Origin of the sequence: Nitratireductor sp. OM-1, assembly GCF_003296175.1 — a bacterium.
GTDB classification, from domain to species: Bacteria; Pseudomonadota; Alphaproteobacteria; order Rhizobiales; family Rhizobiaceae; genus Nitratireductor; species Nitratireductor aquimarinus.
The window spans coordinates 969,228-1,193,738 of sequence record NZ_CP029208.1; the positions used below are offsets into that span (position 1 = coordinate 969,228).

Annotated in this window: 226 protein-coding genes and 2 tRNA genes (2 of these 228 running past the window's edge); 114 read left to right on the forward strand and 114 right to left on the reverse strand. The window is 62.5% G+C overall.

Annotation, left to right across the window (positions count from 1 at the left end):
- Positions 1-195 carry the 3' portion of a hypothetical protein gene (locus DEJ54_RS04550; protein WP_113153520.1) on the forward strand. The gene continues 51 nt to the left of window position 1, outside the view, so 195 of the gene's 246 nt are visible here — the last part of the coding sequence; the start codon falls outside the window, past its left edge; the stop codon is at positions 193-195.
- Between the two features lie 83 nt (positions 196-278).
- Here DEJ54_RS04550 and DEJ54_RS04555 read toward each other — a convergent pair whose 3' ends face one another.
- Positions 279-1,112, reverse strand: coding sequence for a lytic transglycosylase domain-containing protein (locus tag DEJ54_RS04555; protein ID WP_113156081.1), 834 nt, complete (start codon positions 1,110-1,112; stop codon positions 279-281).
- 179 nt (positions 1,113-1,291) lie between these two features.
- Positions 1,292-1,367, reverse strand: a tRNA-Ala gene (locus tag DEJ54_RS04560).
- A gap of 216 nt (positions 1,368-1,583) precedes the next feature.
- Between DEJ54_RS04560 and DEJ54_RS04565 the strand changes: the two genes are divergently transcribed.
- From DEJ54_RS04565 to DEJ54_RS04575, 3 genes are all read left to right on the forward strand, one after another.
- Positions 1,584-1,874, forward strand: coding sequence for a YggT family protein (locus tag DEJ54_RS04565; protein WP_113156082.1), 291 nt, complete (start codon positions 1,584-1,586; stop codon positions 1,872-1,874).
- 3 nt (positions 1,875-1,877) lie between these two features.
- Positions 1,878-2,204, forward strand: a complete 327-nt coding sequence (locus tag DEJ54_RS04570; RefSeq protein ID WP_113153521.1) for a DUF167 family protein — start codon at positions 1,878-1,880, stop codon at positions 2,202-2,204.
- 70 nt (positions 2,205-2,274) lie between these two features.
- A complete protein-coding gene (locus tag DEJ54_RS04575) occupies positions 2,275-2,889 on the forward strand; it encodes a hypothetical protein (RefSeq protein WP_113153522.1) in 615 nt (204 codons plus the stop codon).
- Between the two features lie 134 nt (positions 2,890-3,023).
- Here DEJ54_RS04575 and ppa read toward each other — a convergent pair whose 3' ends face one another.
- The 5 genes from ppa to DEJ54_RS04600 form a co-directional block, all read right to left on the reverse strand.
- Positions 3,024-3,557, reverse strand: a complete 534-nt coding sequence (ppa, locus tag DEJ54_RS04580) for an inorganic diphosphatase (protein WP_113153523.1) — start codon at positions 3,555-3,557, stop codon at positions 3,024-3,026.
- A 204-nt stretch (positions 3,558-3,761) separates the two neighbouring features.
- Positions 3,762-4,268, reverse strand: coding sequence for a GNAT family N-acetyltransferase (locus DEJ54_RS04585; RefSeq protein ID WP_113153524.1), 507 nt, complete (start codon positions 4,266-4,268; stop codon positions 3,762-3,764).
- Positions 4,269-4,355: 87 nt separating this feature from the next.
- Entirely contained in the window at positions 4,356-5,000 is a 645-nt protein-coding gene (locus DEJ54_RS04590) for a TPM domain-containing protein (protein WP_113153525.1), read from the reverse strand.
- 1 nt (position 5,001) lies between these two features.
- Positions 5,002-5,841: a YgcG family protein gene (locus DEJ54_RS04595; protein WP_113153526.1), complete on the reverse strand. Its 840-nt coding sequence runs from the start codon at positions 5,839-5,841 to the stop codon at positions 5,002-5,004.
- A 13-nt stretch (positions 5,842-5,854) separates the two neighbouring features.
- Positions 5,855-6,493 carry a LemA family protein gene (locus DEJ54_RS04600; RefSeq protein WP_113153527.1) on the reverse strand — a complete coding sequence of 213 codons (639 nt, stop codon included), beginning with the start codon at positions 6,491-6,493 and terminating at the stop codon, positions 5,855-5,857.
- A gap of 184 nt (positions 6,494-6,677) precedes the next feature.
- Here DEJ54_RS04600 and DEJ54_RS04605 point away from each other — a divergent pair, with 184 nt between their 5' ends.
- From DEJ54_RS04605 to DEJ54_RS04615, 3 genes are all read left to right on the forward strand, one after another.
- The gene (locus DEJ54_RS04605; protein WP_222474045.1) at positions 6,678-6,971 is read left to right on the forward strand and encodes a hypothetical protein; all 294 of its coding nucleotides are present in this window, start codon (positions 6,678-6,680) and stop codon (positions 6,969-6,971) included.
- An 8-nt stretch (positions 6,972-6,979) separates the two neighbouring features.
- Positions 6,980-7,858 carry a pyridoxal kinase PdxY gene (pdxY, locus tag DEJ54_RS04610; protein WP_113153528.1) on the forward strand — a complete coding sequence of 293 codons (879 nt, stop codon included), beginning with the start codon at positions 6,980-6,982 and terminating at the stop codon, positions 7,856-7,858.
- Positions 7,859-7,931: 73 nt separating this feature from the next.
- Positions 7,932-8,576, forward strand: coding sequence for a carbonic anhydrase (locus DEJ54_RS04615; RefSeq protein ID WP_113153529.1), 645 nt, complete (start codon positions 7,932-7,934; stop codon positions 8,574-8,576).
- A 63-nt stretch (positions 8,577-8,639) separates the two neighbouring features.
- Here DEJ54_RS04615 and DEJ54_RS04620 read toward each other — a convergent pair whose 3' ends face one another.
- Both DEJ54_RS04620 and DEJ54_RS04625 read right to left on the reverse strand, forming a co-directional pair.
- On the reverse strand, positions 8,640-9,905 hold the full coding sequence (locus DEJ54_RS04620; protein ID WP_113153530.1) for a multidrug effflux MFS transporter: 1,266 nt from the start codon (positions 9,903-9,905) through the stop codon (positions 8,640-8,642).
- Positions 9,902-10,381, reverse strand: coding sequence for a MarR family winged helix-turn-helix transcriptional regulator (locus DEJ54_RS04625; RefSeq protein ID WP_113153531.1), 480 nt, complete (start codon positions 10,379-10,381; stop codon positions 9,902-9,904). The genes DEJ54_RS04620 and DEJ54_RS04625 overlap by 4 nt, the downstream gene beginning before the upstream one ends.
- A 143-nt stretch (positions 10,382-10,524) precedes the next feature.
- Here DEJ54_RS04625 and DEJ54_RS04630 point away from each other — a divergent pair, with 143 nt between their 5' ends.
- The 6 genes from DEJ54_RS04630 to DEJ54_RS04655 all read left to right on the forward strand — a co-directional run bounded on the left by DEJ54_RS04630 (position 10,525) and on the right by DEJ54_RS04655 (position 19,144).
- Positions 10,525-12,579, forward strand: a complete 2,055-nt coding sequence (locus DEJ54_RS04630; RefSeq protein WP_113153532.1) for a M3 family metallopeptidase — start codon at positions 10,525-10,527, stop codon at positions 12,577-12,579.
- Between the two features lie 138 nt (positions 12,580-12,717).
- The gene (locus tag DEJ54_RS04635; RefSeq protein WP_113153533.1) at positions 12,718-14,286 is read left to right on the forward strand and encodes an alkaline phosphatase; all 1,569 of its coding nucleotides are present in this window, start codon (positions 12,718-12,720) and stop codon (positions 14,284-14,286) included.
- A gap of 233 nt (positions 14,287-14,519) precedes the next feature.
- The gene (locus DEJ54_RS04640; protein WP_113156084.1) at positions 14,520-15,416 is read left to right on the forward strand and encodes an MBL fold metallo-hydrolase; all 897 of its coding nucleotides are present in this window, start codon (positions 14,520-14,522) and stop codon (positions 15,414-15,416) included.
- A 243-nt stretch (positions 15,417-15,659) separates the two neighbouring features.
- Entirely contained in the window at positions 15,660-17,483 is a 1,824-nt protein-coding gene (typA, locus tag DEJ54_RS04645; RefSeq protein WP_113153534.1) for a translational GTPase TypA, read from the forward strand.
- Positions 17,484-17,916: 433 nt separating this feature from the next.
- Positions 17,917-18,528: a LysE family translocator gene (locus tag DEJ54_RS04650; protein WP_113153535.1), complete on the forward strand. Its 612-nt coding sequence runs from the start codon at positions 17,917-17,919 to the stop codon at positions 18,526-18,528.
- A gap of 4 nt (positions 18,529-18,532) precedes the next feature.
- The gene (locus DEJ54_RS04655) at positions 18,533-19,144 is read left to right on the forward strand and encodes a LysE family translocator (protein WP_113153536.1); all 612 of its coding nucleotides are present in this window, start codon (positions 18,533-18,535) and stop codon (positions 19,142-19,144) included.
- Positions 19,145-19,212: 68 nt separating this feature from the next.
- On the opposite strand, the gene DEJ54_RS04660 is transcribed toward DEJ54_RS04655, so the two are convergent.
- From DEJ54_RS04660 to ccmA, 6 genes are all read right to left on the reverse strand, one after another.
- Positions 19,213-20,256 carry a DUF2332 domain-containing protein gene (locus DEJ54_RS04660; RefSeq protein WP_113153537.1) on the reverse strand — a complete coding sequence of 348 codons (1,044 nt, stop codon included), beginning with the start codon at positions 20,254-20,256 and terminating at the stop codon, positions 19,213-19,215.
- 102 nt (positions 20,257-20,358) lie between these two features.
- Positions 20,359-20,943, reverse strand: a complete 585-nt coding sequence (locus DEJ54_RS04665; RefSeq protein ID WP_113153538.1) for a DsbE family thiol:disulfide interchange protein — start codon at positions 20,941-20,943, stop codon at positions 20,359-20,361.
- A complete protein-coding gene (gene ccmD, locus DEJ54_RS04670) occupies positions 20,940-21,107 on the reverse strand; it encodes a heme exporter protein CcmD (protein ID WP_113153539.1) in 168 nt (55 codons plus the stop codon). The genes DEJ54_RS04665 and ccmD overlap by 4 nt, the downstream gene beginning before the upstream one ends.
- Positions 21,104-21,892, reverse strand: a complete 789-nt coding sequence (locus tag DEJ54_RS04675; protein ID WP_113153540.1) for a heme ABC transporter permease — start codon at positions 21,890-21,892, stop codon at positions 21,104-21,106. The genes ccmD and DEJ54_RS04675 overlap by 4 nt, the downstream gene beginning before the upstream one ends.
- Positions 21,893-21,935: 43 nt before the next feature.
- Complete coding sequence (gene ccmB, locus DEJ54_RS04680; RefSeq protein ID WP_113153541.1) at positions 21,936-22,601, reverse strand: heme exporter protein CcmB; 666 nt, start codon at positions 22,599-22,601, stop codon at positions 21,936-21,938.
- Between the two features lie 67 nt (positions 22,602-22,668).
- Positions 22,669-23,280: a heme ABC exporter ATP-binding protein CcmA gene (ccmA, locus tag DEJ54_RS04685; protein WP_113156085.1), complete on the reverse strand. Its 612-nt coding sequence runs from the start codon at positions 23,278-23,280 to the stop codon at positions 22,669-22,671.
- 283 nt (positions 23,281-23,563) lie between these two features.
- On the opposite strand from ccmA, the gene acnA reads away from it, so the two are divergent.
- From acnA to DEJ54_RS04700, 3 genes are all read left to right on the forward strand, one after another.
- Positions 23,564-26,257: an aconitate hydratase AcnA gene (gene acnA, locus DEJ54_RS04690; protein ID WP_113153542.1), complete on the forward strand. Its 2,694-nt coding sequence runs from the start codon at positions 23,564-23,566 to the stop codon at positions 26,255-26,257.
- A 163-nt stretch (positions 26,258-26,420) separates the two neighbouring features.
- On the forward strand, positions 26,421-27,185 hold the full coding sequence (locus DEJ54_RS04695) for a thioredoxin family protein (protein WP_113153543.1): 765 nt from the start codon (positions 26,421-26,423) through the stop codon (positions 27,183-27,185).
- A 713-nt stretch (positions 27,186-27,898) separates the two neighbouring features.
- Positions 27,899-28,282: a DUF2794 domain-containing protein gene (locus DEJ54_RS04700; protein ID WP_113153544.1), complete on the forward strand. Its 384-nt coding sequence runs from the start codon at positions 27,899-27,901 to the stop codon at positions 28,280-28,282.
- Positions 28,283-28,373: 91 nt separating this feature from the next.
- On the opposite strand, the gene DEJ54_RS04705 is transcribed toward DEJ54_RS04700, so the two are convergent.
- From DEJ54_RS04705 to DEJ54_RS04720, 4 genes are all read right to left on the reverse strand, one after another.
- Positions 28,374-28,946: a GNAT family N-acetyltransferase gene (locus DEJ54_RS04705; protein WP_113153545.1), complete on the reverse strand. Its 573-nt coding sequence runs from the start codon at positions 28,944-28,946 to the stop codon at positions 28,374-28,376.
- 90 nt (positions 28,947-29,036) lie between these two features.
- Positions 29,037-29,777 carry a Bax inhibitor-1/YccA family protein gene (locus DEJ54_RS04710; protein ID WP_113153546.1) on the reverse strand — a complete coding sequence of 247 codons (741 nt, stop codon included), beginning with the start codon at positions 29,775-29,777 and terminating at the stop codon, positions 29,037-29,039.
- 257 nt (positions 29,778-30,034) lie between these two features.
- Complete coding sequence (locus DEJ54_RS04715; protein WP_113156086.1) at positions 30,035-32,584, reverse strand: ABC transporter permease; 2,550 nt, start codon at positions 32,582-32,584, stop codon at positions 30,035-30,037.
- Between the two features lie 11 nt (positions 32,585-32,595).
- Complete coding sequence (locus tag DEJ54_RS04720) at positions 32,596-33,297, reverse strand: ABC transporter ATP-binding protein (RefSeq protein ID WP_113153547.1); 702 nt, start codon at positions 33,295-33,297, stop codon at positions 32,596-32,598.
- Between the two features lie 80 nt (positions 33,298-33,377).
- On the opposite strand from DEJ54_RS04720, the gene DEJ54_RS04725 reads away from it, so the two are divergent.
- Complete coding sequence (locus tag DEJ54_RS04725) at positions 33,378-34,049, forward strand: arylesterase (RefSeq protein ID WP_113153548.1); 672 nt, start codon at positions 33,378-33,380, stop codon at positions 34,047-34,049.
- Positions 34,050-34,128: 79 nt separating this feature from the next.
- Positions 34,129-34,728 (forward strand): RNA 2',3'-cyclic phosphodiesterase, encoded by a 600-nt coding sequence (gene thpR / locus DEJ54_RS04730; protein WP_113156087.1) that lies wholly within the window; start codon positions 34,129-34,131, stop codon positions 34,726-34,728.
- On the opposite strand, the gene DEJ54_RS04735 is transcribed toward thpR, so the two are convergent.
- Entirely contained in the window at positions 34,677-35,150 is a 474-nt protein-coding gene (locus DEJ54_RS04735; protein WP_113156088.1) for a low molecular weight protein-tyrosine-phosphatase, read from the reverse strand. The two genes, thpR and DEJ54_RS04735, sit on opposite strands and share 52 nt — an antisense overlap.
- Before the next feature lie 60 nt (positions 35,151-35,210).
- Here DEJ54_RS04735 and DEJ54_RS04740 point away from each other — a divergent pair, with 60 nt between their 5' ends.
- From DEJ54_RS04740 to rlmN, 4 genes are all read left to right on the forward strand, one after another.
- Complete coding sequence (locus tag DEJ54_RS04740) at positions 35,211-35,507, forward strand: 4a-hydroxytetrahydrobiopterin dehydratase (RefSeq protein WP_113153549.1); 297 nt, start codon at positions 35,211-35,213, stop codon at positions 35,505-35,507.
- 79 nt (positions 35,508-35,586) lie between these two features.
- A complete protein-coding gene (locus DEJ54_RS04745) occupies positions 35,587-35,967 on the forward strand; it encodes a YkvA family protein (protein WP_113153550.1) in 381 nt (126 codons plus the stop codon).
- 215 nt (positions 35,968-36,182) lie between these two features.
- The gene (locus tag DEJ54_RS04750) at positions 36,183-36,683 is read left to right on the forward strand and encodes an invasion associated locus B family protein (RefSeq protein ID WP_113153551.1); all 501 of its coding nucleotides are present in this window, start codon (positions 36,183-36,185) and stop codon (positions 36,681-36,683) included.
- A 126-nt stretch (positions 36,684-36,809) separates the two neighbouring features.
- On the forward strand, positions 36,810-38,036 hold the full coding sequence (gene rlmN / locus DEJ54_RS04755) for a 23S rRNA (adenine(2503)-C(2))-methyltransferase RlmN (RefSeq protein WP_113156089.1): 1,227 nt from the start codon (positions 36,810-36,812) through the stop codon (positions 38,034-38,036).
- A gap of 75 nt (positions 38,037-38,111) precedes the next feature.
- On the opposite strand, the gene DEJ54_RS04760 is transcribed toward rlmN, so the two are convergent.
- The 3 genes from DEJ54_RS04760 to DEJ54_RS04770 all read right to left on the reverse strand — a co-directional run bounded on the left by DEJ54_RS04760 (position 38,112) and on the right by DEJ54_RS04770 (position 40,847).
- Positions 38,112-38,753 (reverse strand): LysE family translocator, encoded by a 642-nt coding sequence (locus DEJ54_RS04760; protein ID WP_113153552.1) that lies wholly within the window; start codon positions 38,751-38,753, stop codon positions 38,112-38,114.
- A gap of 105 nt (positions 38,754-38,858) precedes the next feature.
- The gene (locus DEJ54_RS04765) at positions 38,859-39,890 is read right to left on the reverse strand and encodes an SIS domain-containing protein (RefSeq protein WP_113153553.1); all 1,032 of its coding nucleotides are present in this window, start codon (positions 39,888-39,890) and stop codon (positions 38,859-38,861) included.
- A 66-nt stretch (positions 39,891-39,956) separates the two neighbouring features.
- Entirely contained in the window at positions 39,957-40,847 is an 891-nt protein-coding gene (locus DEJ54_RS04770; RefSeq protein WP_113156090.1) for an N-acetylmuramic acid 6-phosphate etherase, read from the reverse strand.
- Positions 40,848-41,119: 272 nt separating this feature from the next.
- On the opposite strand from DEJ54_RS04770, the gene DEJ54_RS04775 reads away from it, so the two are divergent.
- A complete protein-coding gene (locus DEJ54_RS04775) occupies positions 41,120-41,917 on the forward strand; it encodes a GntR family transcriptional regulator (RefSeq protein ID WP_113153554.1) in 798 nt (265 codons plus the stop codon).
- Positions 41,918-41,996: 79 nt separating this feature from the next.
- Here DEJ54_RS04775 and DEJ54_RS04780 read toward each other — a convergent pair whose 3' ends face one another.
- The 6 genes from DEJ54_RS04780 to DEJ54_RS04805 all read right to left on the reverse strand — a co-directional run bounded on the left by DEJ54_RS04780 (position 41,997) and on the right by DEJ54_RS04805 (position 47,877).
- Positions 41,997-43,463, reverse strand: a complete 1,467-nt coding sequence (locus DEJ54_RS04780) for a di-heme oxidoredictase family protein (protein ID WP_245447785.1) — start codon at positions 43,461-43,463, stop codon at positions 41,997-41,999.
- A gap of 112 nt (positions 43,464-43,575) precedes the next feature.
- Positions 43,576-44,832, reverse strand: coding sequence for an imelysin family protein (locus tag DEJ54_RS04785; protein ID WP_113153555.1), 1,257 nt, complete (start codon positions 44,830-44,832; stop codon positions 43,576-43,578).
- Between the two features lie 147 nt (positions 44,833-44,979).
- The gene (locus DEJ54_RS04790) at positions 44,980-46,194 is read right to left on the reverse strand and encodes a beta-ketoacyl synthase (RefSeq protein ID WP_113153556.1); all 1,215 of its coding nucleotides are present in this window, start codon (positions 46,192-46,194) and stop codon (positions 44,980-44,982) included.
- Positions 46,195-46,470 carry an acyl carrier protein gene (locus DEJ54_RS04795; RefSeq protein ID WP_113153557.1) on the reverse strand — a complete coding sequence of 92 codons (276 nt, stop codon included), beginning with the start codon at positions 46,468-46,470 and terminating at the stop codon, positions 46,195-46,197. It lies immediately after the preceding gene.
- A 147-nt stretch (positions 46,471-46,617) separates the two neighbouring features.
- Positions 46,618-47,088, reverse strand: a complete 471-nt coding sequence (locus DEJ54_RS04800; RefSeq protein ID WP_245447700.1) for a hypothetical protein — start codon at positions 47,086-47,088, stop codon at positions 46,618-46,620.
- A gap of 105 nt (positions 47,089-47,193) precedes the next feature.
- Positions 47,194-47,877: a D-lyxose/D-mannose family sugar isomerase gene (locus DEJ54_RS04805; protein ID WP_113153559.1), complete on the reverse strand. Its 684-nt coding sequence runs from the start codon at positions 47,875-47,877 to the stop codon at positions 47,194-47,196.
- A 195-nt stretch (positions 47,878-48,072) separates the two neighbouring features.
- Between DEJ54_RS04805 and DEJ54_RS04815 the strand changes: the two genes are divergently transcribed.
- Entirely contained in the window at positions 48,073-49,278 is a 1,206-nt protein-coding gene (locus DEJ54_RS04815) for a hypothetical protein (protein WP_113153561.1), read from the forward strand.
- Positions 49,279-49,291: 13 nt separating this feature from the next.
- Here DEJ54_RS04815 and DEJ54_RS04820 read toward each other — a convergent pair whose 3' ends face one another.
- Complete coding sequence (locus DEJ54_RS04820; RefSeq protein ID WP_007010700.1) at positions 49,292-49,528, reverse strand: Lrp/AsnC ligand binding domain-containing protein; 237 nt, start codon at positions 49,526-49,528, stop codon at positions 49,292-49,294.
- A 55-nt stretch (positions 49,529-49,583) separates the two neighbouring features.
- Positions 49,584-50,414, reverse strand: a complete 831-nt coding sequence (locus DEJ54_RS04825; RefSeq protein WP_113153562.1) for an alpha/beta hydrolase — start codon at positions 50,412-50,414, stop codon at positions 49,584-49,586.
- A gap of 219 nt (positions 50,415-50,633) precedes the next feature.
- Between DEJ54_RS04825 and DEJ54_RS04830 the strand changes: the two genes are divergently transcribed.
- The 13 genes from DEJ54_RS04830 (at position 50,634) to DEJ54_RS04890 (ending at position 63,724) form a co-directional block, all read left to right on the forward strand.
- On the forward strand, positions 50,634-52,925 hold the full coding sequence (locus DEJ54_RS04830) for a bifunctional salicylyl-CoA 5-hydroxylase/oxidoreductase (RefSeq protein ID WP_113153563.1): 2,292 nt from the start codon (positions 50,634-50,636) through the stop codon (positions 52,923-52,925).
- A 2-nt stretch (positions 52,926-52,927) separates the two neighbouring features.
- Complete coding sequence (locus DEJ54_RS04835) at positions 52,928-53,686, forward strand: SDR family NAD(P)-dependent oxidoreductase (protein WP_113153564.1); 759 nt, start codon at positions 52,928-52,930, stop codon at positions 53,684-53,686.
- On the forward strand, positions 53,680-54,156 hold the full coding sequence (locus tag DEJ54_RS04840) for a MarR family winged helix-turn-helix transcriptional regulator (protein ID WP_113153565.1): 477 nt from the start codon (positions 53,680-53,682) through the stop codon (positions 54,154-54,156). The genes DEJ54_RS04835 and DEJ54_RS04840 overlap by 7 nt, the downstream gene beginning before the upstream one ends.
- Positions 54,153-54,965 (forward strand): enoyl-CoA hydratase family protein, encoded by an 813-nt coding sequence (locus DEJ54_RS04845; protein WP_113153566.1) that lies wholly within the window; start codon positions 54,153-54,155, stop codon positions 54,963-54,965. The genes DEJ54_RS04840 and DEJ54_RS04845 overlap by 4 nt, the downstream gene beginning before the upstream one ends.
- Positions 54,965-56,107 (forward strand): acyl-CoA dehydrogenase family protein, encoded by a 1,143-nt coding sequence (locus tag DEJ54_RS04850; protein ID WP_113153567.1) that lies wholly within the window; start codon positions 54,965-54,967, stop codon positions 56,105-56,107. The genes DEJ54_RS04845 and DEJ54_RS04850 overlap by 1 nt, the downstream gene beginning before the upstream one ends.
- 9 nt (positions 56,108-56,116) lie before the next feature.
- A complete protein-coding gene (locus DEJ54_RS04855; RefSeq protein ID WP_113153568.1) occupies positions 56,117-57,736 on the forward strand; it encodes an AMP-binding protein in 1,620 nt (539 codons plus the stop codon).
- Between the two features lie 3 nt (positions 57,737-57,739).
- A complete protein-coding gene (kynA, locus tag DEJ54_RS04860; RefSeq protein ID WP_113153569.1) occupies positions 57,740-58,573 on the forward strand; it encodes a tryptophan 2,3-dioxygenase in 834 nt (277 codons plus the stop codon).
- A gap of 69 nt (positions 58,574-58,642) precedes the next feature.
- Complete coding sequence (locus DEJ54_RS04865; RefSeq protein WP_113153570.1) at positions 58,643-59,779, forward strand: ABC transporter substrate-binding protein; 1,137 nt, start codon at positions 58,643-58,645, stop codon at positions 59,777-59,779.
- Positions 59,780-59,953: 174 nt separating this feature from the next.
- Positions 59,954-60,874, forward strand: coding sequence for a branched-chain amino acid ABC transporter permease (locus DEJ54_RS04870; protein ID WP_113153571.1), 921 nt, complete (start codon positions 59,954-59,956; stop codon positions 60,872-60,874).
- A 10-nt stretch (positions 60,875-60,884) separates the two neighbouring features.
- Entirely contained in the window at positions 60,885-61,856 is a 972-nt protein-coding gene (locus DEJ54_RS04875; protein ID WP_113153572.1) for a branched-chain amino acid ABC transporter permease, read from the forward strand.
- On the forward strand, positions 61,849-62,598 hold the full coding sequence (locus DEJ54_RS04880; RefSeq protein ID WP_113153573.1) for an ABC transporter ATP-binding protein: 750 nt from the start codon (positions 61,849-61,851) through the stop codon (positions 62,596-62,598). Before DEJ54_RS04875 ends, DEJ54_RS04880 begins: the two co-directional genes overlap by 8 nt.
- A complete protein-coding gene (locus tag DEJ54_RS04885) occupies positions 62,595-63,281 on the forward strand; it encodes an ABC transporter ATP-binding protein (protein ID WP_113153574.1) in 687 nt (228 codons plus the stop codon). Before DEJ54_RS04880 ends, DEJ54_RS04885 begins: the two co-directional genes overlap by 4 nt.
- A 35-nt stretch (positions 63,282-63,316) precedes the next feature.
- Positions 63,317-63,724 carry a RidA family protein gene (locus DEJ54_RS04890; RefSeq protein WP_113156092.1) on the forward strand — a complete coding sequence of 136 codons (408 nt, stop codon included), beginning with the start codon at positions 63,317-63,319 and terminating at the stop codon, positions 63,722-63,724.
- A gap of 253 nt (positions 63,725-63,977) precedes the next feature.
- On the opposite strand, the gene DEJ54_RS04895 is transcribed toward DEJ54_RS04890, so the two are convergent.
- From DEJ54_RS04895 to DEJ54_RS04910, 4 genes are read right to left on the reverse strand one after another with little or no spacing between them, the layout of a single operon-like run.
- Positions 63,978-64,853, reverse strand: coding sequence for a metal ABC transporter permease (locus DEJ54_RS04895; RefSeq protein WP_113153575.1), 876 nt, complete (start codon positions 64,851-64,853; stop codon positions 63,978-63,980).
- A complete protein-coding gene (locus DEJ54_RS04900; RefSeq protein ID WP_113153576.1) occupies positions 64,850-65,725 on the reverse strand; it encodes a metal ABC transporter permease in 876 nt (291 codons plus the stop codon). Before DEJ54_RS04900 ends, DEJ54_RS04895 begins: the two co-directional genes overlap by 4 nt.
- Positions 65,722-66,630, reverse strand: a complete 909-nt coding sequence (locus DEJ54_RS04905; protein WP_113153577.1) for a manganese/iron ABC transporter ATP-binding protein — start codon at positions 66,628-66,630, stop codon at positions 65,722-65,724. Before DEJ54_RS04905 ends, DEJ54_RS04900 begins: the two co-directional genes overlap by 4 nt.
- Complete coding sequence (locus DEJ54_RS04910; protein ID WP_305778811.1) at positions 66,627-67,481, reverse strand: metal ABC transporter substrate-binding protein; 855 nt, start codon at positions 67,479-67,481, stop codon at positions 66,627-66,629. Before DEJ54_RS04910 ends, DEJ54_RS04905 begins: the two co-directional genes overlap by 4 nt.
- A gap of 236 nt (positions 67,482-67,717) precedes the next feature.
- Here DEJ54_RS04910 and DEJ54_RS04915 point away from each other — a divergent pair, with 236 nt between their 5' ends.
- From DEJ54_RS04915 to DEJ54_RS04935, 5 genes are all read left to right on the forward strand, one after another.
- On the forward strand, positions 67,718-68,149 hold the full coding sequence (locus tag DEJ54_RS04915) for a Fur family transcriptional regulator (RefSeq protein ID WP_113153578.1): 432 nt from the start codon (positions 67,718-67,720) through the stop codon (positions 68,147-68,149).
- 335 nt (positions 68,150-68,484) lie between these two features.
- Complete coding sequence (polA, locus tag DEJ54_RS04920) at positions 68,485-71,391, forward strand: DNA polymerase I (RefSeq protein WP_113153579.1); 2,907 nt, start codon at positions 68,485-68,487, stop codon at positions 71,389-71,391.
- Between the two features lie 4 nt (positions 71,392-71,395).
- Positions 71,396-72,022, forward strand: coding sequence for a LysE family translocator (locus DEJ54_RS04925; protein WP_204360854.1), 627 nt, complete (start codon positions 71,396-71,398; stop codon positions 72,020-72,022).
- A gap of 259 nt (positions 72,023-72,281) precedes the next feature.
- On the forward strand, positions 72,282-73,652 hold the full coding sequence (locus tag DEJ54_RS04930; RefSeq protein WP_113153580.1) for an FAD-binding oxidoreductase: 1,371 nt from the start codon (positions 72,282-72,284) through the stop codon (positions 73,650-73,652).
- 98 nt (positions 73,653-73,750) lie between these two features.
- Positions 73,751-74,065 (forward strand): hypothetical protein, encoded by a 315-nt coding sequence (locus DEJ54_RS04935; protein ID WP_113153581.1) that lies wholly within the window; start codon positions 73,751-73,753, stop codon positions 74,063-74,065.
- Between the two features lie 329 nt (positions 74,066-74,394).
- Here DEJ54_RS04935 and DEJ54_RS04940 read toward each other — a convergent pair whose 3' ends face one another.
- The 6 genes from DEJ54_RS04940 to ybgF all read right to left on the reverse strand — a co-directional run bounded on the left by DEJ54_RS04940 (position 74,395) and on the right by ybgF (position 82,541).
- Entirely contained in the window at positions 74,395-75,234 is an 840-nt protein-coding gene (locus DEJ54_RS04940) for an outer membrane protein (protein WP_113153582.1), read from the reverse strand.
- Positions 75,235-75,434: 200 nt separating this feature from the next.
- On the reverse strand, positions 75,435-76,292 hold the full coding sequence (locus DEJ54_RS04945; protein WP_113153583.1) for an outer membrane protein: 858 nt from the start codon (positions 76,290-76,292) through the stop codon (positions 75,435-75,437).
- 229 nt (positions 76,293-76,521) lie between these two features.
- Positions 76,522-77,874: a phosphoglucosamine mutase gene (glmM, locus tag DEJ54_RS04950; RefSeq protein ID WP_113153584.1), complete on the reverse strand. Its 1,353-nt coding sequence runs from the start codon at positions 77,872-77,874 to the stop codon at positions 76,522-76,524.
- 300 nt (positions 77,875-78,174) lie between these two features.
- Entirely contained in the window at positions 78,175-80,115 is a 1,941-nt protein-coding gene (gene ftsH / locus DEJ54_RS04955) for an ATP-dependent zinc metalloprotease FtsH (RefSeq protein WP_113153585.1), read from the reverse strand.
- Positions 80,116-80,226: 111 nt separating this feature from the next.
- Positions 80,227-81,567: a tRNA lysidine(34) synthetase TilS gene (gene tilS / locus DEJ54_RS04960; protein ID WP_113153586.1), complete on the reverse strand. Its 1,341-nt coding sequence runs from the start codon at positions 81,565-81,567 to the stop codon at positions 80,227-80,229.
- A complete protein-coding gene (ybgF, locus tag DEJ54_RS04965) occupies positions 81,561-82,541 on the reverse strand; it encodes a tol-pal system protein YbgF (RefSeq protein WP_113153587.1) in 981 nt (326 codons plus the stop codon). Before ybgF ends, tilS begins: the two co-directional genes overlap by 7 nt.
- A gap of 176 nt (positions 82,542-82,717) precedes the next feature.
- Between ybgF and DEJ54_RS04970 the strand changes: the two genes are divergently transcribed.
- Positions 82,718-83,140, forward strand: a complete 423-nt coding sequence (locus DEJ54_RS04970) for a metallopeptidase family protein (RefSeq protein ID WP_113153588.1) — start codon at positions 82,718-82,720, stop codon at positions 83,138-83,140.
- Positions 83,141-83,165: 25 nt separating this feature from the next.
- On the opposite strand, the gene DEJ54_RS04975 is transcribed toward DEJ54_RS04970, so the two are convergent.
- Positions 83,166-83,372 carry a DUF1737 domain-containing protein gene (locus tag DEJ54_RS04975; protein WP_113153589.1) on the reverse strand — a complete coding sequence of 69 codons (207 nt, stop codon included), beginning with the start codon at positions 83,370-83,372 and terminating at the stop codon, positions 83,166-83,168.
- Positions 83,369-84,274: a CoA ester lyase gene (locus DEJ54_RS04980; protein ID WP_113153590.1), complete on the reverse strand. Its 906-nt coding sequence runs from the start codon at positions 84,272-84,274 to the stop codon at positions 83,369-83,371. Before DEJ54_RS04980 ends, DEJ54_RS04975 begins: the two co-directional genes overlap by 4 nt.
- 115 nt (positions 84,275-84,389) lie before the next feature.
- Here DEJ54_RS04980 and leuD point away from each other — a divergent pair, with 115 nt between their 5' ends.
- The 4 genes from leuD (at position 84,390) to DEJ54_RS05000 (ending at position 87,989) form a co-directional block, all read left to right on the forward strand.
- Positions 84,390-84,995, forward strand: coding sequence for a 3-isopropylmalate dehydratase small subunit (gene leuD, locus DEJ54_RS04985; RefSeq protein ID WP_113153591.1), 606 nt, complete (start codon positions 84,390-84,392; stop codon positions 84,993-84,995).
- On the forward strand, positions 84,986-85,444 hold the full coding sequence (locus DEJ54_RS04990; RefSeq protein ID WP_113153592.1) for a RidA family protein: 459 nt from the start codon (positions 84,986-84,988) through the stop codon (positions 85,442-85,444). Before leuD ends, DEJ54_RS04990 begins: the two co-directional genes overlap by 10 nt.
- Before the next feature lie 35 nt (positions 85,445-85,479).
- The gene (gene leuB, locus DEJ54_RS04995) at positions 85,480-86,589 is read left to right on the forward strand and encodes a 3-isopropylmalate dehydrogenase (RefSeq protein WP_113153593.1); all 1,110 of its coding nucleotides are present in this window, start codon (positions 85,480-85,482) and stop codon (positions 86,587-86,589) included.
- Between the two features lie 365 nt (positions 86,590-86,954).
- Positions 86,955-87,989, forward strand: a complete 1,035-nt coding sequence (locus DEJ54_RS05000; protein WP_113153594.1) for an aspartate-semialdehyde dehydrogenase — start codon at positions 86,955-86,957, stop codon at positions 87,987-87,989.
- 318 nt (positions 87,990-88,307) lie between these two features.
- Here the strand turns inward: DEJ54_RS05000 and rpsP are convergent, their stop codons facing one another.
- The 9 genes from rpsP to DEJ54_RS05055 all read right to left on the reverse strand — a co-directional run bounded on the left by rpsP (position 88,308) and on the right by DEJ54_RS05055 (position 94,826).
- Positions 88,308-88,712 carry a 30S ribosomal protein S16 gene (gene rpsP / locus DEJ54_RS05010; RefSeq protein ID WP_113153595.1) on the reverse strand — a complete coding sequence of 135 codons (405 nt, stop codon included), beginning with the start codon at positions 88,710-88,712 and terminating at the stop codon, positions 88,308-88,310.
- Between the two features lie 25 nt (positions 88,713-88,737).
- Complete coding sequence (locus tag DEJ54_RS05015; protein ID WP_113153596.1) at positions 88,738-89,241, reverse strand: GNAT family N-acetyltransferase; 504 nt, start codon at positions 89,239-89,241, stop codon at positions 88,738-88,740.
- A gap of 2 nt (positions 89,242-89,243) precedes the next feature.
- Positions 89,244-89,576 carry a chorismate mutase gene (locus DEJ54_RS05020; protein ID WP_162742215.1) on the reverse strand — a complete coding sequence of 111 codons (333 nt, stop codon included), beginning with the start codon at positions 89,574-89,576 and terminating at the stop codon, positions 89,244-89,246.
- A gap of 9 nt (positions 89,577-89,585) precedes the next feature.
- Positions 89,586-91,160, reverse strand: a complete 1,575-nt coding sequence (gene ffh / locus DEJ54_RS05025; protein ID WP_113153597.1) for a signal recognition particle protein — start codon at positions 91,158-91,160, stop codon at positions 89,586-89,588.
- 721 nt (positions 91,161-91,881) lie between these two features.
- Positions 91,882-92,265 (reverse strand): hypothetical protein, encoded by a 384-nt coding sequence (locus DEJ54_RS05035; protein ID WP_113153599.1) that lies wholly within the window; start codon positions 92,263-92,265, stop codon positions 91,882-91,884.
- 225 nt (positions 92,266-92,490) lie between these two features.
- On the reverse strand, positions 92,491-93,114 hold the full coding sequence (locus tag DEJ54_RS05040) for a DUF1236 domain-containing protein (protein WP_113153600.1): 624 nt from the start codon (positions 93,112-93,114) through the stop codon (positions 92,491-92,493).
- Positions 93,115-93,383: 269 nt separating this feature from the next.
- A complete protein-coding gene (locus tag DEJ54_RS05045; RefSeq protein ID WP_113153601.1) occupies positions 93,384-93,725 on the reverse strand; it encodes a hypothetical protein in 342 nt (113 codons plus the stop codon).
- A gap of 225 nt (positions 93,726-93,950) precedes the next feature.
- A complete protein-coding gene (locus tag DEJ54_RS05050) occupies positions 93,951-94,319 on the reverse strand; it encodes a hypothetical protein (RefSeq protein WP_113153602.1) in 369 nt (122 codons plus the stop codon).
- A 159-nt stretch (positions 94,320-94,478) separates the two neighbouring features.
- Positions 94,479-94,826, reverse strand: a complete 348-nt coding sequence (locus DEJ54_RS05055; protein ID WP_113153603.1) for a hypothetical protein — start codon at positions 94,824-94,826, stop codon at positions 94,479-94,481.
- Positions 94,827-95,028: 202 nt separating this feature from the next.
- Between DEJ54_RS05055 and DEJ54_RS05060 the strand changes: the two genes are divergently transcribed.
- Positions 95,029-95,844, forward strand: a complete 816-nt coding sequence (locus DEJ54_RS05060) for a lytic transglycosylase domain-containing protein (protein ID WP_113153604.1) — start codon at positions 95,029-95,031, stop codon at positions 95,842-95,844.
- A 171-nt stretch (positions 95,845-96,015) separates the two neighbouring features.
- On the opposite strand, the gene DEJ54_RS05065 is transcribed toward DEJ54_RS05060, so the two are convergent.
- From DEJ54_RS05065 to DEJ54_RS05085, 5 genes are all read right to left on the reverse strand, one after another.
- On the reverse strand, positions 96,016-97,239 hold the full coding sequence (locus DEJ54_RS05065) for an argininosuccinate synthase (RefSeq protein WP_113153605.1): 1,224 nt from the start codon (positions 97,237-97,239) through the stop codon (positions 96,016-96,018).
- 173 nt (positions 97,240-97,412) lie between these two features.
- On the reverse strand, positions 97,413-98,942 hold the full coding sequence (locus DEJ54_RS05070; RefSeq protein ID WP_245447702.1) for an indolepyruvate oxidoreductase subunit beta family protein: 1,530 nt from the start codon (positions 98,940-98,942) through the stop codon (positions 97,413-97,415).
- Positions 98,943-98,959: 17 nt separating this feature from the next.
- The gene (locus DEJ54_RS05075) at positions 98,960-101,113 is read right to left on the reverse strand and encodes an indolepyruvate ferredoxin oxidoreductase subunit alpha (RefSeq protein ID WP_113153607.1); all 2,154 of its coding nucleotides are present in this window, start codon (positions 101,111-101,113) and stop codon (positions 98,960-98,962) included.
- Between the two features lie 53 nt (positions 101,114-101,166).
- Positions 101,167-101,649 (reverse strand): MarR family winged helix-turn-helix transcriptional regulator, encoded by a 483-nt coding sequence (locus DEJ54_RS05080; protein WP_113153608.1) that lies wholly within the window; start codon positions 101,647-101,649, stop codon positions 101,167-101,169.
- 459 nt (positions 101,650-102,108) lie between these two features.
- On the reverse strand, positions 102,109-102,897 hold the full coding sequence (locus DEJ54_RS05085) for a cyclase family protein (protein ID WP_113153609.1): 789 nt from the start codon (positions 102,895-102,897) through the stop codon (positions 102,109-102,111).
- Between the two features lie 466 nt (positions 102,898-103,363).
- Here DEJ54_RS05085 and holA point away from each other — a divergent pair, with 466 nt between their 5' ends.
- The gene (gene holA / locus DEJ54_RS05090) at positions 103,364-104,404 is read left to right on the forward strand and encodes a DNA polymerase III subunit delta (RefSeq protein WP_113153610.1); all 1,041 of its coding nucleotides are present in this window, start codon (positions 103,364-103,366) and stop codon (positions 104,402-104,404) included.
- Between the two features lie 157 nt (positions 104,405-104,561).
- Here the strand turns inward: holA and DEJ54_RS05095 are convergent, their stop codons facing one another.
- From DEJ54_RS05095 to mnmE, 5 genes are all read right to left on the reverse strand, one after another.
- Positions 104,562-105,431, reverse strand: coding sequence for a ParB/RepB/Spo0J family partition protein (locus tag DEJ54_RS05095; protein ID WP_113153611.1), 870 nt, complete (start codon positions 105,429-105,431; stop codon positions 104,562-104,564).
- 56 nt (positions 105,432-105,487) lie between these two features.
- Positions 105,488-106,276 (reverse strand): ParA family protein, encoded by a 789-nt coding sequence (locus DEJ54_RS05100; protein ID WP_113153612.1) that lies wholly within the window; start codon positions 106,274-106,276, stop codon positions 105,488-105,490.
- A 52-nt stretch (positions 106,277-106,328) separates the two neighbouring features.
- Entirely contained in the window at positions 106,329-106,961 is a 633-nt protein-coding gene (rsmG, locus tag DEJ54_RS05105; protein WP_113153613.1) for a 16S rRNA (guanine(527)-N(7))-methyltransferase RsmG, read from the reverse strand.
- A complete protein-coding gene (gene mnmG / locus DEJ54_RS05110) occupies positions 106,961-108,832 on the reverse strand; it encodes a tRNA uridine-5-carboxymethylaminomethyl(34) synthesis enzyme MnmG (protein ID WP_113153614.1) in 1,872 nt (623 codons plus the stop codon). The genes rsmG and mnmG overlap by 1 nt, the downstream gene beginning before the upstream one ends.
- 258 nt (positions 108,833-109,090) lie before the next feature.
- Positions 109,091-110,404 (reverse strand): tRNA uridine-5-carboxymethylaminomethyl(34) synthesis GTPase MnmE, encoded by a 1,314-nt coding sequence (gene mnmE, locus DEJ54_RS05115; RefSeq protein ID WP_113156096.1) that lies wholly within the window; start codon positions 110,402-110,404, stop codon positions 109,091-109,093.
- 79 nt (positions 110,405-110,483) lie between these two features.
- Between mnmE and DEJ54_RS05120 the strand changes: the two genes are divergently transcribed.
- Complete coding sequence (locus tag DEJ54_RS05120) at positions 110,484-112,496, forward strand: thioredoxin domain-containing protein (protein ID WP_113153615.1); 2,013 nt, start codon at positions 110,484-110,486, stop codon at positions 112,494-112,496.
- 100 nt (positions 112,497-112,596) lie between these two features.
- Here DEJ54_RS05120 and rho read toward each other — a convergent pair whose 3' ends face one another.
- From rho to hemE, 3 genes are all read right to left on the reverse strand, one after another.
- Entirely contained in the window at positions 112,597-113,862 is a 1,266-nt protein-coding gene (rho, locus tag DEJ54_RS05125) for a transcription termination factor Rho (RefSeq protein WP_113153616.1), read from the reverse strand.
- Between the two features lie 187 nt (positions 113,863-114,049).
- Entirely contained in the window at positions 114,050-114,580 is a 531-nt protein-coding gene (gene hemJ, locus DEJ54_RS05130; RefSeq protein WP_113153617.1) for a protoporphyrinogen oxidase HemJ, read from the reverse strand.
- Positions 114,580-115,605 (reverse strand): uroporphyrinogen decarboxylase, encoded by a 1,026-nt coding sequence (hemE, locus tag DEJ54_RS05135; RefSeq protein WP_113153618.1) that lies wholly within the window; start codon positions 115,603-115,605, stop codon positions 114,580-114,582. The genes hemJ and hemE overlap by 1 nt, the downstream gene beginning before the upstream one ends.
- Before the next feature lie 399 nt (positions 115,606-116,004).
- On the opposite strand from hemE, the gene DEJ54_RS05140 reads away from it, so the two are divergent.
- The 5 genes from DEJ54_RS05140 (at position 116,005) to dnaQ (ending at position 119,642) form a co-directional block, all read left to right on the forward strand.
- Positions 116,005-116,838 carry a pyruvate, water dikinase regulatory protein gene (locus DEJ54_RS05140; RefSeq protein WP_113156097.1) on the forward strand — a complete coding sequence of 278 codons (834 nt, stop codon included), beginning with the start codon at positions 116,005-116,007 and terminating at the stop codon, positions 116,836-116,838.
- A gap of 4 nt (positions 116,839-116,842) precedes the next feature.
- A complete protein-coding gene (locus tag DEJ54_RS05145; protein WP_113153619.1) occupies positions 116,843-117,448 on the forward strand; it encodes a Maf-like protein in 606 nt (201 codons plus the stop codon).
- Positions 117,441-118,274, forward strand: a complete 834-nt coding sequence (locus tag DEJ54_RS05150; protein WP_113153620.1) for a shikimate dehydrogenase — start codon at positions 117,441-117,443, stop codon at positions 118,272-118,274. The genes DEJ54_RS05145 and DEJ54_RS05150 overlap by 8 nt, the downstream gene beginning before the upstream one ends.
- The gene (gene coaE, locus DEJ54_RS05155) at positions 118,271-118,873 is read left to right on the forward strand and encodes a dephospho-CoA kinase (RefSeq protein ID WP_113153621.1); all 603 of its coding nucleotides are present in this window, start codon (positions 118,271-118,273) and stop codon (positions 118,871-118,873) included. Before DEJ54_RS05150 ends, coaE begins: the two co-directional genes overlap by 4 nt.
- Positions 118,874-118,940: 67 nt before the next feature.
- On the forward strand, positions 118,941-119,642 hold the full coding sequence (dnaQ, locus tag DEJ54_RS05160; protein WP_113153622.1) for a DNA polymerase III subunit epsilon: 702 nt from the start codon (positions 118,941-118,943) through the stop codon (positions 119,640-119,642).
- A 121-nt stretch (positions 119,643-119,763) separates the two neighbouring features.
- On the opposite strand, the gene secB is transcribed toward dnaQ, so the two are convergent.
- Both secB and DEJ54_RS05170 read right to left on the reverse strand, forming a co-directional pair.
- A complete protein-coding gene (gene secB / locus DEJ54_RS05165; RefSeq protein WP_113153623.1) occupies positions 119,764-120,273 on the reverse strand; it encodes a protein-export chaperone SecB in 510 nt (169 codons plus the stop codon).
- A gap of 117 nt (positions 120,274-120,390) precedes the next feature.
- On the reverse strand, positions 120,391-120,891 hold the full coding sequence (locus DEJ54_RS05170; RefSeq protein ID WP_113153624.1) for an FxsA family protein: 501 nt from the start codon (positions 120,889-120,891) through the stop codon (positions 120,391-120,393).
- Between the two features lie 207 nt (positions 120,892-121,098).
- On the opposite strand from DEJ54_RS05170, the gene DEJ54_RS05175 reads away from it, so the two are divergent.
- The 4 genes from DEJ54_RS05175 to DEJ54_RS05190 are packed head-to-tail and all read left to right on the forward strand — an operon-like array spanning position 121,099 to position 123,893.
- A complete protein-coding gene (locus tag DEJ54_RS05175) occupies positions 121,099-121,806 on the forward strand; it encodes a Tim44/TimA family putative adaptor protein (protein WP_113153625.1) in 708 nt (235 codons plus the stop codon).
- 24 nt (positions 121,807-121,830) lie between these two features.
- Positions 121,831-122,943 carry a murein transglycosylase A gene (locus tag DEJ54_RS05180; RefSeq protein WP_113153626.1) on the forward strand — a complete coding sequence of 371 codons (1,113 nt, stop codon included), beginning with the start codon at positions 121,831-121,833 and terminating at the stop codon, positions 122,941-122,943.
- A gap of 3 nt (positions 122,944-122,946) precedes the next feature.
- A complete protein-coding gene (locus tag DEJ54_RS05185; RefSeq protein WP_113153627.1) occupies positions 122,947-123,516 on the forward strand; it encodes a Smr/MutS family protein in 570 nt (189 codons plus the stop codon).
- Positions 123,513-123,893 (forward strand): helix-turn-helix domain-containing protein, encoded by a 381-nt coding sequence (locus DEJ54_RS05190; protein WP_113153628.1) that lies wholly within the window; start codon positions 123,513-123,515, stop codon positions 123,891-123,893. Before DEJ54_RS05185 ends, DEJ54_RS05190 begins: the two co-directional genes overlap by 4 nt.
- A 12-nt stretch (positions 123,894-123,905) precedes the next feature.
- Here DEJ54_RS05190 and DEJ54_RS05195 read toward each other — a convergent pair whose 3' ends face one another.
- The 4 genes from DEJ54_RS05195 to hslV form a co-directional block, all read right to left on the reverse strand.
- Positions 123,906-124,883, reverse strand: a complete 978-nt coding sequence (locus DEJ54_RS05195) for a DUF1402 family protein (protein WP_113153629.1) — start codon at positions 124,881-124,883, stop codon at positions 123,906-123,908.
- Between the two features lie 247 nt (positions 124,884-125,130).
- On the reverse strand, positions 125,131-126,441 hold the full coding sequence (gene hslU / locus DEJ54_RS05200) for an ATP-dependent protease ATPase subunit HslU (protein WP_113153630.1): 1,311 nt from the start codon (positions 126,439-126,441) through the stop codon (positions 125,131-125,133).
- Complete coding sequence (locus tag DEJ54_RS05205; protein WP_245447704.1) at positions 126,438-126,968, reverse strand: GNAT family N-acetyltransferase; 531 nt, start codon at positions 126,966-126,968, stop codon at positions 126,438-126,440. The genes hslU and DEJ54_RS05205 overlap by 4 nt, the downstream gene beginning before the upstream one ends.
- Positions 126,955-127,503 carry an ATP-dependent protease subunit HslV gene (gene hslV / locus DEJ54_RS05210; protein ID WP_113153632.1) on the reverse strand — a complete coding sequence of 183 codons (549 nt, stop codon included), beginning with the start codon at positions 127,501-127,503 and terminating at the stop codon, positions 126,955-126,957. The genes DEJ54_RS05205 and hslV overlap by 14 nt, the downstream gene beginning before the upstream one ends.
- Before the next feature lie 353 nt (positions 127,504-127,856).
- On the opposite strand from hslV, the gene hisB reads away from it, so the two are divergent.
- From hisB to coaA, 9 genes are all read left to right on the forward strand, one after another.
- Positions 127,857-128,465 carry an imidazoleglycerol-phosphate dehydratase HisB gene (gene hisB / locus DEJ54_RS05215; protein WP_113153633.1) on the forward strand — a complete coding sequence of 203 codons (609 nt, stop codon included), beginning with the start codon at positions 127,857-127,859 and terminating at the stop codon, positions 128,463-128,465.
- Between the two features lie 4 nt (positions 128,466-128,469).
- On the forward strand, positions 128,470-128,955 hold the full coding sequence (locus DEJ54_RS05220) for a DUF2628 domain-containing protein (RefSeq protein WP_113153634.1): 486 nt from the start codon (positions 128,470-128,472) through the stop codon (positions 128,953-128,955).
- Positions 128,956-128,957: 2 nt separating this feature from the next.
- On the forward strand, positions 128,958-129,608 hold the full coding sequence (gene hisH / locus DEJ54_RS05225) for an imidazole glycerol phosphate synthase subunit HisH (protein ID WP_113153635.1): 651 nt from the start codon (positions 128,958-128,960) through the stop codon (positions 129,606-129,608).
- Positions 129,608-129,907, forward strand: a complete 300-nt coding sequence (locus tag DEJ54_RS05230; protein ID WP_113153636.1) for a DUF1330 domain-containing protein — start codon at positions 129,608-129,610, stop codon at positions 129,905-129,907. The genes hisH and DEJ54_RS05230 overlap by 1 nt, the downstream gene beginning before the upstream one ends.
- A gap of 3 nt (positions 129,908-129,910) precedes the next feature.
- A complete protein-coding gene (gene hisA / locus DEJ54_RS05235) occupies positions 129,911-130,645 on the forward strand; it encodes a 1-(5-phosphoribosyl)-5-[(5-phosphoribosylamino)methylideneamino]imidazole-4-carboxamide isomerase (protein ID WP_113153637.1) in 735 nt (244 codons plus the stop codon).
- Positions 130,642-130,968 (forward strand): hypothetical protein, encoded by a 327-nt coding sequence (locus tag DEJ54_RS05240; protein WP_113153638.1) that lies wholly within the window; start codon positions 130,642-130,644, stop codon positions 130,966-130,968. The genes hisA and DEJ54_RS05240 overlap by 4 nt, the downstream gene beginning before the upstream one ends.
- Positions 130,965-131,765, forward strand: coding sequence for an imidazole glycerol phosphate synthase subunit HisF (gene hisF, locus DEJ54_RS05245; protein ID WP_113153639.1), 801 nt, complete (start codon positions 130,965-130,967; stop codon positions 131,763-131,765). Before DEJ54_RS05240 ends, hisF begins: the two co-directional genes overlap by 4 nt.
- Entirely contained in the window at positions 131,762-132,082 is a 321-nt protein-coding gene (locus DEJ54_RS05250) for a phosphoribosyl-ATP diphosphatase (RefSeq protein ID WP_113153640.1), read from the forward strand. Before hisF ends, DEJ54_RS05250 begins: the two co-directional genes overlap by 4 nt.
- 93 nt (positions 132,083-132,175) lie before the next feature.
- Positions 132,176-133,135, forward strand: a complete 960-nt coding sequence (gene coaA / locus DEJ54_RS05255; protein WP_222510479.1) for a type I pantothenate kinase — start codon at positions 132,176-132,178, stop codon at positions 133,133-133,135.
- On the opposite strand, the gene DEJ54_RS05260 is transcribed toward coaA, so the two are convergent.
- The 4 genes from DEJ54_RS05260 to DEJ54_RS05275 all read right to left on the reverse strand — a co-directional run bounded on the left by DEJ54_RS05260 (position 133,122) and on the right by DEJ54_RS05275 (position 136,761).
- Positions 133,122-133,736 carry an alpha-ketoglutarate-dependent dioxygenase AlkB gene (locus DEJ54_RS05260; protein WP_113153641.1) on the reverse strand — a complete coding sequence of 205 codons (615 nt, stop codon included), beginning with the start codon at positions 133,734-133,736 and terminating at the stop codon, positions 133,122-133,124. The two genes, coaA and DEJ54_RS05260, sit on opposite strands and share 14 nt — an antisense overlap.
- Positions 133,737-134,042: 306 nt before the next feature.
- Entirely contained in the window at positions 134,043-134,498 is a 456-nt protein-coding gene (gene lysM / locus DEJ54_RS05265; RefSeq protein ID WP_113153642.1) for a peptidoglycan-binding protein LysM, read from the reverse strand.
- Between the two features lie 115 nt (positions 134,499-134,613).
- The gene (gene arfB, locus DEJ54_RS05270) at positions 134,614-135,048 is read right to left on the reverse strand and encodes an alternative ribosome rescue aminoacyl-tRNA hydrolase ArfB (RefSeq protein ID WP_113153643.1); all 435 of its coding nucleotides are present in this window, start codon (positions 135,046-135,048) and stop codon (positions 134,614-134,616) included.
- A gap of 102 nt (positions 135,049-135,150) precedes the next feature.
- Positions 135,151-136,761, reverse strand: a complete 1,611-nt coding sequence (locus DEJ54_RS05275) for a phosphoenolpyruvate carboxykinase (protein ID WP_113153644.1) — start codon at positions 136,759-136,761, stop codon at positions 135,151-135,153.
- 301 nt (positions 136,762-137,062) lie between these two features.
- On the opposite strand from DEJ54_RS05275, the gene DEJ54_RS05280 reads away from it, so the two are divergent.
- The 12 genes from DEJ54_RS05280 to trxA all read left to right on the forward strand — a co-directional run bounded on the left by DEJ54_RS05280 (position 137,063) and on the right by trxA (position 154,600).
- Positions 137,063-137,764: a response regulator transcription factor gene (locus DEJ54_RS05280; RefSeq protein WP_113153645.1), complete on the forward strand. Its 702-nt coding sequence runs from the start codon at positions 137,063-137,065 to the stop codon at positions 137,762-137,764.
- Positions 137,765-137,814: 50 nt separating this feature from the next.
- Complete coding sequence (locus DEJ54_RS05285) at positions 137,815-139,587, forward strand: stimulus-sensing domain-containing protein (RefSeq protein WP_113156099.1); 1,773 nt, start codon at positions 137,815-137,817, stop codon at positions 139,585-139,587.
- A gap of 6 nt (positions 139,588-139,593) precedes the next feature.
- Positions 139,594-140,052 carry an HPr kinase/phosphorylase gene (locus tag DEJ54_RS05290; RefSeq protein ID WP_113153646.1) on the forward strand — a complete coding sequence of 153 codons (459 nt, stop codon included), beginning with the start codon at positions 139,594-139,596 and terminating at the stop codon, positions 140,050-140,052.
- Positions 140,053-140,308: 256 nt separating this feature from the next.
- Positions 140,309-140,710 (forward strand): PTS sugar transporter subunit IIA, encoded by a 402-nt coding sequence (locus DEJ54_RS05295; protein ID WP_113153647.1) that lies wholly within the window; start codon positions 140,309-140,311, stop codon positions 140,708-140,710.
- A complete protein-coding gene (locus DEJ54_RS05300; protein WP_236042166.1) occupies positions 140,707-141,027 on the forward strand; it encodes an HPr family phosphocarrier protein in 321 nt (106 codons plus the stop codon). Before DEJ54_RS05295 ends, DEJ54_RS05300 begins: the two co-directional genes overlap by 4 nt.
- Before the next feature lie 147 nt (positions 141,028-141,174).
- Positions 141,175-142,575: an adenosylhomocysteinase gene (ahcY, locus tag DEJ54_RS05305; protein ID WP_113153648.1), complete on the forward strand. Its 1,401-nt coding sequence runs from the start codon at positions 141,175-141,177 to the stop codon at positions 142,573-142,575.
- A 203-nt stretch (positions 142,576-142,778) separates the two neighbouring features.
- The gene (locus DEJ54_RS05310; RefSeq protein WP_371685962.1) at positions 142,779-145,301 is read left to right on the forward strand and encodes a PAS-domain containing protein; all 2,523 of its coding nucleotides are present in this window, start codon (positions 142,779-142,781) and stop codon (positions 145,299-145,301) included.
- A 9-nt stretch (positions 145,302-145,310) separates the two neighbouring features.
- Positions 145,311-146,819, forward strand: coding sequence for a tRNA (adenosine(37)-N6)-threonylcarbamoyltransferase complex ATPase subunit type 1 TsaE (gene tsaE, locus DEJ54_RS05315; RefSeq protein WP_113153650.1), 1,509 nt, complete (start codon positions 145,311-145,313; stop codon positions 146,817-146,819).
- Positions 146,816-147,565, forward strand: a complete 750-nt coding sequence (locus tag DEJ54_RS05320) for a nucleotidyltransferase family protein (RefSeq protein ID WP_113153651.1) — start codon at positions 146,816-146,818, stop codon at positions 147,563-147,565. The genes tsaE and DEJ54_RS05320 overlap by 4 nt, the downstream gene beginning before the upstream one ends.
- Entirely contained in the window at positions 147,555-150,680 is a 3,126-nt protein-coding gene (gene addB, locus DEJ54_RS05325) for a double-strand break repair protein AddB (protein WP_113153652.1), read from the forward strand. The genes DEJ54_RS05320 and addB overlap by 11 nt, the downstream gene beginning before the upstream one ends.
- Entirely contained in the window at positions 150,677-154,201 is a 3,525-nt protein-coding gene (gene addA / locus DEJ54_RS05330) for a double-strand break repair helicase AddA (protein WP_113153653.1), read from the forward strand. Before addB ends, addA begins: the two co-directional genes overlap by 4 nt.
- A 75-nt stretch (positions 154,202-154,276) precedes the next feature.
- Complete coding sequence (gene trxA / locus DEJ54_RS05335) at positions 154,277-154,600, forward strand: thioredoxin (RefSeq protein WP_113153654.1); 324 nt, start codon at positions 154,277-154,279, stop codon at positions 154,598-154,600.
- Positions 154,601-154,674: 74 nt separating this feature from the next.
- Here the strand turns inward: trxA and DEJ54_RS05340 are convergent, their stop codons facing one another.
- The gene (locus tag DEJ54_RS05340) at positions 154,675-155,481 is read right to left on the reverse strand and encodes an undecaprenyl-diphosphate phosphatase (protein ID WP_113153655.1); all 807 of its coding nucleotides are present in this window, start codon (positions 155,479-155,481) and stop codon (positions 154,675-154,677) included.
- A 140-nt stretch (positions 155,482-155,621) separates the two neighbouring features.
- Between DEJ54_RS05340 and DEJ54_RS05345 the strand changes: the two genes are divergently transcribed.
- From DEJ54_RS05345 to DEJ54_RS05385, 9 genes are all read left to right on the forward strand, one after another.
- Positions 155,622-156,314, forward strand: coding sequence for a glutathione S-transferase family protein (locus DEJ54_RS05345; RefSeq protein WP_113153656.1), 693 nt, complete (start codon positions 155,622-155,624; stop codon positions 156,312-156,314).
- Positions 156,314-157,444 carry a tRNA epoxyqueuosine(34) reductase QueG gene (gene queG / locus DEJ54_RS05350; RefSeq protein WP_113153657.1) on the forward strand — a complete coding sequence of 377 codons (1,131 nt, stop codon included), beginning with the start codon at positions 156,314-156,316 and terminating at the stop codon, positions 157,442-157,444. The genes DEJ54_RS05345 and queG overlap by 1 nt, the downstream gene beginning before the upstream one ends.
- Positions 157,441-158,331: an SDR family oxidoreductase gene (locus DEJ54_RS05355; RefSeq protein ID WP_113156101.1), complete on the forward strand. Its 891-nt coding sequence runs from the start codon at positions 157,441-157,443 to the stop codon at positions 158,329-158,331. Before queG ends, DEJ54_RS05355 begins: the two co-directional genes overlap by 4 nt.
- A gap of 74 nt (positions 158,332-158,405) precedes the next feature.
- The gene (gene mepA, locus DEJ54_RS05360; protein WP_113153658.1) at positions 158,406-159,449 is read left to right on the forward strand and encodes a penicillin-insensitive murein endopeptidase; all 1,044 of its coding nucleotides are present in this window, start codon (positions 158,406-158,408) and stop codon (positions 159,447-159,449) included.
- Positions 159,450-159,803: 354 nt separating this feature from the next.
- Complete coding sequence (locus tag DEJ54_RS05365; RefSeq protein ID WP_113153659.1) at positions 159,804-160,832, forward strand: glucokinase; 1,029 nt, start codon at positions 159,804-159,806, stop codon at positions 160,830-160,832.
- Positions 160,833-161,024: 192 nt separating this feature from the next.
- Complete coding sequence (locus DEJ54_RS05370) at positions 161,025-162,851, forward strand: ABC transporter ATP-binding protein (RefSeq protein WP_113153660.1); 1,827 nt, start codon at positions 161,025-161,027, stop codon at positions 162,849-162,851.
- Between the two features lies 1 nt (position 162,852).
- On the forward strand, positions 162,853-163,665 hold the full coding sequence (dapB, locus tag DEJ54_RS05375; protein ID WP_113153661.1) for a 4-hydroxy-tetrahydrodipicolinate reductase: 813 nt from the start codon (positions 162,853-162,855) through the stop codon (positions 163,663-163,665).
- A gap of 32 nt (positions 163,666-163,697) precedes the next feature.
- Complete coding sequence (locus DEJ54_RS05380; RefSeq protein ID WP_113153662.1) at positions 163,698-164,318, forward strand: 2,3-bisphosphoglycerate-dependent phosphoglycerate mutase; 621 nt, start codon at positions 163,698-163,700, stop codon at positions 164,316-164,318.
- Between the two features lie 149 nt (positions 164,319-164,467).
- Positions 164,468-164,552: transfer RNA gene (locus DEJ54_RS05385), tRNA-Leu, on the forward strand.
- A 57-nt stretch (positions 164,553-164,609) separates the two neighbouring features.
- Here DEJ54_RS05385 and DEJ54_RS05390 read toward each other — a convergent pair.
- Positions 164,610-165,833: a serine hydrolase gene (locus DEJ54_RS05390; protein ID WP_162742216.1), complete on the reverse strand. Its 1,224-nt coding sequence runs from the start codon at positions 165,831-165,833 to the stop codon at positions 164,610-164,612.
- Positions 165,834-165,980: 147 nt separating this feature from the next.
- Between DEJ54_RS05390 and DEJ54_RS05395 the strand changes: the two genes are divergently transcribed.
- Positions 165,981-166,337 (forward strand): septal ring lytic transglycosylase RlpA family protein, encoded by a 357-nt coding sequence (locus DEJ54_RS05395; RefSeq protein ID WP_113153664.1) that lies wholly within the window; start codon positions 165,981-165,983, stop codon positions 166,335-166,337.
- 38 nt (positions 166,338-166,375) lie between these two features.
- Here DEJ54_RS05395 and DEJ54_RS05400 read toward each other — a convergent pair whose 3' ends face one another.
- Positions 166,376-167,731 carry a bifunctional diguanylate cyclase/phosphodiesterase gene (locus tag DEJ54_RS05400; protein ID WP_113153665.1) on the reverse strand — a complete coding sequence of 452 codons (1,356 nt, stop codon included), beginning with the start codon at positions 167,729-167,731 and terminating at the stop codon, positions 166,376-166,378.
- A gap of 207 nt (positions 167,732-167,938) precedes the next feature.
- Between DEJ54_RS05400 and gshB the strand changes: the two genes are divergently transcribed.
- Both gshB and DEJ54_RS05410 read left to right on the forward strand, forming a co-directional pair.
- Complete coding sequence (gshB, locus tag DEJ54_RS05405) at positions 167,939-168,886, forward strand: glutathione synthase (protein WP_113153666.1); 948 nt, start codon at positions 167,939-167,941, stop codon at positions 168,884-168,886.
- Between the two features lie 218 nt (positions 168,887-169,104).
- Positions 169,105-170,640 (forward strand): YifB family Mg chelatase-like AAA ATPase, encoded by a 1,536-nt coding sequence (locus tag DEJ54_RS05410; RefSeq protein WP_113153667.1) that lies wholly within the window; start codon positions 169,105-169,107, stop codon positions 170,638-170,640.
- Positions 170,641-170,791: 151 nt separating this feature from the next.
- Here DEJ54_RS05410 and DEJ54_RS05415 read toward each other — a convergent pair whose 3' ends face one another.
- From DEJ54_RS05415 to dnaK, 16 genes are all read right to left on the reverse strand, one after another.
- On the reverse strand, positions 170,792-171,196 hold the full coding sequence (locus DEJ54_RS05415) for a DUF1801 domain-containing protein (protein WP_113153668.1): 405 nt from the start codon (positions 171,194-171,196) through the stop codon (positions 170,792-170,794).
- Positions 171,197-171,241: 45 nt separating this feature from the next.
- On the reverse strand, positions 171,242-171,652 hold the full coding sequence (locus DEJ54_RS05420; protein ID WP_113153669.1) for an SRPBCC domain-containing protein: 411 nt from the start codon (positions 171,650-171,652) through the stop codon (positions 171,242-171,244).
- Complete coding sequence (locus tag DEJ54_RS05425; RefSeq protein ID WP_113153670.1) at positions 171,649-171,972, reverse strand: helix-turn-helix transcriptional regulator; 324 nt, start codon at positions 171,970-171,972, stop codon at positions 171,649-171,651. The genes DEJ54_RS05420 and DEJ54_RS05425 overlap by 4 nt, the downstream gene beginning before the upstream one ends.
- A gap of 82 nt (positions 171,973-172,054) precedes the next feature.
- Positions 172,055-173,263, reverse strand: coding sequence for an amidase family protein (locus DEJ54_RS05430; RefSeq protein ID WP_113153671.1), 1,209 nt, complete (start codon positions 173,261-173,263; stop codon positions 172,055-172,057).
- A 128-nt stretch (positions 173,264-173,391) separates the two neighbouring features.
- Entirely contained in the window at positions 173,392-173,895 is a 504-nt protein-coding gene (locus tag DEJ54_RS05435) for a nucleoside deaminase (protein ID WP_113153672.1), read from the reverse strand.
- Positions 173,892-174,572: an ankyrin repeat domain-containing protein gene (locus tag DEJ54_RS05440; protein ID WP_113153673.1), complete on the reverse strand. Its 681-nt coding sequence runs from the start codon at positions 174,570-174,572 to the stop codon at positions 173,892-173,894. Before DEJ54_RS05440 ends, DEJ54_RS05435 begins: the two co-directional genes overlap by 4 nt.
- 76 nt (positions 174,573-174,648) lie before the next feature.
- The gene (locus tag DEJ54_RS05445) at positions 174,649-175,200 is read right to left on the reverse strand and encodes a transglutaminase-like cysteine peptidase (RefSeq protein ID WP_245447706.1); all 552 of its coding nucleotides are present in this window, start codon (positions 175,198-175,200) and stop codon (positions 174,649-174,651) included.
- 300 nt (positions 175,201-175,500) lie between these two features.
- The gene (locus DEJ54_RS05450; RefSeq protein WP_113153674.1) at positions 175,501-176,853 is read right to left on the reverse strand and encodes a polyhydroxyalkanoate depolymerase; all 1,353 of its coding nucleotides are present in this window, start codon (positions 176,851-176,853) and stop codon (positions 175,501-175,503) included.
- 201 nt (positions 176,854-177,054) lie between these two features.
- Positions 177,055-177,567 carry a GNAT family N-acetyltransferase gene (locus tag DEJ54_RS05455; RefSeq protein ID WP_245447708.1) on the reverse strand — a complete coding sequence of 171 codons (513 nt, stop codon included), beginning with the start codon at positions 177,565-177,567 and terminating at the stop codon, positions 177,055-177,057.
- Positions 177,568-177,616: 49 nt separating this feature from the next.
- Positions 177,617-177,916: a DUF1330 domain-containing protein gene (locus DEJ54_RS05460; RefSeq protein ID WP_113153676.1), complete on the reverse strand. Its 300-nt coding sequence runs from the start codon at positions 177,914-177,916 to the stop codon at positions 177,617-177,619.
- A gap of 36 nt (positions 177,917-177,952) precedes the next feature.
- On the reverse strand, positions 177,953-178,648 hold the full coding sequence (gene pyrF, locus DEJ54_RS05465) for an orotidine-5'-phosphate decarboxylase (protein WP_113153677.1): 696 nt from the start codon (positions 178,646-178,648) through the stop codon (positions 177,953-177,955).
- 2 nt (positions 178,649-178,650) lie between these two features.
- Positions 178,651-179,241 (reverse strand): NADPH-dependent FMN reductase, encoded by a 591-nt coding sequence (locus DEJ54_RS05470; protein WP_113153678.1) that lies wholly within the window; start codon positions 179,239-179,241, stop codon positions 178,651-178,653.
- Between the two features lie 171 nt (positions 179,242-179,412).
- The gene (gene pmtA, locus DEJ54_RS05475) at positions 179,413-180,030 is read right to left on the reverse strand and encodes a phospholipid N-methyltransferase PmtA (protein ID WP_113153679.1); all 618 of its coding nucleotides are present in this window, start codon (positions 180,028-180,030) and stop codon (positions 179,413-179,415) included.
- 134 nt (positions 180,031-180,164) lie between these two features.
- Positions 180,165-181,289: a molecular chaperone DnaJ gene (gene dnaJ, locus DEJ54_RS05480; RefSeq protein ID WP_113153680.1), complete on the reverse strand. Its 1,125-nt coding sequence runs from the start codon at positions 181,287-181,289 to the stop codon at positions 180,165-180,167.
- 155 nt (positions 181,290-181,444) lie between these two features.
- Positions 181,445-182,542: an acyltransferase gene (locus tag DEJ54_RS05485; protein WP_113153681.1), complete on the reverse strand. Its 1,098-nt coding sequence runs from the start codon at positions 182,540-182,542 to the stop codon at positions 181,445-181,447.
- 228 nt (positions 182,543-182,770) lie between these two features.
- Complete coding sequence (dnaK, locus tag DEJ54_RS05490) at positions 182,771-184,684, reverse strand: molecular chaperone DnaK (RefSeq protein ID WP_113153682.1); 1,914 nt, start codon at positions 184,682-184,684, stop codon at positions 182,771-182,773.
- 365 nt (positions 184,685-185,049) lie between these two features.
- Between dnaK and DEJ54_RS05495 the strand changes: the two genes are divergently transcribed.
- Complete coding sequence (locus DEJ54_RS05495; protein WP_222474334.1) at positions 185,050-185,673, forward strand: cell wall hydrolase; 624 nt, start codon at positions 185,050-185,052, stop codon at positions 185,671-185,673.
- Between the two features lie 33 nt (positions 185,674-185,706).
- On the opposite strand, the gene DEJ54_RS05500 is transcribed toward DEJ54_RS05495, so the two are convergent.
- From DEJ54_RS05500 to infC, 9 genes are all read right to left on the reverse strand, one after another.
- Entirely contained in the window at positions 185,707-186,693 is a 987-nt protein-coding gene (locus DEJ54_RS05500; protein ID WP_113153683.1) for a Gfo/Idh/MocA family protein, read from the reverse strand.
- A gap of 102 nt (positions 186,694-186,795) precedes the next feature.
- Positions 186,796-189,201, reverse strand: a complete 2,406-nt coding sequence (gene pheT / locus DEJ54_RS05505) for a phenylalanine--tRNA ligase subunit beta (RefSeq protein WP_113153684.1) — start codon at positions 189,199-189,201, stop codon at positions 186,796-186,798.
- Between the two features lie 4 nt (positions 189,202-189,205).
- Positions 189,206-189,628: an ASCH domain-containing protein gene (locus tag DEJ54_RS05510; RefSeq protein WP_204360855.1), complete on the reverse strand. Its 423-nt coding sequence runs from the start codon at positions 189,626-189,628 to the stop codon at positions 189,206-189,208.
- On the reverse strand, positions 189,628-190,713 hold the full coding sequence (gene pheS, locus DEJ54_RS05515) for a phenylalanine--tRNA ligase subunit alpha (RefSeq protein WP_113153686.1): 1,086 nt from the start codon (positions 190,711-190,713) through the stop codon (positions 189,628-189,630). The genes DEJ54_RS05510 and pheS overlap by 1 nt, the downstream gene beginning before the upstream one ends.
- Positions 190,710-191,606, reverse strand: a complete 897-nt coding sequence (locus DEJ54_RS05520) for a lipopolysaccharide kinase InaA family protein (RefSeq protein ID WP_245447710.1) — start codon at positions 191,604-191,606, stop codon at positions 190,710-190,712. Before DEJ54_RS05520 ends, pheS begins: the two co-directional genes overlap by 4 nt.
- Positions 191,607-191,683: 77 nt before the next feature.
- The gene (gene rplT / locus DEJ54_RS05525; RefSeq protein WP_007009055.1) at positions 191,684-192,085 is read right to left on the reverse strand and encodes a 50S ribosomal protein L20; all 402 of its coding nucleotides are present in this window, start codon (positions 192,083-192,085) and stop codon (positions 191,684-191,686) included.
- Positions 192,086-192,122: 37 nt separating this feature from the next.
- Entirely contained in the window at positions 192,123-192,323 is a 201-nt protein-coding gene (gene rpmI, locus DEJ54_RS05530) for a 50S ribosomal protein L35 (protein WP_007009054.1), read from the reverse strand.
- A 245-nt stretch (positions 192,324-192,568) separates the two neighbouring features.
- Positions 192,569-193,204: an isoprenylcysteine carboxylmethyltransferase family protein gene (locus DEJ54_RS05535; RefSeq protein WP_113153688.1), complete on the reverse strand. Its 636-nt coding sequence runs from the start codon at positions 193,202-193,204 to the stop codon at positions 192,569-192,571.
- Between the two features lie 131 nt (positions 193,205-193,335).
- On the reverse strand, positions 193,336-193,878 hold the full coding sequence (infC, locus tag DEJ54_RS05540) for a translation initiation factor IF-3 (RefSeq protein ID WP_113153689.1): 543 nt from the start codon (positions 193,876-193,878) through the stop codon (positions 193,336-193,338).
- A gap of 182 nt (positions 193,879-194,060) precedes the next feature.
- On the opposite strand from infC, the gene DEJ54_RS05545 reads away from it, so the two are divergent.
- The 9 genes from DEJ54_RS05545 (at position 194,061) to DEJ54_RS05585 (ending at position 201,932) form a co-directional block, all read left to right on the forward strand.
- On the forward strand, positions 194,061-194,834 hold the full coding sequence (locus DEJ54_RS05545) for a carboxylesterase (RefSeq protein WP_113153690.1): 774 nt from the start codon (positions 194,061-194,063) through the stop codon (positions 194,832-194,834).
- 163 nt (positions 194,835-194,997) lie between these two features.
- On the forward strand, positions 194,998-195,429 hold the full coding sequence (locus tag DEJ54_RS05550; protein ID WP_113156104.1) for a DUF2852 domain-containing protein: 432 nt from the start codon (positions 194,998-195,000) through the stop codon (positions 195,427-195,429).
- Positions 195,430-195,524: 95 nt separating this feature from the next.
- Positions 195,525-196,289 (forward strand): M48 family metallopeptidase, encoded by a 765-nt coding sequence (locus DEJ54_RS05555; RefSeq protein ID WP_113153691.1) that lies wholly within the window; start codon positions 195,525-195,527, stop codon positions 196,287-196,289.
- Between the two features lie 157 nt (positions 196,290-196,446).
- Positions 196,447-197,112: a phosphoribosylanthranilate isomerase gene (locus DEJ54_RS05560; protein WP_113153692.1), complete on the forward strand. Its 666-nt coding sequence runs from the start codon at positions 196,447-196,449 to the stop codon at positions 197,110-197,112.
- Between the two features lie 10 nt (positions 197,113-197,122).
- Positions 197,123-198,343: a tryptophan synthase subunit beta gene (gene trpB, locus DEJ54_RS05565; protein ID WP_113156105.1), complete on the forward strand. Its 1,221-nt coding sequence runs from the start codon at positions 197,123-197,125 to the stop codon at positions 198,341-198,343.
- A gap of 2 nt (positions 198,344-198,345) precedes the next feature.
- Positions 198,346-198,588 (forward strand): hypothetical protein, encoded by a 243-nt coding sequence (locus DEJ54_RS05570; protein ID WP_113153693.1) that lies wholly within the window; start codon positions 198,346-198,348, stop codon positions 198,586-198,588.
- Positions 198,589-198,702: 114 nt separating this feature from the next.
- Complete coding sequence (gene trpA / locus DEJ54_RS05575) at positions 198,703-199,542, forward strand: tryptophan synthase subunit alpha (protein WP_113153694.1); 840 nt, start codon at positions 198,703-198,705, stop codon at positions 199,540-199,542.
- Positions 199,543-199,584: 42 nt separating this feature from the next.
- Positions 199,585-200,535, forward strand: a complete 951-nt coding sequence (accD, locus tag DEJ54_RS05580; protein WP_113153695.1) for an acetyl-CoA carboxylase, carboxyltransferase subunit beta — start codon at positions 199,585-199,587, stop codon at positions 200,533-200,535.
- Positions 200,536-200,588: 53 nt separating this feature from the next.
- Positions 200,589-201,932: a folylpolyglutamate synthase/dihydrofolate synthase family protein gene (locus tag DEJ54_RS05585; RefSeq protein WP_113153696.1), complete on the forward strand. Its 1,344-nt coding sequence runs from the start codon at positions 200,589-200,591 to the stop codon at positions 201,930-201,932.
- A 274-nt stretch (positions 201,933-202,206) separates the two neighbouring features.
- Here the strand turns inward: DEJ54_RS05585 and DEJ54_RS05590 are convergent, their stop codons facing one another.
- Together DEJ54_RS05590 and DEJ54_RS05595 are read right to left on the reverse strand one after the other, a co-directional pair.
- Positions 202,207-202,974: a sulfite exporter TauE/SafE family protein gene (locus DEJ54_RS05590; RefSeq protein ID WP_113153697.1), complete on the reverse strand. Its 768-nt coding sequence runs from the start codon at positions 202,972-202,974 to the stop codon at positions 202,207-202,209.
- Between the two features lie 85 nt (positions 202,975-203,059).
- Positions 203,060-204,034, reverse strand: a complete 975-nt coding sequence (locus tag DEJ54_RS05595) for a complex I NDUFA9 subunit family protein (RefSeq protein WP_113153698.1) — start codon at positions 204,032-204,034, stop codon at positions 203,060-203,062.
- 244 nt (positions 204,035-204,278) lie between these two features.
- Here DEJ54_RS05595 and gyrB point away from each other — a divergent pair, with 244 nt between their 5' ends.
- From gyrB to DEJ54_RS05610, 3 genes are all read left to right on the forward strand, one after another.
- Positions 204,279-206,726 carry a DNA topoisomerase (ATP-hydrolyzing) subunit B gene (gyrB, locus tag DEJ54_RS05600; RefSeq protein WP_113153699.1) on the forward strand — a complete coding sequence of 816 codons (2,448 nt, stop codon included), beginning with the start codon at positions 204,279-204,281 and terminating at the stop codon, positions 206,724-206,726.
- 169 nt (positions 206,727-206,895) lie between these two features.
- Positions 206,896-207,390 (forward strand): hypothetical protein, encoded by a 495-nt coding sequence (locus tag DEJ54_RS05605; RefSeq protein WP_113153700.1) that lies wholly within the window; start codon positions 206,896-206,898, stop codon positions 207,388-207,390.
- 217 nt (positions 207,391-207,607) lie between these two features.
- The gene (locus DEJ54_RS05610; RefSeq protein WP_113153701.1) at positions 207,608-207,967 is read left to right on the forward strand and encodes a hypothetical protein; all 360 of its coding nucleotides are present in this window, start codon (positions 207,608-207,610) and stop codon (positions 207,965-207,967) included.
- A 188-nt stretch (positions 207,968-208,155) separates the two neighbouring features.
- Here DEJ54_RS05610 and lepA read toward each other — a convergent pair whose 3' ends face one another.
- Positions 208,156-209,964 (reverse strand): translation elongation factor 4, encoded by a 1,809-nt coding sequence (lepA, locus tag DEJ54_RS05615; protein ID WP_113153702.1) that lies wholly within the window; start codon positions 209,962-209,964, stop codon positions 208,156-208,158.
- Positions 209,965-210,095: 131 nt separating this feature from the next.
- Here lepA and DEJ54_RS05620 point away from each other — a divergent pair, with 131 nt between their 5' ends.
- Positions 210,096-210,569, forward strand: a complete 474-nt coding sequence (locus DEJ54_RS05620; RefSeq protein WP_371685963.1) for a MarR family winged helix-turn-helix transcriptional regulator — start codon at positions 210,096-210,098, stop codon at positions 210,567-210,569.
- Positions 210,570-210,578: 9 nt separating this feature from the next.
- Here the strand turns inward: DEJ54_RS05620 and DEJ54_RS05625 are convergent, their stop codons facing one another.
- From DEJ54_RS05625 to DEJ54_RS05635, 3 genes are all read right to left on the reverse strand, one after another.
- On the reverse strand, positions 210,579-211,373 hold the full coding sequence (locus DEJ54_RS05625; protein ID WP_113153704.1) for a DUF2189 domain-containing protein: 795 nt from the start codon (positions 211,371-211,373) through the stop codon (positions 210,579-210,581).
- Between the two features lie 131 nt (positions 211,374-211,504).
- The gene (locus DEJ54_RS05630) at positions 211,505-212,713 is read right to left on the reverse strand and encodes a sodium:proton antiporter (protein ID WP_113153705.1); all 1,209 of its coding nucleotides are present in this window, start codon (positions 212,711-212,713) and stop codon (positions 211,505-211,507) included.
- Positions 212,713-213,525 carry a YiiX/YebB-like N1pC/P60 family cysteine hydrolase gene (locus tag DEJ54_RS05635; protein WP_113153706.1) on the reverse strand — a complete coding sequence of 271 codons (813 nt, stop codon included), beginning with the start codon at positions 213,523-213,525 and terminating at the stop codon, positions 212,713-212,715. Before DEJ54_RS05635 ends, DEJ54_RS05630 begins: the two co-directional genes overlap by 1 nt.
- 535 nt (positions 213,526-214,060) lie before the next feature.
- Between DEJ54_RS05635 and DEJ54_RS05640 the strand changes: the two genes are divergently transcribed.
- The 5 genes from DEJ54_RS05640 (at position 214,061) to mbfA (ending at position 219,115) form a co-directional block, all read left to right on the forward strand.
- Positions 214,061-214,765: a CerR family C-terminal domain-containing protein gene (locus tag DEJ54_RS05640; RefSeq protein WP_113153707.1), complete on the forward strand. Its 705-nt coding sequence runs from the start codon at positions 214,061-214,063 to the stop codon at positions 214,763-214,765.
- Positions 214,762-215,715, forward strand: coding sequence for an HlyD family secretion protein (locus tag DEJ54_RS05645; RefSeq protein WP_113153708.1), 954 nt, complete (start codon positions 214,762-214,764; stop codon positions 215,713-215,715). The genes DEJ54_RS05640 and DEJ54_RS05645 overlap by 4 nt, the downstream gene beginning before the upstream one ends.
- Positions 215,712-216,629: an ABC transporter ATP-binding protein gene (locus DEJ54_RS05650; RefSeq protein WP_113153709.1), complete on the forward strand. Its 918-nt coding sequence runs from the start codon at positions 215,712-215,714 to the stop codon at positions 216,627-216,629. The genes DEJ54_RS05645 and DEJ54_RS05650 overlap by 4 nt, the downstream gene beginning before the upstream one ends.
- Positions 216,626-217,759: an ABC transporter permease gene (locus DEJ54_RS05655; protein ID WP_113153710.1), complete on the forward strand. Its 1,134-nt coding sequence runs from the start codon at positions 216,626-216,628 to the stop codon at positions 217,757-217,759. Before DEJ54_RS05650 ends, DEJ54_RS05655 begins: the two co-directional genes overlap by 4 nt.
- 372 nt (positions 217,760-218,131) lie before the next feature.
- Positions 218,132-219,115, forward strand: coding sequence for an iron exporter MbfA (gene mbfA, locus DEJ54_RS05660; RefSeq protein WP_113153711.1), 984 nt, complete (start codon positions 218,132-218,134; stop codon positions 219,113-219,115).
- A gap of 5 nt (positions 219,116-219,120) precedes the next feature.
- On the opposite strand, the gene DEJ54_RS05665 is transcribed toward mbfA, so the two are convergent.
- The 3 genes from DEJ54_RS05665 to DEJ54_RS05675 form a co-directional block, all read right to left on the reverse strand.
- Entirely contained in the window at positions 219,121-219,483 is a 363-nt protein-coding gene (locus DEJ54_RS05665; protein ID WP_113156106.1) for an antibiotic biosynthesis monooxygenase, read from the reverse strand.
- Positions 219,480-219,812 carry an NIPSNAP family protein gene (locus tag DEJ54_RS05670; protein ID WP_113153712.1) on the reverse strand — a complete coding sequence of 111 codons (333 nt, stop codon included), beginning with the start codon at positions 219,810-219,812 and terminating at the stop codon, positions 219,480-219,482. The genes DEJ54_RS05665 and DEJ54_RS05670 overlap by 4 nt, the downstream gene beginning before the upstream one ends.
- A 63-nt stretch (positions 219,813-219,875) precedes the next feature.
- Positions 219,876-220,082, reverse strand: coding sequence for a DUF1127 domain-containing protein (locus DEJ54_RS05675; RefSeq protein WP_245447713.1), 207 nt, complete (start codon positions 220,080-220,082; stop codon positions 219,876-219,878).
- Positions 220,083-220,174: 92 nt separating this feature from the next.
- On the opposite strand from DEJ54_RS05675, the gene DEJ54_RS05680 reads away from it, so the two are divergent.
- The 3 genes from DEJ54_RS05680 to DEJ54_RS23605 all read left to right on the forward strand — a co-directional run bounded on the left by DEJ54_RS05680 (position 220,175) and on the right by DEJ54_RS23605 (position 222,348).
- On the forward strand, positions 220,175-220,858 hold the full coding sequence (locus DEJ54_RS05680; protein WP_113153713.1) for a helix-turn-helix transcriptional regulator: 684 nt from the start codon (positions 220,175-220,177) through the stop codon (positions 220,856-220,858).
- 99 nt (positions 220,859-220,957) lie between these two features.
- The gene (locus DEJ54_RS05685) at positions 220,958-222,004 is read left to right on the forward strand and encodes a M42 family metallopeptidase (protein ID WP_113156108.1); all 1,047 of its coding nucleotides are present in this window, start codon (positions 220,958-220,960) and stop codon (positions 222,002-222,004) included.
- A gap of 209 nt (positions 222,005-222,213) precedes the next feature.
- Complete coding sequence (locus DEJ54_RS23605) at positions 222,214-222,348, forward strand: hypothetical protein (RefSeq protein ID WP_256370533.1); 135 nt, start codon at positions 222,214-222,216, stop codon at positions 222,346-222,348.
- A 9-nt stretch (positions 222,349-222,357) separates the two neighbouring features.
- On the opposite strand, the gene DEJ54_RS05690 is transcribed toward DEJ54_RS23605, so the two are convergent.
- Positions 222,358-222,717: a DUF1850 domain-containing protein gene (locus tag DEJ54_RS05690; RefSeq protein WP_113153714.1), complete on the reverse strand. Its 360-nt coding sequence runs from the start codon at positions 222,715-222,717 to the stop codon at positions 222,358-222,360.
- Positions 222,714-224,511: the 3' portion of a TRAP transporter permease gene (locus DEJ54_RS05695; RefSeq protein WP_113153715.1), read on the reverse strand. It continues 320 nt past the right edge of the window; 1,798 of the gene's 2,118 nt are visible here — the last part of the coding sequence; its start codon lies off the right edge, out of view; its stop codon occupies positions 222,714-222,716. The genes DEJ54_RS05690 and DEJ54_RS05695 overlap by 4 nt, the downstream gene beginning before the upstream one ends.

Below are 224,511 nucleotides of genomic sequence, written 5' to 3' on the forward strand. Positions count from 1 at the left end.
GCATTTGCCATTGAGCCGATCAAGGGAAGCATCACCTATGACGGTCCTTCTCAGTCGACGCTGAGCAAAACGCCGGTCGGTTCTGTTCTTCAGCACCAGTTCAACGCGAACGGCAATGAATATCGCGAGATCTATGTTGTCGGTGACGACGGCCGTCCGGTGCTCGTAAATCGTACGATCGTAGACAACAGCTAATGTTCAAATGAACATTGCAAGAAAGGCCCGGACATCGATCCGGGCCTTCTCTGCATGAGGCAGAACTCTACTTCGAAACGCGATTACCTGTTTCGCAATACAACACAGGGCAGCCTGCCACTGCGAAAACGGCGACAGACACGCACCGCATCCGGCCGACTGTCAGCGCCGATGCGGACCGCATAGATGCCGCGCCATCCGCGCGGCGAGCGCACCCGGGTTATGACCGGCTCGTAATCCTTCAGAAGCGCTGCATGCCGGCGCAGAACCATCTGCCAAAGCCTTATCGCCACATCGCGGCGAAAATGCCCCGCCACCTGCACGCCCCAGGGCTGGGTGTGAACACTGGCCATCGCCATGACGGCGCGGGCGGAGACAGGCAGAGCAAGACAGGCCTCATCGAACGGCTTGTCGGGATGCAATGGCTGAACCTTTGCAGCGCGCGTGCGCTCGGAGAACGTATCGACCGGCTCCCCCAGGATCGCCATGACGTAATTCTCGGTTTCGAGCGGCAGGAAGCCGCCCTTCGAGAGCCAGCGTGAGACACGCCCCTCTCCCGCATTGTAAGCGGCAGCAGCGAGACCAAGATTGCCGTACTTCTCTTTCAGCTCCGCCAGATAGGCAGCCGAGGCCGGTATCGCCTTTTCAATATCAAATGCATCGTCGAGCCCGCGCATCGCCGCCGTGCCCGGCATGAACTGCGCAACACCCTCCGCCCCCTTGGGGCTGACGGCATTGGGATTGAAGCGACTTTCCTTCCAGAGGAGCCGGGCAAGGAAGGCGGGCTCCATGCGGTTGTCCCGCGCCTCAGCCTCCACGATCCGGCAGATGGAGGCGATGAGCGTCGCCTTTTCCGTTTCATCCGCCTTCTGGTCGCCCTGTTCTGCGTGAACGGAAGAAAGGCCCGGCAGAAGCATGACGAGCATGGCAATATGCAAGATCTGCCAGCGGGAACGGACATGCTGCATCGGGCACCCTTTCGCTCTCGCCGAAGCCTAGGGCCAGCCCCGACGACAGGCAAGCCGCAGGAGAGAAGCCGCAATGGCAAAGAGCCGTTTGCCGCATCAAAAAGCCGTCGATCATTCCGAAGGAGGCATGGTGGAGCTGAGGGGAATCGAACCCCTGACCTCGTCATTGCGAACGACGCGCTCTCCCATCTGAGCTACAGCCCCGTTCCACCGATTGCACGCATTTAGGTATGCGGAAGCGGGCCTGTCAAGAAGTGCGCGCGCAAGAAGAGAGCGCATGGAAACTGCACCCTGCGCCGTGCAAAAATTCCCTCCAGACTTGCCGCATCCACCGCCAATGGCTACATGTCGCAAAATTGCCGGCATGCAATGCAGGAACCGCCTGTGCGTGCCGCGCTTAACACGGCCCAGGAGACCGGCATGCTCGCGCTTATCCAGACCATCATCATGGCGCTCGACATCTATTGGTGGCTGATCATCGCCTCCGCCATCTTTTCCTGGCTGTATGCCTTTAACGTGGTCAACCCGCGCAACCAGTTCGTCGGGTCCATCGGCAACTTTCTCTACCGCGTGACGGAGCCGGCGCTGCGCCCCATCCGCAAGGTCCTTCCGGACCTCGGCGGCATCGACATTTCGCCGATCATCCTGCTTCTGGCGCTGTTCTTCATTCGTCAGTTCATCCTGACCACCGTCGCCCCGGCGCTTCTCTGATCCATGTCGGAACTGCCCGCCTTCTGCCGACAGGCCGATGACGGGCTGGTGCTGTTTGTGCGCCTGACGCCGAAATCGTCGCGCGACGCCATTGAAGGCCCGGCGGAAACGGCGGATGGTCGCTGCCATCTGAAAGCGCGGGTGCGCGCCGTGCCGGAAAACGGCAAGGCCAATGCCGCGCTTGAAAAACTGCTCGCCAAGCAGCTTCGCGTGCCGGCGGGCAGCGTTTCGGTGACCGGCGGAAGCACTTCGCGCCTCAAGACCGTGACAGTGGCGAACACCGACAAGGACGTGCTCGACCGGCTCTCAGGCTTCGCTGCAGAAAAATAAGGCTCCCCTGTCGAAACAGGCTATGCTCCGCCCCCAAGGGGGATGAGGGGTTATGAAGAGGAGCCTGCCCATGAGAATGGCATTGACCAGACTTGCGATAGCGGGACTTGCGATGGCGGCGATGGCCGGCACGGCGCGAGCGGTCGACATTGAAAGCGCATATACAGAGCTGAACACCGAAAAGAACTGCGCGCCCTTTGCCGCGCCGGGCGGCGACGAACCGGGCGACTGGATCAACCTCGTATGCTCGGGCTGGAAGGGCTATCCCGTTCTTGTCTACTACAGTGATGCACGGGAATCGCTGTTCTATGGCTTCCCGCCGGCCGGCGATCTGGCGCCTGAGTGGGAAAGCTTCTCCGCCTTCAACTCCACCGGCCCCACCATCGAATGGCGCATCATGAAGGATGGCGACCGCGAATGGCCCGTCGCGACGATCCATCGCTGGTTCGTGGATGACGATTTCGGCGATAAGATCGAAGTGCTGGTGGTGGAGAAGGTCGGGCAGCTTCTGGAACGGCAGGGCTGCGTCGTTGGCTATGTGGTTGCGACAGGCAACGAAAACGCCAATGAAAAGGCCCGCCGCATTGCTGATCGGCAGGCCTATGACTTTGCTTGCGGGGCCGACCAGCCGGTCGTTGACGCGGGTGAGGTGCCAGCCCCGATGAGCGCGGGTGGCGGCGGCTAGAACACGGGACCGAAAACTGAAATCCGGCTTTCGGTCCGATGCTTAGCTGATCGTCTGGGCTCAGGTGATCGTCTGGATCGCCCGTGGTGCGCCCTGATGAACGCAGGCCGATCCAGACGCCGCCAGCGCCATGCTTACTTGCTGGTCTTGGCCCGCTCGATGGCCTCGACAATCAGCCTGCGCGCTTCGCCGGCATCCAGCCAGTCGCCGATCTTGACCCACTTGCCGGGCTCGAGATCCTTGTAGTGCTCGAAGAAGTGCTGGATCTGCTGGAGGGTGATCTCGGGCAGGTCCTTGTAGTTGTGCACGTTCTCGTAGCGGCGCGTCAGGTGAGCCGACGGCACGGCGATGATCTTCTCGTCCTGTCCGGAATTGTCTTCCATGACCAGAACGCCGATCGGGCGCACATTGATGACGCAGCCGGGAATGAGCTGGCGCGTGTTGCAGACCAGAACGTCGATGGGGTCGCCGTCATCCGACAGGGTGTGCGGCACGAAGCCGTAATTGCCCGGATAGGTCATCGGCGTGTAGAGGAAGCGGTCGACGACCAGCGTTCCCGAATTCTTGTCCATCTCGTATTTGATCGGCTGACCGCCGACCGGGACCTCGATGATGACGTTCACGTCTTCCGGCGGATTATCACCGGTGGAGATGGCGTCTATGCGCATGGAGAAGCAACCTTTGTTCTGGCAGGTGATGGCTGCCGGAGACCGGCGCGGCGACCGATAAGGTCCACCGGACGAGGCAACCCGGAAATGGATGGCTGCCGCTTTATCGCGTCACAGGCCGCATGGCAATGCAGCGAATGGTGCAGTGCGAAATTTTGATGGTGCGCGCGCGGACCGGAAAGACATGCGCAGCAGGGTCGAAGCTCAGTCCCAGACGAAGGCCAGCTTGCGCAGCGCCCGGCTGTGAAACACCTCGACGCCCTCGGCAATGTCGCGCCCGCCGGCGCCGGCATAGAACGCCAGCGCTGCCTCATTGTCTTCCAGAGCCCACACGACAAGACCGTTCAGACCATGGGCCGACAGCATGTCGCGCGCGGCCTGGAAGAGCCGCGTGCCAAGACCGACGCCCTGATATTCAGGCCGCAGGTAGAGCTCGTAGATCTCGCCTTCCTGCGCCAGCTCACGGGCGCGGTTGCGCCCGAGCGTTGCGTAGCCGGCAATCTCACCGCCGATTTCGATGACGAGAACGGTGGCGGACCGACGAATCGCATTGGCCCACCAGCGCGGACCACGACGACCGATCATGCGCCCCAGCGCCTGATAGGGGATGATGCCGGTATAGGCCCCGCGCCACGCGCTATCGTGGACTGCGGCCACCGCCTCGGCGTCTTCCGGCTCTGCTCGTCTGATGTCGATCGTCAGCGTGTTCATAGTTTCTTAACCATAGCTGCGTCGGGTCGACATGCGCAAGCATTAGAGCGCTCATCTTTGCGGTCGCGCACAGGCAGCCGAAAGCGCTCAGATTTCCGTCAAACGGTCTTCGATTTCATTGGGATTAAGCCGGCCGGCGGGGAAATGCTGTGCAAGCACCTCTCCGGCGTAGCCAACGGTTTCGACAAACCCGTCGGCCAGCGTGCCGCGGCGCGCGTGCTCCAGCATCATGGCGACGCCCTCGTTCCAGACACGCTGTTCGACACAGGCGTCGATCTCGCGGTCAGCCACGATTTCCACGTAGCGTTCCGCCAGCGAAACGAAAATCAGAATGCCGGTCCGCCCCTCGGTCACATGGATGTTGTGGGCGAAAAACTGGTTCTGCGCTTTCTCGTGGGCGCGCCGGTATTTCAGCGCCTTGGGCACAAGCGCAACGCGCAGCCCCGGAAAAGCGATCAGAAGAGCGCCGGCCGCGGCAAAGGCTGCGAGCTGCGCAGCGGCGAAAACCATGGGATCGACGGAAATCCACCAATGCCTGAGCGCCAGCGCCAGAAACGGGCCGAGAATGAGGATTGCCAGCGCGACGATGAGGCCCGCGGGATAGAGATAGGGATCGCTGGACCGCGCGAGAACGCAGTAGATTTCGCCCGCAGTGCTGCGCTCGGCGTCACGGATCGCCTTTGCGATGCGGGCGTGTTCTTCGTCCGTCAGTGTCCTGATCTTTCGCAACATCCTACCAGCTCCCCGAAGCACCGCCGCCGCCGGACGAACCGCCGCCGCCGGAAAAGCCCCCGCCACTGCTGCCGCCGGAAGACCATCCGCCGGAGGAGCTGCGTCCGGAGCGCCCGCTGGACTTCTTGTAATTCACCTTCATGCCGAGCCACTCATACTGGCCCGGCCCGATCTTGCGCCCGAAGATGGGCGGCAGAAGCGCCATGGCGAAACCGCCGAAGAAGAAGGTGCCCCAGACGATGAAGAACAGGATCGTCGGCCAGGGAATGCTGTCATCTTGCTGCTGGCTGCGCCGGGCGCGGGCCTCGAGCTCCGCCGCATTGCCCTCCAGCACCATGATGATGTCATCCACCGCGCCATCGATGCCGGCGTCGTAATCGCCAGCGCGGAAGGCCGGCACCATCGTGTTTTCGATGATGAGTTTGGAGTGCAGGTCGGTCAGCGTGCCTTCGAGACCATAGCCGACCTCGATCCGCATCTTGCGGTCATCGAGCGCGACCAGAAGCAGGACGCCATTGTCCTCACCCGCCTGCCCCAGCCCCCATGCGCGGAAGAGACGGTTGGCGAAGGGCTCCAGCGCCTCGCCGTCGAGGCTGCGAATGGTGGCGACGACAATCTGGTCGGAGGATTTCTGCTCGAAAGCTTCGAGTTTTCCGGTCAGGCGGGCCGTGGTTTCCGCATTGAGGATGCCGGCGTCATCGACCACCCGCCCGGTGAGCCGGGGCAGTTCCGCAGCGGCCAGCGTCGATGCCAGAAACAGAGCGACAAGACCAGCCGCAAGGGCAAGCCAAAGGCGCTGGCGATCACGTGCGGCGGGACACCGCCGGACTGCCTCCCCCATCGATCAGTCTCCGTCAGCCGCCGCTGTTCGTGCCGAAATTGACCGACGGCGCATCCATCTGCTCCTGCGAGATGGTGAAGGTCTCATAAGGCTCGTTGCCCGTGAACCAGAACATCGCCCACAGCATGGAGGGCAGCGTCTTCAGTGACGTGTTGTAGAGGCGAACCGCCTCGATATAGTCGCGCCGGGCGACGGCGATGCGGTTTTCCGTGCCCTCAAGCTGGGCCTGCAGCGCCAGGAAGTTCTGGCTCGCCTTCAGATCCGGATAGTTCTCGACGACAGCCAGAAGGCGCGACAGCGCGCCGGTCAGGCCGGCCTGGCTCTCCTGAAACGCCTTGAAGGCTTCCGGGTCGGTGAGCATGTCCGTCGACACCTGAACCTGGGTGGCCTTTGCGCGCGCCTCGACGAGGCCTTCCAGAACCTCGCGCTCGTGGGAGGCATAGCCCTTCACCGTTTCGACCAGGTTCGGGATGAGGTCGGCGCGGCGCTGATACTGGTTCAGCACTTCGCTCCAGGCGGCCTTGGCCTGTTCCTCACGGGTGGGGATGGTGTTGAACCCGCAGGCAGAAAGCAGCGGCAACATCACGAAGAGCGCCAGAAGAGAAAGAAGGCCGCGCTGAGAGACAGCGGCGAGCGGCTTGGCAATCGGCATGAAGGAGCGCCTCCGAAACATTGGTTCTGGGAACATTAGAGCATCGGACCGAAAAGTGGAAACCGGTTTTCGGTTATTCCGATGCTCCATCAATCGCTTAGATCGTCCTTTGTGCGCCGGAATGGGCGCACGGCGATCTAGAACATGGGCCACTGACAGGAAACCAATTCCGATCAGGCTGCCCATGCTGTACGGTTATCGCAAATCCACTGCAACGGGTTTTCAGATGGGGTCGGGAAACAAACAGGATCAGGAAGCCGAAGCGGAGTCGCGCCGGATTCTCGACCGGGTTGGCCGAGAGAGCGAAGGCAGCTCCATGATGACGCGCGTGCGCGATCACGTGGCGGCTACCGATGCAGAGCAGAACGACCCGATTGAACTCTGGGGCACCCGCATCGGCAGGGCCATCGCCGTGACCACGCTGACGGCCCTGATCCTCTGGCTCCTCCTCTACGTCTTCGGCATAATCGGCGGATAACGGACAGCATGACCAATCAGGACAACCGGGGCGAGGCGCGCGCCGTTATCGTCATTTCAAGCCATGTGGCGCGCGGCAGCGTTGGCAACAGGGCGGCCGTTTTCACCCTTGAGGCACTGGGTTTTCCGGTCTGGGCGGTGCCGACGGTCATTCTGCCCTGGCACCCCGGCCATGGGCCGGCGACGCGCATCGTGCCGGAAGCAGATCAGTTCGCGCGCTTCATTCACGACCTGGAAAACGCCCCCTGGCTGGGTGAAGTGTCGGCCGTGCTGACAGGCTATCTGGGCGGGCCGGAACAGGCGACGGCGATTGCCGGGCTGGTGAAAACCCTGAAGGCACATAACCCGCAGGCGCGCTATGTCTGCGACCCCGTTCTGGGCGACAAGGGCGGGCTTTACGTGCCGGAGGCGACGGCAACGGCGATCCGTGATCAGCTGCTGCCACTGGCCGACATCACCACGCCGAACCGCTATGAGCTGGCGTGGCTGACGGGGATGGAGATTTCCGGCACGGAAAGCGCCATTCGCGCGGCGCGGCAGGCCCCGCCGGCGGATGTGATGGTGACGTCAGCGCCGGCCAGCAGCCCCGACCGGCTCGCCAATCTTCTGGTGAGCGAGACGGACGTTCTGCGCGCCGTGCATGACAGCATTCCAAGCGCGCCGAACGGGACGGGCGACCTGACGGCGGCGCTCTATCTTGCGCGGCTGCTCGCAGGCGAGACGCGGGAAGAAGCACTTGCGAAGACGACGGGCTCGGTTGTGGCGATCCTCAACAAGGCCTCAGAACGCGGCTCGAACGAACTGATGCTCGAAACCGACCGGCAGATCCTGACGCGCCCGGAAATGAGCATCGAGATCGAGCATGTGGCGGAAACCGCGGAGGCATGACGGCGGTCTGAGCCTGCGGGCAAACGCATAAACCGGATTGCCCGAAGAACGGTTTACCGTTATTCGGAATTCCATGACCCATCTGCCAGACCGTCTTATCGCCGGCTACCGCAACTTCATGGCGGGCCGTTACAGCTCCGAGAGCGATCGCTATCGCGCATTGGCCAAGGATGGCCAATCCCCGAAAACCATGGTCATCGCCTGCTGTGATTCACGCGCGGCGCCGGAAACGATTTTCGACTGCGGCCCCGGCGAGCTTTTCGTCGTGCGCAACGTGGCCAACCTCGTGCCGCCCTATGCGCCGGACGGGCAGCATCACGGCACGTCCGCAGCCCTGGAATTCGCGGTGCAGAGCCTCAAGGTGAAGCACATCGTCGTGATGGGGCATGGACGCTGCGGCGGCATTGGCGCAGCGCTGAACCGCTCGGCCGAGCCGCTTTCGCCCGGCGACTTCATTGGCAAATGGATGGGGCTGGTCAAGCCGGCCGCAGAAGCCCTGGCCGAGAACGAGATGATGACAAAGGCCGAGCGCCAGACCGCGCTTGAACGCATCTCGATCCGCTACCAGGTGGAAAACCTGCGCAGCTTTCCCTGCGTAAAAATCCTCGAAGACAAGGGCAGGCTCACCCTGCACGGCGCGTGGTTCGACATTTCGAGCGGCGAGCTGTGGGTGATGGACCCCAAGACCGGCGATTTCGAACGGCCGGACTTCGAGTAGACCCGATGCTGTCAGGCGGGATCGCCTGACTTTTCACCAAAAGCGAAGCGCGATGGCCCCGTATCAGACGGGGCCTGTCGGGCCATGCCGCAAAGCCGTTGCCAGCGTTGGCTCCGGCAGCCTGTTCCAGATGATCCATGAAACGATTGCCACCGTTCCAAGCGTCGGGATGATGAGCACCATGGCCAGAACGGGATCGCCGATGAGTGCGGCGATGGTTCCGCCGGCGAGCCCTGTGGTCATCTGAAGAAAGCCCGTCAGCGACGATGCGGAGCCCGCAATGCGGGGGAATGGGGCAAGGCCCGCCGTCATCATGGCCGGCATCACGAAAGCGATGCCGAAGGCATAAACGCCGACCGGCCCCATCACGCCGATGAAGCTGGGCTCGAACAGGGTGAGCGCAAACACCAGAAGCAGGCTGCCCACACCGATGGCCGTGAGGCCGATGGGCACGAGCCTGTAAGCGCCGAGCGACTTCATCAACTGCCGCGCGGCGACAGCGCCGACGAAATACATGCCCGATTGCGCCAGCATGCCGAGGCCAAACTCGGCGGGTGTCATGCCGACATTGTCCATCAGAATGAAAGGCAGAACGGTTGCCTGCGTATAGAGCGCGCCGACCGCACCGGCGATGACGAAGCTCGACAGCATGAAGTAGCCATTGCTCAGAAGCAGGCCATAGGAGTGGACCAGCGCCTTCGGGCTGATGCGCGAGAGATCGCGCTCGACGGTCTCGCGCATACAGAAATGGATGATGAGCGCGATCACCAGTCCCGCCACCAGCATGAGAATGAAGATGGCGTGCCAGCCAGCTACCTGCATCGTCAGACCGCCGAGTGTCGGCGCGAAGGCCGGCCCCACGGCAAGAATGATGCCGACCAGGTTCATGATCCGGGCGGAACTTTCATTCGTGAAAAGATCGCGCACGATGGCGCGTGAAACGGCCACGCCGACGGCCGCGCCAAAGCCCTGTAGAAAGCGGGCGGCGATCAGCGTTTCAATGTTGGGTGAGATCAGCGCAATGAAGCTCGCCACCACATAGATCGCGATGAAGGCGAAGGTGACGGGCTTGCGCCCGAGGCCATCCGACAGGGGGCCGCAGAACAGCTGCGCCACTGCAAAGCCGGCAAAGTATAGCGAGATGGTCATCTTGACCGCCGCTTCCGTGGTGCCGAAAGCCTCGACGATCTCCGGCAGCGCCGGCGTGAAAAGCGCCATCGAAACGGGCCCGAGCGCCACCAGCAGCGCACCGATGATGCTGACCCGCCGTTCGCTCATCAGCGGCGGTGGCGGGGTTTCGGCATCCGGTGCTTCTGCGCGCATGTTCATAAAGGCTCCCCCTGCCGTGGCGCGGCAGGCTTTTGCGACAGGCCCGCCAGATTGGCCCGCACCACTTTCAGTTTCTCGAGCATTTCGTCCCACTCAGTTTCGCTGAGCGTGCCGGCAGCGCTGCGCCGCATCTCGGTGCCCACCCGGCCAATGGCCTCAAGCACTCCATCGGCCTTGTCCGTCAACTCGACGAGCTTTGCCCGGCGGTCGGACGGGTCGTTCGCACGGCGCACGAGATCGCGCGCCTCAAGCCGGTCGAGATAGCCGCTCAGCGTCATCGCCTCGACGCCCATGCGCTCGGCGAGAACATTCTGGCGAACTGCGCCGGCGCGCGCGGCATGAACCAGCGTGCGCGCCTCACCGGGCGTCACGCCGATACCGGCATTGGAAATTGCCCGATCCATCGTACTTTTGATCAGACGATAAACGTCTGCGATGAGGAAACCGAACGATTCCGGATTCACGTGCTGCGTCATCAAAAAGACCCTTATTATAAGGCAAACTTAATATAAGCCATACATATAGTCAGTCCCTATCATCGTCAACTCCGGCCATTGCGCCGCCAGCCGCCAGCGCTTACATCGCAAGGGCTCTGTTCCTCCAACGAACCGGAAACGCCATGCAGAAATCCGCTCCCATCGATCTTGCAACGCACCCGCTGACGAACTGGACCGGGCCGCACGGCCTGCCGGATTTCACCGCATTCGACGATGCCGCGTTTGCGCCCGCTTTCGAGGTAGCCATCGCTGCCCATGAGGCGGAGATCGAGCAGATCGCCAACAATCCGGACGCGCCGGACATCGAGAACACGCTGGCGGCGATGGAACTCGCCGGTGAAGCGCTCTCGCGGGTCTCGGCCATCTTCTGGTGCCGTGCGGGCGCGCACACCAATGAGGCGATCCAGGCGCTGGAACGGGAAATCTCGCCGCGCATGGCCCGGCACATCTCGTCCGTTCTCATGAACGCGGCGCTGTTTGAGCGCATCGACCGGCTTTATCAGGCGCGCGACACGCTCGACCTTGATGCAGAGACCGACCGCGTTCTTGAAAAGGTCTGGAAGCGCTTTGTGCGCGGTGGCGCACAGCTCGACGCAGACGACAAGGCGCGGCTTGCCGTGATCAATGAGGAACTGGCCGGGCTTGGCGCGAAATTTGGCCAGAACGTGCTTGCAGACGAAAGCGGCTGGTCACTGTTTCTGGAGGAAAACGACCTGGCCGGGCTCTCCGACGCGCTGAAGAGCGCGATGGCGGAAGCCGCCGAAGCGCGCGGCGAGAAGGGGCGCTATGCGGCAACGCTCTCACGCTCCATCGTGGAACCGTTCCTTGCCTCCTCCGAACGGCGCGACCTGCGCGAGAAGGTGTTCAACGCATTCGCCAAACGCGGCGAGAATGGCGGCGACACGGACAACGCCGACATTATTGCGAGCACGCTGAAGCTTCGCGCAGAAAAGGCGCGATTGCTCGGCTATGAAACCTATGCCGCGCTGAAGCTGGACGACACGATGGCGAAAACGCCGGAGGCCGTGCAGGAGCTTTTGCAGCCGGTCTGGCGAAAGGCGCGCGAGAAAGCCGCCGAAGACGAAAAGGAACTGGCGAGGCTGGCAGCCGAAGACGGCCAGAACCACGCCATCGCCCCCTGGGACTGGCGCTATTATGCGGAGAAGCGGCGCGCCAAGCGCTTCGCCTTCGATGAAAGCGCGCTGAAACCCTATCTCGCACTCGAAAACGTGATCGCCGCCTCCTTCGACGTCGCCAACCGGCTGTTCGGCCTGACCTTCGAGGAGCAGAAGGGCGTTCCGGCCTGGCATGAAGACGTGCGCACCTTCATCGTGCGCAATGCCGACGGCTCGCAACGCGGCCTGTTCCTGGCCGACTATTTCAATCGCCCGTCCAAGCGCTCCGGCGCATGGATGAGCGGGTTGCAGTCGGGCTACCGGCTGGGCGCCGGCAAGACGCCGATCATCTACAATGTGATGAACTTCGCAAAGCCGCCCAAGGGCACCCCTGCCCTTCTCTCGGTCGATGAAGCACGCACATTGTTTCACGAATTCGGCCATGCGCTGCACGGGCTTCTGAGCGACGTGACCTGGCCGTCGATTTCCGGCACCTCGGTTTCCCGCGACTTCGTGGAGCTGCCCTCGCAGCTCTATGAGCACTGGTTCACCGTGCCGGAGGTGCTGCAGAAATTCGCCCTGCATCACGAAACCGGCCAGCCCATGCCGCAGGAACTGCTTGAGAAGATGCGCGCGGCGCGCACCTTCGACGCCGGCTTTGCAACGGTGGAGTTCACCGCCTCGGCGCTGATGGACATGGCGTTCCACAGCCAGGCCGAAGCACCCGAAGCGCCGCTCAGCTTCGAGGCGGAAACGCTGAAACAGATGGAAATGCCGGACGCCATCGTGATGCGCCACCGCACGCCGCATTTCCTGCATGTGTTTGCGGGCGATGGTTATTCAGCCGGCTATTATTCCTATATGTGGTCGGAAGTGCTCGACGCAGACGCCTTCCGCGCCTTCGAGGAAACGGGCGATCCGTTCGATCCGGAAACCGCGAAGAAACTGCTCCGGCACATCTATGCGGCCGGCGGGTCGGCTGATCCCGAAGAGCTTTACAAGGCGTTCCGCGGGCGCATGCCGACGCCGGAAGCCATGATGGAAAAGAAGGGGCTCGCCTAGGGCCGGAAACCTGACGATGACGGCCTGCCTGCGGGCCGTCATTCAATGGTCAGATAGATGTCACGCCGCCGATAACCGGTTGCCACACTAAACGGTGAAATTGCCTCCCACGACCCAACCAGATCGAGGGAGACTGTCATGAAGTCCTTTGGAGTGAGCACCCGCCGCAAATTCCTGATCGGAAGCGGCGCAACCGCACTTGCGACCACGCTTGGCGGGCTGGCCATGCCCGCCATTTCGCGCGCCTCGTCGCGCCCCGTCTTCACCCATGGCGTCCAGTCCGGCGACGTGGACACCACGACCGGCATGATCTGGACCCGCACGGATCGCCCGGCGCGGGTGGAGTTTGAAGTCTCGACCACCGAGAGCTTCGCCAACCCGACCCGGCTGCCGAGCCTCGACGCCCTGCCCGACAGCGATCTCGCCGTGAAAAGGCTGCTGGAGAACCTGACGCCCGATCAGGATATTTTCTACCGCATGACCGCCGTTGATCTCTCCGACGTTTCGGCGCGCTCGGAGCCGATTGTCGGACGCTTCCGCACCGCGCCCTCTGCACGTCGCGACATCCGTTTCGCCTGGTCGGGCGACACCGCCGGCCAGGGCTGGGGCATCGATGAGACCGGCATGAAGACCTATGCCACCATGTCGAAGCACGAGCCCGACTTCTTCCTGCATTCCGGCGACACGATCTATGCCGACGGCGCGATCCAGGACGAGGTGGAGCTGAAGGACGGCTCCAAATGGGTCAACAAGGTGGTGATCGACGAGAAGCGCAAGGTCGCTGAAACGCTGGACGAGTTCCGCGGCCAGTGGAAGTACAACATGATGGACGACCATGTGCGCGCGCTGAACGCCGTGTGCCCGACCTTCTTCCAGTGGGATGACCATGAAGTGGTCAACAACTGGTCGGCCTCCAAGGACCTCACCGAAGACGACCGCTACACCGAGAAATCGGTGGCGCTTCTGCAGGCGCGCGCTGCCCGCGCGTTCCACGAGATGTCGCCGATCCGCTTCACCCCGGCAGAGCCCGGCCGCGTCTACCGCAAGATCGCCTACGGGCCGATGCTCGACGTGTTCTTCCTCGACCTGCGCTCCTATCGCGGCCCCAACACCGCTTCCATGCAGGATGAGCTGAGCGATGAGGCCCGCATTCTGGGCGATGCGCAGATGCAGTGGCTGAAGCGCGAACTCTCGAACTCGCGCGCCACCTGGAAGGTGATCGCCTGCGACATGCCGATCGGCCTTGTGGTGCGTGACGGCGAGAAGATCGAGGCGATTGCCAATGGCGACGATGGCGCTGCCAAGGGCCGCGAGCTGGAAATCGCCGAGCTGCTGCGCTTCATCAAGAATGCGGGCATCGAGAACACGGTGTGGCTGACCGCCGACGTGCACTACACGGCTGCCCACTACTACAATCCCGACAAGGCGCAGTTCCAGGACTTCAACCCGTTCTGGGAATTCGTGTCCGGCCCGCTGCACGCCGGCACGTTCGGCCCCAACGATCTGGACCAGACCTTCGGCCCGGAACTGAAATATGTGAAGGCGCCGAGCAAGGAGCAGGGCGTAAACCTGCCGCCTTCGGACGGCTTCCAGTTCTTCGGCCTGGTCGACATCGACGCCGACACCCAGCAGATGACGGTGCGCCTTATGGATCGCGATGACAACGAGCTCTACACAATGACGCTCGATCCCGTGCGCTCGGCCTGACACTGAGCGCATGCACTCGAACCGGGGCCTTTGCGCCCCGGTTTTTTGTTTCGCGCGAGGCATGTGCCACGCAAATGACTGGAGGTAATCCGGTTACTCTTAGAAAATCATGCCCAATTGGTCGCAGTCTGCGAAATTGCATCTTTCCGCAACGCACACTAACTAAACTTGGAAAGCTGTCGAAAACCGTGGAGAGCAAGATGCATCAGACAGGCGCGCCCCAGGGAGCCGAAATGACCGCAGACGCAGGTCCTGCCCGGCCCGACGTGACCGTCTTCTTCGACAGGCGCACCTTCTCGGCACAGTATGTCGTCGCAGATCCGGCGACCGGCAAATGCGCGATCATCGATCCCGTTCTCGATTTCGACGAGAAATCCGGCGCAACCTCCACGGAAAATGCCGACCGGCTCCTCGCCTTCATCGAGGAGAAGGGGCTCGAGCTCGAGTGGATTCTCGATACCCATCCCCACGCCGATCATTTTTCAGCCGCGAGCTATCTGAAAACCAGAACCGGAAAGCCGATCGCCATCGGCGAGAAGGTGGTCGAGGTGCAGAAGCTCTGGAAAGGCATCTACAACTGGCCGGAGTTCCAGGCAGACGGATCGCAGTGGGACAGGCTATTTTCCGACGGCGAGACTTTCACGATCGGCTCTTTGCCGGCAAAGGTCATGTTCTCGCCCGGGCACACGCTGGCCTCGATCACCTATGTGATCGGCGAGGCGGCCTTCGTGCACGACACGCTGTTCATGCCCGATTCCGGCACGGCGCGCTGCGACTTTCCCGGCGGCAGCGCGGAGCGGCTCTGGAAGTCCATTCAGGACATTCTCAACCTGCCGGACGAAACGCGCATCTTCGTCGGCCATGACTATCAGCCGGGCGGACGCGAGCCGCGCTTCGAAAGCACGGTTGCCGAGCAGAAGGCCACCAACAGCCACATGTCGAAATGCGCGACAGAGGCGGAATTCGTTGCCGTGCGCGAGGCGCGCGACAGGACGCTGCCCATGCCGAAGCTCATTCTGCATGCGCTTCAGGTGAACATGAATGCGGGCCAGCTTCCCGCGCCGGAAGCCAATGGCGAGCGCTATCTGAAGTTTCCGCTCAACGCGCTTGAAGGCGCTTCCTGGGGCTAGAGCGCCGTGCATCGTGCTTTCCGAAAATCGATCCCGATTTTCGGGCCGATGCGCTAGACAATTCCAGGAAAAGCGGGAACCGGTTTTCCGTCCGGAATTGCGCAAAAACAATGATTTGAGCGGTCCCGGGGTCGACAACGGGCACTGCGGACTTTCGCAATTGCGAAAAAACCTGTAAGAGCGCGGCAACGCAACAGGGCCGCGCCTTGCCTTTCGCGCGCCTACCGACCCCAAAGAGCACATATGAAACTGCGCAACATTGCGATTATCGCCCACGTTGACCATGGGAAAACGACACTCGTCGACGAGCTTATGAAGCAGTCCGGCGCGTTCCGCGAGAACCAGCGCGTCGCCGAACGCGTCATGGACTCCAACGAGATCGAAAAAGAACGCGGCATCACCATTCTCGCCAAGGCCACCTCGGTGGAATGGAACGACACCCGCATCAACATCGTCGATACGCCCGGACACGCCGACTTTGGTGGTGAGGTGGAGCGCATCCTCTCCATGGTGGATGGCGCAGTTCTTCTGGTGGACGCGGCCGAAGGCCCGATGCCGCAGACCAAGTTCGTTGTCGGCAAGGCGCTGAAGGTTGGCCTGAAGCCGATCGTCGCCATCAACAAGATCGACCGCCCGGACGCACGCGCCGACGAGGTGATCAACGAGGTGTTCGACCTGTTCGCAGCACTCGACGCCACCGACGAGCAGCTCGACTTCCCGATCCTTTACGGTTCGGGCCGCGATGGCTGGATGAACTACAGCCCGGAAGGTCCGAAGGATGAGGGCCTCACCCCGCTCTTCGATCTGGTGCTGAAGCATGTGCCGGAGCCAAGCACGGAGCCCGGTCCGTTCCGCATGATCGGCACGATCCTGGAAGCCAACCCGTTCCTCGGCCGCATCATCACCGGCCGCGTGGCAGCCGGCTCCATCAAGCCGAACCAGGCGGTGAAGGTGCTGCATCACGACGGCACGCTGCTTGAGACCGGCCGTATTTCCAAGATCCTCGCCTTCCGCGGGCTCGAGCGCCAGCCCATCGAGGAAGCGCAGGCAGGCGATATCGTCGCCATTGCCGGCCTCTCCAAGGGCACGGTGGCCGACACGTTCTGCGATCCCTCCGTCAACCAGCCGATGGAGGCACAGCCCATCGATCCGCCGACGGTGACCATGAGCTTCATCGTCAACGACTCGCCGCTGGCCGGCACCGAGGGCGACAAGGTGACGAGCCGCGTGATCCGCGACCGCCTCCTGAAGGAGGCCGAGGGCAATGTCGCGCTGAAGATCGAGGAAGCCGACGACAAGGATTCCTTCTACGTCTCCGGCCGTGGCGAACTTCAGCTTGCCGTTCTGATCGAGACCATGCGCCGCGAGGGCTTCGAGCTTGCCGTTTCGCGCCCGCGCGTGGTGATGCAGAAGGACGAGAACGGCAATCTTCTCGAGCCAATCGAAGAAGTCGTGATCGACGTGGACGAGGAGCATTCCGGCATCGTCGTGCAGAAGATGTCGGAGCGCAAAGCCGAGATGATCGAGCTGCGCCCCTCCGGCGGCGACCGCCAGCGCCTTGTCTTCCACGCGCCGACGCGCGGCCTGATCGGCTACCAGTCGGAGCTCCTGACCGACACGCGCGGCACGGCCATCATGAACCGGCTGTTCCACGATTATCAGCCCTACAAGGGCGAGATCGGCGGCCGCATCAACGGCGTGCTCATCTCCAACGATGACGGCGAGGCGGCAGCCTACGCGCTGTTCAACCTGGAAGACCGCGGCCCGATGGTGATCGACGCCGGCGTGAAGGTCTATCAGGGCATGATCATCGGCATTCACTCCCGCGACAACGATCTGGAAGTGAACGTGCTGAAGGGCAAGAAGCTCACCAACGTCCGCGCCTCCGGCAAGGACGAAGCCGTGAAGCTGACCCCGCCGATCCGCATGACGCTGGAGCGCGCGCTTTCCTGGATTCAGGACGATGAGCTGGTGGAAGTGACGCCGAAGTCGATCCGCCTGCGCAAGCTTTACCTGGACCCGCACGAGCGCAAGCGCTTCGAGAAAAGCCGCGCCGGCGCGGCTTGAGGTCTGAACCCAATATTGAGCCCGCATCTACTTGCGGGCTCAATTGCATCTGGATGATGCTTTTCCGGTTTATGATGGCTGCTGGGCGCTGCAGGATGGAGCCGGCTTCAACGCCGCGCCAGGCACCCTCGCCCTTCGACAAGCTCAGGATGAGGGTTGTTGAGGCGTCGGGTGCCAATCCAGTGGCTGTGGCTGTGTGACCGGCATCCCATCAGGCTGCAGCATGGGCAGCTGAAGCATCCGCCAGGCCCGTTTTTACATGCGTCCCAATAACCCTCATCCTGAGCCTGTCGAAGGGCGAGGGCGCCTGGCGCGGACTGAGACGTTGCACTCCCCTTCACACCACCTCCCATGGCAGCAGCCTTTCGCAGCCGGGTTGACAGCACCCGAACATCCCGCGCTAATCGCCACAAGGTTGTGGAGGACGTTTCAGATGGATCCGGCATTCCTGCTCACGGCGCTTGTCGTTGTGCTGATTCCCGGCACCGGCGTGATTTACACGCTGGCGATTGCGCTTGGTCGAGGCAGCCCCGCTTCGGTTTCGGCGGCGTTTGGTTGCACGCTCGGCATCCTGCCGCACATCGCAGCCGCAATTCTCGGCATCGCCGCGCTGCTGCATGCCAGCGCCATGCTTTTCCAGATCGTCAAATTCGCCGGCGTGCTCTACCTGCTCTGGATGGCATGGGGCGCGCTGAAGGAAAACGGCATGCTTGATGCAGAGCCAGACCGCACGGCGATTGCACATCGCGCCATCATCCGGCGCGGTTTTCTCATCAACATTCTGAACCCGAAACTGTCGATCTTCTTTCTGGCGTTCCTGCCCCAGTTCATCCCTGCTGAAAGCACCCTTCCCGCGCTCGACATGGCGTGGCTCGGCTTTGTCTTCATGGTCATGACCTTCGTGGTCTTCGTGCTCTATGGGCAGATGGCGTCGCTGGTGCGCGGCAGGGTTCTGTCGAGCCCGACGATCATGAAATGGCTGCGCCGCTCCTTCGCGGCAGCCTTTGCGGCGCTGGGACTGCGACTCGCCCTTTCGACAAGGTAGACAGATGGAACTCTCCGCTCTCGTCATCTTCGCCGGCGCGCTTCTGGTTGCTGCCGGCACGCCCGGCCCCAGCATCGCCGCCCTCGTGGCCCGTGTGATCACGCGCGGCTGGGGCGATGTCCTGCCCTTCATGGTGGCGATGTGGATCGGCGAAGCGGTGTGGCTTTCCTTCGCGATTTTCGGCCTCGCGGTTCTCGCCGAAAGCTTCCATCTGGTGTTCTCGGTCATCAAATATGCGGGCGTGGCCTATCTGCTTTATCTCGCATGGAAAATGTGGACCGCGCCGGTGACGAACCCGGACGACGCCGTGCCCGACGCGCAATCGGGCGGGCGGCTGTTCTTCGCCGGTCTGGCGGTCACACTTGGCAACCCCAAGATCATGATGTTCTACGTCTCGCTGCTGCCCACGATCATTGATCTGGCTTCGGTGACCCTGATGGGCTGGGCAGAGCTGACACTGACCATGCTGCTCGTGCTGCTGGTGGTGGACGCGGGCTGGATCGTCGCGGCGGCGCAGGCCCGAAAGCTGCTCAGGAGCCCGCGCGCCATGCGCATCGCCAACCGTACAAGCGCATCGCTGATGGCAAGTGCAGCAGCAGCCATCGCGGCGCGGTAGGGCGTTCGGCGCTCAGACATTCAGGGCCGCGTTTCCCTGCAACGGTGAACCGTTCTAGGGTCAGGACCCTAGACGTCAGCGCCAATCCACTCGATCCAGCGGCCATGGAAGTCGCAGCGCGCCAGATCGCGGCGCGTTCCTTCCGGCCACAGGGTGAGCGAAACGCGCGCGAAGGGCTCCTTCATGTCGGACGGCTCCATGCGCAGCCAGGCGATGGGCGCCCCGCCGGCGTGCCCCGCTTTTTCCAGCGCGCCCTCGATGCGGGACTGCGTTTCGAACGGCAGATATTGCCACATGATCGAGTGAAACAGCACCAGCACCCGGTCGGGTTCGCGCATGGCAAGCGCCGCCTCGACAAAATCGGCCGCATCCGCCTTTTCCAGCGAGAGAGAAGCGCCATCCGCAAGGCTGATCGCCGCGACAAGACGTTCGAGCCGCGCCGCCTGATCGGCCCAGACATAGGAGGTGAGACGCAGGCGCTCGCTCTCCAGCGCAACATCGATGGGGGCGATGTCACTGCCCTCGCGCGAGGCGATTTCAAGCCTGCCGGAAAGGTCGGGCGCAGCGCCCCGCACTTCCGGCGCGAGCTTTACCGGTGAGGCGGCATCGCCCCAGATGTCCTCGCCGTAACGATAGTGGAACCGGTCGAACAGAAGGTTCAGACCCGCGCTTGATCCGATCTCACGAAGGTCAAGCGGAAGGCCGGTTTCGCGGGCAATCGTTAGGAAACCCGGCAGGAGCATGGCCGAGCGGGCGATCTCATTGGTCTGCGGCGCGCTGTCCAGAGTGGCGCAGAGCCGTGCATCATGGCGCGCAATGGTGCCGGCGACAGCCGCGCCAACGGCATCACGCGAGGCCGTTCCGGGTGGATAGACGCCGGCTAACTCCGCGTCCTCTCCCGCCAGAACCAGCGCATGAAGCCCGCCGCAAAGCCGCAGCGCCAGCGCATCTTCGCCGGGCGCTCCGGACCAGTCGAGCACGCGCGCGCCGGTTCTCGTGTTGCGATCCAGAATTTCAGGCAGGAGCCGGCACAGCTGGGCGGTGAAGGGGGAGCCCATACGGTCGCAGGCCTCGGCCTGCTTTTCGAAATGTGCGCTGATCCGGCTTTCCATGCAGTTCTCCTTCAAAGTTTGAAGGAGAGGCTAGCATGCGTCGTCCGAGAGTTTTGTTGCAGCGCAGCATTTTTTCTGGACCAGCCGACTGGCTCAGAAAAATCAGCCTGCCGGGCGCTCCGCCAGAAGCTTTTCGATCTCGGGCATCAGGTCGTTCTGCACGCTTTCGGGCGTGAAGGGGCCGACATGCTTGTAGCGGATCCTGCCTTCCGGCCCGACGAGAAAGGTTTCCGGCACGCCATAGACACCCCAGTCGATGGCCGCGCGGCCATTCTGGTCCACGCCGATTGCATCATAGGGATTGCCGAGATCACCGAGAAAGCGGCGGGCGTTTTCCGGCTTGTCCTTGTAGTTCAAACCGGCGATGACGAAACGCCCGTCTCTGGCCAGCTCCATCAACAGCGGATGCTCCTGCCGGCAGGGCAGGCACCAGGAGCCCCAGACATTCACCAGCGTGATCTTGCCTGCAAAGGCGTTAGAGGAAAGTCCCGGCAGGGACATGCCCTCAAGCGGCGGCAGATCCGTCTGCGGCGCATCACGGCCGATCAGCGCCGAAGGCACGAGCGAGGTGTCCCGCCCGGAAAAAAGCTGCATGAGGAAAACGGCGGCCAGCGCCAGGAAGACCAGAAGCGGCAGCAGAAACAGCAACCGCCGCGAACGGTTGGACTTTTCGCCGGTAACGCTCATTTCTTCTCTGCCTTGCGCTCGGAGCGGCGGCGAACGCCGCGCTCTTCGAGTTCCTTGAGTTCGCGCTTGCGGCCTGCCTGATCGATCAGGATCCAGAGGCAGAGCCCCGCAATCACCAGTGCCGAAATACCATAAGCGGCGAACACATAACCTGCGTGGGTCATCGCGCTGCCCTTTCTGCCGCGCGCGCCGAAAGCCTGCGCATGGCGATCACACGCCGACGCCAGATCTCCGCACGCATGGCCATCAGGTGAAGCGTGAGAAGCACGAGCGTGAAACCAAGCGCGCAGACGAGCAGCGGCCAAAGAAGCGATGTGTGGATGGTGGGACCATCGAGACGGAACACGGATGCCGGCTGATGCAGCGTGTTCCACCAGTCCACCGAGAACTTGATGATCGGGATGTTGACGAAGCCGACAAGCGTGAGGATCGCCGCGGCCCGCGCCGAACGGCCGGGATCGTCCATCGCCCGCGTCAGGGCGATGATGCCGAGATACATCAGGAACAGGATGAAAACGGAGGTCAGCCGCGCGTCCCAGACCCACCAGGTGCCCCACATGGGCTTGCCCCAGACGGAGCCGGTGAACAGCGCCAGCGCGGTGAAGGCCGCGCCGATGGGAGCGGCGGACTTGAGCGCCACATCCGCGAGCGGATGCTTCCACACAAGCGTGCCAAGCGCAGACGCCGCCATGAGCGAGTAGCAGAACATGGCGAGCCAGGCGAATGGCACATGGATGTACATGATCCGCACCGTGATGCCCTGCTGATAATCCTCGGGCGCGGTGAAGGCCATGTAGAAGCCTGCCGCAAGCACCGCCAGCGCCGTGCCGCCAAGCCAGGGCACGAGCGTGTCTGCCAGCGCGAGAAAGCGCGTGGGATTGGCGAGCGCCGTCAGGCGACCGGAGAGCGTGGAGGCTTGCGGGGTGGCGTTTGTCATGCCTGAACCCATAGCGTCGAGTGTCCTGTTCCGCAATCGAATCGATTGCCGCACATCAATCGCCGCCCCACCGCAGTGCGAGCGAGGCGGCCAGCGGCCCGATGACCGCAAAAAACAGCATCAGCGCGGCAAGAATGAGGAAGGGCGGCAAAAACGGGTCCGGATCGGCAACCGCGCCGCGCGCCGCCGCCACGCCGAAGATCAGAACCGGGATGGTGAGCGGCAGAACCAGAACCGAGACCAGAAGCCCGCCCCGTGGCAGCGCCACGGCAAGGGCCGCGCCCACCGCGCCGATGAAGGTGATGGCAGGCGTGCCGACGGCCAGCGTCGCGGTCGCAGCCAGAATGCCCACCGGTTCGACATTCATGAAGAGGCCGAGCAGCGGCGTCACCACCACCAGCGGCAGGACGTTCACCGTCCAGTGCGCGAGGCACTTCACGAACACGGTCAGCGCCGTCATGTGGCGGTTGTCGGCGAGAAGCATGAGATCAAGCGAGCCGTCTTCGCGATCAGCCTGGAACAGGCGCTCAAGCCCGAGCAGGCCCGCAAGCAGCGCGCCGATCCACAGGATGGCCGGGCCGATCCGCGCCAGAAGGTTGAGGTCCGGTCCCACGCCGAAGGGGATGACGGCCACCACGGCGAGGAAGAACAGGACACCGGTGAGCGCGCCGTTTCCGGTGCGCACGCCGATCTGCAGCTCGCGGCGGAAAAGCGCTAGCATGACTGGAAAAGCTCCTGACCGGGTGTGGGGCCGAGAGCGCCTGACAGCCGCGCACCGTCAAACGTCCTCATGCCTGAACCTGCCCCATGCGCAATTCGCGCGCGCCGGTCAAGCCGAGCGGCAGATGGGTGGCGGCCACGATCAGCCCGCCATCTTCCAGATGCACGCCCATCAGTTCGGCAAATTGGGCTTCGGACGCCTTGTCGAGGCCGGAAGTGGGTTCATCCAGAAGCCAGACCGGCCGGTAGCTGACGAGAAGCCGGGCAATGGAGGCGCGCCGGCGCTGGCCGGTGGAGAGATAGCCGAAGGGCAGATGGCCGATATCACCGAGCCCGACCATTTCCAGCGCTTCGAAGGGCGAAAGATGCGGATGCCCCAGAAAGTCCTGCCAGAAGCGCAGATTCTCTTCGACACCAAGTTCCGCCTTCATTGCATTGCGGTGACCGAGATAGTGGCAGGCAGCCCCTGCGTCGGGAAATTCGTCGCCACCGCCGGAAAACGACACCACGCCCTCCGCCATGGGCAAAAGGCCGCAGAGCACCCGGAGCAATGTCGACTTTCCCGCGCCGTTCGGCCCGGTCACCGTCAGCGCCTCGCCGGCTTCGAGCACGAAGGATATGCCGGAGAACACGGTTTCACCGCCCCGCTCGCCACTCACGTTTTCGGCGGCGAGCCGCATCATGTCTTCATCCTTCGGCAAGGGTGTATTCCTGATTTTTTCACGACGCGGCAGATTTGCCGTTTCCCACTCTAGAACTCTTCTACAAAATTCTCTATATCCGCCTCAACCACGCCAGCGGTCGGCGTGTAACTCTTTGTGCCGATACCCCGCGCGCGCGCCGCCTTGAACGGCCGGGACGCTTGGGGGCGGACAGCGGAAATGACCGTACCCGCACCTTTTGCGCGTGATGCCTCGAGGAGTCCGTTCCCGTTTCGGATAGCAGAACAGGATAGGATCGCCCGTGACCAAATCACTTGACAGTTTCAATTGCCGCCGCACCCTCCAGGTTGGGGATGCAGAGTATGTTTATTTCGACCTCAAAGAGGCCGAAAAGAACGGGCTTGAAGGCATTTCCCGCCTGCCCTTCTCGATGAAGGTGCTGCTCGAGAACCTGCTGCGCAACGAGGACGGACGCTCGGTCACCAAGTCCGACATCGAAGCAGTCGCAGCATGGCTCGACGACCGCGGCACGGCCGGCCACGAGATCGCCTACCGTCCGGCCCGCGTGCTGATGCAGGACTTCACCGGCGTTCCCGCCGTGGTCGATCTGGCAGCCATGCGCGACGCCATGGTGTCGCTCGGCGGCGACCCGCAGAAGATCAACCCGCTGGTGCCCGTCGATCTGGTCATCGACCACTCGGTCATCGTCGACGAGTTCGGCACGCCGAAGGCATTCGACCGCAACGTGGAACTCGAGTATGCGCGCAATGGCGAGCGTTACCGCTTCCTCAAATGGGGTCAGAACGCGTTCAAGAACTTCCGCGTCGTTCCGCCCGGCACCGGCATCTGCCACCAGGTGAACCTCGAATATCTCGGCCAGACCGTCTGGACGAAGGAAGAGGACGGCAAGACGATTGCCTATCCGGACACCTGCGTGGGCACCGATTCGCACACCACGATGATCAACGGCCTGGGCGTCCTCGGCTGGGGCGTGGGCGGCATCGAGGCAGAGGCGGCCATGCTCGGCCAGCCGGTCTCCATGCTCCTGCCGGAAGTCATCGGCTTCAAGCTGACCGGCAAGCTGAAAGAAGGCGTGACGGCAACCGACCTGGTGCTGACCGTCGTGCAGATGCTCCGCAAGAAGGGCGTTGTCGGCAAGTTCGTCGAGTTCTTCGGCGAAGGCCTCGACCACCTCACGCTGGCGGACGCCGCGACCATCGGCAATATGGGCCCGGAATACGGCGCGACCTGCGGCTTCTTCCCGGTTGATTCGGAAACGCTGAACTACCTCAACGTCTCCGGCCGCTCCAAGGAGCGCATCGCGCTCGTGGAAGCATACTCCAAGGCGCAGGGCATGTTCCGCGAGACGGGCACCGAGTATCCGGTGTTTACCGACACGCTCGAGCTCGACCTCGGCGAAGTCGTGCCGTCCATGGCAGGCCCGAAGCGTCCGGAAGGCCGCATTCCGCTCGAGAACATCGCATCCGGCTTCGCCGAATCGCTCGAGAAGGAATACAAGAAAGACCCGTCCACGCTGGAACAGCGCTGGCAGGTTGAAGGCGAGGATTACGACCTCGGCCATGGTGACGTGGCGATTGCCGCCATCACCTCCTGCACCAACACCTCGAACCCGAGCGTGCTGATCGGCGCCGGCCTTCTGGCCCGCAACGCCAACCGCCTGGGCCTCAAGCAGAAGCCCTGGGTTAAGACGTCGCTCGCTCCCGGCTCGCAGGTGGTTGCCGAGTATCTGGAGAATGCCGGCCTGCAGAAGGAGCTCGACCAGATCGGCTTCAACCTCGTCGGCTTCGGCTGCACGACCTGCATCGGCAACTCCGGCCCGCTTCCGGCCCCGGTTTCCAAGACCATCAACGACAAGGGCCTGATCGCTGCCGGCGTTCTCTCCGGCAACCGCAACTTCGAAGGCCGTATTTCGCCTGACGTGCAGGCCAACTACCTGGCTTCGCCGCCGCTGGTCGTCGCCTATGCGCTCGCCGGCTCGGTGACCAAGGACCTGACGAAGGAGCCGATCGGTCAGGACAAGGACGGCAATGACGTCTTCCTGAAGGACATCTGGCCCTCCAACCAGGAGATCCAGGAGTTCATCCAGAAGAACGTCACCCGCGACCTGTTCGAGAAGAAGTACGCAGAGGTCTTCAAGGGCGACGAGAACTGGCAGGCCGTGCAGGTGCCGGAAGGCGAGACCTACGCATGGGACGACACGTCGACCTATGTTCAGAACCCGCCCTACTTCGCCGGCATGACCAAGTCGACCGGCAAGGTGACGGACATCGAGGGTGCGCGCATTCTCGGCCTGTTCGGCGACAAGATCACCACCGACCACATCTCCCCGGCCGGTTCCATCAAGGCACAGTCGCCTGCCGGCAAATACCTGATGGACAATGGCGTGGGCGTTGTCGACTTCAACCAGTACGGCACGCGTCGCGGCAACCATGAAGTCATGATGCGCGGCACCTTCGCCAACATCCGCATCCGCAACCACATGCTGGGCGAGAACGGCACCGAGGGCGGCTACACGATCCACTATCCTTCCAAGGAAGAGATGTCGATCTACGACGCAGCCATGGAATACCGCAAGGAAGGTGTTCCGCTGGTGGTGTTCGCCGGTGGCGAATACGGCAATGGCTCCTCGCGCGACTGGGCTGCCAAGGGCACGAACCTGCTCGGCGTCCGCGCCGTGATCGCAGAGAGCTACGAGCGCATCCACCGCTCCAACCTGGTGGGCATGGGCGTCATCCCGTTCGTCTTCGCTGAAGAAACGAGCTGGGAGAAGCTTGGCCTGAAGGGCGACGAGACGGTGAGCATCGAGGGTCTTGAGACGCTCAAGCCCCGCGCCAAGGTCAACGCCAAGGTCACCTTTGCCGATGGTTCGGTGAAAGAGGTTCCGCTGCTCTGCCGCATCGATACGCTCGACGAGCTCGAGTACTTCAAGAATGGCGGCATCCTGCAGTACGTGCTGCGCGACCTGGCTGCATAATCCAGGTCTGCCACCTGCCTGAGACAGACCGTCGGCGGAAACGCCGGCGGTCTTTTTTGTTTCCGGCTGCATTTCCTCACCGGAACGTGACTTCTTGTTGAGCCCGCCCGCCACCTATAGTGCCTGAAAACAGGATCGGGTTCAGTTTCCGAACGGAGTACAGATGACTTGGCTCACCACGCGCCGCCAGCTGCTGGCGGCGGTTGCAGGCTTCTACGCCCTTACCGGCATTGCCGGCGCCCAGGAGATGGCGCGGCCGGTCGGTGTGGTCGAGCTGTTTACCAGTCAGGGCTGCAGCTCCTGCCCGCCAGCGGATGCGCTGCTCAGCGAACTGGCGGAAAGGGACGACGTCATCTCCCTCGCCTATCACGTCGATTACTGGGACTATCTGGGCTGGCGCGATGCGCTTGGCAGCGCCGCGAACACCGCGCGGCAGAAGAACTATGCGCGCTCTCTCCAGAAAGCCTCCGTCTACACGCCACAGATGATCGTGAATGGCCGCACCGACATGAACGGCGCGGACAGGAGCAGGGTGACCGCATCGCTCGACAGCATGGCCGGCACGCCGGACGGGCTACAGGTGGATCTGTCGCTTCAGGACAGGGGCGACACCATTCTCGTCGAAGTCGGCGCATTTCGCGGCGACGCGGGCAACGAGCTGCTCGACGCGCATCTGGTCTTTGTCGACTTTGCGCCACGCGCGACGGTGGAGATCCGCGCCGGAGAGAACCGGGGCCGCACCATCGAATATCGCAACGCGGTGAACCAGATCCAGACAATCGGCATGTGGGACGGAACGGCCAAGAGCTTCGAAATGCCCAAGAGCGAGCTGGTGAAGAAAGGCAATGGCTGCGCGCTGCTTCTCCAGCGCGTCGACAGGGAAGGAAGGCCGGGCGCCATCCTCGGCGCTGTCGCAATCACCCCATGAACCAGGCACGGGCACCCCATGAACCAAGCATGGGCACCCCGTGAGCCAAGCATGGGCACCCCGTGAGCCAAGCATGGGCACCCCGTGAGCCAAGCATGGGCACCCCGTGAGCCAAGCATGGGCACCCCGTGAGCCAACCCCGTAAGTCAAAAAACCCGGTGGTCCCAAAAGAAAAACCGGTGCTGAATCATTCAGCACCGGTTTTGATCTTTTGGGACCGTTGCCCGGCTCGGAGATCCGAGTTGGTTCGATCCGGTCATGACCCCGAGGGCGGGGGGGCTTGGGGTTTTCGGGATCCGTGTCCGGACCGAACCGTCTCAGGCAACGGTCGGATCGTCGCGGCACAATGGGGCGTGAGCTTGGACAAAATGTGTCGAGAAAAAGGCACGTCATCACCAATTCCGACAAACGGTCCCGATTTGTGACTACCGGCTAACGATAGTGGCTTGCAGGTTCACAAAACATGCGTCGGCAAAATGTCGGGGATGGTCTAACCACTCCGAATATAGCACGGCATCAAGAAAGGTTAACAGGCTTTTCCAACCTTTCCCGCGCGGCCTGAGCATCGGACCGAGACAGTGGAGACCGGTTTTTCGGTTGCCCCGATGCCTCTGGACAGTCTGGATCGTAAGCCGGGAAGGAAGGCAGGGCTTGCATTTCCGGCTATGGCGGGCGAACCTTTCGTGTCACCAAATCGTCATGAGGTTTAGCCAATGAGCGATTACGGCAGCGCCGGGGAGGATAGGGACAGCTCCGGGATACTGATCCCGCTGCATGAAGAGCGCCGTGCGCGCTCCAGCCTTCCCGTAACCTTCGACCGGCGCGAACTGGACCAGATTCTTCGCATCTACGGGCGCATGGTCGCCGCCGGGGAGTGGCGCGATTATGCAATCGACCACCTGAAGGACCGGGCCATCTTCTCCGTTTTCCGACGCACCAGCGAAGTGCCCCTTTTCCAGATCGTGAAAGACCCCAAGCTCACGCGTAAGCAGGGCGCATACAGTGTGGTTGCGGCCACCGGCGCGATCCTGAAGCGCGGGCACGAACTGACGCGGGTGCTCGCCGTGTTCGACAAGAAGCTCAAGCTGGTCACCTGAGCAAAGCCGGCTGGAGCAACGCTGGTCTGGATCGCCTTTGTGCGTCCGCCCGGACGCATGGCGGTCTGCCCCCTCGGTCTGCCCCCTTGGGTCAGCCCACAGCCTCACCACGAAACAGCCGCTCGGGGAGCGATTGTGGATCGGGTGGCGTGTTCGTTCCCGCATTCAGCGTGCGCTGCATGAACACCGTGTCGAGCCAGCGGCCATGCTTGAACCCGCTGCCGCGCAGCACCCCTGCATCCTCGAACCCCATGGCCCGGTGCAGCTTGACTGAAGCGCTGGTTTCCGAGCCATCGCCAATGACCGCAACGATCTGGCGGAACCCGCACTGCGTGCAGGCCTCGACCAGCGCTTCGAGCAGAGTGCGGCCGATACCGCGCCCCTGCGCCTGCGGGTCGAGATAGACGGAATCCTCCACCATGAAACGATAGGCGCGGCGCGGGCGAAACGGCCCCGCATAGGCATAGCCAAGCAGCACGCCCTCCTCCTCCGCCACCAGATAGGGATAGCCGCTGCCGAGGAGCGCGCTCATGCGCTCACGCATCTCGGCCTCGCCCGGCGGATCAAGCTCATAACTTGCCGTGCCTTCGTTCACGGCATGGGCGTAGATGCGGGTGATGGCGGGCGCGTCATCGAGACTGGCGGGGCGGATGGTGAGCGGCATGGAGCAAAAACGCCTTTTGGGAAACCGGATCAAAGAAAAGGGCGGCCCGAGAGCCGCCCTTTCGTATCGTCGTTCAAAGTTCAGCGCCCGCTACTCGCGATTGCCGAGGAACTGCAGCATGAACATGAACAGGTTGATGAAGTCGAGGTAGAGACGCAGGGCGCCCATGATTGCCTTGCGGCCGGACACGGTGGCGTCGTCGCCCTCGTAGTACATCTCCTTGATCTGCTGGGTGTCGTAAGCCGTGAGGCCGGCGAACACCAGCACACCGATCACCGAGATGGCGAACTGCAGCGCGGACGAGCCGAGGAAGATGTTCACGATCGAGGCAATGATGATGCCGATCAGACCCATGAACAGGAACGAGCCCATGCCCGAGAGGTCACGCTTGGTCGTGTAACCCCAGAGCGACAGCGCGCCGAACGATGCGGCGGTGATGAAGAAGGTGCGGACGATGCTCTCACCCGTGTAGACGAGGAAGATCGTCGACAGGGAAAGACCCACGAGGCCCGAATAGACCCAGAATGTCGTCTGCGCAGCCGCGACACTCATGTTCTGAATGCGGAAGCTGAGGAAGAACACCAGCGCGAGCGGTGCGAGGATGACAACCCAGCGGAAGGCGCTGGCGTAGATGAGCTGGCCGAATGCGGTCAGCTGGCCATCCGCGATGGCGAGATTGAATGCACCAAAGGCTGCAAGACCGGTGATGGCCAGGCCAAGCGCCATAAGGTTGTAGACGCGAATCATGTAGGCGCGCAGGCCCTCGTCGATGGCCGCGTCCGCGCGTACGCCGGGCGTTGCGCGGGCCTGATAGTTACGAAGGTCAGCCATAATTATCCCTTTCTGGCTTTAATCCCGTCGGGTGACGGCCATACGACCGTGCGCCGCTGGCGGGATACCAGCATGCGTAATGCAAATATGATGTCAGTTTAAGCTGACGACAAGACCTGAAACGCCCAGAAATGCAGATGCGGCAACACTTCGCGGGCAAAAAAAGCGCTTCCCCGGCGGCACGGTTAACGCTTTTTCATGCCTGGGGCTGCCGGAAGCGGCCCAAAGGCCGCCCCGCTGTTTCAGAGTCTCTCGCTTTAGAGATTGCGCAGAACCGGAGCCGCCTTGTGCCCAAGCACCCGCCAGGTGCCGATCAGGCCGAAGCCGACGGTCAGGACGAGCGCCACCGCAATGGTGGTCAAAGCCACCTCCGGCAGGAAGCTCGATGGCAGGCCCATGACCTGCGCAACAACGAACCATGCCGCGACACCGCCGGCGAGCAGCGCGAACACCGCTGTCGCCAGACCGATCAGCAGATATTCGAGCGAGAAGGCGGCGATCAGCGTGCGCCGTGTCGCGCCCAGCGTCTTCAGCACCACCGCATCATGCACCCGCGCCCGGTTTCCGGCCGCCAGCGCGCCTGAAAGCACCAGAACCGAGGCGATCAGCGCCACAGCTGCGGCGGCGCGAATGGCGGTCGCCAGTTGCTCGACCAGCCGGTTCACCACATCGAGCGCATCCTTGACCCGCACCGTGGTCACGGTCGGGAAGCCGCGCGTGACAGCGTTGAGGATCTGTGATTCGTCGGCCTGCGTTGCCTCGGCATCCGTCAGCGTGGCGAGCCATGCATGCGGCGCACCGGCAAACGTGTTGGGCGAGAACACCATCACGAAGTTGATGGCGAGCGATTCCCATTCGACCGCACGGAAATTGGCGATCCGCGCCGTGACATCGCGGCCCAGCACGTTGACGGTGATCGTATCGCCAATCTTGAGCCCGAGCTCGCCGCCCTCCTCCGCCGTGAAGGAAACCAGCGGCTCGCCGTCATAATCGGCCGGCCACCATTCGCCCTGGGTCAGGGTGGAGTTTTCCGGTGCGTTGCGGGCATAGGTGATGCCGCGATCGCCGCGCAGCACCCAGCCGCCCTCCGGCGGGATCTCCATGTCGCGCACATTGACGCCATTGAGCGCCGTGATGCGGCCACGCAGCATGGGCACCTGGATCAGCTTGCCGTCGGGCGCTTGCTCGCTCACCAGATCAGCGAAGGCTTCCACCTCACCACTCTGGATGTCGACAAAGAAGAAGTTCGGCGCGACCTCCGGCAGATTGCCGGTAATTTGCCGGCGCAGATTGCCGTCGATCAGCGCCAGCGTGGCGAGCAGCGTCAGGCCAAGCCCCAGCGAGAGAACGACCGAGGGCGTGAGCGCGCCGGGGCGATGGATGTTGCCAAGCGCCAGACGCAAGGGGGTGGACGCAACACGCGGACTGCGGCGCGCCAGCCATTCGATGCCGAGCGCCACCACGCGCAGCACGATGAAGGCAAACACCGTCGCACCGACGAACACCGCCGCCATGCGCCGGTCATCGGAGAACCAGATGGCGAAACCGGCGAGCGAGGCAGCGATGGCCATGGACAGGAGGATGTAGACGGGGCGCGGCCAGCCACGACCATCGACACCCATTTCGCGGAACAGCGCCGTCGCCGGCACATCGCGCGCACGACCAAGCGGCATGAGCGCGAAGACCAGCGTGATCATGACGCCGAACAGCGCCGCCACGGCCAGTGCTGCCGGATAGAACCCGCCCGTGGCCGGCACCGGCAACACGCTGGAAAGCACGGCCGATGCGCCGAACGGCATCAGCGCGCCGATCACCAGACCGGCAAGAATGCCGATCCCGGCGATCATCAGGATCTGCACCAGATAAACGGTGAAGACGAACGCGCCGGATGCGCCGAGGCTCTTGAAGGTGGCGATGACGGCGCGCTTGCTGTCGAGATAGGCGCGCACGGCATTGGCCACGCCAACACCACCGACCACCAGCGCCGTCAGGCCCACCAGGGTGAGGAATTGAGAAAACCGCTCAATGTTGCGGGAAAGCGAGGGCGCGGCATTGCTGCGCGTGCGAATGCTCCAGCCGGCCTCGGGGAACTCTGCGCCGGCCTGCGCCTGTGCGGCCTCCAGCGCACCGGCATCGGTGTCGCCGACAAGCCGCACCTTGTAGACATGCTCGACCAGACTGCCGGGCTGGATGAGGCCCGTCGCTTCCAGCGCATCAAGCGAGATCATCAGCCGTGGCGCGAACCCGAAACCGTCCGAGACAGCATCGGGCTCGGTGGTCAAAACGGCCCGCAGCTCGATCGGCTGGCCGCCGAGCATGATGCGGTCGCCGGGCGCAATGCCGAGACGTTCAAACAGCAATGCCGGAGCGGCAGCGCCGAATGCACCATCCACCTCGGCAAAGAGATCGTCGTGCGAAAGCTGCGGCTCGGTCACGCGCTCGCCATAGAGCGGGTAGAGGCCGTCCACCGCCTTGACCTCGACCAGCGTTTGATCGGAACCGTCGGGCAAACGGGCCATGGAGCGCATGTTTGCGCTTTCGGAAACATCGCCGAGACCGGTGAGGAACGCACGCTCATCTTCACCCGCACGGCGCTGGTTCAGCTCGAAGCGCAGATCGGCAGCGAGCAGAGACTGCCCCTCCGTCTCCACCGCCCCGGTGATCGCGCGGGCGACCGAATTGACGCCGCCAATCGCGCCGACACCCAGCGCGATACAGGCAAGGAAGATGAAGAAGCCGGACAGGCCACCGCGCATTTCACGCAGGGAAAAACGGAAGGCAAGGCGCAGGGTTCGGCCAAAACTCATGTCGCCGGCCCTCATGCCATTGCAGCCTTTTCGGCCTCGGCTGCAGGCTCGATGCGGCCCGAGCGCATCGCCACCTGGCGTTCGCAGCGGGCAGCAAGGGCCGGGTCATGCGTGACGAGCACCAGCGATGTGCCGCGTTCGCTCGCCTTGGCAAACAGCATGTCGGCAATCTGCCGGCCCGTCGCCTGGTCAAGATTGCCAGTGGGTTCGTCGGCAATGAGGATGGCAGGCCCGGGAGCCAGCGCACGCGCAATCGCCACGCGCTGCTGTTCGCCGCCGGAGAGCTCGCCGGGATAATGCGTAAGGCGCTGCGAGAGACCGACAGCTGCCAGCTCTTCCTCCGCCGCGCCGAACGGGTCGGGATGGCCCGCCAGTTCCAGCGGCACGGCCACATTTTCGAGCGCCGTCATGTTGGGAATGAGGTGGAAGGACTGGAAGACGATGCCGATGGAGCGGCCGCGAAAGGCGGCGATGGCGTCTTCACTGAGCCCGTTGATCTGCGTTCCGCCCACACGCACCGTGCCGCCATCAATGCGCTCCAGCCCGGCGATGACCATCAGAAGCGTTGATTTTCCAGAGCCGGACGGGCCGACGATGGCGGTCGAGCGGCCACGCTCCACCGACAGGCTGACCCCTTTGAGAACATGGACCGAGGAAGCACCCTCACCCAGCGTCAGCGACACATTCTCAAGTTCGATCACGGCTTCTGTCACGGAAAAGATATCCTATATTGGGAAAAAATGGCGCTGGGATCGTACAATTGCACGGTTCCGGCAAATATGGGTTATCCCGCATGGCATTCAATTTTTTTCGATCTTTCGGCCAGTTCACAAAAATTTCATCGGCCGCAGCGGCTGTGACGCTCGCGCTTGTCACGGCTCCCGCAGCGCTTGCAAACCAGGTCGAAATCGTCGGTTTCGGCGACAGCCTCATGGCCGGCTACAACCTTGCGCCGGGGGAATCCTTTCCCGAACAGCTCGAGGATGCGCTGAAGGCGGAAGGCTATGCGGTGAAGGTGGCCAATGCCGGCGTTTCCGGCGACACGAGCAGCGGCGGGCTTTCGCGGCTCGAATGGTCCATCCCCGAGAGCACCGACATCGTGATCCTGGAACTCGGCGCAAACGACATGCTGCGCGGCATCCCGCCGGCTTCAACGGAAGAGAACCTCGACCGGATGATCGCCAAGCTGGATGAGCGCGGCCAGCGGGTTGTTCTGGCGGGCATGCTTGCCGCCCCCAATCTGGGCGAGGACTACGCGTCCGCCTTCAACCCGATCTTCAAACGGCTGGCCGAGAAGCATGACGTAACGCTTATCCCCTTCTTTCTCGATGGCGTGGCGGCGGAACAGTCGCTGCTTCTGGAAGACGGAATGCACCCGAACCCACAAGGGGTTAGGCGCATGGTCGAACGCATGCTGCCAACCATTCGCGATGTGATCGAAGCGCATCAGGGAGACGACGCCTAAAAAGCGCGGCAAAAACCGCTTGCCGAGACTGGCGATCAGTGATTCGCTGATGGCGACAGTTCGATTCGAGGAGGTTGCCATGCCGCGACTTTTCACCGCCCTCGAGATCCCGCGTGACGCGGCTTTGTCGTTGTCACTCCTGCGCGGGGGTCTTCCAGGAGCTCGCTGGATCGACGTCGAAAACTATCACCTGACATTGCGTTTCTTCGGCGATGTGGAAGGCCATACGGCCGACGAGATCGCCAATGCGCTTGATCGGGTTCGGCGTCCCTCTTTCACCATGAAGCTCTCCGGCGTCGGCGCCTTCGGACAGAAGAAGCCGCACTCCATCTGGGCCGGCGTTTCCGCCTCGCCGGATCTCTACGCCCTGCAGGGCGAGATAGAGAGCATCTGCCGGCGACTGCGACTGCCGCCCGATCCCCGCAAATTCACGCCGCATGTGACGCTCGCCCGCCTCAAGAACGCCAATCCGCATGAGGTAGCGCACTATCTTTCGGCGCGCGGCAATTTCGCTTCGGTGCCGTTCACCGTGGGGCGTTTCGTGCTGATGTCGTCACGCGCTTCCGTCGGCGGCGGCCCCTATGTGATCGAAGAGGCCTGGCCGCTGGTCGGCGCGGACTATGACCGTCAGTCGAGCCTGGACAACAGCGCTTCCGAGGCTTCGCGGATCGTCTGGTAGACGGACGCGAAGCCATCATCGCCCCCGTAATAGGGGTCGGGAATGTCGATCATGCGCCCGCCCGCATAATCGAGAAAGAGATGAACGCGGTCCGCCGCTCCGGCAGGCGCACGCTCGCGCAGGGTGCGGACATTGCTGCGGTCCATGCCGAGCAGCAGGTCGAAGCGGTCGAAATCCTCCGCCACCACCTGACGCGCCCGCTGGCCGGTGATGTCGACGCCGAAATCACGGGCAATCGCCACCGAGCGCGGATCGGGCGCATTGCCCGCATGCCAGGCGCCGGTGCCGGCCGAATCGATGAGAAACGCATCCTCCCTGCCCTTTTCCGCAACGACGCTGCGAAACACGCCTTCGGCAAGCGGCGAACGGCAGATATTGCCGAGGCAGACAAAGAGGATCGATGTGCGGGGCTTTGCGTTCATGCTCATGGCGCTATCATCCGGAAGTGACATTCCACACAGGCGATACCATGGAGAGACGCGATGACAAGACCAAAGCTCGATCCGACGGCGCTGGAAGAGGCCCTTGAAAAGCTCGAGGGCTGGGAACTGGCCGAGGATGGCGCGTCAATTCAGAAGCGGTTCGTCTTTGCGGATTTCTCCGAGGCCTTTGCCTTCATGACCCGCGCGGCGCTGGCGGCGGAGAAGCTCAATCACCATCCCGACTGGTCGAACGTGTACAAAACCGTGGACGTGGTGCTTTCCACCCATGACGCCGACGGGCTGACCGAGCTGGACCTGAAGCTTGCCGCCGCCATGAACCGTTTTGCCCGGACTTGAGGCGTTTTAGGGCGGCTCAAAACGGGCAAACATTGAATTTCGCCACGCATCTCCCACATTTCTGCAATCAGGAGACGCTATGGACGACGTGAAAATCGGCGAAATTCTCGAACCGGTCGAGCCGCGCGAAAACCGCAGGCGCGAAGAGCGTGTGCGCGCAAAATTCTGGCGCACGATGAAGAAGGCCGCCCGCCAGGTGCCGTTCATGGAAGAGATTGTCGCCGGCTATTACTGCGCGCTCGATCAGGACACGCCACCCCGCGTGCGCGGCATTCTGCTGGCGGCGCTCGCCTATTTCGTGTTGCCGCTGGACGTGGTGCCGGATTTCCTGCTCGGCTTCGGTTTCACCGATGACGTGGCGGTTCTCGCCGCTGCGCTCAACGCCGTGCGCCGTCATATTACGCCGGCTCACACTTATGCCGCGCGGAAGGCGCTCTCCGAGACCGGGTTCGACGCATAACCAGTCAAAATCTTGCCTCTTTCATTCGTTTCAACCGATAACGAAGGGGTGTTCGACAGTTGTCGCACCAATTGTGTGATGACGGATCGGGGTTTAGCGCATGCAGAATTCGTCAATTCGCTTCACGCTTTGGTAACCCAGATTAAGTAAAAATGAAGTGATCTAGAGAGAGGCTACCCGGCCTCGAAACACTGGCAAAAAAGACGGTCAAGACGATGCGCGTACTGATTTCGACACTGATGCTCATTTGCGGAATGGCGGCAGCGAGCCCTGCACTGGCCCAGGCTACGGCGGTGGGGCAGCATCGCGATTGGGGCGTTTACAGCTACCAGTCCGGCAACGGCAAGGTGTGTTACGCCATGAGCGTGCCGAAAGCGAAGCAGCCGGCCAGCCTGGACCATGGCGACATTTTCTTCTTTGTGAGCCAGAAGCCCGGCCAGAACGTTGCCTCCGAGCCCCAGTTCATTGCCGCCTACAATTTCCAGACGGGCTCCAAGGTGATTGTCACCGTCGGCAACAAGAGCTTCACCATGTTCACCAAGGGCCAGTCAGCCTGGCTCGAGAATGCAGCGGAAGAGCCGCAGCTCATCGCGGCCATGAAGGGTGGCTCCGACATGAAGGTCGCGGCCAAGTCCGGTCGCGGCAACGACACCAGCTACACCTTCTCGCTGAGCGGTGTGACGGCTGCGATCAACGCCACGCAGAACTGCAAATAGCATCCTGCAAAACGAGGCTGCCGACCGCCAGAGGTGACGGCAGCCTTCAGGCGTGCTATGAGCGCGGCAAATGAAGGGCAGCCCCGTCATTCGGAGAGCGCTGCCCGCAACCGTTTCAAGAACGCCATGGCACTGACACTCGATCTATCGACGCCCGAGGGGCGCGCTGAGCTGCGCCCCGCCGCAACCGCCGAAAAGCAGCCGCTGATCGGCCTTTCGCGCGAACAACTCGCTGAAGCGCTTCTCCCGCTCGGCGTGCCGGAAAGGCAGGCGCGCATGCGCGTGCGCCAGCTCTGGCACTGGCTTTATGTGCGCGGCGTGTCGGACTTCTCGCAGATGTTCAACATCTCGAAGGACCTGCGCACCAAGCTCGACGAGCATTTCACCATCGCGCGCCCGGAGATCATCGAAGAGCAGATCTCGCAGGACGGCACCCGCAAGTGGCTGATGCGCTTTCCCCCGCGCGGCGCAGGGCGCCCGGTGGATGTGGAAACGGTCTACATTCCCGAAGAAGGCCGCGGCACGCTGTGCGTTTCCAGCCAGGTGGGCTGCACGCTGACCTGTTCCTTCTGCCACACCGGCACCCAGAAGCTGGTGCGCAACCTGACGCCGGGCGAAATTCTCGACCAGCTTCTGGTGGCGCGCGACAGGCTCGGCGATTTCCCCGAAGCCGATACGCCCGATGGCGCGATCGTGCCGGCCGAAGGCCGCAAGGTCACCAACATCGTCATGATGGGCATGGGCGAGCCGCTCTACAATTTCGAGAATGTGAAACAGGCCCTGCTGATCGCCTCCGATGGCGAAGGCCTGTCGCTCTCCAAGCGCCGCATTACGCTTTCCACCTCGGGCGTGGTTCCCGAGATTTACCGCACCGGCGAAGAGATCGGCGTGATGCTCGCAATCTCGCTGCATGCGATCCGCGACGAGCTGCGCAACGAGCTGGTGCCGATCAACAAGAAGTATCCGCTCAAGGAGCTGCTCGACGCCTGCCGCGCCTATCCCGGCCTGTCGAACGCACGCCGCATCACCTTCGAATATGTGATGCTGAAGGGCATCAACGATTCGCTCGACGATGCGCGCGAGCTCGTGCGGCTGTTGAAGGGCATTCCTGCCAAGATCAACCTGATCCCCTTCAACCCATGGCCGGGCAGCGATTACGAATGCTCCGACTGGGAGCAGATCGAAGAGTTCGCGGATCTGGTCAACAAGGCTGGCTACGCCTCCCCCATTCGCACCCCGCGCGGTCGTGACATCCTCGCGGCCTGCGGGCAGCTCAAATCCGCTTCCGAGCGCATGAAGAAAGCCGACCGGCTGAAGCTTGAAGCGATGATGATCGCCGGCCACGGCGAGTAGGACCAAACCACCTTCAAACAAAAACGCCGGCGCGCGATCTGCGAGCCGGCGTTTTTGTTTGTCTGGTTTCCCCGATCAGCGGGCCTGCGCGGTCAGGATCTTCAGCGCAAAGGCCGAGAAGACGCCGGCAAAGAGATAATCGACCACGCGGGTGACGCGCGGGCTCTTTTTCAGGAACTTCGAAAAACTGTCTGCCGCAATCACCATCGGCGCAACGATGGGGAGCGCAAGCGGGATGAACAGCAGCCCCAGAAAAAACAGCTTGCCCGGCGCATCCGGATCATTGGCCGAAACGAACTGCGGCAGGAAGGTCATGAAGAACAGGATGATCTTCGGGTTCAGGAGATTGATGCCGAGCCCCGTGGCCCAGTTCTTCAGAAGCGAGCGGCCCGAACCGCCCTTGTTGTCCGGCGTGAAGGCCGAGCCCTTGCGGATTGCCTGAACGGCAAGCCAGATCAGATAGCCAGCGCCAAACACCTTGAGCGCAAGGAACGCCTCCGGCGAGGCAACGATCAGCGCCGAGAGCCCCAGCGCCACGAGCGCCGTATGGATCATGATTCCGGTCATGGCGCCGAACATGCAGGCAAAGCCCGCTGCACGGCCCTGGCTGAGCGCACGACCGACAAAAAGGGTCATGTCCGGCCCCGGCGTGATGGAGATCACAAAGGTGGCCAGCGCGAACTGAACAATGGTGGCGAAATCCGGGATGAAGGTCATGGGAAGCTTCCGGCACGGGTTGAAGTGCCGGAAGCTAACGCATCGGCCCGAAAATCGGAACCGATTTTCGGAAAGCATGATGCGCAGATTCAACAGGGTAGAGCGTCAGATGGTCTGGGTGACCTTGTTGAGCTTGTCGGGCGTGTCCGGGTTGAGGCCACGCTCGCGCGCAACGCGCTCGATCAGGCGGTAGTAGCCAACCAGCGAAACCAGCGGGTCGATATGACCGTGGCCGGTGGTCGGCGTCTTGATCGTGCGCTCACCCACATCGCGCGAGGAGAAGCTCGCAATCTGCGCGCCGAAGCCACGCAGTTTCTCAAGCGACTGCTCGCTGGAGGCCAGCGCCTCGTCCTCGGGCACGAAGGCGAGGATCGGGAAGCCCTTGTCGACCAGCTGCATCGGCCCGTGCATGAGCTCTGCCAGCGAGAACGCTTCGGCGTGAAGCTGCGCGGTTTCCTTTGCCTTGAGTGCCGCTTCCAGTGCGATGGCGAAGCCCGGACCACGGCCAGCCGTGTAGACAGAGCCGGCATCGGCGAGAAGCGGCAGGGCCGGTTCCCAGTTCACGTCGCAGGCAGCAGCCAGCGCCTCGGGCAGCCGGTCGAGCGCCCCCTTGAGCGCGGCGCAGCCGGACGCGACCTGCGCAACACCGGCAAGCGCTGCAGCAGAAGCGATGAAGCTCTTGGTGGCCGCGACGCTGCGCTCCGGTCCGGCATGGATCGGCAGAACGATGTCGGCGGCGTTTGCGAGCGGGCTGTCGCCCACATTGACCACGGCCAGCGTGACTGCGCCACCCTTCTTGGCCGATGCCTGCGCCGCCACGATATCGGGGCTGCCGCCGGACTGGGAAATGGTGATGTGAAGCGCGCGGTCGAGCTTCAGCGATGCATCATAGACCGAGGCAACCGAAGGACCGATGGACGCCACGGGAATGCCCGTGTGGATCTCGAACAGATATTTGAAGAAGCTCGCCGCATGGTCCGAAGACCCGCGCGCGGACATGCTGACCAGCGCGGGCGAGCGCTCGGCGATGACCCTGCCAAGCTCGGCAAAGGCCTGCGCCTCATTGGCAAAGAGCCGGCCAACAGCCTCGGAAGCTTCGGCGGTTTCCTGAAACATCAGGGAAGGTGTCTCGGTCATTTCAGTCTTTCCATATGAATCATGCCTGTGGGGCGGTACGGAGTGGGGCGGAACGGGACGGGCCGATCAACCCGGTTCGTCGAGTGCGCGGTGAAGGTCGCCGCCATGACGCGCCAGCGCCGCAGCGGCTTCCTCGGGCGACAGGCCGCGCACCACCAGCACGGCCGGCTTTACGTGAAAGGCGGTCTTCTCCAGCGCGGCGCGGGCCGATGCCTCATCGCACTCCGCGACCTGCATCAGCATCTCGACGGCGCGCTGCACCAGTTTCTTGTTGGTCGGCTTCATATCGACCATGCGGCCACGATAGACCTTGCCGAGGCGCATCATGACAGAAGTGGAGAAGAGGTTCATCGCAATCTTCTGGCTTGTGCCTGCGGCCATGCGCGTGGACCCGGCCAGGACTTCGCCACCGGTCTCGAGAAGCACGTCACACTCGGCGTTTTCGAGAAGCGTGCTGCCGGGATTGTTGGCAATGCCGATGGTGAGCGCGCCACGCTCCCGCGCCACCTCGATGGCTGCGCATGTGTAGGGCGTGCTGCCACTGGCAGCCAGGCCGACCACCACGTCACGCGGGCCACAGTCGACACCGGCGATCTCGGCGCGGGCCGCATCCTCGTCATCTTCCGCGCTTTCGCGCGCCTCGGCCACACTGATGCTGCCGCCGGCCAGAAGGAAAATGCAGCGCTCCTCCGGCCAGCCGAATGTCGGATAAAGCTCGACGGCATCCAGCATGCCCACACGGCCCGATGTGCCTGCACCGACATAGATAAGCCGGCCATCAGGATCGGCCAGGCGGCGGGCCGTCGCTTCAATGGCTGTTTCAAGCGCCGGCAGCGCGGCCCTGACCGCATCCATTGCGGCCTGCTGACCATCAAGCATGGCGGTGAGCATGTCGGCTGTCGCGAAGCGTTCAATGTCGCGATAGGCCTGGCTGGCGGTTTCCGTCGGTTTTGTCATGGCGAGCTCATCGGTTTCCGGTTTGCTTGGCCCATGATAGACCAATTTAATACCAAACAGCTTATACAGGCTTTTTCGCTGGAATCCATTCCCTCCCTGCAAATCTCTTCGCAAATTCGGAATTCCACCTCCGCACTTTGCAATCATTGTGCTTCAGAATTGCGACAATGCAGCAAGACGCATTGAGTGGACTTGCAAAGCGGTATGGTCATTGCCATAATTGGGCTTACATTGTTAAGACCAATTCTCACATCACAGGAACGCGCGAACTCATGACCGACGCCCGGCAGGACCAGGGAGAACCCCTTGGCGCGCTTCTCGCCCGTGACATGCAGGCCAGCGAAGCGGATGCGACCCCGCTTTACATCCGGCTCGCCAATGCAATTCGCCGCCTGATCGATGCGGGGACGCTGGAAGCGGGCGCCGCCCTGCCCTCGGAGCGCATTCTGGCCGAGGCGACAGCGCTGTCGCGCGTGACCGTGCGGCGGGGGATTGAGCTGCTGGTGCGCGAAGGCGTTCTGGAACAGCGCCGGGGGTCGGGCACCTATGTGCTGGAGCCGGCAGAGCGTTTCGAGCAGCCGCTGGCGGCGATCACCAGCTTCACCGAAGACATGCTCTCCTATGGCCGCAAGCCCGAAACGCGCTGGCTGGCGCGCGAATACGCCAATCCGTCTGCCCAGGAAGCGATGGTGCTTGGCCTGTCGCCGGGCGACCGCGTGGTGCGGCTGCACCGGCTGCGGCTGGCCGATGCCCTGCCGCTCGCGGTGGAACTGGCCATCGTGCCGGCCGACCTTCTGCCCGATCTCTCAGCGCTCGGCACATCACTCTATGAAGCGCTGGCGCAGGCGGGCGCACGGCCGCACAAGGCCCTGCAACGCATGCATGCCTGCGCGCTGCCGGAGTTCGATGCGCGCCTGCTGGAGGCCGACGCCGGAGAGCCCGCGCTTTTTCTGGAGCGCATATCCCGCACGGCGGAGGGGCGGGTGGTCGAGTTCACGCGCTCCTATTTCAAGGGCGACAGGTTTGATTTCGTTGCCGAACTCAACCTGCAGCAGGAAACAGGCAGATAAAGCAATTCCAGGAAAAGCGGGAACCGGTTTTCCGTCCGGAGTTGCCAGAGACAATGATGCTTCAGACCTTACAGGCGCTTCAAAGCGACTCGAGAAAGCGGACCAGATTGTCCCGGTCCTGCTTCGCCATTTCGACCACCCGGTCGCGCGCGGCCCGCGCCTCCCCACCATGCCAGAGCACGGCTTCAAGCAGGGTGCGGGCGCGCCCGTCATGCAGGAAGGTCGCTTCCTCATTCACCGTGCCGGTGAGCCCGATGCCCCAGAGCGGCGGGGTGCGCCATTCATAGCCATCGGCAAGCCCTTCGGTCCGGTGATCGGCGAGGTCTTCACCCATGTCGTGCAGAAGCATGTCGGTATAGGGCCAGATCAGCTGGAACCTGAGCGCCGGATCGTCCACATCGCGACGCGTCACATATTTCGCGCGATGGCAGGAGGCGCAGCCGCTTTCGTAAAACACTTTCTTGCCGGCGAGCACCTGCGGGTCGTCGATATCGCGACGGGCCGGAACGGCGAGATGGCTGGAATAGAAGGTGACGAGATCCAGCAGATCTTCGGGCACCTCTTCCGCGCCCAGCCGCTCCTGCGCACCGTGCGGCAGAGCCCGGCAAGCGGTCTGGGCTTCGGTGCAATCGCCCCAATGGTCGGGCGCGAGCGGCGATGAGAGCCCCATGTCGCCGGAGAAAGCGCCTGCGCTCTGCTCGGCAATGGTGGGCGCAATCGCCTTCCAGCCGAAACGACCGAGACGCCACTCTCCCTGTGCATCGCGCACGCGGGCGGGCCGCCCGGAAATGCCATCGCCATCCTCGTCGTCCGGGTCCGCCCAGGCGAGGATATCAGCTTCGTGAACACTCTCCAGAAGTCCAAGGCCGATCATCGGCGGCGCAACGCGCGCCGACAGCATGAGATCATCACGGAACGGGCCGAACCCGGGCTCGGTGATGCCGAGCACCGGCCTGCGCAGGGTGACGGTCTCGCCTCCCGACAGCGCCACGGGCACATCCTCATAGGTGATCTGCACGCGGCCTTCGGGGGTGAGGCCGGCCACGGCGTGATCCTGAAGCTGCAGCCCGTAAACCGGATCGGGCGCGGCATGCAGCCGCCCGTCGGCAATCGCCTCCTGCTGCTCCTTACTCGGCGGCACCGAAACGCGCACAAGCAGCGACACGGCGGAATCTTCAACCCGCGCCGGCGCATGGCCGCGCCCGTCCTTGATGTGGCACGACTGGCAGGCCCGCGCATTGAACAGCGGCCCCAGCCCGTCAGAGGCCTGCGTGGAAGCGGGCGACGACACCCAGTCCTTGCGGAACAGGCCATTGCCCAAAAGGAAGCGCTCCAGCGCCTCGAATTCCAGATTGGCCGACGAATGGGAGAACGCATCGGCATTGATGCGCTTGGTGGAGGTCGCCGCGCCCGCGGCCATGCGCTCGAAGCGCTCCGCCTTTTCAAACTGCCCGGCAGGCTTCGTGACCTTTTCGACCCGGGCGCGGTCCTTCTCCGTCAGGTCGTCGCGCGTGTCGGGCAGCGAACCTCCCGCATGGGCGGTCATGACAAGGGCTGAAAGAATGACGACGAATGTCGTGCTGCGGGCAATCATGTTCATGGCGGAACTTGTTGGCTGTGCCGCCGGGCCGGCATGGCGGCCCGGCGGCAATTGGCTCTTACTCGAAAACGGCTTCCGGATTGTCGAGACTGTCGGAGCCCTCAAGCTCGATCCCGGAAAGGTCGAGCGCGACGATGACGCGTTCCAGCGAACGGGTCTGATCGACGAGACCGTCAATCGCCGCCTGAACGACCGCGTTGCCCTCTTCATTGCCCTGACCGATCATCTGGTCATAGGCCTCGCCGCCTTCGGCGCGCGCCTTCATCACGGCCATCGCTTCAAGCGTGGTGTCGAGCTTCGCCTTCACTTCATCGGCGAGGGCGGTATCCTTTTCCGACACCAGATCGGCGAGGCTTGGCCCCTCGACCGTGGAACCGTCGACACGCTCATAGGCGCCGAAATAGACGTTCCGGATGCCAACGACATCGTAGTAATGGCTGTTGTGCGTGTTGTCGGAGAAGCAGTCATGCTCCTCTTCCGGGTCGTTCAGGAGCAGGCCGAGCTTCATGCGCTCGCCCGCCAGTTCGCCATAGGAGAGGGAGCCCAGACCCGTCAGCATCGCCGTCAGGCCCGCCTGCGGGTCCGCCATCACTTCGGCACGGGCTTCCCCTTCGGTTTCCCAGTTGGCGACCATCTCTTCGAGATCCGTGATCAGGAGATCGGCGGCAGCCTGAAGATACTGCGCGCGGCGCTCGCAATTGCCGCCCGTGCAGTTTTCCGTGTCGAAATCCGTGTAAGCACGTGTTCCCGCACCGGCGTCGGTGCCGTTCAGGTCCTGCCCCCAGAGAAGAAACTCGATGGCGTGGTAACCGGTGGCGACGTTGGCCTCGATGCCGCCAACCTCGTGCAGCGACGCGATCACCTCGGTGGTGATTTCGGTAACGTCGATATCCGTACCGCCAGCGCTTACCTTGTCATTGGCGATCACATTGACCGTGTAGAACTCGTTGGCGTCCGACTCCGTGCCATAGCTTGCATCGACATAGTCGATGAGGCCCTCGTCCAGAGGCCAGGCATTCACCTTGCCTTCCCACTCATCCACGATGGCGTTGCCAAAACGGAAGGCCTCGGTCTGCTGGTAGGGAACGCGTGAAGCGAGCCATGCCTCGCGGGCGGCAGCCATGGTCTCTTCCGACGGTGTTTCGACAAGCGCATTGATCGCCGTGCGCAGCTCTTTCGCCGTCTCGAGACTGTCCTGATAGGTCGCGAGAGCGATATCCGCGTAGGTTTCGACCACTTCCTGCGATTCAGCGGCAATGGCCGGCGCTGCCATGACCGCCATGATTGCAGAGCCGAGCAGTAAACGACGTTTCATGAAGACTTCCCCTCTTCCAAACCTGAAAACAGGCGCTGCCATTGCCATCGACAACGGACGCGCACGACCTCGTGGCCGCCACTCAATAATGTGGACTTAAATTATCAGGTTTAGAAAGGCAAGCCCGACGGGCGCATTGCGCGCCCGCTATTCCATGGCTTTCACCGCGATAACGGCATTGGTGCCGCCGAAAGCAAAACCATTGCTGAGGGCGACACGCACATCGCGCCTGCGTGCTTCATTGGGCGTGACGTCCAGATCGCATTCCGGGTCGGCTTCGCGATAGCCCGCCGTTGGCGGGACGATACCCTCCCGGATCGCCATGACGCAGGCGATGAGTTCCAGCGCGCCCGATGCGCCAAGGCAGTGAGCATGCATCGACTTGGTGGACGACACGGAAAGCTTCGAGGCATGTGCGCCGAACACGCGCTTGATCGCTTCGGTCTCAATGCGGTCATTGGCCTTGGTGCCCGTGCCATGCGCGTTGATGTAATCGACATCGGAGGGGGCGAGACCGGCCTCGTTCAGACAGGCCTGAAGCGCGGCGGAAGGCCCCTCGACCGTGGGGGCCACGATATCGGACGCATCGGCCGACATGCCGCCACCGGCCAGCTCGGCCAGAATGGTCGCGCCACGCGCCTGCGCATGTTCGAGCGTCTCGAGCACCACCATGCCGGCGCCCTCACCCAGCACCAGACCATTGCGGTCGGCGGAGAACGGGCGGCAGGTTTCCGAAGCCAGAACGCGCAGCGCTTCCCAGCCCTTCAGAATGCCGTAGATCAGCGGCGCATCGGAGCCACCGGCAAGCATGACATCGGCACGGCCGAGACGAAGCTGGTCTGCCGCCGACAGGATCGCATGGTTGGAGGACGCGCAGGCAGAGGTCGCGCCGAACACCGGGCCGCGCAGCCCGAGCGTCATGCTGACCTGTCCGGCAGCTGCACCGGGCATCACGCGCGGAACCGTGAAGATGCCCGTTCTCGGCTTCCCTTCCAGAAGGATCGCGCGATAGCTTTCCTCGATGGCTTCCCAGCCGCAGACACCGGTGCCGACCACCGCACCAACGCGGTGCGTATTGGCATCATCCACGGCAAAGCCCGACTGGCTCATGGCCTCCTGCGCCGCAATGGATGCGAGCAGGCTGAAGCGATCCATTGTGACGAGCCGCTTGCGGTCCAGACCGTGCTCCGGCAGCTGCTTGATCTCGGCGCCAATGCGCACTTTCAGTTCATGCAGCGGCACCGTGGTGATCGGGCCAATCGCCTGACGGCCCGCGCGCATGCCCGACCAGATGGCCGGGGCATCCGTTCCAAGCGCGCAGATGCCACCAATGCCCGTTATGACGATGCGTGGAGCTGTCATCTAGTTCTTGGAGTCCACCAGTTCACGCACGGCGGCGACGATATCCCTGACGGTCTCCATGCTCTCCCACGCCTCGGCGGTGTTCATCTCCACTTCGATGTTGAACTCGTCTTCGACATCGAAAATGATCTCGGTGAGTTCGAGGGAGTGAATGCCAAGGTCGGCGAGCGGCGTGTCGAGCGTTATCGTCTCGACCTCGTCCTGCGCATGGGTCTTGATCTTTTCAAGGATCGTCTTGCCGATCTCATCCGTGCTCAAACTGGTCTCAGCATTCATGAAGCGTCTCCTTGGACAACTTTTACGCAGGCTAGGATGCCATCGGGCAAGGCGTCCACGCTCAACTCTATAAAATCGCAGACATAAGAAACCAAAGCGTGTCCTGCGGCAAGAGTTTGCAGTGCAATTCCGCCGCGCATCACCGCGTCAGTTCCCGTTCACGCCACCCTTTACGAAAATGGTTACGGTGCCGTCCTCACCATAGTCCAGCGCGACCACATCGCGGACCTGGATCGATCGTGAATCAACCGCATGGAAGAACAGGGCGCTGCCCTCGATGGCTTCACGCAGAACGGCGATTTCCTTCTCATGCTCGGCAATCGCCTTGGCGATGTCCTGCCCCTTCTTCTCCAGATCGGGAAGGAGAACGATATCCAGCTCTTCAAGCGAGAAGGTCTTGCGCACGCGCTCGGCATTCTGCGTCGTGACACCGATTGCCGCGATGATGCGCTTGCTCGCCGTCTCCGGTTCGACTTCCTCGGTTTTCACCTCGGAGCCCACAATGGCATCAATTGCTTCTTCGCTCTTCAGCCCCTGCGCGAAAAGCGGAGACTGCAAAGCGATGACCATCGTCAACGCAAGTGCGGCCGTCAATGCAAGTCCGGCTCGTAGCGGCATGGGCCGACATCCGATGTTCAAGGTCATGACTCAATCCTGTAGATTCGCCGCGCAGAAAACATGTTCTGCCGGAGAAGGCAACGGGCGGGGGCCGGGCAGGTTCCCTTACAACCGGGTCGCGTAATCCGAAACCAGCAGCCGACAGGGCTCCTCATCCTCCTCGATTTCGGAGAAGCGGGCGATCGGCTCTGCGAAGATATTGTCTGTCACGTCATCATTGACGGTCGACACCTCCCCGATCAGCACATCCTCTTTCTCGCCCCAGAATGCATGCCAGACGCCCGGCAGAAGCGTGACGCTCTCGCCCGGCTCCAGACGCAGGACTCCGCCGGCATCCACGCGCCGCATCACGCCATCGGTCGGCACGCGCACGGGCGAGACACGGTCGATCCCGCCTTCCGGATCAGACCCGAAAAGCTCGATGCACAGCGTGCCGCCGCCCCGGTTGATGATGTCTTCGGCCTTGATCGCGTGGGTGTGCAGCGGCGCGAGCTGGTCACGCCGGGAGATCATGATCTTCTCGGCATAGAGCATGCCGCGGCCATGCTTCAAATCTTCCTGATTGCCGTTACGCACCGTGAAGAGAAAGAGGCCGCGCCGGTCGAAATCGCCAGCGCCATAGTCGGTGATGTCCCAGCCAAGCCGCGCATCGACAATCCCGTCGATTGCGGCGCGCCGGTGCTTCATCTCTTCCGGGGTCCAGTCGGCAAAGGGCGGCAGCACATAGCCGAAGGAGCGGATGAACTCTTCTCCCTGGCGCAGGATCTCGTTCACTCTCGAGCGCTTCACCGCAACCTCCCTCGTGCGAAACCGACTTGATGTGTGGTCGTACCGCAAGCCCGGCATTCCGCCAAGGTGTTTTGCCCGGCCGGATCTTGCGCAACCCACTTGATCTTGCGCAACGCACCGGCGAGCCTCATCAATAGAATGCCCATCCTCAAACCGGCGTCGCACCGGACACGAAGCACAAACCCGGATCCTTCCATGTATCTGAACGCCATCATCCTGCTGACCGTCGTTGCGGTGATGCTGGCGCTGTGGTCGCCGCGTCTCCATGGCCGGCCGACATGGAGGGCGATGACAACGCCGCTGGCCTCCATCATCGGCAGCGGGTTTCTCGTTCTGGGGCCAATCCTCAATTTCGCCTATGGCGTCAATGCGCCGCTCGTCATGCTGGCGCTGTGTCTGGGCGCGTATCTGTTCGGCGCGGCGATCCGCTACAATATGAGCATGCTGCAGGCGGAAGCGGGACGGCACGGCAGCAGGCTGGAAACGCTTCTGGAAACGACAGCCTCGGCCAGCCTCGGCTTCGCCTACATCGTGTCGGTCGCCTATTATCTGAACCTGTTCGGCGCTTTCGGCGTGAGCCTGACAGAAGCGAACCAGCCAACGGATGCACGGCTTCTGACATCGGCCGTCTATGTGCTGATCCTGATGGTTGGCTGGACGCGCGGTTTCCGGGCGCTCGAAAAGATGGAGTACGCGTCCGTCGCGCTCAAGCTCGCCATCATTGCCGGCCTGCTGGTCGGTCTCGGCATCTACTTCATCCAGCATGTGTCGGCGCATGACATGATCCTGCGCGCGCCAAGTGTGAGCGGCTGGCACGCCATCGCCCTTGCGTTCGGACTGATCGTGACGGTTCAGGGGTTTGAGACATCGCGCTATCTCGGCCGCGACTATGACACGTCGACGCTGATCCGCTCGATGAAGCTGGCGCAATGGATCTCGACCGGCATCTATATGAGTTACATCCTGCTGATCAGCTACACATTCGACATAGACGGGCAACCGCTCACGGAAACGGCCATCATTGGCATGATGGCCGCCGTTGCGCCTATCCTCTCCGTGCTTCTGGTGGCGGCGGGACTTGCCGCGCAGTTCAGCGCGGCAGTGGCGGACACGAGCGGATCGGGCGGACTTCTGACAGAGTTGACGCGCGGCCGGCTTACGCCCAGGCGGTCCTACGCCCTGCTTGTGGCGGTGGGCCTCGTTCTCACCTGGTCGGCGGATGTGTTCCACATCATCAGCTACGCGTCGCGGGCCTTCGCGCTTTACTACATGCTGCAGGCCGCACTTGCCGCAGCCAAGGCATGGCGTGATGCAAACAGCCCGTGGCGCGCAGCGGGGTTCGCCGCGCTGGCGCTGCTCGGCCTGGCGATCGTGGTTCTGGGGGCGCCGGTCGAGACGTAAGACCGGACCGGGATCAGAACGCCTTGAAGGTCAAAGTGGTGAGCGAACGGCGAATGCCGGGCACATTGGCGATGTTCTCGCTGACGAACTTGCCGATATCGACACCGTCATCGATGTAGACCTTCATGAGCAAGTCGTAATCGCCGCTCGTGGAGTAAAGCTCCGAGGCGATTTCGCGCTTGTAGAGTTCGTCGGCCACCTCATAGGTCTTGCCGGGTTTGCAGCGCAGTTGAACGAAGACAGGTCTCATAAGGGCTCCATGGAGCAAGTTCGAAACAGGGTCGGGCCAGACTTGGCCCATCGCGTTACGCTGTCAACAGACAGCGCACGATCTGATGGGATGAATCCGCGAGCCCGTCAATGACATCGAAATGATGGCGGTCGGGTTCTTCCACAGCGGCGGTCTGCGCACCAAGCCCGACCCAGACATTGGCGAGAAGCGCATTCTGGCGCAGGAACTCGCCCCGCTCCGAAGCGCCGACCCAGCAGGTCAGGCGCACGCCGGGGATGGGCGCGAGCAGCGCCGGGCTTTCCGCCTGCGCCTCCTCTTGCGTGATCTTCAGCCCCTCATTCATCGCCGTCTTCATCATCGGGCGCAGATCATGCACGCCGGAGATCGACAGGACATGGCGAAGGCGCGCACGCACATCCGCAGGCAGCGGTGAGGTCTCGCAGGCCATGCGCGAGGCAAGGTGGCCGCCCGCCGAATGGCCGGTCAGGACGAGCGGGCCGTCGACGCGTCCGGCAGCGGCGGTGACCGCCGCGCCGATCTCGCGCACGATGCCGGAAATCGAGTTTTCGGGGCACAGCGTGTAAGACGGCATGGCTACCGCATAGCCGCTGTCGACCGCACCGGCGGCCAGATGCGACCAGAAGCTCTTGTCGAGTTTCAGCCAGAAACCGCCATGGATGAACACCACCAGACCGGCCGGCTTTCCTTCCGGCAGAAACAGGTCGAAGTGGTTGCGTGCGCCATCGCCATAGGGAATGTCGAGCTCTGCCCGGCCAGCAGCCGAAAGCGCATCGCGATAAGCCTGCGCCGGGGCTACCCAGGCGTCCGGCCAGCGGTCGCCCTGCGGAATGTTTGCGCCATTCGCATAGGCGTCATCCCAGTCCGAAACCTGACGATAGAACATGTTCAATTCTCCCTCCGCGCCGCCCTCCGCACATGGCAACAGAGCCTGCATAGCCGTGCCAGCCTCCACTGTCATCATTGCGGATCGTGATGTACACTGCGCCCAGACCGGACATATTTCAACCTTAAAATTTCATGCTTGAAATGTCGTCTGTCCGGTGCAATGCTCCAAGCTTACAAAGCCAGGCGTAGAGCAATCCTGGGAGGAAGGAGCTCGAGCATGAAAGTCGCAATTCTCGGCGGTGGTCCGGCGGGCCTCTATTTCGCAATCTCCATGAAGCTGCGCGATGCAGCCCACGACATCACGGTCTTCGAGCGCAACAAGCCCGATGACACGTTCGGCTGGGGCGTGGTTCTCTCTGACGAAACCCTCGACAATCTGGCGGAAAACGACCCCGTCAGCGCCGAGCGCATCCGCGAACATTTCGCCTATTGGGACGACATCGCCGTGGTGCACAAGGGCGTGCGCACGCTCTCCACGGGGCACGGTTTCTGCGGCATCGGCCGCATGCGCCTGCTCATTCTCTTGCAGGAGCGCGCCCGCGAACTCGGCATCAGGCTCGAATTCGAGACGGAGATCGACGATCCCCGCCCCTTCATGGCCGAATACGATATGGTGCTGGCCTCCGACGGCCTGAACTCGCGGACGCGAACCACCTTCGCCGACGTGTTCAAGCCCGACATCGACGTGCGCAAATGCAAGTTCGTCTGGCTCGGCACCCATCAGAAATTCGACGACGCCTTCACCTTCATCTTCGAGAAGACGGAGCATGGCTGGGTATGGGCGCACGCCTACCAGTTCGACGACGAGACCGCGACCTTCATCGTGGAGTGCGGCCCGGAGACCTGGGAGAAGTTTGGCTTCGGCGAGATGAGCCAGCAGGATTCCATCGCCGTATGCGAGCGGATCTTCAAGGATCATCTGGGCGGCCACAAGCTGATGACCAACGCCAACCACATTCGTGGTTCGGCATGGATCAACTTCCCGCGCGTGCTGTGCGAACGCTGGTCGCATGAGAACATCGCGCTGATGGGCGATGCGGCGGCAAGCGCGCATTTCTCCATCGGCTCGGGCACCAAGCTGGCGCTCGAAAGCGCCATCGCGCTGGCCGAATATCTGCACACCGAACCGACGCTGAAAGAAGCCTTCGACAAATACGAAGACGCTCGACGGCTGGAAGTGCTGCGCCTGCAGTCTGCGGCGCGCAACTCGCTGGAGTGGTTCGAGGAGGTGGAACGCTATCTCGATCTCGACCCGGTGCAGTTCAACTATTCGCTGCTCACCCGCTCGCAGCGCATCAGCCACGAGAACCTGCGCCTGCGCGATCCCGAATGGCTTGCGGATGCGGAGACCTGGTTCCAGCAGCAGGCAGGCGCCGAGGACAATGCCGCCCGCGCGCCCATGTTCGCGCCCTACAAGCTGCGCGGCCTGACGCTGAAGAACCGCGTCGTCGTCTCGCCCATGGCTCAGTACAAGGCCGTCGACGGCTGCCCGACCGACTGGCACATGGTGCATTATTGCGAGCGCGCCAAGGGCGGTGCCGGTCTCGTCTATATCGAGATGACCTGTGTGAGCCCCGAGGGCCGCATCACGCCCGGCTGCCCCGGTTTCTACAAGCCGGAGCACGAAGCCGCTTGGACGCGCATCGTCGATTTCGTTCACCGTGAGACCGATGCGCGGATCTGCGCGCAGATCGGCCATTCGGGCCCCAAGGGCTCGACCCAGCTCGGCTGGGAAGAGATGGACGCACCGCTGAAAGACGGCAACTGGCCGCTCATGGCCGCCTCCGAAGTGGCATGGTCCGACGCGAACCAGACGCCGAAGGCGATGGACCGCGACGACATGGACGCGGTGCGCGACCAGTTCGTCGCTGCCGCCGGGATGGCGGAGCGCTGCGGGTTCGACATGCTCGAACTGCACTTTGCGCACGGCTATCTCCTGTCGTCCTTCATCTCGCCGATGACCAACAAGCGCACGGATGACTATGGCGGCAGCCTGGAAAACCGTATGCGCTATCCGCTGGAGATTTTCGCTGCGGTTCGGGCCGTATGGCCGGAGGACAAGCCGATCTCTGTGCGCATCTCGGCCAATGACTGGGTGGGCGACGCAGGCGTGACCCCGGCCGAAGCCGTGGAGATTGCGCGCATGCTGCAGGAGGCCGGCGTCGACATCTGCGACGTCTCGGCGGGCCAGACCTCGAAACAGGCGCGCCCGGTTTATGGCCGCATGTTCCAGACCCCGTTCTCCGACCGCATCCGCAACGAGACCGGCATGGCGACCATGGCCGTCGGCAACATCTATGAGCCGGATCACGTCAACTCGATCCTGATGGCCGGCCGCGCAGACCTCGTCTGCCTCGCCCGTCCGCATCTGGCCGATCCCTACTGGACGCTGCATGCTGCGGCAACGCTGGGCGACCGGGGCGTGACCTGGCCCGATCCCTACCTGCCCGGCCGCGACCAGCTCTACCGGCTTGCCGAGCGGGCCGAGCAGATGACGGGGAAGGTGTGATCATGAGCGCAAACCGCCACGCACTTGTGACAGGCGGCGGAACGGGCGTCGGCGAGGCCGTGGCCCTTGCGCTCGCGGAAGCCGGCATTGATGTCACGATCTGCGGGCGGCGCGCCGAGCCGCTTGAAAAAGTGGCGGCCCGGCACGAACGCATCCATGCGCTGACTGCCGACGTGACCGACGAAGCCTCGATGCAGGCGCTCTACGAGACGGCGGAAGCCGCGCGCGGCCCCTTCGACATCGTCATTGCCAATGCGGGCACGGCCTCCAGCGCGCCCGCCCATCGCACGAAGCTCGAAGACTGGAACCGCATCCTCGGCGTCAACATGACCGGGGCGTTCCTGAGCGTGAAGCCAGCGCTTTCGCCCATGGCCAAGCGCGGCAATGGCCGCATCATCTTCATCGCGTCCGTGGCCGGCCTGAAGGGCTACGCCTATGTCGCGCCCTATGTTGCATCGAAGCATGGCGTCATCGGCCTGATGCGCGCACTCTCCGTCGAGCTGGTGAAGACCGGCGTGACGGTGAACGCGATCTGCCCCGGTTACGTGGAAACCGAGATGCTGGAAGATTCCATTCAGCGCGTGGTCGAGAAGACCGGGCGCAGCCACGAGGAAGCCCGCAAGGGGTTCGTCGAAGCCAATCCCCATGGCCGGCTGATTCAGCCCCGGGAAGTGGCCGCTGCTGCGCTTTGGCTCATCAGCCCCGAGGCCAATTCGGTCACCGGCCAGTCGATTTCCATCTCTGGAGGTGAAACATGGTAAGCGCTCCCCTCGCCGCTGTTCGCAGCGGCGCTCCGGCAAAGGAACGCCTGCGTCTGTGGATCAGAATTCTGCGCGCCTCGCGCCTGGTCGAGGCCGTTCTGCGCGAACGGCTCAAAGCCCGCTTCAACACCACGCTGCCGCGCTTCGATGTGCTGTCCGTGCTCGACCGCGCACCCGAAGGCATGGCGATGAGCGACATCTCGCGCTTTCTCCTCGTGTCGAACGGCAATGTGACCGGGATCGTGGAACGGCTCGTCACCGACGGGCTCGCCTGCCGCACGAAGCGCGACGGCGACCGCCGCACCTCGATCATCAAGCTGACGCCGGCCGGCAAGGAAGCCTTCGCCGCCATGGCCGAAGCGCATGAGCGCTGGATCAACGAACTGCTCGGCAATCTGCCCGAGGAGGAAGCCCGGGCGCTGGCCGGCACACTCAAGACATTCGAAAGCAATTGGGAGGGCGGGGTATGAGCTCCATGGCGGGTTTAAAGCCGCAGCATTTCATCTGGCGGATGGAGGGCAATGTCGCGCTGATCCAGCTTGACCGGCCCGACCGCAAGAACCCGCTCACCTTCGAGTCCTATGCCGAGCTGCGCGATACGTTCCGCGCCCTGCCCTATGCGGATGACGTGGATGCGGTCGTGTTCCTGCCCAATGGTGGAAACTTCTGCTCGGGCGGCGATGTGCACGACATCATCGGCCCGCTGGTCGACATGGACATGAAGGGCCTGCTCGCCTTCACCCGCATGACCGGCGATCTGGTGAAGGCGATGATCGCCTGCAACAAGCCGATCATCTCCGCCATCGACGGCGTGGCGGTTGGCGCCGGCGCAATCATCGCCATGGCCTCCGACCTGCGCCTTGCGACACCGGAGGCCAAGGCCGCATTCCTGTTCACCCGCGTCGGGCTGGCAGGCTGCGACATGGGCGCATGCGCCATGCTCCCGCGCATCATCGGTCAGGGCCGTGCGGCGGAACTGCTCTACACCGGCCGCTCCATGAGTGCGGAGGAAGGCGAGCGCTGGGGCTTCTACAACAGGCTCGTCGCCGCCGACGCGCTTGAAGCGGAGGCGCTGAACATGGCCGCGCGGATCGCCGCCGGACCGACCTTCGCGCATGGCATCACCAAGACGCAGCTCAATCAGGAATGGTCGATGGGTCTGGAACAGGCCATCGAGGCGGAAGCCCAGGCGCAGGCGATCTGCATGCAGACCCGGGATTTCGAGCGCGCCTACCGCGCGTTCGTCGCCAAGGAAAAACCGGTTTTCGAGGGGGATTGATGGCTGATCGTTCGTTTCTGGACTGGCCTTTCTTCGAGCAGCGCCACCGCGACTGGGCCGACAGGCTGGATGCGTGGTGCGCCAAGAACCTCCCCGTCGACCACAGCGATGTGGACGCCGCCTGCCGCGACCTCGTCGCCCGGCTTGGCGAAGCGGGTTTCCTGAAACCCACCGCAGTCGACACGGCCAATCCCGGCCCGCTCGACGTGCGTACATTGTGCCTGACCCGTGAAACGCTGGCCCGCCATGACGGGCTGGCCGATTTCGCGTTCGCCATGCAGGGCCTCGGCACCGGGGCGATCAGCCTGTTCGGCACGCCGGAGCAGCAGCAATGGCTCGACAGGACGCGGGCGGGCAAGGCGCTCTCGGCTTTCGCCCTGTCGGAACCGCGCTCCGGTTCGGACGTGGCGAACATGGACATGGCCGCCACCCGGGACGGCGGCGACTATGTGCTGTCCGGCGAGAAGACCTGGATCTCCAATGGCGGCATCGCCGACCTCTACACCGTGTTTGCCCGCACCGGCGAAGCGCCGGGCGCAAGAGGCATCTCGGCCTTTCTCGTACCTGCCGACACGCCGGGGCTGGAGGTCGCGGAGCGCCTCGACGTGATCGCGCCGCATCCTCTGGCGCGGCTTGCCTTCAACGATGTGCGCGTGCCCGCCTCCGCCATGATCGGCAAGCCGGGCGATGGCTTCAAGATCGCCATGTCGGTGCTCGACGTGTTTCGCTCGACCGTGGGTGCGGCCGCACTCGGCTTCGCACGCCGCGCGCTTGATGAGACCCTGGACCGGGCAGGCAGCCGCGAGCTTTTCGGTGCGCCGCTGTTCGACCTGCAGATGGTGCAGGGACACATCGCCGAGATGGCGCTCGACATCGACGCTGCAGCACTCCTCATCTACCGCGCAGCCTGGACCAAGGACATGGGCGCACCGCGCGTCACCCGCGAGGCGGCAATGGCCAAGCTGTTCGCCACCGACCGGGCGCAGGAGGTGATCGACAAGGCAGTGCAGATACATGGCGGCGACGGTGTGCGCCGCGGACACATTGTGGAGAGCCTGTACCGGGAGATCAGGGCGCTCCGCATTTATGAGGGCGCATCAGACGTCCAGAAAGTCGTGATCGCACGGCAAACGATGAAATAGGGAGGAAACATGCTCGGACCGACAGGTCATACCGACACCTTTGCGCGGGACAATCTCCCGCCGGAAGACCAATGGCCGGCCTTCCTTCTCGATGGCTTTGACTACCCCGAATATCTGAACGCCGGCGTCGAACTGACCGACCGACTGGTGGAGCGCGGTTTCGGCGATCATGTGGCGCTGATCGGCAATGGACGCCGCCGCACCTACAAGGAACTGGCGGACTGGACGAGCCGCCTTGCCAATGCGCTGGTCGAGGATTACGGCGTCAAGCCGGGCAACCGCATCCTGATCCGCTCGGCGAACAATCCGGCCATGGTGGCCTGCTGGCTGGCCGCCACCAAGGCGGGCGCGGTTGTGGTCAACACCATGCCGATGCTGCGCGCGGGCGAGCTGGCCAAGATCGTCGACAAGGCCGAGATCGAGCTGGCGCTGTGCGACACGCGCATCAAGGACGAGCTGGTGGCCTGCGCCAAGGAAAGCCGCTTCCTCAAGAAGGTGGTGGGCTTCGACGGCACGGCCAATTTCGATGCCGAGCTGGACCGCATCGCGCTCGACAAGCCGGTCACCTTCGACGCGGTGAAGACGGGCCGTGACGATGTCGCCCTTCTGGGATTCACCTCCGGCACCACCGGCATCCCCAAGGCCACCATGCACTTCCACCGCGATCTGCTGATCATCGCCGACGCCTATGCGAATGAAGTGCTTCAGGTCACGCCGGACGACGTGTTTGTCGGTTCGCCCCCGCTTGCCTTCACCTTCGGGCTTGGTGGTCTGGCGATCTTCCCGCTGCGTTTTGGCGCAACGGCGACGCTTCTTGAAAGCGCCACCCCGCCCAACATGATCGAGATCATCGAGAAGTACCGCGCGACGGTGAGCTTCACCGCGCCCACCGCCTACCGCGCCATGATGGCGGCGATGGACGAAGGGGCAGACCTTTCCTCGCTGCGCGTTGCCGTTTCGGCCGGCGAGACCCTGCCGGGACCGGTGTTCGAGGCATGGACGGAGAAGACCGGCAAGCCGATCCTCGATGGCATCGGCGCAACCGAGATGCTGCACATCTTCATCTCTAACCGTTTCGACGACCGGCACCCGGCAACCACGGGTCGCCCGGTGACCGGCTATGAAGCGCGGATCGTGGACGAGGACATGAACGAGCTGCCGCGCGGCGAAACCGGCCGGCTGGCCGTGCGCGGCCCGACCGGCTGCCGCTATCTCGCCGACGAACGGCAGAAAGAGTATGTGCGCGCCGGCTGGAACCTGACGGGCGACAGCTTCTATCAGGATGAGGAGGGCCGCTTCCATTTCGCCGCCCGCTCCGATGACATGATCCTTTCCTCCGGCTACAACATCGCCGGCCCCGAGGTAGAAGCGGCATTGCTCGCCCATGCCGAGGTGCTGGAATGCGCCGTGATCGGCGCGCCGAACGAAGAACGCGGGCAGATCGTCGAAGCGCATGTGGTGCTGGCCGAGGGTGTGGCCCGCGACGAAGCAACGGCGAAACGCCTGCAGGACCACGTGAAGGCGGTGATCGCGCCCTACAAATATCCGCGCTCGATCAGGTTTCTCGATGCTCTGCCAAAAACAGAGACGGGCAAGATCCAGCGTTTCCGCTTGAGAGAGACAGACTGAACCATGGCCAGCCAACCGGAACTCGATGACGACAACGCGGCGGACATCAAGCCGCCCATGTCCTACAGCGACTATCTGCATCTGGAGAAGATCCTCGATGCGCAGGAGCCTCTGTCTCCGGCGCGTGACGAGCTGCTTTTCATCATCCAGCACCAGACATCCGAACTCTGGATGAAGCTCGCCATCACCGAGATCCGGTCGGCGCGCGCCGCCATCGCCGATGACCAGCTGCGCCCCGCCTTCAAGATGCTGACCCGCGTGGCCCGCATCTTCGAGCAGCTCAACAGCGCATGGGACGTGCTGCGCACCATGACGCCGAGCGAATACTCCATGTTCCGCGATGCGCTTGGCCAGTCCTCGGGCTTCCAGTCGTGGCAGTACCGCTCCATCGAGTTCCTGGCCGGCAACCGCAACCTGGCGATGCTCAAACCCCATTCGGACCTGCCGCAGATCACGGCGCGTCTTGAGGAGATCCTCGCCGAGCCGAGTCTTTACGACGAGGCGCTGCGGCTTCTGGAGCGCAATGGCTTCGACATCGGCGCTGACGCCGGACGCACCGACTGGCGCACAAGGCGCGAGGCCAACGACCAGGTGCAGAAGGCCTGGAAGGCCGTCTACTCAAAGCCCGACGAGCACTGGGCGCTTTACGAACTCGCCGAAAAACTGATCGACTTCGAGGACTATTTCCGCCGCTGGCGCTTCAACCATGTGACGACGGTGGAACGCATCATCGGCCTGAAGCGCGGCACGGGCGGCACGTCCGGCGTTTCCTATTTGCGCAAGATGCTGGATGTGGAACTATTCCCCGAGCTCTGGCGTGTCCGCACGGACATGTAGCCTGAGAAACGGGTGACAAAGCCGAAAATAACGGCAACTAATAACCTGGGAACCATTGGGAGACACTTCATGAAAAAGCTTATTGCAGCAAGCCTGTTTGCCCTGTCGGCAAGCGTTGCCGGCAACGCCTTTGCCGAGCCGGTCAAGATCGGCATGATCACCACGCTTTCCGGCGGCGGCGCAGGACTGGGCATCGACGCCCGCGACGGCTTCGTGCTGGCGATCGAACAGTCCGGCAACAAGGACATCGAGGTCATCACCGAAGACGATGCGCGCAAGCCGGAACTTGCCGTGCAGATTGCGGACAAGATGATCCAGAGCGACAAGGTCGACCTGATGACGGGCATCATCTGGTCGAACCTGGCCATGGCCGTCGTGCCGTCGGCAACGGCGCAGGATGTGATTTACCTGTCGGTCAATGCCGGCCCCTCTGCTCTTGCCGGCGCAGGCTGCAGCCCGAACTATTTCAACGTCGCCTACCAGAACGACAATTTCCACGAAGCGATGGGCGAGGCCGCCAACAAGGACTTCAAGAAGACCTTCATCATGGCCCCCAACTACCCGGCCGGCAAGGACTCGCTCACCGGCTTCAAGCGCTTCTACAAGGGTGAGCTCGCCGGCGAGGTCTACACCAAGCTCGGACAGACGGACTATGCCGCCGAGATCGCACAGATCCGCGCATCGGATGCGGACTCGGTGTTCATCTTCCTGCCGGGCGGCATGGGCGTCGCCTTCACCAAGCAGTATGCGCAGTCGGGCGTCGACCTGCCGCTGATGGGTCCGGCCTTCTCGTTCAGCCAGGACGTTCTGCCGGCGATCGGCGACGCGGCGCTTGGCGTGAAGAACGCGGCATCGTGGGCCTATGACCTCGACAATGAAGCCAACAAGACCTTCGTCGAGGGCTTCAAGGAAGCCTATGGCCGCCTGCCCTCCGTCTACGCAGCGCAGGCCTATGACACGGCGAACCTGATCCTCTCCGCCGCCGGCAAGGCAAGCGTGAAGGACAAGGATGCGTTCCGCGCTGCGCTGAAGGAAGCGGATTTCGATTCGGTTCGCGGCAAGTTCTCGTTCAACAGCAACAACCACCCGATCCAGGACTTCTATGTCCGCGAGGTGGTGAAGGACGGTGACACGCTGACCAACAAGATCGTTTCCACGGCGTTCACCGACCACCAGGACGCCTACGCGGCCGAATGCAAGATGTAGGACAGCTTCCTTCTCCCCGCTGGCGGGGAGAAGGTGCCGGCAGGCGGATGAGGGGCGGGCGCCAGTCTTTGCGGATCATGGCGCAGCCCCTCACCCTCACCCTCTCCCCGTGAACAGGGAGAGGGAGACGTCCACGCAGCGCTCCACCTCAAAACCAGACGGCGAAAGCTCCCCGTGTCCCTGACCCTTTTCATTGAGCAGATCCTGAATGGCCTGCAGTTCGGCGTGATGCTGTTCCTGATGGCCGCCGGCCTGACGCTGATCTTCGGCGTCATGGGGCTCATCAACCTTGCGCATGGTTCGCTCTTCATGGTCGGCGCATTTGCCTGCGCGACCGTGGCCGCAGCCACCGGCTCCTTCTGGCTGGGGCTTGTCGCCAGCCTTGCCGCCGCAGCCGCCGCCGGCGCGCTCGTCGAGATCCTCGTCATCAGACGGCTCTACGAACGCGACCATCTCGACCAGGTGCTCGCCACCTTTGCGCTGATCCTCATCTTCTCCGAGGGCACGCGCTGGGTGTTCGGCTCCTTCCCGCTCTATCTCGATATTCCGCAGCTTCTCTCGGGCGCGGTGCATCTGCCCGGTGGCGCGCAATATCCGATCTACCGGCTGGCCGTGATCGGCGTCGGCATCGCCGTCGCCATCGGGCTCTATCTCCTGATCGGCAAGACGCGGCTGGGCATGCGCATTCGCGCTGGCGAATCCGACCGCGAGATGATCGGCGCGCTCGGCATCGACATCGGCACGCTCTACACGCTGGTCTTTGCGCTGGGCGCAGCCCTTGCCGGTCTTGCCGGCGCAATGGTGGGGGCGCTTCAGTCAGTACAGGTGGGCATGGGCGAACCGGTGCTGATCCTTGCCTTCGTGGTTGTCGTCATCGGCGGCATCGGCTCCATCAAGGGCGCGCTGATCGGCTCCATCCTGGTAGGGCTGACAGAGACTTTGGGCCGTTTCCTGCTGCCGTATTTCTTCGGCCTGTTCATGCCCAATTCGGAAGCCGCCACGATCGGCGCAGCTCTTGCCTCCATGCTGATCTACATCGTCATGGCCCTCATCCTTGCCTTCAGGCCCCAGGGCCTGTTCGCGGCGAATGCGTGAGGGACCGGCCATGACACGCGAAACAACCATCAGCATCCTGATCATTGCCAGCCTGCTTGCCGCCGCCTTCATTGCACAGGCGATGGGCGAGACCTTCTACATCACGCTGGCGACCCGCATGGCGATCCTGGGCCTTGCCGCCACCGGGCTCAACATCGCGCTCGGCCTTGGTGGTCTGGTGTCGTTCGGCCATGCCGCCTTCTTCGGCATTGGCGGTTATGCGGCCGGCATTCTCGCCACCCATGCATTCAACAGCGAGCCGCTTCTCCTCGGTCTGCCCGGCACCAACCAGATGATCGTCATCTGGATCACGGGCGCGATTGCCGCCGGGCTCGTTGCCGTTCTGATCGGCCTGATTTCGCTCAGGACCTCCGGCGTCTACTTCATCATGATCACCCTCGCCTTCGCGCAGATGATCTACTATTTCGCGATCTCCTGGCCCGCCTATGGCGGCGAGGACGGTCTGTCGATCTACGTGCGCAACACCTTTCCGGGCATGAACACGCTCGCGCCGATGAGCTTCTTCCTCATCTGCTTCGGGCTTCTGGCGCTGGGCCTCATCGTCTTCGCCATGCTTCGCGACTCGCGCTTTGGCGCAGCGCTGCAGGCCGGACGACAGAACGAGACCCGGCTTGCCGCCGTCGGCATCGGCCCGTTCCGGGTGCGGCTCACGGCCTTCGTTATCTCGGCCATGATGACCGCGCTTGCCGGCGCGCTCTTTGCCGATCTCAACCGCTTCGTAAGCCCCTCCATGTTCTCGTGGCACATGTCGGGCGAACTGATCGTTCTCATCATTCTGGGCGGTGTCGGCCGGCTTGCCGGGCCGCTGGCCGGGGCCATCGTCTATGTGCTGTTCGAGTTCGCGCTGGGCGGCATCACCGAGCACTGGCAGTTCTTCCTCGGCCTGATCCTGCTGGCCGTGGTGCTGTTTGCCCGCGGCGGCGTGATGGGACTTCTGGCCGGGAGGGCGCGTCATGGCTGAACCGATCCTCGACATTCGCGACCTGAGAAAAAGCTTCGGCGCGCTGAAGGCGACCGATGGCGTCAGCCTCGACCTCAGACCGGGAGAGATCCACGCGCTGATCGGCCCGAACGGCGCCGGCAAGTCGACGCTGATCCACCAGATCGCCGGCTCGCTGACACCCGACAGCGGCGAGATCCGCTTCGAGGGCCGGGATGTGAAGCCGCTCGATGTGGCGGCCCGCGCAAGGCTTGGCATGGGGCGCACATTCCAGGTGTCCTCGCTCGCGCCCGAGTTCTCGGCGCTGCGCAATGTGATGCTGGCGGTGCAGGCGCGTCAGGGCTCCAGCTTCCATTTCTTCAAACCCGTCATGCGCGACCGGAGCCTCACCGACCCGGCGCGGGAAGCGCTCACGCGCGTGGGTCTTGCCGACCGCGCCGATGTGCCGGCAGCCGAGCTTTCGCATGGCGAGCGGCGGCAGCTCGAGATCGCCATCGCACTGGCGCTCGGCGCAAAGGCGTTTCTGCTTGATGAGCCGATGGCGGGCATGGGGCCGGAAGGCTCGCAGGCGCTGACCGGGTTTCTCGATCGTCTGCGCGACGAAGCGCCGATCCTTCTGATCGAGCACGACATGGACGCCGTCTTCGCACTGGCCGACCGCATCTCCGTTCTCGTCTACGGGCGGATCATCGCCACCGGCTCGGTCGACAACATTCGCAACCATCCCGCCGTGCGCGAAGCCTATCTGGGAGACGGCGCATGAAGCTGCTCGACATCCAGGATCTCAAAACCTTCTATGGAAAGTCGCAGGCGCTTTTCGGCGTCGACCTTTCGGTCGAAGAAGGAGAGGCCGTGGCGCTGATGGGCCGCAACGGCATGGGCAAGACGACCACGATCCACTCCGTCTGCCACCTGACGCCACCGCAATCCGGCAGCATTGCCTTTGCCGGCAAGGACATCACGCGGATGAAGCCGCACCGGATCGCGCGGCTCGGCGTGGGACTGGTGCCGGAAGGCCGGCGCTGCTTCCCGAACCTGACGGTGGAGGAAAACATCCTCGCCGCCGCACGTCCCGGCAAATGGACGCTCGATGGCGTGAACACGCTGTTCCCGCGACTGGCGGAGCGGCGCGATCAGTATGCGAGCACGCTTTCGGGCGGCGAGCAGCAGATGCTTGCCATCGGCAGGGCGCTGGCTACCAATCCACGCCTGCTCATTCTCGACGAGGCGACCGAAGGGCTTGCCCCGGTGATCCGGCAGGACATCTGGCGCGCCATCCGCGCCATCCGGGCGGAGGGCCAGTCGATCCTGATCGTCGACAAGACGCTGAGCGAGTTACTGCCCGTGGCGGACCGCTGTGTCATTCTCGAAAAAGGCCGCACCGCATGGACCGGTGCGCCCCTGGCGCTCACCGATGAAATCCAGCAGCGCTTCCTCGGCGTGTGATCACGCCTTTCGTTCCCAAGCATGAAGGAAATAGCATGACTGTCCCGCTTCACCAGATTCTCCAGCCAGCCGACTGGGTTCCTGCCAAGGGGTATTCCAATGGTGTTGTTGCAAGGGGGCGCACCGTCTTCCTTGGGGGTCAGATCGGCTGGAACAGCAATCAGGTGTTCGAGACCGACGACTTCATCGGCCAGGTGCGTCAGGCGCTTGAGAACATTGTCACGCTTCTCAAGGAGGCGGGTGCCGGGCCGGAGCATGTGGTGCGCCTGACCTGGTTCATCACCGACAAGGAAGCCTATGGCAGCCGTCTGCGCGAGCTGGGCGAAGCCTATCGTTCCGCCATGGGCCGTAACTTCCCGCCCATGAGCGTCGTGCAGGTGGTGGCGCTGATCGAAGACGAGGCGAAGGTCGAGATCGAAGCCACAGCCGTTCTGCCCGACTAGCCGCACGAGGCTCAAGCGCCGGGCATCTGAGAGCGACGCCCGGCGCTATCACGATACCTAGGAGCCAAGCGCCCTCGCCCTTCGACAAGCTCAGGATGAGGGCTGTTTAACTCGCTCAGAAAAGCAGTAGCGCTACGTACGATATATGTTTCTGCATCCGCATTTCACGTTTGAAGAAAGCACGGAGCTTCCAGTAACCCTCATCCTGAGCTTGTCGAAGGGCGAGGGCGCTTGGGCTCCACACCGCGAAGGCTCATCGCCCCACGCCCAGTTCGCTTGAGTCCACCTCCCGCGCGGCATCTTCCCGCGCATTGCGGCGCAGTGTGTAAACGAAGGCCACAAGGAACATGCCCGTCATCAGAAGCACGATGGTCGGGGCCGGCGCGCTGTCGATGAAGAAGCTCAGATAGACGCCAAAGAACGAAGCGAACAGCGCCACCGCCAGGCTGACAAGCAACATGCGGTCGAAGCGCCGGACGAGCAGGAACGCCACCGCGCCCGGCCCGATCAGAAGCGCAATCGCCAGAATGATGCCCACCGCCGTCAGAGCCGCCACGATGGTGAGCGACAGGATTGCCAGTAGCCCGTAATGCAGTACCCGCACCGGCAGGCCGATTGCCTTGGCGTGCTGCGGGTCGAACGCATTGAGAAGCAGGTCGCGGCGGAACAGAAGAATGGCCGCGCACACAAACAGCGCAATGATGCCCGTCTGCGTGATGTCGCCCCAGGTCACGCCCAGCATGTCGCCGAACAGGATGTGGTCGAGATGCACCTCGGTCTGGATCTTGGTGTAAAGCAGCAGGCCGAGCCCGAACATGCCGGAGAAGACGACACCCATGATGGTGTCTTCCTTCACGCGGCTGTTTTCCTTGAGATAGCCAATGCCCACAACGCAGGTCATGCCAGCCACGAATGCGCCGATGGCGAAGGGTATGCCGATGATATAGGCGATGACCACGCCCGGCAGCACCGCATGGCTGACGGCGTCACCCATCAACGACCAACCCTTCAGGATCAGGAAACAGGAAAGCAGCGCCATGGGCGCGGCGATCAGCACCGAGATGATGAACGCCTGCTGCATGAACGGAAAGGCGAAAGGCATCAGCGCCGTGTCGAGAAAGCCGCTCATGCGCCCGCCTCCTGCATCGAGTCTTTCAGCGCCTCACGGGCGCGTCGGCGCGCGGCGAGCGTGCCGTGCTTTGGCGCAAAGACGAAGGCGGTGAGGAAGGTCAGCGTTTGCAGCACAACGATGATCCCGCCCGTCGCGCCATCAAGGAAGTAGCTGGCGTAGGCACCGACAAAACTCGACACCGCCCCGATGGCGACCGCGATGGCGACCAGACGCGGGAAACGGTCCGTCAGGAGATAGGCCGTCGCACCCGGCGTCACCACCATGGCGATCACGAGAAACGCGCCGACCGTCTGCATGGCGGCAACCGTGCAGGCGCTCAGAAGCGTGAAGAAGATCAGCCGCAGAAAGCCCGGATTGAGACCGATGGAGCGGGCGTGGTTCTCATCGAAGAAGGCGACCATCAGATCCTTCCACTTGACCGCGAGCACGGCCAGCGTGACGCCGGAAATGATGACGAGCTGAAGCGTCTCGGACGGCGTGATGGCGAGGATGTTGCCCAGAACGATGGTCTGGATGTTCACCGAGGCCGGCGACAGCGAGATCATGAACAGACCGAGGCCGAAGAAGGACGTGAAGATCAGACCGATGATTGCATCCTCCCGCAGCCTTGTGCGCTGGTTGAGGAAGAACATCGCGCCTGCCGCCAGACCACCGGCGAAGAACGCACCGATGGAAAATGGCAGGCCAAGCATGTAAGCGCCGGCAACGCCGGGCACGATGGAATGCGAAAGCGCATCGCCGATCAGCGACCAGCCCTTGAGCATCAGATAGGCCGACAGGAAGGCGCAGACGCCGCCCACCAGCGCGCTCACCCACATGGCGTTGACCATGTAGCCATAGGAGAAGGGTTCGAGCAGATAGGCGCTCATTTGTGCTTGCCCTCCTCCGGGCGTCCGTTCTTCTCGTCGCCATAGATGACGAAGGGCCGCTCATCGTCGGTCAGAACGGTGACCTGCCGGGAATCTTCCTCGGCATCTTCATGCAGCTCCGCGCCGCCGAGCGTGAACTGGCGCAGGACGCCGCCAAATGCCTTTTCCAGATTGGCGCGCGTGAACACATCCTCGGTGGGACCAGCTGCCAGTACCGTGCGGTTGATCAGGATCGTGCGGTCGCAGAAACGCGGGACGCTGCCCAGATTATGCGTCGAGACCAGCATGACATGGCCTTCTTCGCGCAGCGCCTTGAGCAGCGCGATGATGGATTCTTCGGTCCGCACATCGACGCCGGTGAAGGGCTCGTCGAGCAGGATCACCCTGCCCTCCTGCGCCAGCGCGCGAGCCAGAAAGACGCGCTTTTTCTGGCCGCCCGACAATTCGCCGATCTGACGTTTGCGGAAATCGGCCATGCCGACGCGCTCAAGCGCGGCCTCGACCATTTCATGGTCCTGCCGGCGCGCCCAGCGCATGAAATTCATGTGGCCATAACGGCCCATCATCACCACATCCTCGACCAGAACCGGGAAGTTCCAGTCCACTTCCTCGGCCTGCGGCACATAGGCAACGACATTGCGCTTGAGCGCCCGACCGGCCGGCTCGCCCAGAATGGAGACATCGCCCTTTGCCAGCGGAACAAACCCCATGATCCCCTTGAACAGGGTGGACTTGCCGCTGCCATTCACGCCGACAAGGGCCGCAATGGTTCCGGTGGGGATGGAGAAGCTCGCATCGCGCAGTGCCGTGTGGCCATTGCGATAGGTGACGGTGACATCACGAACGTCAATGCCGGCGGACTGCGCCGCCGGCTTCTTCTTCATGTTCACAACGGGTGCGTTCATTGCCCGGTCAATCCTTCGGCAATGGTCTCGCTCGTGGCCCTTAAAAGATCCAGATAGGTGGGAACCGGGCCGTTGTCGTCGCTGAGCGAATCCACGTAGAGAACACCGCCATAGGCCGCCCCCGTCTCACGCGCCACCTGCTTTGCGGGGTTGGGCGAGACGGTGCTTTCGCTGAAGACCGCAGGCGCATTGGTTTCACGGATCTGGTCGATCACGTGACGCACCTGCTGCGGCGTGCCCTGCTGGTCGGCATTGATCGGCCAGATGTAGAGTTCCTTCAGCCCGAAATCGCGCGCCAGATAGCTGAACGCGCCTTCACTGGTGACGAGCACCCGGTGATCTTCGGGAATGGCCGCCAGTCGCTCCCGGATCGGATCGACAACGGACTGGATCTCGGCCTTGTAGGCCTCCGCGTTCTTCGCATAGATCTCGGCATTCTCCGGATCGTATTGCGAGAACGCGTCGCGGATATTGTCGACATAGATCAGCGCATCGCTCGGCGACATCCAGGCATGCGGGTTTGGCTTGCCGGTATAGGGTCCGTCGCCGATGCTCATCGGCTCCACGCCTTCCGAAACGACGACGCTCGGCACATCCTTCAGATTGCGGAAGAAACGCTCGAACCAGAGTTCGAGATTGAGCCCGTTCCAGAGGATCAGCTCGGCGTCCTGCGCCCGCAGGATGTCGCCGGGCGTCGGCTGGTAATTATGGATTTCGGCATTGGGCTTGGTGATCGACTCGACCACCGCAGCATCGCCGGCGACATTGCGCGCCATGTCCGCGATGACGGTGAATGTGGTGACCGCCTTGAAACGTTCGTCCTGCGCAAAGGCGGAGGACGCGGCAAGCATTGCAATGACGAAAGTGGCCAATCGCTTGGCTGATGGCATGAGAATCCCCTGAAACACATCGAAACTGCTGCAACGCTTCATAGTTATGGTGGATTCCGCTTCCCGTCAATGCAATTGCAAATCGTTTGCAATAAAAAAGCGAAGAATGCCGGGAATGCGGGCTTTCCTGAGGAGAAGCACCGGCAAGTGATGATCGAATCTTTGCAACTGATTGTCATCTGGCGCATAGTCCGCCGATGAATCAGCACCCCGCCCACAAGCCGGATTACGAAAAGGAACTGCGTCGCGCCGGTGTTCGCATCACCAGGCCGCGCAAGATCATTCTTCGCATTCTGACGGAAACGGACGATCATCCCGACGCGATGGAAATCTTCCAGCGCGCGACGATCATCGACCCCAGCATCTCGCTTTCAACCGTCTACCGGACCATGAAACTTCTTGAAGAAATGGGCGCGATCCACCGCCATGCCTTCGAGGGCGGACGCGCACGCTTCGAGCAGGCCGACGGTGAACATCACGACCACCTGATCGATATGGATACGGGTGACGTGATCGAGTTTCACTCGGACCGGATCGAGAAGCTGCAGGAAGAGATCGCCCGCTCGCTCGGCTACGACATCGTGCACCATCGGCTGGAGCTTTACGGCAGGAAACGCAGGAAAACCTGACCCCTGAACGCAAGAGCCGCCGTGGTGGAGGGGAAACCACGGCGGCCATGCTTGAAACACCGCGGCAGCCCGGAGAGGGGGGATGAGGCTGCCGCTATTTCGCCCGGTAAAGGCGGGGGACGAGCCTTTTGCGGACCACGGCGAAAAATGCCGCTGTGTGTTATTTTGTGCTTGAACGTGGCTATTCAAGGGCACGGGACATTACAACTTCGTAACAAACGCGTGATAGAAAGCGGTAGGCCCCGTTCCACCTTGTCAGGACACCTGTCCGAAAGGCGCGGACAGCCCCCCTTTTCCATGGACAGGCGCACCCCGCCGCGCTACCCGTAGCAGCCATGAAAAAAGGCGATCATCTCTTCCTCGTTGACGGTTCGGGCTACATCTTTCGCGCCTATCACGCGCTGCCCCCGCTGACCCGCAAATCCGACGGCCTGCCGGTGGGCGCCGTCGCCGGCTTCTGCAACATGCTCTGGAAGCTTCTGCAGAATGCGCGCGATACGGAGGTGGGCGTCACCCCGACCCATTTCGCGGTCATCTTCGACCATTCCTCGAAGACGTTCCGCAACGATCTTTACCCGGAATACAAGGCCAACCGCTCGGAGCCGCCGGAGGATCTGGTGCCGCAGTTCGGTCTGATCCGCGAGGCGACGCAGGCCTTCGACCTGCCCTGCATCGAGCTGGCCGGCTTCGAGGCCGACGACCTGATCGCCACCTATGCGCGGCTCGCAAGCGAGGCCGGCGGCGACACCACGATCATCTCCTCCGACAAGGATCTGATGCAGCTCGTGACCGAAAACGTCTCGATGTATGATCCGATGAAGGACCGGGAAATCAACATTCCCGAAGTGATCGAGAAATGGGGCGTGCCGCCCGAGAAGATGATCGACCTGCAGGCGCTCACGGGCGATTCCGTCGACAATGTTCCCGGCGTGCCGGGCATCGGTCCCAAGACGGCGGCCCAGCTTCTGGAAGAATATGGCGATCTCGACACGCTGCTCTCCCGCGCCGAGGAGATCAAGCAGAAGAAACGCCGCGAGAACCTGATCGAATTCGCCGACAAGGCGCGCATTTCGCGCGAGCTGGTCAAGCTCAGGATCGATGTTCCGGTGGAGCACGCCATCGACACGTTCGAGCTCGCCCCGCCGGACGGGCCGAAGCTGATCGGCTTCCTGAAAGCAATGGAGTTCACCACGCTGACGCGCCGTGTGGCCGAGGCCACCGGAGCCGAAGTGGCCGAGATCGAGGCCGCCCATGTGGAGGTCGAAGCCGGCGCGGACGCGCATGGACCCGACCTCACGCCGGCCGAAGACACGGGCGATGCGGACACACCGTCGAAGCTCGCCAACAGGATCGCAGAAGCAGGCTCGGCACAGACCTTCGATCACGCCGGCTATGAATGCATCCGCGATCTCGACACGCTGAAGAAGTGGGTCGCGGAAGCCTATGAGGCAGGCATCCTCGCCTTCGACACCGAGACCACCTCGCTTGATCCGATGCAGGCGGAGCTGTGCGGCTTTTCGCTTGCGACCAAACCCGGCCGCGCGGCCTATGTGCCGATCGCGCACAAGAGCGGCAGTGGCGACCTTCTGGGCGGCGGGCTGATCGAGAACCAGCTTTCGCAGGAAGAGGCGCTGGAGGCGATCCGCGCCATGATGGCCGATCCCGCCGTTCTCAAGATCGGGCAGAACCTGAAATATGACTGGCTGATCATGTATCGGCTTGGCGTGGAGATCGTCGGCTGCGACGACACCATGCTGATCTCCTATGTGCTCGATGCCGGCACCGGCAGCCACGGCACGGTGGGCCACGGCATGGACGCGCTTTCCGAGCGCTGGCTCGGCCACAAACCCATCCCCTACAAGGAACTGACCGGCACCGGCCGCAAGCAGATCACCTTCGACATGGTGGATCTGGAGCGCGCCACCGCCTATGCCGCCGAGGATGCCGACATCACGCTGCGGCTGTGGCAGGTGCTGAAGCCCCGGCTCGCCGCCGAAGGGCTGGTCTCCGTCTATGAGCGGCTCGAGCGCCCCATGATCCCGGTGATCGGCCGGATGGAGCATCGCGGCATTTCCGTCGACCGCCAGATCCTGTCGCGCATGTCGGGTGACTTCGCCCAGACGGCCGCCGGCATCGAAGACGAAATCTACACGCTGGCCGGCGAGCGCTTCACCATCGGCTCGCCCAAGCAGCTTGGCGAAATCCTGTTCGGCAAGATGGGTCTGCCGGGCGGCAGCAAGACCAAGACCGGCCAGTGGTCGACCTCGGCGCAGGTGCTGGAGGACCTGGCTGGCGCAGGGCACGAACTGCCGCGCAAGATCGTCGACTGGCGGCAGGTGACGAAGCTCAAATCCACCTACACGGATGCGCTGCCGGGCTACATCAATCCCGAGACGAAGCGCGTTCACACCTCCTACGCCCTCGCCTCCACGACGACGGGCCGCCTCTCCTCCTCCGAGCCGAACCTTCAGAACATCCCGGTTCGCACGCCTGAAGGCCGCAAGATCCGCACCGCCTTCGTGGCACCGGAAGGCGCAAAGCTGATCTCTGCCGACTACAGCCAGATCGAGCTTCGCGTGCTTGCCCATGTGGCTGACATTGCGGAACTGAAGAAGGCGTTTGCCGACGGGCTCGACATTCACGCCATGACGGCGTCGGAAATGTTCGACGTGCCGGTGGAAGGCATGCCATCGGAGGTGCGCAGGCGCGCCAAGGCGATCAATTTCGGCATCATCTACGGCATTTCCGCCTTCGGTCTTGCCAACCAGCTCGCCATTCCGCGCGAGGAAGCCAGCGCCTATATCAAGCGCTATTTCGAGCGCTTCCCCGGCATCAAGGACTACATGGACGCCACCAAGGCCAAGGCCAAGGAACTCGGCTATGTCGAGACGATCTTTGGCCGCCGGGCACACTACCCGGAGATCCGCTCGTCCAATCCGCAATTGCGCGCCTTCAACGAGCGCGCCGCGATCAACGCGCCGATCCAGGGTTCGGCGGCGGACATCATCCGCCGCGCCATGGTGCGCATGGACGAAGCGCTTGCGGACGCCGGATTCGGCGAGGTGAAAATGCTTTTGCAGGTGCATGACGAACTGATCTTCGAAGCGCCCGAAAGCAAGGTCGACGCGGTCATCCCGCTGATCTGCGACGTGATGGAAAACGCCGCCCTGCCGGCCCGCTCCCTCTCTGTCCCGCTTCAGGTTGAAGCGCGCGCCGCCGACAACTGGAACGAGGCGCACTGACGCCATGACTGTCTTTGGGCTCGATCTGACCGTTGTCGCTTCATTCGCTCTGGCATCGACGCTGATCGAGCTTACGCCCGGACCGAACATGGCCTATCTGGCTCTGATCTCCGCCTCGGAAGGCCGCCGCCCCGGCTTCGCAACGGTTGCCGGCGTGGCGCTCGGGCTCAGCATTGTCGGCATCATTGCCGCGCTCGGCGTGGCACAGGTCATTCAGGCCTCCGACCTGCTCTATGAGGGGCTGCGCTGGGCGGGTGTGCTCTTCCTGCTCTTTCTGGCCTGGGATGGCTGGCGCGATGGCGGCGACGTCTCTGCGGCAGGAGACAAGCCAGACGGCGCGCATTTCATGCGCGGTCTCGTGACAAATCTGCTCAATCCCAAGGCGGCGGTTTTCTACATCGCCGTTTTACCGACCTTCGTGGACCCCACGCAGCCACTGACGCCGCAGACCATTCTCCTCACCTCGATCTATGTGGGCGTGGCGACACTGATCCACGGCATGATCGTGGTGCTGGCAAGCACGCTACAGCCATTTCTGACCGATGCGCGTCGCGAGCGGATCGCCCGGCGCACACTCTCCGCCCTCCTCGCGCTCGTTGCGCTCTGGTTCGGCTGGTCAACGGCACGCTAGATCACCGTGCCTCCATCTGGGCAGGGAGCCGCCCCTGCGAAGCGGCTGAACTTCCTTTTCAGGTGAGTGTTACGCGCGTCAAAAAATGCCGACTCTGCCATTTTCGAAAATTGTGTTAACTTTAGGCAATGATCGCAGTCGATAAGCCAGCCAATGGTTTGTGGCGACAGATCGTTTCCTTGTGAGTCTTGGTTGGCTGATTGGCTTGTCTGAGTTCCGCGATCAACGCGGACAATCAAGAAACCATGGCGGGAAAACCATGACAGCCAAGACACCAAGCGAACTCCGCGACCATATTCGCGGAGATGTCATCACCCAATCCGACAACAGCTACGATGAGGCGCGCAAGGTCCACAACGGAATGATCGACAAACGGCCCGTCGTCATCGTGCGGGCAGCCAATGCCGGCGACGTGATGACTACAGTCCACTATGCCCGCGACAACGGGCACGAACTTTCTGTCCGCGGCGGCGGGCACAGCGGTCCCGGCTTCGGCACCAATGACGGAGGCGTCGTTATCGACCTGTCGCATATGCGCAGCGTCCGGGTCGATCCGGGCGCCAAGACGGTTCGCGCCGAGGGAGGTACTACGTGGGGTGATTTCAATTCGGCCACCCATGCCTTTGGTCTCGCCACTACGGGCGGGATCATCTCCACAACCGGCATTGCCGGGCTCACGCTAGGCGGAGGGATCGGGTACCTCTCCCGTGGTCATGGCCTGTCGCTCGACAACCTGATTTCGGCAGATGTCGTGACGGCTGACGGAAAGATGCTGATCGCAAGTGAAGACAGGAATACCGACCTCTTCTGGGCCATCCGCGGCGGCGGCGGAAATTTCGGCATTTGCACCTCGCTCGAGTACAAGCTCCAGCCGGTCGAAACGGTCTATTGGGGCCCGATGTTCTTCGAGATCGAAGAGACCGAAACGATCTTCAGGTTTTATCGGGACTACATCAAGACCGCGCCGCGCGAGATGGGCGCCTTTCCGGCCTTCCAGATCGCACCGCCACTGCCATTCATCCCGGAAGACCGCCACGGCGACATGTTCTGTGCCATCGTCGCCTGCTGGTCAGGGGATCCGTCCGAGGGCGAAAAACAGTTCAAGGCGTTCCACGACATTGCCGAGGTCAAGGCCGAACATGTCGGGCCGGTGCCGTACCCGGCAATCAACGCGGCTTTCGATGGCCTTTTCCCGACGGGCATCCGACAATACTGGAAGGGCAACTTCGTCAAGGAGCTCACCGACGAAGCGATCGCGGCGCATGTCCAGCACGGACCGAACGCACCGACGGTCAGTTCCACCATGCATCTTTATCCGATCAACGGCGCGTGTCAGGACGTGGATTCTGATGCCACAGCCTTTGGGCACAGAGACGCCAACTTCTCGATGGTGGTTCTGGCCGCATCCGACGACCCGGCCGATGACGCGGCCCATACCAAATGGGTGCGAGACTATTCGGATGCGGTGGCGCCGTATTCCGAACCAGGCGGCTATATCAACTTCATGGATGAAGACGATGCCGGGCGCGCGCAGGAGAACTTCGGTGGCAATTACGACAGGCTCCTGAAACTCAAGCGCCAATATGACCCGGACAACCTGTTCCACATAAACCAGAACATCGCGCCATAGGCCGACGTTTCCAAGTGTAGATATCGCCCACCCAGGCGTCCGGTTTTCGGCCTGCGGGACAGGCCAAATCTCTTTACACGAGAAGGGAGGAAGACCCCATGATGATCGCGCGTTGGACCTGCGAAGCTAAATTTGGAATGAAATCGGAAGCGCTGGCGCTTCACAAAGAATGGGCCGAGCAGATCGGCTCGCAAACGGATATTGATATGTCGAAAAGCCGCGTGATAACCGGTTCGATCGGCGCCAAGGAGGCCGTTATTCAGGACGAGTTCGAGATTTCTAATCTCGCTGAGCTTGATAATTTTTTCGACAAGATCGGATCGATCAAGATGCATGCCGACTGGGGCAAGAAGATGGGCGAAGTGATCGTTTCGGGCTCGACATATTGGGAAGTGTTCCGCGTCGTCGAGTAGTTTGTCCAATTGGCGTCCGCATCGCTGCCGTTCGTTCACGTCGCGGCGAATGCCCGGTTCCCGGTCAACGAACGGCGGCTTTCAGGGCAAGGGCAAGCGCTGGTGAATGACCAATTTGCGCGGCGCGAAGCGGGCGATTTCCGTTCATGCCAGCGCAGGGCGGGAAGTCGCCGTTTCTTACTTGTTGCAGATTTATGAAGCATATCCGAACCCCAAGGTTCTGCTGGACCAAGGGGCTCGGCTTGTTCTTTTACCATACGCCCGCATTCAGTTCAGGGGCTGGGCTGCGGAGGTGGGGTTTTCTGTATGGAAGGGGCCAGAACCGGCTCTCACCATAATTCGTAGCGCAGGCCAACGCGGATCTCATGCGTGGCAAGATCGCTGTCGTGGCCCTGCACGCCCGTCGCACCGGCTGCCGCCGTCGCGGCATCCCAGGCGAACATGTTGCCGCCATCGACATGACGATAGCGGTAGCCGAGGTCCACCTTCATGTTGTTGGAGAAGTCATAGGACATACCGGCCATGAGCGCGTAGGTGAAGCGCCAGTCCGACTCGCCCGAATGCCTGGACGTGCCCGCAAAGCTGGTGCCGCCGCAGCCGCCACCCACGCAGTAGGCACTGTTGGCGAGTTCATCCCAGCGCATATAGGTGTAGCCGATGCCCGCGCCCACATAGGGTGTGAAGCCCACATAGGTGCCGAGGTCCACATAGGCGTTTAACAGCGCGGAATACCCGGTGACTTCCGAGCCGTCCTCGGAACGACAGGTCGTTCCAGCAGGAGCACCCGGACAGGGAACCGCGCTCGAGGTCGTGCCGTTGAAACCGGCAGTAAAGCGGTCAAGCGTCGCGTCGGCGCGGAACCAGTCGGTGAAAGAATAGCCAAAACCCAGACCGAAGCTGAAATCCTTCGAAAGGGAGACGCTGTCGAATGCGGCGGAACCGTAGTTCACGCCATCGAAGGTGCGATAGGTAAAGGGGTCCTTGGCGCTGGTTTTCAGCGAATAGCCAATGTCGCCGCGCAGATACCAGCCGCTGCCAATCTCCACCGGCACCACGTCAGGCACTTCTTCAATAATGATCGGTGGGTCATAGTCAGCGGCCTGCGCTGCGCCGATGGAAACCAGCGTCAGAGAAACCGAAGAGACAAGCAGACGGGTGATAGTGCTCATAATCCGAACTCCGCGAGACGCGACGGATTAAGGGTGCCCCCGCCGCTTTATCTCCCCATAATTAACCATTCGGGTTAAGCGGCAGTTAAGGCTAACGCATGGTTATCGCAGGCGTTTACGATAACGGCTGCGCAAAACAAAACCGCCCGGCATTTGGGCCGGGCGGTTTTGAAGAATGCAGACTGTCTGACGAGCAGGTCTTACTTGTAGACCGGCGGCTCGAAGGGCGGCGGGTCGTAGGTGACCACCTGAGGCGCGGCGCAGTTGGTGTTGCCACCGAACTGATAGCGCAGACCCGCGCGGGCCTCGTGAACGTTGAAGCCCTTGTCGAAGCCCGGAGCAACGCCCGAAGCATACTCAAACATGCGACCGCCGTTCACACGCGTGAAGCGATAGCCCATGTCGAGGTTCAGATTCTCGGTAAGGCAGTAGGAAGCACCGGCCATCAGCGAGTAGGCGAAGCGCCAGTTGCTGGAGCCTTCGTGAACCGTCGTGCCATCGGGCGTGGTGTTCGTCAGGTCGTCCCACTTGATGTGAGCGCCACCGATACCCGCACCGACATAAGGCGTGACGCCGTGATAGGTGCCAAGGTCGATATAGGCGTTGGCCATCAGCAGCCAGGCGCTATAGGCCGAGGTATCCGTGGAAACGCAAGGTCCGCCAGAGCACGTGCCCGACGTGGAGCCGGTGAAATCCGACTTGAACCAGTAGTCCGCCGTCAGATCGGCGCGAAGGTAGCGATTGATCTGGTAACCGACACCGGCGCCCAGCGACATGGCGCCCTTCAGGTCCGTCGTGTCGAAGGACGCCGTTCCTCCGCGAAGGCCACCGGCCCCCGGACCATAGGTGATGTATTCGGTGCCGCGCAGCTTCGACCAGTGATAGTCGACATCGCCGCGAATATACCATCCGCCAAATTCCGGTGCGGCGGGCTCGATGATCGGCGGCAGTGGTTCGGGCGCTTCGATGATCGGCGGTTCATAGAGATCGGCGGCATAGCCTGCGGTCGGAGCAAAAAGCAGCAAGGCCGCCCCGAAGACCTTCGTAGACTTCAACATATGTTCCCATCCTTGGCGTTGCCGCGCCCCCCTGGGCACACCGGCAAATTGCAACTCGACGGGAGTATTCGACCAAAAAAGTTAAATACGACTTAACCTTAAGCCTTAACCACGACGCGAATACACGCCTGACGCGCAAAGGCGCAAAATCAAAGCCAAAAATACAAAAAGCCGGCACGAATGCCGGCTTTTCAGAATGCTTTTTCGACAGTGCCCGTCACCGCCTGGCTCAGGCGGCGCTCTTCGAATCCGCGATCGCGCCAATCACGTCATCAACCACGCTTTCCACGAGTGCGGGATCATCGGCCTCGGCCATCACGCGGATCAGCGGTTCGGTGCCGGAGGGACGGATCACGAGACGGCCCTTGTCGCCCAGGCGGGCCTCTGCGTCGGCGATGGCCGATTTGACCGGCGCAGCCTCCAGCGGCTTGCCGCCGCTGATGCGCACATTCTTGAGCAGCTGCGGCACCGGCTCGAACTGTTTGCACACTTCGCTGGCCGGGCGATCCTCGCGCTTGATGCAGGCCAGAACCTGCAGGGCGGCCACCAGCCCGTCGCCCGTGGTCGTGAAGTCGGACAGGACCACATGGCCCGACTGCTCGCCGCCGATGTTCAGACCGTCGGCGCGCATGCGCTCGACCACATAACGGTCGCCCACCTTCACGCGGTGAAGGTCGAGCTTCAGGTCGTGCATGAAGCGCTCGAGACCGAGATTGGACATGATCGTCGCAACCACGCCGCCGCCCTGGAGCTTGCCGGCCTTGTGCCAGAACTGCGCGATCAGCGCCATGATCTGGTCGCCATCGATCACCGTGCCGTTCTCATCGACGATCACAACGCGGTCGGCGTCACCATCAAGCGCGATGCCGATATCGGCGCGCACTTCGTGCACCTTCTTGGCGAGCCCCAGCGGATGAGTGGAACCGCAATCATCGTTGATGTTGACGCCATTCGGCTCATCATTGATCGCGATAACCTCTGCGCCAAGCTCCCAGAGAACTGCGGGCGCCACCTTGTAGGCAGCGCCATTGGCGCAGTCGAGAACAATGCGCAGACCCGAAAGCGACATGGAGCGCGGCAGCGTGCGTTTGGCGAACTCGATATAGCGGTCATGCACGCCGTCGACGCGCGTCGCGCGGCCCAGCGCGCCATTGTCGGCCAGCGCCAGCTCGACTTCCTTGTCGAGCATGGCCTCGATGCGGCCCTCGATCTTGTCGGAGAGCTTGTAGCCGTCCGGGCCGAAGAGCTTGATGCCGTTATCGTAATAGGGATTGTGCGATGCGGAGATCATCACGCCGATATCGGCGCGCAGCGAGCGCACGAGCATGGCGACAGCCGGCGTCGGGATCGGGCCGAGCAGGAAAACATCCATTCCCGCCGCGCAGAAACCGGACACCAGCGCGTTCTCGATCATGTAGCCGGAAAGCCGCGTGTCCTTGCCAAGAACGACGCGATGACGGTGGCTGCCATTCTTGAATGCCAGGCCAGCCGCCATGCCCACCTTCATGGCAATCTCGCCGGTCATCGGAAAACGGTTGGCGCGCCCACGGATACCGTCCGTGCCAAAATACTTCTTTGCCATTTTTTCCTTACTGCCCCTACGGCGCACTTTGTCTGGTTTGCGTGTCAAAGCGGCGTCCCTCACTCACTTTTTGCCACAGGAGCAACACTCGTTCGCATCAAATTCTGTGAGCCAGTGTAACGCTTTGCCAATAAACGTCTGCTTGCGAATTATGATTAACAACACGTTAAAAGGCACATAAATACTCGTGATTTCGCCTTTTGCGCGATTTTGGTAACATTATCAAGAAACCAAAAACGCCGTGAAACTGAGTTCACGGCGTTTTCATTTGTTACGGCAATTGACGTTTTGGAGATCTGCCTAGCCCTGCGGCTGAGGTTCCATACCGCCTTCCGGTTCGTCGCCATCCTTCTTCTGGCCCTGGGAGCGCGTGCCGGTTTTCGGCACGGCGGAGCCGCGGGAAGGGGGCGTGTCGTCACCGGCATCGCGCGAGGGTTTCTCACCGCGCAGCAGCGCCTTGATCTCATCGCCCGACAGCGTCTCATATTCGAGCAGGCCTTCGGCAATGGCGATCCAGCCATCGTTCTTCGTGGTCAGGATCTCACGCGCCGTCGCATAGGCCTCATCGATCAGACGGCGAACTTCGCTGTCGATCTTCTGCTGCGTTTCCTGCGACATGTTCTGCTGGCGTGCAACGGAATGGCCGAGGAAGACCTCTTCCTGGTTCTCTCCGTAAGCCACCTGGCCGAGCTCGTCCGAGAAGCCCCACTGGGTCACCATGGCGCGGGCAAGCTTGGTGGCCTGCTCGATGTCGGAAGACGCGCCGGAGGTGATGTTCTCCTTGCCGAACTTCAGTTCCTCGGCAACGCGGCCGCCCATCATGATGGCGAGGCGCGACACCATCCACTTGTAGCTCATCGAGTAGCGGTCGCCCTCGGGAAGCTGCATCACCATGCCCAGCGCACGGCCGCGTGGAATGATGGTCGCCTTGTGGAGCGGATCCGCCTTCGGCACGTGGAGCGCGACCATGGCGTGGCCGGCCTCGTGATAGGCGGTCAGTTCCTTCTCTTCCTGGGTCATGGCGTGCGAGCGGCGCTCGGCGCCCATCATGACCTTGTCCTTCGCGTCCTCGAATTCCTGCATGGTGACGAGACGCTTGTTGCGGCGCGCCGCCATGAGGGCAGCCTCGTTAACGAGGTTGGCGAGGTCCGCACCGGAGAAGCCCGGCGTGCCACGCGCGACGACCTTGAGGTCGACATTCGGCGCCATAGGCACGTTTCGCACATGCACTTTCAGGATCTTCTCGCGGCCAGCCACGTCCGGGTTCGGCACCACGACCTGACGGTCGAAACGGCCGGGACGCAGAAGCGCGGGGTCGAGAACGTCCGGACGGTTGGTCGCGGCGATCAGGATGATGCCTTCATTGGCCTCGAAGCCGTCCATCTCGACCAGAAGCTGGTTCAGCGTCTGCTCGCGCTCGTCATTGCCGCCGCCGAGACCGGCGCCGCGATGACGGCCAACCGCATCGATTTCGTCGATGAAGATGATGCAGGGCGCGTTCTTCTTGGCCTGCTCGAACATGTCGCGCACGCGGGAAGCGCCGACACCAACGAACATTTCAACGAAGTCAGAACCGGAAATCGTGAAGAAGGGCACATTCGCTTCACCGGCCACGGAGCGGGCCAGAAGCGTTTTACCGGTTCCGGGAGGGCCAACGAGCAGCACGCCGCGCGGGATCTTGCCGCCCAGCCGCTGGAATTTCTGCGGATCGCGCAGGAATTCAACGATCTCCTCGAGATCCTCCTTGGCTTCGTCGACACCGGCCACGTCCTGGAAGGTCACGCGGCCATGCGCCTCGGTAAGCAGCTTGGCCTTGGACTTGCCAAATCCCATGGCGCGACCGGAGCCCGACTGCATCTGGCGCATGAAGAAAATCCACACGCCGAGAATCAGGATCATTGGCAGCCACGAGATCAGGTAGCCAAGGAAGGAGTTGGAGCTGTCGGTTTCAGGCCGGGCGTTGATCGTGACGCCGCGCTCTTCAAGACGCTGCACCAGCGACGGATCGCCGGGAGAATAGGTCTGGAAGGTCGTGCCATTGCCGGTATAGGTGCCGGTAATCCGCTCGCCGGTGATCGTCACCGACTCGACGCTGCCCGAAGAAAGCTCCTCAAGAAACTGCGAATACGCGATGTCGCGCGTCGCGCCGCGCTGCTGCGGCGCCTGGAACAGGTTGAAGAGCGCAATCAGCAAGACGGCGATGATCGCCCAGAGCGCAAAGTTTCTGTAATTCGGATTCATATAAGTCCCGCAAACTCGCCGGTTGCCGGCGATCGTCCGTTTTTCGTGGTCTGAAATAACATAGGGAGCCAGTGCTTCCTTGCCAAGCCAAGCCACGGCATCAGCTCGCCTTTAGGTTAAGCCTCTTCGCTGAATGTGGTCCGCTGATGGCAACGCGATAACAGTTTTGGCACCGGTCAGCCGGATCAGCGCCTGCGCCAGCGCCATATCGAAGGAGGGAAGAAGATGCGCCCATGGGGCGGGAACCCGCAAACCGCCATCCTTCATGCGGTTTCGCGCGGGGCCAAGACAGGTTTCCCCCTCCCAGAACGCCGGTTCGGCAAATTGCGCAGCAAATAGAACGTCCTGAGAGATCGGAGAGGCAATTCCCGGCAGGCAGTCGCGCGCCAGAACGCCAAACGGCGCAATCGTCACCCCGGCATCGGCGCAAAGGCGGTAGCGCCCATCCCACAGGATATGCTGCGCCGCAGCCTGAAGCACTGGCAGGTTGCGCCGCTCCCGGTGCAGATAGAAGCCGCTTGAACGAAGGTCTAAGACCGCCCGCGACAATGTGGCGCAAAAACCGTCGCGCAACCGCAGCAGGACGCGTCCGGAGGGCTCGATTGCCGGCAATTGCGCAGCGCCACCGGCCATCGCCGCCAGAACGCGCAGCGCGTAGAGCAGCGCCGGTTCATCATCCGCGTCCAGAAACGCGGTTTCGGCGCGATAAAGCCCCGGCGCAACGCAGCGCCAGTGCGCATCGATCAGACGCGCCGCCCGCGCGCCCAGCGCCATGCGCTCGGCCGCCGCATCCGTCGCCTCATGAACCAGTTTTCGGGCGGTTTCCGCATCAAGCGCCTTGCGCACACGCACACGCTCATAAGCCGGATTGTCATTGGTCGGATCGTCGATCCAGCGCAGGTCGCGCGAAACGAGATAGTCGCGCAGCGCCCCACGGTGAAGCCCCAGAAGGGGGCGGGCGAACCAGATCGAACCATCGTGAAGCGTGGCGGGCGCAATGCCAGCGCTGCCGCGCCCCGTGCCACGGTCGGCGCGCATCGAAACGGTCTCGGCCTGATCGTCCTGCGTGTGACCGGTGAAAATCAGGCCAGCGCCCGCATCACGGGCGGCCTGTGCCAAAAGATCGAGCCGCGCCGCGCGGGCAGAAGCCGAAATGCCCGTCGCCGGCTTTTCGCCGCGCCAGACCATTGTTTTGTGCGCAATGCCGTGGCTTCGGCACAGGGCAGCGACAAAGCGCGCCTCATCTGCCGATTCCGGCCGCAGGGCGTGATCGACCGTCACGGCTGTCAAAGCCGGCGCATCAGCCTGCGTGTCGAGAAAATCCTTGAGAAGAAAGAGAAGGGCGAGAGAATCGCCGCCGCCGGAAACTGCCGCAATCACGCTGCTCTGTTTGGCAAATGCGTAATCGCCGAAAAGCGCTCCGGGATCAGGAAGAACCACCGGGTTCAGCAACCCGCAAGGGCCTTTTCCTGTTTGACACGCTCACGCAGCGCGCTGGAAATGTCGGGGTATTTCTGGCCGATTTCATTGTAGGTGACACAGGCCACGTCGCGCTGGTTCATCGCTGCCAGCGAGATACCGAGCTTCAAGAGCATGTCGGGGGCCTTGTCCGCACTGGGGTAGTCGCGGCTGGCGCGCAGAAAGATTTCTGCGGCATCGCGGTAGCGATCCTGGCCGAGCAGGGATTCACCAAGCCAGAAATGAGCGTCGGAGGTGCGCGCATCGCCCGGGAAGCGCTCAATGTGCTGGCGGAAACCGGCTTCCGCCGTCTTGTAGTCGCCCGACAGGATGAATTCGTAGGAGTTTCTGTAAAGCTCGTCGGGATTGTCGGCCGAAGGCAGCGCCGCCACCTGATCGTTTTGGCCAAGACCGTTTTGACCGGCGCCGTTCTGGCCAATGGGGCCAAGCTGGCCGATTTCGCCCGCCTGGGTCAGATCGACAGGCTCGCCGACCTCGCCACCGATGATGTTGCCATTCTGGTCGAACCGCACGCTGCCGAGCGACCGTGGCGGCGCGCCGACGGTTGGCGCGTCCCGCGACGCGCTCTGTGTACCGTCAACGGCGCCACCGGGCAGGGGGGCCTGCTCGGTTCGCTGATCGGGCATTCCGCCAGCCGGCGCAGCACCCGAGCCACCGTTCTTTTCCAGCTCCTGGAAGCGGAACTCATTGTCCTGCTGCATGCGGCGCATTTGATCCTGCATCTGCAGAATCTGGAAGTTCAGCTCTTCCACGCGCCCATTGAGCTGCCGAAGCTGCTCTTCCAGAGCGCCGACGCGCGGATCGCCTGCCTGGGCAAGAATGACATGCCCGGAGTTCCGTTCAGCCGAGCCCATTTCGGGCATTGTCGCGGGACCGAAAGCAAACGCCGACCCCGCCATGAGAAATGGCAGCGCCAGAACGCCGCCCACAACCGTTCGCAAAAACATTCCAATCTCGCTTTCGCAATAGATAACGGGGCTGTTCACTGCCCCATTTGCTCTTTATCAGGGCGTGAGACTTCGGCCAAATTTTGATTTCAGCCATCCGTTGCTCGACAGCATGGCGCTTTTCGCCCTCGTAAGCGGACGCAGAAACCGCTATATGGCGCCTCAAAGGACAAGGAATGGCACGCATTTATCAAACACGCGCATGGGAAAGCCAGCTTTCGCCGTCGCTCCAGGAAATGGAGCTTCTGGCGCTAGAATCCTATGCGAACTTCCCGGAAGAGTTCCGCAAGCTGACCGGTGAGATCATCATTCAGGTCGCTGAGTTTCCGACGGAAGAGATCATGGACGATCTGGCGCTGGAAACGCCGTTCGATCTGCTTGGCCTGTTTGAGGGGCGCGGCATCGCCGAACGCTGGAACCCGGCCACGGGGGAAGGCCCCAACCGCATCACGCTTTATCGACGCGCGATCCTTGATTACTGGGCCGAGAACGAAGAGACGCTGGGCGACATCATCAACCACGTCCTCATCCACGAAGTGGGCCACCATTTCGGCCTTTCCGACGATGATATGGCGCGCATCGAAGAATCCGTGGCCTGACCACCCCAGCCGCAGATCGCGTGGATCAATAGTCTCCGAGCTTCATGTCCGGCGTGTATTCAAGCCCGTCGATTTCCTTGCAGACCGCCTGACCGCAGCGCATCGTTTTGGTCCCGGCGTCATAGGCATAGGTGGGCGAACCCTGCAGGATCCACCCCTTGTTGAGCGCCGCCGTCACCTTGTGGCAGAAGCTGGAATCGTCCGGACCGGTCAAAAAACGATAGAGCCTCATGGGGCCGTCTCCCTGTTGTCTTTATCTCTGATCGCATCGGCGCGCGCCAGCAATGTCTGCGCCATTTCCAGATGCAGGCGCTCCACCATGCGTCCATTGAGCGAAATCACGCCGCGCCCGGCATTGTTCGGATCGGCAAAGGCCGTGACAATGGCCTCGGCTTCGGCGATCGCCTCGGAAGAGGGTGCAAAAACCGCATTGGCCGGCCCGATCTGCGCGGGATGGATGAGCGTCTTGCCATCGAACCCCATGGAGCGCGCCTCAAGGCAGCTTGCCTCGAACGCCTCCAGATCGCGGAAATCATTGGAGACGCCATCAAGCACCGACAGGCCACCGGCCCGCGCGGCCATGACAAGCTGAAACAGGAAGGGCGACAGGTAGCGCCGGTCAGCGGTCAGCTCGATGCCGGTTTCCTTGGCCAGGTCGTTCGTTCCGGCAACAAGGCAGGAGAGACGCGCCGCCGGATCGCGCCCGAGCTCTGCGATGGGCCCGAGATTGAGAACGCCGCGCGGCGTCTCGATCATCGCCCAAAGCTTCAGGCTGCGCGGCGCATCGGTCTCGTCCAGCATCGCGTCCACATCGAGAATGTCGCGTGGCCGGTCGACCTTGGGCAGAAGAATGGCGTCGGGCCGCATGGCGCGGGCTGCCAGAAAGTCTTCCGTGCCCCAGATGCTCGAAAGCGCATTGATGCGCACGACGATCTCGCAGCGCGGCCGGTCACCGCCGTTCAGGAAGTCCCGCAGCCGCTCGCGCGCCGCCAGTTTTTCCTCCGGCCCCACCGCGTCTTCGAGATCGTAGATCACCACATCGCAGGCCAGAGACGTGCTTTTGAGCAGCGCCTTTTCATTGCTGGCGGGCGCGTAGAGAACGGAACGGCGAAGGCGTGCGGGATGGTGCTGCATGCCCGTTTCATGGCCCAGTACCGCATCCGAAGCAAGAGAGCTTTGCTTTGCGGAGCCGCCTTGTGTATGGAGGTGCGGCAGATAAAATGGCCGCTCAGACAACGGACCAGGATTTATGGACAAGTTCACCAAGCTGACGGGCGTCGCCGCGCCCATGCCGATCGTCAATGTCGACACCGACATGATCATCCCCAAGGATTATCTGAAGACGATCAAGCGCACCGGTCTCGGCGCCGGACTTTTCGCCGAAATGCGCTTCAACGAAGACGGTTCCGAGAACCCGGACTTCGTGCTCAACAAGCCAGCCTACCGGAATGCCAGCATTCTCGTTGCCGGCGACAATTTCGGCTGCGGCTCGAGCCGTGAGCATGCCCCGTGGGCGCTGCTCGATTTCGGCATTCGCTGCGTGATTTCCACCAGCTTCGCCGACATCTTCTACAGCAACTGCTTCAAGAACGGCATCCTGCCCATCAAGGTGAGCCAGGAAGAGCTGGACATGCTGATGGACGACGCCCAGCGCGGCTCCAACGCAACGCTGACGGTCGACCTGGAAACGCAGGAAATTCACGGCCCCGATGGCGGCGTGGTGAAGTTCGAGATCGACGCCTTCAAACGGCACTGCCTGCTGAACGGCCTCGACGACATCGGCCTCACCATGGAGAAGGCTCCGGCTATCGAGACCTTCGAGAACAAGTACACGGAAAGCCATCCGTGGGCGTAAGCCGGGATGATAGAGGCGGCCAGCGCCGCCTCATCTCCACGGGGTCTCCCTTCGAAAAGACCGCAGGCTACAGCCGCGCGGTCGTTGACGGAGACTGGTGCTTCGTTTCCGGCACCACGGGCTATGACTATGCAAGCATGGCCATGCCCGACAGTTTGGAAGAGCAGACACGCAACTGCCTTTCCACCATTCGCGCAGCGCTGACCGAGGGCGGCTTCGAGCTCGCCGATGTGGTGCGCGCGCATTATTACGTGACCAGCCGCTCTTATGTGTCCCGTGTCTTTCCGATCCTCGGAGAAGCCTTCGGCGATATTCGGCCCGCAGCGACGATGATCGTCTGCGAGCTGAACGAACCGGAGATGAAAATCGAGATCGAGGTGACCGCCCTCAAGCGCAACCGTACCGCTTCGTACGGCAGCAGCCTTGCGCAATCCGGCAGAGCGGATTAGCAAGTCCCTCGAATTACCAGTTCGAGAGGCATTCCATGGCAACGCGCAAACTCCTTCTTCTCCCCGGCGACGGCATCGGCCCAGAGGCAATGGCCGAGGTCAAAAAGCTCATCGACATGATGAACGCCGACTTCAATGCCGGTTTCGAGACCGAGGAAGGCCTCGTGGGCGGCTGCGCCTATGACGCGTGCGGCCAGTCGATCTCCGATGCCGACATGGACAAGGCCATGGCGGCGGACGCCGTTCTGTTCGGCGCGGTCGGCGGTCCCAAGTGGGACGGCGTTCCCTACGAGGTTCGTCCGGAAGCCGGCCTCCTGCGCCTGCGCAAGGAGATGGAGCTGTTCGCCAATCTGCGTCCGGCCATCTGCTACCCGGCGCTGGCCGCCACGTCCTCGCTCAAGCCGGAAGTCGTCGAGGGCCTCGACATCCTCATCCTGCGCGAGCTGACCGGCGGCGTGTATTTCGGCGAGCCCAAGGAGATCATCGATCTGGGCAATGGCCAGAAGCGCGGCATCGACACGCAGGTTTACGATACCTACGAGATCGAGCGCATTTCCGGCGTCGCTTTCGAGCTGGCGCGCACCCGGAGCAACAAGGTCTGCTCCATGGAAAAGCACAACGTCATGAAGTCTGGCGTGCTCTGGAAAGAGGTCGTCGCCAACACGCACAAGGCGAAGTATTCCGACGTCGAGCTGACGCACATGCTGGCCGACGCCGGCGGCATGCAGCTCGTGCGCTGGCCCAAGCAGTTCGACGTCATCGTCACCGACAATCTGTTCGGCGACATGCTGTCTGACGTTGCCGCCATGCTCACCGGTTCGCTTGGCATGCTGCCTTCGGCTTCGCTTGGCGCGCCGGACGAGAAGACCGGCTCGCGCAAGGCGCTTTACGAGCCCGTGCACGGTTCCGCACCGGACATCGCCGGCCAGGGCATCGCAAACCCGATCGCCATGATCGCATCCTTCGCCATGTGCCTGCGCTACTCCTTCAACATGGTTGAAGAGGCGGACCGTCTGGAGAAGGCCATCGCTGCGGTTCTGGAAGACGGCCTGCGCACCCGCGACCTCATGTCTGAAGGCATGACCGAAGTCGGCACCACCGCCATGGGCGACGCCATTGTCGCCAAGTACAAGGCGCTCGCCTGATCATCTGTGCCCGTCACGGCCCCATGAAGGCCGGACCACAAATGCCGAACGGGCCGCTCAGGCCCGTTCATTTACGCTATTGCGTTGACTTGCGACCGATTCAGCGTAAAACAACGCCCGGAAACGGAGACCCCTTTGCCATGCGCGCGCATCACGAAGCGCCATTTGCACAAAGTTTTTTGAACGCAGCCGGGAACGGCAGCGTCGGTCTCTGCTTTACCAAAACGACAGCCAAAACGACGACCAAAACGGTCTGACACCTCGGCTGCTCGTTCTCTCCCCGGGCCTAGCCGGGGAGAAGATGCCTGCTGGCTGCAGGCCTTCAAATCAAAGCCAAGCGGAGAGAGACAGGAGTTAAAAACCACATGGGTTTCAAGATAGCTGTCGCCGGCGCCACGGGGAATGTCGGCCGCGAAATGCTCAATATCCTCGAAGAGCGCGGCTTCCCGGCAGACGAGATTGTCCCGCTTGCTTCACGCCGTTCGGTCGGCACCGAGGTTTCCTACGGCGACAAGACGCTGAAGGTTAAGGCACTCGAGTCCTACGACTTTTCCGACACCGATATCTGCCTGATGTCGGCCGGCGGTTCGATCTCCAAGGAGTATTCTCCGAAGATCGGAAAGCAGGGCTGCGTCGTGATCGACAATTCGTCGGCCTGGCGCTACGATCAGGACGTGCCGCTGATCGTTCCTGAAGTGAACCCCGAAGCGATCGAGGGTTTCACCAAGAAGAACATCATCGCCAATCCGAACTGCTCCACGGCGCAGCTCGTGGTCGCGCTGAAGCCGCTGCATGAGGCAGCGACGATCAAGCGCGTGGTCGTGTCCACCTACCAGTCGGTTTCCGGCGCGGGCAAGGAAGGCATGGACGAGCTGTTCGAGCAGACGCGCGCCGTTTTCGTCGCCGATCCGATCTCGACCAACAAGTTCACCAAACGCATCGCCTTCAACTGCATTCCCCATATCGACGTCTTCATGGAAGACGGCTTTACCAAGGAAGAGTGGAAGATGGTCGCCGAGACCAAGAAGATGCTCGATCCGAAGATCAAGCTCACGGCCACCTGCGTGCGCGTGCCCGTGTTCATCGGTCATGCGGAAGCCGTGAACCTGGAGTTGGAGAAGCCGATCACGGCCGACGAGGCGCGCGAGATCCTGCGCGAAGCGCCGGGCTGCCAGGTCATCGACAAGCACGAGGACGGCGGCTACGTGACGCCTTACGAGAGCGCCGGCGAAGACGCCACCTATATCAGCCGCCTGCGTGAAGACCCGACGGTCGACAATGGTCTGGCTCTGTGGGTCGTGGCCGACAATCTGCGCAAGGGCGCTGCCCTCAACACGGTTCAGATCGCCGAGCTTCTTGTGGCGCGCGGCCTGATCCAGCCGAAGAAGGAAGCTGCCTGATCTCAGGCGGGTTCTTTGATCGAAGAACGAGAAAAGCGGGCCTTTGGGTCCGCTTTTTCTTTTGCGCCGTGGTTATTCGTTGAGGCCGGCGCTCGCCCCTCATCCGCCTGCCGGCACCTTCTCCCCGTATACGGGGAGAAGAAAGATGGCCGCAACGTGGATGCCTCCCTCTCCCCGCGCGCGGGGAGAGGGTAAGGGTGAGGGTGAGGGGCAAGCGCCATCGCGGATAGCGTCACACCACATCCCAAACAAAAATGGCGGGCCTTTCGACCCGCCATTGTCAATTCCCGGGCCGCAAGAGCCCAAAGGATGCAAAGCTTACTCGCTTGCAGCCTCTTCAGCCGGAGCCTCGGCAGCAGCAGCGGCTTCAGCTGCAGCAGCCTTTGCCTCTTCCTCAGCCTGCTTGGCAGCATCGATGCGCTCCTGCGCCTTCTTGCCCGGCAGACCCTTCTTCGGGTTGCTGCGCTCGTCACGCTTGGCAATGCCGGCCTGGTCGAGGAAGCGCAGAACACGGTCGGTCGGCAGTGCGCCGTTCTCGATCCAGTACTTGATGCGCTCTTCGTTCAGAACAACGCGCTCGCCGTCCTTGGCCAGCATCGGGTTCCAGGAGCCGACCTTCTCGATGAAGCGGCCGTCGCGCGGGCTGCGCACGTCGGCGATGACGACGTGGTAGTAGGGGCGCTTCTTGGAGCCCGCACGGGCCAGACGAATTTTCAGTGCCATGGGATGTTCCTTTCGATAATGGCGTTCAAGCCGGCAGGGCGTGCCGGAATCTCAGGCGCGGTTCACCGCGCAGTTCAGTCGAAGACATGGGTTCGGCACCCAGTCTCCTTGCAACGGCCTGTGAGGCCAGATTGTCCGGGTGGACGAAGCTCATAAGCGGAGGCAATTTCAGGTCTTCGGCTGCCCAGACCTGCACGCGGCGTGCTGCCTCCACCGCATAACCCTTGCCCTCGAAGCCCTCATAGAGGCTCCAGGCAAGCTCCGGTTCATCAATCGCCGGCGGATGCCAGAGACCAACGAAACCGGCAACGGCATCGGCGTCTTTCGGCTGCACGGCGAACATGCCGTAGCCATTGAGCGCCCATGCGCCGACCATGGACGAGAAAGCGGTCCATGCCTGGAAGGCGTCCTTCGGTCCGCCGGTATGAAGCGTGCGCTTCGCATCCGCGCAAAAGGCTGCATAAGCGGGAAAGTCTTCCCGCTGCCAGCCGCGCAGGATGAGGCGCTCGCTTTCGAGAACCGGCGTCATCTTCAGGCGTCCCCGTTCCTGGCCGCACCATTGCCGTGCTGTTCGGCGATGGCCTCGTGGTGACGGATCACCTCATGAATGATGAAGTTCAGGAACTTCTCTGCGAAATCCGGATCGAGATTTGCATCGTCGGCAAGACGGCGCAGGCGCGCAATCTGGCGCTCCTCGCGCGCAGGATCAGCCGGCGGCAGATCGTGAACGGCCTTGAGATGCCCAACGGCCTTCGTGCAGCGGAAACGCTCCGCCAGCATGTGCACCAGCGCCGCATCAATGTTGTCGATGGAAGCGCGAAGCTCCAGAAGCTTCGCCATCGCTGCATCCGTATTGCCGCTCATCCCGTCCCCCTACTTTTTCTTCGGCAGACCGGGGAGACCACCGGGCAGACCCGGCAAACCACCACCCGGCATTCCCGGAAGGCCCTTGGGCAAACCACCCTTGGGAAGCCCGCCAGCACCGCCGAGCCCTGCGGCCTCGGCCTGCTTCTGCAGAGCCTCAAGCTGCTTCGGGTCCATCTTGGACAGATCCGGCATGCCGCCCCCAAGGCCCCCTGGCATCCCGCCAAGGCCCATCTTCTGCGCCATGCCGCCCATGAGGCCGCGCATCATGCCGCCCTTGCGGCCCTTGCCGCCCATGGCCTTCATCATGTCGCCCATCTGGCGGTGCATCTTCAGGAGCTTGTTGATCTGCGCCGAGTCCGTACCGGAGCCCGCCGCGATGCGCTTCTTGCGGCTGTGCTTGAGCAGCTCCGGATTGGCGCGCTCCTTCGGCGTCATCGACTGGATGATGGCGATCTGGCGACCGAACATCTTGTCGTCGAGGCCGGCGGCAGCCATCTGGTCCTTCATCTTGCCCATGCCCGGCATCATGCCCATGATGCCGCCCATGCCACCCATGTTCTGCATCTGGCGCAGCTGATCGGCGAGGTCGTTCAGGTCGAACTTGCCGGCCTGCATCTTCTTGGCCATCGCCGCGGCTTTTTCCGCATCGATGGTTTCGGCAGCCTTCTCGACCAGCGAAACGATATCGCCCATGCCCAGAATGCGGTCGGCGATGCGCTTGGGATAGAACTCCTCGAGCGCGTCCATCTTTTCGCCAACGCCGATCAGCTTGATCGGCTTGCCGGTGACAGCGCGCATGGAGAGCGCCGCACCGCCACGCCCGTCACCGTCCATACGGGTCAGAACGAGGCCGGTAATGCCGACGCGGTCGTTGAAGTTGTTGGCGAGATTGACGGCGTCCTGACCGGTGAGCGAGTCGGCCACGAGCAGGATCTCGTGCGGGTTCGACGCGCTCTTGATGTCCGACATCTCGACCATCAGCGGCTCGTCGATATGCGTACGGCCTGCAGTATCGAGGATCACCACATCGTGGCCGCCGAGGCGGGCCGCCTGCGTGGCGCGCTTGGCGATCTCGACCGGCGTCTGGCCGGCAATGATCGGCAGCGTTGCAACACCGGTCTGCTCGCCGATCTGCTTGAGCTGTTCCTGGGCGGCGGGGCGGCGCGTATCCAGCGACGCCATCAGCACCTTCTTGCCCTGCTTCTCGGTCAGGCGCTTGGCGATCTTGCCGGTCGTGGTGGTCTTACCAGAGCCCTGCAGACCGACCATCATGATGACAACGGGCGCCGGCGCGTTGAGATCAATCGTCTCGCCTTCCGTGCCGAGCATCTCGATGAGCTCGTCATGGACGATCTTGACGACCATCTGGCCGGGCTTGATCGATTTGAGGACTTCGGCGCCGACAGCCTTTTCGCGCACGCGGTCAGTGAAGGAACGCACCACGTCGAGCGCCACATCGGCCTCGATCAGCGCACGACGGACCTCGCGCAGCGCGGCAGCGACATCCGCCTCCGACAGCGCACCGCGACCGGTCAGGCCGTTCAGGATGGAACCAAGGCGTTCCTGAAGCGATTCAAACATCCGCGTTCCTCATTTCTCGCATCGATTGCTTGTGCTGCGAGAGGTAATGCATCCGCGCCCGGGCTTCAAACGCCAAGCAAAGCCGAAAAGCACCCGGGGGCGCATCGCGCTGCCGGGTGTTGACCTCCAGGATCGTCACTTTCCGCTGAAAGGCGCCCTGGTCGGCTGCTCGGAGTTGTCACTCGTCGCGGAAATTCCAAGCCTGTAGACAGGAAAACGCGCCAAGAGTCAAGAAGTGCGCGTGTCAGGAACGCAGCGCCGCCCGCAATTTCATGCGGGCGACAGAAAGCCGGTCACAGCCGCCGCCTCTGAGCGGCGGACAGGCCACGCCGGTCCATCTCCGCCTCGCGCACATCCTTGCTGCACACACCCAGCATACGGGTGGGGACCTCCTGGCACACGCTGGGGTAAACACGCGCAACAACCCACATGAGTCCCCATGTCGATGCCGTGCGGAAGCTGAAGTCCGCAGTATCGGTCCGGGCAGACCTGCCGGCGAACACCCTGTGCCCTGATCGCTGCACGCCATTGGCGTCATATAGGTGCTCTCACTGGCTGCAAGCCGCACACCGCCATGGAAGTGCCGGCCTGCCGACGCCGGCAATATTGCACCGACGATCACACTGCCGGTGACCAGCAGCCAGAGGGCCGCCGTGACTGCAAAACCTGTTTGCTCTGTTCTCACTTCGGGCCTCCAGTTCCCACCATTTGGCACCGTACTCTAGCGCATCGCCGTGACGTGCTGATCAGAGCCAGCGACGCACATATCCATTAGCCGGCTGGCGTGATGCTGGCAGAAGGACCGCGAAACCCGCGCCAAAGTCCATACAACGGCCTTGGATACCGTCCTGCGCACTCCGGCAGCGCTGCCGCGCTCAGGCTCGATACATGGCGATATACGGGCCGAATGAACGCCTTCGCAAAAGCTCGCCACGCTTTCGTGCTTCCAGGGCGGGACCTCCTCACCGCCGGTCTCGACCACGGCGGGCCCTGCATCATTCTGCTGTTCCGCAGTCGCGGCGCCGTCAAATGCGAGAACGGCATAAGCCAGCGCGGTGAAGGCAAACATGGTTCCGATGCGTGATTTGGATTCCTGTGTGAACATTCCATATTCCCCTTATCATTAGTCGACTAATTATATAATGAAATCGATCTATCCTCAATCAGATCCATTTGCAATATGACGACGAAACCGCGACGGACGGCGTCCATCGCGGTTTTGTGTGATCATTCTGGAATGAGGCCAGAAGAGCTCTGGTTTAATGGGGCGTCTGGCGCTGGTGTCAGGGTGTGATACCGAGGCCCGTGACCCGTGATTATGGTCCTGCCCCTAGCGCAACACATAGACGATGCGGCGGGTTTCTGGCTCCACCAGAACCGGCTGCTCATTCACATAGACATACCGGTAGTCATAGTCGGGGATCTCGCGCACCTCGACGGTTTCCGGCAGAGCTGCTCCAACCACCACCTCACCGTCCAGATAGACCGGCTCGACGGTATTGGTCTCCACATAGGTTCTGACCTCCACCGGAGGCGCGGAGATCGGCTCGATCGTTCCGAGCGCCGTCTTGCGACCGATCAGTTCGCCGCGCACGACTTCCGTCTCAATGCTCGATGTGGCCTCGTAGGAAACAGGCGGCAGTGCATCGGCCGGACGCTCCGTTACGACCACATAGTCGTCACCGCCGCCGAAAGGCGCGGTCAGATAGTCCGAATACGCCCAGCCATTGATTCCGTCATGGGAAACCGCGCACCATTTGCTGCCTTCCCTGCATCCGTTGATGGCAGTGTCTTCATTGACGCCGATCACGCCAACAACCGGATAGTGCGGCCCAGGTCCGGACCTGATGTTCAGATCCGCTGCCGCCCTTGCAAGCATCTCTGCGTTGGCAATTCCCACAACGGCAAAAAGCGCTGACGCCGCAGTTGCACTCTTGAGAACCAGTTTCGTCATAGCTCGTCTCCAGTCAGTTTGGACTGGGGCTGCAAACGGCGGGACCGACAATCGGTTCCGCCATCTGCACTGACCATTAGACGGACACCTCCGCAGGATTGACTACAAGTTATTGAAATGGTGAATCTATCTTCGTTTGAGGAGGCCCCTGCCCCGCTCATCACACTATCTGACGACCGTTTATCATTACCTGTTGAGAGGCACAGGCCGCCAAGTCTGGCGACCTGCATGCGCCCTCTCCAACGGCGGGCGCCGACATAAATCTCGTCTTAGAAGAACGATATCAGCGTCGATCTGCGACATCTTTTGTTGAACGTACCCAGAAGCCACTGGCACATGAACGTATCGTTCATCGGCTCCTCGCGCTCGAACTCAAGGCCTTCCGTAAGCGAACGTGACTGGACCAGAAGATCCACGCCTCCGGGAGAAAGAGACTTTCCATCGATCTCTTTTGTGACATCCGCAATTTTCTGCGGAGCCATTTCCTTTATCAGGGGATGCGCCTCATCATCATAATTCTCGGGCACTCTGGTCTGTGCGACACCGGTGTCGGCCGACAGCCAGATGAAAGCACATGCGAAGATCCCAAGGAATGCGAATATCCGTGTCATTGATCTTCTCCTTCATAACAATTAGTCGACTAAATGTTACTTATTGAAAGAGAGCAACGCTATTATTGGATCAGATCACGCTCGAAAGGTTTAATGCTCGCTCCTAATGCGCTGAAATGAACCGGTTTCACCTTTCCGGTGGTCAGGCAGGGGCGAGCATCACTTTGTTTTTCATGTATTATTTTACGGAGAGCCGTTCTGCCTTTATATAGTGGCGTATATTGCCTAACGGTCAGTGTTCCCGCGTTGAAGCCTCGGAATGGCAATTGAACTGCGTGCCATCCAACTGCGTGTCAGGGACTTGCCAACCCGCTTCATCATCTTGGCGATCCGCCGTTCACACCAACCGAACAATTGCGGCATCAGCCAGTCGCAATGACGGTGAGCTTCGTCGAGTGAAACATCCGCACGCTGGCCATAGGACAGTTCCGCTTTTCCCTTCGGCGCATAAGAAGACTGCCCCAATGGCATCCGGTCTCTCTGATGCTGCATTGATGGAATCTGCGTCCCTTTATCCAGAACAATCATTGTGGCGATGAACCCGCCATGAAGCATAAGCAGTATCGCCACACTGGCGGCAGCTTTTGGAAACATTGTCTTTCATCCTTCACCTCTGGCGCCCAGGCGCGGATGTCTCCGTCTTCAGACGCAGTGCAACCATTTTCATCTTCAGATATGCGCCCAGACGTGAAGCAGGCCGTCGCGATGACGGCCTGCAAGTGCTGAACAAGGTCCAGAGCCACAAAACCCGGTTTAGTAGACCGCGCCGGGTGGCGCGAAGAGCCGGGTGCAGAATGATCCGAGAGGCCCCGGCAGATACTGGCAGGGACCCCACTGCTTCTCGAGACTGGATGTCACCGTAGCGGCTTGCATGCCAAGCTCTTCCGTCATGGAAGCCGGGTCCTTGAAGAGGTCCGGCACGTCTTTCAGCACCGTCTGGCTCAGCTCCGCCTGGGCAGTGTCAACAGGCAGCGGAAGCACCCCGGTCTTCAAAAGGTCCAGTTTGGTTCCACCTTCTGCCTGCGCCCCAGTCATCAGACTTGCGGACAAACCAAAGAGCGAAAATGCAATTACTGCGAAATTTGCAAACTTGCCATTCATCGGTTCTCTCCTGCTGGTTAATTAGCCAACTAAACAATGAATTGAAAACTTGTGCAATCGCGCAGATCTGCCGTAATTCCGCCGGAAAGGGTTCGGTAATGACCGCCATGCTATAGAAACTGGCGGTTGCGGCCGGTGCGGCGTTGTGTAATCGCTGGCAACATCACTTTATATAGCCATCTTTAATTTTAAGGAGAGCGATATGGCTTTCGCGGGAAGAGCGGCTCTGCTGGCCGCTTCGTTTTGTGCCTCACTTCTCACGGCGGGACATGCCTCCGCTGCTCAATGCGGAAACAATGCCGGCGGCTTCGAGAACTGGAAGGCTCAGTTCAGCCGTGAAGCAGCCTCCCGTGGTATCGGACAACGCGGCCTGAACGCACTGGCAAACACGCGTTACGCCAGCAAGACCATCGCCGCCGACCGCGGACAGAAGAGCTTCAAGCTCACCCTCAAATCCTTCATGCAGAAGCGCGGCTCGAACGCCATCGTCTCCCGCGGCAAGGGCATGAAGAAGAAATATGCGCGTCTCTTCGCCAATATCGAGCAGCGTTACGGCGTACCCGCCGGCCCGCTGATCGCCATCTGGGGCATGGAAACCGGCTTTGGCGGCTTCCTCGGCAATCAGAACATCGTCTCTGCCGTGGCCACGCTCGCCTATGACTGCCGCCGTTCGGAGTTCTTCACCGGCCATCTCTATGGCGCGCTCACCATGGTGGATCGCGGCATGCTCGATCCCAATGCCAAAGGCGCTGCCCATGGCGAGATCGGCCAGACACAGTTCCTTCCCGGCAACGCGCTGAAATACGGCGTGGACGGTGACGGAAACGGCCGGGTCGACATGATCCGTTCGCAGGCCGACGCCCTCGCCTCGACCGCAAACTTCCTGCGCGCCCATGGCTGGCAGCGCGGCGCCGGCTACCAGCCGGGACAGCCGAACTTCCGCGCCATTCAGGGCTGGAACGCAGCAAGCGTCTACCAGCAGGCCATCGCCATCATGGCCAAGGAAATCGATGGGTGAGAAGCGTTCCGCGTAGCGGACAAAAAGCCAATGATTTGGCTTTTTGAGCGACGAACGCCCGAAGCCATAGCGAAGGGCCGGCAGGCGCCCAAATCAGTCTCCCAGCTCAGCGCACAAAAAAAGCCGGCATCACTGCCGGCTTTTTCTTTATCAGGCGTTGCGCCCGGCTGATCAGCTGCCGCGCTTGCGGGCTGCCAGCGTGCGCAGGCGCAGTGCGTTGAGCTTGATGAAGCCTGCAGCGTCCTTCTGGTCGTATGCGCCCTGGTCGTCCTCGAAGGTCACCAGCGCATCGGAATAGAGCGACTTGTCGGACTTGCGGCCGGTCACGATGACATTGCCCTTGTAGAGCTTCAGGCGCACTTCGCCTTCCACGTCTTCCTGGCTCTTGTCGATGGCCGCCTGCAGCATCTCGCGCTCCGGCGAGAACCAGAGACCGTTGTAGATGAGCTCTGCATAACGCGGCATCAGCTCGTCCTTGAGGTGGGCAGCGCCACGATCAAGCGTCAGCGACTCCATCGCGCGGTGCGCGGCAAGCAGGATCGTGCCGCCCGGCGTTTCATAAACGCCGCGCGACTTCATGCCAACGAAGCGGTTCTCGACCAGATCGATGCGGCCAATGCCATTGTCGCGGCCCAGATCGTTCAGCGCCTGCAGCAGCGTTGCCGGCGACATTGCCTCGCCATTGATGGCAACGGCGTCGCCCGCCTTGAAGGAGATGGTGATCTCGGTCGGCTCGTCCGGCGCATCCATCGGCGAAACGCTGCGCTGGTGAACATATTCCGGCGGCTCGACCCACGGATCTTCAAGCACCTTGCCCTCGGAGGAGGAGTGCAGAAGGTTCGCATCAACGGAGAACGGAGCCTCGCCCTGCTTGTCCTTCGGCACCGGGATCTGGTGCGCCTGGGCGAACTCGAGCAGGTCGGTGCGGGACTTGTAGGTCCAGTCACGCCACGGCGCGATCACCTTGATGTCGGGGTTCAGCGCATAGGCCGAAAGCTCGAAGCGCACCTGATCGTTGCCCTTGCCGGTCGCGCCATGCGCAACGGCGTCAGCGCCGGTCTCGGCAGCGATCTCGACCAGCCGCTTGGAGATCAGCGGGCGGGCAATGGAGGTGCCCAGCAGGTAGATGCCTTCATAAACCGCATTGGCGCGGAACATCGGGAACACGAAGTCGCGCACGAACTCCTCGCGGAGATCCTCGATGTAGATCTCCTTGATCCCCATCATCTCGGCTTTTCTGCGCGCCGGCTCCAGCTCGTCGCCCTGGCCGAGATCGGCGGTGAAGGTCACCACTTCGGCGCCCAGTTCGGTCTGGAGCCATTTGAGGATGATCGAGGTGTCGAGACCGCCCGAATAGGCAAGCACGACCTTTTTAACGTCTTTGAGTTTCGTCATGGTCTTTCCCGGTAAGAGAAGTTCGGCATGGCCGGCCGGCTCCGCACTTCGGAGCCTCCAGGGTCGAGGCGACTAATATCAGGAATGACGGCGCGGGCAAGGCCAGACCCCGCAAATGAGAGAGGCCACACCGTCACCGGCATGGCCTCCCGATACTCATTCCCGCGCAATCCTTAGGCCGCTTCCAGCGTCGCCACCGTTTTCAGCGCGCCATCCAGCATCTCGCCCTTTTCGTCCTTGAGCGCCGCTTCACGCAGCCGGCGCAGCCAGTCGGCCGCGTCCTCACGGCCCTCCAGAAGCGTCAATCCGGACAGAACCCGGTCGAACTTGGAATGCCCGCGCACATGCGTGTCGCTATAGCCCTTGATGAGCCTGCGGCAGTTGAGAATCTCCACCGCCAGCCCATAATCGCGTCGCGCCGTATCAAGCGCCAGCGCATACCAGCGGTCCAGATGCTCCTTCTCGACCTGATGGCGCAACAGAGACCGACGCCAGGGCCGCAGCGTTCCAATCACCCACAGCGCCCCGAAGCCGAACAGGCTGTCGGTGCGGATGCGCCGGCCGCGATTGATGCGGCGGTCAACCCATTTCGAAAGACCCGGCCGGTTTTCGATGAAACGCCCCAGCCCCGTGGGCAGCGTGCCGCAGAACTCTTCGACGCGCGGATGGAAGAACTCGGTCACCTGCAGCACATTGGCGTCGCCGACCTTCATTTCCTTTCGGATGCGCTCGGCCCGCGCCGTGCGCGTCTTCAGATCCGCCACGCGCAAAATGTCGTCATAGCACATGGCGTTCGCCACATGCTTTGCAGCGGCCTCGCCCAGCGCGTGGTCCTTCCCGGCGCTGTCCAGCGCCAGCGCCTGATCGAGCCTGTCCAGATACTCCGCGCCATAGGCGAGATCCTGATAGTCGACCACCTTGCGCAGCCCGGCGAGCGCCATCGCCCTCACCGGTTCGGGATAGGCATCGGCGCGCACTGCCAGCGCGTTCCACGCGGCAACCAGCCGCTCCGGCCCGGCAACGGCGATCCCCTGCCCGGCCGGCGGCGCATCCTGAACAACCGCAGAAGCATCTTCACCGGCAACCGTACGCTCGAACGCCTTGCCGAAGGCAGCCAGGCTGGCCTTCACACCGCGTCCGGAAGCCTCGATGGTCTCTTCATAGCTCTCGCGCGCAAACGGCAATGCGCCGGAACCGGCCAGCGCGCCAAACAGGCTCGACGAGATCACCGACCCAGCCTCGACCGCCACCTTTTCCATGTCGAAGCAGATGTAGCGGCTGGCCGCCTCACGCGCATTTTTGTGAACGGTGGGCGAGTCTGCGCGGCCGTCACCCGGCTCGATCTTCTCCGACACGGCAGCGATACGGTGCGCCGAGGCGATCAGCGTCGTGCGGTCGGGCGTCACGAAACCGCGCATCACCGCACGGCCCGCCTCCATCAGCTCGGCGGCAATCAGGATGTCGATGTCGCCCTGCGCCGGAGCCAGCGAAAAGACCGGACGGCGGTCGGTGTCGGGACACATCTCGACATAGTAGATCGTCGCGCCGGTGCGCTGGGCCACGCCGGCAACGGAGGTTGCCTGGGCGAGATATCCGTTGCGCTCGGCAACATCGGTGATCCAATTGGTCAGCACACCGCCGCCCTGCCCGCCAACGGCGAGAATGGCGAGCTTGATGATCTTCTGGTCTTCGTTTGCTTTCATCCGTTTGGCCATGGGTCTCAAGCCTCTCCGAATGTCAGACGCCGCTTCTCACGGCGTGTTTGCAGGAAGCCCGTCACGCGGCGACGCAGCCTGTCGGCAAACCGGTCCCACGAGCCGGGATTGTGCACCACATCGGCGCGGTAGAAGGAGGGACACAGCACCGCCGCGTCGGCCACCTCGCCGCAATTGCCGCAACCGACACAGGTGTGGTCAATGGACGCCACCGGATCATCACGCAGCGGGTCATCCAGCTTCTTGACCGAGAGCGACGGACAGCCCGAAAGCCGCATGCAGGCGTGATCGCCGGTGCACACATCCTCGTCCACGCCGAAGCGCGGCTTCACCACCCGCTCGCCGCCGGAGATCGCCTTGGCGGTCTGCGGCTTTTCGCGACGCTGCCTGTTGAGCATGCATTCGGACGACGCGACGATGACCTTCGGCCCCTTCTCCTCCGTCGTCAGCGCCTCGCGCAGCGCGGCGCGCACCTTGGTCACATCATAGGTGCGATCGATATGCCGAACCCATTTCACGCCCATGCCCTTCACCGCATCGGTGATCGGATGCTGGGTCGACTTGGTGGGATTGTCGGCGCGCGAGGAAAGCACGTCCTGCCCGCCCGTGGCCGCCGAATAGAAATTGTCCACCACAACGATCACGCCGTCATTCTGGTTGAACACGGCATTGCCAATGGAGGAGGTCAGACCGTTGTGCCAGAAGCCACCATCGCCCACAAAGGAGATGGAGCGGCGCTTGGCGTCAGGCGAATTGAAGGCCGAGGCGGAGGCCGGGCCGAGACCATAGCCCATGGTCGTCGCCCCCAGCTCGAAGGGCGGCATGATCGAAAACAGATGACAGCCGATATCCGACGAGATGTGGTGCGGTCCGAGTTCCTTTTCGATCAGCTTCGTCGCGGCGAAGATCGGCCGTTCCGGGCAGCCGGTGCAAAAGCCCGGCGGACGCCCCGGCACCACCTTGGCGAGATCCGCCGCCAGCGTGTTCTCGCCCGACGCATTGGGCGCCAGCACCTGCGCGGCCAGAAGCTCCGGCGCGTTGGCGCGCAGATAGGCGCTGATGCCGTCCAGCATCACCTGCCCGGTGTATTCGCCGGCCATCGGCAGAATGTCCTTGCCGAGGATGCGCGTGTCGAGCCCCTTCTTGTGCATCAGCGAGGCAATCGCCTGCTCGAGATAGTTGGGCTGCCCCTCCTCCACGATCAGGATCGAATCCTTGTCGGCGCAGAAGTCGATCACTTCATCGTCGATCAGCGGATAAACCGCATTGAGCACATAGAGCGGCACATCCGTTTCGCCGTAGACATCGGCAAGACCGATGCGCTGCAGCGCGCGGATGACGCTGTTGTACATGCCGCCCTGCAGGATGATGCCGGCCTTGCCCCGGTCGGAACCGAAGAACTCGTTGATCCTGCGCGAGCGGATGAAATCGACCGCCGCCGGCATGCGCTTTTCCACCTTCTCCTTCTCATGCAGGAAGGAGGCCGGCGGCAGCACGATGCGGTTGGTGTCGCGGCGCGGGTTCTCCAGCGCGTCGGCCACGGTCATCCCGGGCCGTTTGTTTTCCTTGGTCTCGAAACTGCCGGTCACATGGCAGCTGCGGATGCGCACCATCAGCATGACCGGTGTGTTGGACGCCTCGGAAAGCTCGAACCCGTCTTCGACCGCCTTCACGATGGACGGCAGGTTGGGCCGCGGGTCGAGCAGCCAGACCTGGCTCTTCATGGCGAAGGGGTGGCTGCGCTCCTGCATGATCGAGGAGCCTTCGCCATAGTCCTCACCGACGATGATCAGCGCCCCGCCCGTCACGCCGCCGGAGGCGAGGTTGGCGAGTGCATCGGAGGCGACGTTCAGGCCGACCGACGATTTGAAGGTGCATGCGCCGCGAATGGGATAGTGAACCGAAGCGGCGAGCATGGCGGTCGCCGTCGCCTCGGAGGCGCTTGCCTCGAAGTGCACGCCAAGCTCGCCCAGAATGTCCTGCGCGTCGGCAAGCACGTCCATCAGATGGCTGATCGGCGCGCCCTGATAGCCACCGACATAACCCACGCCACACTGCAGGAGCGCCTTGGTGATGGCCAGAATGCCCTCGCCGTGAAAGGTCTCACCGGCCCCGAGGCGAAGCTTCTGAACCTCCTTCACGAACGAACGTTCTGCCATGGTGCATTCTCCCGTCTCATGCGCCGGGGCTGATCGCCCTCAAGCGCAATCTGCTAGAAATCGTGTTGTCGGATGTTGCCCAGTATTTTCTGAAGCGTGGCGATGAAGGCGGAATACTCCGCCTCGTCGATGTCGTTGAACATCTCGGCAAAGGCGTCGTGCATGGCCGGCCATGCACGGTTGAACTCCTCACGCCCCTTGTCGGTCAGAAAGATGTGTCGCGTGCGGCTGTCATCCTGACAGGCTTCGCGCCGCACCAGTCCCTGCGTTTCAAGCGCGTCGAGCGTCCGGCTCATGGTCGACTGTTCGATGACGGTGTAGACCGACAATTCGTTGATCGACATCCCGTCGCCAACCATCAGAACCGCCAGTGCGCGCGCCTGCGGAACGGTCAGCCCCTGCTCCCGTAAATCATGGCGCAGCGTCGCGTTGTAACGCCCCATGATCCGGTTCATCAGATAGGGCGCAAAGTGCTGAAGCCCCATCTGGCCCAGCGTTGCGATCCTCGGGGTCTTGCCGTCCTGCCGTTCGTCCATCAGAGCTTCTCCGCCAACAGATGCTCCGAACCGCCAGCCGGCTTTCCGCTCAGCCCCGCACCCTGCCGGATGGACCCGCCAATGGATATCCGCCGATCACGACCAGACCTGAGAAGCCCACGCCACCGAGAGGACGCAGCACGGGCTGCAAAAGAGCCCATCGCTTCGAGGTCTGCCGGCACAGATGCGCCGTGGTCGATGATCGTGTTTGATGAGCTGCCGATATGCCGGTTCGAAATTGCTTCAACGCGGCCTGCATAGGCCTCGCGCTGTGCGTCTGTCCATTCCCCGTTGGTCGGACCCTTCGGCTTTCCAGCCTTATCACCCGTCACATGGCAGCACGCCCTGGAATGGCGGCGCGACACCCAGGCGCGACCGCATGGATATACGGTCGCGTGAAGCGCCTTTACGCCGCTGCCATGGAAGTGTGTTTCGGGTCCGCTCATCGGAAGCTCCGGCTCAGTTCCTGGAGACCAGCGCCAGAACACGGCACGGGCTGCCGGTGCCCTGCTCGATCTTGAGCGGCGCTGCGATCAGGATCGCGCCCTTGGGCGGAAGCCTGTCGAGATTGGCAAGGCTGGCCAGCCCATAGCGGTTTGCCTTGTGAAGCAGATTGTGCGCCGGAAATGGCGGCTCCATGCCACCGGCCTGCCCGGCATCGGTTCCGATGGTCTCGCTGCCCCAGCCAACAATCCCCTTCTCAAGAAGATATTCGATGGCTTCTGCAGTCGGGCCCGGCGAATGCGGGCCAGTCTCGTCCGCATTGAGAAACGCCTCTTCCGAGCCATTGCGCTTGTACCAGTCGCTGCGCAGCACCACCCACTCACCGGGGCGAATGTCGCCGTGCTCGGCTTCCCATGCCTTGATGTGATCCATCGTCAGCAGGAAATCATTGTTCTCCGCGGCCTCGGCGGAACAGTCGATGACATTGACCGGCGCAACAAAATTCTGCGGCTCAATCGTGTCCGTCGTTGCATTGGGATGATCCCGCCCGGTGATCCAGTGGGTCGGCGCATCAAAATGCGTGCCCGAATGCTCACCGAGTTTCAGCCAGTTCCATGCCCACCAGGGGCCATTGTCATCATAGGCCGAGATCTTGTGGATCTCGATTTTGGGCGTATCGACCGCAAGCTCTGGCGGAAGCTTCAGAAGCGGGGTTTTCGGGCCAAGTACGGCGGCCAGGTCAACGACCTCCACCTCGCCGGAAAGCAATTGGCTCGCAAGCTCACCAATGACGGACTTGCTCATGTTTCTCCTCCCAGAGATATGTAAGAGCACAGACATCCTCCCTGTGCTCTCTTCTGACCTAGACCAAAAAGAATGCATTTGCAAATATCTTGAGGCCGACGAAACCCTTGAAATGGGCGAGCGTCTTGCATCAAAAGCGCAAATGCATGTGATGACACGCATCTTCAAAGCTGATTCGCAGTCAGAAAGACGATCAAGGCCCGAAATCAGCCTCTTCGGAAAAGCCTGCTTCAACCAAGCATGGTTTCACATGAAACATGCATCTGAATTGGGTCGGGAAAGACGCCCTGCCCCTTCGCAGATCCGGTTCGCGACACGCCACCCATACTGGAATTCTCCGTCGGCTATCTCTCCAACCAGCATCGCCGGGCTCTCCGCACAGCACACACAAACTGGACGGTGCGCAATCTGCGTCTTTCGACTTTCTCTGGGTGCCCGGCCGGCCTTGCTGTGATATTCAGCCGACATGGCACAGAAGAAAGCGCATGAAGTCGACCGCTGGCTTGCTCGCCCCGAGCAGACCTACCGTATCGTCCTGATCTACGGGCCCGATCGCGGCCTGGTGAGCGAACGGGCGAAGCGTTATGCGACTGGAACGGGATTGCCGCTGGACGATCCCTTCACCGTCGTGCGCCTTGAAGCCAGCGAAGTGGAGCAGCAGCCGGGCCGGCTTGCCGATGAGGCGCAGACGGTTCCCATGTTCTCCGATCAACGCCTGATCTGGGTGAAGGGCGCCGGCAACCACAAGGCGTTCGTCGCCGACGTCACCGCGCTGAACAGCAATCCCCCGACTGATTGCACCATCCTGATCGAGGCCGGCGACCTTAAGAAAGGGTCGTCCCTGCGCTCGGCTGCCGAACGCGGTGCAAGCGCGATGGCCCTTCCCTGCTATGCAGACGATGGGCGCGGCGTCGACGCCGTCATTGATGAAGCGCTCGGCGCGGCGGAGCTGAAAATCTCTCTTGAAGCGCGCCAGCTCCTCAAAGCCAATCTCGGCGGAGACCGGCTCGCCACCCGTGGTGAACTGGAGAAGCTTGCGCTTTACTGCAAAGGTGCAACGGAAGTCACCCCGGAGGACATCCGCTCACTCATCGGCGACGTGGCCGGACTGAGTACGGATGAAGCGGTTGATGCGATTATTTCCGGTCGCTTTCAGGCATTCGACAGCGCCTTCCGGCGTTTTGTTGCTGCTGGAAACCCGCCCTTCCTCGTGCTCTCCGCCACACTGCGGCAGGTGCACGCCCTGCAGATCATGCGTCAGGCAATGGACAGCCAGGGCGTCTCGGCCAGTTCCGCCGTTGCCGGCGCGAGACCGCCGGTCTTCTTCTCGCGTCGCAAGACGGTGGAGACAGCGCTTGGCCGCTGGAACAGCACCGCTTTGAAGAACGCCGCCGATCGTCTGCAGGCCGCCATCCTGCGCACACGACAAAAGCCTTCCCTTGCCGTTCCTCTGGCGCGACAGGCCCTTCTCGCCCTCACGGTCGAAGGCGCGCGCGGCCGGCGCTAACCGGCCGTATATCACTCAAATCATTGGTATTTCCGGGCATCAGACCAGCAACCGGACCCCCGTTTTCGGGTCATGCCGATGCTCACCAACAGCGCGGATTAGCCTTCGTGCGTCCTGATGGACGCACGGCAATCCAGTTCTGCAAACAGGCCCGTGTCTACTGCTTCAGAAGACGGCAAAGCTCGTCGAGCTGCTCCAGCGAGCGATAGGCGATCCGCATTTCGCCGCCACGCTGCTTATGATTGATCACGACCTTGAGCCCTGTTTGATCACTCAGAAGCTTCTGAAGGGCCAGCGTGTCCGCGTCCTTTTCCTTCTTCGGCTCGCGCTCGGCCTTGCCTTCTTCCGCCGGCGCTGCGGCCAGAGCCTCAGCCTGGCGAACGGAAAGCCCGTCCTCGATGATACGCAGAGCAAGCGCAACCGGGTCCTGCGCCGTTACCAGCGTGCGCGCATGGCCAGCGGACAGGGATCCGTCGACAATGAGATCCGCCACGGCTTCCGGCAGTTTGAGCAGGCGAAGCGTGTTCGCCACATGGCTGCGGCTCTTGCCGATCACCTGGCCGAGATCCGCCTGCGTATAGCTGTGCTCATCGATCAGCTGCTGATAGCCACGCGCTTCTTCGATCGCGTTCAGGTCCGCGCGCTGCACGTTCTCGATAATGGCCAGCTCTAGCGCGGCCTTGTCATCCACCTCGCGCAGAATGACCGGAACCTCGGTCAGACCTGCCCGCTGTGCGGCGCGCCAGCGGCGTTCACCCGCAATGATTTCAAACCGGCCCGGCGCATCGCCGGAACGAACCACCACCGGCTGCACGATGCCATGCTCACGGATCGACTGGGCGAGATCACCCAGATCACCCTCGGCAAACAGACGGCGCGGGTTGCGCGGGTTTGGCGAAATGAACTCGATCGGCACCGAACGGTCAGCCCGCACGGCTTCCTTCTGCACGGTTTCCGGCTTGTCCATCTCTCCGATCAGAGCGGCCAGACCGCGCCCCAGACGCTTGCGTGAAGGATCTTCGTTCATGTCAAAACACCATCAGCCACAAAACTCATTTAACCGCCCGCCCGATGAAATCGAACTCAGGCAGCCTGCAACCGCCGTTCACGACGGATCACTTCAGAAGCCAGCTGTAGATAAGCCTGGCTACCGGTGCATTTCAGATCGTAGAGCAACGCCGGCTTCCCATAGGACGGCGCCTCGGAAACACGCACATTGCGCGGAATGACCGTGTCGTAGACAGTCTCGCCCATATGCGCCCGCACATCCGCCACCACCTGGTTGGCGAGATTGTTGCGCTGGTCGAACATTGTCAGGACAATGCCCTGAATGCCCAGATGCGGATTGATCGAGGCACGCACCTGCTCAACCGTCTCAAGAAGCTGGCTCAGCCCCTCCAGCGCGAAGAACTCGCACTGCAGCGGAACTAGGATGGAATCGGCTGCCGCCATCGCATTCAGCGTCAGGAGGTTCAGGGATGGCGGGCAATCGACCAGCACGTAGGAATAGGGAATTCCGTCCTGATTCAATGCGTTACGCAGTTTCAGAACACGGTCCGGCGCGCTCGAGATCTCCATCTCGATGCCCAGAAGATCAAGCGTCGAGGCCACGATGGAAAGGCCGGGAACAGCAGTTTCCATCGCTGCTTCCATGATGCCCGCCCCACCGGTCAACACATCATAGGACGAAACGAGACGCTTCTGACGGTCAATGCCCAGCCCGGTGCTGGCATTGCCCTGCGGATCAAGATCGACAACCAGAACGTTTTCGCCAATCGCGGCAAGCGCGGTTGCCAGATTGATGGCTGTGGTTGTCTTGCCAACCCCGCCCTTCTGGTTTGCGACTGTGATGATTCGCGTACCGCTATTCATCGCTGCTGCTACCTCGAATAGACTCGACTGAAAGGTTCCGCGACGATCCCGGCTAAAGCCGAACAGGATTCTTTACTTCGAGAATGATGGCTGCCGCATCAACCTTATCTTTGTGTTCTACCAGATCGAATCGCCACGCGTTACCGCTTTCTTCCACTTCCCTCCGGTAATCCCGGCCTTTGTGAAAGAGCGCACGCGCACCCTGGCTCAACCAGGGCTCTGTCAGCTCGAGAAGCAGCGAAAGCGGAGCCAAAGCCCGTGCCGTAACGATCTCCGGGGCCTCGATGAGGCTGTAGCAGTCGTCGATTCGCTTTGCATGAACCTTTGGCTGAACCCCGACCTCGTTGAGCGACGATACAAGAAAGGCTGCTTTCTTGCGGTTGCTTTCAACCAGATGGACTTCAGCGCCCGGCTTTTCAGCAAGAAGGATTGCCATTACCGCGCCGGGAAAACCACCGCCCGACCCGACATCGAGCCATTTCCCAGCATCCGGTGCGAGCCGCAGAAGCTGCGCGCTATCCAGGATATGGCGCTCCCACAAGGTCTCAAGCGTTGACGGGGCGGCCAGATTGATTCGTCTCGACCAGTGTCGGAAAATTTCCTCAAACGCAACCAGACGATCAAATGTTTCACGTGAAACTGGCCCAGCGATCTCCACAAGCTGATCAAAACGCGACGTCGCCATTATGCAGCGCCCCGCTCTGTCTCAAACTGGCGCAGCGTGGCAATGATCAGTGCCAGAGCTGCCGGTGTCATCCCATCGATCCGCTGGGCGTCAGCAATGCTCCGCGGACGCCGGGCCGCAAGCTTCTGCTTGAGTTCATTGGACAATCCCACAATCGTGTCGAACGTCATATCATCCGGTATGAGCCGCGCTTCTTCACGCCGCAACATCGCCGCGTCACTTCCCTGTCGTTCCAGATAGACAGCGTACCGCGCCTCCGTCTCGACGAGCTCCGCAAGCTTCGGGGGGATAGAGGAGAAGTCGTTCCAGATGGTAGTAAGTCGGCTCATATCGATATTCGGATAGGATAGTAGATCATAGGCGGAGCGCCGGACACCATCTTTGTTCAGCGCTATGCCATGACGCTCGGCTTCATTGGGGCTCAGGTCACGGCTCTTGATCAGCGCTCGCGCATTGTCCAGCGCCGTCTGCATCTCGCTGAAGCGCTTCCGACGTTCTGACGACGCAATGCCCAGTTCCATGGCCAGAGGCGTCAGGCGCATATCCGCATTGTCTGCCCGCAGCGACAGGCGATATTCCGCGCGCGAGGTGAACATGCGATAGGGTTCACTCACACCGCGCGTCACCAGATCGTCGATCATCACGCCGATATAGGCATCCGCCCGGCCGAGGGTGGTCATGCCGGTGCCGGACGCCGACCGCGCTGCATTGATGCCGGCAAGAATCCCTTGGGCTGCAGCCTCTTCATAACCGGTCGTGCCGTTGATCTGTCCCGCCAGGAACAGCCCCTTCACCCGCCGGGTCTCAAGCGTCGGTTCGAGATCTCGCGGATCCACATGGTCATATTCAATCGCATATCCCGGCTGAAGCACCACGGTCTCAGCCAAGCCGGGAATGGTCTTGAGAAGCGCGACCTGCGCATCTTCAGGCAGCGAAGTCGAAATACCGTTCGGATAAACCGTGTGGTCATCGAGACCTTCCGGCTCCAGGAATATCTGATGCCCTTCCCTGTCGCCAAACTTGACGATCTTGTCTTCAATGGACGGACAATAGCGCGGTCCGATTCCGTCAATCGCGCCGGAGTACATGGCCGAGCGATGCAGATTGTCCCGGATCACCTGATGGGTTTCCGGTGTCGTTCGCGTGATGCCGCACTCTATCTGCCGATTCACAATCCCGTCTGTCAGCAGGGAGAATGGCGTCGGATCGTCGTCCGCTGGCTGCATGTCGAGCGATACCCATTCAATCGTACGACCGTCCAACCTGGGCGGGGTCCCCGTCTTCAAACGCCCGAGCCTGAAGCCCGCCGCTTCCATAGAGAGCGACAGGCGCTCGGCAGCCTGCTCATTCATGCGCCCGGCCGGTATCGTCTTTTCACCGATGTGGATGAGGCCGCGTAGAAACGTGCCAGTGGTCAACACGACAGAGCCACAGTTGAGATGACGCTCTCCGGACACAACGACACCCGTGACCCGCCCCGCATCGATGACCAGTTCCAGCGCCTCGCCTTCGATCACTTCGAGATTCTCTTGAGAACGGATCGCCTCCTGCACAGCAGCCCGATAGAGCTTGCGATCTGCCTGTGTACGCGGGCCGCGAACTGCCGGACCCTTGCGGCGATTGAGTAAACGAAACTGAATGCCAGCGGCGTCTGCCGCACGTCCCATAATGCCGTCCAGCGCATCGACTTCCCGAACAAGGTGCCCCTTGCCAAGCCCACCGATTGCCGGGTTGCAGGACATCGCGCCGATGGTGTCGAAGCGAAGTGTAACCAGCGCGGTCTTTGCACCGCTGCGCGCAGAGGCGGATGCCGCTTCAGCGCCGGCGTGCCCGCCACCGATCACAATCACATCAAAGGTTTCATTCGTCATTATTCATATCCATCTGCGCTGCGCAAACGTCTCGACCAGAGAAGAAAGCTGGCTGGATTTAAGGACATTGGCATTGGGACGTTGGATGACATGTCCTTTTCCAACCCATCAGTCAAGAGATTTGAGTTGGTTGGGTTTCACGTGAAACAATGAGTCAAGACTGTTCAATCCCCTATCCCGTGTTTCACGTGAGTCATCGCTAAATCAATCAACACTGTTTCACGTGAGTCACGATTTATCGTGCATGTTTCACGTGAGTCATTTGCCAATACAGAACTGCGAGAAAATCGTGTCGAGGAGGTCCTCGACATCAATGCTTCCAGAGATGCGTCCCAGCGCATCTGCAGAAAGTCGCAGCTCTTCCGCGCGTAGTTCGAGTGGTGTGTCCTCGGACGCGATTGCTGTCTTCGCATGACGTGCGGCTTTTTCAATCAGTTGTACGTGACGCTGCCTGAACGGCAGGATTTCGGTCGCGTTCCGGGTCGCATCCCCCACCCGCTTGCGTAGCTCTGCCAGAAGAGCATCGATCCCTTCACCGGATTTGACCGAGATCTCAAAGTCGTAGTCCCGCTGATTTCGATCTTTGGCCGGAAGATCAGCCTTGTTTCCGACCCGTAGAGAAGGTGCATCGGCCGGTGCTTCCACAGTGTCTTCAGCAGACATGTCTTCGAGAACAAGGATCAGATCCGCGTCTTTCGCTCTGCTGATCGCGCGTTCGATCCCGAGTGCTTCAACGCGGCCGGGGTTCTTCCGAATGCCAGCCGTATCCGTCAGGATCACTTTCGCGCCGTCAATATCGAGTGCGGTCTCCAGCGCATCGCGCGTGGTTCCTGGCTCATCCGTCACGATGGCGATATCGCGTTGAGCAAGCGCATTGAGAAGGCTGGATTTTCCGGCATTGGGCGCACCGAGAATCACGACGCGGTATCCCTCTCTGATGATCTCGGCATTCCGATATCCGGCGGCATGCGCCCTCAAGGATCGGTGCAGCGCAGTGACATCATCCCAGACCTGCTCCGCAACCGAACCCGGAACGTCTTCCTCGTCCGAGAAATCAAGCTCCGCCTCGATCATGGCGCGGGCCTGAATAAGTGTCCTGCGCCAGCCATCGTAGAGTGCGCGATGCCGTGTCTCTGCATTGGCCAGCGCAAAGCGGCGCTGCGCTTCTGTTTCTGCGGCAATCAGGTCGGAAAGCGCTTCTGCTTCCGTGAGGTCGAATTTTCCGTTCAAGAAGGCGCGTCGGGTAAACTCTCCGGCTTCTGCCAGACGAAACCCTGCAAAGCCGGCCAGCGCGTCAAGCACTGCCTGAACCACGGCGCGTCCACCATGCAGATGCAGCTCCGCACAATCCTCACCTGTGAAACTGTGCGGACCCGGAAAGAAGAGAACAAGCCCCCGATCGAGAAGCACGCCGTCACGATTGTGGATCCTGCGCAACGCAGCCTGTCGCGCTACAGGCAAGGCACCCGCCATTTCGTCAAGGGCCTGACGGGTGCCTTCGCCGGAAAGGCGCACCACGGCGACCCCCGATGGCAGTCCACCGCTGGAAAGTGCGAATATCGTTGCCCGCATCTGAATTGCCCTTACGTCCAAAGCGCCCTACCGTGCCGGTAGATATTTTCCATAACGATCCGATGTGCAAGGAATCCTGATGGCTCTGCCAGCAAAAAATCTGCTTTCCAACGAAACCAGCCCCTATCTGTTGCAGCACAAGGATAATCCGGTCCATTGGCGCCCCTGGTCTGCGGAAGCACTTCAGGAAGCCCGGGAGACGGACCGTCCCATTCTTCTCTCCGTTGGATACGCCGCGTGCCATTGGTGTCACGTGATGGCTCATGAGTCATTCGAGAATCCAAAAGTTGCGGAGGCCATGAACCGGCACTTCGTCAATATCAAGGTGGATCGGGAAGAGCGGCCGGAGATCGATCAGATCTATATGGCGGCCCTGTCTGCGACCGGCGAGCAAGGCGGTTGGCCGCTGACCATGTTTCTCGATTCGGACGGAAGCCCGTTCTGGGGCGGCACCTATTTCCCGCCTGAGCAGCGGTATGGCCGGGCTGGCTTCCTCCAGGTGCTCAAGGCGGTCAATGCAGCCTGGAAGAACAAGCGCACCGATCTCCTGAAGAGTGCCACGGCGTTGAAGTCGCATGTCGAGAGTCGGCTCTCCCCCGCTTCCGGTCGCTCCGCCTCCCCTTCTGCGCTGCTGGATGATCTTGCGCCGAAAATTCTGCGCATGATCGACATGGAACTGGGCGGCCTTCGCGGTGCCCCAAAATTCCCCAATGTCCCGTTCATGCGCATACTCTGGCTTCAGGCGCTTCAATCCGGCGATGTTTCTTCTAAAGAAGCGGTTCTGTTCAGCCTCAAATCCATGCTTTCGGGCGGTATTTACGATCATGTAGGCGGTGGCCTCGCGCGTTATGCGACAGACGATCAGTGGATCGTCCCGCATTTCGAGAAAATGCTCTACGACAACGCACAGCTCCTTCGCATGCTGTGCTGGGCGTATGGCGAAACCCAAAATGAATTGTTTCGGTATCGAATCGAAGAAACCGTCGGCTGGTTGCTCCGCGAGATGCGGGACGTGGATGGCGCGTTCATATCCAGTCTGGACGCGGATACTGAAGGCGTTGAGGGGCAAACCTATCTCTGGACGGAAGAAGAGCTCAGTTCCGTCCTGGGTGCGGACGCAAATCGCTTTCTGGAAGTCTTCTCGGTCGCTCAACCGGAAGGCTGGGAGGGCGCGCCGATCCTGCATCGTCGTTCGACGCCGGAGTCTCAGGGGCGTGAGACAGAAACCGCGCTGCGCAGCATGCTCGACAGACTGCTTGAAGCCCGCAACTCCCGTGCCCAACCGGGGCGTGATGACAAGATTCTGGTCGACTGGAACGGCCTCACGATCACAGCTCTCGCCGAAGCCGGTCGCACCCTTGGGCGCCGGGACTGGATTGAAGCTGCGCAAACGGCTTTTCGTTTCGTATGCGAATCGATGAATCACGGCCGCCTGCCCCACAGCATCCGCGCCGGGAACCGGGTCTTTCCCGGGCTCACCAGCGATTATGCCTGCATGATTTCCGCTGCAGCGGCGCTTTATCAGGCGACAGGCGATGCAACACTACTCGCACAGGCAGATGCCTGGCGCGCGGTGTTGGATGAATGGCACGCGGATGCTGATGCGACAGGCTATTTTCTGACCGCTTCAGACGCCGGCGACGTGCCGATGCGCATTCGCGGCGATGTGGATGAGGCCATCCCGTCGGCCACCAGCCAGTGCATAGAAGCGCTCCTTGCCCTCTCCGTGCTCCACAACGGCGCTCTCGGCGCCCATCTGGGCCATGTCGTTGAAAAGGCGCTCGGGCGCGCTGCGAGCCAGACCTATGGCCAGGCGGGCACTGTCTATGCTGCGGCTCTGGCGGAAGAACCCATGAAGCTGGTCATGGTCGAACCGGATGCGGAACAGGTTTTTGTTCCGGTAGCGAATCGACATCTGGATCCACGCCGTTTCGACATCGTTCTCTCTGGAGCGAAAGAAGCGATGGAACTGCCCGGCGGCGTCACCGTCGATCCGAAACGGAAAGCGGCCTATCTGTGCGTCGGCCAGACCTGCCTGCCCCCATTCGACACCGCCAATGCACTGGAAGAGGCGTTGCGCAGAAGGCACTGAGCAGGATTTTATGCTGAACAAAGAATTAAGGCGGCGTCACGGGAAACCGCGACGCCGCCTTTTCATTGCTGCCAGAACGGCAGATTTCGTCAAACCACCATCAGGTGTTCATCGAATCGAAGAATTCCGAATTGGTCTTGGTCTGCTTGAGCTTGTCGTTCAGGAACTCAATCGCGTCCGTGGTGCCCATCGGAGCCAGGATGCGGCGCAGAACGAAGATCTTCTGGAGATCCTGACGCGCGATGAGGAGGTCTTCCTTACGCGTACCGGACTTGAGAATATCGATGGCCGGGAAGATGCGCTTGTCGGCAACCTTGCGGTCCAGAACGATTTCCGAGTTGCCCGTGCCCTTGAACTCTTCGAAGATCACTTCGTCCATCCGGCTGCCCGTATCGATGAGCGCCGTGGCGATGATCGTCAGCGAGCCGCCCTCTTCGATGTTGCGCGCCGCACCGAAGAAGCGCTTGGGGCGCTGCAGGGCGTTGGCGTCCACACCACCGGTCAGAACCTTGCCGGAAGACGGCACGACCGTGTTGTAGGCGCGGCCAAGACGGGTGATCGAATCGAGCAGAATGACCACGTCGCGGCCATGCTCGACCAGACGCTTCGCCTTCTCGATGACCATTTCGGCAACCTGCACGTGGCGCGAGGCCGGCTCGTCGAAGGTCGAGGAGATGACCTCGCCATTCACCGAGCGCTGCATGTCGGTCACTTCTTCCGGACGTTCGTCAATCAGAAGAACGATCAGGAAGCATTCCGGGTGATTCGAGGTGATCGAATGGGCGATGTTCTGAAGGAGAACCGTCTTACCCGTGCGCGGCGGCGCGACGATCAGGCCACGCTGGCCCTTGCCGAGCGGCGCCACCAGGTCGATCACGCGCGCCGACAGGTCTTTCTTCGTCGGATCCTCGATTTCCATGTTCAGCCGCTCATCGGGATAGAGCGGTGTCAGGTTATCGAAGTGGATCTTGTGGCGGATCTTCTCCGGATCCTCAAAATTGATCGTGTTGACCTTGAGAAGGGCGAAATAGCGTTCGCCTTCCTTGGGGCTGCGGATCGGACCCTCGACCGTATCGCCCGTCTTCAGCGAGAAGCGGCGGATCTGGGAGGGGGAGATGTAGATATCGTCCGGACCCGGCAGATAGTTGGCGGTTGCGGAGCGGAGGAAGCCGAAGCCATCCTGCAACACTTCCACGACGCCTTCGCCGATGATCTCGATATCCTGCGTGGAGAGCTTCTTCAAAATCGCGAACATCAGCTCCTGCTTGCGCATGATGCTGGCGTTCTCGACCTCAAGCGATTCTGCGAACGCAATGAGATCGGTCGGCGATTTGCTTTTCAGCTCTTGGAGTTTCATTTCCTGCATGTGCGGACTCTGGAAAGGCAAACAAAAAGATGGGGGTAGGCGTATTTGAAGCCAGCCGGTTTCACTCGGAACGGAAGATGTGCGTGGAACCGGACAAAAAGGAAGGAACCGACTCTTAGCGCCGTCTTGTTCAAAGGGCAAGACGGCATCGCCGGTTCCGCATCAAAGGCAGTCTGTCAAACCCGTATCAGAAGGGTTTGACGATAACAAGCACGACAATAACGATCATCAGAAGCGTCGGCGCTTCGTTCATTATACGCCAATGACGGGCGGGCTTGGTGTTCTGATCAGCCGCAAAGCGGCGAACGGAAGCCGAAAAATAGCCGTGTACGCCGGACATGGCGATAACAAGCGCGATCTTTGCGTGCAGCCAGCCGCCCGAAAAGCCGAAACCGTCCCAGGCCAGCCACAGGCCGAAAACCCAGGTCACAATCATGGCCGGGTTGATGATCAGCCGTAACAGACGCTGCTCCATCACCTTGAATGTCTCGGATTTCTCCGAACCCGGCTCGGCATCCGCGTGATAGACGAACAGCCGCGGCAGGTAGAGCATGCCTGCCATCCAGGCAATCACGGCGATCACATGGATGGCCTTCGCCCAGAGATAGAAACCGGACGGATTGTAGAAAAACAGAAGCGCCGTCAGGCCGATGAAAATCGCCAGCGCCGTGAAGGCCCTGCCCGCAGCTTTCTTGCCGCCCGTGTCACTCGCAGCCATCACTCGGCCTCCCTGATCTGCTTCAGCATGGCTTCCACATGCTCAACCGGCGTCTTGGGCGTGATGCCGTGGCCGAGGTTGAAGATGAAGGGTCCATGTCTCAGGGCGTCCAGAATGGCCGTCACGCCCTCGTGGAGCGCCTCTCCGCCCGCAATCAGCCTCAGGGGGTCCAGATTGCCCTGAACGGCTCCCTCGGCCTGCAGACGGCGCGCTGTGCCCAACGGAACGGTCCAGTCGAGGCCCAGCGCCGTCACGCCCGTCTCCCGGCGATAGCCCGCATAATGCGCGCCCGCGCCCTTGGGAAAGCCGATGATCGGCACATCGGGGTGCTTTTCGCGCACTTTCGCCACGATCCGCGCCATCGGCTTCACGCACCAGCGCTCGAAAGAGAGCTCATCGAGAACACCGGCCCAGGAATCGAAGATCTGAACCGCATCCGCGCCCGCATCGATCTGGCGGATCAGATATTCGGCCGAACAGTCCGCAAGACAGTCGATCAGCGCGGAGAAGGCCTCCGGCTGTTCCAGAGCGAACATGCGGGCCGGCGCCTGGTCCGGCGTTCCATGCCCGGCGATCATGTAAGTCGCCACCGTCCAGGGAGCGCCACAGAAGCCGAGCAGCGTCGTTTCGTCTGGAAGTTCCTTCCGAAGCCGCCGCACCGTCTCGTAGACCGGCGCCAGATGATCATGAAAACCGTCGGTTTCCAGCCTGGCGATGCCGCCGGCGTCGATTGGCGTCAGGAGCGGACCGCGCCCTTCCTCGAAGCGCAGATCGCGTCCGAGGGCATGAGGCACGACGAGAATGTCGGAAAACAGGATCGAAGCGTCGAAGTTGAAACGCCGGATCGGCTGTAGCGTCACTTCCACGGCCAGATCGGGATTGTAGCAGAGATCCAGAAACCCACCGGCGTGTTTCCGGGTTTCCCGGTATTCCGGCAGGTACCGCCCTGCCTGGCGCATCATCCATACGGGAGGCGGAAACACCGTCTCGCCTCTAAGCACGTCGAGGATTTTTCGCTGCCCCATCAGGATGCTCCACAGTCAGGATTCAAAAGATAATTACAGATCTGAAGATTCTTCTGATTCTTAGACTCTGTTTGTAATGTGGATTCAAATCTGTCCACGGTTTCGCGCATCGCCCCTTCGGTCTTATTGCCGCGCCCCATGGCAATGCACATCTTCAGAAGAACGGGGATAATGCGGATTCAGCACGCAGATTCAATAGGCTGAGCCAATTTCATTTTCCCGCGTGTGGTGGACAATGAAGGAAGGTTCGGGGATTGTCGATTGTTCTCCACATGGGCGCATCACAATTCACACCGGGCTGATCTGTGGAAGACTCTATGGACTTATCCAGAGGCGCGGCCTCGCCATTTTTTTGAGCCCGCGTTATCAACAATCATCCACATGGCGGGGCAGAAAACCGTGCAACAGCCGCAGCGCTTCTTCCATCTTCACATGATTTCTGATGCGACCGGAGAGACTCTTCTGGCCGCTGGACGCGCCGCAGCCGCGCAATACAAGGATGCGCGGGCGATCGAGCACATCTACCCGCTGATTCGAAATGAGAAGCAGCTGGCCCGCGTGCTCGATGAAGTGGAGCGCGAGCCGGGCATTGTTCTCTACACAGTGGTGGATCAGAAACTCGCCCGGCAGGTGGATGAAAGCTGTGCCGCGCTCGGCCTGCCCTGCGTTTCCGTGCTCGAACCGGTGCTGATGGTTTTCCAGTCCTATCTGGGAACACCCGCCGGACGGCGCATGGGCGCGCAGCATGTGCTGGATGCGCAGTATTTCCACCGCATCGAAGCGCTCAATTTCACCATGGAGCATGATGACGGGCAGCTTCCGCTGAACATTGAAGATGCGGACGTTGTGCTTGTGGGTATCTCCCGCACATCCAAGACGCCCACCAGCATCTATCTGGCGAACCGCGGTGTGAAGACCGCCAATGTTCCCATCGTTCTGGACATGAAGCTTCCCGAAGCGCTGGCAGAGGCCAAGAGGCCGCTGATCGTCGGCCTCGTTGCTTCCGCCGAGCGCATTTCACAGATCCGCCAGAACCGCATTCTGGGCTCTGTGGATGAAACAGCCTTCAATCCCTACACGGACCGCGCAACAATCTCGCGCGAGATTGCCTATGCGCGCCAGCTTTGCAGCCGGCATGGCTGGCCGGTGATCGACGTTTCGCGCCGGTCTATTGAAGAAACGGCAGCCGCCATTCTCGCATTGTATGCGAAGTCACGAGAAAACAGAGGGTGACACCATGACAGACAAGCCCGCCATCATCCTGGCGTCGGGAAGCGCCTTTCGTCAGAAAATGCTGCGCGATGCCGGCGTCACGTTTCGCGTCGAACGGTCCGAGATCGACGAGCGCGCTGTGGAAAACACGCTGGAAGGAAGCGGCGCGGATCCTGAAACCGTCGCCCAGGTGCTTGCCGAAGCCAAGGCCGTGGACGTTTCCGAGCGCTCCCCCGGCGCGCTTGTCATCGGTGCGGACCAGACCCTGTCGCTCGGTGATGAAGTCTTCCACAAGCCGGCAGACATGGAAGGCGCGCGCCGGCATCTTCTGAAACTTTCGGGCCGCACCCATCAGCTCAACAGCGCCGTCGTCATCGCGCGCGATGGCGAGGTGATCTGGCGGCATGTGGGCATAGCGCGCCTCACCATGCGCGATCTCGATCCCGCTTTCATCGGTCGGCATCTTTCCAGTGTGGGCGAAAACGCCCTGCACAGCGTGGGCGCTTATCAGATCGAAGGTGAAGGCATTCAGCTTTTCGAAAAGATCGAAGGCGACACCTTCACGATTGTCGGCCTGCCGCTCCTGCCGCTTCTGGCCGAGCTGCGCACGCTGGGGGCGATCGATGGCTGATATTCACGCCTTCGTCTGCGGGCATCCCATCGCGCATTCCCGCTCGCCGCTCATTCATGGCTACTGGCTTCATAAGCACGGCATCGCCGGCAGCTATGAAAAGCTGGATGTCGCACCGCTCGATTTTCCGGCGTTTCTCGCTGGCCTGTCATCTTCCGTATATGCCGGTGGCAACGTCACCCTGCCCCACAAGGAAGCAGCCTTTCAGGGTGTCGACAAGCGCGACGAGGCCGCCGAGATGATCGGCGCCGTCAACACGCTGTGGTTCGAGGGGGGAAAACTCATTGGTGGAAACACGGACGCCTATGGTTTTTCTGCAAATCTGAGCGCCATCGCTCCCGGCTGGACGTCTGGCGAGACCGTCGTGGTGCTGGGTGCAGGCGGTGCGGCGCGCGCCATCATCCACGCCATCCAGAAGGCCGGCTACCGCAACATTCGGGTGGTCAATCGCACCATTGAGCGGGCCGAGGAGCTGGCGCAGCGTTTCGGAACGGGCGTCAGCGCCCATGGCTGGGACGCGCTTCCGGCACTTCTGTCCGATGCGCATCTTCTGGTGAACACGAGCGCGCTCGGCATGACCGGCAAACCGCCGCTGGAGATTTCGCTCGATCCAATGCCTGAAGGCGCGGTCGTCAGCGACATTGTCTATGCGCCGATCAAGACGGACCTGCTTGCCGCCGCCGAGGCGCGCGGGCTCACGCCGGTCGACGGGCTGGGCATGCTGCTGCATCAGGCCGTGCCCGGTTTCGAGCGCTGGTTCGGCGTGCGGCCAGAGGTCACCGGGGCCCTGCGCACGCATGTTCTGTCCGATGGAGAACAGGCGTGACAGTCATTCTCGGCCTTACCGGCTCCATCGGCATGGGGAAATCCACAACCGGCCGCATGTTTGTGGACGAAGGCGTGCCGGTGCACGATTCCGATGCTGCGGTTCACAGGCTCTATGCGGGTGCGGCTGCACCGCTCATCGAGGCGCGTTTCCCCGGAACCGTTGTTGACGGCGCGGTGGATCGTGAACGACTGGCCAGGGCCGTTTTGGGGAAACCCGAAGCCTTCAAGGCGCTGGAAGAGATCATCCATCCACTGGTGCGTCAGGATGCAGACGCCTTCGTTGCCGAAAACAGGCAAAAGGGAACGCCCATTGTCGTGCTCGACATACCGCTCCTGTTCGAAACGGGCGGTGAGGATCGTGTTGATCGCATTGTTGTCGTCACTGCGCCGGCTGAAGAGCAGCGCAGCCGGGTTCTGTCACGCCCCGGCATGACGGAAGAAAAGTTCGCCGCGATCCTTGCCCGTCAGGTGCCGGATGCGGAAAAGCGCGCGCGCGCCGACTTCATCATCGACACGGGCAATGGGATGGAAGCGGCGCGCGATGCCGTGAAATCGGTGATCGCAGCACTTTCCCCAGCCGAAACACCATCCCCATAAGGCCATGCTTGCGTCACCCGCATCGGGTGCGCATGTTGCCCACGAACTGGCGCTCTGGAGCGAATGAATGCGCGAAATCGTTTTCGATACGGAAACTACGGGTCTCGACAACAATCTGGATCGGGTGATCGAGATCGGCTGTGTCGAGCTGGACAATCGTTTTCCCACGGGGCGTTTCCTGCATCATTACATCAATGCGCAGGGCCGTTCGGTTCACCCGGAGGCGCAGGCGGTTCACGGAATTTCCGATGCCGATCTCGCCGATAAGCCGGTGTTTGGCGCGGTTCTGCAAGAATTTCTGGAATTCATCGACGGCGCAAAGCTGGTCGCCCACAATGCGAACTTCGATATCGGCTTCATCAACGCCGAATTCGACCGGCTGGGCGTTCCCCCGGTGGAGCCCTCGCTTGTGGTCGATACGCTGGCCATCGCGCGGCGCAAACACCCGATGGGGCCGAATTCGCTCGATGCGCTGTGCCGTCGCTATGGCATCGACAACAGCCGCCGCACCAAGCACGGCGCTCTCCTCGACGCCGAACTTCTCGCCGAAGTCTATATCGAGCTGATCGGCGGCAAGCAGGCCGCTCTTGGTCTGGAGATTTCAGGCGGTGGCGACAATGCGGGCGAAAGCGCGCTGGCCGCTTCCGTCGCCCTCTCGGCGCGACCGACCCCCCTTCCCCCGCGCATCAGCGAGGAAGAGCGCGCCGCTCATGAGGCGCTGGTTGAAAAGCTCGGCGAAAAATCGCTCTGGCACAATCTGCGCGCCTGAAGTCAGGAAATTTTCCGGAAAATCCCGGCTTTCTTTGAAAATCGAAGAATCCTGCGCCAGAAATGATTCGGGGCGGCGCCCGAAAGCGCCACCCCGAAAAAACTCAGAAAATCTGGCTGGATCAGGAAACCTGAACCTGGCCCTTTGCCTGTTCCTCGGCAACGCGCTGCTGGAACATGCGGGCAAAGTCGATCGGGTCGATCATCAGCGGCGGGAAGCCACCGGCGCGGGTTGCGTCGGCGATGACCTGACGTGCGAACGGGAAGAGCAGACGCGGGCACTCGATGAAGAGAACCGGCAGCATGTGCTCCTGCGGGAAACCGGCAACGCGGAAGACACCGCCATAAACCAGCTCTACGTTGAACAGCACCTTGCCTTCGGCTTCTGCCTTGGCGTTGAGCGTCAGCACGACGTCATAGTCGGTCTCGCCAAGCGGGTTGGCGTTGACATTGACGTTGATGTTGATTGCCGGAGCTTCCGAACGACCGCGCAGAGACTGCGGAGCACCCGGGCTTTCGAAGGAAAGATCCTTCACATACTGGGTCAGAACGTTCAGTGCGGGCTGTGCGCCGTTACCGGCCTTTGCCGCTTCGTTCGCGCCTGCAGTGTTTTCTTCTGGTTTCTTGGCCATGCGTGTTCTTCCTCAAGCGTGGTTGGCAGCCGCGCGGCTCCCCGAAAATAATTGTCTGCTCGCTAGCATGGGCTTTGGCGCATGACAAGGCGCGGCGGGGTCGCGGGACGGTCCGCTTTAGTCGCGATCGGGTCCGCGCCAGGGCGATTTATCGTTCGGTTCGTCGCTGTAATCGTCTGCCGAAAGATCAATTGTCTGCGGCCCGGTGTCGCGTCGATAGGGGTTTTGGCGCTGTGCGCCGGCGCCTGCCGCCCCGCCCATGACGACGATCCGGCTGCGCAGGAATTTCCAGCCCATGTCGCGGATTGCCGGAATGAACAGGAGGAAACCGAGCGTATCGGTGATGAAACCGGGCGTGAGAAGAAGCACGCCGGCCACCATGATCATCATGCCATGCACGAGATCGCGGCCGGGAACGCCGCCCTCATTCATCGTTTCCTGAATGCGGCGAACCACGCCAAACCCTTGAATTCTCAGAAGGATGGAGCCTGTCACGGCTGTTATCAGAACCAGCGCCAGCGTGGGGAACACGCCGATCTGGCTGCCGACAACGACGAACATGGCGATCTCGCCCAACGGGATGGCGAGAAGGAGGAAGGGAACAATCGAAAATCGCACGAACTTGTTAGCCTTGTTGCCTGTTTAAGCGGATTCTGACCGTTCCATGCTGGTCAGTGGGGAAAACATAGGTATTCTGACCGAAAATTTGAATGATGGCGGTCTGCGTTCTATATGATTTCCGGTAAGGACGGGGTGCCGTCGCCTCTGCACCTGGCCTGAGCCGCCAGGTGCTGCGGAACACAGTGGCTCGTTTGGCTGGACGTTATGGAATTCTTCGATTTCGGCACGATTTTCTTTCTGATTGCCGCTGTGGTGATCTTCTTTCAGCTGCGCAATGTGCTCGGCCGGCGTACGGGCAATGAACGTCCGCCTTTTGATCCCTACACCGCAGGGCGCAGGTCTTCCAGCGAAGAAAAGTCCGGCGACGGCGAAAACGTGGTCTCCCTGCCGCGCCGCAAGGGCGCTCCGGAACCCGACCTGACCTATGCCGATATCGACAAGGCCGCCAAGCCGGGCAGCGAATTGAACAAGGGCATGCGCGCCATTCGCGACGCTGACGCCTCGTTCGCGCCCAAGAGTTTCGTCGAAGGCGCGAAGATGGCCTATGAGATGATCGTCATGGCTTATGCCGATGGCGACCGCCGCACCCTCAAGAACCTGCTTTCGCGAGAGGTTTATGAAGGTTTCGTCGCTGCAATCGACGAGCGTGAGAAGCGCAACGAGAAGATCGAATCCTCGTTTGTCGGCATCGACAGCATGGATATCGTCGCCGCCGAGATGAAGGGTTCGGAAGCCCATGTCACGCTGCGCATCGTCAGCGAGCTCATCTCCGCCACCCGTGACGGGTCCGGCGAGGTGATCGACGGCGATCCCGAGACCGTGGCCGAAGTCAAGGATGTGTGGACCTTCGCGCGCGACAGCCGTTCCCGCGACCCCAACTGGAAGCTCGTCGCCACCGAAGCCGAGGATTGATCCTTGCCGGGCGGAGCGTCGTGCATGGCCGCGCAGTCTGCGGCGCTTTCGCCATCCCTTGAGAGGGTTTCGTTCAGCGACATGCCAGGCTGGCGGGAAGACAAGGTTCTTTCCGCCTTTCGTGCATTTGCCCGTTCCGCCAGGCGCGTTGCCGTAAAGCCCTATCGCACGGGCGCGCTGGGCATTGCGCTTTCCGCCTTCGCTCCCGCTCACAAAGCGGCACTGGCCATGCCCGACGCCGATGAAGCATCGGCCCGGGCATTCTTCGAAGAACATTTCATTCCCTGCCATATCCGCGCTGAAGACGGCGGTTCCGGTTTTGTGACCGGCTATTACGAGCCGGAGGTTGAGGCCTCGCGCGAAAGGACCGAGCGCTTTTGCGTGCCGCTCTACCGGCGTCCCGACGATCTGGTGGATGTGGATGATGAGAACCGCCCCGCCGGGCTCGATCCCTATTTTGCGTTTGCCCGGAAAACGGACAGTGGCCTTGTGGAGTATCACGACCGCGGTGCAATCGACCGTGGCGCGCTGGACGGGCGTGGTCTGGAACTCGTCTGGCTCGACAACAGGGTCGATGCCTATTTCATCCATGTTCAGGGTGCGGCAAGGCTGCGGTTTGAGGATGGATCCGTCATGCGCGTCACCTATGCCGCGAAGTCGGGTCACTATTTTACGGGCGCCGGAAAGGTGCTCATCGAGCGCGGCGCGCTTTCTCCGGAAACGGTCACAATGCAGAGCATTCGGGCCTGGTTTTCGGAAAATCCGGAGCGAATTGACGAAATTCTCCGGCAAAACCGCTCTTTCATCTTTTTCCGCGAAACCGATGCGGGAGCGCCGGAACTTGGTCCCGTGGCCGCCGCCAAGGTGCAGCTCACGCCGGGACGCTCGATCGCCGTCGACCGGCTGTTGCACACATTCGGAACCCCGTTCTTCATCAATGCGCCGGAACTCTATGTGGTCGATGGCGGGCCATTCCGCCGCCTGATGATCGCGCAGGATACGGGCTCGGCGATCACTGGACAGGCGCGGGCCGATCTCTTCATCGGCAGCGGTGCTGCGGCGGGCGAGATCGCCGGTGTGATCCGCCACAGAGCGGATTTTTATGCGCTGGTTCCCAGAGCGCTTGTGGAAGGCTGAGCAATGACCAGCCACACGCCGAAACGTCTGAGTATGGAAGACCGCATTCTGTGGAACCGCGTGGCGCGGACCACGGAGCCGCTCAAGGGCAAGTTTCTTGAAGAAACGGCAGAGCCCGATGACGACACGATGGCCGAGCTTTCGCGCCTGGTGGCGCAGGACACGTCGCGGCCTGCTGCGACATCCAGCAGTTCCGGCAAGGCTTCGCCCGCTCCGGTCAAGGCGCATCCGACCCGGCCCATCGACAAGCCCACCCATACCAAGATTGCCCGTGGCCGGCTTGTTCTGGAGGGGCGCGTGGACCTTCACGGGCTGACCCAGTCGGAAGCGCACAGCCTGCTTCTCTCCTTCCTGAACCGCGCCCATGCGGAGGGCATGCGCCATGTTCTGGTGATTACCGGCAAGGGCGCATCGTTCGGCAGTGATGGCGTGCTGCGCCGCGCCCTGCCGCGCTGGCTTGCAACACCGCCCTTCTCCGGCCTGGTGAGCGGGATCGACGAGGCAAGCCGGCGTCATGGCGGCGGCGGCGCGTTCTATATCCGCCTGAAGCGCAGGCACAGGAGCGGCATGTGACCCCGCTTGGCGAGAAAATCCGCGAGCTGCGGCGTGAGCGCGGGGTGAGCCAGAAGGAAATGGCGGCGGCCATCGGCGTCAGCGCGGCCTATCTTTCTTCTCTGGAGCACGGTCGCGCCAGCCCACCCAACTGGGCGATGGTTCAGAAGATAATCGGGTTTTTCAACGTGATCTGGGACGAGGCGGATGAGCTGCAGCGGATCGCCGAGCTTTCACACCCGCGCGTCGTGGTGGACACGGCGCATCTTTCGCCCTGTGCAACGGAACTCGCAAACCTTCTGGCGGCGCATATCGCTTCTCTGAAGGATGGCGAGATCAAGGTGCTTCTGAAGCAGTTGAAAGCCGTCACCGGCGACCGGGCGACGGACGGGACATAAGATTCTTATGGTTCAGGAATCCTGGAAAAGCGCCTTCAGCTCATCCAGCTTCTCGTTCACCAGCCAGCCATAATAGTTCTCTTCCGGAAGCTTGACCCGCTGGCCTTTGGCCCGGCGGACGCGGTTTTCCGCTGCCAGACGCGCGGCACGTGCTTCCGGATTGCCGAGATTGTAGAGCGTGGCGGTGATGCCCGGATTCTTCGAAATGTCGAAATCGGCAATCTGCCTGTAGGCGGCGATGGACTTCTTCACCGTCGCGGCCACATAGGCGAGCGATTTATCCGGGTCCATGATCGTCTGGTAGACTTCCTGCGGGTTGGTGTGGCTGATCTGGCGGAAGCCGGAAACCCTGTTCACCGTGTCGGTCATCTTGAGGGCGGTCAGCGGATTGAGCTGACCGATGCCGAAGGTCTGGCCTGCATAGAAAGGCTGGAAGAAAACGGCCCCGAACCGGTCGTTCGGCCATTTCTTGCCGTCGACGGATTTGCCGCGGAACGATTTGTCCCAGACGGCTTCGCGGCACGACCAGATGTCGTAGCTGCCCTTTTCCTTTTCGCAGTCGGCGAATTCGGGCCGTTCCACGAACTGGCCGACCGTCTCACCGCCATAGGAGAAGGAGAAATCGCTTTTCAGATAAGAGACCGCCTTCACATAATAGGTCTGGAGGCGGTCATAGGCGTCCACATTGTAGGTGTGCTCACCGACGATGGCGCCGACCATGTGAACGGGATCGATGTTGTATCGGGATGAAATGGAGCGGATCTTGGAAACGAGCCCGCCATCCGTTTTCAGAAGCTGGTAGACCTTGCCATATTTGGCTTCATAGGTGGTCTGGGCCGACTTCGTGCGCTTGGCCGAAACACCGGGCACCGGGGGCTGCTTTGCGTTCCGGTTTCCTTCGGGAACGAGTTTGGCCGCGGAAACGGGAAGTGTTCCGACGCAGAAGAAGCCGAGGCAAATGCCTATAACCAGTCGTGCCCGTGGTGCCATGTCGCGCTGCTTGCGCCCCCTGCGTGGTTCTGACTTTTTTGGATTATCGGCAAATTAGGCAAAGCTACCGACCAAGTCGAGAGGCATTCGCAGCCCGACAAACATCACGCCCCGACCGCGGCAGAGATGTCACACTTGCTTATATGCGGGCCTCTTATGCGCCCCTCTTATGCGCCATGCCCCGCCGGCTCGGCACCGGCGGGGCATGGGACAGGGAATGGGCAGATTTCGGAACTGTACGGGGGCTTCAGAGGATGAAGCGCGACAGGTCCGTGTTTTTGGCCAGATCGCCGACATTCTTGTCGACATAGGCCGCGTCGATGGAAAGCTCGGTTCCCGAACGATCCGGTGCGTTGAACGAGATCTCGTCGAGCACGCGTTCCATCACCGTCTGCAGCCGGCGTGCGCCGATGTTCTCGACGCTGGCGTTCAGATCGACGGCAATGGCCGCCAGACGGTCGATGGCGTCGTCGGTGAAGTTCAGCGAAACGCCTTCGGTTTCCATCAGCGCCACATACTGCTTGATGAGGCTCGCCTCGGTTTCTGTCAGGATGCGGCGGAAATCGTCTTTTTCCAGCGCGCGCAGTTCGACGCGGATCGGCAGACGGCCCTGAAGCTCCGGCAGAAGGTCCGACGGCTTGGAGACGTGGAACGCGCCGGAGGCGATGAACAGGATGTGGTCGGTTTTGACCGGACCGTATTTGGTCGCAACCGTCGTGCCTTCCACGAGTGGAAGCAGGTCGCGCTGCACGCCTTCGCGCGAAACGCCGGCGCCCGCACCGTTCTCACGGTTGGCGATCTTGTCGATTTCGTCGAGGAAGACGATACCGTCATTCTGCGCCGATTCCAGGGCCCGCTGGGTGACTTCTTCCTCATCGAGAAGCTTGTCCGACTCGTCGGCGATCAGAAGTTCGTAGGACTCCTTCACGGTCGTCTTGCGCAGCTTGGTCGGCTTGCCGCCCATGGCCTTCTGGAGCATGTCGTTGATGTTCAGAACACCGATATTCGCGCCGGGCATGCCGGGCATTTCAAAACCGGGCATGCCGCCGCCGGAATCAGAGACTTCCACCTCGATTTCCTTGTCGTCCAGCTCGCCATTGCGCAGCTTCTGGCGGAAACTGTCCTTGGTGGCGGGGCTGGCGGTCTTCCCGACCAGCGCTTCAAGAACGCGCTCTTCGGCGTTCATGTGGGCGCGGGCCTTCACGTTCTCGCGCATCTTTTCACGCACGAGACCGATGGAGACCTCCACCAGATCGCGGATGATCTGCTCCACATCGCGGCCGACATAGCCGACCTCGGTGAACTTGGTGGCCTCGACCTTGATGAAGGGCGCGCCGGCGAGCTTTGCCAGGCGACGCGAGATCTCGGTCTTGCCGACGCCGGTGGGTCCGATCATGAGGATGTTCTTCGGCATCACCTCTTCGCGCAGCTCCGGCTCGAGCTGCTGGCGACGCCAGCGGTTGCGCAGCGCAATCGCCACGGCGCGCTTGGCGTCATTCTGGCCGATGATGTAGCGGTCGAGTTCGGAGACGATCTCGCGCGGGGAAAATGTGGTCATGTGTCCGTCTCGTTGTTCGTGTCGTATTGCATGATCAGGTAGTCCCCTGTGCGTCCGGCCAGATGAGGCACCGGCTGGAAGCCGGCCTTTTCATAGGCGCGGACCGCACGCGTGTTTTTGGGGTCCGGATCGATGATGATGTTTCTGCGTCCCGTCTCCAGAAGGTGGCGCACCATCAGCTTCACTGCGGTGCTTCCGATCCCTCGAGAGAGCAGGTCTTTCGCGCCGATGATCAGGTCGACGCCGACTGTATCCGCCGGAAGGTCGTCCACCCACTGATCAATCTCGTCGCGATTGTCCGCCAGAAACCAGTACTGAATGTAGCCGACAGGCCGCCCTTCCAGTTCGATCATGAAGGGGCGCGTCGTGTCGCGTCCCTCGATCATGTCGCGGATCTGGCCCAGCTCGATTTCAGGCTCGCCCCACCATTCGCGTATGTGCGGCTGGCGGAGCCAGTCGAGGAGCACTGGAAAATGATCCGCGGTTACCGGAGAAAGGGCAACCCGGTCTGCCTCATTCGGCGTCAAGGGTTTCCACCACCAAATTGTCATTGGTGTAGATGCAGATGGACGCGGCGATCTCCATCGCCTTGCGGGCGATTTCCTCGGCGTCCTTGTCGGTGTCGGCGAGCGCACGCGCGGCAGCAAGCGCATAATTGCCACCGGAGCCGATGGCCATGATGCCCTGCTCGGGCTCCAGCACATCACCATTGCCGGTAAGCGCCAGGGTGACGCTCTTGTCGGCCACGAGCATCATCGCTTCGAGCCGGCGCAGATAGCGGTCGGTCCGCCAGTCCTTGGCAAGCTCGACGCAGGCGCGCATCAACTGCTCGGGATACTGCTCCAGCTTGGCTTCGAGCCGCTCCAGAAGGGTGAAGGCGTCGGCGGTGGCCCCGGCGAAGCCGGCGATCACATTGCCCTTGCCGATGCGCCGCACCTTGCGCGCATTGCCCTTCATCACGGTGTTGCCCAGGCTGACCTGCCCGTCACCGGCAATCACCACTTTGTCGCCCTTGCGCACAGTGACGATTGTCGTGGCGTGCATGGATTTTTCTTCGCTCATCGCACACTCCTTTTCGCGCCGCCCGAAGAGGCACGGCGCCGTCAGATCGAATATGTAAGTTGATCATTGTGGAATGCAAACGCGCAGATGGATTTGCGATGTCCGTGCCAGGCGCCCTCGCCCTTCGACAAGCTCAGGATGAGGGCTGTTGTTGCGCTGTGCCTCTGGCCGGTCTGGTTTGGCTCGCGCGGGGTGTTGAATGCTTTCTGGGGATGGCCGGGACGAATGCCGGCTACAGGATTTGAAATCAGGCTCTGCCGGTCTTGGCGTACCGTCTGGGCGGCAACGGTTCTGGTCTTTGGCGGAACATGCTGCTAGAAGGCTGGCCTTCATGCAGCGCAAAGGGACAGACCATGGCTTCCAGCACAACGCGCACCGCCGAAATCAGCCGCAAGACCAATGAAACGGCCATTGCCGTTCGGGTCGAAATCGATGGCGAAGGCCGTTACGACATGGCTACCGGCGTGGGCTTTTTCGACCATATGCTGGAGCAGCTTTCCCGCCATTCGCTGATCGACATGACGGTGAAGGCCGATGGCGATCTGCACATCGACGATCACCACACGGTCGAGGATTGCGGCATCGCGCTCGGCAAGGCCATCTCGGAGGCGCTGGGCGACCGGCGCGGCATCACGCGTTACGCCTCGCTCGATCTCGCCATGGACGAATGCCTGACGCGCGCGGCGATCGATGTTTCGGGCCGCCCCTTCCTCGTCTGGGATGTTGAGTTTCCGACGCAGAAGATCGGCACGTTCGACACCGAACTGGTGCGCGAGTTCTTCCAGGCGCTTTCCCAGAATGCCGGCATCACACTGCATGTGACCAATCATTACGGCGCAAACAGCCACCACATTGCCGAGACCTGCTTCAAGGCGGTGGCGCGGGTGTTGCGTACGGCCTGCGAAGCCGATCCGCGCCAGCTTGATGCAGTCCCCTCCACCAAGGGCAGCCTGAAGGGATAAGCCGATGGCAAGCTATGTTGTGATGGAGCCGCCCGAACGCAATCCGGAACAGGCGGTTCTGGTGCGCGACGGCTTTGCGATCCTGGCGTTCATTGCGCCGTTCCTCTGGTTCCTGTGGCATCGCATGTGGCTGGAAGCGCTGGCTGCGGTTGCCGCCGCGCTGCTGCTCGGCGCGCTTGGCGCGCTGGAGGGCTGGTCGGTTGCGGCAACGGTGGCCTCGCTCTGCCTGTCGCTGTTCTTCGGGCTGGAGGCGCGCAATCTGCGGGTCTCCATGCTGAAGCGGCGCGGCTGGCATGAATGGGGCGTTGTCGACGCCGACAATCGCGACGAGGCGGAAACCCGTTTCATGGCGGAACTGGTGTTTGCCGACGATGAAGCGCGGCAGGAAACGCCATCCCCTGCCCTCACCGACGGGCCCGCACCGGCCAAGGGCTTCGGCCGTGGCAGCGAGCCGGCGCTCGGTCTCTTTTCCTATCCTGGAGCGCGCTGACCATGAAGGTTGCGATTATCGATTACGGCTCGGGCAATCTGCGCTCGGCCGCGAAAGCCTTCGAGCGCGCCGCGCGCGAAAGCGGCATCGGGGCCGAGATTTCAGTTACGGCGGATGCGGATGCGGTGCGCGCCGCAGACCGGATCGTGCTTCCCGGCGTGGGCGCTTATGCCGATTGCCGGCAGGGTCTCAGCGCGGTGCCCGGTATGGTCGAGGCGATCACGGATGTGGCGCTCGAAAAGGGTCGTCCGTTCCTCGGCATCTGCGTTGGCATGCAGCTGATGAGCGAGCGCGGGCTTGAAAAGACGGTGACCGAGGGGCTCGGCTGGATCGCCGGAGACGTGGTGGAAATGACCCCGTCCGACCCGGAATTGAAGATCCCGCAGATCGGATGGAACACGATTCACGTGAAACATTCGCATCCCCTGTTCGATGGAATCCCCACCGGAGAGGACGGTTTGCACGCCTATTTCGTGCATTCCTATCATTTCGCGGCGCGCAATGAGGCCGAGATTCTGGCCACCACCGACTATGGCGGGACGATCACGGCGGCCGTTGCGCGGGACAATCTGGTGGGCACGCAGTTCCACCCTGAAAAGAGCCAGGCGCTTGGCCTGGCCCTGATCGCAAACTTCCTGCGCTGGAGGCCCTGATGACGGTTTCGACCAAAAAAGGCTACTGGATCGCGATGGTCGATATCGCCGATCCGGAAGGGTACAAGAAGTATATCGAAGCCAATGCGAAGGCTTTTGAGAAATACGGTGCGAAATTTCTCGCCCGTGGCGGGCAGCATACCGCGCCCGAAGACCCTGCCGGCGACCGGCAGGTGATTATCGAATTCAGCTCCTATGAGCAGGCGCTTGCCTGCTACAACTCGCCGGAATACCAGCACGCGCTGGGCATCAGGCGGGATTATTCAACGGCGAAGCTCAGCATTATCGAGGGCGTCTGACATATGATACTTTTTCCCGCCATCGACCTGAAAGACGGCCAGTGCGTGCGGCTCAAGCTGGGCGACATGGACGAGGCGACGGTCTACAACACCGATCCCGCCGCGCAGGCCCGCTCCTTTGAGGAGCAGGGTTTCGAGTGGCTGCATGTGGTCGATCTGAATGGCGCATTCGCCGGCGCAAGCGTGAATGGCGATGCGGTCGAGGCGATCCTCAAGGCGACGAAGAACCCGGTGCAGCTGGGCGGCGGCATCCGCACGCTGGAGCATATCGAGGCGTGGCTCGACAAGGGCCTGTCGCGGGTGATCCTCGGCACGGTTGCGGTGCGCGATCCGGCTCTGGTGATCGAGGCCTGCAAGGCGTTTCCGGGCAAGGTTGCCGTCGGCATTGATGCGCGCGGCGGCAAGGTTGCGGTGGAAGGCTGGGCGGAGACCTCGGATCTTTCGGCAATCGAGCTTGCGCGTCGCTTCGAGGGCGCTGGCGTGGCCGCCATCATCTACACGGACATCGACCGTGACGGCGTTCTGACCGGCATCAACTGGGAATCGACCATTGAACTGGCCGACGCCGTTTCCATTCCCGTGATCGCTTCGGGCGGCCTCGCCTCCATCGCCGACATCGTGCGCATGACCATGCCCGATGCGGCGAAGCTGGAAGGTGCGATCTCCGGTCGCGCGCTCTATGACGGCCGCATCGACCCCGCCCAGGCGCTGAAAGTGCTCAGGGGAGAGGCTGCGTGAGCGCTGACGGTCGCCTGAGCCGGGGCACCAAGAGAACCTTCATCGTTCTTCTGGTGGTGATCCTTGTCCTGGCGGCGCTGCCCGTTCTTTCGGTTGCCGCCTCCAGCATCCTTGCCAGCACCTATGGCTGTACGGTTCACGAGGGCTTCAGCAATCCCTGCATGATCGCCGGTGAAGACCGGGGCGACATGCTATATTCCATGTTCGTGATGGGCTGGCTGGGACTGATCAGCCTGCCCTTCGGCATGGCCGCGCTAATCGCCTGGACAGTGGCGTTGATGATCGCCGTGATCCGGGCCCGCAAGAAGGCGAACCTCGCATGACACTCAAAGCCCGCGTCATCCCCTGTCTTGATGTGAAGGACGGCCGCGTCGTCAAGGGTGTCAACTTCGTCGACCTGATCGACGCCGGCGATCCGGTGGAGGCCGCGAAGGCCTATGACGCCGCCGGTGCCGACGAGCTCTGCTTCCTCGACATCACCGCTTCCAGCGACAACCGCGAAACGATTTTCGACGTGGTGGCGCGCACGGCCGAGCAGTGCTTCATGCCGCTCACCGTGGGCGGTGGCGTGCGCGAGGTGTCCGATATCCGCAAGCTGCTGCTTGCCGGCGCGGACAAGGTGTCGATCAACACGGCGGCGGTAAACGATCCCGAACTGGTGGCGCGTGCAGCCGACAAGTTCGGCAATCAGTGCATTGTCGTGGCCATCGACGCCAAGCAGGTTTCCGGCGAAGGCGAGCCGCTGCGCTGGGAAATCTTCACCCATGGCGGACGCAGGGAAACGGGTATCGACGCCGTTGAGTTCGCACGCAAGGTCGTGGATCTCGGCGCGGGTGAAATCCTGCTCACCTCGATGGATCGCGACGGCACCAAGGCGGGCTACAACATTCCGCTGACCCGCGCCGTGGCCGACGCCGTGCGCGCGCCGGTGATTGCATCCGGTGGCGTGGGCACGCTGGATCATCTGGTGGAAGGCGTTCGCGACGGACATGCGACCGCCGTTCTGGCCGCGTCGATCTTCCATTTCGGCACTTACACGATCGGCGAGGCCAAGGCGCATATGGCGGCTGCCGGCATTCCCATGCGGCTCGATCCCGCGCAGACCCCGGAGCAGGTATGAGCCAGTTCGACCTCACCCGTCTGGAAGCCATCATCGCCGAGCGCGCGCGTTCGGGCGATGAGAACTCGTGGACCGCGAAGCTGTTTGCCAGGGGCACACCGAAGGCTGCGCAGAAGCTTGGCGAAGAAGCCGTGGAAGCGGTGATCGCCGCCGTTTCCCATGATCGCGAAGACCTGATTTCCGAAAGCGCCGATCTCCTTTATCATTGGCTCGTCGTGCTGGCGCTGGAGGGCGTTTCGGTCGATGAGGTGATGGCGGAACTGGAGCGCCGCACCGCGCGCACCGGAATTGAGGAAAAGGCATCCCGAAAGGGATAGATCGTTTCCGCCCTGGGTGGCATCATCCATCGCATGATGGATGGCGACACCGATAAGACAACCATGGCGGCAAGGAAGGGGGCCGCGGACTTCATGGACCAGCTTGTCTCTGGGGAGAACTACTCCCCCTATCGCATTTTCACCGCCGAGAAGTGGGCGAAGTTCCGCGCCGACACGCCGTTGACGCTGACCGAGGACGAGGTGCAGCGCCTGCGCTCGCTGAACGATCCGGTCGATCTGGAGGAGGTGCGGCGGATCTACCTGTCCATGTCGCGGCTCCTTTCGGCGCATGTGGAGGCCACCCAGCTTCTGTTTCGCCAGCGGCAGGTCTTCTTCAATTCCGAAGACGTGGTCAAATCCCCCTTCATCATCGGCATTGCCGGCTCGGTGGCCGTTGGAAAATCGACCACGGCGCGCGTTCTTCAGGAGCTTCTGACCCGCTGGCCATCGAGCCCGAAGGTCGACCTGGTGACAACGGACGGGTTTCTCTATCCCAACGAGGTCCTGCGGCGCGAGAACCTGATGGAGCGCAAGGGCTTTCCCGAAAGCTACGATGTTGGCGCGGTTCTGCGTTTTCTCTCGGCGATCAAGGCCGGTGTGCCGAATGTTCCGGCGCCGCTCTATTCGCACCTCACCTATGACGTGCTGCCCGGCGAGTTCCGCACCATCGACCGCCCGGACATCCTGATCTTCGAGGGCATCAACGTTCTGCAGACCCGCGATTTGCCGCAGGATGGCACTGCAATCCCGGTGGTTTCGGACTTCTTCGACTTCTCGATTTATATCGATGCGCCGGAAGACCTGATCCATCAATGGTATGTGGACCGCTTCATGCGGCTGCGCGAAACGGCCTTCCAGAACCCGGAATCCTTCTTCCACCGCTATGCGGCGCTCAAGCCGAGCGCGGCGCTGGCCATTGCCGAGCAGCTCTGGGAGACGATCAACCTGAAGAACCTGCGCGAGAACATTCTGCCGACGCGACCGCGCGCCGATCTGATCCTGCGCAAGGGGGCGGATCACCTGACGGACGAAGTGGCGCTCAGGAAGCTGTGACGCGGCGCAAGGTCAGGTTGATGCGGCCCGGCGCGCTGAGCAGCGTCGAGGTGCCGGGATAGATGCGGTCGACGCCGTGAAAGGCGAGCCGCCCTGCCTCGCCCAGCACCACCACATCGCCGCTTTGCAGCTTGACCGAAACGGTCTTGTCGCCGCGCTTTGCGCCGCCGACGCGAAACAGGCAGGCATCACCGAGTGAAACCGACACCACGGGCGCGGCGAATTCCTGTTCGTCACGATCCTGATGCAGGCCCATTTTCGCGGTTTCAGCATAGTGATTGACGAGACAGGCCTCCGGCGGAGCCGGGAAATCCGCCACCTCCTCCCACAGGGCGAGTAGTCGCGCCGGCATTGGCGGCCATGGTTTTCCGGTCACAGGGTGCGTTTCCTGATAGCGATAGCCGCGCTCCCGGTCGGTGACCCAGCCAAGCGGACCGCAATTGGTCATGCGCACGCTCATTTCCCTGCCGGTTCGCGGCATGACCGGGACGAAAAGCGGGGCCTCGCGCACCACGGCGCGAATGTCTTCAACAAGCGCTTCCTGGGCGGTGCGGTCGAGATAACCCGGCAGATGGCGCACGCCTTCGGTGAGGGTTGGCAATTCAGTCTCCTTACATCTCGAGCACGGTGCATGGTGAGCCGCTGCATTGATGTAGTGCGTGGTTCGACAAGCTCACCATGAGGGATGCAGCGGCCTTGCAGAAAGGTCTGATTCTGCAACATCGCAGATGGGTTTTGCAGGCGTATTTCCACCCTCATGGTGAGCTTGTCGAACCACGCACAACGCCGTTGCCACATGATCGGACACGGCATGTAACCGTGCGATCTCACCCGGGAAACTTACACCCAGACAAAAGAAAACGGCGACCCGAAAGCCGCCGTTCCTGTCAGATCGTGCCGGGGGCGCTTATGCCTCGGCGAGATCGGGAATGCGCAGAACCTGGCCGGGGTAGATCTTGTCCGGGTCATCGAGCATCGGCTTGTTGGCCTCGAAGATCATGGTGTATTTCGCACCCTTGCCCTTGCCGTAATTGGCTTCGGCGATCTTCCAGAGATTGTCGCCCTTCTGGACCGTGTAGAAGACCGGGGCCTTGGCTTCGGCGGCGGCAACCTTGAGCTCGCCGGCTTCCACCTTGGAAATGCCGAGCGTGTTGCCCACGGCCACGACGGCCTTTTCGAAGGCCGACTGGTCTGCGACCTCGCCCTTCAGAACGACCTTGTCCCCTTCCACAATCACATCGACCTTGTCGGTGCCGAGGCTATGCGAATCGAGTTCCTTCTTCAGTTCGTCTGCTGCCGGCGGCTCCTCGTCCACCACGCCGAGCTTCTTGCCGACGGATTTGACGAAATCGAAAATGCCCATGGATACGTCTCCAGTTTGAGTTGGCGGATATTTGACGTGTAACGGTTGTAGATTTCAACTGTAAAACACTGAATGGTAATAAGCGGCGATTTTGCCCCGGAATCTTCAGCAACTTCTAGTCGTGGCTGACCTTGCCGCGCATCTTCTTGATGGAGGAGCGGCCAGCCTTGGCTTTCAGGCGGCGTTCGATGGCGGAGCGGGTGGGCTTTGTCTTCTTGCGCGGCCGTGGCGGTGGCTCGGCGGCGCGGGTAAGAAGTTCGGTCAGCCGGTCGCGCGCATCGGCGCGGTTCATCTCCTGGGTGCGGTAGCGTCCGGCCTCGATGACGATCTCGCCTTCCTTCGTGGCGCGGCTTCCCGCCAGTTCCAGAACCTTCTCGCGAATGCGCTGCGGCAGGCCGCGCGCGTTCCTCGCGTTGAAGCGCAGCTGAACGGCGGTCGCCACCTTGTTGACGTTCTGACCGCCGGGACCGGAGGAACGGATGAACTGTTCCTGCAATTCGTCCTCGAAGACGGTTACGCCATTTCTGATGTTGAGGTCGCCCTCGGCCATTGCGCCAGTCCGGTTGTGTTTTCTTGCATCAAAACAAAGGGCCCGACCAAATGGCCGGGCCCTGAAAATGCGCGTTCAGGTCCTGGGATGCAAGTCTGCGCGTTACTCGGCGGCTTCCGCCGGATGCGGTGCGGCCTCGCGCACGCTGGCGTCGACATGGGTTTCGAATTTCTCGAAATTGTCGATGAACATGCCAACCAGGCGACGGGCCTGCGCGTCATAGGCTGCCTTGTCGGCCCAGGTCGAGCGGGGGTCGAGCAGGCTGGAATCGATGCCCGGCACGTCGACCGGCACGGCGAAGCCGAAATGCGGATCGGTGCGGAACTCGGCATCGTTCAGCTTGCCGCTGAGCGCTGCATTGAGCAGGCCGCGGGTGACCTTGATGGGCATGCGGTTGCCGACGCCGTAGGCACCGCCGGTCCAGCCGGTATTGACCAGCCAGCAATCCACACCGTGACGGGCGATCAGGTCGCGCAGCAGATTGCCGTATTCCGAAGGATGGCGCGGCATGAAGGGAGCGCCGAAGCAGGTGGAGAAGGTTGCTTCCGGTTCGGTAACACCCTTTTCCGTGCCGGCCACCTTTGCGGTGTAACCGGACAGGAAGTGGTACATGGCCTGCGCCGGGGTCAGCTTGGCGATGGGCGGCAGCACGCCGAAGGCATCCGCCGTCAGCATGATGATGTTGTTGGGATGGCCGCTGCGGCCCGTTTCGCTGGCATTCGGGATGAAGTGCAGCGGATAGGCGCAGCGCGTGTTCTCGGTCAGGCTGCCATCGTCGAAGTCGGGGCGGCGCTGGTCATCGAGGACAACGTTCTCCAGCACCGTGCCGAAACGGCGGGTGGTGGCGAAGATTTCCGGCTCGGCCTCTTCCGACAGACGGATCGTCTTGGCGTAGCAGCCGCCCTCGAAGTTGAAGAGACCGGTCTCCCCCCAGCCATGCTCGTCATCGCCGATCAGCGTGCGCGACGGATCAGCCGAAAGCGTGGTCTTGCCGGTGCCCGACAGGCCGAAGAAGACGGCGGCGTCGCCATCGGGGCCGACATTGGCCGAGCAGTGCATCGGCATCACGCCCTTGGCGGGCAGGATGTAGTTGAGCGCGGTGAAGACCGACTTCTTCATCTCGCCGGCATAGGAGGTGCCGCCGATCAGAACGATGTTGCGGGTCAGATCCACGGCGATGACCGTCTCGGTGCGGCAGCCATGGCGCTCGGGATCGGCGCGGAAGGACGGCAGGTCGATGATCGTCATCTGCGGAACGAAAGCGTCGAGCGCCTCGACTTCCGGACGCAGGAGCAGGTTACGGATAAACATGGAATGCCATGCATATTCCGTAACAACGCGCACCGGCAGGCTGTTTTCCGGATCGGCGCCGCCGACGAGATCCTGCACGAAGAGGTCGCGGTCGGCCGCCTGCTTCACGAAATCGGCATAGAGCGCTTCGAAATGCTCCGGCGAGATGGGCTTGTTGTTGTCCCACCAAACGGCGTCTTCAGTGTCGGCGGTACGCACGACGAACTTGTCCTTGGCGGAACGGCCGGTGTGCTGGCCGGTCTCGGCAACGAGTGCGCCATCGGCAGAAAGCCGTGCCTCACCGCGACGCAGCGCTTCCTCATAGAGGGCAGCGGCCTGAAAGTTGTAATAGACGTTTCCCGTCGTTTTCAGACCATTGCTCTCAATCCCGCAAGCCGGGTTGCGCGTGCCGGTTTCGTTCATCGTAACCACCAAAAATCCCTTGAGATGCCTGTCTCCGCAGGCGATCCAAGCTGAAAACACAAATAATCGAGGGATTTCAAACCATTAATCGATTTAAAGATTTTAAAATCGTTTAAATCGTTTAAAAAGTACGTGATTCGACCGATATATGCACAGTTCCGAAGGGGACTGTGATGGCGCATGGCCGTGTCGGTGTGACACAGACTTCTTTATATGCCACATTTTGTACCCAATTTGTCCTGCATCTGCGCAGCCGATTGATGCAGATAGGGACGATATGCCCATGAGGGAGCCGCTAGACATGGCAACAATCGCGCTTGTCGATGACGATCGCAACATTCTCACATCCGTCTCCATAGCGCTGGAGTCCGAGGGATACCGTGTGGAGACCTACACCGATGGCGTTTCGGCGCTTGAGGGTCTGGGTGCGCGTCCGCCAAACCTTGCGATCCTCGACATCAAGATGCCGCGCATGGACGGCATGGAGCTTCTGCGGCGCCTGCGCCAGAAGAGCGACGTGCCGGTGATCTTCCTTACCTCCAAGGACGATGAGATCGATGAACTCTTCGGCCTGAAGATGGGGGCCGACGATTTCGTGCGCAAACCGTTTTCGCAACGTCTTCTGGTGGAGCGGGTGCGCGCTGTCCTGCGCCGCGCCAGCACGCGGGAAACGGCGGCCAAGACGCCCGGCAAGCAGTCAGAATCGCTGGAGCGCGGCCAGCTGGTCATGGACCAGGAGCGCCACACCTGCACCTGGAAGGGGCAGCCGGTGACGCTGACCGTGACGGAATTCCTGATCCTGCATTCGCTGGCGCAGCGACCTGGCGTCGTGAAAAGCCGCGATGCGCTGATGGATTCCGCCTATGACGAGCAGGTCTATGTGGATGACCGCACGATCGACAGCCACATCAAGCGGCTTCGCAAGAAGTTCAAGGCAGTTGACGGCGAGTTCGACATGATCGAAACGCTCTATGGCGTGGGCTACCGCTTCCGCGAGATCTAGGCCGAAAATCAATTCGGCTGCGTGGCGTGCGCCCGGACAAGACAGTGGCGATGAGTGTAAAGACGGAAAAGACGGAGCAGCGGCCTTCAAGGGCTGCGCGACCGACGGGCCCGGCCTTTCTTGGCCGGCTCGCCGTGCCGTTGCGCCGTCTTTTCGGGCATTACGTCTTCTCCAGTCTCACCCGGCGCATTCTGTTTCTCAACCTGGCGGGCCTCGGCGTTCTGGTCGTCGGCGTTCTTTATCTGAACGAGTTCCGCGAGGAACTGATCAGCGCGCGCGTGGAAAGCCTGATGACGCAGGGCGAGATCATCGCCGGCGCCATTGCAAGCTCCGCCGAGGTGGAAACGGACTCGATTCTCGTCGATCCCGACAAGCTGCTTGAGCTACAGGCCGGACAGAGCCTGCCCCTGCGCGCCGATCAGCTGGAAAGCCTCGACTTCCCGATCAATCCGGAGCGGGTGGCCCCTCTCCTGCGAAGGCTCATTCCGCAGACCCGCACCCGCGCGCGCATTTACGACCCGGATGCGAACCTGCTGCTTGATTCCCAATATCTTGGCCAGGTGCTGCGCTATGAACTGCCGCCGGTGGATGACGAGCCCTCGGGCGTGTTCGAAAGCATCTGGCAGCGGCTGCGCGAGATTTTCCGTCGCCGTGACCTGCCGGTCTATCGCGAGCAGCCCGGCGGCAGCGGCGTTGCCTATCCGGAGGTGATGAAGGCGCTGACGGGCACCACCAATTATGTGGTGCGGATCAGCGAACAGGGCGAGCAGATCGTTTCTGTCGCCGTGCCGGTTCAGCGGTTCCGGGCGGTTCTCGGCGTGCTTCTCCTGTCGACGCAGGGCGGTGATATCGACAAGATCGTTGCAGCCGAGCGCAAGGCGATCCTGCGCGTGTTTGCCGTTGCCGCGCTGGTGACGGCCATCCTGTCGCTGCTGCTGGCCTCGACCATCGCCAATCCGCTGCGCCGGCTTTCGGCAGCTGCGGTGCGGGTGCGCCGGGGCGCGCGGTCGCGCGAGGAAATCCCGGATTTCTCACATCGTCAGGATGAGATTGGCAATCTTTCCGCGGCATTGCGCGATATGACCAAGGCGCTTTATGCGCGCATTGACGCCATTGAGAGCTTTGCCGCCGATGTGGCGCATGAGCTGAAAAACCCGCTGACGTCGCTCGGCAGCGCGGTGGAAACGCTGCCGCTCGCCAAGGATGAGCGGTCGCGCGAACGTCTTCTGGAGATCATCCAGCACGATGTGCGTCGCCTTGACCGGCTGATCAGCGACATTTCGGATGCGTCGCGGCTCGATGCGGAACTCTCGCGCGAAGATGCGAGCCGCCTGGAGCTGAAACAGTTTGTGGGTGATCTGGTGAGTGCGATCCGCGAAGCAGGGTCCAGCAAGAAGCCGGTCGAGATTACCTTCGCCACCGAAGAGCGGGATGGCGCGGACGCGACCTATTACATTCAGGGCCACGATCTGCGGCTTGGGCAGGTCATCACCAATCTGATCGAGAACGCCCGTTCCTTCGTGCCGGAAAAGACGGGGCGGATCGATGTGCGTCTGGCGCGTGTCGGCAAGCGCATCATCCTGTCCGTGGAGGACAACGGGCCGGGCATTCGCGTCGAGAACATCGACCGCATCTTCGAGCGGTTCTACACGGATCGTCCGGCGGGTGAGGCGTTCGGCCAGAATTCCGGCCTCGGTCTTTCCATCAGCCGGCAGATCGTGGAGGCCCATGGCGGCACGCTGACGGCGGAAAACATTGCGGGCGGGAAGCCCGGCGACATTCAGGGCGCACGGTTCATCGTCGCGCTGCCTGCGGAGACCTGATCCGCCATGCACAACCGCCACGCCACCGCCATCGTCGTCGCCGGTCACGGCATATTGATCGAAGGCGCGTCGGGCAGCGGCAAGACCATGCTGGCCTTCGAGGCCCTCTCCTTTTTCAAGGCGGCGGGCCTGTTTGCCTGCTTCATTTCAGACGATCAGGTTTTTCTCTCCGCCCGCAATGGCCGGCTGATCGTGCGCACGCCCGCACCCATTGCCGGGCTGGCGGAAGCGCGCGGGCTCGGGCCTGCAAAGCTTGCGCACATGCCGGCCGCCGTGATGGATCTCGTGGTGCGTCTTGTCGACGAACAGGACGCGCCGCGATTTTCCGAAGGGCAGCAAATGGTCCATGAAGGCATCGCGCTTCCGTGCGTGGAATTGCCGCAACGACAGGCACGAAGGGCCGTTCACGCCATCGCGGCAACCCTTCAATTGCCGCCTTTTGGCCCCTCTCAAGTCACCGTTTGAACTTTATTTAGGCGACTCGCCGCAGTTTTGGGCTTGTCAACGGCCTGTGCGTTGACAAGATAGCGCTCTTGTCGTGAGGCAGTCTGGGGTCTGGTCTTCAGAGATGGGCCTTCAGGGGTCGACCATCGCGGACCGAGGCCTAAATGAGAATAACCGGATATGCGGGCAGGCCCGCAAAGTCAGCTGGATGGAGTGAACGCGTGACAGCCTCGAGCGCAGCCTTGAAAGCCAAACCAGGAAATCGGATGATGTGCCGATGATTGGGCTCGTATTGGTGACGCATGGCCAATTGGCCGAAGAATTCCGCCACGCCGTTGAGCATGTGGTGGGTCATCAGGAAAACCTTGAAACAGTCTCCATCGGCGCTGAAGACGATATGGAGCAGCGGCGGCGCGACATCGTTGACGCCGTGGCGCGGGCCGATACGGGCTCGGGCGTGATCATCCTCACCGACATGTTCGGTGGAACGCCGTCGAACCTGGCCATCTCGGTCATGGATGCCGGCCGCGTGGAGGTGATTGCCGGCATGAACCTTCCGATGCTGATCAAGCTTTCCTCCGCACGCGCCAATGACGACATGGCGCAGGCGCTTGAAGAGGCGCAGACCGCAGGGCGGAAATACATCAATGTCGCAAGCCAGGTCCTGAGCGGAAAATGAGCGAGCCGCAGACGAACGACATGCCGGTTCGCGCACCGGCCGCCGAGGAACTCAGGCGCGAGTTCACCATCGTCAATCAGCGTGGTCTGCATGCGCGCGCTTCCGCCAAGTTCGTGCAGACGGTGGAGGCCCACGATGCCGATGTCGAGGTCGAGAAGGACGGGATCACCGTCGGCGGAACCTCGATCATGGGCCTGATGATGCTGGCGGCCAGCCCCGGCTGCAGCATCCGGGTCAGCGCCAGTGGTCCTGAAGCCGAGGCGCTGCTCGATGCGCTCGAGGCTCTGATCGCCGACCGTTTCGGCGAGGAATGCTGAGACCGGGCCTTATCAGTCGACATGCACGAATAAAGATTTCTTTATATCCATTGTGAGCGCCGCATTGTTCTGGTAGTCAAAAGCCAGCATTCGCGCCCGGCCGTTCGCCTGTGGCGCCCGGATTCATCACAATCGGAGAGTACGCCAATGAGCGCTGACAAGGACTATGTGGTCGCCGACATTTCGCTGGCCGACTGGGGCCGCAAGGAAATCGAGATCGCCGAAACGGAAATGCCGGGCCTGATGGCCTGCCGCGAAGAGTTCGGCAAGGAAAAGCCGCTGAAGGGCGCGCGCATCTCCGGCTCGCTGCACATGACGATCCAGACCGCTGTTCTGATCGAGACGCTGAAGGCGCTTGGCGCGGATGTGCGCTGGGCATCGTGCAACATCTTCTCGACGCAGGATCACGCCGCTGCGGCCATCGCCGAAGGCGGCACGCCGGTCTTCGCCATCAAGGGCGAGACGCTTGAAGAGTACTGGACTTACACGGATCAGATCTTCCAGTGGACGGATGGCGAGCCCTCCAACATGATCCTCGATGATGGCGGCGACGCCACCATGTACATCCTCATCGGCGCGCGCGCCGAGGCCGGCGAGGACGTTCTGTCCAACCCGGGCAGCGAGGAAGAGGAAGTTCTGTTCGCGCAGATCAAGAAGCGCATGGCGGCAACGCCGGGCTTCTTTACGCGCCAGAAGGAAGCCATCAAGGGCGTGACCGAAGAGACGACCACCGGTGTGAACCGTCTCTACCAGCTGCAGAAGAAGGGCCTCCTCCCCTTCCCGGCAATCAACGTCAATGATTCCGTGACCAAGTCGAAGTTCGACAACAAGTATGGCTGCAAGGAATCGCTGGTCGACGGCATTCGCCGCGCAACCGACGTGATGATGGCCGGCAAGGTGGCCGTGGTCTGCGGCTATGGTGATGTGGGCAAGGGCTCCGCGCAGTCGCTTTCGGGCGCCGGCGCACGCGTGAAGGTGACGGAAGTCGACCCGATCTGCGCGCTGCAGGCCGCCATGGACGGCTTCGAGGTCGTCACGCTGGACGAAGCCGCGCCGACCGCCGACATCGTGATCACCACGACCGGCAACAAGGACGTCATCACCCTCGATCACATGCGCAAGCTGAAGGACATGGCGATCGTCGGCAATATCGGCCATTTCGACAATGAGATTCAGATCGCAGCACTGCGCAATCTCAAATGGACGAACATCAAGCCGCAGGTCGACATGATCACCTTCCCGGATGACAAGCGGATGATCCTGCTGTCGGAAGGCCGTCTGTTGAACCTCGGCAATGCGACGGGTCACCCGAGCTTCGTGATGTCGGCATCCTTCACCAACCAGGTGCTGGCGCAGATCGAGCTCTTCGTGCGCGGCGGGGAGTACAAGAACGAAGTCTACGTTCTGCCCAAGCATCTCGACGAGAAGGTTGCCCGTCTGCACCTCGACAAGCTTGGCGCTTCGCTGACCACGCTGTCGGATGAGCAGGCCGATTACATCGGTGTGACGCCGCAGGGTCCCTTCAAGCCGGAGCACTACCGCTATTAAGCGGCGTTAACCAAAGCACAACATATTGATCCCGGACCATTGACTTTTGGTCCGGGATTATTTTTGTCGCCCGTCCTTCTTCACGACGATTCGCTCACGCGGTACAGTGCTGTGATTCGCGAGGCGGCTGACCTTCCGGGCTGTGGGCCTGGCGAAAGGAAGGGGCGGTCTTGCCACACCATGCGGCGAAGAAGGATCAAGACATGCCGGGGCTGGACCCGCTGAACGGCGGATCTATGGGCCCTAGGGGCCGACAGCGCAAAACAGGCATCACACGGGGATTGATGCGGTTTCTGACGCTGACGACGAGCGTGGTCATGCCATTCACGGCGGCCGCGCAGACGAGCGCGCAGGTTGCGCCAGGCGTGTCCTTTGCTGCTTCCGATGTCATTGAAGTCGCGGTGTTCGCCGGCATCATGGGCGCGGCGTTTCTGTCGGCCATCTGGCTGATCCGCCAACGCGCGCGCATCGCTGCTGAAAATCTGGAGCTTCGCGCCCGTGTCGCTGAACTTAGCGGCGCACTGGGGCGCTCGGAAGCCCTTCTCAATCTCAAGGATCAACGCGCTGTCGTGTGGGGCGGTGGCGCGGACAAGCCGGCCATCGTCGGCGATCTGCCGCCGGGCTGCGGCGCGCCGGATGAACGCTCGGCGTTTCTGGCATTCGGCCGCTGGATGATGCCGCGCGCGGCGTCTGCGCTGGACCGGGCGCTGGCGAACCTGCGCGATGAAGGCGAGAACTTCGATCTGACCATCGAGACGCGCTCGGGCACGCTGCTTGAGGCGCAGGGACGCAAGTCGGCGCAGCACACCGTGCTGCGTTTCATCTCGCTTGCCGGCGTGCGCGAAGAACATGCGCGGATGCAGGTGGAGCAGGAGAACCTGCTTTCCGAGCGCAGGACCGTTCTGGGACTGCTCGATTCCCTCGACATGCCGTTCTGGCTGCGTGACAAGGCAGGCCAGCTTGCCTGGGTGAACCGCGCGTTCACCGGTGCTGTCGACGCGCCGAGCGGTGATGCGGTGCTACGCGAGCAGCTTGAATTCCTGCCCATGTCGGCGCGCGAAGAGATCACCAGCCGCCACCGCGAGGCCAATGAGGTGTTCAGGCAGTCGCTCTCCGCCGTTGTGCGCGGCGAGCGCCGGGTGTTTGCGATCACCGATTATGCGGGTGCGCATGGTTCGGCCGGCATCGCCAGCGATGTCAGCGAGGTGGAGACGATCCGCCGTGAGTTCGAAAGCACGGTGCAGAGCCATTCCGACACGCTCGATCAGCTCACCACGGCTGTCGCCATTTTTGACGAGAACCAGAAGCTGCGCTTCTTCAACCAGTCTTTCCAGAAGCTCTGGGATCTGGACACGCCCTTCCTGGAGAGCGCGCCGGACAATGCGCTTCTGCTCGACCGTCTGCGCAGCGAAGGCACGCTTGCCGAGCAGCCCGAATGGCGTCGCTGGAAGCAGGAGCTTCTTTCCGCCTATCGCAGCATGAAGCCGGAAGAACACTGGTGGCATCTGCCCGACGGGCGCACGATCCGTGTCATCGCCAATCCGCAGCCCAAGGGCGGCGTGACCTGGGTTTTCGAAAACCTGACGGAAAAGTTCGACCTGGAAAGCCGCTACAATGCGGCCATGCGGGTGCAGGGCGAAACGCTCGACAATCTGACCGAAGGTGTGGCCGTGTTCGGCCCCGATGGTCGCCTGCGCCTTTCCAACCCGGCCTTCCAGCGGCTCTGGAGCCTGCCCGATACGCTGATCGCTTCGGGTGCGCACATCGCCGATATCCGCACGGTCTGCGACCCGCTGGCGAAGGAAAGCCCCTGGCGCAGCTTCGTTGCCTCGGTCACCGGTTTCGATGACGAGCGCCGCAGCCAGCACGGACAGGTGGAATTAAGCAATGGCTCGGTGCTGAGCCATGCGACGATCCCGCTGCCCAACGGGCAGGTGATGATCACGTTTGTCGACATGACCGACAGCGTGAACGTGGAACGTGCGCTGAAGGAAAAGAACGACGCGCTGCAGAAGGCGGACAAGCTGAAGAACGATTTCGTTCAGCACGTCTCCTACGAGCTGCGCTCGCCGCTGACCAACATCATCGGTTTCACCGAGCTTCTGAACATTCAGGACACCGGATCGCTGAACCAGAGGCAGCGCGAATATGTGGACCATATCGGTTCGTCGTCTTCGGTGCTTCTCACAGTGGTGAACGACATTCTCGATCTTGCCACGGTCGATGCCGGCATCATGGAGCTGGAGATCGGCGAAGTGCGGGTCGGCGACATGGTCGAGGCTGCGGCCGGGCTCATCTCTGAGCGGCTGCGCGAGCACCAGATCCGCCTCGACGTGCAGATGGACGATGCCGCGCTGGTCTTCCACGCGGATGAGAACCGGGTGCGGCAGGTGCTGTTCAACCTGCTCTCCAACGCGGCCAATTATGCGCCGGAGCACAGCATTATCCGGCTTGTGGCGCGGCAGTATGACGACGCGGTCGAATTCAGCGTGCATGATGACGGTCCGGGCATGGCGCCGGACGTGCTGGAGACGATCTTCCGGCGCTTCGAGCCGCATGTGAATGGCGGTCGCCGTCGCGGCGCGGGGCTGGGCCTCTCCATCGTCAAGAGTTTCGTCGAGCTGCATGGCGGCTCTGTTCACATAGACACGGGCGAAGGGCGTGGAACCACGGTAACCTGCCGTTTCCCCTCCGCGCCGACACAGGCGCGGGTCGCCGCAGAGTAGCCACACCCTATGACCGCGCGCGTTCTGGAACGCTTCCTGCCGGATGAAGACGCAACGACGCTGTTCGGCGAAGACATCGCCGTGGCGCTACGCGCCGGCGATGTGCTTGCCCTGAAGGGGGATCTCGGCGCGGGCAAGACGACGCTGGCCCGTTCGATCGTTCGCGCGCTGGCCGAAGACCCGGACATGGATGTGCCGAGCCCGACCTTCACGCTGGTGCAGAGCTATGATGCGCGCATTCCCGTGCATCATTTCGATCTCTACCGGCTGGGCGAGCCGGACGAGCTGGAAGAACTCGGCCTGTTCGAAGCGGCGGAAGACGGCGTTGCGCTGGTCGAATGGCCGGAGCGCGCCGGTGACGCGCTTAAGGATGCGATCCGGCTCGAACTGCATGACGAGGGCGAAGGCCGGCTGGCGGTGATCACCGGACCGGACGACGCCATGCTTCGGCTGGAGCGCAGCTTCGCCATTCGCGATTTTCTGAACAAGGCCGGTGAAAAGCGGGCGCATCGCGCGTTTCTTCTGGGTGACGCCTCGCTGCGCGCCTATGAGACCGTGACCACGCGGCTTGGCGCGCGACGCATCCTGATGAATGCGCCGGAACGGCGCGACGAGCCGCTTCTGGCATGCGGGCGGCCCTATAGCCGGATCGCGCATCTGGCGCAGTCGGTCGCGGCATCCGTGGCGATGGCGAACACCATTCGCGCGCGTGGGTTCGCGGCCTATGAGGTCTATGCGCAGGATCTGGAAACCGGGCTGCTTCTGACCGAGCATCTGGGCGTGACGCCGTTTCTTTCGCCCGAGGGCGAGCCGGTGACTGAGCGTTATGTGGAGGCGGCGCGCCTGCTGGCAGCACTGCACCGCGACGCCTGGCCGACCGAGATGCCGGTGGATGAAGGGCATGTGCATGAACTGCCGCCCTATGACCGCGAGGCGCTCGGCATCGAGGTGAGCCTGCTCACCGACTGGTACATGCCGTTCATGGCGGGACGTCCGGCAAGCGATGAAGAACGCGCGGGCTATATGGAGTGCTGGGGCCGGCTTTTCGCGCGCCTTGAAGATTTCGAAAAGAACCTGGTGCTGCGCGACTTCCATTCGCCCAACCTGATCTGGCGCGGCGAGCGCGAAGGGTTTGACCGGCTGGGGCTGATCGACCTGCAGGACGCAGTGTGCGGACCGGCGGCCTATGACGTTGCCTCGCTGGCGCTCGATGCGCGCGTGACGATGCCGGAAGAGCTGGAGCGCGCCGTGGTGGAGGCCTATTGCGCCGCCCGCGCCGAGCAGGGACCATTTGACCGCGCGGCGTTCGACGAGGCCTATGCGATTTGCGGAACGCAGCGCAATTCGAAACTGCTTGGCACCTTCGTGCGGCTCGAGCAGCGCGATCACAAGCCGTTCTACATCAAGCATCTGCCGCGCATCCGCACCTATCTGCGCCGGGCGATGCGCCACCCCGCGCTGGATGAGCTGCGCGGCTTCTACGAAGAGGCGGGTTTCCTCGGCGGAGATGAAGAATGAGCGGGGCGAGACCCGACAATATGCCTGATACGGCGATGGTGCTGGCGGCGGGGCTGGGAAAGCGCATGCGGCCCATCACCGACACGCTGCCCAAGCCGCTGGTCCAGGTCGCAGGCCGCACGCTGATCGACCGCGCGCTGGACATGCTTGAGCATGCCGGCGTCGGCACGGCGGTGGTGAATGTGCATTATCTGGCCGACCAGATGGAGGCGCATCTGGCTGACCGCGTTACGCCGCATGTAATCATTTCCGATGAGCGCGACCGGCTCATGGATTCGGCTGGCGGCGTTATCCGCGCGCTGCCGCATCTGGGCGATGCGCCGTTCTTCATTCTCAACGCCGACACGTTCTGGCTCGAGGGTGACACATCCAATCTGGAGCGGCTGGCCCTTGCCTGGGACGACGCGACCATGGATATTCTCCTCATGGTTGCGGATACCGATCAGGCGACGGGCCATTCCGGCTCGACCGATTACCGAATGGATGCGGATGGCCGCCTTGCCCGCGACCGGGGCGTGGCGGGTGGCGTCATCTATGCGGGGGCGATTGTGCTCAATCCGCGTATCTTCGACGGGGCCGGCGATGAGCCGCAATCACTGAACACCTATTTCGATGCAGCGGAGCGCAAGGGTCGGCTGTTCGGCATGAAGATGGACGGCGCGTGGATCACCGTCGGCACGCCGGATGCGATCGCGCCCGCCGAAGCGGTGGTGGCCGCGCACGGCGAGCAGTGCGATGCCGGCTAAGCATCCGCCGCGCGTCTATTCCATTCCCCCCGGCGTCCACTTCCTGGAGACGCTTGCAGAAGCGCTGCTTGACGGGCGGCTTGTTCCCGGTTTTCGCCATGATGGCGATCCGCTGGCGCTGGCGGATGTCACGATCTATCTGCCGACCCGCCGCGCCGCACGCGCGCTGCGCGATGTGCTGCTTGAAAAGCTGAGCGGCCAGTCGGCCATCCTGCCTGTCATTCGCCCGCTGGGTGAGTTCGACGAGGAGGCGGCGCTGTTCGACACGGAGGGTGCTTCCGCACTCGATCTCGCGCCGCCCATCGAGGCGCTGGACCGCATCCTGCTTCTGGCGCCGATGGTGCAGGCGTGGAAGGCGCGCCTGCCCGGCCATGTGGCCGCGCTCTTCGAGGAAGGCGTGGTGGTGCCGGCCTCGGCGTCGGATTCCATCTGGCTCGCGCGGGATCTGGCCGCGCTGATGGACGAGATCGAAACCGAGGAAGCGGACTGGACGAAGCTTGCCGGTCTTGCGCCCGACGCGCTGGCGCACTGGTGGCAGGTGACGCTCGAATTCCTGCAGATCGTCACGGCGCACTGGCCCAACCTGCTTGACGCGCTTGACCGCTCCAACCCGGCGGCGCATCGGAACGCCATGCTGGCCGCCGAGACGGCGCGGCTCAGGACGCAGGCCCACAGGGGCCCGGTTATCGCGGCAGGCTCGACCGGTACCATTCCGGCGACGGCGCGGCTTCTGGCGACAATTGCCGGGCTCGACAATGGCGCGGTGGTGTTGCCGGGGCTGGACAAGCGGCTTGATGCGCGCGCCTGGGACGCGGTGGGCGATGCAGCCGAGCCATCCGCCTTCGGGCACCCGCAGGCGGGCTTGAAGAAGCTGCTTGCCGCAATGGGCATGGAGCGGGCGGATGTGGTGGAGATCGGCGCGCCCTCGCCGGCGCTTGCGCTGCGGCACGCGCTGGTGAGCGAAACGCTGCGCCCGGCGGAAACCACCGATGCCTGGCTTGAAAACCGGGCGCTGGCGGACGATGCAACGGAAGGCGGTGCGCTGGCCGGCGTCACGCTGGTGGAAACGGCCAACGAGCGCGACGAGGCGCTTTCGATTGCCGTTGCGCTGCGCCTCGCGCTGACCAGCGACAGGGCTACGGCAGCGCTGGTGACGCCGGATCGCGGGCTGGCGCGGCGGGTGGCCGTGGAGCTGCGGCGCTTCGGCATCGAGGCGGACGATTCCGGCGGCACGCCACTGGCCGACAGTCCGCCGGCGACGCTGGCGCGGCTGCTTCTGGAAACGGTGTTTCGCCCCGGCGAGCCCATTGCCATGGTGGCCCTGCTCAAACATCCGCTCCTGCGGCTCGGGCTGAAACGCGCCAAAGTGCGACGGGCGGCGGAGACCATTGAATTGGTGGCGCTGCGCGGTGGCACGGGAAGGCCCGATATCGCAACGCTCGACACACTGTTCGAGACGCGCTGGGCGGGCATCGAGAGCAGCACGCGCAAGCCCTTCTGGTTCGTGCGCGTCAACGATGCAGCCCTTGCCGAAGCTCGCGCCGTACTGGAGGCATTGCGCGCGGCGCTTACGCCCTTGGTCGAGATGCGCGGCGTGCGCGGTGTCGGCGTGCCGGACATGGCGCGCTTTACCGTGGAGGTGCTGGAGGCGCTTGGGCGCTCCGAGGATGGCAGCCTCACCAATTACTATGAGGGCGAGCGGGGGCAGGCCATGGCCGCCTTCCTGCGCGGACTGGTCGGCTCCGACACGACGCTGCCCTTCGACGCCAGCGAATGGCCGCCGGTCTTTGCGGCGCTGATCGCCACCGAAGTGGTGAAGCCGACCATGGGCGCAGACAAGCGCGTGGCGATCTGGGGGGCGCTTGAGGCGCGGCTTCTCAGTGTCGACACGCTGGTGCTGGGCGGCATGAACGAGGGCACCTGGCCAAGCATCCCCTCCTCCGACCGCTTCATGTCGCGGCTGATGAAGGCCGAGCTTTCGCTGGAGCCGCCGGAGCGGCGTATCGGTCAGGCGGCGCATGACTTCATGATGGCGATGGGATCGGAGAATGTGGTGCTGACCCGCGCCGCGCGCGCCGGCGATGCCCCCGCCGTCGCTTCGCGCTGGCTGCAGCGCATCACTGCATTTGCCGGCAAAGAAGCGACCGAGGCGATGCGCGTGCGGGGCCGCAGGCTGATCGGCTGGGCGCGCCTTCTGGACGACAGACCGGACGAAGATTTCGCTCCGCGACCCGAACCGGCCCCGGCGGTGGAAGCGCGGCCGACGCGCTTCTCGGTCACGGAGATCGAGACGCTGCGGCGCGACCCCTATGCGGTCTACGCGAAGCGCATTCTGGAGCTGGTTGCCCTCGACCCTCTGATCCGCGATCCGGGGGCTGCCGAGCGCGGCAATCTCTTCCACGACATTCTTGAGCACTTCATCAAGGAGGTGGACGATCCGTCCGGGCATGAGGCGCTCGAAAGTCTGACCGCCATCGGGCGACGGCTCTTTGCCGAGGCAGGGCTGCCGCAGGATGTGGCGACCGTCTGGTGGCCGCGTTTCGAGCGCACGGCCGAGGCCGTCATCGAATGGGAGCGCGGGCGCGCGGAGGGCATCGCCAGGCGTCATGCGGAAATCCGCGCATCGGCCATCGAGGTGGCGAAGCTCGGCCTCACCCTTTCAGGCCGCGCCGACCGCATCGACATTCGTGACGATGGCAGCGCCGACATTCTCGACTACAAGACGGGCGCGACGCCCTCGCGGCGTCAGGCGCACACGCTCATTTCCCCGCAGCTGGCGCTTGAGGCCGCACTTCTTCAGCGCGGCGCGTTTGCCGATGTGGGGGCTGCGCAGCCGAACGAACTTGCCTATGTGCGGCTCAAGGCGAATGGCGAGGTGTTTTCCGAGTCCATTCTCAAGATCAAGAACAGCGACAAGACAGCGCCCGGCATGGCCGAGGAAGCGTGGGAGCGGTTATCGCAGCTTCTCGCGCATTACCACAAGGCCGAGACCGGCTACCGCTCACGCGTCCTGCCATTCCGCGAAGGCGATGTGGGCGGCGACTACGATCATCTGGCGCGTGTGCTCGAATGGTCGGCCGGTGGCGATACGGGCGATGGCGGAGAGGGCGAATGAAGAAGCTGCCCTTCATCCCCGAAGACACGATCCGGGCGCAGGCGCTGGCCGCCGATCCGGCCAACTCCGCCTGGGTGTCGGCCAATGCCGGGTCGGGCAAGACACATGTGCTCGCCCAGCGCGTGATCCGCCTTCTGCTTCAGGGGGCCGATCCGTCGAAGATTCTCTGCCTGACCTATACGCGCGCCGCCGCAGCCAACATGGCCAACCGCGTGTTTCGCGATCTCGCGGGCTGGAGCCTGATGTCCGACGATGCGCTGTCGGAGGTCATTGCCAAGCTTGAGGGCGGCAGGCCAGGCCGGGAAACGCTCGCCCGCGCGCGGCGGCTTTTCGCCCGTGCGCTGGAAACGCCGGGCGGGCTGAAGATCCAGACGATCCACGCCTTCTGCGAGGCGATCCTGCATCAGTTCCCGCTCGAGGCGAACATTGCCGGCCATTTCGAGCTACTGGATTCGCAGATGGAAGAGGCGCTGCTGGCCGAGGCGCGGCGCGATCTTCTGTCGGGCGCTGCCGGCGAGGACGCGGTGCTGTCGGACGCCTTCGCCGAAGTGCTGGAGCGCGGTGGCGAGAGCGGTCTTCAGGATCTCCTGTCGGAAATCGTCTCCCGTCGCGACGGGCTGCGCGCCTTCATCGACGAGATTGCCAACGACCCGGTTCCCTACAGCGCGCTGTTCGAGGAATTCGGTTTTGCGCCGGGTGAGGACGCCGAGGCGATTGCCGCTTCCATCTGGCCGCTTCCCGGTTTCGACGCCAGCGCGTTTCGCGCGCTTGTGGCCGAGGCGGAGGCGGTGGACGCCAAGACGGTGCTGAAGGGCATCGTGCCGGAGGCGACGCTGGCCTTCGAGGAGCGCGACCCGCTGCGCCGGCTGGAGCATCTGCGGAAGGGTTTTCTCAAGGCCGATGGCGGCGTTTATGGCGAGAGCACGTTCAAGAAGGCGCTGCGCGCCGCCCTGCCCGATATCGTGGAGCGCTATGTCGAAGCGGCGGAGGTGATCCGCACTGCAGTCGACCGTGTGGCGTTGTTCCGCATGCTGGAGGCCACCCGTTCGGCACTGGTGATCGCCGACGGCATGATCGCGCGCTACGAACGGCTGAAGCGGGCACGCGGTTTTCTCGATTTCAACGATCTCATCACGCGCACGATCCGGCTTCTGGCGCGCGCCGATGCCGGACCGTGGGTGCAGTACAAGCTCGACAAGGGCATCGACCACGTTCTGATCGACGAAGCGCAGGATACGAGCCCCGAGCAATGGCAGATCGTGCGACTGCTTGCCGAAGAGTTCTTTGCCGGCGAAAGTGCGCGCGAGGGATTGCAGCGCACCATCTTCGCGGTGGGCGACGAAAAACAGTCGATCTACTCTTTCCAGGGAGCGGAGCCGGCAGCATTCGGCGAAAGCGGACGGGCCTTCGAAAAGAAGGTGCGGGCGGCGGAGCGCCGTTTCGAGCGCCTGCGCCTGCGCTATTCCTTCCGCTCAACCGAGGATGTTCTGAAAGCGGCCGACCTGGTGTTCTCAAGGGAAGAGGCGGCGCAGGGGCTGACCCATGATCCCGAGCCGATCGAGCATCTGGCGGTGCGCGCCGGCCAGCCAGGCTATGTGGAAGTGTGGTCGCCCATAGCGCCGGAAGTGGTGGAGGAGCCCGACGACTGGACGGAAGCCATCGACCACGCGTCGGCTCCGGCGGTGCGACTGGCCGAAACCATTGCCCAGACCGTCGAGGACTGGATCCGGAATGGCGAGATCATCGAAGGCACTGGCAAGCGCCTGACGGCGGGCGATGTGCTGGTTCTGGTGCGCAAGCGCGACCGCTTCGTGCATGCACTGTCGCGCAGCCTCAAGAACCGCCACATCGATGTGGCCGGTGCGGACCGCCTGCGACTGACGGCGCATATTGCCGTGCAGGACCTGATCGCGCTTGGCCGCTTTCTTCTGCAGCCGCATGACGACCTTTCGCTGGCTGCGGTGCTGAAAAGCCCGCTGTTCGGCATGGATGAGGAGCGCCTGTTCCGGCTTGCCTGGAACCGTGGCCGGGCGGTTCCACTGTTTGACGCCATGCGGGCGCAGGCGCTGTCGGACCCGGCGGTGGCCGGCATGGTCGAGACGCTGCAACGCTGGCAGAACGAGGCGGCGTTCAAGCCGGCCTTTGAATTCTATGCCGGGCTGCTTTCGGGCAGCCGGGACCGGGAAGGCGCGCGCCGGCTGTTTGTCGCGCGGCTCGGCCACGAGGCGAATGACATTCTCGACGAGTTCCTGTCCTTTGCGCTGGCCGGCGAGCGGGCGGGGCTCAACGGTCTCGAAGCGCTGCTCTCGGCGCTTGACGGGCAGGCCCCGGAGATCAAGCGCGAGATGGATCAGACGCGCGACGAGCTGCGCATCATGACGGTGCATGCCGCCAAGGGGCTGGAAGCGCCGGTGGTGTTTCTCGTCGATCCGGGCAGCGCGCCCTTCGTGGCGCAGCATCTGCCAAAGCTGATGCCGTTTGCGCCGCGTGGCGAGGGCTGGCAGGGCAAGGGCTTTCTCTGGCGCGCCGGCAAGGATGTCTCCAATTCGGTGGCGGCAGGCTTCGAGGCGAATGCAAAGGTCAAGGCGGAGGAAGAATACCGCCGGCTTCTCTATGTGGGCATGACGCGGGCCGAGGACCGGCTGATCGTGTGCGGCTATCACGGTGCGCGCGAACCGCAGGACCTGACCTGGCAGAACACGGTGCGGCAGGCGCTTTCAGGTGCGGAGGTCGCGGTGGAGCTGGACCGTCCCGCAGCCTGTGCGCCGGTCTATCGCTACCGTGTGAGCGAAGCGCCACCGGTCGAGGAAGAGGCGGCGCCAGTGGCCGAAGCCGCGCCTGAAACAGCGCTGCCGGAGACTTTGCTGACGCCGCCGCCAATGCCGACAGACCTGCCGCGTCCGCTTTCGCCATCGCGGGCGGGGGCGTTGATCGAGGCCGATTACGAGCCGGTGCCCTCGCCGCGGTCGCCGGTGCTCGACGGAGAGCGGAAGCCGGGCTTTGCGATCCAGCGCGGTATCGCCGTGCACAGGCTTCTGCAATTGCTGCCCGACTGCCGGGAGGATGCGCGTGAGGCGGCCGCGCAGCGCTATCTCGACCGTGTCGGCAGCGGCTGGACCGCGCAGGAGCGGGAGAGCGTCTGGCGTTCGGTTCGGGCCATTCTGGAGGATGCGCGTTTCAGTGCGATTTTCGCGGCCGGCTCGCGGGCGGAGATTTCCGTGATGGGCGAATTGACGCTCGGCGAGCGGCGTCATGCCGTCTCCGGCAAGATCGACCGTCTTGCGGTCACCGACGAAGCGGTGCTGATCGTCGATTACAAGACGAACCGCCCGACGCCGGAGACGCTGGCCGAAGCGCCCGGCGCTTATGTGGCGCAGCTTGCGCTTTATGCGGAGCTTCTCAAACCGCTCTATCCCGGCCGCCGGATCGAGGCTGCGCTGCTCTTCACGGAAGCGCCGGTTCTGCTGCCTGTTCCGGAGGAGGAGCTGGCGGCTGCGCTTGATCGTCTTGCCCCGGCGTGACACAAGAGCGCTTGACGCAGCGAAGCGCCACCCCCACATGTTGTACAACACGTTTTGCCGATAAGGAGAATCCCCATGGCCACCGTGAAGGCGGACAAGAACAATTTCCAGGCCGACGTTCTGCAGGCTTCCGAGCCCGTGGTTGTCGACTTCTGGGCCGAGTGGTGCGGCCCCTGCAAGATGATCGCGCCGGCTCTCGACGAGATCGCTGCCGAGCTCGGCGGCAAGGTGAAGATCGCCAAGGTCAACATCGATGAGAACCCGGAGCTCGCCGCTCAGTATGGCGTGCGCTCCATCCCCACGCTCATCATGTTCAAGGGCGGTGAAGTGGCTGACATGAAGGTCGGCGCTGCACCGAAGACGGCTCTTTCGTCCTGGATCAGCGGCGCAGCCGGCTAATCACGACGATATTCGTGACATGAAAAACCCGGCCTTGCGCCGGGTTTTTTGTCGGACCTTTTTTACCTGCCCTGTCAGCCCCAGACGAGCAGGCCGATCAGGCCGGCGGTGCCGACGATGAGACGCCACCAGCCGAACAGCGCATAGCCGCGCCGCGACACGTAGCCGAGCAGCCAGCGCACCACCAGAAGCGCTGCGAAGAAGGCGGCGATGAAGCCTATCGCGATGATCTGCACATCGGCGGCGGTGAGCTGGTCGTAGTTTTTGTAGAGGTCGTAGGCGAAAGCGCCGGTCATGGTCGGCATGGCGAGGAAGAAGGAGAACTCGGCTGCCGAGCGCTTGTCCGCCCCCATGAGAAGGCCGCCTACTATGGTCGCGCCGGAGCGCGAGGTGCCGGGGATCATCGACAGGCACTGGAACAGGCCGATGCCGAGATACATGGGCATGGGAAATTTCGTGATGTCGCTATAGCGCGGCTTGGTCGCCCAGCGGTCTACCCAGAGCAGCACGAAACCGCCGAGAATGAGCATGACGCAGATCAGAAGAGGCGTTTCGAAGAGCACGGTCTTGATGATCTTGTAGGCCAGAACGCCGATCACCGCCGCAGGCAGGAAGGCGAGGAGAATGCCGATCACGAAACGCTGTGTTGCGGGATCGCGCGGCAGGTCGATGAGCATTTTCCACAGACGTCCAGCATAGACGCTGAGGATTGCCAGGATCGCGCCGAGCTGGATCAGGACCTCAAAGGCCTTGCCGGTGGATTCGAAGCCGAGGAAATGGCCGGCCAGAAGGATATGGCCGGTCGACGAGACGGGTATGAACTCCGTCAGTCCTTCGAGGATGCCAAGGAGAAGGGCCCCCACGATGGTCTGATCCGTCATGTCCGTTCCTCAATCAGGGCTTGCTTGTCAGTCTGCCAGTCTCCCCCTATAGCTGAGAGGACCAAATCGCAGAATCAGGTAATCGAAGGATTACCGCCACGGCCATGAAATGGCCAGAGCCTTCCTTTAGAAGCCGACAAATGCTGACGCTGTTTCATCATCCACTCTATGCTTCCTGCCGCTTCGTGCGGCTTTCCTTTGGCGAATATGGCGAGGAACTCGCCTTGATCGAGGAACGCCCCTGGGTTCGTCGCGAGGAGTTTCTGACGCTCAATCCGGCCGGCACGATCCCCGTGCTTCTTGCCGAGGGGGATCATCCGATTGTCGGCCCGACCGTGATCGCCGAATATCTGGACGAGACCCGTGGCGCGCTCAAGCGCGACAAGCGGCTGATGGCCGAAGATCCGGTCCAGAGGGCGGAGATCCGCCGTCTCGTGGACTGGTATCTGATCAAGGCCGATGCCGATGTGACCCGCCATCTGGTGCGGGAGCGGGCGCTGAAGCCGCAGATGTCCAGTGCAGAGGGCGGCGGCTCGCCGGATTCGGCAGCCATTCGCGCGGCCCGCGCCAATGTGCGCCAGCATCTCAAATACACCAACTGGCTCGCCGGCACGCGCGACTGGATGGCCGGCAAGCGGCTCTCCTATGCCGATCTGGCCGCTGCATCCACGCTTTCGGTGCTGGATTATCTGGGCGAGGTCGACTGGCAGGAATATCCGGCCGCGCGCGACTGGTATTCGCGCATGAAGTCGCGTCCCTGCTTCCGTTCCATTCTTGCTGACCGCGTGCGCGGGCTCTCCCCCGTTTCCCACTACGCGGATCTGGACTTTTGATGTCCGGCGCGCAGGCCGACCGGCTTCGCGCGTTCGTCGAGAAAGAGGCGCATGCGCTGGGCTTTGACGCCGTCGCGGTGGCGTCTGCCGAGGCTGCGCCGTCGCGTGCGGCCGAGCTTGGGCATTTCCTGAAAGAAGGCCGCCACGGCAGCATGCAGTGGATGGAGGAGACGGCGGACCGCCGCGCCCATCCGCAGGGCCTGTGGCCGGAGGTGCGCTCGGTCATCATGCTGGGGATGAATTACGGGCCGGATGAAAACCCGCTCGAAATCCTCAAGCGCCGGGACCGGGCGGCAATCTCGGTCTATGCGCGCAATCGCGATTATCATGACGTCATCAAGGGTCGGCTGAAACAGCTTGCCGGCAAACTGGCTGCGCGAACTGGCGAGGATGTGAAGGTGTTCGTGGACACCGCGCCGGTGATGGAAAAGCCGCTCGCCCGCGAGGCAGGGCTTGGCTGGCAGGGCAAACACACCAATCTGGTGAGCCGCGAATTTGGCTCCTGGCTGTTTCTCGGCTCGATCTTCACCACCGCGTCCCTGCCCGCCGATGCGCCGGAGCGCGACCATTGCGGCTCGTGCCGCGCCTGTCTCGACATCTGCCCGACAAAGGCGTTTCCCGCGCCCTACCAGATCGATGCGCGGCGCTGCATTTCCTATCTCACCATCGAGAACAAGGGACCGATCCCGCGCGAGTTCCGCATTCCCATGGGCAACCGCATCTATGGCTGCGACGATTGCCTTGCCGCATGCCCGTGGAACAAGTTCGCGCAGGATGCGGCCGAGGCGAAGCTTCAGGCGCGCGAGGATCTGAAGGAGCCGCCGCTTTCCGGGCTTCTCGAACTGGACGATGCGGGGTTCCGCGCCTTCTTTTCCGGTTCGCCGGTCAAGCGCATCGGGCGCAACCGCTTCATCCGCAATGTGCTGATCGCGGCGGGAAATTCCGGCGAAGCCGGCCTGATTGACCATTGCAGGCGTCTGGCGGAAGACGAAGCGCCGCTTGTGCGCGGCGCAGCCGTGTGGGCGCTGTCGCAGCTTATGGACAATAAGGCATTTGCTTTACTTGAAACGCAGCTGCGTCCGCGGGAAAACGATGCAGACGTGCAAGCCGAATGGGATGGGCGATCATGACCAAGAGCTTCTTCATCTTCGGCGCGGGCTATTCCGGCCGCGCGATTGCGCGCGAGCTTGCCGGTGAGGCGGCGTCCATTGCCGGCACCACGCGCAGCGCGGAGAATGCCGGACGCCTGAAAGAGGCAGGCATCGCGCCGCATGTTTTTCAGGGCGGAGCCGCGCTTTCACCGGATCTGGAAAAGGCGCTGTCCGAAACCACGCATCTCATCGTCAGCATTGCGCCCGACGCGTCGGGTGACCCGGTGCTTGCGGTCGCGCGTGAGACGATTTCCAGGGCCATGCCGGCGCTGAAATGGATCGGCTATCTGTCGACGGTGGGCGTCTATGGCGATCATGATGGCGCCTGGGTGGATGAAACGGCTGAATGCGATCCTGTCTCCGAGCGCTCGAAACAGCGGCTCGTTGCCGAAGCGGAATGGGCGCAGCTGGGAGCGGAAACGGGTCTGCCGGTGGCGATCATCCGGCTGTCGGGCATTTACGGGCCGGGCCGCAACGCCTTTCGCAATCTGGAGGCGGGCAAGGCGCGCCGCATCGTCAAGCCGGGGCAGGTCTTCAATCGCATCCATGTGGACGATATTGCCGGGGCCACGGCGCATCTCGCCCGGCGGTTCGAGACCGGAATTTTCAACGTCACGGATGACGCCCCCTCGCCGCCGCAGGATGTGGTGGCCCATGCTTCCGTGCTGATGGGGCAGGAAACGCCGCCGGACATCGCCTTTGAGGATGCCGATCTAAGCCCCATGGGGCGGTCCTTCTATGGCGAGTGCAAGCGGGTGAGCAATGCGCGGCTGAAAGCCACCGGCTACCGGATGCGCCATCCCGATTATCGCGCGGCGCTTGAGGCCATGTGGGCCGACGGGAACTGGCGGACGGAAAATTCGTAAACCGCGACCGTAAGCGAATCGCAAGCTGTGCTATGCTTTGATGATCGCACGGGCGGGTCGAAAACGAGGAAACGATGCGATTCCAACGGATTCTGAAACTGGCGGCCACGGCCTTTCTGGGCTTTTCCGCCACGCTTGCATCGGCTGAGGCCGAGCCGCTGGCAAAGCAGCTTTTCGGCGCTAAGTCGCTGCCCGCCGCCACCCGCCCCGCCGCGCATGGCTTCTATTCGAAGGGCTGTTTCGCGGGTGGCGTGGCCATTGCACCCGACGGACCGAACTGGCAGGCTATGCGCCTTTCGCGCAACCGCCGCTGGGGGCACCCGGTCATGATCTCGGTGCTGGAGAAGCTCTCGCGTGAGGCTGCGCAGGATGGCTGGCGTGGTCTGCTGGTTGGCGATATCTCGCAGCCGCGCGGTGGCCCCATGCTCACCGGCCATGCCTCGCATCAGATCGGGCTCGACGCCGATATCTGGTTCACCGAAATGCCGGCGAAGCGGATGACGGTGGCGGACCGTGAGCGCATCAGCGCCATCTCCATGCTGAAGAAGGGTTCGCTCTACGTTGACGACAAGAAGTGGACGAAGGGGCATGAGGCCGTGCTGCGCCGCGCGGCGAGCTATCCGGAAGTCGAGCGCCTTCTCGTGCATCCCGGCATCAAGAAGAAGCTGTGCGACACGGTGCGTGGCGACCGTTCGTGGCTGAACAAGGTTCGCCCTTACTGGGGCCATCACTATCATTTCCACGTTCGCATCGGCTGTCCCGCCGGGTCGCCGGGCTGCGAGCCGCAGAATCCGCCACCACGCAGTGAGGGGTGTGATGACACGCTGGCCTGGTGGTTCACCGACGAGCCGTGGAAGCCGGCCAAGGGACCTGCCAAGCCGAAGGCGCGCGATGTCATGACCATGGCCGCCCTGCCCTCGGCCTGTCGCGCCGTGCTTGCTGCACCCGACCCGGTATCCGAGGTTGCCGTGACCGTGACGGGCGCCGGCGGCGTTCCGCAGGCGGCGACGGCTGAACTGCCCGTGCTCGGCTATCAGGCTGAAAGCCCGGCCAGTATCCTCTCCGCCATGCCGTCGGCCAGCGTGCCGCGCCCGAGCAACAGGCCGGCATTCCAGTAGATTATCAGCGCCGGACAGGACCAGGCGCGCCGGTTTTTTGGCATCGGTGCGCTTGCCTTCCGTCTTCAACCGATTTAATTGCGCTCTAAAGGCGTGTTTCAGAGCGGCATATCTGCGTCTGTTCTGCGATGCGCTAGCAATAAAAGGGTTGTGGGGCAACGCGATTGGCGGTTCCATGACCATAAGCATGCTGGGTGCGCCGCACGGCGGGTCCGGGAACCATGCGGGGAGCAGAGCTAGCGCCGTCAGCGCAACGTCCCGTCGCCGGAAACATTCATCGGCGCGTCATCGAGAATGGGGCAGAGACTGACAGGCGCGCCGCGTTCGGCCGCGCCTGAAACCTGAGTCTATGTCATGCATTTCAAGAACGAAAACGATACTGCGCTTCGATTCCCCATCCTGATCGGCGATATCGGCGGCACCAATGCGCGGTTTGCCATTCTGGTGGATTCCAACGCCGAGCCGAAAACCTTTCCGGTGGTGCAGACCGCCGATTATGAAACCATCGATGAGGCGATCCAGAGCGCCATCCTCGACCGCACCTCCATTTTACCACAGTCTGCCGTGCTGGCCGTGGCCGGACCCGTCGATGGTGACGAGATCGATCTCACCAATTGCGACTGGGTCGTGCGCCCCCGCCAGATGATGGAGAAGATGGGGCTGGGCGACATCATCGTCATCAATGATTTCGAGGCGCAGGCGCTGGCCGTTGTGGCGCTCGACGACGAGCATCTGGAAATGGTGTGCCCGGGCGAGGCGGACCCGACGGGCAGCCGCGTTGTTCTGGGGCCGGGAACGGGCCTTGGCATGGCCGGGCTGGTTCATGCGCAGCACACCTGGTTTCCGGTGCCGGGCGAAGGCGGGCATGTGGATCTGGGGCCGCGCAGCGAGCGCGATCTCGAAATCTTCCCGCATCTGGAGCGCATCGAGGGACGTGTCGCAGCCGAGCAGATCCTTTGCGGGCGCGGCATGGTCAACCTTTACCGGGCGATCAGCGCCGCCGACGGCAAGCGGCCCGTTCATGAAACGCCGGCCGAGATCAGCAGCGCGGGGCTCGATGGATCGGACCCGGTCGCCGTTGAAACGCTTGATCTCTTCGTCACCTATCTTGGCCGCCTTGCCGGCGACTTGGCGCTGATCTTCATGGCGCGGGGCGGGGTTTATCTGAGCGGCGGCATCGCCCAGAAGATCGTGCCAACGCTCAAGAACGGCAATTTCCGCAGGGCCTTTGAGGACAAGGCGCCCCATAGCGCACTGGTGAAAGAGATCCCCGTCTATGTGATCACGCACCCGATGGCCGCGCTGGTGGGCCTTGCCGCCTATGCCCGCACGCCGGTGCGTTTCGGGGTCGAAACCCAGGGCCGGCGCTGGAAAGCAGACTGAAAAGACGCCGCCCTCGACCGGATTCACCGTTGCATGAGCGAGAGCGAACGGGCATAGCCTGTTGGCAAAGCTGCACTGGAGCGCCAAGCGCCCGTATGGACGCCTGAAAATGCTCCCACGCTTTGGATCGCCGTGTGTCCGTTTGGACGCACAAAGGACGATCGAAAGCCCGGTTGAACAGGAACGGACGTTTTGAAGCTTGGAAAAAACAAGACGGATGTCGGTGAGGTCCTTCCCGTCATTCGCCGCATTTTCGCGGAGAACGGCCGCGATTACATCGGACATTACCTGATCGCGATTGCCTGCATGCTGGCCATTGCCGGCACCACGGCCTTCAGCGCCTGGATCATGCGCGACATCATCGATGAGGTGTTCTATCGACAGCGCTGGGAGCTGGTCGGCTGGATCTGTGGCGCAATCGTCGCCGCCTTTGCGATCCGCGGCTTCGCGACCTACGGCCAGTCGGTCATGCTCGCGAAGATCGGCAACAACATCGTTGCACGCTATCAGCAGCGCATGTTCGACCATCTGATGCGGCTTGGCATCGACTATTTCACGACCACCCGCTCCGGCCAGCTCGCCGCCCAGATCAGCCAGAACGTGACGGGCATCCGCGATCTGCTCAACATGACCGTGGCCTCCATCGCGCGCGACATGGTCACGCTGATTGCGCTTGTGGCGGTGATGGTGATGCAGGATCCCCTGCTCTCGGTCATCGCGCTGGTGATCGGCCCGCCGCTCATCTATTCGGTCAACTATCTGATGCGCCGCCTGCGCCGCGTCACGCGCGAGGCGGTGGATGTGAACTCCCGCCTGCTGGGCGCAATGCAGGAATCGGTGCAGGGCATCGCCATCATCAAGGCTTTCACCATGGAGCAGCAGCTCTCGGACAAGATGTCCGGGCTGATCGCCTATGCCGAGGACCGCTCCAACAAGATCGCCCGCGTTTCCGAACGCCTCGGGCCGATCACCGAGCTTCTGGCCGGCCTGGCGATTGCCGGCGTGATCGGTTACGCGGCCTGGCGGGCTTCCGTCAGCGCGCAGCCGCCGGGCTCCGTGTTTGCCTTCATCACCGCCTTGCTTCTGGCCTATGATCCGGTGCGCAAGCTGGCGCGCGTGCAGGTCAATCTCGAGCGCGCGCTGGTCAATGCCCGCATGATCTACGAGATCCTCGACACCGAGCCGCAGCAGCGCGATGCGCCGGGGGCCGGGACGCTCGCAGTGGAAAAGGGCACGGTCACCTTCGACAAGGTGGCGTTCTCCTATGGCGACGATCTGCCGGTTCTGCATGGCATCAGCTTTGTCGCGAAGGCGGGCGAGACCACGGCAATTGTCGGCCCGTCGGGTGCGGGCAAGTCGACCCTCTTCGCCCTGTTGCAGCGCTTCTACGATCTGGATGGCGGCAGCATCGAGATCGACGGGCAGGACATCTCCACCGTGACCAAGAGCTCGCTGCGCAGCGCCATCGCCTATGTTTCGCAGCAGCCCTATCTGTTCGAGGGCACGATCCGCGACAACATCCGCTATGGCCGTCCCGATGCGACGGACGCAGAGGTGGAAGAAGCGGCAAAGCTGGCCTTTGCCGATGATTTCATCCGCCAGCAGGTTCAGGGCTATGACACGCTGGTGGGCGAGAATGGCGCAAACCTTTCCGGTGGCCAGCGCCAGCGCATCTCGATTGCCCGCGCCATCGTGCGCGACGCGCCGATCCTGCTTCTCGACGAGGCGACCTCCGCGCTCGACAATGAGTCTGAAGCGCGGGTGCAGCAGGCGCTGGAAAGCATCATGGAAACCCGCACGACGCTTGTGATCGCGCACCGGCTTTCCACCGTGGTCAATTCCGACCGCATCGTGGTGCTTGAGGAAGGGCATCTGGTGGAAGAGGGCACGCATGAGAGCCTTGTGCGCCAACCGCACGGCATCTATGCACGCTTCCATCGCATGCAGAGCCAGAAGAGCGAGGATCTTCTCGCCAACACGACAGCAGACAATGGCGCGGCTGCGCCGCAGGAGAACTAGCATGACGGATATGGGGCTGGTGATCGTGGGAGCGGCAGGCCGCATGGGCCAGACGCTGACCCGCACCGTTCACGCCATGGATGGGGTGCGCGTCGCAGCCGCTGTCGAGCGTCCCGGCTCGTCTTTCCTCGGCAGGGACGCGGGTGAGCTGGCCGGCCTCGGCATCATCAATGTTCCGATCAGCGACGATCCGCTGGCGGCCTTCGCCAAGGCCGATGGCGTTCTGGACTTCACCTCGCCGGATTCCAGCGTTGAATTTGCCGGCTATGCAGCGCAGGCCCATATCGTTCATGTGATTGGCACGACCGGTTTCGAGCCGGAGCACGAAGCGAAGATCAAGGCAGCGTCGCACCACGCCACCATCGTGAAGTCGGGCAATATGAGCCTCGGTGTGAACCTGCTTGCGGTTCTGGTCGAGAAAGCAGCCCGCGCGCTGGAGGCCCCGGATTTCGATATCGAGGTTCTGGAGATGCACCACCGTCACAAGGTGGACGCGCCCTCCGGTACGGCGCTTCTGCTCGGCGAGGCGGCGGCGCGGGGCCGCGAGATCGCGCTGGCGGAAAAGAGCGTGCGCGTGCGCGACGGCCAGACCGGGCCGCGCGAGGAAGGCACGATCGGCTTTGCCACGCTGCGCGGCGGTTCCGTCGTTGGCGAGCACTCCGTCATTCTCGCCGGGACCGGCGAACGCATCACCCTTTCGCATCAGGCTGAAGATCGCGGCATCTTCGCCCATGGCGCGGCCAAGGCCGCCCTCTGGGCGCATGGCCGCAAGCCCGGCCTCTATTCCATGCTCGACGTTCTCGGGCTCAACTGAATCTTCCATTACGAAGCAACAAGGAACCCATCATGTCCGGTACCCTTATTCTCGTTCGTCACGGCCAGAGCGAATGGAACCTGAAGAACCTGTTCACCGGCTGGCGCGATCCGGGCCTGACCGAAAAGGGGCATGAAGAGGCGAAGGACGCCGGCCGCCGGCTGAAGGCGCGCGGCTTCAAGCCGGACATCGCCTACACCTCCGTTCTGTCGCGCGCACAGGTCACCAATGATCACATCCTCAGCGAGCTGGGGATGGAGGGGCTGGAGACCATTCGCGATCAGGCGCTCAACGAGCGCGACTATGGCGATCTGTCGGGCCTCAACAAGGACGACGCCCGCGCGAAATGGGGTGAGGAGCAGGTGCATGTCTGGCGCCGTTCCTACGACACCCCTCCTCCCGGCGGCGAAAGCCTGAAGGACACGGGCGCGCGCGTGTGGCCCTATTTCCTGCACGAGATCCTGCCGCATGTGCTGCGTGGCGAGACGGTTCTGGTGGCGGCGCATGGCAATTCGCTGCGCGCGCTGGTGATGGCGCTCGACGGCCTCTCCGGCGAAGAGATCCTGAAGGTGGAAATCGCGACCGGCGTTCCCATCGTCTACAAGCTCAACGCTGATTCGACGGTGGCCTCGAAGGAAGTTCTCGAGGATTGATCTGTTTCAGGGCGCCTTCGGGCGCCCTTTTCACGTTTTGGGCCCCCCGCAAACCCATGCGGCGGAACGCCCCATGTCATTTTCTTTACAAACATCAAAATCCGCGTTGACACGGAAGGGTTTGCCCCCTACATCGGCATCGCACACCTGCCCAGGTGGCGGAATTGGTAGACGCGCACGGTTCAGGTCCGTGTGCCGCGAGGCGTGGAGGTTCGAGTCCTCTCCTGGGCACCATCCCCTTCCCGACAAATGAATCCGGTTTTGTCAGCAGCGCTTGCTGCTGCCTGCGTATCAGCGCTTCGGGCGCGGTCCGGGCGGGTTATCGGGGACCAGCTCCTCAGCAATTTTCTGAACAATGTCAGTGGCGCGGTTGGGCACATTGCCCTGCCAGTCATCGAACGCCTCTTCCCTGTAGGTCACGGCGACGGCAATGGTCACGCGGCCTTCGGGTGAATGGCCCTGCGGCAGCGTGGCGACGGCCGATGCATTGCCAGCAAAGGATGGCGTCTGCATGACCCAGTCCCCGCGCAGCATCGCGCCAAGGCCGTAGCTGAAGGCGCTGTCCAGCGTGTGGCAGTTGGGGCAGCCCTCAAGCGGACTTCCAAAGCCGATCAGGCGCGGCTCGATCATGGCCTTGCGGGATTCCGGCTGCAGGAACCCGTCGATGCCGGTGATCGTGTCAAAGCTGCGGGCCATGTCGGAAATGCCCGTCGTTTGAACCGAGCCCTGCGCCAGTGTCCAGGAAGGATTCCAGTGGGTGGCGTCCTCCCAGACGCCGCGCTCGGCGGTGTAGGAGTGCACCACCGGTTCCGGGACAGACGGCGTGTCATGGCCCTGCGTCTGCGAGAGATTGAGCGGATCGAGAACGTAGCGCTGCATCAGTGCGGCGAGCTTTTCGCCCGTGGCCGCCTCCATCACGCGCCCGAGGATGACATAGCCTGAATGGGAATAGTCCCAGTTCTCTCCGGGCGCAAAGCGACGGGGGGTGGACAGGCTGACATCGATCAGCTCTTCCGGGGTCCACTGTCGAAAAGGATCGGCATAGAAGGGCTCGAGAAATCCCTTCTCGTTCGCCACGTGATCGGGGTAGCCCGCCGTCATGTTAAGCAGCATGCGGGGCGTCGCCGTGTCGGCGGCGGGCAGGTCGGGCATCCATTCTGCAATGGGGCGGTCGAGGTCGAAGCGCCCCTCCTCCGCAAGCCGCAGCGCCACTGCCGCAACATAGGTGAGCGCTACCGCGCCATTGCGAAAGTGTCCGTCCGTGGTGAGCGGCACGCCCGGCATCGCTTCGCCATGGGCAAGCGTGATGAGCGGCTCGCCATCAATCCGCACCTCCAGAAGAAGCGCGTTGAGCTTCATGGCGTCGAAGGCGTCGAGCGCGATCTTCTGCACGGCGTCTGCCCCTGGATCGGTTTCCTGTGCTGCAAGCGGCGTGGAAGCCAGAAGCAGGCCGGCAAGCCCTGTAAGGCCGACGAGCCTGCGGGTGGAGCGAAGAGTGCGCGGCGTGTCGGTCAAGGAAGCCTCCCTCAAGGGCATAGGCGAAGCAGAAAAGCCCGAGAACGGCCCATCCTGCGTCGCAATTTCATGCCGTGGCGGCAGCTGCCGCTACGTCGCCTCATTTCGCCGCTATGCGGCCGCTACGTCAACTCCAGGAAACTGATAATGCATAGGCGACTTTCCCGCGGCGCGATGATCACGCCGGCAGCCGCTTTGTTCGTTGCGGTGTTGTCCGCACCGGCGTCAGCACAGTGCGGCAGCGCGTCATGGTACGCGCTTACGTCGAAGACGGCTTCAGGTGAGCGGATGAACCCGGCTGCGATGACCGCAGCGCACCGCACCCTGCCCTTCGGCACGAAACTGCGTGTAACCAACGAGCGCAATGGCCGCAGCGTGGTCGTGCGGATCAATGATCGCGGCCCCTTTGCGCGTGGCCGCATTCTCGATCTGTCAAAGGCTGCTGCAGCGAAGCTCGGTTTCATTCGCGCCGGCCACACCAGGGTCTGTCTGGAAAAGCGCTAGGGTCAGGCCCCAAGCTGGCAAGCGAGCCGGAAGGCGGGTTAGCTGCTCGCGCGCTGCAGTGTTTTCTGTTCGCCCGTATGGTGGAGATAGCCAAGCGTGGCGTCGGCATTGCAGGGACGCCCGAAGAGATAGCCCTGCCCGCCCGCACAGCCAAACTGCGTGAGGCGCTCGGCCTGTGCCTCGGCTTCGATGCCTTCGGCAACCACTTCCATGCCAAGCCCCTCACACATGGCGAGAATGGCGCGGATGATGTGTTCGGACGGCCGGTCTTCCAGGATCGAGGCGACGAAGGCGCGGTCGATCTTGAGCTTGTCGAAATGGAACTCGCGCAGCCGGCCAAGGCTCGACTGTCCGGTGCCGAAATCATCCAGCGAAACGCGAATGCCAACCCGCCGCAGATCCTCAACGATGCGCTGTGCGGAGGCAGGGTCGTTCATCAGACCCGTTTCGGTGATCTCGATCTCCAGCCGGCGCGGATCGAAGCCCGTCTGTTCGAGAATGGAGAGAATCTGCAGGCCGGTATTGTGATCGACCAGTTGAGACGGCGACAGGTTGAACGAGAGGAACAGATCCTCCGGCCAGTCGCGTGCGGCTTCCGTGGCCTTGCGCAGCACCAGCTGCGATAACGGGCCGATGATGCCGCGTTCTTCGGCGATGGGAATGAAGATGCCCGGCGAAACCGGTCCCAGATCCCGGTCGGTCCAGCGCGCCAGCGTCTCGAAGCCCACCGTGCGGCGGGTTTCCAGATCGACGATCGGCTGGAAATGCGGCTCCACCTCGCCGGCGGCGACCGCCCGGCGCAGGGCCTGCTCGATATGGGTTACGCGCTTGGCGGCCTCTTCCATCTCGCGGGTGTAGACCACGACTGCGCCGCGCCCCGTGCGCTTGGCCTGATAGAGCGCGGTTTCCGCCTTGTTGAGCAGAACCTCGCCTGTCTCTTCCTCGGAATAATAGAGGGAACAGCCGGCAGACGCCGAAAGCCGCGCGGTGCGGTGGCCGACATCATAGGGGGCGGAGAGAATTTCGATCAGAAGCCGTGTCTTCTCGCGCGCGGCCTCCTCGCTGAAGACCAGCGGGAACAGAAAGGCGAATTCGTCTGCGCCGATGCGGGTGACCGTGGAGTGCGTATCCATCGCGGCGCGCAGCCGCATGGCCACCTGCTGCAGGATTTCATCGCCCGCGGCGCGGCCAAAAAGGTCGTTGATCGGCTTGAAGCCATCGAGATCCAGAACGCCGATGGCGAAAGGAGCGGGGTCGTCCGCGCGTTCCTCGATCAACCGGTCGATCTTGTCGAAGAATCGGCGCATGTTTCCGAGGCCCGTCAACGCATCGGTGAAGGCAAAGTCGGACTGGTCCGCCGTTATCGTCCGTGCTTGTGCGGGCGCCGGCTGCATCGAAACTCCGTTATGCGGGCGATCTTGTTCTCGATGCGCCGAACAGTGGACGTAAAGTGTTTATGAATCGTATCCAATATAACGTTATCGTGAACAGTCTTTTGTTCATCGACGGCGCGGCGTGACGTCTGTGCGGCATCCACAGCTTGACAGAAGCATGCGCGGGCCGTCATCTGCCGCACAACAGTCCCCTCCGGAGCTCTTTCCATGTCCCTGAAAGTCGCGGTCCAGATGGACCATATCTCCACCATTTCGATTGCCGGCGACACCAGCTTCGCGCTCGCTCTGGAAGCGCAGAGGCGGGGCCATGCGCTCTGGCACTACACGCCGGATCGCCTCTCCATGGCCGATGGCAAGGTTATCGCCTGGGCCGAGACGCTTGAGGTGCGCGATGAGGTGGGCAACCACTTCACGCTCGGCGAGCCGCAGCGCACGGACCTTTCGGAGCTGGATGTGGTGCTTCTGCGCCAGGATCCGCCGTTCGACATGAATTACATCACCACGACGCATATTCTGGAGCGCATTCACCCGAAGACGCTCGTGGTCAATGATCCGGCCTGGGTGCGCAACAGCCCGGAAAAGATCTTCGTGACGGAATTCGCCGACCTGATGCCGGAAACGCTGATCACCCGCGATCCGCGCGAGGTCGATGATTTCCGCAGGAAGCATGGCGACATCATCGTCAAGCCGCTCTACGGCAATGGCGGCGCCGGCATCTTCCACCTCAAGGAGGGAGACCGCAATCTGGCCTCGCTTCTGGAAATGTTCATGGAAGCGTTCCGCGAGCCCTTCATCGTGCAGCGCTACCTGAAAGAGGTGCGTGGCGGCGACAAGCGCATCATCCTCATTGAGGGTGAGCCGGTTGGCGCCATCAACCGTGTGCCGGCCGAGCACGATTCGCGCTCCAACATGCATGTGGGCGGCCGCGCCGAACATGCGGAACTGACGGATCGCGAGCGCGAGATCTGCGCGCGCATCGGGCCGTCGCTGCGCGAGCGCGGTTTCACGCTGGTTGGCATCGATGTCATCGGTGACTGGCTGACGGAGATCAATGTGACCTCTCCGACGGGCCTCCGCGAGGTCAAGAAATTCGGCGGCGCGGATATTGCCGCGCTGTTCTGGAATGCCGTCGAGGCGCGCTGCGCTGCAGTCTGACCGCTGCATCATGCATCAGGTTTAAGGGGCGGGCTGCGTTTGCGCTCGCCCCGATCTGTTCTCCCGGCACAACTCTTTGCAACCTGAAGACAACCTTTGCGCTAGGTTGTTCTCTCAATGTTCTTGATCTGATCGCCTGAAGCTGCTTCAATGCGGTTGCAAGGGGATTGGAACTCGTGTTCTGGCGGCAATGCCGGGCGTGCGCAGGGGGAGAGCACATGGTTTCGCATGTGAGCACTGTGGCATTTCAGGGCGTGGAGGCTGTGCCTGTCGAGGTGCAGGTGATGGTGGCTCCCGGCAAGATGGGGATGCAGATCGTCGGGCTGGCCGACAAGGCCGTCGCGGAAAGCCGGGAGCGGGTGCAGGCGGCGCTTCATGCGTCGGGCCTTTCCATGCCGCCCAAGAAGGTGACGATCAACCTCGCGCCTGCGGACCTGCCGAAAGAGGGCAGCCATTACGATTTGCCGATTGCGCTGGGTCTCATGGCCGCTCTCGGCGCGATTCCCGACGATTCATTAGCTGGCTATGTCGTGCTTGGAGAACTCTCGCTCGATGGCACGGTGGCGGCGGTGAACGGTGTTCTGCCGGCGGCCATCGGGGCGAATGCGATGGGGCGCGGCCTGATCTGCCCGCATGCCTGCGGCGCGGAGGCCGCGTGGGCCAGCGCGGATCTCGACATTCTCGCGCCGCGCAGCCTCATCGCGCTCGCCAATCATTTCAAGGGTAGCCAGGTGATGAGCCGCCCGGAGCCGGCTCTCGGGCCGCCGCCGGTCAGATTGCCGGATCTTGCCGACATCAAAGGGCAGGAGGGGGCCAAGCGGGTTCTGGAGGTGGCGGCCGCTGGCGGGCACAATCTTCTGATGAATGGCCCGCCCGGGGCCGGCAAGTCGATGCTGGCGCAGCGCCTGCCATCCATTCTGCCGCCCCTGTCTCCGCGCGAATTGCTGGAAGTCTCCATGATCGCTTCCATTGCCGGGGAACTGGCGGAGGGCAAACTCACTGATCAGCGTCCGTTTCGCGCGCCGCATCACTCGGCCTCCATGGCGGCCATCGTGGGCGGCGGATTGAAGGCGCGTCCCGGCGAGGCTTCGCTGGCGCATCACGGGGTTCTGTTTCTGGACGAGTTGCCGGAGTTTTCACCGCAGGTTCTGGATTCGCTGCGCCAGCCGCTGGAAACCGCCGAATGCGTGATCGCGCGCGCAAATCACCGGGTCAGCTATCCGGCCCGTATCCAGCTTGTTGCGGCCATGAACCCGTGCCGTTGCGGCATGGCCGGGGAGCCGGGGCATCGCTGCCGGCGCGGCCCGCGCTGCCAGACGGATTATCAGGCGCGCATTTCGGGGCCGCTGCTCGACCGTATCGATCTTCGGGTCGATGTTCCCGCCGTCTCCGCGAGCGATCTGATCGGCGGGGGCGGGCGTTCGGAGCCCAGTGCGGTGGTTGCGGAGCGCGTCAGCCGGGCACGCGCCATGCAACAGGAACGATACACGGCGCTGGGCCTGCCTGCGTGGACGACCAATGCCTCCTGCTCGGCCGCAATGATCGAGGATGTGGTGACGCTCGATGCGCCGTGCACGGCGCTCATTCGGGAGGCGAGCGAGAAGCTCGGCTTTTCCGCGCGTGCGTATCACCGGGTTCTCAAGGTCGCGCGCACGCTGGCCGATCTGGATGGCGCCGGCGATGTCACGCGAACCCATCTGGCCGAGGCGATCTCCTACCGCGTGGCCGGCACGGTGCGCGCAGAGGCGGCGTGACGCTCTGCCGTTTCGTTCGGCTGTCCGGCGTTCAATGGGGCGGTGCGGAGGCACGTGGTGGCCGGTGGTTTGCCGGGTAATTGTCTCGACTGGCGGTGCATCGTGGGTGTGAGCACGTGTGACCCCGGGGGCCCAAGGGAGGGCGAGGCGGTTAGCCGGCACGCTTCTTGCGGCCTGTCGATGCATTCAGTTCGGCTGCGGCCTTCAGAAGGGCCCTGAGCGCTTCTTCATCAATCGCATCGCCTTCGTGAAAGTCGATGGCGCGGCGGGTGTTGCCTTCGAGGCTGGCGTTGAAAAGGCCGGACGGGTCGTCCAGCTTCGCGCCTTTGGCGAAGGTCATTTTCACGGCCTTCTTGTAGGTCTCTCCGGTGCACAGCATGCCGTCCTGATACCAGACGGGAACGCCACGCCATTTCCATTCTTCCGTCACTTGCGGCAGGGCCTCCAGGACCAGTTGCCGAAGGTGGGCGAGGGTTTCGCCGCGCCAGTCATTCAGTTCCGCAATGCGTGCATCGATCTGTTCTGACGGGGTTTTGCCGGTGTCGGTTGCGCTCATGGGGCGATCTCCGATTGTTCTTTTGCATGTGACTGCTTTCGATGCTCAGTCGAGGCGTTCAAGAACCCTTTCGAGTTCCGAGATGAAGCGCGGCCATGCAGCGCTTGCGCCGCGATGGTAGGGCTTCTGCTCTGGCAGAAAGCCCTCCTGCTCCATGCGCAGCAATGTGCCGCCGGCCGTCGGCGTCAGCGTCCATGTGACAGTGCTGCGCAGGTCCTTTGTGTCCCAGGCGTAGGAGAGCGTTCGGTACGGTTCGATCTCTTCCACCACGCAGTCAACGCCACCCCAGTCTGCGGTGAGGCTGAAGCGGTGTCCGACGCGGGGTGCGAAATCGTTCTTCATCAGCCATTCGGCGATCAGGTGCGGCTGGGTGAGCGCCCGCCAGACCTTTTCCGGCGGATGCGAAAGCGTGCGCTCCACCACCACACAGAGCGTTTCGGCTGTTGCGTCGTTCATTGATCCATCCTGTCGAGAAGATCTTCCAGATCATCGAACCGGTTCTCCCAGAAGCCGGCCATCTCACGCGTCCAGTCGAGGAGCGGGGCCAGCGCAACCGGGTCGGCGCTGTAAAAGGTCTGTCGGCCGCTTTGCCGGTCATGCACCAGCCCGGCGCGCTTCAACACGCCAAGATGCTTGGAAACGGCGGGCTGCGATACCCCGGCCCCGGCGGTGAGGGCGGTGACCGTCAGATCGCCATCGCGGCACAGCCGCTCGAAGATGGTGCGGCGTGTGGGGTCGGCCAATGTTCGGAAGAGGGTATCACGGGTCGGCTGCATTGTTACACATAACTACAGGGTTATTGTTTTAATAAATAACCCCGCAGTTATGGATTTGTCAATGTCGGGGCTGTGCTGTGTGTCAGCCAGCCATCTGCCTCACCGCATCGAGCAGGAATTCATCCTGATAATGCGCGGCGGCAAAGGAAAGCCCCACCGGACAGTCATCGACCGTCATGATCGGGGCCGAGATTTCGGGAAGCCGCGCCACGCCGGAGAATGCGGTGAGGGTCATTGTCCGGTCGTAGAAATCGATCACTGCTTCCATTGTCGTCAGGGAGCCCTTCAGCGGCGCGATCACCGGCGTCGTGGGAAAGCAGACCACCGTGCCCGGGGTGAGGGCCGCGTTGATCGCCTCGAACAGGCGTTCACAATGGGTGATGCTCTCGAGCGCGGCGATGCGATCGAAGGCGGCTACATTGCCGTAGGCCATGGAGAAGGTGAAGCCGAGTTCCGGCTTTTCGGTCTCGATCCAGTTCGCAACCGTGCTCTGGAACTCCGCCGTCTGCAGGTCGCGAAGCGCCTTCAGATTGCAGTCGCTCAGGGAGGCATCTGCACCGATCAGCGCCGCAAAGCGCATGGGCTTCGGCGCAATGCCCGTTTTCACGGCAATCGCCTCCAGCGCCGCCTCCACCTGCTGCTGCACGGTCGCGTCGGCGATTTCCACCGCATCCGTCAGGACAATGATGCGCTCCAGCTTTTGTGGTTTCGCCTTGCCGCTGCGCAGGAGCACGCGCGCGGCGCTGTCGAGCGTTGCAAGGCTGTTTGCCACCACGCCCACCGTGCTGACGCTCGGCATGAAGGGCAGGACGCCGGCCTCGGAAACGCGGTGCAGCGAGGGGCGCAGGCCCCACAGGCCGCACAGGCTTGCCGGGACGCGGATCGAGCCGCCCGAATCCGTGCCGAGCGAAAAGTCTGCGAGCCCATTGGAAACGGACGAGGCCGAACCGCTGGAGGAGCCGCCGGGAATACGCTCCGGCGCATTGCCGTTGCGCGGCGTTCCGAAGAAATGGCTCTCACCGTCGAGGCTGTAGGTGAACTCGTCGGCTACCACCTTTCCGACGCAGCGCGCTCCTGCGGCAAGCACCTGGTCGACACACAGCGCGTTGTGAACCGGGGCCGCATGGGCGTCCCGCCATGCCGGGCTGCCATAGGAGGTCTTGAGCCCCGCCAGGTCGATATTGTCCTTCACGGTGAAGGTCAGCCCATCAAGCGGGCCGGAGGCATGGGGCGCGAGGTCGAGGCGCTCGACCAGGGAACCGGAGGGATCGGCGAGGGATGTCTTGGGCATGGGCACTCCGAATCTGAGAACAGGCTGGAGCGTCCTGCGGACCACAATCGCTTCAATGTCTCAAGGCCCGGTGGCCGGAACCGGCGCGAACGCACCAGTCGCGATCCCGGGAGCGCGGGGAGGCGTGGTCAGGTCCCGTCGTATCTCTTCAGGCTGTTTCTCTGGAGCCCGTTTCTCTGGAGCCATGTTTCGTAGAGATGCCCGCGCGCGCCCTGCGCCTGCGGGATGTGCGCTGCTTCAATGCCTTCCTGCTCATCGACGGGGCGGGCAAGCTCGGCGGCGATGGAGGCTGTCGACAGGCCATAGGGTTCGGCCTCGTCATTGGAATAAGCGAAGAAGACCCGGTCGACACCGCACATGCGCATGGCGGCGAAGCACATGGGGCAGGGCTGGCCGCTGGCATAGACCGCGCAACCGTCGAGGCGGGGGGCGCCCAGCGCCTTGCCGGCGGCGCGCAGTGCAAGCAGCTCGGCATGGGCGGTGGGATCGCAGTCCACCGCCATACGATTGACACCGCGCGCAACCACCGCGCCGTCCTTCACCACCACGGCGCCGAATGGCCGGCCACCCTCATCGACATTGTCGAAGGCAAGCGCGATGGCTTCGTCCAGAAAACGTTTCGTGTCGCTCATTTTGCCCCTGCGCCTTCCAGAATTTCGATCATCTCCGTGTAGCCGCTGCGTTTTGCGTGCTGCAATGGGGTTACGCCTTCGCGGTCGGCAATGTCGGTGTCTGCGCCGGCGTCGACCAGCAGTTTCACGATCGCCGTATGGTTCGGCCCGCCATCGCCCAGGATCACGGCTTCCAGCAGCGCCGTCCAGCCGAGCTTGTTCACATGGTCGAGATCAACCCCGGCCTCGATCAGCGTGCGTACGGTCTCCACATGGCCGCGGTCGGCTGCGGGGATGAGCGCTGTTCCACCGAAGCGGTTGGTGCTTTCAAGGTCTGCGCCGTTGTCGAGCGTCAGGCGCAGAATATCCTGATAGCCGCGTGCGCCAGCCAGCAGATAGGGGCTGTCCTCGATTCCGTCCTTCGCATTGACATCAGCACCCGCTTCGATCAGAAGGCGCGCGGCCTCCCCCTGGTTTGCCTGCACGGCGGCCATGAGGGCCGTTCTCTTGCGCGCGTCACGCTCATCGACGGCAGCGCCGTTTTGAAGCGCGTTCTCCAGTGCAGCGATGTCGCCACTTTCTGCAGCGGTGATGAGGGGCGTTTGTGCAAAAGCACCGGTTTGAAGGGCGGCGGCCATCAGGGCTGCTGCCACGAGGCGGAGAAACCGCCGGCCGGATTGTGCGCGCAATACATTCATTCAGGTCTCCCGATCTGCTCTTCGGGAAAGACCTTAGTCCATCAATTGTGACGAAGTTTGGAGCGCGCCGATGCGGCTATTCGCTCACTGCGCCGACGACCGGGTTGTTGCTTTCGCGCAGGCTCACCCAACGGCCGGTATGCGTGCTGGCCTGACGCTTCAGATAGCTGTAGCCGGTGGCGCTCCACAGCTTCACGCTGTTGTTGAGGTTGTCGAGAACGAAGTCCCCGCGATCCGTGCGCACGGTCAAGACCGCATGGCCCTCGCCATTGGGCTTGCGCACGACGGTGATCAGAAGGTTGGAGAGCGAAATGCCGGCCCGTTTCAGAGCGCGGCGCTTCTCGAGCACATAGTCCTCGCAGTCGCCAACGCCGGTTGAAGGGTAGGTCCACACTTCTTCCTGGCCATAGATGTCGATGTCGTTCATCGGCTCGATGGCGTTGTTCACCGCCGTGTTGACCTCGGTCAGGGTTTTCCAGAGCGTCTTGGTCATATGCACCGGCCCCTGATCGCGCATGCGGATCGAGCATTCGACCGGGTTGGCCTTGCAGAACTCGTAATGACCGATGGGCTGAGAGGTCAGTCCGCCGGTTTCCATCAGATTCATCGCTCCGGCCGGCGCAATCATGCCCCCTGCCAGAAAAAGGCTCGCAAGAACCCCACTGCGGAATCCCCCCCGCAAAGCAGCCATCATGGCGCTCCCCGCTCGTTTCAATCGTTAACGAAACGTTAAGGATGATGGGGTGTCGGTGTCAATCAGCAGAGCGGCAATCTTACCAGCTATGGTTACCAGCGATGCTTCTGGCCACCGGCTTTGGCGCTTCCTGTTGCGCAAATGCCATTGCCGCAGGGGATGATCTGCGCCTGACACTGAAGCTTTTCAGCGTCGGGCGATAACTGTCATGGCTGGCGTGCCGAGACTGCTAGGTCAGGACGCGCTGTTGGAGCCTGTGGACGGCTTGCGGCTGCGGGCGGCCGGCTTTTTCGCCGTCCCGGCGCGTGGTTTCGCCGGTGCGGCTTCGGCTGCTGCCGGCTTTGCGGTCTTCAATCCGCCGGCCGGGTTGCTGCGCATAAAGTCGAGAATGCGCGGCGCGATTTCAGAGCGGAAACGCGAGCCGTTGAAGACGCCGTAATGGCCAACGGCGGGCTGCATGTAGTGATGACGCATGTCGTCGGGAATGTTGACGCACAGATCATGCGCGGCCTTCGTCTGGCCGACGCCGGAAATATCGTCATTCTCGCCTTCCACCGTCAGAAGCGCCACGCGCCTGATGGCGGAAGGGTCGACCAGTTCGCCGCGATGGCGCATCTGGCCGCGCGGCAGGTCGTGCCGGATGAAAACGGTCTCCACGGTCTGCAGGTAGAACTCGGCCGTCAGGTCCATCACCGCCAGATATTCGTCATAGAAGTCGCGGTGCTTCTCGGCGGAATCGCCATCGTTCTTCACCAGATGCATGAAGAAGTCCTTGTGCGCCGTGATGTGGCGATCAAGGTTCATGCTCATGAAGCCGGAGAGCTGCAGGAAGCCCGGATAGACCTGGCGCATGAAGCCCGGATTGGGCCACGGAACCGGCATGATGACATTGTCGCGGAACCACGAAATGTCCTTTTCCTCGGCCAGCTCGTTCACGGCGGTCGGGTTCTTGCGGGTGTCGATGGGGCCGCCCATCAGGGTCATGCTGGCGGGCACGGTCTTTGCGCCGCGCGCCTCCATGATGGCGATGGCGGCAAGCACCGGCACCGAGGGCTGGCACACGGCCATCACATGCGTGTCCGGACCCATCTGCTCGAAGATGTCGATCAGATAGTCGATATAGTCGTAGAGATCGAAAGAACCGTCGGCCAGCGGCACCATGCGCGCGTCCGACCAGTCGGTAATGTAGACATCTGCATAGGGCAGCATGGTCTCCACCGTGCCGCGCAGCAGCGTGGCGTAGTGGCCGGACATGGGCGCGACCATCAGGATCTTCGGTCCGGCATGCGCGCCTTCGGGCAGGTCGCGCTTGAAGCGGATGACGTCACAGAACGGGCGTGACCAGACGATCTGCTCGTTGACGGCCACTTTCACGCCGTTGACGCTGGTTTCCTTGAGGCCGAATTCCGGCTTGGTGTAGCGGCGTGTGCTGCGCTCGAAGACCTCGGCAGCGGCGGCGACGCTGCGACCGAAATAGGTCTTGGCGACCGGATTCATGGGGTTGCTGTAAAAAAGCCGAACGGCGTCGGCATAGGCCCGCGCCGGCTGCAGCGCGGCGTGGTTGAATTCATAAAGCTGATAATACATTGCTAGGTTTCCTGGGAGGACCTTCGCTATGGCCAGGCCGCCAGGGGAAGTGGATATGTGACGGCGAAGCCTTGGTCGTTTGCATGCCAATCAGAGTAAACGACTTTTGCTGCGTTGCAATAGAAGCGCGCGTTTCCGATTTTTCGGAGAGGGGGCGTTTCATCAACTATATGATTTTAAAAAAGAAAATAAGACTGCGCGTCAAGCATTGCTGTTGCGGCGCAGCATGAGAACGCGGCTTTCCGGTGAAACATCGGGCGGGATTTCGATCAGAAAGCGATCTTTCAGTGCTTCGGGCGCTGCATCCAGAGGCCATTCGGCAAAGCCGTGACGTTCGTAGAATGGCGCGTTGAAGGGCACGTCGCGAAACGTGCTGAGCGACACACCTTCGAGGCCGAGCGCCCGGCTCTCACCGATCACGGTCTGAAGCAGCCGCCCGCCAAGCCCACGGCGTCCATGCTCGGGCGCAACGGAGAGCTCTTCGACATGGAGAAATGCGTCGATGGGGCTGGTGATGACAAAGCCCACCGGGCCGTCTGCCACATGAACCGCCACGAATGTGCGGCGCTGCGCGGCGAGCCTGTCAAAGGCGTCTGCTTCCATCGCCGGTGTGGTGGCAAGATCCGCGTGCCCGTGCTCGGTAAAAAGCTGCGCGGCGCGCACCTCAACGGCCGGGAGATGCTGCGCATCGGCCGGCCGGTAAGGGCGGATCACATAGTCCTGAACTGCGGTTGCCGTGGGTCTGTCCTCGCGGTTTCGGAGATTATTCCGCGCCCTCGACAAGCACCATGTCGGCATCGGCCACCGTGTTGCGGATGGCTTTCGCCGCCTGGTATTCGGGCGAGTTGTAGCAATCATGTGCGGCCTGCAGCGAGGGAAACTCGATCACCACATTGCGTCCGCGTCCGGTGCCTTCCAGTCCTTCCCATTCGCCGCCGCGCGCCAGAAAGCGCGCGCCGAACTTTTCGAAGGCCGGTTTGGCCGTGGCCACATAGTCCTTGTAGCGCTCGGGGTCGCGCACATCGACATGGGCAATCCAGTATCCCTTGGGCTCTTTGGGCATGGTTCCTCCTCCCTTGCTTGGTTCCTGCCTGTTCTGTCAGGCTGCCGCCATCTCGTTGAGAATGGCTTCTGCCGCAGCCTTTGGATCTTGTGCCGCCACGATGGGGCGCGCAACCACCAGATGCGTGCTGCCGGCGCGGATGGCGTCGCCTGGCGTCATGACGCGTTTCTGGTCGCCATGGTCGCTGCCGGCCGGCCGGATGCCGGGCGTCACCAGCGCCATGTCAGGGCCGGCCACGCCGCGCATTTCCTCCACCTCGGTCGGGGCGCAGACAATGCCGCCCATGTCGGCGTCGCGGGCCTGGGCAACGCGCTTTGCCACCAGTTCACGGGCGGTGAGCGCATAGCCCGCATCGTTCAGGTCGGCATCGTCCATGGAGGTGAGAACGGTCACGCCGAGCAGGGTCAGGCCGGAGCCTTCGGCTGCCTTGACCGCAGCGCGCATCGCCTTGGGGTAGGCGTGGATGGTGAGCATGGTCATGCCCATCCGCGCGATGTTCTCGACGCCCTTGGCCACCGTGTTGTCGATGTCGAGCAGTTTCATGTCGAGGAAGATCTTCTTGCCGGAGCCGGCCAGCTCACGCGCGAAGCTCAGGCCGCCGGCAAAGGCGAGCTGATGCCCGATCTTGTAGAAGGACACCGTGTCGCCCAGCGCGGCGACCACGCGGTCCGCCTCGGTCAGGGTCGGTACATCGAGGCCCACGATCAGGCGGTCGCGAATATCGTTGGTCATGGTCAGGCTCCCACACGGGTTGAGGTCAGTTTGGCACGTTCGATCAGTCCGCGACAGACGGCTTCCATCATGCCCCGTGTGCGCTCGTCCCTGAAGCTGCCATCGGTGTCGAAGGCATCCTGTGCGCGGGCAACGGAGCATTGAGGGGTGATGATGTCGGCCTTGCAGTTCATCAGCACGGCGCGCAGGTGATAGAGCCCGCGAATGCCGGCGAAATTGCCGTCGGAAGAAGAGCAGAGCGCGATGGGCTTGCCGGCCCAGGGGCGCAGGGGCTTGCCATTGTCCTTGGAGAGGCGGCTTACCCAGTCGATCGTGTTCTTGAGCAGAGGCGGAATGGAAGCGTTGTATTCGGGGCTGGCGATCAGCACTGCGTCATGCGCGGCGATCAGCCGGCCGAGCCGGTACACATTCTCGGGAATGCCTTTCTCCCGCTCCAGATCCTCGTCCATGATCGGCAGCGGATAATCCACCAGCGATATGCGCGTGACCTCCGCACCCTGCTGCGCGAGTTCCTTCATGGCTGCGTCGGCGGTCTGGCCGCTATAGGCGCCCGTGCGGATCGATCCTGCAAAGACAAGGATTTTGGGGGTCATCGGCGAATGCTCCTCTGTTTGCGAAGAGCCGTATAAGCAATGAACTTTTCAATCAATGGAATATGCGTGTGGAAGACCGCCACCGGCGGCAGATGTGAAAAGGAGCCGACAAGCGGCTCCTGAAGACGTTTTTGCTGGTGGTTCACCGGCCCGTTCAATCCGGGGCTCGATCTAGTGCTTTCCCCGGCGATAGACCCAGAGCTGTGTCGGGGGGATGTTGCGCAGCACGAAATCGAAATGCTCGACCGTGTAATTGCCCTGGCCCGCCGGGATCGGGGATTTGGGGCCGTAGGTGAGCTGCACCACCGGACGTCCCTCGGGAATGAGGTCGAGAAGGGAATCCATATAGGCAACGCGCTCTTCAACGGGGAAGTTGAGCAGCGGAACGCCGGACACCACGCTGTCGAACAGTTTGGGTGTCTTGTCGCCCAGCGCCTTTTCCAGCGTGTTGCGGATATCGAAGGCGTTGCCCTCGATCACGTTCACGCCCGGATAGGTCTCGCGCAGATGGGTCACGAAATCCGGGGAGTACTCAACGGCGTAAAGGTTCTGCGGGTCGACGCCATGGGCGAGGATCGCCTTGGTGATGACGCCGGTTCCGGGGCCTGCCTCGAGAACCGGTAACCCGGATTTGGTGTCGATGACCGATGCCATCCGCCGGGCGGTGACACTGCTTGTGGGCATGATGGCGCCGACAGCCTTGGGCTGGTCAATCCAGCCGCGAAAGAAGCGCAGTTCTTCCCCAAAACGGTCTGCGATCGCTTTGCGCACACCTTGCCCTTTGCTCATCGTACCGCCATCCTCCTTCAAAACCCCGTTATAAAATCATTTTTATTGCGGGAAGTATCCCGCCATTCCGTAGATCGGGCCGAACAGCCCGATCCAGTCCCAGTAGCCCAATGCAGTCCAATTGCACCGTGCGGCTATTCTCCGAAGGATTCGAAGAAGTCCTTCATACGTGAAAAGAAGCCTGCCGACTGCGGGCTATTTTCCTTTGAAGAAATTTTCTCGAACTCTTCAAGAAGCTCACGCTGTTTTTTCGTGAGGTTTTGCGGCGTTTCTACGGCCACCTGAATGTAAAGATCGCCAACCTTGGTCTGTCGCAGCACGGGCATGCCCTTGCCGCTGAGGCGGAACTGGCGGCCGTTCTGGGTGCCTTCGGGCACTTTGACACGGGCCTGTGTTCCATCCAGCGTGGTGACCTCGAAAGAGCCGCCGAGTGCTGCCGTGGTCATCGAGATGGGCACCTTGCAGTAAAGGTCGGCGCCGTCGCGCTGGAAAAACTCGTGTGGTTTGACCGACAGGAAGATGTAGAGGTCGCCGGGCGGTCCGCCGCGCAGACCGGCCTCGCCCTCGCCGGCAAGGCGAATGCGCGTGCCGTCTTCGATGCCGGCCGGGATGTTGACCGAGAGCGAGCGCTCTTCGGCCACGCGGCCCTGTCCGGAGCACTTCTGGCAGGGGTCGGAAATGGTTTCGCCACGCCCCTGACACTGCGGGCAGGTGCGTTCGACGGAGAAGAAGCCCTGTGCGGCGCGCACACGGCCCGAGCCATGGCACATCTGACACTGGGTCGGAGACGTGCCGGGCTTTGCGCCGGTGCCGGCGCAGTCGTCACAGGCCACGGCGGTTGGCACGCGGATCTGCCCGGTCTTGCCGGCGAACGCCTCTTCCAGCGTGATTTCCATGTTGAAGCGCAGGTCTGCGCCATGCTGGCGACCGCCACGGCGTCGCCCGCCGCCCATCATGTCGCCGAAAATGTCTTCGAAGATATCGGCGAAACCGCCGCCACCGCCGCCGAAGCCACCGCGTCCGCCCATGCCGCCATTTTCAAAAGCAGCATGGCCGAACTGATCGTAAGCCGCACGCTTCTGCGGATCACGCAGCGTTTCGTAGGCTTCGTTGACTTCCTTGAACTTCTCTTCCGCCTCGCCATCGCCGGGGTTGCGGTCCGGATGGTACCGCATGGCGAGTTTGCGAAAGGCGCTTTTAAGTTCCTTCTCGTCGGCGTTTCTCGACACGCTGAGCGTCTCGTAAAAATCTGCCTTCATCAATGAGAGTCCCGCATAATCTGTTTGGAGCGAACACTGTTCCCCCGATCAGTGCCCGTTATTTAGGTATTCGCGACAGCGAATGCCATAGTTTGCGGCAGATTGCCAGCGGCACGGGGCATCACACGCCATGCGCGCAGGCATCCGGAACTCCGTCAGGCTGCAGCCACCTTCGTGCGCGGCTTCTGCCGGCCAAGGCCGGCAGCATTCAGCAGATATCCAGAAAGCACGTTTTCGAAGAAGCGGAACGACGCCATGGCGACGAAAATCGTCAGAAGCATCACCGCGCCCGTATAGGCGAAAAACAGAGGGACCGAGGGCGACTGAATGTAGTGCCCCCAGATGAAGGAGAAGAAAATGCTCTCCGTCACCGGGTGCCACAGATAGACGCCGAAGGAAACGGCCGCCGCCGGACGCAGGAAGGCGGGATAGGTATAGCCATCGGGATTGTTGCGCTCCACGACGCCAGCCAGAAACACGGCAACCGCCAGGAGCAGAAGCGTGACATAGATGTCGAGCCGGAGCGCCATGGAGGTGCAGGCGAGCAGGATTGCCACCCAGGCGGGCCAGCGGGCCGACACGGTCAGCGCGGAGCGCTTCACGAGCACGGCAAGAAGCGCGCCCAGCACGAAATCGGCAAAGGTGCGGTAAGCGCCCCATGTGTCTGCCTGAACCCAGCTCTCGAAGGGCATGACGCCCGTGCGCACCATTACTTCCAGAATGGCGTAGCAGGCGAACAGGAGGCCGAACAGGCCCGTGAGCCCGCCACGGCGATAGGCCATGATGATGACGGGCAGGAGAAGATAGGCAAACCACTCTGCCGAGAGCGACCAGGAGACGAAATTGAAGGTGAGGCGGTCTTCCACGCCCCATGCCTGGATCAGGAGCAGGTTGGCGGGAAGGGCGCTCCAGTCAAAAAGGGCGGCTTCGCCACCGGTGCGGAGAACGCCGAGCGAGACCAGAAGGCCGATAAAGACGAAGTAGGACAGCGTCGCCAGGTGAAGCGGGTAAAGGCGTATCAGCCGCTTGTAGAGATAGACGCCATAGCTTCGGGCATCGCGCACCTGATCGCCATAGCGCGAGAAGATGAGAAAGCCCGATATGATGAAAAACATGTCGAGCAGTGGCCGCAGCGCTTCCAGCTCGTTTTTCACCTGAAGCCCTTCGCCGGGCGCGAAGTGGCCGAAGTGGTAAAGCATGATCAGAAGCGCCGCCGCAAAGCGCCAGATCTCATAAAGTCGATAGCGGATCATGAGCCCCCCGGCCAATCCAACAGATATTCTCGATCACCCTGTGTCCGTTCGGACGCATAAAGGGCGATCCAAGTTATTGATCGAGCATCGGAATAACCCGAAAACCGGATGCCGATTTTCGGTCCCGCGCTCTAGTTTGCCGGCAATCTTATCGGGGGGATTCTTTAAAAGGCATGAAAAAAGCCCGGGGTGAAAACCCCGGGCTTTTCAAATTCACTGTCTGAGCGATCAGGCCGACTTCTTGTCGTCTTCGTCGATCTCTTCGAAATCGGCGTCAACGACATCGTCGCCGGAAGCCTTGGCGTCAGCCGCTGCGTCTGCCTCGGCAGCTTCGGTCTGGCTGGCCTCATACATGGCCTGACCAAGCTTCATGGAAGCTTCGGCGAGGGTGTTGGTCTTCGCCTTGATGTCCTCGGCGTCGTCGCCCTCGACGGCCGTCTTCAGGTCGGCGAGTGCGTCTTCGATGGCCTTCTTCTCTTCCTCGGAGACCTTGTCGCCATATTCGCCCAGCGACTTCTCCGTGGAGTGGATGAGGGCCTCGGCCTGGTTCTTGGCTTCGACCGCCTCACGGCGCTTCTTGTCGGCCTCGGCGTTGGACTCGGCGTCCTTCACCATGTTGTCGATCTCATCGTCGCTGAGACCGCCGGAAGCCTGGATGCGGATCGCCTGCTCCTTGCCGGTGCCCTTGTCCTTCGCGGACACGTTCACGATGCCGTTGGCGTCGATGTCGAACGTGACCTCGATCTGCGGCACGCCGCGCGGTGCGGGCGGAAGACCGGTCAGATCGAAGCGGCCAAGGCTCTTGTTGTCCGCAGCCATTTCGCGCTCACCCTGGAACACGTTGATGGTCACGGCATTCTGGTTGTCCTCGGCGGTCGAGAAGACCTGGCTCTTCTTGGTCGGGATCGTCGTGTTGCGGTCGATCAGGCGCGTGAACACGCCACCGAGCGTCTCGATGCCCAGCGAAAGCGGGGTCACGTCGAGCAGCAGAACGTCCTTCACGTCACCCTGCAGAACACCGGCCTGAATGGCGGCGCCCATGGCGACCACTTCGTCCGGGTTCACACCCTTGTGCGGGTCCTTGCCGAAGAAGGCCTTCACGGTCTCCTGAACCTTCGGCATGCGGGTCATGCCGCCGACCAGAACCACTTCGTCGATCTCGCCAGCGTTGAGGCCGGCATCCTTCAGAGCGGCCTTACAGGGCTCGACCGTGCGCTTCACGAGGTCCTCGACGAGGCTCTCGAACTTGGCGCGGGTCAGCTTCATGGTCAGGTGCTTCGGACCCGACTGGTCGGCGGTGATGAAGGGCAGGTTGATTTCGGTCTGCGAAGCGGACGACAGCTCGATCTTGGCCTTCTCGGCAGCTTCCTTCAGGCGCTGCAGGGCAAGCTTGTCCTGCTGCAGGTCGATGCCCTGCTCTTTCTTGAACTCAGCCGCCAGGTACTCGACCAGACGCATGTCGAAGTCCTCACCGCCGAGGAAGGTGTCGCCATTGGTAGACTTCACCTCGAACACGCCGTCGCCGATCTCGAGGATCGAAACGTCGAACGTGCCGCCGCCAAGGTCGTAAACGGCGATGGTCTTGCCGTCTTTCTTGTCGAGACCATAGGCGAGCGCTGCTGCAGTCGGCTCGTTGATGATGCGCAGGACTTCAAGACCGGCGATCTTGCCGGCGTCCTTGGTGGCCTGACGCTGGGCGTCGTTGAAGTATGCGGGCACGGTGATGACGGCCTGCTCGACCTTCTCGCCGAGATAGGACTCAGCCGTTTCCTTCATCTTCTGAAGGGTCATCGCCGAGATCTGCGAAGGCGAATAGGTTTCGCCATGGGCCTCAACCCATGCATCGCCATTGTCAGCCTTGACGATCTTGTAGGGGACCAGCTTCTTGTCCTTCTCGACCGTGGGGTCGGAGAAGCGACGGCCGATCAGGCGCTTGATCGCGAAAAGGGTGTTTTCCGGGTTGGTGACAGCCTGACGCTTGGCCGGCTGGCCGACGAGACGCTCGCCCGAATCCGTGAATGCCACGATGGACGGGGTGGTGCGTGCACCTTCCGCGTTCTCAATAACCTTCGCGTCCTTGCCATCCATGACGGCGACGCAGGAATTGGTCGTTCCGAGGTCGATACCGATTACTTTTGCCATATCTTCTCTCCGCAAAGCAGACTGTCAGGACCCATTCCGGCGTTCCAGATGACAGCCCCTGTTCACACGAAATTGCCGCAGCAGCGCCTCAGGACGAAACGCGCCAAACGGCTTCGTGGCGTATATAAGAATGGGATTTTTCAAGCGCAAGGCGGGATTTGCCCCGATTTGGCTTCGAAAGCGGGGTTCGGAGGCCGCGACCGGCGCTCTGACGCTTGCCCCGCGCGGCGTTGATGATGAAACGGAACGCTTCGGACTTTGAGGAAAAGTCAATTTGATCGGCTGCCGCTGATGTGAGAGCGGGTCGCCGAGGGGGGATTTGGCTCAGGCGATAACCGCCGATCAAACTGACATCCGGGAAAATAATGGTCCGAAGATTCGTGTTCTGGGGGCTCGTTGTGTCGTTCCTGCTCCAGGCAGGCTGTATCTGGGAGAACGAAGAAAAGAAGGCTGGCGCGAAGAGAGCACCGATCAGGCTGCCGGTCGCCATGGCGCTCAGGGCGGCGCAGAAGCCCGCCGCTGTGGAGGACGCCCTTGTGGCAATCAATCGCCTTGCGGAGCGCACCTGTCTGGCCACCGCCATCTACTACGAGGCGCGGGGAGAAACGGTGAGCGGGCAGAAGGCCGTCGCGATGGTGATCTTCAACAGAAGCAGGTCGCCTGCATATCCGCCCAGCATTTGTGGCGTGGTCTTTCAAAATGCGCGCTGGCGCAATCGCTGCCAGTTTTCATTCGCCTGCACAGGCATTTCACTGGTGCCGAAAGATGCCGAAGCCTGGCAGCTCGCATTCAGGATCGCCAAGGCCCGATACTCCTGCGCACCCGAATGCAACAATTACACGCTGGTCGACAAAACCAACTATCTGGCCGTCGACGCCACGCATTACTATGCCAATTATGTCAGCCCCAGATGGGCTAAACAGATGCACAGGCATGGCCAGATCGGGCGACACATCTTCCTGTCGCCCCGGTCCGCCGACGGAGTCTGAAAGTGCCGCCGCACCCTGCGGCAGCGGCTTCTGCTAGACTGTCTCCCAGCCATCATGGGTGGCGGCGCGATAGATGGCGTCTATGAGTTTCTGGTTCTTCACCGAATCCTCGAGCGTGAAGATCGCCGCCTCTTCGCCCCGCGCCGCCCGCGCGATGGCTTCCGCCTGCAGACGGTACTGCCGGGCGCGGGGAAAACGGTGGACGCTGGCGCTGTTGTGATCGGCGCTGAACACGGTAACGCGGGTATCGCCATAGTCCGGGGTGTTGAAGGGGGCGTTGACCTCGATGAACCCCTTGTCGCCATGGAACACCATCGACTGTCTGAGCGCCATCTGCGTCGAGACGTAGAAGGTCAGTTCGAAGTTGCCGAAATCGGCCTTGGCGCTGGCGTAGATGTCGGTGCCGAAATTCGGGTCGCGCTCCACCATCGCCTGCACGCGCTGCGGCTCGCTGCCGGTTGCAAAGCGGGTGGTGACCGTGGGGTAGACGCCAATGTCGGGCAGGCCGCCACCGCCAAGCTCCGGCTTGTTGCGCATGTTGTCGGGGTCGACATTGTGATAGCAGAACACGCCCTGCACATGCCGCAGCCGGCCGATGGCGCCTTCGGCGATCAGGTCACGCACCTTGTGCCATTGCGGGTGGTAAGTGACCATGAAAGCTTCCGAGACGACGACATTGTTCCGGTCGCGCGCCTCGATGACGCGGGCAATGTCCTTTGCATCGAGCGCCAGCGGCTTTTCGACGAGTACGTGCTTGCCGGCGTCGGCCGCCCTGATGGCCCAGTCCACATGATCGGAGGTCGGCAGCGGGATGTAGACGCCGTCCACATCCGGCGAGGCGAGAAGCGCGTCGTAGGACGAGAAGGTGTGCGGAATGCCGAAGCGCGCAGCCAGCGCCTGCGCTTTGGCCTCATCGCGGCTGGCAATCGCCGTCACCACGCCGTTTTCGGCATCCTGGATCTGCGGAATAACCTGCTCGCGACCGATCTTGGCCGTCGAAAGAACGCCCCAACGGAACATGGATTCTCCTCCCCTCGTCTCTGGAGGGCAAACCCTATCGGTCTGTTCGGCAAAAGAAAAGGCGGCTCAATGGCCGCCTTTTCAAGGTTCTGAACAAGCGCTCTAACCGCGCAGCGTGCCGCCGGTCTGCTTGCCGACATTGGCCACGATGCGGCCGGCGATGGCTTCGAGTTCCTCGTCCGTCAGCGTCTTTTCGCGCGGCTGGATCGAGACTTCGATGGCGACCGACTTCTTGTCTTCGCCGAGCGATGCGCCCTCGAAGATGTCGAACACGCGCACGGCGGTCACGAGCTTCTTGTCGGCTGCCGCGGCTGCCCGCTCGATGGTTGCCGCCTCGACCGATTTGTCGACCACAAAGGCGAAATCGCGGCGCACGAGCTGGAAGGGCGAAAGCTCCAGGCGCGGCTTGGTGCGCGTTGCCTTCGCCTTGGGCTCGGGGATCGTGTCGATGAACACCTCGAAACCGCAGATCGGTCCTTCGGCGTCCAGCGCCTCCAGCGTGCGCGGGTGAATCTCACCGAACGTGGCGAGCACGATCTTGGGTCCAAGACGGATCGTGCCGGAGCGGCCCGGATGATACCAGTCCGGACCACCGGCCACGATCTGCAGCTTGTCGACAGGCGCACCCGCTGCCTCGAGAGCGGCCAGCGCATCGGCCTTGGCGTCGAACACGCCGACCGCTTCGCTGTTGCCTGACCAGTGACGCCCGGAGCCGTCCATCTTTGCCGTGCCGCGGCGGATGCCGCCGGCAACCCGGCGCTGGCCGGCATAGCTGTCATTCTCATAGGTGCTCGACACCTCGAACAGAGCCACATCGGCAAAGCCGCGCGCTGCATTGCGCTGGGCGGCTGCGATCAGGCCCGGCAGCAGCGAGGGGCGCATGTCCGACATGGCTGCGGCAATCGGGTTGGAGAGCTTGAGCGATGCATCGCCACCACCGAAGAGCTTCGCCTGCGCTTCATCGATGAAGGTCCAGGTCACGGCTTCCATCATGCCGCGCACGGCAAGAGCGCGCCGCGCATTGCGGGTGCGGTTCTGCAGGACGGTGAGGATCTGGCTGTTGACCGCGCCGTGGGAGGAGAGGGGCTCGGGCGCGATCTCGTTCACGCCGTGAATGCGCATCACCTCTTCCACCAGATCGGCCTTGCCGTCGATGTCCGGCCGCCAGGACGGCACGGAAACCTCAAGCACGTCGCTCTCGCCCGTGGAGGCGAAGCCGAGACGCTGGAGAATGTCCTTGCTCTCGGCACTCGACACATTGAGACCGGTCAGGCGCTTCACCTCGCTCACCGGGAAGGTGATGCTGCGCGGCTCGTAGCCCTGATAGCCGACCACGCGGCTTTCGCTCGGCTCGCCGCCGCACAGGTCCAGAACGAGCCGGGTGGCGACTTCAAGACCGGGCTCCATCATCTCCGGGTCCGCGCCGCGCTCGAAGCGGTAGCGCGCATCGGTGATGATACCGAGATCGCGGCCGGTGCGGGCGATGTTCATCGCGTCCCAGAGGGCGGATTCGATCAGCACGTCCGTGGTGTTCTCATCGCAGCCCGAGTGCTCGCCGCCCATGATGCCGGCAATCGACTCGACGCCATTGCCATCGGCGATGACGCACATCTCCGGGGTGAGTTTGTACGTGCGCTCGTCAAGCGCCAGAACCGTCTCGCCTTCTTTGGCCCGGCGCACGGTGAGGTCGCCCTTCACCTTGGCGGCGTCGAAGACGTGGAGCGGGCGGCCAAGATCGAAGGTCACATAGTTGGTGATGTCGACCAGCGCGTTGATCGGGCGCAGGCCAATCGCCGTCAGACGCTGCTGCATCCATTTGGGCGAGGGGCCGTTCTTCACACCGCGCACGAGACGCAGCGCGAAGCCGGGGCAAAGCTCCGGTGCTTCGATGGTCAGCTCGACAGGGCACGCGCCCTTGCCGGCAACCGGCGCAATGGGCGCATCCCTGAGCGTGCCAAGGCCGGCAGCCGCCAGATCGCGGGCAATGCCATGCACGCCGGTGCAGTCCGGACGGTTCGGCGTCAGGCCGATCTCGATCACCGGGTCGTCAAGGTTCGCCCAGCTTGCGAATGAAGTGCCGACGGGGGCGTCTTCGGGCAGGTCGATGATGCCGTTGTGCTCGTCCGACATCTGCAGCTCGCGTTCCGAGCACATCATGCCGTGGCTTTCCACGCCGCGGATCTTGCCGACGGAGAGCGTCACGTCGATGCCGGGCACATAAGCGCCGGGCGCCGCGAACGCGCCGACAAGGCCCGCACGCGCATTGGGCGCGCCGCAGACCACCTGAACCGGCTTGCCGTCGCCCGTGTCGACGGAAAGAACCCGCAGCCGGTCGGCATCGGGATGCTGCTCGGCCGTCAGAATCTTCGCGATCACGAACGGCTTCAGCGACGCCTTGTCGTCCACCTCTTCGACCTCAAGGCCGATCATGGTGAGCTTCTCGACGATCTCGTCGAGCGTGGCGTCGGTCTCAAGGTGCTCCTTGAGCCAGGAGAGCGTGAATTTCATGGCATCATTCCTTCGGGTCTTGCCGTTCCAGGATTTTCACCAGCCGGAACCGCTCGCAAACCAGTTTCATATCGGGGCTGAAGCCGCCATTTCGCTGAAAATAGGCCTCATGTTCCTCACGCCAGAATGTCAGCGAGAGGTCTCCCTCGCCTTCGGCGCGTGCAAAATCTTCGTCCACTTCGCTAAAGGCGCGAATGGTGATCTCTACCGTCTCGATTACGGCAGCAGGGCGTCCTTTGCCGTCAAGGACGATATCCTGCCGCCCAACCTGCGGCATTGGCTCGCCGCCGGCCTCGAAGTCGCTCAAGGCCCCGCAGGTCGCCGTCTTGCGCCCGGCAAGCACCAGCTCCAACAGTTCATCTGCCAGCGCCGGGCTGTCGCCGAACGCGAAACGGATCGTCTCGCCATGGCCTTGAGACAAACTCATCAGGCGCTCAATCCGCCGAACAGCGTCGGCAGGTCGAGCGGGCGGAAGCCGTAATGCTCCAGCCAGCGCACATCCGCGTCGAAGTAATCGCGCAGGTCAGGCATGCCGTATTTCAGCGTGGCGATGCGGTCGATGCCCATGCCCCAGGCAAAGCCCTGATACTCGTCCGGATCGAGACCGCAGGCGCGCAGCACATTGGGGTGCACCATGCCGCAGCCGAGGATCTCCATCCAGTCATTGCCCTCGCCGAAGCGCACTTCGCCCGGCTGCGAGCGGTCGCACTGGATGTCCACTTCCAGGCTTGGCTCGGTGAAGGGGAAGAAGGAGGGGCGGAAGCGCATGTTCAGCTGCGGCACCTCGAAGAAGGATTTGCAGAATTCCTGCAGGACCCACTTCATGTTGGCGACATTGGCCGTCTTGTCGATCACCAGCCCTTCGAGCTGGTGGAACATGGGCGAGTGCGTCGCATCCGAATCCTGACGGTAGGTCTTGCCCGGAATGACGATGCGGATCGGCGGTTCCTGGGCTTCCATCGTGTGGATCTGAACCGGCGAGGTGTGCGTGCGCAGGAGTTTGCGCTCACCCTTCTCATCCGGCGGGAAGAAGAAGGTGTCGTGCATCTCGCGGGCCGGATGGCCTTCGGGGAAGTTCAGCGCCGTGAAGTTGTAATAGTCGGTTTCGATGTCCGGACCTTCGGCGATGGCGAAGCCCATATCGGCGAAGATGGCCGTGATCTCGTCGATCACCTGGCTGATCGGGTGGATGCGGCCGCGCTCGGCCGGCGGGCGGCGCACGGGCAGGGTCACGTCGACCTTCTCACGCTCCAGCCGGGCGTCGATGGCGGCTTCGCGCAGCTCGGTGCGCCTTGTGGTCAGCGCTTCGGTGACGCGCGCCTTGAGACCGTTGATCGCCGGGCCCATCACCTGCCGCTCTTCCGGCGACATGGAGCCGAGCGTCTTCAGCATCTGCGAGACCGAGCCCTTCTTGCCGAGCGTCGCAACGCGCACCGCCTCAATCTCCTGCTCGTCGGCGGCCGTGGCGATCTGCCCGGCGATGGTCTTTTCCAGTTCTTCGAGTTCGCTCATGCCTCGTAGCCCTTTTTGGGTTTGATGTCGTGCTGGCTCATTTCGGCGGGGCTGGCCGCCGCGTTGCCGAGAGCCGTTTTGAGAAACCGTGTCGCTTTCAACACGCGCTTGCCGTCGCTGCCAAGCCCCCTGTGCTCGATTGCGCCGAGAAAGGGGATGAGCGGCGAGAGAAATCGGACGATCCGCCGCAGCGCGTCGCGCACTCCGGAAGGCGGGGTGGCGAAATAGGCGTCGAACGCCGCCTGCGGCGTTTCGGGCTGCTTCGCCTGCATGCAGATCTGCAGAAACAGAAGCCAGACGTCACGCGCCTGCGCCGTGGCAAGCGGCATGGAGGCTTCCGGTTCTTCCTCGAAGTCGACGAAGCCCCAGCGTTCATCGCTGGTGATGAACATGTCGCGCGGGTGAGGGCGGCCGTGACACAGCCCGCGCCTGTGCGCGTCGTGCAGAGCCCGCGCTGCGTCTACGAGGAGCCTGTCATGGGCGGCGTCTTCGCCGTGCTGCGCCAGCATGGCCAGCTCGTTCTGGGCGATGGGAGCCACATTCGACAGAACGAGCACCCTGTCGTTGCGGAAGAGCAGTTTCGCCGTTGGCAGCCCTGCTGCGCGGAAGGCTTTGAGCTTGCGCGCTTCACGGTCGATGGCGCTTGCCCTGTTCGTTTTAGGTGACGCGCGCAGAAAGGCGGAGGGCATCAGCGGCGTCAGCGCCGTGTGCAGCCATTTGGCCACCGGCACCCGCTCCACATCATAACGCTTGATCCAGACGGTCTGTCCGTCGAGCACGGCCGAGGAGACGCGCTCGCGCTCACCGGTGATGAGCATGCGCAGCAGTGTCGCCGTCGCTTCCGGCGAAAGAACGTCCTGCTCGTGTCTCGTCTCGTCGTTCATGGTCTTCATCACAAAGAAAAACCCGCGCCAGCCCTGCCAGCGCGGGTTTCCCGAACTAAACCTGATTGCTTCGGGAAGCGCTGGCCTTAGGCGACAGCGCTTTCAAAAGCATTCGGGGTGGTGTCCTTGAGGTACACGAGCGCTTCCTTGGACTTCTTCACCAGAGCGGCGAATGCCTGCGGCTCATGCACGGCCATGTCGGCCAGCACCTTGCGATCGATCTCGATGCCGGCCTTGTTGAGGCCGTCGATGAAGCGGCCATAGGTCAGGCCGTGTTCGCGTGCGCCGGCGTTGATGCGCTGGATCCACAGAGCGCGGAAATTGCGCTTGCGAGCCTTGCGATCGCGGTAGGCGTACTGCATCGACTTTTCGACCGCCTGCTTGGCGATGCGAATGGTGTTCTTGCGACGGCCGTAGAAACCCTTGGCGGCTTTCATGACCTTCTTGTGCTTGGCGTGGGCGGTAACGCCCCTCTTTACGCGTGCCATGACATGATCTCCTTAAATGTGTTCCGGGTTCCTGCGATTACAGGCCGTAGGGCATGAACTTCTTCACGATCTTCGTATCGGGATCGGAAAGAACCATCGTGCCGCGGGCATCGCGGATGAACTTGTTGGAACGCTTGATCATGCCGTGGCGCTTGCCAGCAGCTGCGACTTTCACCTTGCCGGTGGCGGTTACCTTGAACCGCTTCTTGACAGAAGACTTCGTCTTCATCTTGGGCATTTTGCTTCTCCGTTCTTGGCTCACGCCGGTGTTTCGGTGCAAACGGCTCCGCGAGGGGCGCCGGAAATCCGGCGGCGGCCTGAGCCGCATTTCATCTGCTCGGTTCCCTGCGTGTGCTTTTCAGCATTAAGGACCGCCACGGCATGCCCTGCCGGCCGGTCCAGGAACGCGGCCTTATAGCGGGGGGCGAAAGATTGCGCAACTCCTGATTTGGCCGCGTTGCGGGGCGGGGTTGCGGGGCCGGATCAGTAGAGACGGAACAGAATGGGCAGCAGCCCGAGATCCTGGACATATTCGATCAGTTCGAAGGCCGGCATGGCCAGAAAGAAGATCAGGCCGTCCCGCAGCGTTCCGTAAAGCCGCTCCGGCAGGATGGTCAGCGTCTTGGGATCGTGGAAGAGCTTCGGGTTCGGGATGAAGGAAGGCACGCGCGCCGCGTAGGCGTCGTAGGCGTCGCCGAATGTGTCGCGCAGATGGTGTTCTTCGCGCCGCGCGGTGATGCTGAGAATGAAAGCGGCCAGAGCGCCGCAGATCAGCGCCGCGATGATGCTGCCGGTCTGCGCGCCCACACCCATCGCGCCGATGGTGGAGAAGACATAGAGCGGATTGCGCGTGATCGAGTAGGGGCCGTCCTGCACCAGCTCTGCCGCCTTGCGCCCGCCGATATAGAGCGTGCACCAGAGCCTGCCCACGATGGCGATGCCGATCAGGCCGAGGCCGGCGATCTCGATGATCTCCTCAACATCAATGCCGAGTGGCTGGTAATGCGCCCAGCCGGAATGGAAAAAGAGAACGAAGCCGCACAGCAGAGCCGCAATCAGCCAGAAACTGGCGATGCGCAGGCGCTGGAACTGTCCAAGCGCAATCTGGTGAATGGACACGCAAAAACCCCCTAGCAAACCATGTTTATGGTTTTGCTAGGGAGGGAATGCGGCATTTTGTGGGGGAAGAGCCGGACAAAGTTCCGGCTTTATCGCGTCGAACGGCCCCGGCCCTTGCGGGCGCAGGCCTGTTACGTGGTGCGGGGCGCCAGAACCATCATCATCTGGCGGCCTTCGAGCTTGGGCTCGGCTTCCACCTTGGCAATCGGCTCGACCTCTTCCTTGACGCGGTTGAGGAGCTTCATGCCGAGTTCCATATGGGCCATTTCGCGGCCACGGAAACGGAGCGTCAGCTTGACCTTGTCGCCAGCCTCGAAGAAACGGCGCACAGCCTTCATCTTCACCTCATAATCATGAGAGTCGATGTTCGGACGCATCTTGATCTCTTTGATCTCGATGGTCTTCTGCTTCTTGCGCGCCTCGGCAGCCTTCTTCTGAGTCTGATATTTCATCCTGCCGAGATCGGTGATCTTGCACACGGGCGGCTTGGCGTTCGCTGCCACCTCAACCAGGTCAAGTCCGGCCTCTTCTGCAAGACGCAGGGCATCTTCCGTGGCGAGCACGCCGCGGTTGTTGCCTTCGTCGTCGATGAGCTGAATCTGGGGAACCCGGATGTCGCGGTTTGCGCGCGGGCCTTCTACTTTCTGAGGCGGCGCTTTGAATGGTCTGCGAATGGTCGTGATCTCCTCGAATTGTTAAATCACTGGGTTTCGGCACTGTTTAGCCGAGGCGTATGTCGTCTCGGCAGGCGAAGTGTCAATAGCATATAAGGTCAAAAGAATCACGTCGCACCTTTTGATTATGCCGGAAACGGTGCGGTTGAAAGAATTTATCCGGGTAAATAAGGAGCCAAACCATGACGGACGCCACCCCCAGCTTCCTGAAGATCGGCGATACGGACATCGCCTATCGCCACCGGACCGGCAGAGCGCCGGGCGTTGTCTGGCTGGGCGGCTACAAGTCCGACATGCTGGGCACCAAGGCCGAGGCGCTTGATGCGTGGGCCGGCGAGGCGGGACACGCCTTCCTGCGGCATGATTACTCGGGCCATGGCGAGTCCGGCGGCGCCTTCCGCGATGGCACCATATCCCTTTGGCTCGAGCAGAGCCTCGGTGTGTTTCGCGCCATGACCGAAGGCCCGCAGATCCTCGTCGGCTCGTCCATGGGCGCATGGATCGCACTGCGCATGGCGCAGGAACTCAACAGGGCGGGCGAGGGCGACCGGCTGGCCGGCCTTCTTCTTCTTGCGCCCGCGCCCGATTTCACCAGCGTGCTGGTCGAGCCGAAGCTTTCGGACGCCAACCGGCGGGATCTGGAAGAGAAGGGCTATATGGAAGAGCCGTCCGAATATTCCGACGAGCCCTATGTTTACACCCGCGCGCTTTTCGAGGACGGCAGGAAGAACCTGGTGCTCGACGGCGTCATCGACACCCATTGCCCGGTGCATATCCTGCAGGGCAAGGCAGATCCCGATGTGCCTTTCGCCCATGCCATGCGGCTGGCCGAGCATCTGCCGGCAGACGATGTCACCATCTCGCTGATCGGCGATGGCGATCACCGGCTTTCCAGACCCCAGGATATCGCGTTGATCTTGCGGTCGCTGGAAGGTTTGATCGAGCGTCCGGTTTAGGCCAATTGTTGAAATTGGCCGGTGAGTGCGGAAATAAATATAGGAAAAACAAAGGTTTGTCTGTTTCTCGTTTACCATTTCCTTGAAACCTGAAAAACAGCCCCCATCTCGAATTCATGCAACTTCCCGGGGGTTGCATGCTCAAGGAAAGGAACGGGTGATCATGACAAATTCTGCACTTATCCGTCCTGCCTGGACGCCAGCGACGATTGCTCTGATGGTGGTGGGTTTCATGGTTTTCTGGCCGCTCGGCCTCGCCATGCTCGCTTACATTCTGTGGGGTGATCGCCTCGGGGAGTTCAAGAAGGACGTCAACCGCAAGACTGATGAAGTCTTCGCCGGCTGCCGCCGCGCCTCGCGGAGCCAGTCGTTTACCGGCAACGTTGCCTTTGACGACTGGCGCAACAAGGAGCTCGACCGGCTCGCCGAAGAGCGCCGCAAGCTCGACGAGGCGCGTGACGAGTTCGACGAATACATGCGCGAACTGCGCCGCGCCAAGGATCAGGACGAGTTCGATCGTTTTATGAACGAGCGCAACAAGGGCCGCAAATCAGGCCGTGGCAAGTCCGTGCCGGACGTGACCGACGAGGACTGATTTTCCAAAACGGCAGGCATATGACTGGAACGGCATCTCTTTGAGGTGCCGTTTTCTTTGCGCATTTTCGCTCACGAATCGCTTAAACTTTCACCATGGCGCTTGGATTTCTCAACAAAATGATCGGGCTTAAGGTCGCCGCACCGCCGACCGAACGCACGCACCGGGTGGCCGGGCGCGAGCTGCCTTTGCGCATCGTTGAGAATGCGCGCGCCAAGCGCCTGACCCTGCGCATTGAGCCGGGCGGGAGAGGTCTTCGCATCACCGTGCCGCCGGGGCTCTCCCGGTCGCGTGAAGTGGAGGCGTTTCTGGACCGCCACACGGGCTGGCTCGAGGAAAAGCTGAAAAAGCTGCCCGAGCGCCCTGTGGTGCGCGCGGGCATCAAGATCCCGGTGCGTGGTGAGCCGCATCTGATCGTGCATGAGACCGGCCGTCGCGGGGCCGCACATGTCGCCATGCGTGATGGCGCGCCGGTGCTGGTCGTCTATGGCGACCCGGAGCACCTGCCCCGCCGTGTCGCCGATTTCCTGAAGCGCGAGGCAAAGCGCGATATCGAGGCGTTGGTCGCCCGGCATACGGCCACCATCGACAAGCGCGCCCGCGCGATCCGCTTCCGCGACACCAAAAGCCGCTGGGGTTCCTGCACCTCCGACGGCGTTCTTTCCTTCTCCTGGCGCATCATGATGGCCCCGCCGCTGGTGATCGACTATCTGGTCGCCCACGAGGTCGCGCATCTGCGCGAAATGAACCACGGTCCCCGCTTCTGGAAGCTCTGCAAGGAGCTGTCGCCGGAAACGGATCGCTGCAAGGACTGGCTCAAGCGCAACGGAACCGCATTGCAGGCCATCGGCTTTGAGTGACGGTTGTGTTGGGCTGAGTGCGCTTGTGAGATGGCGCTTGGCGTTCCCCATTTCCTCCCGGTTGGCCGCCTGACGCCCCGCATATCCTCGCCTCCAGCCGGCTGGCTCAATCGCGTTGTGCCTCGACTCCGCCGCCTTTTCGTGCGACTTCCCTGACATGACACTCGACGTAAAGATCTGCGGTCTGAAGACCGAGGAAGCGCTGGCTGCCGCGCTGGACGGCGGAGCGAGCCATATCGGCTTCATCTTCTTTGAAAAGAGCCCGCGCCATGTGGAGCCGGATCAGGCCGGACGCCTGCGTGAGGCTGCGCGCGGTCGCGCGGATGTGGTGGCCGTCACGGTCAATGCTGATGACGCGGCGCTCGACGCCATTGTCGCGGCGGCAAAGCCCGATATCCTGCAGCTCCACGGGGCCGAGAGCCCGGAGCGCGTGGCCGAGGTGAAGGCGCGGTACGGATTGCCGGTGATGAAGGCTTTTGCGATCCGCGAGGCAGCCGATCTCGAGAAGATCGCGCCCTATCGTGGCATCGCCGACCGTTTCCTGTTCGACGCCAAGCCGCCGAAGGGATCTGACCTTCCCGGCGGCAATGGTGTATCCTTCGACTGGGAGCTGCTTGCGGCCCTTGACGATGGCGTGGATTACATGCTTTCCGGTGGGCTGAACGCGGCCAATATCGGCGCGGCGCTGAATGCCGCGTCGCCCCGCGCAATTGACATTTCGTCAGGCGTGGAACGTGCGCCCGGTGAGAAAGATCCGGATCTGATACGCAATTTCTTCCGCGCCGTCCGGGCGGCGCGTGAAGGCGATGCGGTTCTGGCATGAGGAGAACACCTTGAACAAACCGGCAGAACCCAATTCCTTCCGGATTGGCCCGGATGATGACGGCATGTTCGGCATTTTCGGCGGCCGGTTCGTTGCCGAAACGCTGATGCCGCTGATCCTCGATCTGGAAAAACACTGGAACGAGGCCAAGGACGATCCGGCGTTTCGGGCCGAGCTCGAATATCTCGGCCGTCACTATACGGGCCGTCCCTCGCCGCTCTATTTCGCAGAACGCCTGACCGAGCATCTGGGCGGCGCGAAGATCTATTTCAAGCGCGAAGACCTGAACCACACCGGTTCTCACAAGATCAACAATTGCCTCGGCCAGATCCTGCTCGCCAAGCGCATGGGCAAGACCCGCATCATCGCCGAGACCGGGGCCGGTCAGCATGGCGTGGCCTCGGCCACCGTGTCGGCCCGCTTCGGCCTGCCCTGCGTGGTCTATATGGGCGCGACCGATGTGGAGCGGCAGAAGCCGAATGTCTTCCGCATGCATCTTCTGGGCGCCGAGGTGAAGCCGGTTTCTTCGGGGCACGGCACGCTGAAAGACGCCATGAACGAGGCGCTGCGCGACTGGGTGACGAATGTTGAAGACACCTATTACCTGATCGGCACGGCGGCAGGCCCGCATCCCTATCCCGAGCTGGTGCGCGATCTTCAGTCGGTGATCGGCACGGAAGCGCGCGAGCAGATCCAGGAGCTGGAGGGCCGGCTGCCCGACGCCATCGTGGCGGCAGTGGGCGGCGGCTCGAACGCCATCGGCCTGTTCCATCCCTTCCTCGATGACCGTCAGGTGGAGATCCACGGCGTCGAGGCCGGCGGACACGGGCTGGAGGGTGACGAGCACTGCGCTTCCATGACGGCGGGCCGTCCGGGCGTGCTGCATGGCAACCGCACCTATCTGTTGCAGAACGATGACGGGCAGATCCTCGACGGGCATTCGGTGTCTGCGGGGCTGGACTATCCCGGTGTCGGGCCGGAGCACAGCTGGCTGAAGGATTCAGGCCGTGTGATCTACTCGCCCGTTCTGGACGATGAGGCGATTGAGGCGTTCCAGATGACAACGCGTCTTGAGGGCATCATCCCGGCGCTGGAATCGGCTCATGCGATTGCCCATGCGATCAAGCTCGCGCCGACCATGGGCAAGGACCAGATCATGATCGTCAATTTCTCCGGTCGCGGAGACAAGGACGTGCATACCGTTGGAAAGATGCTCGGCATGGAGATCTGAACATGTTCGAAATCTATCGCTCCAAGCAAAACCGGCACCACTATGTGGCCATCCGCCAGGACGACGATAGGGAAAACCCGCAGGGGATCCGGGAAAGCCAGAACCTTGCTTTCCTGACCCATGTGGCCGATGACGGCGAACCGCGCATCGCGTTCGATCCCGATGAGGCTAAAAGCCGGATCGAGCGCGATGGGTTCTATGCTTTCGCCGTGACCATCGATATCCGCGAACACGCTGAGGGATGATCTGTTTGCATGGTGTTGCCGCGTTCGTGATCGAGCGCCGAGGCCGCTGCAACCGCAAGGAATGCAAGACGGCGTGGGGGCGCCGCGCTGGATGTACGAGGACCAGAGACTGACATGACCACCCGCATTGACCGCCGCTTTGCGCGGCTGAAGGAAGAGAACCGTCCCGCGCTCGTGACCTATTTCATGGGCGGCGACCCGGACTATGAGACCGCGCTGTCGATCATGAAGGCGCTGCCTGCGGCGGGCAGCGACGTGATCGAGCTGGGCATGCCCTTCTCCGACCCGATGGCCGATGGCCCGGCCATTCAGGCCGCCGGTCTGCGCGCGCTCAAAGGCGGGCAGACGCTTTCCAAAACGCTCCAGATGGCACGCGACTTTCGTCAGGATGACGACGACACGCCCATCGTGATGATGGGCTATTACAACCCGATTTACATCTATGGTGTGGACCGCTTCCTCTCCGATGCGAAGGAAGCGGGCATTGACGGTCTGATCATCGTCGACCTGCCGCCGGAGATGGATCAGGAGCTTTGCGTTCCGGCCATCAAAGCGGGGCTGAACTTCATTCGTCTTGCCACGCCGACGACGGATGAAGCGCGCCTGCCGAAGGTGCTGGAGAACACGTCGGGCTTCGTCTATTACGTGTCGATGACGGGTGTGACGGGTTCGGCCCTGCCGGACACGAACAATGTTTCGGCTGCGGTTTCGCGCATCAAGGAACACACGGACCTGCCGATCTGCGTCGGGTTCGGGGTGAAGACGGCGCGCCAGGCGCGGGCGATTGGCGAGGTCGCGGACGGTGTTGTCGTTGGCAGCGCCATCGTGGCGACCATCGCGCAGTGTTACGACGCCGATGGCAACAGGATCGAAGACCCCGCCGAGGCCGTTGCGACCCTCGTCAAAGGGCTTGCGGACGGCGTGCGGGAAGCGCGCCTTGCTGTTGCCCGATAGACGGCGCATCCTCAGTATCCAGAAGAAAAGAAGGCAAATGGAATGAACTGGATCACCAGCTATGTGAGGCCGAAGATCAACTCGATGCTCGGTCGTCGGGAAATGCCGGAGAACCTCTGGATCAAGGATCCCGAGAGTGGCGAAATGGTCTTCCACAAGGATCTGGAAGACAATCTCTGGGTCATTCCCTCCTCCGGTCATCACATGAAGATTTCCGCCCGCGAGCGGTTGAAGTCCTTCTTTGACGATGGCGAATACGCGGTTCTGGAAAATCCGAAGGTCGTGATCGACCCGCTGAAATTCCGCGATGAGCGCCGCTACACCGACCGCCTGCGCGACGCCAAGGCCAAGACCAGCATGGAAGACGCCGTGCTGAGCGGTGTTGGCCGCGTGGAAGGTCTGGAGCTGGTGGCAACCGTTCAGGACTTCGCCTTCATGGGCGGCTCGCTCGGCATGGCTGCCGGTGAAGCGATCGTCCGCGCCTTCGAGACGGCTGTGGAGCGCAAGCTTCCGCTGGTGCTTTATGCTGCTTCGGGCGGCGCGCGCATGCAGGAGGGCATTCTCTCGCTGATGCAGCTTCCGCGCACCACGGTTGCGCTGGACCGGCTGAAGGAAGCGGGCCTGCCCTACATCGTCGTGCTGACCAACCCGACCACCGGCGGCGTGACGGCGTCCTACGCCATGCTGGGCGATGTTCACATCGCAGAGCCGGGCGCGCTGATCGGCTTTGCCGGTCCCCGCGTGATCGAGCAGACCATTCGCGAGAAGCTGCCGGAAGGCTTCCAGCGGGCTGAATATCTGCGCGACCACGGCATGGTCGACATGGTGGTTTCGCGTCTGGAAATGCGTGAGACCATTGCGCGGCTCCTTAAAATTCTCCTGAAGGAGAAGGTCGAGGCCAAGCCGGAAATCGTCGAAGAGGTGGTGGTTGAAGAGGTCGAGGCCGTTTCGGACGCTGCGCCCGAGGCAGAAGCCGAGCAGCCCAAGGCCTGAGCCAGACTGGCTGTCGCCGGCCGAGACCCCATCCTTCTTCGGACAGGACTGCAATGACCACTCTTTCTGCAGAGCGGGAAATCGAGCGTCTGCTTTCGCTCCATCCCAAGGGCTTCGACCTGTCGCTCGAGCGCGTCACGCGCCTGCTCGAGCGGCTGGGCAACCCGCACCTCAACATGCCGCCCGTCATTCATGTGGCGGGCACCAATGGCAAGGGCTCGGCAACGGCCTTCGCCCGCGCCGTGCTGGAGGCGTCGGGGCGGGTGGTTCACGTCCACACCTCGCCGCATCTGGTGAACTGGCACGAGCGTTACCGGATCGGGGCAGAGGGCGGCGGCAGGCTTGTCGAAGACGCGGTTCTGGCCGATGCCGTGGCGCGGGTCGCCGAGGCCAATGGCGGCGAGGCGATCACCGTCTTTGAAATCCTCACGGCGGTGATGTTCGTGCTCTTTTCCGAGCATCCGGCGGATGTGGCCATTGTCGAGGTGGGGCTTGGCGGGCGTTTCGACGCCACCAATGTCATTCCCCGCCCTGCGGCCAGCCTCATCATGCCGATCTCGCTCGATCACGAGGCTTATCTGGGCGACCGGGTGGAGCTGATCGCGGCCGAGAAGGCCGGGATCATCAAACGCGGCTGTCCTGTCGTGGTCGGACAGCAGCCCTTCGATGCCGCGCGTGAAGTGCTCGTCGATACGGCTGAGCGGCTCACCTGTCCGCTGACCGTCTATGGCGAGGACTTCCTCGCTTTCGAAGAGAATGGCCGCATGATCTATCAGGACAATGACGGTCTGTTCGACATGTCATTGCCCCGGCTCACCGGACGGCATCAGATCGCCAACGCCGCCGCCGCCATCGCGGCGGTCAAGGCGGCGGGTTTTCCCGTTGATCTGCGCGCCGCGGAAACGGCCATGGAGCGCGTTGTGTGGCCGGGCCGTTTGCAGCGGCTCGAGGCTGGCCCGCTGGCAGATCTTGCGCCCGAGGGCTCCGAGATCTGGATCGATGGCGGTCACAATCCCGGCGCGGGTGAGGCGATTGCCGAAGCGCTCGCCTCGGAAGAGGATCGCTCGCCGCGCCCGCTTTTCCTGATCGCCGGCATGATCAACACCAAGGATCAGACGGCGTATTTTCGCGCTTTCGAGGGCATGGCCCGCCATGTCTACACGGTTCCGGTGGCGGCAAGTGATGCCGGCGTGCCAAATGCCGAACTGGCTGCCCGGGCGATGGAGGCGGGGCTTTCCGCCGAACCGGTGCACTCGGTGGCCAATGCGCTGAAGCTCCTGCACGACACGCTTGATGCCGGTCGCGATGGCACCGAGCCGCCGCCGCGCATTCTCATCTGCGGCTCGCTCTACCTGATCGGTGAGGTTCTGGCCGAGAACGGCACGCCACCGCGTTAGTCCGGTTGGAAGGAGCCCGACATCCATGTCCGGCTCCTCCTCCCCTCCGCTCCTTCGTCATCCTCGGACTTGATCCGGGGATCCATGCCGGAAGGTCGGGGACGAACCGCAGCCTTTGAAGATCACGCATCGTTTTCTGCGCCGGTGCCGGGGGGGCGGCAATGGCATGGATCCTATGGTCAAGCCATAGGATGACGAAGTGGGGATTGAGGCACGCTCAAGCTTCGCCCGGGAGAGGCACTCGGGTTCCACCCAGAGCTACCAGCGGCCCCCCTTACACCATCCCCATCAGGCCGCGTCGGATGAGGTCCAGTGCGAGCAGGGTCAGGCCGATCCTGAACCAGCGCCGGAACGTCTCTTCCGGCATTTTCTCCAGAAGACGGCTGCCATAGAGGGTTCCAAGATAGCCCGAGGCGATCATCAGGGCGATGAAGGGCAGCCAGTGCCAGAAGGCGAACCCCGCAACGGCAAACACGACGACCTTCAGTGCGTGCTGCACGGTCATGCCGGCGGCGTGGGTGGCGACCAGCGCCTTTCGGTCATCGGGAATGATCTGCGCGAAGAAGGCGGACAGGAGTGGTCCCGTCGCGCCGACAAACATGGTTGCGAGCGCCAGAACGGCGCTGCCGAAGGCAAGGCCGGCATGGCCGAGGCGGGCCGCCCCTGGGATCTTTGTCCAGGTAACCGCGATGACGAACACGCCCAGAACGAGCTTCAGCAGCGCGTCGGGCAGCTGCACGACGAAATACGCCCCGACGGCGGCGCCGATCAGGCTGCCGAGAATGAACGGTGCGGCGATGGAGAAGCGGATATGCGCGCGCTGGCGCCAGGCGCGCCCGGTGTTGGAGCCGAGCTGGACGGCTCCATGCACGGGGATGAGTGCTGCGACCGGAATGAAGAGGCCGAGCAGCGCCAGCATGGCCACCCCGCCGCCGACGCCGAAAGCGGCTGTCAGCGCCGAAGTGAAGAAGCTGGCGATGATAAGGAGAAGCGCCGGGAGCGCTCCCAGCGTGTCAGGCAGAAATGTCTCCCAGCCGCCCAACAACAGGTCCTAGATCACCGTGCGCCCATTCGGGCGCACAAAGGACAATCCATTTCCCTGATGGAGCATCGGAATAACCGATGCTCTAGAGGAACTGCTTGCGGGTGAACTGGCCTGCCGGGCGATAACGCCACAGATAGGTGGGCAGGATGGCTGCAAGCGAATGCTTCTGGATGCCGAGCCCGTCGAGCGTGCGGCCGGCGGCTTTCGCCTCCTCGGAAACGACATTGTCGGACTTCAGAAGCTTCACCTGGTCGAGCGTCAGCATCGGCTTGGGCAGAAGGCCGAGAATGCGGGCCTGAATGCGCGCCACGAACCAGGGCAGGGAAACGAACCAGCGTTTGCGGTAGGTGGCTTCCAGCATCTCTTCGAGGCATTCGCGGAACGAAAGCACTTCCGGGCCGCCCAGCTCATAGATCTGGCCACCTTCCAGGTCGCCGTCCACGGAGCGGGCATAGGCTTCGGCCACATCGCCCACATAAACAGGCTGGAACTTCGTCTCGCCACCGCCGATGAGCGGCAGGAAGGGCGAGAAACGCGCCAGATTGGCGAAGCGGTTGAAGAAGTCGTCTTCCGGACCGAACACGATGGAGGGGCGAATGATCACCGCATCCTTCACGGTCTCCAGAACCGCCTGCTCGCCCAGCGCCTTGGTGCGGGCGTAGTCGGAGTCGGAATTCAGGTCGGCGCCGATGGCGGAGCCATGCGTCAGCTTCGCGCCGGCTGCACGGGCGGCCTCCGCGACGGCGCGCGCGCCGAAATTCTGCACGGCGTCGAAGGACTGACGGCCGGATTCATAGAGGATGCCGACCAGGTTGATCACATGGTCCGCCCCTTCAACGGCCCGGTCGATGGAGGCGCGGTTGCGCAGGTTTGCCTGCACGGCCTGCACCTGTCCCACATTGCCAAGCGGCTGCAGGTGGATCGCCGAATTGGGGTTGCGGCAGGCAACGCGCACACGATGCCCGCGCTTGGTGAGCGCCTGCACCAGATGACGGCCGACAAAGCCTGAGCCGCCAAAAATGGTGATGAGCTTAGGGTTCTGGCTGATCGTTGCCATTTGCCTCGGTCTCCGATTTCTCAGGGGCTACATAGTCGGTTTCGCGCCAAAGGCAAAGGGCGATGGGGCAACAAGATGAACATGTCGCGGCGCAAGCCGTCATCCCCAGCCCGAAATGGCCCGAAAACTTGGAAAAAAGCCATGAAACGCCTATATCTTGGTCAGTGAGCGCTGACTGATTCGCAGCGCGTTTTTCCCATGCCCTACAGGGGGTTCCCTCCGGGCTCCTGAGTGAAAGAATTTGATGAGCGACACGCCCGAAACTCTCCCAGGCGAACAGGCCGAATACGGCGCGGAATCCATCAAGGTATTGAAGGGGCTGGACGCTGTTCGCAAGCGCCCCGGCATGTATATCGGCGACACGGATGACGGCTCCGGCCTCCATCACATGGTCTATGAGGTGGTCGACAACGCCATCGATGAGGCGCTTGCCGGTCACGCCACGCTGGTGACCGTGACGCTCACCGCTGACGGCTTCGTCACCGTCACGGACAATGGCCGCGGCATTCCCACCGACATGCATGCGGAAGAGGGGGTCTCGGCGGCCGAGGTCATTATGACGCAGCTGCACGCGGGCGGTAAGTTCGACCAGAACTCCTATAAGGTGTCTGGCGGTCTGCACGGCGTGGGCGTGTCCGTGGTGAACGCGCTTTCCACCAAGCTGAAGCTCAAGATCCGCCGCAAGGGCCAGATCCACGAGATGAGCTTCTCGCATGGCGTTGCCGATGCGCCGCTGGCCGTTACGGGCGATGCGGGCAGTGAGACGGGCACGGAAGTGAGCTTCATGCCTTCGCCCGAGACCTTCACCATGACGGAGTTCAACTACGACACGCTGGAGCACCGCCTGCGCGAGCTCGCGTTCCTGAACTCCGGCGTGCGCATCCTGCTGACGGACAAGCGCCATGCCGACGAGAAGAGCCAGGAATTCCTGTTCGACGGCGGCATCGTGGAGTTCGTGAAATATCTCGACCGCGCCAAGAAGCCGCTGATCGAAGCCCCCATAGCCATTGGCGGTGAGAAGGACGGGATCACGGTGGAAGTGGCGATGTGGTGGAACGATTCCTACCACGAGAACGTGCTGTGCTTCACCAACAACATCCCGCAGCGCGATGGCGGCACGCATATGGCCGGCTTCCGTGGCGCGCTGACGCGCCAGGTGACCGGCTATGCAGACAGTTCCGGCCTGACCAAGAAGGAAAAGGTCTCGCTCACGGGCGATGACTGCCGTGAAGGCCTGACGGCCGTTCTCTCGGTCAAGGTGCCGGACCCGAAGTTCTCGTCACAGACCAAGGACAAGCTCGTGTCCTCGGAAGTGCGCCCCGTGGTGGAAAGCCTCGTCAACGAGGCGCTTGGCACATGGTTCGAAGAGCATCCGACGGAAGCCAAGACGCTGATCGGCAAGGTGGTGGAAGCGGCCTCTGCGCGTGAGGCAGCCCGCAAGGCGCGCGAGCTGACGCGCCGCAAGGGCGTGCTCGACATCACCTCGCTGCCGGGCAAACTGGCCGATTGCCAGGAACGCGATCCGGCGAAGTCCGAAATCTTCATCGTCGAGGGTGACTCCGCTGGCGGTTCGGCCAAATCCGGCCGGTCGCGCAAGAACCAGGCGATCCTGCCGCTGCGCGGCAAGATCCTCAATGTGGAGCGCGCCCGCTTCGACCGCATGCTGTCGTCCGACATGATCGGCACGCTGATCACGGCGCTCGGCACCGGCATCGGCAAGGACGAGTTCAACGCCGACAAGCTGCGCTATCACAAGATCATCATCATGACGGACGCCGACGTCGACGGCGCCCACATTCGCACGCTGCTCCTGACCTTCTTCTTCCGGCAGATGCCGGAGCTGATCGAGCGTGGAAACCTCTATATCGCCCAGCCGCCGCTCTACAAGGTGACGCGTGGCAAGTCCGTCCAGTACATCAAGGACGAAGCGGCGTTCGAGGAGTTCCTGATCAATTCCGGTCTTGAGGAAGCAACGCTCGAACTGTCCAATGGCGAAGTGCGTGGCGGGCAGGACCTCAAGCAGGTCATCGACGATGCACGCGGCGTGCGCCAGCTCATCAATGGCCTGCACACACGCTACAGCCGTTCCGTTGTCGAGCAGGCGGCCATTGCCGGTGCGCTCAATGCGGCGGTGCTGGCCGATCCGGGCAGGGCAGCCGAGGCCGCACAGAAGGTGGCCGAACGTCTGGACATGATCTCCGAAGACATCGAACGCGGCTGGGAAGGCCGGGTGAATCCCTCCAATGAGGGCGCTGGCGGATATCTTTTCGAGCGCACCGTGCGCGGCGTGCGCGAAGTGGTGGTGCTGGATTCAGCGCTTGTTGCGTCGGCTGATGCGCGCGCCATTGATCGCTACACCGAGCGCCTGCAGGAGATTTACACCAAGTCTCCGATGCTGCGCCGCAAGGACAAGTCCGAAGTCATCAGCGGGCCGATGGCGTTGCTCGACGCCGTGTTCGCCACGGGGCGCAAGGGCCTCACCATGCAGCGCTACAAAGGGCTGGGCGAGATGAATGCCGAGCAGCTCTGGGAGACGACGCTCGACCCGGATGCGCGTTCGCTGCTTCAGGTGAAGGTGACGGACGCCACCGACGCGGATTCGCTCTTCTCGCGCCTGATGGGCGACGAGGTGGAGCCCCGCCGCGAGTTCATTCAGGACAATGCGCTTTCGGTGGCCAATCTCGACATCTGACCGCTTTGCGAGAAGAACGCTTTTGAAACGGCGCGGAGAGATCCGCGCCGTTTTTCTTTTGTGCTGCGAGGAAGCAGTCGCCGGCCCGGATCGCACTTGTCGACACGCGCGCTGTTTCGCGGGATGATCGGCCAGTCGGGGCAAATCGGGGCCAGAACGGAGGCTGGCGATGCGAGCCTTTTCCTTCAGGAACATCATCATCGCGGCGCTGGCGCTGTGTGCGGTGCTGTTCGCGGTGGGCTGGTTCACGCGTGAGGACCCTGCCGACGCGCCCTACCTTAAAATCCTCGGCGGCGGGTTCATGTTCAACTATCGCGAGGCCGAAATCTTCTACGGTTTCACGGCACAGGTGGTGCGCCCGCTCGCCAGCGGGTCGATCATCGAAGCGACGTTCGAGGATCCGGCGGGTGGTGCGCCGCTGGTGGTTTCCGAACGCGTGAGCACGATGACGGATCGCTACGCGTTGCGCACCCCGCCCGTTCGCGGGGTTGAAGCGAAGAAGCCCTATCGCGTCGAGATCCGGGTCTATGATCGTACGAAGACCACCCTGCTCTGGCAGGAAGAGCACAGCTATGCGAGCCAGATTGCCGATACGGTTGTTCCGGAAAAGCCGCTCACGATCGGTCCGGGCTATCACAGGAACCCGGAGCTTGAACGGCGATAGCGAAGTGGCCTTGGGTGCTGCCTGATTTTTTTTATGAACCTTTCTCCAGCGTGCAGCGACTGACGAATGCTGGAGCATCGGACCGAAAAGTGGAAACCGGTTTTCGGATAGTTCCGATGCTCCATCAAGAGCTTAGGTCGTCCTTGTGCGTCCGTATGGACGCACGGCGATCCGGGGCGCGAATGCCCCTTCTGAAAAACGCTACTGGAGAAACAAAATGTCCTATTCGTTCAACGCACGTCGCTTCGCCATGGTCGCCGCATCGCTTGCCATGATCACCGCAACCGGTCTGCCGACGGCAGGCGTCGCCGGCCAGTTTGCACTGGCCCCGCAGATGGCCGGGCCGGCCATGAACTGCTCCATTCCCAATCATGTGGTCTGTACGATCAGCAGCGCCAAGGGGCTGAAGCTGGTGAAGATCACCGCCAACACGCCGCAGGGCAGCGTGAACCTGGTCAACAAGTCCTACAATGGCTGCCCCAAACAGGTGCAGGTTTCCTGGGACTCGGCCTACCAGATGGCCGGCAAGCAGATCGTGGAATGCAATGGCGGGGGCTTCCGGCTCAAGGCGCGTTGAAGCGCCACCCTCTGATCACCAACACCCGGACGATGCCGCCGGGTACGGGTGGCGGGGCAGCCCGCACAGGTGGCATCAAGCGTGAGACCCGCAGGCTTTCGCCAGCGGGTCTCATCGCATTTCTGGTGTCAGGCGTTCCCGCCTGACCGTAGATCGTCCTTCGAGCGTCCTGATGGACGCACGGCGATCTAGTCGCTCATCTTCAGCGCCTGGATGAAGGCTTCCTGCGGAATCTCCACCTTGCCGAACTGGCGCATGCGCTTCTTGCCCTCTTTCTGCTTCTCGAGCAGCTTGCGCTTGCGGGTCACGTCGCCGCCGTAACACTTCGCCGTCACGTCCTTGCGCATGGCCGAAATGGTTTCGCGCGCGACCACCTTGCCGCCAATGGCGGCCTGGATCGGGATCTTGAACATGTGGCGGGGGATCAGCTCCTTGAGCTTCTCACACATGGCGCGGCCGCGCTTTTCGGCAGCCTGCCGGTGCACCAGCATGGAGAGCGCGTCGACCGGCTCTTCATTGACGAGAACCGACATCTTCACCAGATCGCCTTCGCGATATCCGATGATCTGGTAGTCGAAGCTGGCATAGCCCTTGGTGATGGATTTGAGCCGGTCATAGAAGTCGAACACGACTTCGTTGAGCGGCAGCTCGTAGGTCACCATGGCGCGCTTGCCGACATAGGAGAGGTCGGTCTGGATGCCGCGACGATCCTGGCAGAGTTTGAGGATCGGGCCGAGATAATCGTCCGGCGTCAGGATCGTCGCCTTGATCCACGGCTCCTCGATCGTGTCGATGCGCACAATGTCCGGCATGTCGGCGGGGTTGTGCAGCTCCACCTGGTCACCGGAGGTGAGGTTCATGCGGTAGACCACGGAAGGCGCGGTGGCGATCAGGTCGAGATTGAACTCGCGCTCAAGCCGCTCCTGAATGATCTCCAGATGCAGAAGGCCGAGGAAGCCGCAGCGGAAGCCGAAGCCGAGCGCCGCAGAGGTTTCCATCTCGAACGAGAACGAAGCGTCGTTGAGGCGCAGCTTGCCCATGGCGGCGCGCAGGTCTTCGAAGTCTGCGGCATCGACCGGGAACAGGCCGCAGAACACCACCGGCTGCGCCGGCTTGAAGCCTGGCAGGGGCGATGTGGTCTGGCGCTTGTCTTCGGTGATCGTATCGCCGACGCGGGTGTCGGCCACTTCCTTGATCGAAGCGGTGATAAAGCCGATCTCGCCGGGGCCAAGTTCGTCCACCATCACCATCTTCGGGGTCATCACGCCAACCCGGTCCACCGGATATTTAGCGTCGGTGCCCATCATGCGGATGGTCTGGCCCTTCTTGAGCTTGCCGTCGATCACGCGCACCAGCACGATCACGCCGAGATAGGCGTCGTACCAGCTGTCGACCAGCAGCGCCTTGAGCGGGGCTTCCCGGTCGCCGCCTTCGGGGGCGGGGAGGCGGGTGACGATGGCTTCCAGAACATCGTCGATGCCCACGCCGGTCTTCGCCGAAATCGGGATCGCGTCGGAGGCGTCGAGGCCGATCACCTCTTCGATCTGCTCTTTCACGCGCTCGGTGTCGGCTGCGGGCAGATCCACCTTGTTGAGAACGGTGACGATCTCATGATCGTTGTCGATGGCCTGATAGACATTGGCCAGCGTCTGCGCTTCGACGCCCTGGCTGGCGTCGACCACGAGAAGCGAACCCTCGCACGCCGAAAGCGAACGCGAGACTTCATAGGCGAAGTCCACGTGGCCGGGCGTGTCGATCAGGTTCAGCACATAGTGCTCGCCGTTTCGCGCATCATATTCGAGGCGCACGGTCTGGGCCTTGATGGTGATGCCGCGTTCACGCTCGATGTCCATCGAGTCGAGGATCTGATCCTTCATCTCGCGATCGGCCAGCGAACCCGTCATCTGGATCAGCCGGTCGGCAAGGGTCGACTTGCCATGGTCGATATGCGCGACGATGGAAAAGTTGCGGATATGGGAAAGTGGCGTGTTCGTCATGTCGCAGGCTCTAGCAGGCGGCCTCATTTTCGACAAGCATATTGCGCTGGCAGATTGCAGCGTATGCAGCGGCAGAGTGCGCTTTTCGGAAAATGAGGCCTCTTATTGTACCGACGGCGCGCCCACCATATATGCTCGGGATGAGCAATCCAGACAGACACAAACTCGGCCTCCTGATCCATGACGTCGCGCGATTGATGCGCCGGCGCTTTCAGGAGAAGGGCAACGAGTACGGACTTTCATCCGCTCAGTGGGGACTTCTGTTCCGGTTGATGAAAGAAGACGGCGTGCCGCAGGCGCGGCTGGCCGAGTTTCTGGAAGTGGAGCCGATCAGCGTTTCGCGCATGGTCGACCGCATGGCCGAGAATGGCTGGGTGGTGCGGCGCGCGGGCAGAATGGACCGGCGCGTGCGCATGATCCACATCACCCAGAAAGCGCGTGAAGCCTGCGACAGCATTCGGCAGATCAGCACGTCTGTCTATGACGAAGCGCTTCTTGATATGGCCGAGGACGAGCGCAGGGTTCTGGTTGGCGCGCTCAACAAGATGGCCGCCAATCTCTGCGCCACGGTGTCCGGCGGCAACGGGCAGACCGCCTGCCCGTAAGCGCGTCTCTCACTCCGCAACCAGTTTGCGATAGAGATGCCATGTCGCGTGGCCGAGGATCGGCATGACCACGGCGAGGCCCGCGAAGAGCGGCAGCGATCCCACAAGCAGTGCGCCTGCAACGAGCAGGCCCCAGAGTGCGATGGGCACCGGATTGGTGCTCGCCGCCCGCACGGATGTGATGATGGCGGCCACGGCGCCGCAATCGCGATCAAGCAGCATCGGAAACGCAATGGACGTGGTGATCAGCACCACAAGGGCGAAGATGAAGCCGATGGCATTGCCAAGCAGCAGAAGCATGAAGCCTGCATCGGTCGTGAACAGGGTCTCGAGAAATTGCGTCATCGATGCCGGCGGTTCGGGACCGAGCAGGCGCGTGTAAAGCCCCTGCGCGACGAGAAGCCACGCTATGAACATCGCAAAGAGCATCGCGCCGACCGCCACAATGGACGGGATGGCCGGTGATCTGCGCACGTTGAATGCATGCCGCCAGGATGTATCGAGCCCGGCTTCGCGCCGCCGGCTGATCTCATAGAGGCCGAGTGCCGCAAACGGGCCAAGCAGGGCAAAGCCCGAGACGAGCGGGAACAGGAGCGGCAGCGCATTTGCGCCCGACGCCCAGTAGATGAGAACCACACCGACCAGCGGATAGATGAGGCAGAGAAACGCATAGTGCGATGGCTTCTGCCAGAAGTCGTCGAGCCCGCGTCCAAGCGCGTCGATCACATCCGACGTGGTGATCTTTCGAACGGCCGGCAATCTGAGTGTCTTGTCGGTTCCGGCCATGACGTGAAAACCAGTCATTTTCTGACCTCCCGGATTGGCCGGGTTGCAGGCCGCAGCCCGGCGACAGCATGGCGGAGAGTATAGGCCCCGTGCTGCCTTACGGCGAGGCGCGGGCCGGTCACATCTTGCGGAGCGCGGGTTGAACGCCGTCAGTCGGTTTTCGGGAAGAACACCCGTTTGGCGAAGGGCGCGCTCGCGCCATGCAGCACGACCGACAGAAGGATGGCGAAAACCGCGATGTCGGTGATGGCGCTGGCGGCGTCGAAACCGGACTGGTCGACGACGAGGATGAGGTAGAGCACGGAGGCAAGCCCGCGCGGGCCGAACCATCCGACAAAGAGGCGCGCGCGCAGCGTCGTTTTGGTTCCCAGCATGGCCAGCAGAACGGGAACCATGCGGATAACGGTGAGGCTGAGGGCTGCGTAGATGAGACTGGGCAGAAGCGGTGTCTCGAAGGCCTGCGGCAGCAGCGCCGCACCGAACAGGAGGAATGTGAGATTGGTGAGGATCGATCCTTCCGTCATGGCGAAATTGCTCATGCCGGCGACCGTGTGCGCGGGCAGGCGCCAGCCAAAGGCAAGGCCGGCCGAGAAGGCGGCGAGGAAGCCATTGCCGCCGGTCAGTTCCGCTGCGAGATAGGCAAGGCCAGCGAGCGTGACCATGATCGGGGTGCGCCCTGCCGGGTTGGAAAGGCGTCGCAGCAGCGCAAACTCGCTGGCGGCCGCACCCAGATAGCCGACCGCCAGACCGACCAGCGGCCCGAACACCACCTGCTTGACGAAGAAGGTCGCATGCCCCGCCATGCCCTGGCCGCTGCCTGTGTCGGCCGCAAGGGCAAGTGCGATCAGAAGCAGCGGCAGGCACAGCCCGTCATTCAGCCCGCTCTCTACATCGAGCGCCTCGCGCTCCACTTCCGGCAATCCGTCATTGCCGAAAACGGGCTGCGCCAGCGCTGCATCGGTGGGGGTCAGAACGATGGCCAGAACCAGCGCGCCGAACAGGCCCAGCGTGGGGAACAGCGCCATGCCGGCCAGCGTGCCGGCAAGGATGGTGAGCGGAATGCCGATGAACAGGAGCCGCGCAGACAGAAGCGCGGTGGCGCGCTCCGCCATGACGCCGGAAATTCGGATATTGGCCGCATCGCGAAACAGGATGATCGCCAGCGTTGCCGTGGCGAGGAACTCGACAATGGAGTTGCCGAGCGCGGCGGTGAGGTTGCTGTCTGCTTCGAAGAAGCCGTAGCCCAGCGCGGTGAAAAGCATCGGGCCGGAAAGGACCGAGGCTTCGAGCCTGCGTGAGACCAGTGAATAGGCGGTGAAGCAGAGGAACAGAAGCGCCAGCGCTGCGTGAAGCTCCATCAGCTGTTTCCGTTCTCTTCAGCCGTCTGGTCGTCCTTGCGTTCGGCCCAGTTGAGCGTCTTGTAGTCGAAGCCGAAAGTGAGCGTCGGCTTGACGATGGCAAAGTAGGGCGAAAGGTCGAAATCGCGTGGCGTGAACAGGCTGTGATGGCGGATGTGCAGGATTTCGCGCCGTGAATAGGCTGACTCCGCCGAGGCATGCCCCTTGGCTTTCACCGTTTCCGGCAGGATCGGGTAGCGCACGCCCTGAAAGGCCTGGGCGATGAGCGAGGAGCAGATGGCGCGGGTGGGATCGCCTGAGCCAAGCGCGATCATGCGCCGCCGCCAGCGCACTGGCACGGGTGGCGTGGGCATGAAATAGCGCAGCAGATCGAAGATGTTGCGCATGTCGTAGCGCAGCCCGAGCTTGCCGACCATGAAGTCAATGATGGCGTTCCGGTCATCCGGAGTGAGGCCGCTCGCCCGACAGATGCGGGTGTTGTAGGTTTTGTACTTTGAAAGCGGCGCCGCGATGCAGCCATCACCGAGAATGACCTCCACGAGGCGTGGCCGCTCGGAGCCGTCTTCCGGCTCGGGCAGCGCGTCGCCGACATAGAGCGCGGCATGGCTCCAGGTGGACTGGGTGAGATATTTGATCGCTGCCGAGATGCGCTGGTTACCCTCGATCAGAAGAATGTCACCGGGCTGCAGGGTGCGGTGCAGGGTTTCCGGGTCGGACGGGGTGTAGGGCTGATAGCCTGAGGATTCGCTCTGCAGTCGCCGCGCCAGAAACCGGCCGAGCCGGTCGAGCAGGGTGCTGGATTGTTCGCTCATGCGCTCCCGTCCGCCAATCAAGCAGCATTATCCGGTTCGCTCATGGGGCGAACCATTCGACGTTGCAGACCCTAGGGTCAGGTCCCGTTAATATGGCCACAATGGTCGGCCTGATTTGTGCGGATACGCGAAGCAAGGCCGCAGGAAGACTCCACGTCTTTCAAGGGCTTGCGACAAAGTCGCCCGTGCAAATCAGGCCGATCCGAAGGACGATCGATTGACCGGCGACCTGCCGCGTCAAACCCCTTGACCGGGGAAAGACCCCGCTCTGCGGGCTTTTCCTAGCATCTCTTGGTCTATCGATCGCCATTGCGGCCATATTAATGGGTCCTGACCCTAGAGCATCAAACCGAAAAGTGGAATCCGGTTCTCTGTTCTTCCCATGCTCCGTCAGGTGTTTGGTCGCCCTTTTGCGTCGAAGCGGACACGCGGCGATCTGTCGGTGTTGTCGTTCAGGGCAGGCGCTGTGGCATCCGTGTCTGGAGGGGTGCGACAAACGATTGACTTTATTCAATCGTTTGATTAAATTTGATGCATGAAACAGGGCAATCATGATTTACCGGACACTGGTGCGCGTCTTTCTTCGGCAGAGCACACGCGGCTTTCGCTCATTCAGGCCGGGCTGAAGCTGTTTGGCGAGAAGGGCTATGACGGCACAACGACGCGGGAAATCGCGAGCGCGGCCGGGGCCAATATCGGTTCGATCTCCTACCATTTCGGCGGCAAGGAGGGGCTGCGCGCGGCCTGTGCGGATCACATCGTCGAGCTGGTCGGCGGCATCGCGGGCAGCGCTCTCGATGTGCCGTCCGAGGCGACGGGGCAGCTCGATCCGGTCGCAGCGCGCGCCATCCTGATGCGGGTTCTCGAAACCATGACGGGCTTCATCGCCGCGCGGCCCGAAGCGGGCCTGATCGTCAAATTCGTTCTTCGGGAACTGGCCCATCCCACCGTTGCGCTCGACCGCATCTATGACGGTGTTTTCGCGCCGGTGCACACACGCCTCTGCCAGGTGTGGGAAGCGGCCACCGGTCGGCCGGCGGAGAGTGACGAAACCAAACTCACCGTTTTCACGCTGATCGGGCAGCTCGTCTATTTCCGCATCGCCAGCGAGGCGGTGCAGCGGCGCATGGGGTGGAGCGATATCGGCAGCCGCGAGGCGGCAGCCATCACAGCCATCGCCAGCAGCAATCTGGAAGCCATTCTGACCGCGCAGACGCGCGACAAGGACACAAAGTCATGAGCATGCTTTGCGCAATTCCTCTTCTGGCAGGTTTCCTGTCTGGCTGCAGTGGCGAGGCCCCGCTGGCCGTCGGCTATGTGGAAGGCGATTATGTGTTGCTTGCGCCCACCGAGGTTGGCCAGCTGAGCGCGGTGCCCGTGCGGCGTGGCGCAATCGTTGAGGCGGGCGCGACCGTTGCCATGATGGATGAGACGGATGCGCGGATCGCCGTGCGTCAGGCCGAGGCGGGGCTGGCCGAAGCGGAGGCGCATCTCGCCGACCTTCAGGAGGCGAAGCGCCCGGAAGAGATCGCCGTTCTGGAAGCTGCGCTTTCGTCCGCCAATGCCGAGGCGGCGGAAGCCGGACGCGTGCTCTCGCGCACGCAGGACCTGTTTCGCCGGGGCATTGCCGCGCAGGCCGAGCTCGACAAGGCGAAGACGGCCAAGGAGCTGGCGGACACGCGCATAGGCCAGGCCGAGGCCAATCTGGCCGTTGCCCGCCTGCCGGCCCGCGCCGAGGCGATCAAGGCCGCGGCCAAGCGCCGCGATCAGATGGAAGCGGCGCTGGAACAGGCGCAATGGCGTCTTTCCGAACGCGCCATCAAGGCCCCAGCCGCAGGCCGCATCGATGATGTGATCCGCAATGCCGGAGATGTGGCCGGCCCCTCCGCGCCGGTGGTTTCGCTGTTGCCGGATGGCGAGGTGAAGCTCAAGGTCTATGTGCCGGAAGCCGCGTTCTCCAGCGTGCAGCCGGACGCGTTGCTGGCGGTCAATTGCGATGGGTGCGCACCGGGGCTGACCGCACGCATTTCCTATATCTCGCCCGAGCCGGAGTTCACGCCGCCGGTGATCTATTCGCTCGAGACGCGGCAGAAACTCGTCTACCTCATCGAGGCGCGACCGGAGGGGGATGCCCGCAGTCTTCAGCCGGGGCAGATCGTCGATGTGCGCCTCAAGGCAGACGCGCAATGAACGCCATCGACGTCCACGGTCTCGTCAAGCGGTTCGGCGACAAGACCGTCGTGAACCAGGTGACCATGCAGGTTGCCAGAGGGGAAATCGTTGGCTTTCTCGGACCCAACGGTTCGGGCAAGACAACCACGATCCGCATTATGTGCGGGCTTTTGACCCCGGATGAGGGCGAGGGCACGGTGCTCGGCTACGATCTGCGGAGCGAGGGGCTCAGGATCAAGCGCGAGGTCGGCTACATGACGCAGCGCTTCTCCTTCTATGAAGACCTCACCATTGCCGAGAACCTGGCCTTCGTCGCCCGGCTTTACGATCTGAAACCGGTCGGTGCGCATGTGGATCGCACGCTGGAGGATCTGGGCCTCACCTCGCGCCGCAACCAGCTTGCCGGAACGCTTTCCGGCGGCTGGAAGCAGCGACTGGCGCTGGCAGCCTGCATCATGCATCAGCCAAAGCTTCTGCTTCTCGATGAGCCGACAGCGGGTGTCGACCCCAAGGCGCGCCGCGAGTTCTGGGACGAGATCCACCGGCTTGCCGCCGACGGTCTGACCGTCCTCGTCTCGACCCACTACATGGACGAGGCCGAGCGCTGCCACCGCATCTCCTACATCTCCTACGGCACGCTTCTGGCCACCGGAACGGTGGCGGACGTCGTGCGGGATGCGGGGCTTGTCACCTATCTGGTGGATGGGCCGAAACTCGAACAGCTCGCCGCGGAGCTGCGGCAGCGGCCGGGCGTCGAGCAGGTCGCCCCCTTCGGCGCGAGCCTGCACGTGGTGGGCTCGGACGAAGCCGCGCTAAGGGCTGCGCTGGCCGATCTTGAAGGACGCGACGGCGTGACCGTTTCGCGCGGCGAGACCAGTCTTGAGGATGTCTTCATCCAGTTCATGACCAATTCGACGGACAACATGCAATGAACCGCATCTTCTCCCTTGGCCGGCTCATGGCGCTGCTCATCAAGGAGTTCATCCAGATGCGGCGCGACCGCATCACCTTCGGGATGATGCTCGGCGTTCCGCTCATGCAGCTCGTGCTGTTCGGCTATGCGATCAACAGCGACCCGAAGGCCCTGCCGGCGGCGCTCGTTTCGCTGAGCCAGGATCACTACAGCCGGGCCATGGTCTCTGCGCTGGAGAATACGGACTATTACCGCTTCGACCACGTGGTGGGCAGTGCCGAAGAGGCCGAGCATCTGATGGCGAGCGGTGAGGTGGTGTTTGTCGTCACCATCCCGTCGGACTTTGCGCGCCGGGTCGACCGGGGGCAGCGCCCGCAAATCCTCATTGAGGCCGACGCCACCGATCCATCGGTTGCCTCCGGGGCCATTTCCACGTTGGGCACGGTCGCCGCCGAGGCGCTTCTGCGCGAGCGTGGCGTGCCCGCCTCCGAGGCAAAGCCCGCCGACCGGCTCGAGGTCATCGTTCACCGCCGCTACAATCCCGAAGGGCTCTCGCAGTACAACATCGTGCCCGGTCTTCTGGGCGTCATCCTGCAGATGACCATGGTGATGATGACCTCCATCGCGCTGACGCGCGAGCGCGAACGCGGCACGATGGAAAACCTGCTCGCCATGCCCGCCAGCCCGCTGGAGATCATGCTGGGCAAGGTGCTGCCCTATCTCGTCGTGGGCGCCGTGCAGGTGGCCGTCATTCTGGGGGCGGCGAAGCTGCTGTTCGGCGTGCCCTTCGTGGGCAGCCTGTGGCTGCTGCTTGTGGCGGTGCTGATCTTCGTGCTGTCTCTGGTTCTGCTCGGTTACACGATCTCCACTGTGGCGCGCACGCAGATGCAGGCCATGCAGCTTACCTTCTTCTTCTTCCTGCCATCGCTCCTTCTCTCCGGTTTCATGTTCCCGTTTCGCGGCATGCCGGACTGGGCGCAGTGGCTTGGCGAGATCTTCCCGCTCACTCATTTTCTGCGCGTGATCCGCGCCGTGATGCTGAAGGGAGCAGACCTGCCGGCCATCGCTTTCGAGACGGGCATTCTGGTGCTGTTCATCTTCATCTATGCCGGGTTTGCGCTGCTGCGCTTCCGCCGGACGCTCGATTGATCTGAGCTTTTGATCGAGCATCGGCTTTGCCGGAAAACCGGTTCCCGTTTTTCGGTCCGATGCTCTGGATCGCCGTGCGTCCGCTTGGACGCACAAAGGACGATCCACACTTATGATTGAGCATCGGTTTTGCCCGAAAACCGGTTTCCACTTTTCGGTCCGATGCTCTGGATCGCCGTGCGTCCGTTTGGACGCACAAAGGACGATCCACACTTATGATTGAGCATCGGATTCGTCCGAAAACCGGTTCCCGTTTTTCGGTCCGATGCTCTGTGCCAAGCGAATGGTTATGACTGAATAAGCCATGAGCGTTGACGCGGGCGCACTTGGTTCTTAAATTAGAATAATTCTAAACAATGGATTGCCCGGACAATGCTCTCTCGCTTCTTAGGTTCCTCCCGCCGCTCCTTCTCATCGCTGACTGAACAGGAAATTCTCGCTCTCGCCATCTCGTCGGAAGAAGATGATGCGCGCATCTACCGCGCCTATGCGGACGGTCTGCGCGAGGACTTTCCGCATTCTGCCGCCGTGTTCGAAGAGATGGCGAAGGAAGAGGACGGACATCGCGCCGCGCTGATCGAGGCGCACCGCGCACGGTTCGGCGAGCGCATTCCGCTGATCCGTCGTGAGCATGTGCGCGGCTATTACGAGCGCAAACCCGACTGGCTGGTGCGTCCGCTGGGACTGGAGAAGGTGCGCGCGCAGGCCGAGCAAATGGAAGACCAGGCGCACCGCTTCTATGTGGAAGCGGCCAAGCGCACGGAGGATGCGGGCATCCGCAAGCTGCTTGGCGACCTTGCCGCTGCAGAAAAGGCGCATGAATCGCTGGCGCACCGGCTTTCGGAAAAACATCTGGGCGCAGACGAGCGCGCCGAGGAAGACCAGACAGAGCACAAACAGTTCGTTCTGACCTATGTCCAGCCGGGCCTTGCCGGCCTGATGGACGGCTCCGTCTCCACGCTGGCGCCCATCTTCGCCGCCGCCTTCGCCACCGGCGACACCTGGCAGACCTTCCTGGTCGGTCTCGCCGCCTCCATCGGCGCAGGCATCTCCATGGGCTTCACCGAAGTGGCGTCGGACGATGGCGTGATCTCGGGTCGCGGCTCGCCGATCAAGCGCGGCATAACCACCGGCATCATGACCACGGTGGGCGGCCTCGGCCACGCGCTGCCCTATCTGATCCCGCATTTCTGGACCGCGACGATCATCGCCTTCATCATCGTGTTCGTCGAGCTTTGGGCAATCGCCTGGATCCAGAATCGCTACATGGAAACCCCGTGGAGCCGCGCCACCTTCCAGGTGGTGCTCGGTGGCGCGCTGGTGTTTGCTGCAGGCATGCTCATAGGCAACGCCTGACCGGGTTAAACCGACCGACGGGCCGCGCCATGCATGGCGCGGCTGTCGGCAGGTGCTTCGGCCCGCTCCGTCATTCCGTAATCGCGCAGGACATGGGCGATGCGTAACCGGTAGCCGGAAAATATGCCGTTCCGCCCGGCGCGCTGCGCCTGCCTGTGTTCCTCCGTGTTGCGCCAGGCTTTCACCGCTTCCTCATCGCGCCAGAACGAGAGCGAGAGCACCCGGTTCCCGTCATTGAGGCTCTGAAACCGTTCGATGGAAATGAAGCCATCCACGCCGTCGAGCATCGGTCTCAGGTCTGCGGCGATGCCAAGATAGGCATCGCGCTTTCCCGCCGCCGGCTCCACTTCGAAGATCACCGCGATCATGGCTGCACCCATTTCGCATGGGGAGCGGAGGCAAGTTTCAGAAACATGCGGTCCTCCTTCAGGATGAAACGTTCGCGCTTTGCGAATTCATAATTCGCGCGGCCTTCGGGGCTTGCGGCAAGCCGCGCCCGGTACTCTTCGTAAGCTGCGAGACTGTCCAGATTGTAAACGCCATAGGCGGTGGTCGTGGAGCCCTCATGTGGTGCGAAATAGCCGATCAGGTCCACGCCTGCGCGCGGGATCGCCTGACCCCAGTTGCGGGAATATTCCTCGAAGGCGTCCCGCTTGAAGGGATCGATCTCGTAGCGGATGAAGCAAGTTATGGTCATGGGGGTGGTTGTCTCCTGCCGACATGCTTCGGTCGGTATCGAAGCATTTTCGGGTTTCCTGTGTCAGATGTCCCAGAAGGGTTTTGCGCATTCGCGCTGCACGTCGCGGCGGGTCAGGCCCACATCGCGCAACTGTTCGTCGGTTAGTTCGGAAAGCATGCATCTCTGCCGATAGCGTTCCGGGGCCAGCGCAAGGCGCGCTGCGAAACGTTGCAGCATGACGGTGATCGACAGGGGGCGGCGTGCGTCCCGCATCGAAGATGGCGTCAATGGTTTTCCATAGGGGCGCATCGCTTTTTCCCTGGTTCGACAAGGAGAGAATAGCGCTTGCTGCACACTCACACTTTGATTAGCATCGAACTATGAAAGCAGGAACGGACCTCGCCCAGATTGCCAGCCTCGTCGGAGATCCGGCGCGCGCCAACATGCTGGCTGCGCTGATGGGCGGCACGGCTTTGACGGCCAGCGAACTGGCGGTCGAGGCCGGCGTCACCCTGCCGACGGCGAGCGCCCATCTTTCCAGGCTGACCGAGGGCGGACTGCTGCGCATGGCGCGGCAGGGCCGTCATCGCTATTACGCGCTGTCCGATCATCAGGTGGCGGGTATGCTGGAAACCATCATGGGGGTCGCGGCGGCGCTGGGGCCGCGAAAAGTGTTGCCCGGTCCGCGCGACACGGCCATGCGCGAAGCGCGCATCTGCTACGACCATCTGGCGGGCGAGGCGGGCGTCGCCATGTTCGATGCGTTCGCCGGACGTGGCTTCCTCACCATCGATGGAGGCGATGTGAGCCTGACGGAAAAGGGCGCTGGCTTCTTCTGCGATTTCGGGCTCGACATCGAGGCGATGCGCAGGAAGCGGCGGTCGATGTGTCGCTCCTGTCTGGATTGGAGCGTGCGGCGTTCGCATCTGGCAGGCAGTCTCGGCGCGGGCATGCTCGACCGCTTCATCGCGCTGAGCTGGGTGCGGCGGAAGAAGGACAGCCGCATCATCCGCTTCACGCCGCCGGGGCGCACGGCCTTCGACAAGCTGCTGCGCGAGGCCTGAGCCAGCGCGAAACGCAGGCGTGGCCGTTTCCTTCCGCGCGGCTTTGCGCCATGGTCGCCCCTCACCAATGATTCCAACAAAGCTCTGCCGGGGACAATGATGAACACCGAACTGCTGCGCAGGCTCTGCGAAACGCCGGGTGCGCCGGGCCATGAAACGCGCGTCCGCGCCCTCATCGAAAAAGAGATCGAGGGACTGTTCGACGAAGTGCGGACCGATCCGATGGGCTCGCTCCTGTGCGTGCGCAAGCCGCGCAAGAAGACCAAGGGCGATCCACTCAAGATCATGCTTCTGTGCCATATGGACGAGATCGCCTTTCTCGTTACCCATGTGACCGAGAAGGGCTTCCTGCATCTCGATCCGGTGGGCGGCTTTGATCCGCGCAACCTGTTCTCCCGCCGTGTGCTGATCTGCACCGAGAGCGGCGACTACAAGGGCGTGATGAACCCCGCCGGCAAGCCGATCCACATTCAGAGTGCGGAAGAGCGCAAGAAGGTGCCGGAGCCGGGCGATTTCATCGTCGACATGGGGCTTGGCGAAAAGGCGCGCGATCTGGTGCAGGTCGGCGACTTCGTGGTGATGGACGAGCCTTTCCTCGAAATGGGTGACAAGTTCGTCTCCAAGGCGCTCGACAACCGCGTCGCCTGCTGGCTTGGCATCGAGGTTATCCGCGCGCTGGAAGAAGCCGGCACGAAGCATGATTGCGAGATCCATGTGGCCTTCACGGCGCAGGAAGAGGTTGGCCTGCGCGGCGCGCGCACGGCGGCCTATGCGGTCAAGCCGGATATCGGTCTCGGCATCGACACCACGCTTGCCTGCGACACGCCGGGCATTGGCGAGCATGAGGCGGTGACGAAGCAGGGGCAGGGCTTTGGCCTGCACGTGAAGGACTCGTCCTTCATTGCCGATCAGGCGCTGGTGCGTGAAGTCGAACAGCTCGCCAAGAAGAAGGCGATCCCCTACCAGCGCACCATTCTGGCCCGTGGCGGCCAGGATGGCGCGGCAGCCCAGCAGGCCGCCGCCGGTGCGCGCGCCGTGGGCATCGTGGTGGGCACACGCTACATCCACACCGTGACCGAGATGATCGACCGCAACGACCTTCAGGCCGCACTCGACATCATCGTCGCCTATCTGGGCGAAAACTGAGACTGAAGCGCCGCCGCGCCGCGCAGAACTGTGGCGCGGCGGCCACACCGGAAAACTTGCTGAACGCGCAGCCGTTTTCTGCCTTCAAACGGGCACAAACCGGGGCGAAATCCGACCGGCATTCACAGAGCGTTCACCTTGTGAATGTAAAGCTTGAGACAGTTGTAACAGGCGGTTTTGGAGGAGCCGCCACCGGTTGGACGAGACCCATGGCACTTTTTGTACGTTGTATTGCCGCCCTTCGTGAATTCATCGCGCCGCGCTACCATCCGGAGCGCCACTATATGCGCGGACCCGGCCCTGCCTGCCAGAAGCGTGGCGGCGGTTCGGCCACGGCAGCCTGACGGCAGCGCTCACTCACAATATCTGACGATCACCGGCTTTCCGGCTGCCGCGCCCAGTTCGTGGCATTCATCTGCCGCGCACAATTGCCAGCCGGAGCCAGTTGCGCCCGACGCCGCAAGGGCAAGTTCGCTCTGCGGCGGCAGGGTCGGGCGGTAGGTCCACCAGCCATTTTCAAAGCGCGCTTCGGGCGGCGGCTCCATGCCTGCGCCCGATCCCTGAACGCGCGCCTCGACAAGTTCGAGCCCGGCAGGGCCTGCCCGCCAGTCTTCTTCCCAGTGGATCTTCTCGACCGAATGCGTCCATGACAGGGTGAAAAGCGCCGCCCCGAAGGTCAGCGCCTTTCCGCCTGCCAGAACGCATATGCTCATTCGCCGGCCCGCTTTTCCTGAGGCGCGTGCGCCATGCGGGTGCGATACCAGTGCTGCCCGAGGAACAGGGCCGCAAGCGCGAAGCCGAGTTCATCGGTAACAGGAAGAGCCGCGATCAGGGTGAAGGCCGCGACCGCTGCAAGGACGCGCTCCCAGATGGCGAGTTTCGAGCGCAGGAAGCCGATCACCGCAGCCCCCCACAGCGCGATCGCCAGCAGTGCCTTGAAGACGATGTAGGCGACCGCCGGATAATAGCCCCAGGCCTCGGCCAGCGGTCCGCCATCCTGAAGCATCAGCGCCGGTGTGTAGACCGCCATGAAGGGGATCACGAAGCCGGCGGCGGCCACCTTGATCGCTTCCATGGAAATCTTGAGGCCGTTTTCCTTGGCAATGGGGCCGGCGGCGAAACAGGCAAGCGCCACGGGCGGCGTCAGATCGGCCAGAATGCCGAAATAGAACACGAACATGTGGCTGACGATCAGCGGCACGCCGAGCGCCAGAAGCGCCGGGCCGGCAATCGACGAGGTGATGATGTAGTTGGGGATGGTCGGAATGCCCATGCCCAGAATGATGCAGGTGATCATGGTGAGCACGAGCGAGAGGAACAGGCTCTTCTCACCCACCGAGACGATGAACTGGCCGAACGTGTTGGCGACGCCGGTCAGGGTCATGGTTCCGATGATGATGCCGACCACGGCACAGGCCACGCCCACCGGCAGCGCCGTCTTCGCGCCCTCGGCAAGCGAGTCGCGGCAGACGGCCAGCGTCTTGCGCCCGCCATCGACGAACAGGTTCGCGAGGATCAGCACAAGGGCGGCGATCAGGATCGCCGTGATGCCGTAGCTGAAGAAGCTTGCCGCAACGAGGCCGAGACCGACCCAGAAGATCACCCGCAGCACCTGGCCGGGAAGGCCGAGCGCCACCGAGCCGCCGAGGATCAGCAGCACCGTCAGGGACAGGCCGATCGTGCCGGCGAAAAGCGGCGTGTAACCGGAGAAAAGGAGGTAGACGAGCACGGCCAGCGGCAGAATGAGATACCAGCCCTTGCGCAGCGCCTTGCGTGGTGAGGGCAGCTCCGAGCGCGGCAGGCCATGCAGGCCATATTTGCCGGCTTCCAGATGCACCATCCAGAAGGCGGAGGCGAAGTAGAGCACGGCGGGAATGATCGCCGCCTTGACCACCTCGTAATATTCGATGCCCAGCGTCTCGGCCATGATGAAGGCCACGGCGCCCATCACCGGCGGCATGATCTGCCCGCCCATGGAGGCCGTGGATTCGACACCGCCGGCAAAGGCCGCGCGGTAGCCGAAGCGCTTCATCAGCGGGATGGTGAACTGGCCGGTGGTCACCACATTGGCGACGCCCGAGCCGGAGATCGTGCCCATCAGGCCGGACGAGATGACCGACACCTTGGCCGCGCCGCCGCGCGCATGGCCCACGAGGCCCAGCGACACATCGGTGAAGAGCTTGATCATGCCGGCGCGTTCGAGGAACGAGCCGAACAGGATGAACAGGAAGATGTAGGTGGCCGACACGTAGATCGGGATGCCGTAAATGCCTTCCGTACCATAGGCCATGTGGTCGATGACCTGGCTGAAATCATAGCCGCGATGGTTCAACGGTGAGGGCAGGTATTGCCCGAACAGGCAGTAGGCGAGAAACGCGCCGGAGATGATCGGCAGAGCCGGGCCCATCAGCACATAGGCGGCGGCGAACACGGTGACGAGCGCAATGACGCCGAACACGATGTCGATGGGTAACGGATCGCCGGCCCGCAGGAGCAGCGGCTTGTAT

Bases quoted from the DNA above. Each gene is read 5' to 3' on its own strand.
- DEJ54_RS04880 (WP_113153573.1), top strand. From the start codon at position 61,849: ATGGCTGAACCGATCCTCGACATTCGCGACCTGAGAAAAAGCTTCGGC.
- DEJ54_RS05040 (WP_113153600.1), bottom strand. From the start codon at position 93,114: ATGACGAAACTGGTTCTCAAGAGTGCAACTGCGGCGTCAGCGCTTTTT.
- DEJ54_RS05685 (WP_113156108.1), top strand. From the start codon at position 220,958: ATGAACACCGAACTGCTGCGCAGGCTCTGCGAAACGCCGGGTGCGCCG.
- DEJ54_RS04970 (WP_113153588.1), top strand. From the start codon at position 82,718: ATGGCACGCATTTATCAAACACGCGCATGGGAAAGCCAGCTTTCGCCG.
- DEJ54_RS04780 (WP_245447785.1), bottom strand. From the start codon at position 43,463: ATGACCGCCCATGCGGGAGGTTCGCTGCCCGACACGCGCGACGACCTG.
- kynA (WP_113153569.1), top strand. From the start codon at position 57,740: ATGGCCAGCCAACCGGAACTCGATGACGACAACGCGGCGGACATCAAG.
- DEJ54_RS05425 (WP_113153670.1), bottom strand. From the start codon at position 171,972: ATGCAGCCGACCCGTGATACCCTCTTCCGAACATTGGCCGACCCCACA.
- DEJ54_RS05560 (WP_113153692.1), top strand. From the start codon at position 196,447: ATGACACTCGACGTAAAGATCTGCGGTCTGAAGACCGAGGAAGCGCTG.
- DEJ54_RS05635 (WP_113153706.1), bottom strand. From the start codon at position 213,525: ATGAGCGAACAATCCAGCACCCTGCTCGACCGGCTCGGCCGGTTTCTG.
- DEJ54_RS04875 (WP_113153572.1), top strand. From the start codon at position 60,885: ATGACACGCGAAACAACCATCAGCATCCTGATCATTGCCAGCCTGCTT.
- glmM (WP_113153584.1), bottom strand. From the start codon at position 77,874: ATGGCAAAGAAGTATTTTGGCACGGACGGTATCCGTGGGCGCGCCAAC.
- pdxY (WP_113153528.1), top strand. From the start codon at position 6,980: ATGACCAATCAGGACAACCGGGGCGAGGCGCGCGCCGTTATCGTCATT.
- rho (WP_113153616.1), bottom strand. From the start codon at position 113,862: ATGCAGGAAATGAAACTCCAAGAGCTGAAAAGCAAATCGCCGACCGAT.
- hemE (WP_113153618.1), bottom strand. From the start codon at position 115,605: ATGGGGCAGCGAAAAATCCTCGACGTGCTTAGAGGCGAGACGGTGTTT.
- mnmE (WP_113156096.1), bottom strand. From the start codon at position 110,404: ATGCGGGCAACGATATTCGCACTTTCCAGCGGTGGACTGCCATCGGGG.
- DEJ54_RS04665 (WP_113153538.1), bottom strand. From the start codon at position 20,943: ATGAGCGTTACCGGCGAAAAGTCCAACCGTTCGCGGCGGTTGCTGTTT.
- DEJ54_RS05345 (WP_113153656.1), top strand. From the start codon at position 155,622: ATGCTGACGCTGTTTCATCATCCACTCTATGCTTCCTGCCGCTTCGTG.
- polA (WP_113153579.1), top strand. From the start codon at position 68,485: ATGAAAAAAGGCGATCATCTCTTCCTCGTTGACGGTTCGGGCTACATC.
- DEJ54_RS05645 (WP_113153708.1), top strand. From the start codon at position 214,762: ATGAGCATGCTTTGCGCAATTCCTCTTCTGGCAGGTTTCCTGTCTGGC.
- trpA (WP_113153694.1), top strand. From the start codon at position 198,703: ATGACCACCCGCATTGACCGCCGCTTTGCGCGGCTGAAGGAAGAGAAC.
- DEJ54_RS04885 (WP_113153574.1), top strand. From the start codon at position 62,595: ATGAAGCTGCTCGACATCCAGGATCTCAAAACCTTCTATGGAAAGTCG.
- DEJ54_RS04915 (WP_113153578.1), top strand. From the start codon at position 67,718: ATGAATCAGCACCCCGCCCACAAGCCGGATTACGAAAAGGAACTGCGT.
- DEJ54_RS05185 (WP_113153627.1), top strand. From the start codon at position 122,947: ATGACCAGCCACACGCCGAAACGTCTGAGTATGGAAGACCGCATTCTG.
- DEJ54_RS04820 (WP_007010700.1), bottom strand. From the start codon at position 49,528: ATGAGACCTGTCTTCGTTCAACTGCGCTGCAAACCCGGCAAGACCTAT.
- ccmA (WP_113156085.1), bottom strand. From the start codon at position 23,280: ATGCGGCTCGCCGCCGAAAACGTGAGTGGCGAGCGGGGCGGTGAAACC.
- DEJ54_RS04910 (WP_305778811.1), bottom strand. From the start codon at position 67,481: ATGCTTGCCGCGTCCTCCGCCTTTGCGCAGGACGAACGTTTCAAGGCG.
- gshB (WP_113153666.1), top strand. From the start codon at position 167,939: ATGTCCCTGAAAGTCGCGGTCCAGATGGACCATATCTCCACCATTTCG.
- DEJ54_RS04790 (WP_113153556.1), bottom strand. From the start codon at position 46,194: ATGACAGCTCCACGCATCGTCATAACGGGCATTGGTGGCATCTGCGCG.
- DEJ54_RS04850 (WP_113153567.1), top strand. From the start codon at position 54,965: ATGGCTGATCGTTCGTTTCTGGACTGGCCTTTCTTCGAGCAGCGCCAC.
- DEJ54_RS04830 (WP_113153563.1), top strand. From the start codon at position 50,634: ATGAAAGTCGCAATTCTCGGCGGTGGTCCGGCGGGCCTCTATTTCGCA.
- pheS (WP_113153686.1), bottom strand. From the start codon at position 190,713: ATGAGCGAACTCGAAGAACTGGAAAAGACCATCGCCGGGCAGATCGCC.
- DEJ54_RS05395 (WP_113153664.1), top strand. From the start codon at position 165,981: ATGCATAGGCGACTTTCCCGCGGCGCGATGATCACGCCGGCAGCCGCT.
- DEJ54_RS05045 (WP_113153601.1), bottom strand. From the start codon at position 93,725: ATGACACGGATATTCGCATTCCTTGGGATCTTCGCATGTGCTTTCATC.
- DEJ54_RS05655 (WP_113153710.1), top strand. From the start codon at position 216,626: ATGAACCGCATCTTCTCCCTTGGCCGGCTCATGGCGCTGCTCATCAAG.
- DEJ54_RS05295 (WP_113153647.1), top strand. From the start codon at position 140,309: ATGATTGGGCTCGTATTGGTGACGCATGGCCAATTGGCCGAAGAATTC.
- holA (WP_113153610.1), top strand. From the start codon at position 103,364: ATGGCACAGAAGAAAGCGCATGAAGTCGACCGCTGGCTTGCTCGCCCC.
- hisB (WP_113153633.1), top strand. From the start codon at position 127,857: ATGGCTTCCAGCACAACGCGCACCGCCGAAATCAGCCGCAAGACCAAT.
- DEJ54_RS04835 (WP_113153564.1), top strand. From the start codon at position 52,928: ATGAGCGCAAACCGCCACGCACTTGTGACAGGCGGCGGAACGGGCGTC.
- DEJ54_RS05275 (WP_113153644.1), bottom strand. From the start codon at position 136,761: ATGAACGAAACCGGCACGCGCAACCCGGCTTGCGGGATTGAGAGCAAT.
- DEJ54_RS05400 (WP_113153665.1), bottom strand. From the start codon at position 167,731: ATGCAGCCGGCGCCCGCACAAGCACGGACGATAACGGCGGACCAGTCC.
- DEJ54_RS04660 (WP_113153537.1), bottom strand. From the start codon at position 20,256: ATGGAAAGCCGGATCAGCGCACATTTCGAAAAGCAGGCCGAGGCCTGC.
- DEJ54_RS04795 (WP_113153557.1), bottom strand. From the start codon at position 46,470: ATGAATGCTGAGACCAGTTTGAGCACGGATGAGATCGGCAAGACGATC.
- queG (WP_113153657.1), top strand. From the start codon at position 156,314: ATGTCCGGCGCGCAGGCCGACCGGCTTCGCGCGTTCGTCGAGAAAGAG.
- rplT (WP_007009055.1), bottom strand. From the start codon at position 192,085: ATGGCACGCGTAAAGAGGGGCGTTACCGCCCACGCCAAGCACAAGAAG.
- DEJ54_RS05420 (WP_113153669.1), bottom strand. From the start codon at position 171,652: ATGAACGACGCAACAGCCGAAACGCTCTGTGTGGTGGTGGAGCGCACG.
- arfB (WP_113153643.1), bottom strand. From the start codon at position 135,048: ATGGCCGAGGGCGACCTCAACATCAGAAATGGCGTAACCGTCTTCGAG.
- DEJ54_RS04700 (WP_113153544.1), top strand. From the start codon at position 27,899: ATGAGCGATTACGGCAGCGCCGGGGAGGATAGGGACAGCTCCGGGATA.
- accD (WP_113153695.1), top strand. From the start codon at position 199,585: ATGAACTGGATCACCAGCTATGTGAGGCCGAAGATCAACTCGATGCTC.
- DEJ54_RS05650 (WP_113153709.1), top strand. From the start codon at position 215,712: ATGAACGCCATCGACGTCCACGGTCTCGTCAAGCGGTTCGGCGACAAG.
- DEJ54_RS05610 (WP_113153701.1), top strand. From the start codon at position 207,608: ATGTCCTATTCGTTCAACGCACGTCGCTTCGCCATGGTCGCCGCATCG.
- DEJ54_RS04890 (WP_113156092.1), top strand. From the start codon at position 63,317: ATGACTGTCCCGCTTCACCAGATTCTCCAGCCAGCCGACTGGGTTCCT.
- typA (WP_113153534.1), top strand. From the start codon at position 15,660: ATGAAACTGCGCAACATTGCGATTATCGCCCACGTTGACCATGGGAAA.
- DEJ54_RS05015 (WP_113153596.1), bottom strand. From the start codon at position 89,241: ATGACGCCGGTTCTCGAAAGCGAGCGCCTCATCCTGCGCGGCTGGCAG.
- DEJ54_RS05665 (WP_113156106.1), bottom strand. From the start codon at position 219,483: ATGATCGCGGTGATCTTCGAAGTGGAGCCGGCGGCGGGAAAGCGCGAT.
- addB (WP_113153652.1), top strand. From the start codon at position 147,555: ATGCCGGCTAAGCATCCGCCGCGCGTCTATTCCATTCCCCCCGGCGTC.
- pheT (WP_113153684.1), bottom strand. From the start codon at position 189,201: ATGAAATTCACGCTCTCCTGGCTCAAGGAGCACCTTGAGACCGACGCC.
- DEJ54_RS04695 (WP_113153543.1), top strand. From the start codon at position 26,421: ATGACTTGGCTCACCACGCGCCGCCAGCTGCTGGCGGCGGTTGCAGGC.
- DEJ54_RS05620 (WP_371685963.1), top strand. From the start codon at position 210,096: ATGCTCGGGATGAGCAATCCAGACAGACACAAACTCGGCCTCCTGATC.
- DEJ54_RS04935 (WP_113153581.1), top strand. From the start codon at position 73,751: ATGATGATCGCGCGTTGGACCTGCGAAGCTAAATTTGGAATGAAATCG.
- DEJ54_RS04855 (WP_113153568.1), top strand. From the start codon at position 56,117: ATGCTCGGACCGACAGGTCATACCGACACCTTTGCGCGGGACAATCTC.
- DEJ54_RS05050 (WP_113153602.1), bottom strand. From the start codon at position 94,319: ATGTTTCCAAAAGCTGCCGCCAGTGTGGCGATACTGCTTATGCTTCAT.
- ahcY (WP_113153648.1), top strand. From the start codon at position 141,175: ATGAGCGCTGACAAGGACTATGTGGTCGCCGACATTTCGCTGGCCGAC.
- DEJ54_RS04765 (WP_113153553.1), bottom strand. From the start codon at position 39,890: ATGACCGAGACACCTTCCCTGATGTTTCAGGAAACCGCCGAAGCTTCC.
- DEJ54_RS04585 (WP_113153524.1), bottom strand. From the start codon at position 4,268: ATGAACACGCTGACGATCGACATCAGACGAGCAGAGCCGGAAGACGCC.
- DEJ54_RS05100 (WP_113153612.1), bottom strand. From the start codon at position 106,276: ATGAATAGCGGTACGCGAATCATCACAGTCGCAAACCAGAAGGGCGGG.
- secB (WP_113153623.1), bottom strand. From the start codon at position 120,273: ATGGCCAAGAAACCAGAAGAAAACACTGCAGGCGCGAACGAAGCGGCA.
- DEJ54_RS04745 (WP_113153550.1), top strand. From the start codon at position 35,587: ATGGACGACGTGAAAATCGGCGAAATTCTCGAACCGGTCGAGCCGCGC.
- lysM (WP_113153642.1), bottom strand. From the start codon at position 134,498: ATGGGCATTTTCGATTTCGTCAAATCCGTCGGCAAGAAGCTCGGCGTG.
- DEJ54_RS04635 (WP_113153533.1), top strand. From the start codon at position 12,718: ATGAAGTCCTTTGGAGTGAGCACCCGCCGCAAATTCCTGATCGGAAGC.
- DEJ54_RS05550 (WP_113156104.1), top strand. From the start codon at position 194,998: ATGACAAATTCTGCACTTATCCGTCCTGCCTGGACGCCAGCGACGATT.
- DEJ54_RS05445 (WP_245447706.1), bottom strand. From the start codon at position 175,200: ATGATTGCGCCGGCCGGAGCGATGAATCTGATGGAAACCGGCGGACTG.
- DEJ54_RS04865 (WP_113153570.1), top strand. From the start codon at position 58,643: ATGAAAAAGCTTATTGCAGCAAGCCTGTTTGCCCTGTCGGCAAGCGTT.
- DEJ54_RS05640 (WP_113153707.1), top strand. From the start codon at position 214,061: ATGAAACAGGGCAATCATGATTTACCGGACACTGGTGCGCGTCTTTCT.
- DEJ54_RS04555 (WP_113156081.1), bottom strand. From the start codon at position 1,112: ATGCTTCTGCCGGGCCTTTCTTCCGTTCACGCAGAACAGGGCGACCAG.
- DEJ54_RS04590 (WP_113153525.1), bottom strand. From the start codon at position 5,000: ATGTTGCGAAAGATCAGGACACTGACGGACGAAGAACACGCCCGCATC.
- DEJ54_RS04815 (WP_113153561.1), top strand. From the start codon at position 48,073: ATGTATCTGAACGCCATCATCCTGCTGACCGTCGTTGCGGTGATGCTG.
- DEJ54_RS05085 (WP_113153609.1), bottom strand. From the start codon at position 102,897: ATGAGCAAGTCCGTCATTGGTGAGCTTGCGAGCCAATTGCTTTCCGGC.
- DEJ54_RS05670 (WP_113153712.1), bottom strand. From the start codon at position 219,812: ATGACCATAACTTGCTTCATCCGCTACGAGATCGATCCCTTCAAGCGG.
- DEJ54_RS04625 (WP_113153531.1), bottom strand. From the start codon at position 10,381: ATGACGCAGCACGTGAATCCGGAATCGTTCGGTTTCCTCATCGCAGAC.
- lepA (WP_113153702.1), bottom strand. From the start codon at position 209,964: ATGACGAACACGCCACTTTCCCATATCCGCAACTTTTCCATCGTCGCG.
- DEJ54_RS05545 (WP_113153690.1), top strand. From the start codon at position 194,061: ATGACGGACGCCACCCCCAGCTTCCTGAAGATCGGCGATACGGACATC.
- DEJ54_RS05415 (WP_113153668.1), bottom strand. From the start codon at position 171,196: ATGAGCGCAACCGACACCGGCAAAACCCCGTCAGAACAGATCGATGCA.
- DEJ54_RS05175 (WP_113153625.1), top strand. From the start codon at position 121,099: ATGGAATTCTTCGATTTCGGCACGATTTTCTTTCTGATTGCCGCTGTG.
- rpmI (WP_007009054.1), bottom strand. From the start codon at position 192,323: ATGCCCAAGATGAAGACGAAGTCTTCTGTCAAGAAGCGGTTCAAGGTA.
- leuD (WP_113153591.1), top strand. From the start codon at position 84,390: ATGGACAAGTTCACCAAGCTGACGGGCGTCGCCGCGCCCATGCCGATC.
- hisH (WP_113153635.1), top strand. From the start codon at position 128,958: ATGAAGGTTGCGATTATCGATTACGGCTCGGGCAATCTGCGCTCGGCC.
- DEJ54_RS04630 (WP_113153532.1), top strand. From the start codon at position 10,525: ATGCAGAAATCCGCTCCCATCGATCTTGCAACGCACCCGCTGACGAAC.
- ybgF (WP_113153587.1), bottom strand. From the start codon at position 82,541: ATGTTTTTGCGAACGGTTGTGGGCGGCGTTCTGGCGCTGCCATTTCTC.
- hslV (WP_113153632.1), bottom strand. From the start codon at position 127,503: ATGAGCGAAGAAAAATCCATGCACGCCACGACAATCGTCACTGTGCGC.
- DEJ54_RS04760 (WP_113153552.1), bottom strand. From the start codon at position 38,753: ATGACCTTCATCCCGGATTTCGCCACCATTGTTCAGTTCGCGCTGGCC.
- DEJ54_RS05300 (WP_236042166.1), top strand. From the start codon at position 140,707: ATGAGCGAGCCGCAGACGAACGACATGCCGGTTCGCGCACCGGCCGCC.
- DEJ54_RS05440 (WP_113153673.1), bottom strand. From the start codon at position 174,572: ATGAATGTATTGCGCGCACAATCCGGCCGGCGGTTTCTCCGCCTCGTG.
- DEJ54_RS04565 (WP_113156082.1), top strand. From the start codon at position 1,584: ATGCTCGCGCTTATCCAGACCATCATCATGGCGCTCGACATCTATTGG.
- DEJ54_RS05460 (WP_113153676.1), bottom strand. From the start codon at position 177,916: ATGCCCAAAGAGCCCAAGGGATACTGGATTGCCCATGTCGATGTGCGC.
- DEJ54_RS05220 (WP_113153634.1), top strand. From the start codon at position 128,470: ATGGCAAGCTATGTTGTGATGGAGCCGCCCGAACGCAATCCGGAACAG.
- DEJ54_RS05630 (WP_113153705.1), bottom strand. From the start codon at position 212,713: ATGGAGCTTCACGCAGCGCTGGCGCTTCTGTTCCTCTGCTTCACCGCC.
- addA (WP_113153653.1), top strand. From the start codon at position 150,677: ATGAAGAAGCTGCCCTTCATCCCCGAAGACACGATCCGGGCGCAGGCG.
- coaA (WP_222510479.1), top strand. From the start codon at position 132,176: ATGGACCAGCTTGTCTCTGGGGAGAACTACTCCCCCTATCGCATTTTC.
- ccmD (WP_113153539.1), bottom strand. From the start codon at position 21,107: ATGACCCACGCAGGTTATGTGTTCGCCGCTTATGGTATTTCGGCACTG.
- DEJ54_RS04710 (WP_113153546.1), bottom strand. From the start codon at position 29,777: ATGGCTGACCTTCGTAACTATCAGGCCCGCGCAACGCCCGGCGTACGC.
- DEJ54_RS04975 (WP_113153589.1), bottom strand. From the start codon at position 83,372: ATGAGGCTCTATCGTTTTTTGACCGGTCCGGACGATTCCAGCTTCTGC.
- dnaK (WP_113153682.1), bottom strand. From the start codon at position 184,684: ATGGCAAAAGTAATCGGTATCGACCTCGGAACGACCAATTCCTGCGTC.
- DEJ54_RS04740 (WP_113153549.1), top strand. From the start codon at position 35,211: ATGACAAGACCAAAGCTCGATCCGACGGCGCTGGAAGAGGCCCTTGAA.
- dapB (WP_113153661.1), top strand. From the start codon at position 162,853: ATGACGGATATGGGGCTGGTGATCGTGGGAGCGGCAGGCCGCATGGGC.
- ftsH (WP_113153585.1), bottom strand. From the start codon at position 80,115: ATGAATCCGAATTACAGAAACTTTGCGCTCTGGGCGATCATCGCCGTC.
- DEJ54_RS04895 (WP_113153575.1), bottom strand. From the start codon at position 64,853: ATGAGCGGCTTTCTCGACACGGCGCTGATGCCTTTCGCCTTTCCGTTC.
- DEJ54_RS05680 (WP_113153713.1), top strand. From the start codon at position 220,175: ATGAAAGCAGGAACGGACCTCGCCCAGATTGCCAGCCTCGTCGGAGAT.
- pyrF (WP_113153677.1), bottom strand. From the start codon at position 178,648: ATGACCAACGATATTCGCGACCGCCTGATCGTGGGCCTCGATGTACCG.
- DEJ54_RS05075 (WP_113153607.1), bottom strand. From the start codon at position 101,113: ATGGCAGAACGTTCGTTCGTGAAGGAGGTTCAGAAGCTTCGCCTCGGG.
- DEJ54_RS04615 (WP_113153529.1), top strand. From the start codon at position 7,932: ATGACCCATCTGCCAGACCGTCTTATCGCCGGCTACCGCAACTTCATG.
- DEJ54_RS04735 (WP_113156088.1), bottom strand. From the start codon at position 35,150: ATGAACGCAAAGCCCCGCACATCGATCCTCTTTGTCTGCCTCGGCAAT.
- rsmG (WP_113153613.1), bottom strand. From the start codon at position 106,961: ATGGCGACGTCGCGTTTTGATCAGCTTGTGGAGATCGCTGGGCCAGTT.
- DEJ54_RS05430 (WP_113153671.1), bottom strand. From the start codon at position 173,263: ATGCCCAAGACATCCCTCGCCGATCCCTCCGGTTCCCTGGTCGAGCGC.
- DEJ54_RS05195 (WP_113153629.1), bottom strand. From the start codon at position 124,883: ATGGCACCACGGGCACGACTGGTTATAGGCATTTGCCTCGGCTTCTTC.
- DEJ54_RS04840 (WP_113153565.1), top strand. From the start codon at position 53,680: ATGGTAAGCGCTCCCCTCGCCGCTGTTCGCAGCGGCGCTCCGGCAAAG.
- DEJ54_RS04605 (WP_222474045.1), top strand. From the start codon at position 6,678: ATGCTGTACGGTTATCGCAAATCCACTGCAACGGGTTTTCAGATGGGG.
- thpR (WP_113156087.1), top strand. From the start codon at position 34,129: ATGCCGCGACTTTTCACCGCCCTCGAGATCCCGCGTGACGCGGCTTTG.
- DEJ54_RS04905 (WP_113153577.1), bottom strand. From the start codon at position 66,630: ATGAACGCACCCGTTGTGAACATGAAGAAGAAGCCGGCGGCGCAGTCC.
- DEJ54_RS05500 (WP_113153683.1), bottom strand. From the start codon at position 186,693: ATGTTCCGTTGGGGCGTTCTTTCGACGGCCAAGATCGGTCGCGAGCAG.
- hisA (WP_113153637.1), top strand. From the start codon at position 129,911: ATGATACTTTTTCCCGCCATCGACCTGAAAGACGGCCAGTGCGTGCGG.
- DEJ54_RS04900 (WP_113153576.1), bottom strand. From the start codon at position 65,725: ATGAGCGCCTATCTGCTCGAACCCTTCTCCTATGGCTACATGGTCAAC.
- DEJ54_RS04655 (WP_113153536.1), top strand. From the start codon at position 18,533: ATGGAACTCTCCGCTCTCGTCATCTTCGCCGGCGCGCTTCTGGTTGCT.
- DEJ54_RS05510 (WP_204360855.1), bottom strand. From the start codon at position 189,628: ATGAGTTTGTCTCAAGGCCATGGCGAGACGATCCGTTTCGCGTTCGGC.
- ffh (WP_113153597.1), bottom strand. From the start codon at position 91,160: ATGTTTGAATCGCTTCAGGAACGCCTTGGTTCCATCCTGAACGGCCTG.
- DEJ54_RS04800 (WP_245447700.1), bottom strand. From the start codon at position 47,088: ATGCCGCTACGAGCCGGACTTGCATTGACGGCCGCACTTGCGTTGACG.
- DEJ54_RS04925 (WP_204360854.1), top strand. From the start codon at position 71,396: ATGACTGTCTTTGGGCTCGATCTGACCGTTGTCGCTTCATTCGCTCTG.
- DEJ54_RS05410 (WP_113153667.1), top strand. From the start codon at position 169,105: ATGGTTTCGCATGTGAGCACTGTGGCATTTCAGGGCGTGGAGGCTGTG.
- DEJ54_RS05250 (WP_113153640.1), top strand. From the start codon at position 131,762: ATGAGCCAGTTCGACCTCACCCGTCTGGAAGCCATCATCGCCGAGCGC.
- DEJ54_RS05570 (WP_113153693.1), top strand. From the start codon at position 198,346: ATGTTCGAAATCTATCGCTCCAAGCAAAACCGGCACCACTATGTGGCC.
- DEJ54_RS05625 (WP_113153704.1), bottom strand. From the start codon at position 211,373: ATGACTGGTTTTCACGTCATGGCCGGAACCGACAAGACACTCAGATTG.
- DEJ54_RS05020 (WP_162742215.1), bottom strand. From the start codon at position 89,576: ATGAGCGGCAATACGGATGCAGCGATGGCGAAGCTTCTGGAGCTTCGC.
- DEJ54_RS05485 (WP_113153681.1), bottom strand. From the start codon at position 182,542: ATGATCCGCTATCGACTTTATGAGATCTGGCGCTTTGCGGCGGCGCTT.
- pmtA (WP_113153679.1), bottom strand. From the start codon at position 180,030: ATGAGCAAAGGGCAAGGTGTGCGCAAAGCGATCGCAGACCGTTTTGGG.
- DEJ54_RS05380 (WP_113153662.1), top strand. From the start codon at position 163,698: ATGTCCGGTACCCTTATTCTCGTTCGTCACGGCCAGAGCGAATGGAAC.
- DEJ54_RS05495 (WP_222474334.1), top strand. From the start codon at position 185,050: ATGGTCCGAAGATTCGTGTTCTGGGGGCTCGTTGTGTCGTTCCTGCTC.
- DEJ54_RS04980 (WP_113153590.1), bottom strand. From the start codon at position 84,274: ATGCAGCACCATCCCGCACGCCTTCGCCGTTCCGTTCTCTACGCGCCC.
- DEJ54_RS05585 (WP_113153696.1), top strand. From the start codon at position 200,589: ATGACCACTCTTTCTGCAGAGCGGGAAATCGAGCGTCTGCTTTCGCTC.
- DEJ54_RS05065 (WP_113153605.1), bottom strand. From the start codon at position 97,239: ATGACGAAACTCAAAGACGTTAAAAAGGTCGTGCTTGCCTATTCGGGC.
- ccmB (WP_113153541.1), bottom strand. From the start codon at position 22,601: ATGCTAGCGCTTTTCCGCCGCGAGCTGCAGATCGGCGTGCGCACCGGA.
- DEJ54_RS04620 (WP_113153530.1), bottom strand. From the start codon at position 9,905: ATGAACATGCGCGCAGAAGCACCGGATGCCGAAACCCCGCCACCGCCG.
- DEJ54_RS04570 (WP_113153521.1), top strand. From the start codon at position 1,878: ATGTCGGAACTGCCCGCCTTCTGCCGACAGGCCGATGACGGGCTGGTG.
- dnaJ (WP_113153680.1), bottom strand. From the start codon at position 181,289: ATGAAGGCAGATTTTTACGAGACGCTCAGCGTGTCGAGAAACGCCGAC.
- DEJ54_RS04705 (WP_113153545.1), bottom strand. From the start codon at position 28,946: ATGCCGCTCACCATCCGCCCCGCCAGTCTCGATGACGCGCCCGCCATC.
- rlmN (WP_113156089.1), top strand. From the start codon at position 36,810: ATGGCACTGACACTCGATCTATCGACGCCCGAGGGGCGCGCTGAGCTG.
- DEJ54_RS05285 (WP_113156099.1), top strand. From the start codon at position 137,815: ATGAGTGTAAAGACGGAAAAGACGGAGCAGCGGCCTTCAAGGGCTGCG.
- DEJ54_RS05605 (WP_113153700.1), top strand. From the start codon at position 206,896: ATGCGAGCCTTTTCCTTCAGGAACATCATCATCGCGGCGCTGGCGCTG.
- DEJ54_RS05290 (WP_113153646.1), top strand. From the start codon at position 139,594: ATGCACAACCGCCACGCCACCGCCATCGTCGTCGCCGGTCACGGCATA.
- DEJ54_RS04845 (WP_113153566.1), top strand. From the start codon at position 54,153: ATGAGCTCCATGGCGGGTTTAAAGCCGCAGCATTTCATCTGGCGGATG.
- DEJ54_RS05690 (WP_113153714.1), bottom strand. From the start codon at position 222,717: ATGAGCATATGCGTTCTGGCAGGCGGAAAGGCGCTGACCTTCGGGGCG.
- gyrB (WP_113153699.1), top strand. From the start codon at position 204,279: ATGAGCGACACGCCCGAAACTCTCCCAGGCGAACAGGCCGAATACGGC.
- DEJ54_RS04785 (WP_113153555.1), bottom strand. From the start codon at position 44,832: ATGAAACGTCGTTTACTGCTCGGCTCTGCAATCATGGCGGTCATGGCA.
- DEJ54_RS05355 (WP_113156101.1), top strand. From the start codon at position 157,441: ATGACCAAGAGCTTCTTCATCTTCGGCGCGGGCTATTCCGGCCGCGCG.
- DEJ54_RS05320 (WP_113153651.1), top strand. From the start codon at position 146,816: ATGAGCGGGGCGAGACCCGACAATATGCCTGATACGGCGATGGTGCTG.
- DEJ54_RS05230 (WP_113153636.1), top strand. From the start codon at position 129,608: ATGACGGTTTCGACCAAAAAAGGCTACTGGATCGCGATGGTCGATATC.
- DEJ54_RS05035 (WP_113153599.1), bottom strand. From the start codon at position 92,265: ATGTTCACACAGGAATCCAAATCACGCATCGGAACCATGTTTGCCTTC.
- DEJ54_RS04595 (WP_113153526.1), bottom strand. From the start codon at position 5,841: ATGGGGGAGGCAGTCCGGCGGTGTCCCGCCGCACGTGATCGCCAGCGC.
- hslU (WP_113153630.1), bottom strand. From the start codon at position 126,441: ATGACCACATTTTCCCCGCGCGAGATCGTCTCCGAACTCGACCGCTAC.
- DEJ54_RS04650 (WP_113153535.1), top strand. From the start codon at position 17,917: ATGGATCCGGCATTCCTGCTCACGGCGCTTGTCGTTGTGCTGATTCCC.
- DEJ54_RS05435 (WP_113153672.1), bottom strand. From the start codon at position 173,895: ATGAGCGACACGAAACGTTTTCTGGACGAAGCCATCGCGCTTGCCTTC.
- DEJ54_RS04575 (WP_113153522.1), top strand. From the start codon at position 2,275: ATGAGAATGGCATTGACCAGACTTGCGATAGCGGGACTTGCGATGGCG.
- mbfA (WP_113153711.1), top strand. From the start codon at position 218,132: ATGCTCTCTCGCTTCTTAGGTTCCTCCCGCCGCTCCTTCTCATCGCTG.
- tsaE (WP_113153650.1), top strand. From the start codon at position 145,311: ATGACCGCGCGCGTTCTGGAACGCTTCCTGCCGGATGAAGACGCAACG.
- DEJ54_RS04640 (WP_113156084.1), top strand. From the start codon at position 14,520: ATGACCGCAGACGCAGGTCCTGCCCGGCCCGACGTGACCGTCTTCTTC.
- DEJ54_RS04600 (WP_113153527.1), bottom strand. From the start codon at position 6,493: ATGCCGATTGCCAAGCCGCTCGCCGCTGTCTCTCAGCGCGGCCTTCTT.
- DEJ54_RS05145 (WP_113153619.1), top strand. From the start codon at position 116,843: ATGACAGACAAGCCCGCCATCATCCTGGCGTCGGGAAGCGCCTTTCGT.
- DEJ54_RS05060 (WP_113153604.1), top strand. From the start codon at position 95,029: ATGGCTTTCGCGGGAAGAGCGGCTCTGCTGGCCGCTTCGTTTTGTGCC.
- dnaQ (WP_113153622.1), top strand. From the start codon at position 118,941: ATGCGCGAAATCGTTTTCGATACGGAAACTACGGGTCTCGACAACAAT.
- DEJ54_RS04775 (WP_113153554.1), top strand. From the start codon at position 41,120: ATGACCGACGCCCGGCAGGACCAGGGAGAACCCCTTGGCGCGCTTCTC.
- trxA (WP_113153654.1), top strand. From the start codon at position 154,277: ATGGCCACCGTGAAGGCGGACAAGAACAATTTCCAGGCCGACGTTCTG.
- DEJ54_RS05150 (WP_113153620.1), top strand. From the start codon at position 117,441: ATGGCTGATATTCACGCCTTCGTCTGCGGGCATCCCATCGCGCATTCC.
- DEJ54_RS05180 (WP_113153626.1), top strand. From the start codon at position 121,831: ATGGCCGCGCAGTCTGCGGCGCTTTCGCCATCCCTTGAGAGGGTTTCG.
- DEJ54_RS05095 (WP_113153611.1), bottom strand. From the start codon at position 105,431: ATGAACGAAGATCCTTCACGCAAGCGTCTGGGGCGCGGTCTGGCCGCT.
- DEJ54_RS04715 (WP_113156086.1), bottom strand. From the start codon at position 32,584: ATGAGTTTTGGCCGAACCCTGCGCCTTGCCTTCCGTTTTTCCCTGCGT.
- hemJ (WP_113153617.1), bottom strand. From the start codon at position 114,580: ATGGCTGCGAGTGACACGGGCGGCAAGAAAGCTGCGGGCAGGGCCTTC.
- leuB (WP_113153593.1), top strand. From the start codon at position 85,480: ATGGCAACGCGCAAACTCCTTCTTCTCCCCGGCGACGGCATCGGCCCA.
- DEJ54_RS05520 (WP_245447710.1), bottom strand. From the start codon at position 191,606: ATGAAGACCATGAACGACGAGACGAGACACGAGCAGGACGTTCTTTCG.
- DEJ54_RS04940 (WP_113153582.1), bottom strand. From the start codon at position 75,234: ATGAGCACTATCACCCGTCTGCTTGTCTCTTCGGTTTCTCTGACGCTG.
- DEJ54_RS05070 (WP_245447702.1), bottom strand. From the start codon at position 98,942: ATGAAAGCAAACGAAGACCAGAAGATCATCAAGCTCGCCATTCTCGCC.
- DEJ54_RS05055 (WP_113153603.1), bottom strand. From the start codon at position 94,826: ATGAATGGCAAGTTTGCAAATTTCGCAGTAATTGCATTTTCGCTCTTT.
- DEJ54_RS05595 (WP_113153698.1), bottom strand. From the start codon at position 204,034: ATGGCAACGATCAGCCAGAACCCTAAGCTCATCACCATTTTTGGCGGC.
- rpsP (WP_113153595.1), bottom strand. From the start codon at position 88,712: ATGGCACTGAAAATTCGTCTGGCCCGTGCGGGCTCCAAGAAGCGCCCC.
- DEJ54_RS05555 (WP_113153691.1), top strand. From the start codon at position 195,525: ATGGCGCTTGGATTTCTCAACAAAATGATCGGGCTTAAGGTCGCCGCA.
- hisF (WP_113153639.1), top strand. From the start codon at position 130,965: ATGACACTCAAAGCCCGCGTCATCCCCTGTCTTGATGTGAAGGACGGC.
- DEJ54_RS05120 (WP_113153615.1), top strand. From the start codon at position 110,484: ATGGCTCTGCCAGCAAAAAATCTGCTTTCCAACGAAACCAGCCCCTAT.
- DEJ54_RS04930 (WP_113153580.1), top strand. From the start codon at position 72,282: ATGACAGCCAAGACACCAAGCGAACTCCGCGACCATATTCGCGGAGAT.
- DEJ54_RS05310 (WP_371685962.1), top strand. From the start codon at position 142,779: ATGCCGGGGCTGGACCCGCTGAACGGCGGATCTATGGGCCCTAGGGGC.
- DEJ54_RS04750 (WP_113153551.1), top strand. From the start codon at position 36,183: ATGCGCGTACTGATTTCGACACTGATGCTCATTTGCGGAATGGCGGCA.
- ppa (WP_113153523.1), bottom strand. From the start codon at position 3,557: ATGCGCATAGACGCCATCTCCACCGGTGATAATCCGCCGGAAGACGTG.
- DEJ54_RS04725 (WP_113153548.1), top strand. From the start codon at position 33,378: ATGGCATTCAATTTTTTTCGATCTTTCGGCCAGTTCACAAAAATTTCA.
- DEJ54_RS05450 (WP_113153674.1), bottom strand. From the start codon at position 176,853: ATGTATTATCAGCTTTATGAATTCAACCACGCCGCGCTGCAGCCGGCG.
- DEJ54_RS05470 (WP_113153678.1), bottom strand. From the start codon at position 179,241: ATGACCCCCAAAATCCTTGTCTTTGCAGGATCGATCCGCACGGGCGCC.
- DEJ54_RS05000 (WP_113153594.1), top strand. From the start codon at position 86,955: ATGGGTTTCAAGATAGCTGTCGCCGGCGCCACGGGGAATGTCGGCCGC.
- DEJ54_RS04825 (WP_113153562.1), bottom strand. From the start codon at position 50,414: ATGTTCTATCGTCAGGTTTCGGACTGGGATGACGCCTATGCGAATGGC.
- mnmG (WP_113153614.1), bottom strand. From the start codon at position 108,832: ATGACGAATGAAACCTTTGATGTGATTGTGATCGGTGGCGGGCACGCC.
- DEJ54_RS05080 (WP_113153608.1), bottom strand. From the start codon at position 101,649: ATGGACGAACGGCAGGACGGCAAGACCCCGAGGATCGCAACGCTGGGC.
- DEJ54_RS05280 (WP_113153645.1), top strand. From the start codon at position 137,063: ATGGCAACAATCGCGCTTGTCGATGACGATCGCAACATTCTCACATCC.
- DEJ54_RS05340 (WP_113153655.1), bottom strand. From the start codon at position 155,481: ATGACGGATCAGACCATCGTGGGGGCCCTTCTCCTTGGCATCCTCGAA.
- DEJ54_RS04945 (WP_113153583.1), bottom strand. From the start codon at position 76,292: ATGTTGAAGTCTACGAAGGTCTTCGGGGCGGCCTTGCTGCTTTTTGCT.
- DEJ54_RS05365 (WP_113153659.1), top strand. From the start codon at position 159,804: ATGCATTTCAAGAACGAAAACGATACTGCGCTTCGATTCCCCATCCTG.
- DEJ54_RS23605 (WP_256370533.1), top strand. From the start codon at position 222,214: ATGGCACTTTTTGTACGTTGTATTGCCGCCCTTCGTGAATTCATCGCG.
- DEJ54_RS04675 (WP_113153540.1), bottom strand. From the start codon at position 21,892: ATGGGTTCAGGCATGACAAACGCCACCCCGCAAGCCTCCACGCTCTCC.
- DEJ54_RS04770 (WP_113156090.1), bottom strand. From the start codon at position 40,847: ATGACAAAACCGACGGAAACCGCCAGCCAGGCCTATCGCGACATTGAA.
- mepA (WP_113153658.1), top strand. From the start codon at position 158,406: ATGCGATTCCAACGGATTCTGAAACTGGCGGCCACGGCCTTTCTGGGC.